Consider the following 230,686-nt stretch of genomic DNA (forward strand, 5'->3'; position numbering starts at 1 on the left):
GGAGATCCACGAGCCGCCGACGAACAGCAGACAGCCGGAGATCCACGAGCCGCCGACGAACAGCAGACAGCCGGAGATCCACGAGCCGCCGACGAACAGCAGACAGCCGGAGATCCACGAGCCGCCGACGAAGGGCAGGCCGGTGTGGATCAGGAGACGCTTGGCGGGCCGGGGGCCATCGACGGACGGTCGGGCGGCGCAGACCCCGGAGACCCCGCCGAACAGCGAGCCGTCGTGGAGCATCGGCTGCATCCGGTGACGCCGTTGCGGCGGGCCTGGGCACCGGTGGCGGTGGTCATCGGCTGGGCGGTGCACGATCCCGACGGGGCGCAGCGCCAGCTCACCCGGCTGGACCCGTCCACCCTCCTGGTCGGGCTGGCCGTGCTGGTGCCGGCCGCCGCCCTGTACGGCTTTCTGACCTGGTGGTTCACCCACTTCGCGGTGACCGAGAGCGAGCTGCGCATCCGGACCGGCCTGCTGTTCCGCCGTACCGCGCACATCCGCCTCGAACGCATCCAGGCCGTCGATGTCACCCGGCCCCTGCTGGCCCGTATCGCGGGCGTCGCGAAACTCAGACTCGACGTCGTGGGCACCGACAAGAAGGACGAGCTGGCCTACCTCGGCGAAAGCACCGCCCGCGCGCTGCGGGCCGAGCTCCTCGCCCGTGCCGCCGGTTTCGCCCCCGACACCGCGCAGGAGGTGGGCGAGGCTCCCGTACGGCAGCTGCTGAAGGTCCCGCCACGCGTCCTGGCCGTTTCCCTGGTGCTGACCGGCGCCACGTGGGGGACCTTGGTGGCGGCGGTCGTGGTGCCCCCGGTGCTGTGGTTCGCCACGGAGAGCCTGTGGACGGTCCTCGCGACCGCGCTGCCGCTGCTCGGCGCGGCCGGGGCGAGCAGCGTGGGCCGGTTCGTCGGCGAGTACGACTGGACGGTGGGCGAGTCCCCGGACGGCCTCCGCATCGACCACGGGCTCCTCGACCGCGCCCACGAGACGGTGCCGCCCGGCCGCGTGCAGACCGTACGTGTCGTCGAGCCGCTGCTCTGGCGGCGGCGTGACTGGGTGCGGGTCGAACTGGACGTCGCGGGCTCCTCGAACTCCGTGCTCATACCGGTCGCGCCGCGCGAGGTCGCCGAGTCGGTGATCGCCCGGGTGCTGCCGGGGGTGCACGTGCCGGACACGGAAACGCTCGTACGGCCGCCGGCGCGGGCGCGGTGGTGCGTGCCGCTGTGGTGGAAGGGGTACGGGCTCGCCGTCACCGACACGGTGTTCGCCGCACGGCAGGGTCTGCTCAAGCGGCAGTTGGCTCTGGTCCCGCACGCCAAGGTCCAGAGCGTACGGCTGACGCAGGGGCCCTGGGAGCGGTTCAAGCGCGTCGCCGACGTCCATGTCGACACCGGCGCGAACAAGACGGTGACCGCCCGCCTGCGCGACGCCACCGACGCGACGGCACTCCTGCACGCCCAGGCGGAACGGTCCCGGACGGGACGCAGGGAGGCACGGCCGGACAGGTGGATGGCGTGAGGGCCCCGCGCCGGGCACCGGTCCGGAGCGCCAGGCCGGCGCGGTTGCGCGGCCTCGCGCGTGCTGGGCGGGTGAGGTGGGGCGGGATCAGGACGCCGCCGTCCGCAGCCCCTGGAGGTCGATCTGTTCCGTCTCGTCGTGAGCCGTGAGGTCGATGACCTGGCCGACCCCGCGGGTCGCCTCGTCCATGCGCTTGAACCGCGCCTCGGACTCGGCCTTGTGCAGCGCGAGCGCCTCCTGGCCGACCACGTCGGCGAGGTCCTCGTTCTGCACGGCCTCGAACACGTCCGCCTCCTTCTGCGTGCCGAAGAAGTCGAACCCGCCCTCGACGGCCGCGCGCCGCTGCGGCGCCGCCGGGACGACGGCCACGGCGGTCGGCACGGTGAAGTGACCGGCCGGCCTGACCACCGGCAGCGCGGGCAGCGGGAGCTCCGGCGGGACTTCGGATTGCGTGGGTACGGGCGCGGCCGGAACAGGGGGCGCAGGTACGGGCTCGGCGGCCGCGTGCTCATGCCCGTCGACCGCCCCCGTTTCCCCCGCCGGGTCGTCCTCCTCGGAGGTCACGACCGGAACCCGCTCCGCCTCCGCGTCGGTCTCGGCGGAACGTCCCTGCCGGGTACCACCGCCGTTCGGCCCGTCCGGGTCGTCCTCCGGCGAACCGCCCTTGCCGGAACCATCCTTCACCGGAAGCCCTTTGGCGGGCTCGTCCACAGCCACGTCTACGGACTCCGACGCGTCGGCGGTCTGGGGCGCATCGCCCGACTCGCCCGGCTGACCGGCCTCGACGGCAGCCTCCGCCCGGCCCTGCTCCTCGCCCTCACGCCGACCCTCGGCCTCCGCCAGGCCCTCGCCGCCGGCCTCCGCCTCGGCGACGACCTCCACGCCGCTCTTCACATCGGCGCCGCTCGCCACCTCCGCCGTGACCTGGGTCTCGCCCGCGCCTTCGCCGCCGGCCTCCGCCTCGGCAACGGCCTCCGCCACAGCATCCGTCACGGTGTCCCCACCGGTCATGGACCCGGTCTCCGCCCCGGCCCCGCTCTCCCCCTCGGCCGGGACACGCCCCGTGTCCTTCGTCGACGTGCGCTGGGTGATGATCCGCTCCAGCGCCGAGTTCGCCCGCAGCCACAGCGAGGAACCGGCCGGGGAGAACACCCCAGACGCGGGCTTCCCGCCCTCGCCCGGCACATCCTCGGCGTCATCGGCGTCATCGAAGTCGTCGTCCCCGTCCGCACCGGCACCGGCCGCCCCCGCGGCACCGCGCGCGCCCCAAGGCGCCCCCGCCGCGGGAACCCCCTGCGGCGGCACGGGCGAGGCCTGGGCGGCGGTACGGCCGCGAGCCACATCCGCCGTACCGGCCTGACCGGTCGCACCGGAGGTGCCGGCCGTCTCCGCCGTACCCTCGCCACCGGCCGTCAGCTCCCGCGCCCCCTCCGGAACCGTCGTCTCGATCTCCAGCAGACGGCGGCCCTCCAGGGCGCTGGCCCGCTCCGTCTCGGCCGTGGCGTACCGGCGCAGCAGCGCGGCGTGTTCGTTGCGGAGGTTCGCCAACTCCGCCCGCTTGGCGCGGAGCTTGTGCTCCAGCTTGGTGCGCAGCTCGCGGGACTCCTCGAGGTCCGTCTCCAGTTCCGCGACCCGCTCCTCGTGGCGCCACTCGTCGCTCGCCCGCGCGCGCGTGAGGTCGGCGACGCGCTTGCCCGCCTCGACGTCCCAGCGGCGCATGACCGCCGCGCCCACGGCCGCGGTGGCCGCGGCGACGGCGGCGGTGACCCGGAGCACCGCCGGCTCGGAGAACACCCAGGGCCCGAGGGCGCAGACGAGCGAGACGCCTGCGATCGCCGTGGGGGGCAGCAGCCTGTGCAGAGGCGGTGAATGGCGGTGACGTCCACGTGGCATGGCCAGAAACTTACCGCGCGTAGGCGAATCATGGTGCCCCGGGCCGCAAAAACTCAGCCGCCCCTCTCACCTCTCACAAGCCTTCACAAGCTCCCTCACCACCAGGGCACCATTGCGCTCACCGGCGGCTCCTCTACTCGATCAACTCCCGTCATTCCAGATAAGCGTTGGCCACATCCCGCTCTTTCGCCCCCGCGCAATTTCCACGGAATTGCCGGCCGGCTCGGAACCCGCCCCTCACCGGTCGCTGAGCCGTCCGCTGATCCACTGCAGGGTCGCCGGAATCTCCCGGCGCCAGGTGTTGAAGTTGTGCCCGCCGCTGTCGAGGATGATCGACGAGATCCGCGTCGGTCGCTTCTCCTTCGCCAACGCGATGAAGTCCAGCGTGGCCTTGTAGTTGGCCTCTCCCTGCTTGCTGCTGGTGACGAGGAGAGAGGTGTCGGGCGCCGGCCGGTGCTTCAGGTACCAGAACAGATCGGCCTCGTTCTGAAGCGTCCTGTTCCCCTGGAAGAGATCACCGGTCGTCGTGTCGAGGGGCGCCTTGTAGTACGGCGAGAGACCGGCCCCCGCCGCATACGTACCGGGGTGGTGGACGGCGAGCTTCAGCGCGCAGTACCCGCCGGTGGAGTCTCCGACGACACCCCAGCTTCCGGGCTTCTCACCGACCCGGTAATGGTGCCCCACGGCGTCCGGCAGGTCCTCGGCGAAGAATGTCTCGGTCTGCGGCCCGCCCGGGACGTCCACGCACTCGGTGTCCCGCGGCGGCGCCACCGTCGGCCGCAGCATGACCAGGATCATCGGCTGCGCCTCGCCGTCGCGGGCCAGCGCGTGGGCCGTCTGCGGGAAGTGCAGTCCCTTGATGAGCGCCTCGGCGGTGCCCGGGTAGCCGGTGAGGACCACGGCGGCCGGGAAGCTGCGGGTGCGGTACCGGGGCTGGAAGTACTCCGGCGGCAGATAGACGTACGCCGGGCTGGCGATCCGTGAGGTACGGCCGACGATCTCGACCTTCTGGATCTGGCCGCCGACCTCGCGCTGCCCGCCGCCCGTCACGTTCACCTTCCGGGTGCCGAGGACACGCAACGGGCCCCCGGTCTCGGCGTCGTCGTGGTCGACGACCACACCCGGAGCGGTCTCCCGGCCGAAGAGGTCGGCCCAGCTGGCGTAGAACCCGAAGGCCTGGTTCGCGGCGAGCCCGATCGCCGCGAAGACGGCGACCTGCGTGGCCAGCAGCACCCCGATCCGTCCGCACACGGCCCGCCAGCCCCGCCGTGCCAGCCTCGGCCACAGCCACACCGTGCCGACGAACAGCAGCACGGCGGACAGCACCGCCAGCACCAGCACCTTGTTGCTCGTTAGACCCATCGGGTTGTCCCCCGCCGTTCTTTCTTTCCCCGTTTTTCCCTGCCCTTTGGTTCAGCTTTCCGATGGAGAGTGAACCTCCATGGCCAAGCCACCGTCCTAGAGGGCGCAATGTCGCCGGATGCCGGAAAAGGCACCGGATCCAGCTCTCTCGCGGAACTACGGGATGCGATGTCTGTCAGGACAGATGGGGAAATGTCGGGTGGGGTTCCGGTCCGTTCGGACCGACTCCCACTGAGCGCCGCTCGGCGCGTACGCGGTCTGCTGCGCGGGCCGCGCCCCGAGGCGGTGCCCGCTCTGGTCGCCCGGGCCTGCACGCTCGTCGGACTCGTGGACATCGCCGCCGGCGTGTTCCCCCGCTTCCGGCACAGCCGTATGCACGCGCTGGCCGAGGTACTGCCGGGCGCCCTCGGCCCGTTCGCCGCGGCGCTGTCGCTGAGCGCGGGGGTCCTCCTCCTGCTGCTCGCCCACGGGTTGAGGCGGCGCAAACGGCGGGCCTGGCGCGCGGCCGTCGTGCTCCTCCCGGCCGGCGCGATCGCGCAGTTCACCTACCGCCACTCGATCGTCGGCGCCCTCGTCTCCCTGGCGCTGCTCGTCCCGCTGCTGCGCCACCGCGACGAGTTCCGCGCCCTGCCCGACCCCACCAGCCGCTGGCGGGCCCTCGCCAACTTCATGCTGATGGGCACCGGTTCCATCCTCCTCGGCCTGATGGTCGTCAGCGCCCACCCGGGGCGCATGGTGGGCAATCCGAGCCTGGCCGACCGCCTCGAACACGTCATCTACGGCCTCTTCGGCTTCGAGGGTCCGGTCGCCTACGCCGGCAACACGTCCTGGACGGTCGCCTTCTCCCTCGGCGCCCTCGGCCTGCTGACCGCCATCACCACCATCTACCTCGCCTTCCGCCCCGAGCACCCGGCGGCCCGCCTCACCTCCGACGACGAGGCCCGACTGCGCGCCCTGCTGGCCAGGCACGGCGGCCGTGACTCCCTCGGCCACTTCGCCCTGCGCCGCGACAAGGCGGTCGTGTTCTCGCCGAGCGGCAAGGCGGCGGTCACCTACCGCGTGGTCTCCGGTGTGATGCTCGCCAGCGGCGACCCGATCGGCGACGTCGAGGCCTGGCCCGGCGCCATCGAACGCTTCATGGACGAGGCCAAGGCCCACTCCTGGACCCCCGCCGTCATGGGCTGCTCCGAGACCGGCGCCGAGGTCTGGACCCGGGAGACCGGACTCGACGCCCTCGAACTGGGCGACGAGGCGGTGGTGGACGTCGCGGATTTCTCGCTCGCCGGACGCGCGATGCGCAACGTGCGTCAAATGGTGAAGCGCATCGAGCGCCTCGGTTACGAAACCCGGGTACGGCGCGTCCGTGACCTCGGTGAGGCCGAGCTGGACCGGATCCGCCGCGCCGCCGAGGACTGGCGGGGCACCGACACCGAACGCGGCTTCTCCATGGCCCTCGGCCGCATCGGCGACCCGGACGACGGCGACTGCCTGATCGCCACCGCCCACAAGGCCGACGAGACCCCGGGCCCCTACGGCGACCTGAAGGCCGTCCTCCACTTCGTGCCCTGGGGCCCCGACGGCGCCTCACTGGACCTGATGCGCCGTGACCGCTCCGCCGACCCCGGCATGAACGAACTCCTCATCGTCGCGGCCCTCCAGGCCGCCCCGCGCCTGGGCGTCCAGCGCGTCTCCCTGAACTTCGCGATGTTCCGTTCGGCCCTCGCCCGCGGCGAGAAGATCGGCGCCGGCCCCGTCCTGCGTGCCTGGCGCGGCCTGCTCGTCTTCCTCTCCCGCTGGTTCCAGATCGAGTCGCTGTACAAGTTCAACGCCAAGTTCCGCCCCCGCTGGGAACCCCGCTTCGTCGTCTACGCCGCCTCCCGCGACCTCCCCCGCATCGGCCTCGCCGCCATGCAGGCCGAAGGCTTCGTCAACCTGGCCCTCCCCCGCGTCCTGCGCCGCCGGCCCAGGCCCCCGGCCCCTTGCGCCCACGCGGGACGGGACCACGACCTGAGCGAGCGAACCGCCCAGGCGGCCTGACCCACCCCGAACAGCCTGAGCGAGAGCCCCACCACCCGTGCCCAGGGGCTCTCGCTCAGGTCCACAATCGCCCCCGCCCGATGGCCCGGAGGCTCCCTCGACCGCCCCGCCGCCGCCCGCGGGCGGCGGAGCACCGGCCGCGCCCCAGGGGGCCTACGCTTGTCGCATGAGCGAGCTGAACCGGCGCGGCCGAGTGGCTGGTATGCCCCTGTGGGACCGCTGCGCGGTCATGGGCGTGGTGAACGTCACCCCGGACTCCTTCTCCGACGGCGGCCGCTGGTTCGACACCACGGCGGCCGTCAAGCACGGCCTCGAACTGGTCGCGGAGGGCGCCGACCTGGTCGACGTGGGCGGTGAGTCCACCCGACCCGGCGCCACCCGCGTCGACGAGGCGGAGGAACTGCGGCGGGTCGTCCCCGTCGTACGGGGCCTGGCCTCCGAAGGCGTCACCGTCTCCGTGGACACCGTGCGCGCCTCCGTCGCCGAGCAGGCGCTCGCGGCCGGTGCGGCCCTCGTCAACGACGTCAGCGGCGGTCTCGCCGACCCCGCGATGATCCCGGTCGTCGCCGACGCCGGCGCCCCCTTCGTGGTCATGCACTGGCGCGGCTTCCTGGAGGGCGGCAACGTCAGGGGCGTGTACGACGACGTCGTCGCCGAGGTGGTGAACGAACTGCACGCGCGCGTGGAGGCGGTGCTGGAGGGCGGTGTCGCCCCCGACCGCGTCATCGTCGACCCCGGGCTCGGCTTCTCCAAGGACGCCGAGCACGATCTCGCCCTCCTCGCCCACCTCGACCGGCTGCACGGGATCGGCCATCCCCTGCTCGTCGCCGCCTCCCGCAAGAGGTTCCTCGGGCGCGTGCTGGCCGGCCCCGAGGGCTCCCCGCCGCCCGCGCGCGAACGCGACGCCGCCACCGCCGCCGTCTCGGCCATCGCCGCCCAGCAGGGCGCCTGGGCCGTCCGCGTGCACGAGGTGCGCGCCACCGCCGACGCCGTCCGCGTCGCCCGCGCGATCGAAGGAGCCCGGGAGCGGTGAGTTCGGCCCACACGGACGTCGAGCAGGTGGAACTCGCCAACACGGCCTTCTACGAGGCGATGGAGCAGGGCGACTTCGAGACGCTCTCCTCGCTCTGGCTGGACCCCGCCGACCTGGGCGTGGACGAGGAGTACCACGACCCCGCCGAGACCGGCGTGATCTCCTGCGTGCACCCCGGCTGGCCGGTGCTCACCGGCCGCGGCGAGGTGCTGCGGTCGTACGCGCTGATCATGGCGAACACCGAGTACATCCAGTTCTTCCTCACCGACGTCCATGTCTCGGTCACCGGGGACACCGCGCTGGTCACCTGCACCGAGAACATCCTCAGCGGCGCCCCGGCGCCGGACGGCAGCGACGAGCTGGGGCCGCTCGTCGGACAGCTGGTCGTCGCCACGAACGTGTTCCGCCGTACGGCGGACGGCTGGCGGATCTGGTCGCACCACGCCTCTCCCGTCCTCACCGAATCCTCCGACGACGACAGCGAGGAGTCACCCTCCTGAGAGGGGGGCGCTGCCGGACCGGCCGTGACGTGACGGGGAACACTGCCGTGCGGGTATGGGCGGCGCCCTGACCGTGGGCCATGGTGTTCCCTGCGGGAAACGCCCGGTGAACCCTTCCCCACGTGGAGTGGGCGCCGCCTTCCCGGGGCAGGCGCTGTCCGTGCCCGCAGGTAGATTCGAGGTGGCCGGTGTGCCGATCACACCCGGAAGGCACCGGCCGATACCGACGATTGCAGGAGTGATTCGCGTGGATCGTGTCGCGCTGCGCGGCCTGAAGGCCCGCGGGTACCACGGGGTGTTCCCGCACGAACGCGAGGAGGGCCAGACCTTCGTCGTGGACCTCACGCTGGGCCTGGACACCCGGCCGGCCGCAGCCGCCGACGACCTGGCGAAGACCGTGCACTACGGGATCGTGGCGGAGGAGGTCGTGGGCATCGTCGAGGGCGAGCCCGTGAACCTCATCGAGACCCTCGCCGAGCGCATCGCCCGGGCGTGCCTCGGGCACGAGGGGGTCCAGGAGGTCGAGGTGAGCGTCCACAAACCGAACGCCCCGATCACCGTCCCCTTCGACGACGTGACCGTCACCATCACCCGGAGCCGAGTATGACCGCGTTCTTCACCCGGGGTCAGAGCGACCCGACCGTACAGCCGGTGCCCGCCGCCGTGGTGCAGAAGGTGGACGATGCCGACACGACCCTCCAGAACCCCCGCCGCGCCGTGATCTCCCTCGGCTCCAACCTGGGCAACCGCCTGGAGAACCTCCAGGGCGCCATCGACGCGCTGGAGGACACACCCGGCGTCCGTATCAAGGCCGTGTCCCCGGTGTACGAGACGGAGCCCTGGGGCGTCGCGCCCGGCAGCCAGCCCGCGTACTTCAACGCGGTCGTCGTCCTGAAGACCACCCTGCCCCCGTCGTCCCTCCTGGAGCGCGCCCAGGCCGTCGAGGAGGCCTTCCACCGGGTCCGCGACGAGCGGTGGGGACCGCGCACACTCGACGTGGACATCGTCGCCTACGCCGACGTGGTCTCCGACGACCCCGCACTGACCCTGCCCCACCCGCGCGCCCATGAGCGGGCCTTCGTCCTCGCGCCCTGGCACGACGTGGAGCCCCAAGCACTGCTCGCCGGCCACGGCACGGTGGCCCAGCTCCTCGACGGTCTCACCCGCGAAGGCGTGTCGCCCCGCGCCGACCTGGAACTCCACCTGCCCGCGTAGTCGTTAAGGTCTACCAGGTCGGGATCCTCACCCGACGCCGCCGGGACCGGGGCTCGGACCGGCCGTCCGACGCCCGCGGATCCCGGTGTCCGTGGACCACCAGACTCGTCGAAAGGGCATCGTGAAAGAGCTGCGCATCAGGACGCTGGCCACGGTGTTCGTCGTGGCGGGGGTGCTGTCCTGGGCCGGGGCCCGGCTGTGGAACTCGGTGGGCACCCTGCCCAGCGTCCCGCTGGCCGCGCCCATCGTCCTCGCCCTGATCGCCGCCGTCCTCACCGCCACGGCGCTCTCCATCCGCAGCCGCCTCAAGGCCCAGCGGGAGCGGCAGCCGGACGCCAAGGGGGTCGACCCCCTGATGGCCGCCCGCGCCGTCGTCTTCGGCCAGGCCAGCGCTCTCGTCGCCGCCCTCGTCTGCGGCATGTACGGCGGTGTGGGGGTCTTCCTCCTGGAGTCCCTGGAGATCCCGGCCCGCCGTGACCAGGCCATCTACGCCGGCTTCTCCGTCCTCGCGGGCATCGGCGTCATAGCGGCCGCCTTCTTCCTGGAGCGGGTGTGCAAGCTCCCGGAGGACGACGACACCAACGGGGGCGCGGCGCGGGCCGCGTAGCCGACCGACGGTCCGGCGGGTCAGCGCGCCAGTATCAGGCTCATCGCCTCCGCACGGGTCGTGGCGTCCCGGAGCTGCCCACGCACCGCCGACGTCGTGGTCTTGGCACCCGGCTTGCGGATGCCGCGCACCGACATGCACATGTGCTCCGCCTCGATGACCACGATGGCGCCGCGCGCCTCAAGAATGCGCACGAGTGAGTCGGCGATCTGCGTGGTGAGTCGTTCCTGCACCTGCGGTCGACGAGCGAACACCTCGACGAGCCGCGCCAGCTTCGACAGCCCGGTGATCTTCCCCGTCTCGGCCGGGATGTACCCGATGTGCGCCACGCCGTGGAACGGCAGCAGGTGATGTTCACACAGGCTCACGATTTCGATGTCCTTCACCAGGATCATCTCGTCGTGCCCCAGGTCGAACGTCGTCGTCAGAACATCCTCGGGCGTCTGCCTGAGTCCCGCCAGGAGCTCCTTGTACGCCCGCGCCACCCGCGCAGGCGTATCTCTGAGCCCCTCCCGGTCCGGGTCCTCCCCGACCGCGATCAGCAGCTCTCGTACGGCGTTCTCGGCGCGCTTCTCGTCGAACTCGCCGATGGTGCCCTCGCCGTCCAGCGTCACGGGGTCGGTCATGTGGTGCCTCGCTCCTGCAGCCTGTGACGCGTGCGGCTGACGCGTCTGTTTACGGCCATATGGCAATGCCGCGCCCCCCAGGCTAAAACCTGGGGGGCGCGGCATTCATTCCGGGCCTGGTGAGGCGGCCGCGGCCGGGAGCGGTGGCTTCCGGTGGCCGGATCCCATCGGCTGGGCGTCAGCTCTCCGGACGCTCCTCCGGGGTCGCCTCGACGGTGGACTTGGCGGTGATCGCCGGCGTCGCGCCGTTGGCGCCGTTCGTCAGTGCGAGCTCCTTCGGGGAGAGCACCGGCGGACGGGTGGAGGGGGTGCGGCGGGAGGAGCCGGTCCAGGCGGGCCGGGGCGGGCGCTTGACGATGGGGGCGAAGATCTCGGCGATCTCCTCCTTGCCCAGCGTCTCCTTCTCCAGCAGCTGGAGCACCAGGTTGTCGAGGACGTCGCGGTTCTCGACCAGGATCTCCCAGGCCTCGTTGTGCGCGTTCTCGATGAGCTTCTTGACCTCTTCGTCCACGAGCGCGGCGACCTCTTCCGAGTAGTCGCGCTGGTGAGCCATCTCACGGCCGAGGAACGGCTCGGTGTTGTCGCCGCCGAACTTGATGGCGCCGAGACGCTCGGTCATGCCGTACTGGGTGACCATCGCGCGGGCCAGGTTGGTGGCCTTCTCGATGTCGTTCGCGGCGCCGGTGGTCGGGTCGTGGAAGACCAGTTCCTCGGCGGCACGGCCGCCCAGCATGTACCCGAGCTGGTCGAGCATCTCGTTGCGGGTGGTCGAGTACTTGTCCTCGTCCGGCAGGACCATCGTGTAGCCGAGGGCACGGCCCCGGGACAGGATCGTGATCTTGTGGACCGGGTCGGAGTTCGGCGAGGCCGCCGCGACCAGGGCGTGGCCGCCCTCGTGGTACGCGGTGATCTTCTTCTCCTTGTCCGACATGATCCGGGTCCGCTTCTGCGGGCCCGCGACCACTCGGTCGATCGCCTCGTCCAGCATCTGGTTGTCGATCAGCTTCTTGTCGCTGCGGGCCGTCAGCAGGGCGGCCTCGTTCAGGACGTTGGAGAGATCGGCACCCGTCATGCCGGGGGTGCGGCGGGCGACGGCGGACAGGTCGACGTCGGGCGCGACCGGCTTGCCCTTCTGGTGGACCTTGAGGATCTCCAGGCGGCCCTGCATGTCCGGGCGGTCGACGGCGATCTGCCGGTCGAAGCGGCCGGGGCGCAGCAGCGCCGGGTCGAGGATGTCGGGGCGGTTCGTCGCGGCGATGAGGATCACGCCGCCCTTGACGTCGAAGCCGTCCATCTCGACGAGGAGCTGGTTCAGGGTCTGCTCGCGCTCGTCGTGTCCGCCACCGAGGCCGGCGCCGCGGTGGCGGCCGACCGCGTCGATCTCGTCGACGAAGACGATCGCGGGGGCGTTCGCCTTGGCCTGCTCGAAGAGGTCGCGGACCCGGGAGGCGCCGACACCGACGAACATCTCGACGAAGTCGGAACCGGAGATCGAGTAGAAGGGGACTCCGGCCTCACCGGCGACGGCGCGCGCGAGGAGCGTCTTACCGGTACCGGGCGGGCCGTAGAGCAGGACGCCCTTGGGGATCTTGGCGCCGACGGCCTGGAACTTGGCGGGCTCCTGGAGGAATTCCTTGATCTCGTGGAGTTCCTCGACGGCCTCGTCCGCGCCGGCGACGTCGGCGAAGGTGGTCTTCGGCGTGTCCTTGGTGATGAGCTTGGCCTTGGACTTCCCGAAGTTCATCACTCGGGAGCCGCCGCCCTGCATCTGGTTCATCAGGAACAGGAAGACGACGACGATGAGGACGAAGGGGAGCAGGGACAGCAGGATGCCGACGAAAGCGTTCTGCTTGGTCGGGGAGACCGTGTAGCCGTCGGGGATCTGCTTGTTCTGGAACTTGTCCTGCAGGGTGTTGGCGAGGGTCACACCCTGGTCGCCGATGTAGCTCGCCTGGATCTTCGAGCCGCCCTCGATCTTCTCGCCGTCCTTGAGCTGGATCTTGATGATCTGCTCTTCGCCGGTGGTCAGCTTGGCCTCTTGGACCTTGTTGTCATTGATCGCCTGGACGACCTGGCCGGTGTCCACCGTCTTGTAGCCGCCGGACGAGCCGACGACCTGCATCAACACGACCACGGCAAGGACGGCCAGCACGATCCACATGACTGGCCCACGGAAGTATCGCTTCACGTCCATCCATACGGAGCGGTGCCGCCCCGTCCCTCCTGCCATAGTGAGTTTGATAAAGACTGTTCTTCGGACGGTACCCCAGCATTGTCACCCGAAGCCGCGTAGGACCGATGGCACCCCGTCCTCGCATGCTCCAACGGCTTGAAACCCGCTGGGGTTCCCGAGCGTCTCAGTAAGACTGCCCCGCGTTCGTGACGGGGGTGTGTCAGCCGCCGTAGACGTGGGGCGCGAGCGTACCGACGAACGGGAGGTTGCGGTACTTCTCGGCGTAGTCGAGGCCGTAGCCGACGACGAACTCGTTGGGAATGTCGAAGCCGACCCATTCGACGTCGATGGCGACCTTGGCGGCCTCGGGCTTGCGCAGCAGGGTGCACACCTTGAGGGAGGCGGGCTCGCGGGAGCCGAGGTTGGAGATCAGCCAGGACAGGGTCAGGCCGGAGTCGATGATGTCCTCGACGATCAGGACGTGCTTGCCCTTGATGTCGGTGTCGAGGTCCTTGAGGATCCGCACCACGCCGGAGGACTGGGTGCCCGCGCCGTAGGAGGACACGGCCATCCAGTCCATGGTGACCGGGGTGGACAGCGCCCGCGCGAGGTCCGCCATGACCATCACCGCGCCCTTGAGCACGCCGACGATGAGCAGGTCCTTGCCCGCGTACTCCGCGTCGATCTTCGCGGCCAGCTCGGCCAGCTTCGCGTCGATCTCTTCCTTGGTGATGAGCACCTGCTTGAGGTCGGCACCCATGTCTTTCGCGTCCACCCGCATCACTTTCGGTCGTCCCAGGGCCGCCGCCGGACGCTTTCCCCCTGGGGGTCCCGGGGCCCGGTGAGGGGCCCCTTCGGCGTCCGGTTTCAGCCTTGCCGAATCACCAGTCTGCCACCCTGACGCTGAGCGACGACCCGGCCGGGGAGATTGATGGCTCCCTGGCCGCGCCATCCGGTGATGAGCCGGTCGATCTCCTCGATGTGGCGGGCGAAGAGGGAACCGGCCGGGGCACCGGCCTCGATGGCGGCGCGGCGCAGGATGCGGCGGCGTACGGCGGGGGGCAGTGCGTAGAGCTTGGCGCACTCCAGCAGGCCCGTGGCGTCGCGGACGGAGGCTTCGGCCTGGCGGGCCCAGGCGTCGAGGGCGTCGGCGTCGTCGCGGGAGAGCTGGGCCGTGCGGGCGAGTGCTTCGACGACGCCCTTGCCGAGGGCCTTCTCCAGGGCGGGCAGGCCCTCGTGGCGGAGCCGGGATCGGGTGTAGGCGGGATCGGCGTTGTGAGGATCGTCCCAGACGGGGAGGGACTGGACCATGCAGGCCTTGCGGGCGGTCTGGCGGTCCAGTTCGAGGAAGGGGCGGCGGTACCGGCCGTCGGCCCCCGAGACCGCGGCCATGCCGGACAGGGAGCGGGTGCCGGAACCCCGGGCGAGACCGAGGAGGACGGTTTCGGCTTGGTCGTCGCGGGTGTGGCCGAGGAGGACGGCGGCGGCGCCATGGCGGTCGAGGGCGGCGTCCAGGGCGGCGTAGCGGGCGTCGCGGGCGGCGGCTTCGGGACCGCCGTCGCGGCCGACGGTGACGGTGACGGACTCGGCGGGGTCGAGGCCGAGTTCACGCAGGCGCAGGACGACTTCCTCGGCGCGCAGATCGGAGCCGGGCTGCAGTCCGTGGTCGACGGTGACGCCGCCGGCGCGGATGCCGAGCCTGGGCGCCTCGAAGGCGAGGGCGGAGGCGAGGGCCATGGAGTCGGCGCCGCCGGAACAGGCGACGAGCACGAGCGGCGGGAAGGCGGGCACGGCCTCGGGGGGTACGGCCGTGGGGAGCGCGGACGCCGGTGGTGCGCCGGTGAGGGGTGGCGCGCCCGGGGTCGCGCAGGCGGGCGTGCGACGGGTGGTGTTCGTGTGGTGTTCGGTGAGGACGTCGTGGAGTACGCGGCGCACCGCCAGGCGTATCGCCGCGACCGCGGGGTGGGGACCCATGTCCGGTTCCCTTCACGAAATTGTCGGGGGGTGAGGCCGAGCTCGGTCACTCAGAGTGTGTAGATGGTGACAGAACCGGGCCGTTCCCCGAGCATTGCACGCCTACCCATGGCTCACGGTCCCTCGGACGGGTGATTGGAGAGGCGTTCGCCTGCCGTCGGCCGGATTCGTTCACCACGCTCACGCGTGGCTCACGACTCCGCCTTGCGGTGCACCCGCGCGACCCAGTCCGCCGGTTTGGCGATCTCCGCCTTGGTCGGCAGGGTGTTCGGCGAGGTCCACACGCGGTTGAAACCGTCCATGCCGACCTGTTCGACGACTGCCCGTACGAACCGTTCACCGTCCCGGTACTGCCTCAGTTTGGCATCCAGACCGAGCAGCTTGCGCAGGGCGAGGTCCAGTCGTGAGGCGCCCTTGGCCCGTCGCTGCTGGAACTTCTCGCGGATCTCGGAGACGGAGGGGACTACCGCGGGGCCCACGCCGTCCATGACGAAGTCGGCGTGGCCCTCCAGGAGGGACATGACAGCGGTGAGGCGGCCGAGGATCTCGCGCTGGGCGGGCGTCTGCACCAACTCCACGATCGAGTGACCGTCGTCGCCGACCTCCCCTTCGGGACGACCCCCGGCGAGTGACTGGGCGGCCTCCCGGATGCGCTCCAGGACCGTCATGGGGTCGACCTCGGTCTCCTGCAAGAAAGACTGGATTTCACCCTCGAGGTGGTCGCGCAGCCAGGGGACGGCCGTGAACTGGGTCCGGTGGGTCTCCTCATGGAGGCAGACCCAGAGGCGGAAGTCGTGGGGCTGCACGTCGAGTTCGCGCTCGACGTGGACGATGTTCGGGGCGACCAGCAGCAGCCGGCCGCCGCCGTTCTCGCCCGCGGGCAGTTCCCGGCTGGCCGGGGCGAACGTCTCGTACTGGCCGAGGACCCGGGAGGCCAGGAACGACAGCAGCATGCCGAGTTCCACGCCGGTGACCTTGCCGCCCACCGCGCCCAGCACGGCACCGCCGGGGGTGCCGCTGCGACGTTCCTGCATCTTCTCCAGCAACGGTTTGAGCAGTTCCCGGAACCCGGCGACGTTCGCCCGGACCCAGCCCGGGCGGTCGACGACGAGGACGGGTGTGTCGTCGGCCTCGTCGGGGAGCATCCGCGTGAACGCGCGGACGTGCTCCTCCGACGCCTTCGCGTGTCGGCGCAGCTCGGCGACGATGGCCCTGGCCTCGTCGCGGCTCACCTCGGGGCCCGGCCGTACGAGCCGGGTCGCGGTCGCCACCGCGAGATTCCAGTCGACCATCTCGGCACCACCGATGCGCGTCATGTTGTCAACCGTACGGGAGCGCTGCGGCTTGGGGCAGGCCGCGCGAGGGGCGGGGGTGGTTCTCCGAGTTCGGCGAGTACAGGTGCGTGGGGTTGCCCGCCAGGTTCCCCGCGCCCCTCTCGGGGTCCGCGGCCCTTCGCGGAGGGGTCAGCGGCAGCCGCAGGTCGCCAGGGCCGATGCCGCCGTGTCCAGGGCGGCCTGGGCCGCGTCGCGGTTGGTCGTCTCCGTGGCCATGAAGGCGAAGGTCAGGAGGCGGCCGTCGGCGTCGACGACGGTGCCGGCCAGGGTGTTGACGCCGGTCAGGGTGCCGGTCTTGGCGCGGACGACGCCGGTGCCGGTGGAGTCGGCGGGGTAGCGGGTGCGGAGGGTGCCGGTGAAGCCGGCCACGGGCAGACCGGTGAGTACCGGGCGGAGTTCGGGGTGGGAGGGAGACGCTGCGGCGGCGAGGAGCGAGGTGAGGAGGGCCGGGGTCAGCCGGTCGCCTCGGCTCAGACCGCTGCCGTCGGCGAAGGCGACGTCGCCGAGGGGGAGTTCGAGCTTCTTCAGCTCCTTCTTGATCGCCGCGCCGCCGCCCTCGAAGCTGGCCGGTTCCCCGGTGGCGAGGGCGACCTGGCGGGCCAGGGCCTCGGCGATGTCGTTGTCGCTGTGGGTGAGCATGCGTTCGACCAGGGTGGACAGGGGCGCCGAGGAGACGGAGGCGATCGACTCGGCCTTCCGGGACGCCGTGACGGGTCCCGCGGTGGGGCTCTTCGTCACCTCGACGCCGCGGTCCTCGAGGAGGTCCGCGAAGGCGCGGGTGGCGTCCGCCGCCGGGTCGGGGCTGCGGGCGGCCGTGCCGCTCGTGGAGTCGTTCAGGCGTGCCTCGTCGACCATGAGGGCGGTGACGGGGGCGAGGTTGTCGTCGCGGCCGATGGTGTGGATCTCCGGCCCGTCGTAGAGGGAGGTGTCGTAGGTGAGCGTGATCTCCTTCAGGTGACGCCTGGCCAGAGCGGCGGCCGTCCGGTCGGCGAGGGTGCGCAGGCTCGCGTAGCCGTCGGCGTCCTTGTGGGCCGTCAGGGTGGGGTCGCCGCCGCCGACGAGGACGATCTCGTCGGAGCCCGGCTCCAGGGCGACGCGGGTCTCGATGCGGTGGTCCGGGCCGGCCGCCGAGAGGGCGGCGGCACCTGTGGCGATCTTGGTGGTGGAGGCGGGCGTCAGGGCGCCGTCGGCGCCCTTGCCGTACAGCAGCTCGCCGGTCTTCACGTCGACGACGGCGGCCGCGCGGCGGGGGCCGAGCGCCGGAGCGTCGAGGAGCGGGTCCAGGACGGCGGCGAGGGCGTCGCCGCCGGGTGCGGAGTCCGCGTCGGAGGCGCCGCCGAGGCCGGTCAGGACGGAGGGGGCGCTCGGCGCGGGCTTGGGCGCCCCCTGGGCCGCCCCGGACGACGTACCGGAACTACGTCCGTGATCTGCGCCACCCTCGTGACCGTGCGATGCGGCCCAGTCGCGCTCGGCCGTACGCTGGCCGGTGGAGTCCCAGGGCCCGGCGGCGAAGACGGCGCCGGCCGAGAGCACCAGCCCGAGGGTGGCAGCACCTGCGGTGAGCTGGAGGTTCGTGAGGTTCTTCGCGCTCCCCGCGAGTCGCGAAGAGCGCGCGCCGACGGCGCTCGTGACGCGTACGACACCGGGTTTCACCACCTGTGCGACGCGCGCGGCACCGGGTTTCACGGCGTGCGTCATCCGCACGACCCCCGGTTTCACGGCGCGCGCGACCCGCACCACATGCGGTCTCGCGGCCCGCCAGACCTTCGGCTCGGGCACGACCACCAGCCCCTTTCGCGATCACACACCTGCGTGAGGGACACTTAACCACCAGAACTATGTGTTGATCATGGAGGAGCCACCGGTGGAGTTCGACGTCACGATCGAGATTCCGAAGGGTTCGCGGAACAAGTACGAGGTGGACCACGAGACCGGTCGGATCCGCCTGGACCGTCGGCTCTTCACCTCGACCAGCTACCCGGCCGACTACGGCTTCGTCGAGAACACGCTCGGCGAGGACGGCGACCCGCTGGACGCGCTGGTCATCCTGGAGGAGCCGACCTTCCCCGGCTGCCTCATCAAGTGCCGCGCCATCGGCATGTTCCGGATGACCGACGAGGCCGGCGGCGACGACAAGCTGCTGTGCGTCCCGGCCTCCGACCCGCGCGTGGAGCACCTGCGTGACATCCACCACGTCTCGGAGTTCGACCGCCTGGAGATCCAGCACTTCTTCGAGGTCTACAAGGACCTGGAGCCCGGCAAGTCCGTCGAGGGCGCCGACTGGGTCGGCCGCGCCGACGCCGAGGCCGAGGTCGAGAAGTCGTACAAGCGCTTCAAGGAGCAGGGCGGTCACTGACCTCCCGGCGTTGCAGGCCGTTGAACCGAACGGGCCGCGTGTCCCCTTGCGGGACGCGTGGCCCGTTCGCGTAGCGGTGTCCGGCGCCGCGCATACTGAGGCGTACGGGAGCTGTCGTACAGGGAGCGCCGCGGAGTGGGAGTGACGGGACGCGAGGACCGCAAGCCGGTGTCGGACGAGGTGGGCAGCACCTTTGCCGCCGTGAGAGCGGCGGGGCAGGCGGGTCCGGTTCCGGCGATCGACGGCGAGTCGTCGGTGACGTCCGAGTTCGCGATTCCCGCCGGGCTGGACGTGCCGCCGGCCGCCGTGGAGCCGGAGTCGCAGACGACCTCGGAGTTCGCCCTCCCGCGGGGGCTCACGCCGCCCGAGCCGGTGGCCGGGGAGCAGGAGGGGTCGGCGTTCAGCACGCCGCGGACGTACCGGGCGAAGCACGCGCCGCCCGCGTTCACACCGGCCACCGGAATACCGGCGGTCAGCCTGACCAAGGACGCGCCGTGGCAGGACCGGATGCGGACGATGCTGCGGATGCCGGTGGCGGAGCGGCCCGCGCCGGAGCCGGTGCGGGCGGAGGGCGAGTCGGGGCCCGCCGTGCCGCGGGTGCTCGACCTGACGCTGCGTATCGGGGAGCTGCTGCTCGCGGGCGGTGAGGGCGCGGAGGACGTGGAGGCGGCGATGTTCGCGGTCTGCCGGTCCTACGGGCTGGACCGCTGCGAGCCGACGGTGACCTTCACCCAGCTGTCGGTGACCCATCAGCCCTCACTCGTGGACGACCCGGTCACCGCCTCGCGGATCGTACGGCGTCGGGCCACCGACTACACGCGGCTCGCGGCCGTCTTCCGGCTGGTGGACGATCTCAGCGACCCGGAGAACGTGATCTCGCTGGAGGAGGCGTACCGGCGGCTCGCGGAGATACGACGCAACCGGCACCCTTACCCCGGCTGGGTGCTGACGGCCTCCAGCGGGCTGCTGGCGGGCGCCGCGTCCACGCTGGTCGGCGGTGGCGTCGTCGTGTTCGTGGCAGCCGCGCTGGGGGCCATGCTGGGCGACCGGCTGGCGTGGGTGTGCTCGGGGCGAGGGCTGCCGGAGTTCTACCAGTTCCTGGTGGCGGCGATGCCCCCGGCCGCGATCGGGGTGACGCTGACCGTGGCCCACGTGGACGTGGAGGCCGCCGCCGTCATCACCGGTGGGCTCTTCGCCCTGCTGCCCGGGCGGGCGCTCGTCGCGGGCGTCCAGGACGGGCTGACCGGTTTCTACATCACCGCCTCCGCCCGGCTGCTGGAGGTCATGTACCTCTTCGTGGGCATCGTGGTGGGCGTGCTGCTCGTCCTGTACTTCGGGGTGAGCCTGGGGGCCCAGCTGAACCCGGACGCGGAGCTGAGCACCGCCGAGCGGCCCGTGGTGCAGCTCGTCGCGTCGATGCTGCTGTCGCTGACCTTCGCGGTCCTGCTCCAGCAGGAACGATCCACCGTGCTGGCGGTGACCCTCAACGGGGGCGTGGCCTGGTCGGTGTACGGGGCGATGCACTACGCGGGCGGCATCTCGCCGGTCGCGTCCACGGCGGTGGCCGCGGGGGTCGTGGGGCTGTTCGGGCAGTTGCTGTCCCGGTACCGGTTCGCGTCGGCACTCCCCTACACGACGGCGGCGATCGGACCGTTGCTGCCCGGCTCGGCGACGTACTTCGGGCTGCTGGCGTTCGCGCAGAACGACGTGGACGCGGGGCTCGTGTCCCTGACCAAGGCGGCGGCGCTGGCCATGGCGATCGCCATCGGCGTGAACCTGGGGTCGGAGCTGTTCCGGCTGTTCCTGCCGGGGGCGGCACGGGCGGGCCGCAAGGCCGCGAAGAGGACCAGGGGATTCTGAGCGCCCGGCGGCTCGGGGCAGGGCGCGAGAACACCGGCGCCCCCGAGGTGCGGGGGCGCCGGTGCCGGAGTGGAGTGCGTCAGTACTGCGGGTAGTTCTGGCCCTGGTAGCCCTGGTTCTGGTCATGGGGGTACTGGTTGCCCTGGGGGTACTGCGGGGCGTACGGCTGCTGTGGAGGCTGCTGGTAGCCGTAGTCCTGGTGGCCGCCGTTGCCGTAATCCTGGTTCGGATAGCCCTGGTGGCCCTGCTGCCCTTGGTAACCCTGGCTGTCGTAGCCCTGGTTCCGGTCGTACTGCTGCTGGTGCGGGGCCTGCTGGGGGTGGGACTGGTTCTGGTCGGCGGAGGGGACACGGCGGAGCTGGGTCGTCGCGTCGTCCATGACCGGGGCGGCCGGGGGCTGTTCGGTCCGGTTCTTCTTCGCCTTACGGGCCTTCAGCAGCTCGATGATGATCGGAAGCACCGAGACGAGGACGATGAGGATCAGCATCGCCTCGATGTTCTTGCGGACGAAGTCGATCTGGCCGAGCCAGGAGCCGAGGAGGGTGACGCCCGCTCCCCACAGGATGCCGCCGACGACGTTGAAGATGAGGAACGTGCGGTACTTCATGCCGCTGACGCCGGCGATGATCGGCGTGAAGGTGCGCACGATCGGCACGAAGCGGGCCAGGATCAGGGACTTCGGGCCGTGCTTCTCGAAGAACTCGTGGGCCTTGGTGACGTTCTCCTGCTTGAACAGGCGGGAGTCCGGCCGTTTGAAGAGGGCGGGGCCCACCTTCTTGCCGAACATGTACCCTGCCTGGTCGCCCAGGACGGCCGCGGCGCAGATCAGCACGATGGCCAGCCACAGCGGGAAGTCCAGCGTCTTGGCGGTGATCAGCATGCCGGCGGTGAACAGCAGCGAGTCACCCGGCAGGAAGAAGCCGATGAGGAGGCCCGACTCGGCGAACACGATCACGAGCAGGCCCCAGATGCCGAACGAGTCGAGCAGGTAATCGGGGTCCAGCCAGCTCGGTCCGAGGGCGATCGTCGTCACGGTTCCGGGCTCCTGGGGGATGAGAGACAAGATGGACCTGTGGGTGGGGACCCATAGGGGGGTGACCAAAGCTATCAACGCATGGTCACCCCCCTGGGTTCCACTCGCTCGTCCAGGGTGCCCCCGCGCCCGCCCTGGGACCAATCTGTGTGGTCAGGGGCGCGGACGGGCGGCGTTGGCCACGATCGCGTCCCGCAGGTAGGCGGCGAGCCCCGGCCGGATCTTCTCGTACGTCGCGGTGAAGCGGGGGTCGGCGACGTACATCTCGCCCAGGCCGGTGTGCATCTCGTGCGAGCAGTCGTAGTAGGTGCCCGAGATGAAGCGGCGGTGCTCCTCGGCCGTGTCCATGGCCGCCTCGGAATCGGCCGGGACGCCCTCGGCCATCAGATCGGCCATACGGCGGTGGATCGCGTCGAACTCCTCGGTGGCGCGCTTCCAGTCCTCCTTGGTGTACGAGGCCGTCCGGCGCTGCGACTGGCGGTAGGCGTCGGTGCCGCCCCAGCGCTCCTCGACCTCGTCCTCGTACTGGTCCGGATCGAAGTCCCCGAAGACCTCGAACCTCTCCTCCGGCGTGAGGTTGATTCCCATCTTCCGTGCCTCCATGGCGTGCTCCACGGCCGCGGCCATCTTCTGGAGCCTCTCGATCCGGGCGGTCAGCAGCTCGTGCTGGCGGCGCAGGTGGGCCCGCGGGTCCGCGTCCGGGTCGTCGAGCAGGGCCGCGACCTCGTCGATGGGGAAGCCGAGCTCCCGGTAGAACAGGATCTGCTGGAGCCGGTCGAGGTCGGCGTCACTGTAACGGCGGTGCCCCGCATGGGTGCGTGCACTCGGTACGAGCAGGCCGATCTCGTCGTAGTGGTGCAGCGTGCGCACCGTGATCCCGGCGAATCCCGAGACCTGTCCCACGGTGTGGCTCATGCTCCCCTCCTCCCTTCCGGGTACGCCGTCCAGACTGGGTCCTCACGTCGCGTGAGGTGCAAGCCCCCCGTACCGGACCTACCGTCGAAGACATGCCACTGCACCGATGGGACCCCACGGCCCCGGACGCCCGGCGGGACGACGGCGACCGGCGGCGGATCGCCATGAACCCCTTCTACGGCGCGGCCGACCCGGTCGCAGGTATGGCCGAGGCCCCGCCCAGACACCGGCTGCCGGACGGCCCGCTGACACCCTCCACGGCGTATCAGCTGGTCCACGACGAGCTCATGCTGGACGGCAACGCGCGGCTGAACCTGGCCACCTTCGTCACCACCTGGATGGAGCCGCAGGCCGGCGTCCTGATGGGTGAGTGCCGGGACAAGAACATGATCGACAAGGACGAGTACCCGCGCACGGCCGAGTTGGAGCGGCGCTGTGTGGCGATGCTCGCCGATCTGTGGCACGCGCCGGACCCGGCCACGGCCGTCGGCTGCTCGACCACCGGATCCAGCGAGGCGTGCATGCTCGCCGGGATGGCGCTCAAACGGCGGTGGGCGCAGCGCAACGCCGACCGGTACCCCTCGGCGGACGCGCGGCCCAATCTGGTCATGGGCGTCAATGTGCAGGTCTGCTGGGAGAAGTTCTGCAACTTCTGGGAGGTGGAGGCCCGGCAGGTGCCCATGGAGGGCGAACGGTTCCATCTCGATCCGGCCGCGGCCGCCGCGCTGTGCGACGAGAACACCATCGGGGTGGTGGGCATCCTCGGGTCGACCTTCGACGGGTCCTACGAGCCGATCGCGGAGCTGTGCTCGGCGCTCGACGAGCTGCAGGAGCGCACGGGCCTTGACGTGCCCGTGCATGTCGACGGGGCGTCAGGCGCGATGGTCGCGCCGTTCCTCGACGAGGACCTGGTGTGGGACTTCCGGCTGCCGAGGGTGGCCTCGATCAACACGTCCGGGCACAAGTACGGGCTGGTGTATCCCGGGGTGGGCTGGGCGCTGTGGCGGTCGCCCGCCGAGCTGCCCGAGGAGCTGGTGTTCCGGGTGAACTACCTGGGCGGCGACATGCCGACCTTCGCGCTGAACTTCTCCCGGCCGGGCGCCCAGGTCGTCGCGCAGTACTACACCTTCCTGCGGCTGGGCCGTGAGGGGTTCCGGGCGGTGCAGCAGTCCACCCGGGACGTCGCCACCGGGCTCGCCGAACAGGTGGCCGCCCTCGGTGACTTCCGGCTGCTCACCCGGGGCGACGAGTTGCCGGTGTTCGCCTTCACCACCACCGACGACGTCACGGCGTACGACGTGTTCGACGTGGCGCGGCGGCTGAGCGAGCGGGGCTGGCTGGTGCCCGCGTACACCTTCCCGGAGAACCGGCAGGACCTGTCCGTGCTGCGGGTGGTGTGCCGCAACGGGTTCTCCTCCGATCTCGCCGAGATGTTCGTGGAGGATCTGGGGCGGCTGCTGCCCGAACTGCGCAAGCAGCCGCACCCGTTCACCCGCGACAAGGCCGCCGCGACCGGCTTCCACCACTAGGGCCGGTCGTTCGGATCACGCCTGGGCCGCGGGGGGTCGCCGGTTCCGGTTCCGGCCCCGGGCTATTCGCTCAGGCGTGCGAACCGCCGTACCGCCAGGGTGCAGAAGACGGCGGTCAGGGCCAGGGACCAGGCCACGGCGAGGAGGCCGGCGTGGCCGGCGGCCCAGGACGTGGCGGTGACGCCCGCGTCGTTGCCGAACAGGTCGCGGACCGCCGTGGCGGTCGCCGAGAGCGGGTTCCACTCGACGACGGTGCCCAGCCACGACGGCATGGTCTCCGGGGTGGCGAAGGCGTTGGAGAGGAAGCCGACGGGCCAGACCAGGATCTGCACGGCCTGCACCATCTCCGGCTTCCCGGCGACCATCGCGAGGTGGATGCCGATCCACAGCATGGCGAAGCGGAAAAGCAGCAGCAGTCCCACGGCCGCGAGGAAGGCCCCGGCGCCACCGTGCGCGCGCCAGCCGAGCGCGTATCCGACGCCGAGCATCACGGCGAGGTTCAGCGCGGACTGGAGCATGTCGGCGGTCGCGCGGCCCACGAGTACCGCGCCGCTCGCCATCGGCATGGACCGGAAGCGGTCGATGACGCCCTTGTTGAGGTCCTGAGTGACGGCGATCATGGTCCCTTCGAGCCCGAACGCCATGGTCAGCGCGAGCATGCCGGGGACCAGGTAGGGGATGTAGTCGCCCTCGACACCGCGGCCGCCGCCGAAGAGGTAGCCGAACATCAGCAGCATCATGACGGGGAACACCAGGGCGACCAGGGCCTGGACCGGCCGCCGCGCCCAGTGGGCGAGTTCACGGCGGGTCATGGTCCAGGAATCGGTGAGCGCGTACGTGGTCACACGGCCTCCTTCACTCGGTGGTGCGCGGTCCGGCCGTCCCCGGTGAGGTGCAGGAACACCTCGTCCAGCGTCGGCCGGCGCAGGGCGATGTCCTCGGCCTCGATCCCGGCGTCCTCCAGGGCCCGTAGGACGCCGGCCAGGGCCGTCATGCGGTCGGTGACCGGGGCGCTGAGGCGGCGGCGGTCGGCGTCCACCGAGATGCCGCCCTGCGGGACCGGCAACAGGGCCACGGCGGCGCCGAGTTGGCCGGCGTCGCGCAGGACGACGTCGATGCGGTCGCCGCCGGTCAGGCGTTTCAGCTCGTCGGCCGTGCCGTCGGCGACGACACGGCCGCCGTCCACGACCGAGATGCGGTCGGCGAGCTGGTCGGCCTCCTCCAGGTACTGGGTGGTGAGCAGGACCGTCGTCCCGCCGCCGACGAGGGAACGGACGGAGTCCCACACCTCGGCCCGGCCGCGCGGGTCGAGGCCGGTGGTCGGTTCGTCGAGGAAGAGCACCTCCGGTTCGGCGATCAGGGACGCGGCGAGGTCGAGGCGGCGCCGCATACCGCCGCTGTACTGCTTGACCGGCTTGCGGCCGGCGCCGGTGAGCGCGAAGCGTTCCAGGAGTTCGTCGGCGCGTACGCGCGCTGGGCGGGCGCCCAGGTGGTGGAGGCGGCCGAACATCTCCAGGTTCTGCCGGCCGCCGAGTTCCTCGTCGAGCGCCGCGTGCTGGCCGAGCAGGCCGATGCGGAAGCGCACCTCGCGCGCGCGTGCCACCACGTCGTGCCCGGCCACCCGGATGCGGCCCGCGTCGGGGCGCAGCAGCGTGGCCAGGATGCGGACCAGGGTCGTCTTGCCCGCGCCGTTGGGCCCGAGCACTGCCTGCACCGTGCCGGAGGCGACCGTGAGGTCGAGCCCGTCCAGTGCCTTCCTGCCGCCGTACGCCTTGTGTGCGCCTTCGACGGTGATCGCCGTGTCGGCCACTGATCCCCACTCCCTCACTAGTCAAGCTTGACTACACGGCCAGAGTAAGGCGGCGCCCGAGCATTGGTCAAACTTGATTAGTGGATGTCCTCCGGATGCCGCTCCCCCGTCGCGTACGGGTTCTCCTGGCCCTCGCCCAGCACGCCGACGAAGGGTTCGCCCTCGCCCGCGAAGATGTAGGCGCCACCGCGGATGCGCTCGATGAGACCTCGGGTCCACTCGGCGCCGGCGTCGGCGGAGTGGACCCAGAAGTTCATGATCTCGCCGATGTGGCCGAGCTGGGCGGGGCCGTCCTCGGGTGTGTAGTGGTCGGTGACGGCGACGCGCCACTGCTGGATCGTCCGCACCCGCTCCTCCAGGAGTCCGAGCACCTCCTCGCGGTCGAGGTCGACCATGAAGCCGAGCGCCGCGGAGAGTACGTCCGGCTTCTGGTCGTGGGCGAGGAGGGACTCGCGCACCAGGCTGAGGTACTCCGCGGTGCCCTTCTCCGTGATCTCGTACTCGGTTCGGGGCGGGCCGCCGGCGGTGGAGGGAGCGATCTCGTGCGCGTGCAGCAGTCCCTGTTTCGCCATCTGCTTCAGGGCGTGGTAGATCGAGCCGGGCTTGGCGTTGGACCACTCGTGCGCGCCCCAGTACTCCAGGTCGTTGCGCACCTGGTAGCCATGGGCCCGCCCGTGCTGGCGCACCGCGCCCAGCACGAGAAGACGGATCGCTGACATGGGCCCAGCGTAGGACCACGCGGGGTCACCCCCAGCTGCCGCCCTGCTCCTTGGCCACCAGCTCGAACGCGGTCGCGCCGTCCAGTGACTCCCGGATGATGTCGGCGTGTCCGGCGTGCCGGGCCGTCTCGCGGATCAGGTGCAGACACAGCCAGCGCATCGAGAGCGTCTCGTCCTGCGGGTGCCAGGGCGTCTTCGGCAGCTCGAAGGTGTCGTCCAGGCTGGGCACCGCGCGGATGAACGCCTCCGTCTCGGCGGCCACCTTCTCGTAGTAGGCGAGCTGCTGCTCGACCGTCTCGTCGCCGACGAGGGTGAAGCACTCGTGCCAGTTCGACTCGTCCCGGTGCACCGCCGCGGGCTCGCCCTTGGCCCGGGCGATCCAGCCCTGCTCCACCTCGGCGACGTGCTTGAGCAGTCCGGCGAGGGACAGCTCGCTGGCGCTCGGCCTGCTGCCGGCCTGTTCGTCGGTCAGTCCGAGCAGCGCGCGCCGCAGACCGCCGCGCTGTTCCGCCAGGAAGGCCAGCAGCGCCCCTCGCTCGTCGCCCTTGGCCTCAGCCTGTACGTGCGTGACCATGACCGGCCGCCTTTCGTCGGGTCCGGGCTCCGGTGAGCCCCTCTGACACCTACGAAGCTACGGGCCCTTGCGGACAGCTTCGGTCCGCAAGGGCAGGATCGGCAGGAAAAGCCGATGAACGATCAGCCGGACCGCGTCAGAACGGGAAGCGGCTGCGTCCGTGCTGGATCGAGATCCACTTCTGGGTGGTGAAGGCCTCCACCGTGGTCTCACCGCCCAGGCGGCCGAGTCCGGAGTGCTTCTCGCCGCCGAAGGGGACGATCGGCTCGTCGTGGACGGTGCCGTCGTTGACGTGGAACATCCCCGTGTCGATCCGCTGGGCGAAGCGCACGCCCCGCTCGACGTCCCCGGTGTGAACGGCGCCGCTGAGGCCGTACGGGGTGTCGTTGACGATGCGGACGGCCTCCTCCTCGCCGTCGAAGGGGATGAGGAAGGCGATGGGGCCGAAGATCTCCTGTTGGAGGAGGGGGGAGCCGGCGGGGAGGTCGGTGAGGACGGTCGGTTCGACCAGATTGTCGGTGGTGGCGCCGCGGACCAGCGCCGTGGCGCCCTGGGCGATCGCCTGGTCGACGACGGAGGCCAGGGAGTCGGCCTGCGAGGAGTTGATGACCGGGCCGATGACCGTGCCGGGGTCGCGCGGGTCGCCGGTCTTCAGCGACTTCACCTTCGCCACGAACTTCTCGGTGAACTCGGCCTGGACCGAACGGTCCACCAGGACGCGGTTCGCCGCCATGCAGACCTGGCCCTGGTGCACATAGCGCGAGAAGACCGCCGCGTCGACCGCGTAGTCGACGTCCGCGTCGTCCAGGACCACCAGGGCGCTGTTGCCGCCCAGTTCGAGGACCACGCGCTTGAAGTGCGAGGCGGCGACGGTGGCGACATGGCGGCCGACCTTGTCGGAGCCGGTGAAGGAGATGACCTTGGGGATCGGGTGCTCGATGAAGGCGTCGCCAATCTCGGCGATATCGGTGACGACCACGTTCAGCAGCCCGGCCGGCAGGCCCGCCTCCTCGAAGATCTTCGCCACCAGGGTGCCGCCGGTGACCGGGGTGTCCTGGTGCGGCTTCAGCACCACGCCGTTGCCGAGGGCGAGCGCCGGGGCGACCGACTTGAGGGAGAGCAGGAACGGGAAGTTGAAGGGGCTGATCACACCCACCACGCCGACCGGCACGCGGTAGAGGCGGTTCTCCTTGCCGTCGACCGGTGAGGGAATGATCCTGCCCTCCGGACGCAGCGCCAGCTGAATCGATTCGCGCAGGAACTCCTTGGCGAGATGCAGCTCGAAGCCCGCGGTGAGGCGCGTCCCGCCGAGCTCGGCGGTGATCACCTCGGCGATGTCCTGCTCGCGCTCCTCGACGACCCGCAGGGCCTTCTCGAACACGGCGCGACGGGCGTAGGCGCTGGCCTCGGCCCACTCCCGTTGGGCGGCCCGCGCGGCCCGGTAGGCCTCGTCCACCTCGTCGACCGTGGCAATCGTGACCGACGCGAGTTTTTCGCCGTCGTACGGGTTGAAGTCGATGATGTCCCAGAAACCTGTGCCCGGGCGCCACTCACCACCGATGTACTGCTGAGCCAGATCGGTGAAGTAGGACGACATGTGATCCCTCAATCCCTTGCGGCCGGGGCGGACACCCGTACGCACAACAGCGCACGACGATGTGATCACGCGTCATCGTACGTCTGTGCACAAGGAGTTGAGAGTGGATCCCGCAGACTCACGGGGGACCCACCGGCCTCAGGACAGCTGGAGCAGCCCCCGCAGCAGGTCGCGGCTCTCCGCCGGCGACGGGCTGTCGTTCTGGAGCTGTTTCATCGCCCGCTCGTACTGGGCGACGTCCTCCCGCTTGTCCAGGTACAGGGCGCTGGTGAGCTGTTCGAGGTAGACGACGTCCGAGAGGTCGGTCTCGGGGAAGCTGAGGACGGTGAAGGCGCCGCTCTCGCCGGAGTGGCCGCCGAAGCTGAACGGCATGACCTGGAGGCATACGTTCGGGCGCTCGGAGATCTCGATGAGGTGCTGGAGCTGACCGCGCATCACCTCACGGTCGCCGTAGGGGCGGCGCAGCGCGGCCTCGTCGAGGACGACGTGGAACTCGGGGGCCCGCTCGGAGACCAGGTACTTCTGGCGTTCCATGCGGACGGCCACCCGCTTGTCGATCTCGGCGTCGCTCGCGTCCTTCATCCCGCGGGCGACGACCGCGTGGGCGTAGGCCTCGGTCTGCAACAGGCCGTGGACGAACTGCACTTCGTAGGAGCGGATGAGGTGGGCGGCGGCTTCCAGCCCGACGTAGGTGGGGAACCAGCTGGGCAGGACGTCCGAGTAGCTGTGCCACCAGCCGGCGACGTTCGCCTCCTTGGCGAGGGAGAGCAGGGAGGTGCGCTCGGCCTCGTCGGTGACGCCGTAGAGGGTCAACAGGTCCTCCACGTCACGGGTCTTGAAGCTCACCCGGCCGAGCTCCATGCGGCTGATCTTCGACTCGGAGGCACGGATCGAGTACCCGGCCTTCTCCCGGGTGATCCCCTGCGACTCGCGCAGCCGCCTGAGATGCGAGCCCAGCAGCATCCGCCTCACCACCGACCCGCTCGATTCACCGGCGCCCACGTTCGTCCAGCCTCCCCAACTTCTTCAAGGGCCGCAGTCTGCCACTAAACCACTCCGATCCGCACTCGTCCGGTTACAGAAATGGAAAGTCTTCAACTCCTGGGACGGGTGGGGCTACGAGCGGCCGGAGCACCCACGACTCGACGGACGACCGAAGAGGACGTGGAGACTTGGTGGAGGTCACCGGAAACGGCCGGTAAGTCGCCAGTCGACGCCGGGTATCGGGGAAGAAGGTGACAGAAGAAATATCCAGGAACCGGCATCGCGGGGTCCATTTCGGACGCGTGCACGTGCATCTGCCCTTGCATCTGCCGTACGCATCGGAAACCATGGTCCCGCGCCACCGCTGCATCGCTACGACCGCGAACACCCGGGAGTGCCTCGCATGGGGACGAATGGATCGACCATGCTCGAACCCTTACGGCAGGGACTTCCGCCCCTCGATCCCGCGACCGTGTCCAGCGCCGCCTCCTGCGCGCTTCCGCCGCGCTACGAAGCGGTGCGCGAGGCCCGGCGGTTCACGCGGGGCACCCTCGACCAGTGGCACATGGGCGAGCGGTTCGACGACATCTGTCTCGTGGTCTCGGAACTCGTCACCAACGCCCTGCGACACGGCCTGCCCTCGGCCGAAGGACACCCCCTCGGCCAGGACCCTCCCGTACGTCTGCATCTGATGCGCTGGACGGAGCGGCTGGTGTGCGCCGTACGTGACCCCAGCCACGACAGCCCCGTCGCACGCGACTCGGACGACTTCTCGGCGGAGTCGGGGCGCGGACTGTTCCTGGTCGACTCCTTCGCGGACAGCTGGGGCTGGCACCCGCTGGCCGGCACGCTCCACGGCAAGGTGGTGTGGGCGCTGTTCCGCGTGCCTCAGACAGATGGCGCCGCCCCGGACCACTAAGAACCGCGGCGCGCTTCCACGTCGCGGTTCTACGCGTGTCACATCGCCGACAGACCGCCCGTGAGCAGGCGTTACCGGACCAGGTGGTCGAACTCGCCGTCCTTCACACCCAACAGCATCGCCTCGATCTCGGCGCGGGTGTAGACGAGCGCGGGCCCGTCCGGGAACCGGGAGTTGCGCACCGCCACGTCGCCGCCGGGCAGCCGCGCGAACTCCACGCAGTTCCCCTGCGAGTTGCTGTGCCGGCTCTTCTGCCAGGCCACCGCATGGAGCTCGGCCAGCTCCGTCGCGGCCATGCCGTTGTACACGTCATCCACGCCGTACACGTCGTGGTCCACAGGTCGCTCCCCGGGGTGGTGCAGTGGTGCGCTCGATGCGCATTGGCACTGGTGTGGACAGTGTTGCAGTAGGCAACTGCCCCGGATCATAGCTTCGTTCACGTGCCACTGCATGAGCGGATGCATTCGCGCATGCACGGTCAGATGCACGTGCACGTGAGGTCGTGCCACGGTTACAGCACACCGGGGGCACTTGAGAGACGTGTCCCGGGGCGTTCCTGTTCCCTGTCGCACGTCACGTCTTCACTTCTCCGTACGTGGCGCGGCTCCCGGAGGTTCACGGGGCAGGACGACGGCAGGATTACCGATCACGCGGATTGGCGCAAAAAGAGCGGCCCCCGGCGAGGTGGTGGGGTCCTCGCCGGGGGCCGGGTGGGGGGTGGTCAGCGGGATGCGCTCACCGTGAGGAGTACGGCAGCAGCGCCATCTCTCGGGCGTTCTTGATCGCGCGGGCCAGCTGTCGCTGCTGCTGGGCGGTGACACGGGTGACCCGGCGGCTGCGGATCTTGCCGCGGTCGGAGATGAACCGGCGCAGCAGGTCGGTGTCCTTGTAGTCGATGTAGGTGATCCCGGCCTGGTCCAGCGGATTGGGGCGGGACTTGGCGGGCTTCCGCTCGGGCTTGCGGGCCATGGGTCAGACCTCCAGGAAGGTGTCGAAGGGGCGCGGCAGCCGTTCCCAGGCTTCGCGCCCAGCGGCGTACTCGGCATCGGTGAGCAGGCAGGACTCCAGCAGCCGTTCGAGTCCGTCGCGGTCCAGGCCCGGCGAGGTGAAGACCAGGTGCTGGCAGCGGTCGCCGTGCTCCGGGTGCCAGTCGAGCGCGGCAGCGGCGCGGCGGACCGGGGGCACCATGTCCCAGGCCGCATCCGGCAGAGAGGCGAGCCAGGGGCCGGCCGACTCCACGCACAGGGCGCCGCCCGCGGCGTCCCAGTGCAGCAGGGTGTCCGGGCGCTCGGCCAGCCAGAACCTGCCACGGCTGCGGGCGGCCGCGCAGCAGAGGTCCTCCAGGGCGTTGTACAGCCGCTCCGGATGGAAGGGGCGGTGGCGGCGCCAGACGAGGGTGGTGACGCCGTGCTCGTCGGCGTCGGTGGGAAGCAGGGCGCAGGCGGGGTGCTGGGCCGCGGCGGCGGCCTCGACGTCGAAGCCTGCGAACGCTGCCGCGAGCAGGGCCGGGGAGCACCGTGGGGCGCGCCGGGAGCCGCCGGGTGCCGGTGCGTCCTGGCTGGTCGCGCAGTTCCCCGCACCCCTCTCAGGGCCTGCGGCTCCTTCGAAGACTCCGTCCCGTTCCCCGATGAGCACCCGCCGGGCCGTCGGGTGGAGTTGGGCCAGGAGTGCGCGGTCCTCGTCGTCCGCCTCCTCGGAGTCGAGTACGGCGAGGACGGGGGCGTACTCCAGCTGGCGGGCGAAGGTGTCGGCGACGGTGCGTTCGTCGGTCGGGGCGGCGGCCAGGCCGGCCTCGGCGAGGTCGTCGCCGTTGCCGAGACAGGGCAGCAGGAGGGCGGGATCGACCGCTGTGATCACCGAGGTCAGCCGCAGCCCGCTCGCCGCGACGACCTCGGCCATGGCCTTGGGCTCGACCGAGTCCCACAGTTCGACCACCGCGAGGCGGGTGAGGCCCGCCTCGGCGAGGCGCTCCAGTTCGGGGACGAGGTCCTCGCGCAGCGCGCAGCAGGCGCAGTCGTTGACGAGCGGAGTCTCGCCGGTGGAGACGAGCCCCGCAGCGTCCCGGACCGTCCGCAGGACGGTGCCGTCGACGGCGGTGGACAGGTCGTGGTGCAGCGCGACGCTGCCCGGGACCCCGGCGAGCAGCGCCTCGACGGCGGCCCGCCGGGCGTCGGCGTGGAGCCCGCCGACGATCGCGACAGACAGCTGGGTCACGTCGGTCAGCCCCGCTTCTTCCCGTATCGCTTCTCGAACTTCTCCACGCGACCCGCCGTGTCCAGCACGCGCGCGGTGCCCGTGTAGAAGGGGTGGCTGACGTTCGAGATCTCGACGTCGACCACCGGGTACGTGTGGCCGTCCTCCCACTCGATCGTCTTCTCGCTCGTCATCGTCGAGCGGGTGAGGAAGGCGTGGTTCGCGGCGCGGTCCCGGAAGACGACGGGCCCGTACGAGGGGTGGATGTCCTTCTTCATCGTGGTCAGCGCTCCTCTCGGAAGTCGACGTGACGGCCCGCCATCGGGTCGTACTTGCGCAGCGTCAGCCGGTCCGGGTCGTTCCGGCGGTTCTTGCGAGTGACGTACGTGTAGCCCGTGCCGGCCGTGGACCGGAGCTTGATGACCGGGCGCAGTTCGTTGCGTGCCATGCTGGTATCTTACTGAAAATGAATTCCATTTACACCAGCCAGCAGAGAGAGGTGCATCACCCTTGTCCGCCCACTGCATGCTGACCGGCGCCCAGCCCGGCTTCGGCAACCGCATCTCGCACTCCCACCGGCGCACGTCCCGCCGCTTCGACCCGAACATCCAGTCCAAGCGGTACTGGCTGCCGAGCGAGAACCGGTACGTACGGCTCCGGCTGAGCACGAAGGGGATCAAGACCGTGGACGTCATCGGCGTGGAGGCGGCCGTCGCGCGGATCCGTGCGCGGGGGGTGCGGGTCTGATGGCGAAGAAGAGCAAGATCGCGAAGAACGCCAAGCGGCAGGAGATCGTCGCCCGGTACGCCGCGCGGCGCGCCGAACTGAAGGAGGTCATCCGGCGGCCTTCCTCCACGGACGCCGAACGGATCGCGGCGCAGCGCGAGTTGGCCCGGCAGCCGCGCGACGCGAGCGCGACTCGCGTCCGCAACCGGGACAGTGTGGACGGCAGGCCGCGCGGATACTTCCGGGCGTTCGGACTGTCCCGGGTGAGCCTGCGGGAGCAGGCGCACGCCGGGTATCTGCCGGGGGTGCGCAAGTCGTCCTGGTGAGGGGCGGGTACGTGCGGCTGTGCGGCAGGGTGTTCCCGTCGGTCCGGGTGAGGCGGTGGGCCGCCGGGTTCCGGGGTGGACGGCCGCGTCGTCATCAGGGATTCGCGAGGGTCTGACGGTTCCCGGCGCACTGTCGCCGAGGGGCTCCTGGTAGCTTGCCGCTGTCGCCGCGGCGACCGGATCCGGCCATACCTTGGGGAGACCTCAGTGACTACGGCGACGACGGCAAGGACCGTGACCAGGGCCCGCCGGGGCCTGCGTGCCGGGGCCGCGGCCGCCGGGCTGGCGGCCGCGCTCCTGCTGTCCGGGTGCAGCAGCGACGACGGCCACTCCGCGGCGAAGGAGCCGAAGACCGGCGGGACGGCGACGGACACGGCCGACGGCGGCACCGACTCCGGCGGCTCCACCGGCGGCGACGCGAAGCTCCAGGGCAACTGGCTCGCCACGACGGGCAGCAAGCCGGTCGCCCTGTTCGTGAACGGCGACGAGGCCGCGCTGTTCGTCGTCGGCGGCACGGTGTGCAGCGGCAAGGTCTCCGACGAGGCGAACATGCAGATGATCGAGCTCAAGTGCACCAGCGGCAGCAAGGACCGCACCTCGGCCATGGTCGACTCCGTGAACTCCAGGTCCCTCACGGTCACGTGGGAGGGCGAGGTCGGCGAGGAGACCTTCCGGAAGACCGAGGGCGTGTTTCCCTCGGGGCTGCCGACGGATCTGCCCACGGCGGCCTCGGGATCCTGAACGCGGCGCGGGCGGGCCCGGATCGCCCGCCCGGCATCAACTCCCCTGCGCCGGCGGCGGGATCGTACGGGTCCGGCTCCGAGTCATCGGATCATGTGACGTACGGGCCGTGGAACCCCCGGGTTCCACGGCCCGTCGTACCTTCACACCAGCACCGGCTGCGACAGCCACGAACCTCACGGGAACTCCATGCGTACCGCTCCGACCGCCCTCGCCGCCGCGCTCCTCGCGGCTCTCACACTGACCGCCTGCGGCGGGGACGACGGGGGCGACACCGACGACGGGGGCGAGACCGCCGCCACCGCCACCGCCACCAGCGGCGGGAAGGGATCCGCGTGCGTCGCCGCCAAGGCCGCATTCGAGGTGGGGCCGAGCAGTGCCGCGCCGGCCGCCGGCGACGAGGGCGCCGTGCCGGTCACCGTCACCAACAAGAGCGGCGCCCCCTGCACCGTGAAGGGCCTCGCCCACGTCGAACTGGTCGCCGACGGGAAGTCCTGGCCGCTCGCACCGCAGGAGGGCGCAGCCAAGGACGCCGAACTCACCCTCGCCGAGGGCCAGTCGGTGACCTTCACCATCTCGTACGTGCGCGGGATCGCCGGTGACGCGCAGAAGAGCGCCGACGTGGAGAAGCTGAGCTTCAGCCTCCCGGGCGAGAAGAAGGCCAACACCTACGACTGGCCGGACGCCGAGATCGCGATCCAGCCTGGCGGCACGCTGGACGCGTCGGTGGGACCGTTCACGCCGGTGGGTGACTGAGCGGCAGCCGGCACCCAGCGGGTCGCCCTGTCACGTTCATGACGGCAGCCGGGGCCGGGCCCTGACCTGGGCGCGGTCGGCGGCCTCGGCGCCCTGCTGCCAGCCGACGGCGTCGCTGACGCCTCTCACCCGGGTGGCGACGGTGTCCGGGAACATCCGGGTGAAACGGTCGCGGACCGCGACGCCGCGGGCGGCGAGCACAGGCAACAGGTCCTGTTCCGGGGTGCCGTCGCCCTCGGTCCGTGCGACCTGGGCCTCGGCGGCAGCCGCCAGCCGGTCGCCTATCCGGTGGGCGTAGGCGGCCAGGAACGACTGCCGGAAGGTCTTGGTCCGTTTGCGGCCGCCCTTGCGCTGGACCGCCTCCGCCTTCGTCATCGCGGTGGTGGCCTGGACGAGGAGCGAGGTGTAGAGCAGCTCGACCGACTCCAGGTCCGCCTCGAATCCGACGACCGTGGAGAAGCCGAGGGCCTCGTTCCACACGGCCTCGCAGCGGTTCGCACGGGCGACCGCGTCGAGGAGTACGGCCTTGGCGGTCTCGTACGGGGGGTCCACCCCGATCCGGCAGGCGCCGGGCGCGTCCTTCGCGTGCGTACGGGCCGCCAGCAGCGCCTCGTCGATGCTGTGCCGCGCCATCAGCTCCTGCGCCTTCCCGCTGAGCGCCTCCGCCTCCTCGGGGAAGCCGGTGGCCTCCGCCTTGGCGAGGAGGGCCCGGATACGGGTGAGCATCCGGGACTCGGGCTGGTGGGACGGGTGCGCACCGGTGTCCCTGGGGCGGTCCAGGGGTTCGAGGGTGGGCAGCCGCAGGAGCAGGCGGTACAGCTCCAGGGCGGTGGTGGCCCGGGAGAAGCGGTCGCCGCCGGGCCCGCTCTCGGAGGCGGGTCCGGATTCGGCGAGGACTCTGGCCTCGTCGAGCTGGGCGGCCCAGCGGGGGCTCGGGGGCTGCCGTCGTCCGCCGCCGGGCGGCTGCCCGGCCCGTCCGCTCCGCGGCTCGTCCTCCCGCCCCTGCTCGTGCTCGTCGACGACGAGGCGCGCGGCCAGTCGTACGTGGGCGTCCTCCAGCTCGCGCCGGACCAGGCGTACGACGTCGGCGGGCTGCCAGCCGCGTCGCCAGGCGCCGGCGACGAACTCCCGGCCGCGCCGGGCCACCTCCGCGTCGGTCGCCGGGTCGGCGGCGAGCAGGGAGGCGCCGGTGTCGAGGGCGGCGTCGGTGTCGGCGTAGAGGGCCGCCTCGAAGGCGCGGTCCACCGTGCTGGTCGTACTCACGTGTTCGATCGTGTCATGGCGTGGGCGGGGCGACGGCGGAGCCGGCGGGTAGGGCCGGCCCTACCCCGGGACGCCCTCCAGTGGTCGTGTGCGGGCGGACCGCTGACGGTTCGCTTGAGGGCATGACCAGGACAACGAGAACGGGCACGTCGAAGGCGCCGGGTGCCGGGGAATCGGCGGCCGTGCGGGTGCGGGGGCTGCGGCGGGCGTACGGGGATGTCGTCGCCCTGGACGGGGTGGATCTGGACTTCGCCGCGGGGACCTTCACGGCGGTGATGGGGCCCTCCGGGTCGGGGAAGTCGACGTTGCTGCAGTGTGCGGCGGGACTGGACCGGCCGTCGGGCGGGACGGTGCGGGTCGACGGGATCGAGCTGGGCGGGCTGGGCGAGCGGCGGCTGACGCTGTTGCGGCGGGACCGGATCGGGTTCGTCTTCCAGTCCTTCAACCTGCTTCCCTCACTGACCGCCGCCCAGAACGTCGCCCTTCCGCTGCGGCTCGCCGGGCGGCGGCCGTCGCGGGGCGCGGTGCGTGCGGCGCTCGACCGGGTGGGGCTCGGTGAGCGGGCCGGGCACCGCCCGGCCGAGCTGTCCGGCGGGCAGCAGCAGCGGGTGGCGTTGGCGCGGGCGCTGATCACCCGCCCCGCGGTGCTGTTCGGCGACGAGCCGACGGGTGCGCTCGACACCACGACCAGCCGTGAGGTGCTCGGGCTGCTGCGCGAGCTGGTGGACCGGGAGGGTCAGACCACGGTCATGGTCACGCACGATCCGGTGGCGGCGTCGTGCGCGGACCGGGTGGTGTTCCTCGTCGACGGGCGGGTGAGCGGGGAGCTGGCCGGACCGTCCGCGGAGACGGTCGCGGCGCACATGGCGGGGCTGGAGCGGGGTGCCGGGGCCGGTGGGACGGCCGGGGCGCGCGGATCCGCCGGGTCGGCCGGTGGGGCTGAGGTGCCGCGCGGGATCGTGGGGAGGCCGTCGTGCTGAGTGCGGCGTCACTGCGGGCGCGGTGGACCGCGCTGCTGGGGTCGTTGGTGGCCGTGGCGCTGGGCGTGGGGGTGGTGACGGTGATGGGGCTGGGGGTCGCCGCGACCCTGGATCCGCCCGTGCGCGAGCCCGAGCGGTTCGCCTCCTCCCCCGTGGTGGTGGCGGGCGTCGACACGCTCACTGTCGAGGTGCGGCGGGGGTCCGGTACCGCGCGGGTGTCGAAGAAGCTGGCGTATCCACACCCTGTGTACGACGGACTGCTCGCCGACCTCCGGGAACTGGGGCCGGTGCGGACGGACGGCACGGCGGCGCGGGACGCCGTCGGGGTGGACGCGCCCGTCGCGGACGTACGGGCCGTCGTCGGTGATCGGGCCCGGGTGCTGACCGGGGACGACCGGCGGCGGGTCGACCCGTCGTACGAGCGGGACGCGGAGGCGCTGGTCGCCGTCAGCGCGCTGCTGGGCACGGCCGCCGGGGTCACCGCCTTCGTGTCGGTGTTCGTGACGGCGTCGACCTTCGCCTTCGTCGTGGCGCTGCGCAGACGGGAGTTCGGGCTGCTGCGGATGGCGGGCGCGACGCCGGGGCAGGTGCGTCGGCTGGTGCTCGGCGAGGCGCTGGCGGTGGGGGTCACGGCGTCGGCGGCCGGGTGCGCGCTGGGGACGTGGGGCGCGCCCCTGCTGATCCGGGAGCTGGTGACGGGCGGAGTGGCGCCGACCTGGCTCGCGCTGCCGGAGTCGGTCGTGTGGCCGTACCACGTCGCCTTCTGGACGGGGGTGTCGGTGGCGTTCTCGGGGGCGTGGGTCGCCGCGCGGCGGGCCGGACGGATCGGCCCCGTGGAGGCGTTGCGGGAGGCGTCCGTGGACACGGCCGTGCTGCCGCGGTCGCGCCGGGTGATCGGCTGGGCCCTGCTGGCGGCCGGACTGGGCCTGCTGGTCTGGAAGGCGGGCACGGACCCGGCGGAGCTGCTGAAGCGGAAGACCTACACCACCCAGCCGATGCTGCTGATCACCGCGGTCTCGGCGCTCGCGCCGCTGTTCGTCCGCCCGCTCGTGCGGCTGGTGGGCGCGGCGCTGCCCGGCGCCGTCGGTCTGCTGGTCCGCGAGAACGCGGCCACGTCCGTGCGGCGCACCGCCGCGGTCGCGGCACCGGTGCTGGTGACGGTGGCGCTGGCGGGCTCGCTGCTGGGGGCCTCCGCGACGGTGGCCGGGGCGAAGGCGGCCGAGGCGGCGTCCCGGACGCGGGCGGACTTCGTGGTGACGGGCACGGCGGGCGAGCTGGACGGCTGGGGCAGACGAAGCGGGCAGGACGGGCCGGGTGGAGCCGGTGCGGCGGCCCGGGCGCGGGGGATGGCCGTGCCGGGCGCGTCGGCCGTGTCGGCGTCGGCCTCCACCGCCGTGTACGTGACGGAGGAGGGCACCGCCCTCGTACGGTCCGACGCGCGGGCGGTGACGGATGTGGCGGCGTTCGCGGCGGTGTCGCGGCTGCCGGTGGTCGCCGGCGACGTACGGGACCTCGACGACCGTTCCATCGTCGTGAACGAGGAGTGGGAGCGCCCCGAGGTGGGCCGGTCGCTGCGTGTCCGGCTCGGCGACGGGCGTCCCGTACGACTGCGGATCGTGGCGGTGCTCGCGCGCGGGACCGGCGACAACGGGGCTTACGTCACCGCCGCGAACGCGGGTGGCGCCGGGGTGGACCGGGTCGAGATCCGGGTCCGGGCCGGCGCGGACCGGGCGGCGGTCGGGGCAGCCCTGCGGGAGTCTCGGACCGGAGGGCGGGTGTGGTCCGCCGGCGAGTGGCTGGAGGCCAACCGGCCGAAGAGCGGGACCCGGACCCGGCTCGGGCACTTCGTGGTGCTGGGGATCGCCCTCGTGTACGCGGGGATCTCGCTGGCCGGGACGCTGCTGATGGCCACGTCGGCGCGGGGGGCCGAGCTGCGGTCGTTGCGGCTGGCGGGGGCCACGCGGGGGCAGGTCCGGGTCGTGGTGGCGGGCGAGGCCCTGGTCGCGATGGCGGTGGGGGCTGTTCTCGGGGCGGCGGTCTCCTCGGTCAACCTGGCGGGTCTGGTGGGGGCGTTGGGGATGCTCGGGGCGCCGCTGGGAATCGGGCCGGGCGCCCGTTAGGACGGCGGACGAGGAAGGCCGGGCGACGAAGGGGGTGTCAACTTCGAGTTGACACCCCCCTCCTGTCAACTTAAGGTTGACACATGACGACGAACCCACGAGTCACGGCTTCCGTGCGTCTCGACGACCTCATCGAAGCCATCAAGAAGGTGCACCCGGAACCGCTCGACCAGCTCCAGGACGCGGTGATCGCCGCGGACCACCTCGGTGACGTGGCCGACCATCTGATCGGCCACTTCGTGGACCAGGCACGGCGTTCCGGCGCCTCCTGGACGGAGATCGGCAAGAGCATGGGGGTGACCCGGCAGGCGGCGCAGAAGCGGTTCGTGCCGAAGGCCGAGGCCGACCTCGACCCGAACGCGGGGTTCGCCCGCTACACGCCGCGGGCCCGCAACACGGTCATGGCCGCGCACAGCGAGGCCAAGGCCGCCGGTAACCCCGAGGGCCTGCCCGCCCACCTCGTCCTCGGGCTCCTCGCCGAGCCGGAGGGGCTCGCGGCCAAGGCGATCGTCGCGCAGGGGGTCTCGCCCGAGGCGGTGCGGGAGGCGGCAGAGGCCGTCCTGCCGCCGGCCGCGGACGAGGTGCCCGAGCTGATCCCGTACGGCTCCGACGCCAAGAAGGTCCTCGAACTCACCTTCCGAGAGGCGCTCCGGCTCGGCCACAACTACGTCGGCACCGAGCACATCCTGCTCGCCCTCCTGGAGTTCGAGAACGGCGAGGGAGTACTGAGCGGTCTGGGCGTCACCAAGGCGGCGACGGAGGAGGACGTGGCGCGAGCGCTGCGGGCGGTGACGGACGGGCAGGAGTAGGGGGCCGTTTCCGGGGGGGTGGTGGCTGGTCGCGCGGTTCCCCACCGCCCTGAAGGGATGGGCCTGCGGCCCGCCCTTCGGCCGAAAAGCACGGGGCGCAGCCCCGGCCGCTTCTCAGGGGCGCGGCGAACTGCGCGAGAAACCACGAACCACCCGCACCCGCCGACGAACCCGCACCCCCGGGTTCTCCCGCGCCTCGCTGTCAGACCCCCCTGCGACACTCACCCTCATGACCGACCGGTGGGCTCTCGCTCCGACCGAGGACGGCGGCGCCGAAGTCGCCCCCCTCGGACCGGACGGGCTGCCCGCCGGGCCGGTGACCCGGGAGCCGGACCTCGCGCAGGCCGTGCGGCGCCGGGAGCCGGAGGTCGGGCGGTGGGTCTGGCGGGCCACCGCCGAGATCTACCCCCGGCTGCTGGCCGACGGCGTCCGCGTGGAGCGGTGCTATGACATCGAGGACGCCGAGACCCTGCTCCTCGGCCACGAGGGCCGCCTCGGCGAACCCCGCTCGGCGGCCGCCGCCCTGGCCCGCCTCCGCCACACCCCGGTCCCCCCGGACCCGCCCCTGCGCGCCGCCGAACCGGGCGCCCAGCCGTCCCTCTTCGAGCCGCGCCCCCTCCACGTCCCCCTCGCCGACCTCATCGAGGTCTACGCGGACCAGCAGCGACGGCACGACGCCACCGCCCATCCGGACCGGATGCGGCTGCTGACCGCCGCCGAGTCGGCCGGGATGCTCGTCGCCGCCGAGATGAACCGCGCCGGACTGCCCTGGCGGGCGGACGTCCACCGCCAGGTCCTGCACGAGATGCTCGGCGAGCGGTACGCGGGCGGCGGAGAGCCGCGCCGGCTGGCCGAGCTCGCCGACGAGGTGTCCCAGGCGTTCGGCCGCCGGGTACGGCCCGATCTGCCCGCCGACGTCGTCAAGGCGTTCGGGCAGGCGGGGATCCGGGTCCGCTCCACCCGCCGCTGGGAGATCGAGTCCCTCGACCACCCCGCCGTGAAGCCGCTCCTGGAGTACAAGCGGCTGTACCGCATCTGGGTCGCCCACGGCTGGTCCTGGCTCCAGGACTGGGTCCGGGACGGCCGCTTCCGGCCCGAGTTCCTCGCCCACGGCACCGTCACCGGCCGGTGGGTCACCAACGGCGGGGGCGCGCTCCAGATCCCCAAGGTGATCCGCCGCGCCTGTGTCGCCGACCCCGGCTGGCGCCTCGTCGTCGCCGACGCCGACCAGATGGAACCCCGCGTCCTCGCCGCGATCTCCCGCGACCCGGGGCTCATGGAGGTCGCCGGACGGGAGAGCGACCTCTACCAGTCGGTCTCCGACCGTGCCTTCGCCGGCGACCGCGCCCAGGCCAAGCTCGCCGTCCTCGGCGCCGTGTACGGGCAGACGTCCGGGGACGGCCTCAAGAACCTCGCCGCGCTGCGCCGCCGCTTCCCCAGGGCCGTGCAGTACGTCGACGACGCGGCCCGCGCGGGCGAGGAGGGCCGGCTGGTGCGGACCTGGCTGGGCCGCACGTGCCCGCCGGCGGCCGGGGCCTCCGAAGCGGCCGGCGAGGAGGCGGGCATCCCCCAGGCCGACGCCGGGCCCGACGGCGGGGCCGACGGCGGCGACCGGGAGCAGACGACCGAGTGGGTGCCCGGGTACGCCTCCACCAACTCCCGCGCCCGCGGCCGTTTCGCCCGGAACTTCGTCGTCCAGGGCAGCGCCGCCGACTGGACCCTGCTCCTCCTCGCCGCGCTGCGCCGCACCCTCGCCGGCATGGCCGCCGAGCTGGTCTTCTTCCAGCACGACGAGGTGATAGTGCACTGCCCGGCGGAGGAGGCGGACGCGGTGGTGGCCGCCATCCGGGAGGCGTCGGAGCTGTCGGGACGGCTGACGTTCGGGCAGACACCGGTGCGGTTCCCGTTCACCACGGCGGTGGTGGAGTGCTATGCCGACGCGAAATGACCGTGTCCCGGCGGGAGAGGGCCCCTGCCGGGACCCTGTCCCGGCGGGAGAGGGCCCCTGCCGGGACCCTGCCGCTCAGTCCTCTTCCAGCAGGCGGCGCAGTTCGCCCGTCACCGTCGAGTCCGTGCCGTCGAGGACAGCCAGGGCGCGGCGCCATTCGCCGTGCGCCTCCTCGGTGCGTCCTCTGGCCCGCAGCAGCAGCCCCCGCTGGTGCCGGGCGAGGCCGACGGCGTACTGGTCGGCGCGGCGGGCGGCGAAGTCGAGGAGGAGGGCGCACTCACGGTCGGCCCGGTCGGCCTGCCCGAGCTCCCGCAGGGCCCGGACCAGCCCGAGCCGCGTCTTTGACTCGCCCTGCCAGTCCTCGTCGTCGCCGAGGACGCGCAGGCTCTGCTCGAAGCTGCGCACGGCGGCGGCCGGTTCACCGAGCCGGAGGTGGGCATAGCCGATGTTGCAGTGCGCGGTGTGCCGTACGACGACGCTGTCGGCGATCTCGCCGAGCGCCAGACTCCGCTCGTGGTGGGCGATGGCGGCCCGCGCGTCGGTGTGTTTGACCAGGTTGCCGAGGTGGCTGAAGGTCACGGCCTCGCCGTACGGGTCGCCGAGCTGCCGGGACAGCTCCAGGCTCTCCCGCAGGGCCTCCTCGCTCTCCTCGTACCGGCCGAGGCTCTCCAGCACGAGCCCCCGGTTGTTGAGGCACCGCCGTACGCACGACACCGCCCCGAGCCTCCGCCACAGCGTCAGGCCCTGGTCGTTGAGGTCGAGCGCCTCCGAGGCGCGACCGGACATGAAGTGCAGCCCGGCCCGGTCGGTCAGGGCGAACGCCTCCGCCTCGACGTCCCCCAGCGACCGTGCCACGCCGAGGGCGTACCCGCCGAGCACATCCAGCTCGGCGAGGCGGCCGCCCCGGTGCAGATACGGAAAGAGATGGCGGACGAGGGCGGGCACGTACGCCGCCGTCCCGCCGCCGTCGCCTGGCTCACGGGAGCAGCGTTCCACGAGGGCGACGACGTTGGGGAGTTCGCGGTCACCCCAGGCGAAGGCCTCCTCGGCGGAGGCGAAGGGTTCCGTGGCGGTGGCCGCCGGCTCCGTCGAGGTCGTACGGAGCCGTTCGTCGCGTTCGTGGCCCGGCGGGAGCAGCACCAGCAGGCTCTGCCGGGCGCGGGCGGCGTACCAGCGGAGGGCTGCGGTGGTCTCGCCCCCGGCGGTCGGCCCGGCCGGGTCGGCGGTGCCTCCTGCCGCCCTGGTCCGGGCCGGGTCGGCGAGTTCGCGGGCGAAGTGGCGTACGAGGTCATGGGGGACGTAGCGGCCGTACGTCGTCTCCTCCAGGAGGGCGACGTCGACGAGGCGGTCGAGGGCGGCCTCGGCACGGCGTTCGTCGGTGCCGGTGAGGCGGGCGAGGAGGGGGGCGCCGTAGGCGGGCAGGTCGAGGGCGCCGATGAGGCGCAGGGCGTGGGCGGCGTCGCGGTCGGCCTCGCGGTCGGAGGCGCTCAGGGCCTCGTGGGCGACGGCGAGGGAGCGGCGGACGCTCAGGTCGTCGTATTCGAGGTGGTGCAATCGGCTCTCGGTGGCGGCCAGTTGGCCGGCGAGCGCGTCCGGGGTGAGTGCGCGGCGGGCGGCCAGGCGGGCCGCGACGACGCGGAGGGCGAGCGGGAGCCGTCCGGTGAGGGCGACGAGGGGGTGCGCGGCGTCGAGCCCGGCGGCGCGTCCGGACGCGGCGCGCAGCAGCGCGGCGCTCTCGTCGTCCGACAGCGGGGCGAGCGGGAAGCGGTGGGCGCCGTCCAGCGCGGTGAGCGGCGAGCGACTCGTCACGATCACCGCGCATCCGGCACCCGCCGGCAGCAGCGGGCGTACCTGCGCGGCGTGCGCGGCGTCGTCCAGCACCATCAGCGTGCGGGTCGGAGCGAGCGTCGAGCGGAGCAACGCGGCGGCTGCGTCCGGGTGTTCGGGGACCCGGCGGGGGTCGGTGCCGAGGTCGCGGAGGAGGGAGGCGAGGGCCTGGGCCGGGGTGAGGGGGGTCATGCCCGGGGTCGCGCCGTGCAGGTTGACGTACAGCTGGCCGTCCGGGAAGCGGTCGGCCAGTTCGTGGGCGAGGTGGAGGGCGAGGGCGCTCTTGCCCACACCGGCCATTCCGCTGATCACGACGGGTTCCGCGGACGCCGGGCGCCTCGGGACGCCGGAGGGGGCGCGACGGCCCGGCGGGCGGAGGTCGTGGGCGGTGGCGGGCGGCGCGACTTCCGGTTCCCCTTGGCCGTCGACGGACGCGGCCACGCCGAGTGCTTCGCGCAGCTCGGCCAGGACCTGTCGGCGACCCGTGAAGTGCGCCGGCGGGGGCGGAAGTTGGGCAGGGCGCGGGGTCTCCCGGGCGGGTGGCGTGCCGGTCGGCGGCCCGGGGGGCTCGCCCTCGCCTTCCCGGAGGATCTCCAGGTGGGCCTCGCGTACGGCGGGGCCGGGGTCCACTCCGAGTTCATCACGGAGACGGTCCCTCAGGTCACGGTGCACGGCGAGGGCCTCGGCCTGGCGGCCGGTGCGGTGCAGGACGAGCATGAGGAGGCGGTGGAATGCCTCACGCAAGGGGTGTTCGGCGACCAGGGCGGCGAGTTCGGGGGCGAGGGCGGTGAGGGCGTGCGCTCCACCGTGGCCCGCGGCGCCGTCGCGAGCGAGGTGCAGTTCGGCGTCGTAGCGGCGTTCGAGAAGAAGAAGCCGGGCCTCCTCCAGGCGTTGGACGAAGGCGTGGGCGCCGAAGTCACCGGCGGGCAGGCCGCCGAGGGGTGTGCCGCGCCAGAGGGCGAGCGCGGCGGTGGCCTCGCTGACGGTGCGGGACCAGTCGCGGGCGGCGTGCGCGGCGCGCGCGGCGGCGGCGCGCGCCTCGAAGACGCGGACGTCCAACTCGCCCTCGTCGACCCGCAGGAGATAGCCGGGCGGCACGGCGCGCAGCCGCTCGGGGTCGTCGAGAAGCCTGCGCAGCCGGGTCACATGGTTCTGGAGGGACGCCTGCGCGGACGGCGGTGGCATCCCGTCCCACAGCACGTCCTTCAGCGCGTCGACCGAGACGACGCGGCCGGGTTCGAGGAGCAGGGCGACGAGGAGCGCACGCACCTTGCCGCTGCCGACGGGGCGCAGCGCGCGGGTGCGCCGCTGGTCGGGGCGGGCGTCATGGTCGCCCGGTGAACTCCCCTCGTCGGGGCCGGGGTTGCCGGAGGCGTCGGGGTGAGCGTCGCCGTCGGGTGTGCCGGGGGCGTCGTACAGCACCGGCGGACCCAGCAGTCCGAACCGCAGCCCGTCCCGCATAGCGTCCGTCCGCTGCCTTCCCGCGCCGTCGTACCGGACCGCGCCCCCCGGCGACTGGCGTCGGCCTGTGCCGACTGTTCCACGGCTTCCGTACGGTCCCGGTGGGACCGTTGGGCACATGTTAGCGATCCGTTGGCGAGATCTGATGTGATCACTTCATCGGATCCGGCGCCGACGGCGCACGCGGACGACGCGTAGCTCGGGGGAGCGCCGCCGCCGCTGCCGGGTCCGGAAACGCGCGGTTGCCCCGGTCGGTGGAGGTGAACGACCGGGGCATTCGTGTGTGCGCGTGCGCGTGCCGGGTGTGTTCGTGCGCCGACGGCCGTCGGGCTGGTGCTGTGACCGGAAAGGTTCGCCGGCTCGCGAACCTTTCCGGTCACAGCGCTAGAGGACGGGCGGGCGGCCCAGCCGGGTGAGACGCCATACCGTGCGCCAGCGCATGGGCCGGCGTTCACCGCCCGACTCCCGCCAGCCCTCCCAGAACCCGCCGAACCACGCGCGCAGTCCGCCCACGGAGCGGGTCCGCAGCAGGGTGATGAGCACCCACACCCCCAGATGGACGGGGACGAGGAGCAGCGGCAGCCGGCGACGGGCCAGCCAGACGCGGTTGCGGGCGTTGACGCGGTAGTAGATGGCGTGACGCGCGGGCGAGGTCTTCGGGTGCTGCAGGAGCAGTTCGGGGGCGTAGCGCACGGTCCAGCCGGCGTCGATCGCCCGCCATGCCAGGTCCGTCTCCTCGTGCGCGAAGAAGAACTCGGCGGCCCAGTCGCCCGTTTCGCGGAGCATGGCCATGGACAGGGCGTGTCCGCCGCCGAGGAAGCCGGTGACCGGGCCGCCCCGCAGCGGGTCCTTGGCCCCGACCCTCGGTACGTGCCGCCGCTGGGTCTCGCCGTTCTCGTCGGCGATACGGAAACCGACGATGCCGAGACGGGGTTCGCCGACGTACAGATCCCGTACACGGCGCAGGACGTCGGCGTCGACGAGCAGTCCGTCGTCGTCCAGTTCGACGACGATGTCGACGTCACCGAACGCGCGCAGCCGCTCGATGGCCACGTTCCGGCCGCCGGGGCAGCCGAGGTTCTCGTCCACCTCGATCGGTGTGACCTCACCGGGAAGGCCGAGGCGCTCGGCGAACTCCGGCAGCGGGCACCCGTTGCCCACGATGACGATGCGCGCCGGCGCCAGGTCCTGCTTGGCCACGGACGCGAGCAGCGCGTCCACCTCAGCGGGCCGATTCCCCATCGTCACCACGGCGACGGCGACCCGAGGCCCCTCCTCCGCGTCTGCCACGACACCAACTCCATCCCGTCGACCGACCGTCCGAGACAGTCGACGAGCCCCCGCAACCGACCGACTGATTACCGCCGGATGCTAGCCGTTCACGCCGACGACTTCTCAGGGACGCCCCAAGTACGCGGTTGCCGACGGCGAATGGGGGTGGGTGCGGGGGTGGGCTGGATGGGGGTTGGGGTGCACGGGGGATGAGGAGGGCGGCTCTCGACTCGTGCTACCGCTTCCCGCCGCCGCCCCGCCGCTCCTCCCTCCGGCGTACGAACTTGAGCCCCGACCAGTCCTCGCCGAGGGAGGCGACCTTCACATCGACGACCCCCAGCGGGAGGAAGAGGTCGCGCAGACCGTTCTCGGTGATGTCACTGGTGTGGCCGGCCGCCCTGCGGGGCCAGGCGATCCAGAGCATGGCCGGGTCGGCGAGGTCCGCGACCAGTCCCGGCCCCTCGGCGGCGAGATCGCCGTGCGCCCGGTAGAAGGCGACGACGACATCGGCGCCCCGCGGCCCGCCCTCGCCGACGTCGCACCCTTCCGGCAGCCCCGGGATCTCCCATCCGTCCGGAGCGTGCAGCAACCGCACCCGCTGCCCGGCCTTGACGCCGATCTTCTTGGCGAGCGGCGTACCGGAGTACCCGCCCCCACCCAAACCACCACCCATGTCCGACCTCCGAGGGAGAAGACACACACCTCCACCCTTCCGGGCATGACAGAACCGCGCCACCGACACAACCTGGGCGGGCCGGACGGGGGCGAGAGCACGGGTCGGGCGGAGGACGCGGTGCCGGTGCGGGGCGAGAAGGCCGATGAAGGGGCGCGGGCCGGTGCGGGGGCCAGGCCCGGCGGAGGCCGCCGGCCGGTGGCCGCTGACTGGTGACCGGAGGCAGGTGACCGGTGACACCGAGGCCGCTGACTGGTAGCCGGAGGCAGGGGGCCAGGGCCCGGGCTAGCTCTTGGCGTCCGGCTTCCAGTCCTGGACGAGGAGGCCGAGGAGCACCTCGTCGAGGAACTCGCCCATCACCCAGGCCGAGGAACGCAGGACGCCCTCGCGGACGAAGCCGTTGCGCTCGGCGGAGCGGAGCATCGCGGCGTTGTCGGACAGCGTCTCGATCTGGAGTCGGTGCAGGCCGCGCACGACGAACCCGTAGTGGCACAGCACGGCGACGACGTCGGTGCCGTAGCCCTTGCCGCGGGAGGACGGCAGCAGCCCGAGCCCTATGTGGGCGCACCGGTTGTGGTTGTCGATGCCCCAGAGCGTCGCGGTGCCGACCAGGGTGTCGCCTGCCAGTTCCACCACGGAGAACTGGACGACTCCGTCGTTCTTGCCGTCCACGAACAGCCGCGGGTCCTTCGAGTCGGGTGTGATCGGCCGCCACGGCCCGGCCTCGGCGCGCGCGGCGTTCGCCACGTCGTCATAGAGCTCGGTCCGCAGGACCGGGATGTCGTCCTCGTACCGGGCCCTGAGCCCGACCTTGGTCCCCTTCAGCATGCGAGCTTCCTATCCGACCGCCCCGACCGGCGGCAAACCAATAAGCGATCTCCGCGTCGGGGCGGGCCGGTCCGGCGTCGCACGTGACGTCAACGTCCACCGCTGGGCATCCGGGTCGCCGCGTGGCGGTGGGGCGACTGGATCAGCAGGTCCCTGAGAAGGCGGCGCGCCTTGTCGTCCAGACCGGCGTAGAACCTGTCGAAGTCACGGGGCATCAGGGACCCGGCGAACGCGACGAGGTTGAGATAGCGGTTCACCACGTGCGGTTCCGACTGGCTGAGTTCGACGTACCGGGACAAGGGACGCCGGGAGACCTGGTCGGCCTGTTCGAGGACGCCCGTGGGAGAGACTCCGGGCCCCAGTTCCTTTCCGACGGCGAGCCGGGAGATCACGCCGAGCGAGGCATAAAGGTCCTCCGAGCACAAATACCCGAACTGGTCGCAGGTGTAGGTCGAGCAGCGCCAGTAGGGAAGCATCAAGGGATTGATGTAACGCAGCCACTTCAGGTAGTCGAGGATGAGCACGGAAAGGGCCAGCCGGTCGTGCCGCGCCTTCAGCCAACCGATGAACGAGCCCAGCATGAAGCGCAGCGACGCGGGCCCGTCCTCCTGGAGGTCGGCCGCGAACCCTCCCTCGATGAGCAGCACGCGCATCCCGAGGATGCTGGTCACCACCATCTTCCCCTCGACCTCGTCGAGCACGTAGACATCGACCGGCCGGTGGTAGTCGAGTCTTCGCTGGAGTTCGACTATCTCGGCGTGGATCTCCGGGAAACTGTCGGGGGTCACCTTGATCGCGCGGCCGAGAAGGTGGGCCTTCCGCATTCTGTGGAAGAGCCACTCGGACGCGACGAGGACGAGGATCGCAAGGAAGAGGAAGAGAAGATACGCGGGGTTCGACACCGGGACTGCGATGATCAGGAAGAGGATGAACGCGGCCCACACGGAGCCGGCGGCGAGTCTGCGCCGGGAGCGTTCACGCGGGTGTCGTGCGGTCGCGTACTGGAGATACGACTGGTGATCCGGGGCGACGGTTCTCGTCATGGCGCCTCAGCTCCCTCCGTCCCATTCTCCTCCCACCACGCCCCTCACGCCTGCGGAGCGGGCCCCGTTCGGGGCGGGTGGCTCAGGCCCCGTTCGGGGCGGGTGGCTCAGGCCCCGTTCGGGGTGGGTGGAGGAGGCCCCACCGCGCGGCCCCTCCTGTGCGATGGCTTCGCGCGAAGGGGCCGCTTGTCCAAGGTCACCCGCTCCGGGGTCCGTTCACGCCCGTAGCGGGTTCGCCCGTACCGCTGCCATCAGGTACCAGGCCGTCGCCCCGGTGTGCCGGTACGGGTAGTAGCCGAAGCCGAAACCGGTGTCGAGGGGGCTGCTGGCGGAGACGATGCCGGAGCGTTCGGGGAGCGGCCGGCCGCCGACGGTCTGGGCGGTGCCGAGGTGGTCCTGGGCGCGTTCGAGGGAGTCGAGCAGGCGCCGGGCGCGGTACTCGTCTCCGCGCGCGCCCCGGTCACGGAAGGCGAGCGCCAGATGGGCGGTTCCCTCGAACCACACGCCGTTGCGGTCCGGCTTCGGCTGGAACTCGGCGATCGGCTTGTCCTCGTCGGCGACGAGGCTCGCGGAGCTGAACGTGACCCCCTCGTACGACTGCCCGACGGGCACCGTGCTGTTGCGCCGCCCGGAGTGGTCGAGGACGGCCAGTTCGACGGCGGCCCAGTCCAGGGACCGCGCGTGGCGGCGCGAGCCGAGCGCGAGGTGGGTCCAGGTCTGGGTGTCCTCGGGGACGGGGGACTTGTTGACGGTCACCCCGTCGTTGGTGCCCGTGTAGAAGAAGCCGCCCGCGGGCTCCCACATCCGCCGCACGAACGCCTCCGCCCGCGCCGCGCGCTCCCGCCACACCCGGTCGCCGGTGAGCCGGGCGAGCCTTCCGAACAGACAGACCAGGTCGGTGTTGTGCTCGGTCGACGTGAACGGCAGCTTCTCGTTCGCCCCGTTCACGCCGAACTTGTAGCCACCCAGGGGCTCGTCCGTACGACCGGTCCGCTCGATCCACTCACCGATCCGCACCGCCGCCGCGAGGAACCGCCGCGCCCGTGTCCGCCGGGCCAGCGCACTCAGCGCGATCCCGGCCCACGCCATGTCCCCGACGGCCGTTCCCGTGAAGCCGAACTGCGTGCCGACGTTCACGGTGCCGTCCGGCCGTACGAACCCGTCCGGCTGGGGCACTCCGTCGAAGAAGACGTACGGTCCCACGTTGTACGCCTGTCGCAGCCGGCCGTCGTCGTACACCGGGTCGTGCTCCTGGGCGTGGATCAGCGCGTCCCCGAGGGCGACGGCCCGTGCCTCGCCGTCCCGTGTGCGCACCGCCAAGTGGGCCAGTACCGCCAGCGCGTTGTCGTACGTGAACGCCGTGCTGAACAGGTTCGCCTGGTCCGTGTAGCTCTGCGTCAGCCGGATGTCGCCGTGGTCCGGGTAGGCATCCATGGCGGCGGCGAGGAACGCCTGCGCCCGCCGCCGGGCCGACGTCCCGGCGCCCCCCTTCCCGGCCGCGACCCCGGTGGCCGCGGGCCTCCCGGACGCCGCATGGGCCGTACCGGACGGGCCGGCCACGGTGAGCGCCGCCACGCCGAAGCCGAGCACCGTACGACGGCTGGGTGTCGGACCTGATCTGCCGGTCATGGTTCTCCCTCGGGATGCGGGACATCAGGCGACACCTGACGTTTGAGAGCGCTCTCAAAGAGTGCGCGCCCATTGTGCTGGTGCTCCTGATGCGGGTCAACGCTCTTGACGGGTAGATCGGTTGCGGCCGTGATCCATGGGGCGGGGAGTGCAACCGGCGGCGAAGGGGTGGGGCCGACGGCGGGGGTGGGCGTCCCGCGCGCCGGACGTGGTGCGTGGGACGTCCTCTGCGCCGGGAAGCCGGTACGCGGAACCCGCGACGCCCACACCCGAACCTCGGCCTTGGGCCCGGCCTTTGAGGTGCCCTCGGCCCTCGATCGCCCGCCATCCGCTGTCGCGGGCGTACCAACCGGACGCCATGTGCCGGGTCGGCGTTGAACACCACCGAGACCAGCCACGGCCAACGGACAGCCGGAACAGGTGAGGCCCTCGTCCAAGAACGGAACAGGTAAGGCCCTCGTACGAGAACGGTGGGCGGTCTGCACGCGCCGGACGGCCGTGCCGTGCGACGGACGGCCGTGCGGCGGACGGCCGTGCGGCGGACGGCCGTGCGACGGACGGCCGTGCGACGGACGGCCGTGCGACGGACGGCGGCGGGGGCTCGTGGGCGTCCGTGCCGGCACCTGAGGGCGGCACAGCGCCGGAGTGCCTCCGCAGTTCGACGCGTGAGGCCCGCCAGAGCGCCGCAGAATCGCGGGCACAGAGGCGCGCCAGTGCGCCGCACACGCGCGGGCAACCAGTGGCGAGGACGACGAGCGGGGAGGTGGTGACGACCAGCGGATGGGCCAGGAGCCCACTACCAGGCCAGGGTGACCGGCACGACCGCGAGGACACCGATACTCGTGCCGACCAGGCCGCCGAGGCCGCCGGCTCTCGTCAACTCGGCGAGGACCTGGGGAGTTCGGGGGCGCCTACCGCTCTTGAACAAGCCGCTGTTCCTTCACCGCCCTGGACCGAGGGGCCTGTTTCGAAAGTCACGTCCGCCCTGTGGGCCACGGCGATCCGATGTCGGACCGACTCGTGGCCCAGCCACGAGGATCAACCCTCGTCAAGGATCAATCTTCGTTGTCACGCGGGATGATGCGGAAATCAAAGGATGCAGCCCCGGGGTCCAGCGCGGTCGCACCCCCGTCCACGGTCAGGACGGCGCCGTTGACGAAGGACGCAGCCGGCGACAGCAGCCAGGCAATGGCCTCGGCCACCTCGCGAGGCTCACCGGGGCGGCGGGCCGGCAGCAGCCGCGTGGCCTCCTCGTATGCTCCCTCGACCCCGGCGGAGGCCAGGCCGGCCTCCTCGGCGAACCGGGCCATGCGGCGGTCGGCCATCTCCGTGCGCACCCAACTGGGGCACACCGTGTTGGCCCGCAGCCCCTGAGGCCCGTAGTCCACCGACAGCGACCGGCACAACTGCAGGAGGGCCGCCTTGGACGTGGCATAGGCGGCATTGCGCACCCCGTTGCGCAGGGCAGCGACCGACGCGACCGCGACGACCGATCCTCGGGTCTTGAGCAAGTGGGGCAATGCCGCCCGCAGCAGAAGGAAGGGGCCGGTGAGATTGGTACGAAGTACCGTCTCCCAGTCCTCGTCGGACAGTTCCCCGACGCCCCCGCTGCGTGCCACTCCCGCGTTGAGGACAACGCCATCGAGTCGGCCGAACCGTCCGACGGCAGTTTCGACGAGGTGGAGGACGGCGTCCGGATCGCCCGTATCAGCGGGGCAGGCCAAGGCTCCGGTTTCCTCGGCGACGCGATGCAAAGGCTCCGGTCGTCGGCCGGAGACGACAACATCGTGCCCGGCGGCTCGAAGCAGCCGCGCGGTCGCCGCACCGATCCCCGTTCCTCCCCCGGTGACGACGACAACTCGCTGATCGGACATGGTTGTTCGGCCTCCTGTCACCGTCGCATCGAGCGACGTGATCCTACTCATCGACAGCCGCGCGGCGTCGGAGGCGCAGCAGTATCCCGCCCACGGCCAGCGTCCCCACGGCACCCGACGCGACACCGAGCGCCAAGCCGCCGCCGAAGCCCGGCCCGTCACCCGATGCCGGGGCCTCGTCCGGCGCCGAGACCTCAACCGCTCCTCGCAGGACGATCGAGGGGTAGTCGCACACGTAGTCGCGGTCTTCTTCCGTCACGCAGTCGGCGTCGTTGTGGCGCAGAGTGAACGTCACGGGATACGTGCCGGGTTTCAGGTTCTCCCTGATCCGGCCCGCACCCACCCAGGCGCGCTTGGTGTCGCCGAGGGTGGTGTCGTCGGTCAGCGCCGGGCTGGAGACCTCCACCGCCGTCGGGTGCGGATTGCCGGGACGCTCCTTGACTGTGATGTGCACTGCCGCGCCGGGTTCCGCCGGACCGCTGACGGAGACGTATCCCCGTCCGGGGAAGGGGAGCTGCTCGGCGTGAGCCGTCCCGGCGTGCCCGAGCAGCATCAGAGGCACAGCAAACGCGGCAAGTGCGCCGCGCACGGACGAGCGTGTGAAGTGGATCATATGCGCTTTCCCCCGCATGAAGTGGTCATACGATCATCATCGACCTAGACGCGCTCCCGCCGGGCGGCGTGACGCGCGTCTTGAATAATCAGGGGGAATTGACCATGAAATTACGGAGAGCGCTGAGCGCTGCGGCGGGGGCCGCGGCACTCGTTCTACTGCCCGCTTTTCCGGCGTACTCGGACCCGGGTGATCCGCCTTCCACGGGGAATGCCACCCCGAGCGCCCCGACACCACAGCCTTCCGTTCCACCCACGCCCGTCCCGGCGGACGGGGACGACGACGCGCGCGGGTTCACGCCGGCCGACGCCGACAGCTACTGGACTCCGGAGCGCATGCGGTCCGCGAAGCCCGTTCAGGAGCAGGAGGACAAGCAGTTCCCCGCTCCGACCAGAAGGCCCCAATCGGCCAGCAAGCCGTTCGAAGGGCTGCCCATCGTCGGCACCTTCTTCTGGAACGACGGCACCAGTACCGGCCGCTTCTGCGGTGGCACGGTCGTCAAGAGCCCCGGCAAGAACATCGTGATGAGCGCCGGTCACTGCTTCGACGACCAGGACGCACGCAAGAACCTCACGTTCGTCCCGCAGTACGACGACGGCAAGAAGCCCCACGGCGCCTTCACCGTCAAGCCCGGGCGTATCTACGTCGACAAGCGGTACCTGTCCAAGGGCCCGGACGCCGCGGCCGACCTTGACTTCAACTTCCTGCAGATCGAACCGCGCGGCGGCAAGAACGTCGAGGAAGTCGTCGGTGGGGCCGAGCTGATGATCAATGCCGGGTACGCACACGACCCGGTCCGCCTGATCGGCTACCCGGCCAATCAGAAGCGCCCGCTGGACTGCACGGACAAGACGGTCCGCTACAACAGCACCGACCCGAAGATCCCGGGCAGTTTCCTGCGCATCGCGTGCGACAAGTACTCCGGTGGCGCGTCCGGCGGCCCCTTCCTCATCAAGCGGGGCAGTGGCTGGGGCCTCATCGGCGTCATCGGCGGCTGGAAGACCGGGGGCGACAAGGACGACATCTCCTACAGCTCCTACCTGGACGCTGACGCCAAGGCGCTGTACGACGACGCGGTGAACAACCGTCAGCCGGCCGGCCGTGGCGTTCTGGGCAAGGCCGAGACCTGGCAGCACGCCGAGGTCATCGTCGGGGGCTACTTCACCGAGGGCAATCCCGGAACGTGGGACTACTCCGACCTGATCGTGCGCTGGTCCGACGGCGAAGTAACCCTGTACCGCGGCGCCGGTGAGGATGCCGACAACTTCGACAAGGAGTTCCGTCTCATCGGGCCCAACGGCACCTGGAAGCACGCCGAGACCATCGCGGCGGGCGACTTCACGGGGGCCGACCGGGACGACCTCATCGTCCGCTGGACGGACGGGGAGCTGACGCTCTATCCCGATGTCGACGAGAAGGGCTTTCACGGCGAGATCCAGCTGCAGAAGCCCAACGACCTGTGGAAGCACGCCATCTCCATCACCGGTGGCCGCTATACGAGCAGCAACAAGTGGACCGACGACCTCCTGGTCCGCTGGAGCGACGGTGAAGTCACCCTGTACACCGACGTCGACCGCGACGGCTTCCATGGCGAGAAGAAACTCGCCGCGCCCAACGGCACCTGGAAGCACGCCTCGTCGATCACATCGGGCGACTTCACCGGCAATGACCAGCACGACCTCATGGTGCGCTGGACGGACGGCGAACTGACCCTCTACAAGGACCTGGACCAGAACGGCTTCCACGGCGAGATCCAGGTCAAGAAACCCAACCGGCTCTGGACCCACGCCACGCTCCTGGGCGCCGGCGACTACACGGAGAACCGTCATCCCGACGACTTCCTGGTGCGGTGGTCCGACGGTGAGGTCTCCATGTACCCGGACGCCGACGAGACCGGTCTGAACCGCGAGATCACGCTGGTGTACCCGCCTGCGTAGGTCTTCCTCCTGACCGCAGAAAGGGGTCTCTTCTCCCCCCAGGGGCGGGGGAAGAGACCCTTCTGCCACAGGATCGCTCTCGTCAGGTCCGGGACGGTTCTCCTTGTTGAAGAGCCACACATGGAAGAGCTTCGTCAGTCTCTTCCCGCACTTGCCCGCACACAGGGCGATGCGGCGACAGCACCGGCACGGCAACGCCGCCGAAAACGGAATGGAGCCGCCTTCGGGATTCGAACCCGGGACCTAGGCATTACGAGACCGTGAGCGATCGTGTCGCGTGGTGCCTGATCATGCTGCTGAGTGCCGTTGAGCCTGATCAGAGCATGTGCGACTGACCGGTCTGCGCTACCTCGTACGACGTCGTCCAAAGGCGTCCGGCCACCGGCTGGCCACCGGCTGGCCACCGGGAAGGGCACCACGGGTGGCAAGGAGCCGGGGCACCTGGGTTGTCGGCCTCCCACAGACCCTCCTGTCGGCGTCGCCGAGACAGCATCATCGTCGCGCGAGGGCAGCGATAGCCGCAAGGAAAACCTCCGCTTCAAGCAGAGCGCCGGTGTCATCCGGTCTCCTCACTCCATTCCAGGAACCTGTCTCCCTCCCCCACGCACGTCATGGGGTCGAGTTCGAACGGTTCGCGTGCGCGGCTGATCCCCGGTCCGGAGATGTTCACGGTGATACATCGGAACTCGGAAGGGAAGGAACCGGCTGCCGCGTGCGCTCGCAGTCCCTCCCGGGCGAAAGCTGCCAGCCACGGGGCGAGGTGGCCCTCCAGGCCCGCTTCCGGATCGGGGAGGGTAGGGGCGAGGGCGGCCGGCAACTCGGCCGGTCGAACCTACGCGCCATGTCCGACGGCCGCCGGGCGGGCTGGGCGGCGGCAGTTCCCCGGGCGCCGGGGGCTTCCCCGTCATGGCCCGGTGCACCGCTGCCGCCGTGTCCGTACCCACTGCTTGACGCCCGTGGCCCTTGATCTCGGCGGTGACCATGTCCGCAGTCGTCCTGCCGGTCTCGGCGTCCGTGGCCACGACCTCGTCGGCACCGGTCCGACCGGTGGACTCCAGGCGGTCGACGCCTCCGGTGAGCGGGTCTTCGGCGGTCAGGCACCCAAGTCGGCGCAGGCCGGTCCAGTGACCGAGGACACAGGCTCTGGCCGCATACGTTTTGCCGCCGCTAGGGTGCGCCGTACTCGGCGGGTCGCTCCCCCTGAGGGAGGTGGGAATGAGGCTCATGGATGCGGACCACGCTGGGCTGGTCGTCGCGGCGCAGGCCGGTGACGATCAGGCGCGCGAGGAGCTGATCGCCTCGTACCTGCCGTTGCTCTACAACATCGTCGGGCGAGCGTTGAGTGGACATGCCGACGTCGACGACGTCGTCCAGGAAACGCTGCTGCGCGTGGTGCGCGACCTGCCTGCCCTGCGTGCCCCGGAGAGCTTCCGGTCCTGGCTGGTGTCGATCACGCTCCGCCAGATCAATACCCACTGGCAACGGCAACGCACCTTCGCCGACCGCACCACGGTCCTCGACGAGGCACACCGGATACCGGACGCCGCCGCACACGAGGACATGACGATCCTGCGTCTGCACGTCTCGGACGAGCGCCGTCAGGTCGCCGAAGCCGGCCGGTGGCTCGACCCCGACCATCGGGTGCTGCTGTCGCTGTGGTGGCAGGAATGCGCCGGCTCGCTGAGCCGTGACGACATCGCCGCCGCAACGGGGCTCACGGTCGCCCACGTCGGAGTGCGCCTGCAACGCATGCGCGAGCAGTTGGAACTGAGCCGGACGATCGTCGCCGCACTGGAGGCCGACCCGCGCTGTCCGCAGTTGGACGAGACCGTCGTCGGCTGGGACGGCCTCCGTACATCGGTGTGGCGCAAGCGGATCGCGCGGCACACCCGCGACTGCCCGGACTGCACGGCGATGACGACAGAACGGGTTCCGGCCGAACGACTGCTCCTCAGCCTCGCGCCGCTGACCGTCCCGGCCGGGCTCATCGCCGCACTGGCCGCCAAGGGCCTGCTGTCGGGTACGGCCGCGAGCGCGAGCGCCGCCGGACTGGCCGCGGCACCCGTCGCCGTCGTCAAGGCGACGGGTGCCGGCAGTCTGCACAGCTCGCTGATCGGCAAACTCTCCGTGCTGACCGCTCACCCGCTGGTGGGGCTCGCCACGGGCGCGGTGGTCATCGCCGGGACCGCCACCTACACGGCCTGGCCCGAGCCGGCACATCGGACGCCCGGCGCCGTCGCCGCTCCCACGGTCGGCGAACCCACGCCGACCCCGCCGCGCACCACGTCGGCCGGACCGTCACCGGTGAGTCCGTCCGCCGTCGCGGGCGCTGTTCCGCTGGGCGCACAGTCACTGCAGTCCGTGGACGAGCCCGCCCTGTACGTCACGTATGCCGGCGACTTCGCGACGCTCGGCCGGGTCTCCGCGTCCCAGAACACGCACGCCCGCGAGCGGGCCACCTTCATGGTCGTCCGGGGGCTGGCCGAGAAACGGTGCGTCACCTTCCGTGCCGCCGACGGCCGCTATCTGCGCCATCGTGACCTGCGGCTGCAGCTGAGTCCCAACGACGGCAGCGAACTGTTCCGGGAAGACGCCACGTTCTGTCCGAGCCCGGGGGTGGTCGCCGGGTCCGTGACCCTGCATGCGCACAACTATCCCGGATCGGTCATCCGCCACCGCGACGGCGGCATCTGGCTGGATGGCTTCGACGGTACGAAAGCCTTCGCCGGCCAGGCGTCCTTCATCGTGCGCAGGGCCCGGGCTTGAGAACCGCTCCTTGAACGTCGCGGACCGGTCGCGCAGTGACAGCTGACGGTCCTGCGCCACGCCGTTCTCAACCCGGCAGTGAGCCGAGCGCGGCGCCGAATCCAGCTTCGATCCGCATTCATCTACGTCTGCCTCGCCGAGGACGGCCTGACGGCTGGCATGCCCTTTCTCCCGTGGACGACCAGACTGCGGGGCTCGGCGTAACGCTTTCTGCCTGCGAGATGCATCACTGAGCAATCGTCCGGACGGCGCGACTTTTTTTGTTACGAGGCCGCGCGTTCAGATGCCTCCACTTCATGGGACGCCCTTCCCGCCGCTCACCATGGCGTGCCGGCGCGGCAGGCCCCCACTTTCCCCGTTGACGTATCCCCGATCCCCCGAAGAAAGCCGCTCCAATGACGCGACACACCTACGAAACCCGGGCGACCGGTACGCAGGAACGCCCCCACGTCCTGCACGGCACCCAATCCGGGACGGATCAGGCCGTACCGGCCGATGCGCGCACGATCACGGCACCCAGGGTGACCTGCGACCATCGAGGAGAATCATGAAGGGCCTGCACCGGCTCGGCCGGCGTCGCCGGGCAATGGCGATAGGACTGTCGGCCGCGACGGCGGTGGCCGGTGCCGTGACGCTCCTGCCCAGTTCCGCCGGAGCCGCCACCCTGGGCACGCAGGCGGTCCCCTCGGGCCGGTACTTCGGCACCGCCGTGGCAGCCGGAAGGCTCGGTGACTCGGCGTACTCCACGATCTTGGACCGGGAATTCAACATGATCACCCCGGAGAACGAGATGAAGTGGGACACCACGGAACCCTCCCGGGGATCGTTCAACTTCGGTCCGGCCGACCAGATCGTCAGCCACGCGACCTCCCACGGGCAGCAGCTGCGCGGGCACACTCTGGTGTGGCACTCCCAGTTGCCCACCTGGGTCGGCGGCATCACCGACGCTGCCACGCTGCGCAGCGTGATGAACAACCACATCACCACCACGATGGCCCACTTCAAGGGCAAGATCCACTCCTGGGACGTGGTCAACGAGGCGTTCGCCGACGGATCCACCCAGCACCGCAGCTCGGTGTTCCAGAAGGTGCTGGGCGACGGGTTCATCGAGGAGGCGTTCCGCACCGCCCGGGCGGCCGACCCGGCGGCCAAGCTGTGCTACAACGACTACAACATCGAGAACTGGACCGACGCCAAGACTCAGGGCGTGTACGCGATGGTCCGCGACTTCAAGTCCCGTGGCGTACCCATCGACTGTGTCGGGCTCCAGAGCCACTTCGGCACGAGCGGGCCGCCGGCCGGCTTCGGCACCACGCTGGCGAACTTCGCGGCGCTGGGCGTGGACGTGCAGATCACCGAGCTGGACATCGCCACCGCCCCGCCGACCGCGTACGCCGACACCGTCAAGGCATGCCTGAACGTGTCGCGGTGCACCGGCATCACCGTGTGGGGCATCCGCGACAGCGACTCGTGGCGGAGCGCGGAGACCCCGCTGCTGTTCGACAACGGCGGCAACCCGAAGCCGGCCTACGACGCCGTGATCAGCGCCCTGGGCGCCGGCACAGGCTCGTCCGCCGGCCCGTCCGCAGGCCCGTCCACCAGCTCACCGTCGACTGATCAACCGCGCACGAAGACCCGCCGACTCCGCCCAACGGCCGACGGGACCACCACGTCCCCCTCCCCGTCCGCCACCGGCTCCCTGCCGTCGACGTTCCAATGGAGTTCCAGTGGGGCACTGATCGCACCGAAGTCGGATGCGAGCCACAACATCGCCGGGATCAAGGACCCGTCGGTGGTGTACTACGGCGGCAAGTACCACGTGTTCGCCAGCGTGGCCGACTCGTCCGGGTACAGCATGGTGTACCTGAGCTTCACCGACTGGTCGCAGGCGGGTTCAGCCACCCAGCACTACCTGGACCAATCGCCGATCGGCAAGGGGTACCGGGCCGCGCCGCAGGTGTTCTACTTCGCACCACAGAAGCTGTGGTACCTGGTGTACCAGACCGGCGACAACGCGTCCTACTCGACCAATGCGGATATCAGCGACCCGAACGGGTGGAGCGCCCCGAAGGGCTTCTACTCCTCCATGCCGACGATCATTTCGCAGAACATCGGCAACGGGTACTGGGTGGACATGTGGGTGATCTGCGATGCGGCGAACTGCTACCTGTTCTCCTCCGACGACAACGGACACCTGTACCGGTCGCAGACCACGCTGTCGCAGTTCCCGGGCGGGATGACCAACACCGTCATCGCCGCGCAGGACGCCAACCGCAACAACCTCTTCGAGGCCGGCAACATCTACAAGGTCCAGGGCAAGAACCAGTACCTGCTGCTCGTGGAGGCGATCGGATCGGACGGCCGACGCTACTTCCGATCCTGGACGTCGGGCAGCCTCGACGGCTCATGGACCGCGCTGGCGGCCAGTGAGAGCAACCCGTTCGCCGGGGCCGGCAACGTCACCTTCCCCGCGGGCGCGTGGACCAAGGACATCAGCCACGGGGAGATGATCCGCGCCGGGTACGACGAGACCCTGACCATCAGCCCCTGCGGGATGAAGTACCTCTACCAAGGCAGAGACCCCGACTCCAGCACCGACTACAACAGCCTGCCCTGGCGACTCGGGCTGTTGACTCAGTCGAACTCCGCCTGCTGATACTCCGGTCCGGCTTCGCGATCCTGCGCCGGGCGGGCAGGAACGGAGCGGCCACCGCTTGATCGACGGGGGTTGTGCGGACTCCCGAAGATCGTGCGGTGGCTGCGGGCCGTAGCGCGGACCCCGTCCGTTGGCGGTCGATGTTCATGACGACGGGCGTCCGCCCCGGCCGTCAGCCGCGCGGCGTCCCCCCGCACCACGCGTGCGGCAACCGGCCCGGGGCGGCGCCGAGCATGCCGTCAGCCATGGCCCGCCGGGACAGGCCCTGGCCGACGGAACGAGTCGCATGCCCCGCCCACGGAGCGAACGCCGGCTCAGAGGGGGACTTCCGTTGCTCGCCCTGCTCGATCAGCCATCTCGCAGCGGATCATGAGTAATCGACCGATGGACGACCCGACTGACCAGCACGAAAAAACCGCAGGTCATGGACTTGACCTGCGGTTTCCCTCGGAGCCGCCTTCGGGATTCGAACCCGAGACCTACGCATTACGAGTGCGTTGCTCTGGCCATCTGAGCTAAGGCGGCGCGCCGTCCGCACCATGGTGCGATCAGCAACGTCGGTAAGTCTACACAGTTTCCGGAGTGCTCCGAACCAGGGTCCGGAGCACCCTCGCAGCCCGGCGACGCGGGGCCGGGTCAGGACGGTGAGCAGCGCGTTCCGTCGGCGGGAGGCGTGCCGCGCAGCAGGTACGCGTTGATCGCGGAGTCGACGCAGCCGCTGCCCCGCCCGTACGCGGTGTGCCCGTCGCCGTCGTAGGTGAGGAGGCGGGCGGAGGAGAGCTGGGAGGCGAGGGCCTGGGCCCAGGGGTAGGGCGTGGCGGGGTCACGGGTGGTGCCGACCACCACGATCGGGGCGGCGCCCTTCGCCTCGATACGGTGCGGTCCGCCCGTCGGCTTCACCGGCCAGTACGCACAGTTCAGGGAGGCCCAGGCGAGGGCCCTGCCGAAGACGGGGGACGCCTTCTCGAAGGCGGGCAGCGCGCGCTCCACCTCCTCCGGCGTGGAGTAGGCCGCGGGCAGGTCGAGGCAGTTCACGGCCGCGTTGGCGTACATCAGGTTGGAGTAGCGGCCGTCGGCCTCCCGCTCGAAGTAGCCGTCCGAGAGGGCCAGCAGTCCGGCGCCGTTCTCGTCCCGGAGGGCCTGCGTGAGGGCTTCGCGGAGCCGCGGCCACGTGCCATCGTCGTACATCGCCGCGATCGCCCCCGTTGTGGCGAGGGATTCGCCCAGTTTCCGGCCGCCCTCCCCACCGGTGGGGAGGGGCCGCGCGTCCAAGCGCTTGAAGAGGGCGCTCAGGTTCTGGCCGACCTGTGCCGGCGTGCGTCCCAGCGGACAGTCCTGCTGGCGTGCGCAGTCCTCGGCGAAGGCCCGGAACGCCGTTTCGAAGCCCGCCGTCTGCTCCTGGTTCAGCCGGTCCGCGCTCAGCGACGGGTCCAGCGCCCCGTCCAGCACCAGCCGTCCGACCCGCCCGGGGAACAGCCCGGCGTACGTCGCGCCGAGGAACGTCCCGTACGAGGCGCCGACGTACGTCAGCTTCTGGTCCCCCAGTACGGCCCGCAGGACATCCATGTCGCGGGCCGCCTCGACCGTGGACACATGCCGCAGCAGCTGCGGCGCCCGCGCCCCGCATCCCTCCGCGAACCGTTTGTACGCGGCGACCAGCGCGCCCTTCTCCGCCCGGTCGTCCGGCGTGAGGTCCGTCTGCGTGTACGCGTCCATCTCCCGGCCGGTGAGGCACTCGACCGCCTCGCTGCCGGCCACGCCCCGCGGGTCGACGGCGACCAGGTCGTACCGGGCGCGGATCTGCGCCGGGTAGGCGACGCCCGCGTATCCCTGGAGGTAGCCGACGGCCGAGCCGCCCGGGCCGCCCGGGTTGACCAGCAGCGAACCGAGCCGCTCCCCCGGGCCGGTGGCCTTCTTGCGCGAGACCGCCAGCCTGATGTCACCCTCGCCCGGCTTCTCGTAGTCCAGGGGCGCCTTCATCGTGGCGCACTGGTAGCCGGGCAGGTCGCAACTGCGCCAGCGCAGCTTCTGCTCGTAGTACGGCGCGAGTGCCGAGGGCGTCGTGCGCGGCAGCGGGCCGACCGCCGGCGCCCCGTCGCCCACCGCGGCCGCTCGGCTCGCACCACCGGAGGAACAGGCCGACACGAGCAGCGCGGCGGCCGCGAGGAACGCGCCGCCGGCACGCAGGGACCGATTCGGCCGGGAAGTACGCCTGGTTCGCATCTCGCGAGCGTAACCACAGGCGACCGGATGGTCACGTACGGCGACGCATGCTCCTCATACGAGTGACCCGGTCAACCGAACGCCCGTCGGCACTCGCCCGAACGCCCGCAGGCGTCAGCCCCGACGCCCGCACTCGTCGGCACACCCATCGCCGTCAGCCCTTATGCCTGCACGCGCCCGAACGCCCGCAGGCGTGTGACCGCCGCTCCCCGTCACCCGGCCCGCAGAGCCATGGTCATGGCCTCCACCGCCAGCAGGGGGGCCACATTCCGGTCCAGTGCCTCCCGGCAGGCCGCGATCGCGTCGATACGCCGCAGGGTCGCCTCCGGCGGCCCGCTCCGGGCCATCCGCTCCAGAACGTCCTGGACCTCGACGTTGGCGAGCGCGACCCGCGACCCCAGCTGGAGGGCCAGGACGTCCCGGTAGAAGCCGGTGAGCTCGGTCAGCGCCAGATCCAGGCTGTCCCGCTGGGCCCTGGTACGGCGCCGCTTCTGCTTGTCCTCCAGTTCCTTCATCACCCCGGCCGTACCGCGCGGCATACGCCCGCCCTGCACCGCCCCGAGCGCCGCCTTCAGCTCCTCGGTCTCCTTGGTGTCGACCTCTTCCGCCAGTTGCCTGGACTCCTCGGAGGCAGCGTCCACCAGCTCCTGCGCGGCCTTGAAGCATCCGCCGATGTCCTCGATCCGCAACGGCAGCTTCAGTACGGCGGCCCGCCGCTCCCGCGCCCGCGGATCGGTGGCCAGCCGCCGCGCCCGCTCGATGTGCCCCTGGGTGGCCCGGGCCGCGACCGCGGCCGCCTCCGGCTCGATGCCCTCACGCCGTACGAGCATGTCCGCCACGGCGTCCACCGACGGCGTGAGCAGTCCGACGTGCCGGCATCGCGAGCGGATGGTCGGCAGCACGTCCTCGAGCGACGGGGCGCACAACAGCCAGACCGTCCGCGGTGCGGGCTCCTCCACGGCTTTCAGCACCGCGTTCGCCGACTTCTCGTTCAGCCGCTCGGCGTCCTCGACGAGGATGACCTGCCACCGGCCGTTCGCCGGCGACGTGAACGACTTGCGCACCGTGTCCCGCATGTCCTCGGCGAGGATCTGCGTACCCACGGCCGCCACGGTCGTCACGTCGGCGTGGGTCCCCACCAGCGCGGTATGACACCCGTCACAGAACCCGCACCCCGGGCTGCCGCCGAGCGCCCGGTCCGGGCTCACACACTGCAACGCCGCCGCGAAGGCCCGCGCCGCCGTGTTCCGCCCCGCTCCGGGCGGCCCCGTGAACAGCCACGCATGCGTCATCTTCGAGGCCTCGGGCAGCGGCCCTCCGGTCTCGGCGGCCGTGACGATGGCATCCGCGTCCCTGGCGGCCGCGTCCAGCTGCCCACTCAGCCGCTCCTGCCCCACCAGGTCGTCCCACACGGTCATGCCCCCACCACCCTCCGTCCCACGAACCCTCTCCGCCCCATTCTGCGCGACCCCACTGACAGCGCCGAAACGGCAGAGTTACGGCATGCCCGGGTGGGGTAAGCCGTGCCCCCATCCGCACGGAAGGAGCCATCCCCTCCGCAGGAACGGGCCGTGCCGGTGCGTCGAGCCACCGCCGTCCGCGGCGCGGAGAACGTCAGGAAAGACCCATCCATCCCGTCCTTCCCGGCGGACCGGCTCAGCCCCGCCGGCGCCCCCATCCACGGCCACGCCCCTCGTCCGGATCGTCCGAAGCGTGCGGTCCCAGCAGTTCGTCGGCCAGGGTCGGCAGATCGTCCAGCGGCGTCTCCTCGGCCCAGTCCGACCGCTGCCGACGCCGAGGAGTGCCCTCCTCGTCGACCTGTGGGAGCTCCCGTGTGCGGTCCTCGGTCCCGTCGGGCGAGGGCCGCTCGTCCCGGAAGAACCCCGGCGGCACCCGATCCTCCCGGACCGGCGGCAGCACAGCGGTCTCGTCCTCAGCGCGCGCCTCCGCCCCGGACTCAGGTCCCTCCGGCGCCGGAGGCCAGGGCAGCTTCGCCGTGGTCTCCGAGTCAGCCGCTCCCTCCGGCCGAACCGGCGGCAGCACAGCCGTCTCGTCCCAGGGCCCCCCGGAAGCGTTCGTAGGCGTCACCACGGGCGTAGGCACGGTGGCGTCAGCCGGACCGGCCGCAGCGGCTCCACGACCCGCACCAGCCCGGCCGCCCGAATCACCAGCCCCACTGTCCGACGCGGTCCCGCCGCCGGACGCACCCCCACGGTCCGAGCGATCCGCGACAGCAGCCCCCTCCGAGGCCTCCCGCTCCGCCTCGGCCGCCTGAGCGGCCGCCGCCGCCCGCGCCGCCGCCGCGGCCCGCTCCGTCTCAGCGGCCGCCGCAGCCGCCCGCGCGGCTTCGGCAACCCGTTCGGCCTCTGCGGCAGCGGCCCGCTCCGCGGCAACCCGCCGCGCCTCCTCGGCGCGCAGCAACGCCTCCTCGGCCTTGCGCTGCTTCTCCAGCCGGCGCGCCTCCGCCTCCGCCCGCAGCCGCTGCTCCTCCGCGGCCTGCTGACGCCGACGTTCCTCCTCGATCCGGCGCCGCTCTTCCTCCTCGGCCCGGGCCTTCTCCTCCGCGAGGAGCCGCGCCTGCTCCTCCTCGGCTCGGCGACGCGCTTCCTCGGCCCGTCGCCGGGCCTCCTCCGCCTGCCGTTCGGCCTCGCGCCGCTGCGCCTCCTCCAGCTCGCGCCGCTTGCGCTCCTCCTCCTCGGCGCGCAGCCGTGCGAGCTCCTCCTGACGCTCCCGCTCCAGCCGCTCTTCCTCGGCCTTGCGCGCGGCCTCTTCCTCGGCCCTCTTGCGGGCCTCCTCCTCGGCCTTGCGCCGCGCCTCCTCCTGCGCCTTCACCTCGGCCTCGGACAGCGGGAGCATCACATCGAGGCGGTGCCGGATGACGGTGGTGACGGCCTCCGCGTCCTGCGCGCCGTCGACGACCAGATAGCGCCCGGCGTCGGCGGCGGCCAGCGTCAGGAATCCGGCCCGTACGCGCTCGTGGAACTCGGCAGGCTCGGACTCCAGCCGGTCCGGCGCCTCGGTGAACCGCTCCCTCGCCGCCTCGGGCGAGACATCCAGCAGCACCGTCAGATGAGGCACGAGCCCGTTCGTGGCCCAGCGTGAGATGCGAGCGATCTCGGTCGGCGAGAGATCCCGCCCGGCTCCCTGATACGCCACGGAGGAATCGATGTACCGGTCCGAGATGACGACGGCACCCCGCTCCAGTGCCGGCCGCACCACCGTGTCCACGTGTTCCGCGCGGTCCGCCGCGTAGAGCAGCGCCTCGGCCCGGTGCGACAGCCCGGCGCTCGACACGTCCAGCAGGATCGACCGCAGCCGCTTCCCCACGGGGGTGGCGCCGGGCTCCCTGGTCACGACGACCTCGTGCCCCTTGGCCCGGATCCACTCGGCGAGCGCCTCGACCTGGGTGGACTTGCCGGCGCCGTCACCGCCCTCCAGGGCGATGAAGAAACCGGACTCGGCGGGCGCCTGGTCGGGGTCGTCCCCGCCGAGCAGGGCGTCCCGCAGGTCGTGCCGCAGCGGCACCCCGGACCGGTCGTCGACCTTGGCCAGCACGAGCGCGGCGACCGGCAGCAGCAGCGCTCCGACCAGCATCAGAGTGAACGCCGCGCCGCCGTGCGCGAACACGAACTTGCCGTTCTCCAGCCGGTGCGGTCCGATGGCGGCGGCGATCAGCGGCGCGACGATCGCGGCCAGCGCCACGAAGACCCGTACGACGGCGTGGAGGTGCTCGGTGGTCCGGGCCCGCCGGAACTCCTCGGCTTCCTGGTCGAGCAACGTGTGCCCGGTGTTCGCGGCGATGCCCGCGGCGACACCCGCCAGCACGAAGATCAGTACGACGCTCGTCACATCCGGCACGAGCCCGGCGGCGAGCAGCGCGACACCGGTGAAGGCGATGGCCAGGGCGAGCAGCCGACGGCGCGACAGCGACGGCAGCAGGGACGGAGCCCGGCGGATCCCGAGGCCGACCCCGCCGGTGAGCCCGACGACCAGCAGCCCGTACAGCACCGGCCCGCCGCCCAGGTCCTTGGCGTGCAGCACGGCGACGGCGACAGCGGCGGCGACCGCACCGGCGACGGCCGCGCACGCGGGCACCAGGATCGGGATCGCACCCGTACGGCCCTTGTCGACACCCGTGCCGGTCCTGGGCCGGCGCAGCCCCTCCAGCGGGGAGCGCGCGCGGGGGGTGCGTGTCTTGGGCAGTTCGAGGAAGGTCACCACCGACAGTGACGCGGCGAAGAGCCCGGCGGCGACGTACGAGGCGAGCGCCGCCTGGTGCTGGTCGAACCAGTCGAGGCCGGCGCCCAGCAGGTTGTTGAGCAGTGCCACGACGACGAGCGTGGCCGCCGCGAGGGGCACCGCCACGAATCCGGTACGCAGGGACAGGCGCCGCAGCGCGTCCATGTGGTCCGGCAGCGGGCGTACGGTCGCACCCTCCAGCGGTGGCGCGGGCAGCAGCGCGGGCGCCGCGCTCTCCCGGCAGACCGTCCAGAACCGCTCGGCGACGCCGACCACGAAGACGGTCACCAGCAGCACCGCGAGCGCGTTGTCCGGCGTCCAGTCGATCCACAGGGGCGCCACGATCAGCAGCAGGACGCGCAGTCCGTCCGCGCCGACCATGGTCCACCGTCGGTCGAGCGGGCCGTCCTGCGAGGTCAGTGAGGTGAGCGGCCCGAGGAGTACGGCGCCGAAGAGCAGTGTCGCGAGGACGCGCGTGCCGAAGACGACCGCGACGGTCAGCGCGACACCCCGGTACCCGCCCCCGAAGGCCCCCTCGGCGATCGCCGTCTGGAAGGCCAGGAGGACGAGCACGAACAGGGCGAGGACATCGCCCACGCCGCCCACGAGCTGTGCGCTCCACAACCGTTTGAGTTGAGGTCGGCGCAAGAGCGCCCGTACCGCGCGCTCCCTGGAGTCGGCTGCCAGGGCGTCGTCGGGGGCCGGAGTCAGGGCAGTCGGCTGCTCGCCTCGCATCATGCTTTCAGCCTATCGGCACCCACCGACACCCCGGGCCTACGCCCGAACGCACGCACACGTCGCCACCAAGTCGTGTAAAAAGCGCAGGTTCAGAAAAGCCAAGGTGAAGATTCCAGCCAAGCTGATCGCCAGCCGCCCCGGGGGCGCGGGGAACTGCGCGACCAGCCCCGCCGCTCCCGCACCCGCGCACCGTCCCCGAACTCCCGACCTGTTGGGCGCGCTCACGAACCGTCGGGCGCCCGACGGCCTTCAGCCGGACGCCCGACGCCTCTCGACGCCTCTCAGCCCTCCGACGACGCGGCGGACTTCTTCGCAGCCGCCGTCTTCGCGGTCGCGGCCTTCTTCGCCGCGGCCGTCTTGGTTGTGGCCGTCTTCTTCGCGGCCGTCTTCTTCACCGGCGCCGCCTTCTTCGCGGCGGCCGTCTTCGTGGCGGTCGTCTTCTTCGCGGGGGCCTTCTTCGCCGTCTTCTTGGCCGGCCCCTTCGCCCGCTTCTCCGCGAGCAGCTCGAACCCGCGCTCGGGCGTGATCGTCTCCACGCTGTCCCCGGACCGCAGCGTCGCGTTGGTCTCGCCGTCGGTGACGTACGGCCCGAAGCGGCCGTCCTTCACCACGACCGGCTTCCCGCTGACGGGGTCCGCGCCCAGCTCCTTCAGCGGCGGCTTGGCGGCGGCCCGGCCCCGCTGCTTGGGCTGGGAGTAGATCTCCAGCGCCTCTTCCAGCGTGATCGTGAAGAGCTGGTCCTCGGACTGGAGGGAGCGCGAGTCCGTGCCCTTCTTCAGGTACGGCCCGTACCGCCCGTTCTGCGCGGTGATCTCCTGGCCCTCGGCGTCCGTGCCGACGATGCGGGGGAGGGACATCAGCTTCAGGGCGTCGTCGAGCGTCACGGTGTCCAGGGACATCGTCTTGAAGAGCGAGGCCGTCCGCGGCTTGACCGCGTTCTTGCCCGTCTTCGGTGTGCCCTCGGGGAGGATCTCCGTGACGTACGGCCCGTAGCGGCCGTCCTTGGCGACGATCTGGTGGCCGGTCGCCGGGTCGGTGCCCAGCTCGAAGTCGCCGCTCGGCTTCGCCAGCAGCTCCTCCGCCAGCTCGACGTTCAGCTCGTCGGGCGCCAGGTCCTCGGGGATGTCGGCACGCTGGTGGCCCTCGCTGTCCTTCTCGCCGCGCTCGATGTAGGGGCCGTAGCGTCCGACGCGGAGCACGATGCCGTTGCCGACGGGGAACGAGGAGACCTCGCGCGCGTCGATGGCGCCCAGGTCGGTGACGAGTTCCTTCAGCCCGCCGAGGTGGTCGCCGTCGCCGTTGCCGGCTTCGGCGGCCGTGCCGTTGTCCCCGGTGCTCTCGCCGAAGTAGAACCGCTTCAGCCACGGCACGGACTGGGCCTCGCCGCGCGCGATGCGGTCGAGGTCGTCCTCCATCTTCGCCGTGAAGTCGTAGTCGACGAGCCGCCCGAAGTGCTTCTCCAGGAGGTTGACCACGGCGAAGGACAGGAAGGACGGCACGAGCGCCGTGCCCTTCTTGAACACATAGCCCCGGTCGAGGATCGTGCCGATGATCGACGCGTACGTCGACGGGCGGCCGATCTCGCGCTCTTCGAGCTCCTTGACCAGCGAGGCCTCGGTGTAGCGGGCGGGCGGCTTGGTGGCGTGCCCGTCGACCGTGATCTCCTCGGCGGCCAGTGCGTCGCCCTGGCTGACCTGCGGCAGCCGGCGCTCGCGGTCGTCCAGCTCGGCGTTCGGGTCGTCGGCGCCCTCGACGTAGGCCTTGAGGAAGCCGTGGAAGGTGATCGTCTTGCCGGAGGCGCTGAACTCGGCGTCCCGGCCGTCGGAGGCGGTGCCGCCGATCTTGACCGTGACGGAGTTGCCCGTCGCGTCCTTCATCTGGGAGGCGACGGTCCGCTTCCAGATCAGCTCGTACAGCTTGAACTGGTCACCGGTCAGACCCGTCTCGGCGGGCGTACGGAAACGATCGCCCGAGGGCCGGATCGCCTCGTGCGCCTCCTGCGCGTTCTTGACCTTCCCGGCGTACGTCCGCGGCGCGGACGGCAGGTAGTCGGCGCCGTACAGCTGCGTGACCTGGGCGCGCGCGGCGGCGATCGCGGTGTCGCTGAGCGTCGTGGAGTCCGTACGCATGTACGTGATGAAGCCGTTCTCGTACAGCTTCTGGGCGATCTGCATGGTCGCCTTCGCGCCGAAGCCCAGCTTGCGCGAGGCCTCCTGCTGGAGCGTCGTCGTACGGAACGGGGCGTACGGCGAGCGGCGGTACGGCTTGGACTCTACGGAGCGGACGGAGAAGCGGGTGTTCTCCAGGGCGGCGGCCAGCGCGCGGGCGTTCGCCTCGTCCAGGTGCAGGACGCCCGCGCCCTTGAGCTGCCCGAGCGAGTCGAAGTCACGGCCCTGGGCGACCCGGCGGCCGTCGACGGACTGCAGGCGGGCCACCAGGGACGACGGGTCGGACGGGTCGCCGGCGCGGCCGGTGGAGAAGGTGCCGGTCAGGTCCCAGTACTCGGCCGAGCGGAAGGCGATCCGCTCACGCTCCCGCTCCACGACGAGCCGTGTCGCCACGGACTGGACACGGCCCGCCGACAGCCGGGGCATGACCTTCTTCCACAGGACCGGCGAGACTTCGTAGCCGTAGAGACGGTCGAGGATGCGGCGGGTCTCCTGGGCGTCGACCAGCTTCTGGTTGAGCTGGCGGGGATTGGCGACGGCGGCCTGGATCGCGGCCTTGGTGATCTCGTGGAAGACCATCCGCTTGACCGGGACCTTGGGCTTGAGGACCTCCTGGAGGTGCCAGGCGATGGCCTCGCCCTCGCGGTCCTCATCGGTGGCGAGGTAGAGCTCGTCGGAGTCCTTCAGCAGGTCCTTGAGCTTCTTGACCTGGGCCTTCTTGTCCGCGTTGACCACATAGACGGGCGCGAAGTCGTGCTCGACGTCCACGCCGAGGCGCCGGACCTCGCCGGTGTACTTCTCGGGTACCTCCGCGGCCCCGTTGGGAAGGTCGCGGATGTGCCCGACGCTCGCCTCGACGATGTAGCCGGGGCCGAGATAGCCCTTGATCGTCTTCGCCTTGGCAGGCGACTCGACGATGACGAGTCGGCGGCCGCCCTTCGCGGTCTCGCTGGTCGGGGACAACTTCGCTCTTCTCTCCGGTCGACGCTGGGATCTCCCCGGGGTCGCCTTGTGTCCGGGGTCGGGCACCCCCGGAGGCCGGTGCCTCACAGGAGGCTCGGCCATGAGCCCGGGGATCGGGTCATGCTGACGCTGCGGAGTGTGACGGTACATCCCGCCCCCGTGTCAAACGGGAAAAGCCCGCAACGGCCACTCGAACGGTAACCCGACTACCGCCATTCCTGCCGCCCGGCGTGTGCACCGCCTTTCCGGACCGATGCGGAGGGTCACCTGCCCGTTACCCTGCCCGCTCGCCGTCCCGGCGCCCGGAGCCCGCTCAGATCTGCGTGAAGCACCACGCGCCGAGCACGAGCATGGCGACCGCGGCGACGCTCGCGAGGGTTGCCGACATCACAGGGCGCACCCCGTGCGCGACCGGCAGGCCCTGTCGCAGCCGGACGCTGGTCCACAGCAGCAGCCCGCTCCCGAACAGGGCGAACACCACTCCCGCGAAGATCGCCGATCCGGTCTCCATGTCCCGCTCTCCCACCCCTCGACACCCAGGGACGGGAGGCTGGCACGTACGGGAAGCGGACACGCGAACCCGAGGTGAACGCGAGGCGTCCGATGCCTCAGACGGAGCCGGGCGTGGGTATCTTCCCGGTCGTCCGGGATATGTCGGCGTTGCGCACCGTGCACACCACCTTGTTGAAGCCCTTCTCCCACTCGTCCTTGTCGGAGACCCAGCCCGACACGATCAGGTCGGCGCCGGGCGCCCAACTCGACTCGAACCTGTTGGTGCAGAGCTTGCCGCCTTCGTCGAGGGCGCCCTGGAAGGTCATGCTGTCCGGGGCCTGCACGGATCCGACGACCTGGTCGGTGTGCGCCTGGGCACAGTCGGTCAGCGGTGCGTCGTATCCCTTGTCGTCCCTGACCGTGTAGTCCCAGCAGTCACCGACGGCCATCTGCGTGGGCCACAGGTTCATGCCCGCGTCACGGAGCCGGCCCACCTCGCCGCCGATCGGGACGTGCCTGCCGAGCACGAGACATGCCGTGCCGCCCTTGGCCGCGGTGAAGCCCTCCTCCGTCGGCACGAGCGCGTAGACCCCGGCGTCGGGGAGGGCCTCGGCCATCGGGTCGGCCTGGTTGGCGCAGCGCTGCTCGCCGTTGGCCCGGGCGTCGTCGTGGTCGGACGCCGTCTCGATCGCCACGACCTGGCCGTCCGGCCAGTCCTCGTCGCAGTCCACCACGCCGAGGTCGGGCAGCGACTTGAAGGCCGTCCCCGTCCACACCGCCTTGACGCAGTCCCCCACCTGGAGCGGCTGTGTGAGGGCCGCCTTCTCGCCGTAGGGGTACTTCGCGACCACGGTGTCGGACGGGGAGTCCAGGTCTCCCCCCGAGTCGTCGTCCAGCACATTGACCACGGCCCAGGTGCCGCCGCCCGCCACCAGCAGCACGGCCACGACGATCGCGACGAGCGCGGCCGGGGGCACCTTGCGCCGGGGCGCGCCGGGCCGGGGAGCGACGGCTGTGACGGTCGGGAACCCGGCGTTGCCCGGCGGGGTGGGACCGCCGGCGTAGGGCGTGGACCGGTTGGCCGCGTACGACGGCGGCTGATGGCCCAAGGTGCCGCCGTACGAAGGGGCCTGACCGCCCGCCGCGCCCGCGTACGGTGTGGCCGGGTTGGCGGGGAGGCCGCCCTGGGAGGGGTGCTGACTGCCCGCCACCCTGCCGTAGGACGTGGGGCGGTCAGTCCCGTACGGGTTGTGGCCGTCGTACGGGCCGCGGGGCTGCGCCTGCTGCCAGGGGCCGTACGGCGACGGGCCGGCCGGGGTGTTCGGGCCGGCGCCCGGAGTGGGCGGACCGCCCGCCGGAGTGTGCGGTGTGCTCGGTGTCGGCGGGGCGCCGGGGGTGTGGCGTGCGTATGGGGCGGCGCCCGGGGTGTGAGGGGTGTACGGCGTGTGGGGCGCGCCGGGGGTGTTCGGCGTGCCGGGGCCCTGTGCGGCGGCCACATGACCGGGCGGCGCGGTGGCCGGGTAGCCGTGCGGCGCGCCGGGGGGCGCGAGTCCGCCGGCGGCGGGGGCGGGGCCGAAGCCCTCCGGTGCCGGCGAGGGGGCGGCTCCCCAGCCGGCCGGGGACGACGGGCTGCCCGCACCGGCGACCCGCTCCAGACCGCGTGCCACCGCCTCCGGCGACAGCCGCCGTACCGGGTCCTTGATGAGCAATCCGTGGAGCACGGGGGCCAGTTCACCGGCGCGGGCGGGCGGTGCGGGCTCCTCGCCGAGCAGGGCCGTGAGCGTCGCGTACTCGCCGTGCCGGTCGAAGGGGCCGCGGCCCTCGACCGCCGCGTACAGCGTGGCTCCGAGGGAGAACATGTCCGCGGCGGGCGTCGGCGGCTCACCGCGCGCCCGCTCGGGCGCCAGATACCCCGGGGTGCCGAGGATGCCGGCGGTGGCGGTGAGACGGGGCTCGCGGGACTCCGGCTGGAGCGCGATGCCGTAGTCGGTGAGCAGCACGCGCGCGTAGGGGTCGCCGGAGGCGTCGGCGGCCAGCAGGATGTTGGCCGGTTTCACATCGCGGTGGAGGATGCCGATCCGGTGTCCGGCGGTGAGCGCGTCGAGGACGGCGAGCCCGATCCGGGCGACCTGCTCGGGGGCGAGCGGCCCCCGTTGCCGGACGACGGCCTGCAGGTCGACCGCGTCCGGCACGTACTCCATGACGATCCAGGGCAGGCCCTCGTGCAGCACCACGTCGTGGACCGTCGCCACATGAGGGTGGCCCCGCAGGCGCGCGGCGTGGCGGGCCTCGCTGCGGGCCCGGGCGATGCGCTGCGCGGGCTCGCTCGCGTCCATCGGGACATCGGGCAGGGAGATCTCTTTCATCGAGACCTCGCAGGCCAGTTCCTCGTCGTACGCGAGCCAGACCCGGCCCATGCCGCCCGCGCCCAGCGTGCGCAGCAGGCGATAGCGGCCGTTGATGATCCTTTCCTGACCCTGCTCCGGCGACTCCCCCGCCATTCGCGATCCCCCGATCCCCCAGAGACAGCGCGTGCCTCCCCCGAGGACACGTCGAATCCGTCTCTTGAAAATAGCTTCGCACGCACCACTGACAGGAGACCTTTTACGGATCAATCCAGCCAGACCGGACACATGTGACCCAAGGGTGCGGAGGCGCCCCATCCGTTACTCGAACGGGGCACCCGAACTTGCCCTCGGTGAGCCGCCGGGCCGCCTCAGGGGGCCGGTTCGAGGAAGCCCTGCTGGACGAGGAGCCGGATCTGGCCCGGCGTCCGGTCGCGCAGCGCCACCGGGTCCTCGCCGACGAGTTGGGCGATGGCGTCCAGAATCCGCCCAGCGCTGAGCGAGCCGTCGCACACACCGGCGAAACCGGCGCCGACCGTGTCCACCTTCGTGGCCCGGCGCATGCCGCGGTTCTGCCGCAGCACCACATGCTCGGGGTCCTCGGCGCCGGGCAGTCCGACCTGCTCCTGGACGACCTCGGGGGTGAGCCGGAAGTGGGCGGTGAGGAGCGCGGCGTCGTCGTTGGCCCGCAGGTAGTCGACGCGCGCGAAGTGGGCCCGCACCGTCTCGCCGAGCGGTTGTTCGACCGGATGCGGCCATTCCTCGACGGTGATCGAGGGCTCGTCGTCCGCCGCGGCCGACTTTCGCAGGGTGATCCAGCCGAACCCGACGCCCTTGACCTTCCGTGCCTCGAACTCGTCCAGCCACGCGTCGTACCGCGCCTGGTACTCGGTCAGGTCACCGCGGTGGTCACCCGCGTCCCGCAGCCACAGCTCCGCGTACTGCGTGACGTCCTGGACCTCCCGCTGCACGATCCACGCGTCACAGCCGCGCGGCACCCACGACCTGAGCCGCTCCTGCCAGTCCTCCCCCTCCACGTGCTGCCAGTTGGCGAGGAACTGTGCGAACCCGCCCTCGTTGAGCCGCTCCCCGGCCCGTTGGACGAGCGTGCGGCACAGGTCGTCGCCGCCCATGCCGCCGTCGCGGTAGGTGAGCCGGGCGCCGGGCGAGATCACGAACGGCGGGTTGGACACGATGAGGTCGTAGGTCTCGCCGTCCGGGAGCGGCTCGAAGAGCGAGCCCTGGCGCAGTTCGGCCGCCGGTGCGCCGGAGAGCGCCAGCGTGAGCGCCGTGATGTGGAGCGCGCGCGGGTTCAGGTCGGTCGCCGTGACACGGGTGGCGTGCTGAGCGGTGTGCAGCGCCTGGATGCCGGAGCCGGTCCCGAGGTCGAGCGCGGACCCGGCCGGCGTCCGTACGGTGATGCCGGCGAGGGTCGTGGAGGCACCGCCCACGCCCAGGACCACGCCCTCGTCCTTGCTGCCGATGCCGCCGGCCCCGCCGACCGCGCAGCCCAGGTCGGACACGATGAACCAGTCCTCGCCGCCGGGTCCGCCGTACGGCCGTACGTCAACGGTGGCGGCGACATCGCCGGAGGAATCACCGACGGGAACCAGCCAACCACTCTCGACACACGCGTCGACGGGGAGCGCTCCCTCCACACGCGCGCGTGACACCGGCTGCTGCAACAGGAACAGCCGGACGAGTGCCTCCAGCGCCGACTCCCCGCGGGTGGCGCGCAACGCGGGCACCACTTCGCTCCGCGCGAGGGCCGCGTACGCGGAGGCACCGAGCAGCTCGAGCAGTCCGTCGGCGGTGAAATCGGCCCCGATCAACGCCTCGCGCAACCGGGCGACGACATCGGACCGGTCAACGGACGGCAGGGAGGACAGCTTGGAGTGGCTCACAGACGTCAGGGTATCCGCGCCGGGCCGCCCCGCTCCCAGCCGTGCGGAGCCGCGGCCGGCCGTGCCGCGGGGCGCCCATGACCTCAGCTCTGGGTGGCCCCCGCCGACGCCGAGACGGACGCGGTCGCGGACTTGCAGCTCTGCTGCTCGGCCATCGCCTGGCCCACGTCGCCCTTCTCCAGCTCCTTCAGCGCGTTGCTCCCGGTCTTGCTGAGCTTCTCCAGTTCCGTGGCGACGCCCTCGAGCCCGTCCGCGAACTTCGCCTGGTCCTTCGTGTTCAGCGCGTCCGACTTCTTCTTCAGCTCGGCATAAGCGCTCGACAGCTGGTTCAGCTCCGCGACCGCGGCCTTCTGCTTCTTCTCGCCGTCCTCGACATCCGGCGCACCGGCCCGCTGGATGGCCGTCGCCATGGCCTTGTACGCGTCGGAGATGTCCTGGAAGCCCTGGGAGTCGGCCTTCTGGACGTCCGCCGGCGCGCTGTCGTCCGAGGTCTCCTTCTGGATCGAGGCGTTGGCCGCCGCGATCTTCTTGATCTGCGGCTGTACGTCGTCGCAGACCTGCTTGGCCCAGGAGTTCAGCTTGTCGTTCGTCTCGTCGTCGCTGCTGCACCCGGACAGCGCCAGTACCAGTACCGCACCGCCGGACAGTGCGGCCGCGAGCTTCTTGTTCACCGGATTGGTCCCTTCCGTGGCTCTCGGCCCCGGAACATACACGCAGGAGGGGGTCCACCTCTGTGCCGAGCCCCCTCTATCTATCATTTTGTAACCATTTGCACCAAGAGAGAGAAGGCTCACGGAGCCGTCGGCACACACAGCGGAGCGGGCGGACGGCACGTCAACACGCGCCGTCCGCCCGCTCCTTGAGCTGGGGCCTCGCCTCACCCGTCGTATGACCGCCTACGAAACCACCGCGGGGTCCGTCGACTTGGCCAGACGCTCGGAGTTGCCTTCGTCACCCACGGCGATCCCGCGCCGCTTGGACACGTACACCGCACCCACGATCACGGCGATCGAGAGGACGGCGATGGTGACCCGCAGCCCGACGCTCTTGTCGTCGCCGTAGCTGAACTGGACGACGGCGGGAGCGATGAGCAGCGCCACCAGGTTCATCACCTTCAGCAGCGGGTTGATCGCCGGGCCCGCGGTGTCCTTGAAGGGGTCACCGACGGTGTCGCCGATCACGGTCGCGGCGTGGGCCTCGCTGCCCTTGCCTCCGTGGTGGCCGTCCTCGACCAGCTTCTTGGCGTTGTCCCAGGCGCCCCCGGAGTTGGCGAGGAACACCGCCATCAGCGTCCCGGTGCCGATCGCGCCGGCGAGATACGCGCCCAGCGCGCCCACCCCGAGCGTGAACCCGATCGCGATGGGTGCCATGACGGCGAGCAGACCGGGCGTGGCCAGTTCCCTGAGGGCGTCCTTGGTGCAGATGTCGACGACCCTGCCGTACTCCGGCTTCTCGCTGTAGTCCATGATCCCGGGCTTCTCGCGGAACTGCCGCCGGACCTCGTAGACCACCGCCCCCGCGGACCGCGAGACCGCGTTGATCGCCAGCCCCGAGAAGAGGAAGACGACCGCGGCGCCCGCGATCAGCCCGACGAGGTTGTTGGGCTGCGAGATGTCCATCATCAGGTTCATGGGCGCGTCGGCACCCGAGACCCTCTCGCCCACGTCGTTCGCCGCGGTGACGATCGCGTCGCGGTAGGAACCGAAGAGCGCCGCCGCCGCGAGCACCGCCGTGGCGATGGCGATGCCCTTGGTGATGGCCTTGGTGGTGTTGCCGACGGCGTCCAGGTCGGTGAGCACCTGCGCGCCCGCGCCCTGGACGTCGCCGGACATCTCGGCGATGCCCTGCGCGTTGTCGGAGACGGGCCCGAAGGTGTCCATGGCGACGATGACGCCGACCGTGGTGAGCAGACCGGTGCCGGCGAGCGCCACCGCGAACAGGGCGAGCATGATCGACGTACCGCCGAGCAGGAACGCCCCGTAGACGCCGAGGCCGATCAGCAGGGCGGTGTAGACGGCCGATTCCAGACCGACGGAGATACCGGCGAGAACGACGGTGGCCGGACCGGTGAGCGAGGTCTTGCCGATGTCCCGCACGGGGCGCCGGGTGGTTTCGGTGAAGTAGCCGGTCAGCTGCTGGATCAGCGCGGCCAGCACGATGCCGACGGCCACCGCGACGAGTGCGAGGATCCGGGGGTCGCCGCCCTTGTCGAGGATCGTCTGGTCCCCGACGCCCTCCAGGCCTGCGTAGGTGGACGGCAGGTAGGCGTAGACGGCGCCGGCGACCAGGGCCAGCGAGATCACCGCGGAGATGAAGAACCCGCGGTTGATCGCGGACATGCCGCTGCGGTCGCTCCTGCGTGGCGCCACCGCGAAGATGCCGATCATCGCGGTGAGGACGCCGATCGCGGGAACGATCAGCGGGAACGCGAGCCCGGAGTCACCGAAGGCCGCTTTGCCGAGGATCAGCGCGGCGACGAGCGTCACCGCGTACGACTCGAAGAGGTCGGCCGCCATGCCCGCGCAGTCGCCGACGTTGTCGCCCACGTTGTCGGCGATGGTCGCGGCATTGCGCGGATCGTCCTCCGGAATGCCCTGCTCGACCTTGCCGACCAGGTCGGCGCCGACGTCGGCGGCCTTGGTGAAGATGCCGCCGCCGACACGCATGAACATGGCGATGAGGGCGGCACCCAGGCCGAATCCCTCCAGCACCTTCGGCGCGTCGGCCGCGTACACCAGCACCACACAGGAGGCGCCCAGCAGACCGAGCCCCACCGTGAACATGCCGACGACGCCGCCCGTGCGAAATGCGATCTTCATCGCCTTGTGCGAAACCGCGGTGAGATCCTTTTCCGGCTCTCCTTCCGCCGGTGTCGCCTCCCGGGCCGCCGCGGCGACACGCACATTGCTGCGCACGGCGAGCCACATGCCGATATAGCCGGTGGCCGCCGAGAACGCCGCGCCGATCAAGAAGAACACCGATCGCCCGGCGCGCTGATTCCAGTCGTCCGCGGGCAGCAGCATGAGCAGGAAGAACACGACGACGGCGAAAACGCCGAGCGTGCGCAACTGCCGGGCCAGATAGGCGTTCGCGCCTTCCTGGACGGCCGCCGCGATCTTCTTCATGCTGTCGGTGCCCTCGCCCGCCGCGAGCACCTGGCGCACCAGGACTCCGGCGACGACGAGCGCGGCCAGCGCCACGAGCCCGATCATCATGACGATGATCCGGTTGTCATCGGTCAGCACTGCTGCTGCGAAGTTCGTGGGGTGGTCAAACCGTTGAGGGGTAGAAAGCCCCGCCATTCGTCCTCCTTGACGCTTGGGCTGAGCTCAAGATGTGGACGGATTCTAGGGAGCGGAACCCGATCAAAACAGTGCACGGCAAACGGAATTAGCCTTCACATCCCGTTCAGCAAATGATCCATGCGCCGCTACATTACTCGAAAGAAGTAATGCCTCAAAGGCATTGACCCTTGATCGAATTATCGCTCCATTGATCGTGAATTACTTCACGAAATTGCTGTCGTATGAGTCGCACGACCACTGTAGGGACGCGCCACCACCCCCGGACACGCCGAAGGGCCCTACCTAGTAGGGCCCTTCGGGGTAGGAGTGACGTGCGGTGGAACGGGTCTCAGACAGGCACCGCGGGGGGTGGCGTCGTCGGCCAGCTCATACGGATCAGTCCGCCGTTCTCCCCGGTGGTGACCTCCATGTCGTCGACGAGGCCGCTGATGACCGCGAGGCCCATGTCGTCCTCCTCGCTGTCCACCTCCGCCTCGCTCCCGGCGCCCGACACCCGGTCACCGGGGACGCTGTGGGGCGCCTCGTCGCCGACCTCGATGGAGAACTGCTTCTCCTCCTCGATCAGCGACACATGCACCGGCGCCGAGACCCCGCTGCTGCGGTGCAGCCCGACGGCACGGGTGCACGCCTCGCCGACGGCCAGCCTGACCTCGTCGAGGACGGCCTCGTCCACTCCGGCCCTGCGCGCCACCGCTGCCGCCACCAGTCGGGCGGTCCGGACGTGCTCGGGCAGCGCGCTGAAGCGGAGTTCAACGGTGGCCATGCATCCCCCTCGGAACTACGGGCGTGCGGTCGAAGGGCCGGGCCCGCGGGCCCGGTCCCCTCACTTGACTTGTCTGTGGCTCTTCCGGGCGCCGGGCCCGGACGGGCGCCATCAGTCGGTGGCCGCCACCGCTTCGTCGACCGAGGTGTGGATGGGGAACACCTTGGTCAGACCGGTGATGCGGAAGATCTTCAAAATACGCTCCTGGTTGCACACCAGGCGCAGCGAGCCCTCATGGGCCCGTACTCGCTTCAGGCCGCCCACCAGCACGCCGAGCCCGGTGGAGTCGAGGAAGTCGACGCCCTCCATGTCGACGACGAGGTGGAAACTCCCGTCGTTGACCAGCTCGACCAGCTGCTCACGCAGCTTGGGCGCGGTATAAACGTCGATTTCGCCACCGACCTCGACGACCGTACGATCGCCGACGGTACGGGTCGACAGGGACAGGTCCACGGATCCTCCAGCACCTTGCTATCGAGCGTTCGCCCCTCGGGACACCTCGGCTTGAAAGCCCCCGGGACGGTTCGCCAGCCGCGATGGCATTCAATCACTTACCGGCAGGCGTGCACGACGCCTTGGGTCCATTGTCCGTCACGCCGGTGACACACTCGGTGCCGATGGCCAAGAATCACCGATCCGATCGATCCTCGACGGACACCGCACCCAGCCCCTCGCCGGGCGAGGTCCTGGACCGGCTCGCCTCGGGCCCGAGCCGGGCTTCGCGCATCACTCATACGGAGCATGTGCCCCCACGTGCGGGTCGCCATGCCGTCTGGCCGGACCGGATCCGCGCCGAGGTCATCGCCGCCTCCCAGACCGCCGGAATCCAACATCCCTGGGCCCACCAGGCAAGGGTCGCCGAGCACGCCCTCGACGGCGAGTCGGTGGTCGTGGCCACCGGTACCGCCTCCGGCAAGTCCCTGGCCTACCTCGTACCGGTGCTGTCACGGCTGCTGGACGGCTCCGAGGCCCCCAACGGCCGGGGGGCCACCGCCCTCTACCTGGCGCCCACCAAGGCACTCGCGGCGGATCAGTGCCGATCGGTGAAGGAACTTTCACATCCTCTCGGCAATGCCGTACGCCCAGCCGTGTACGACGGCGACACCCCGGTCGAGGAACGCGAGTGGATCCGCCAGTACGCCAACTACGTCCTCACCAACCCGGACATGCTCCACCGGGGGATCCTCCCCTCCCACCCCCGCTGGTCCTCCTTCCTGCGCGCCCTCAAGTACGTCGTCATCGACGAGTGCCACACCTACCGCGGCGTCTTCGGCTCCCACGTCGCCCAGGTGTTGCGTCGCCTGCGCCGGCTGTGCGCCCGCTACGGCGCCGAGCCCGTCTTCCTGCTGGCCTCCGCCACCGCCGCCGAGCCCTCCGTCGCCGCCGGCCGCCTCACCGGCGTCCGGGTGACCGAGGTCGCCGACGACGCCTCACCCCGCGGTGAACTGGTGTTCGCTCTCTGGGAGCCTCCGCTCACCGAGCTCCAGGGCGAGAAGGGCGCCCCCGTACGGCGTACCGCGACCGCCGAGACGGCCGACCTGCTGACCGACCTGACCGTCCAGGGCGTCCGCTCGGTCGCCTTCGTACGCTCCCGGCGCGGCGCGGAGCTGATCTCGGTGATCGCCCAGGAACGCCTCGCCGAGGTCGACCGCTCCCTGGCCCGACGCGTGGCCGCCTACCGCGGCGGTTACCTCCCCGAGGAACGCCGCGCCCTGGAACGCGCCCTCCACTCCGGCGAACTCCTCGGACTCGCCGCCACCACGGCCCTGGAGCTCGGCGTCGACATCTCCGGCCTCGACGCCGTCCTCATCGCCGGCTACCCGGGCACCCGCGCCTCCCTGTGGCAGCAGGCGGGCCGCGCCGGACGCTCCGGCCAGGGTGCCCTCGCCGTCCTCGTGGCCCGCGACGACCCGCTGGACACGTTCCTGGTCCATCATCCCGAAGCCCTGTTCGACCAACCGGTGGAATCGACCGTCCTCGACCCCGACAACCCCTACGTCCTCGCCCCCCATCTGTGCGCGGCCGCCGCCGAGCTGCCGTTGACCGAGGAGGACTTCCAGCTGTTCGGCCCCGCCTGCGAGGAGCTGGTGCCCCAGCTGGAGGCCGCGCAACTGCTCCGCCGCCGCACCAAGGCCTGGCACTGGACCCGCCGGGAACGGGCCGCCGACCTCGCCGACATCCGAGGCCAGGGCGGCCGCCCCGTCCAGATCGTCGAGGCCGCCACGGGCCGCCTCCTCGGCACGGTCGACGCGGGAGCCGCCCACACCACCGTCCACGAGGGCGCGGTCCATCTGCACCAGGGCCGTACGTACCTGGTACGCGAACTGGACCTGGACGACTCCGTCGCCCTCGTCGAACAGGCCGACCCGCCCTACTCGACGGTCGCCCGCGACACGACCTCCATCTCCGTCCTCGAGACGGACACCGAGATCCCCTGGGGCGACGGCCGTCTGTGCTACGGCTCCGTCGAAGTCACCAACCAGGTCGTCTCCTTCCTGCGTCGTCGTCTCATCACCGGTGAGGTGCTCGGCGAGACCAAACTCGACCTCCCTCCTCGTACGCTGCGCACGCGTGCCGTCTGGTGGACCGTCACCGAGGACCAGCTCGACGCTGCCCGCATCGGCCCCGAGATCCTCGGCGGCGCCCTGCACGCCGCCGAGCACGCGTCGATCGGCATGCTGCCGCTCTTCGCCACCTGCGACCGCTGGGACATCGGCGGCGTCTCGGTGCCGCTCCACCCCGACACGCTGCTGCCGACGGTCTTCGTCTACGACGGCCACCCGGGCGGCGCGGGCTTCGCCGAGCGCGCCTTCCACACGGCCGCTTCCTGGCTCGACGCCACCCGCCAGGCCATCGCCGCATGCGAGTGCGACGCCGGGTGCCCGTCCTGCATCCAGTCCCCCAAGTGCGGCAACGGGAACGATCCCTTGCACAAGCGGGGGGCGGTGCGCCTGCTCACGGAACTGCTGCGGGGGGCTCCGCGAGAGGAGGGGGCACCTTAGGACGCGGGGTGCACGTGGCACCGGGCGCCTCGGTGCGGGTGCCTGGGGCCGGCTGCCCGGGGACCGGGTGCCTCCGAACCCAGTGCTTCGGAACCCGGTGCCTCGGAACCCGGTGCCTCGCAATGGGGCGGCGCCTCGGAGCCCGGGGATGAGTGTGATCTCGCGCCCGCGGGCCGTAAATGGCCGGTCGCCCGGTCCCCTGCGTCCCTCTCGGCGCTCCTGCGGGCCCCGAAGGTGCTGTGACCGGAGAGGTGAGCCGGTGAACCTTTCCGGTCACAGCACTATCCAGGTGCCGTCATCGGCGGGCCCGCTCTCGCCCTGGCCTCGGCGGTCAGCAGGCCGCTGCCCGACGCCGCCGTGACGTCCGAGATCTCTCCCTCCAGCTCGCAGCTCACGATCCGGCCGCCCTGGGCCCGCGCCACTCTGTCGGCCGTCGCGCAGGCGCCCTCGCTGCCCTTCATCCAGTGGTCGGCGGCGGCCAGGGCCGCGAGATCGGCGGCGCCGGCCGCGCGATGCCGGATCACCACGGCCTGGCCCATCGCGAGCACGGCGCCGAAGACCGCACACAGCACGACGAGCACACCGACGACCCAGACGGTCGCGGAGCCCCTGTCCGAGCGGAGGGCCGGCGGCACGGTCATCCGCTCCCCACCCCCACCGTCTCCTCCGCCAGGGCCACGGCCGTGTGGCTCAGTTCCAGACCCAGGCCGCCGGGCCCCGGTGAGCGGGCCGAGACGACGACGCGGACATAATCGCCGTCCCGGCCGACGTCGATCCGTGCCCCGTCGGGTGCCGTGCGCCGCGCCGTGGCCGCGACCGCGCCCGGCGGGTCCTGCCGGGCGGCGGCGCGGGCCCCGGCCCGCGCCGCGTCCACGCACTGGATCTGGGCGCACGCGGCGAGCAGGGCCCACACCAGGGACATCGCGAAGAGCACCAGCACGGGCAGGACCATGGCCGCCTCGGCCGTCACGAACCCCTGGTCACCGCCCAGGGCTCTGCCGCGCCGCCGGGAATCACGCCCCGCCACTGAGGGCCCGCCCGACGATCTCCTGCAGCTCCGCCTGGACCTGCCCGCTGGTCACCACCTTGTAGAGCACCGCGGCGAAGGCCACCGCCGCGATGATGCCGACGGCGTACTCGGACGTCACCATCCCGGCGTCCCTCCGTGCCGCTCGCACCCGGCTCATCAGAGCACGCATCAGCCTGACCCGCATCGCTTCCCGCACTGTCTTGTACATCTCAACCCCCGGAGGCTCTCTTCGTTGATCGTTCGGTTTGATCGTTCGGTTCATGGATCACTGGTCATCGCCCGCTCACGCCCTCCCAGCCATCACCCACCACCCCCTCCCAACAGCCCGTCCGCCAGGCCGATCACCACCGGAAGTACTCCCACCGCGATGAAGGCGGGCAGGAAGCACAGGCCCACCGGGGCGGTGACCATCACGGCGGCTCTGCGGGCCCGTTCCGTCGCGGCGCGACCCCAGTCGGCGCGCGCCTCGGCGGCGAGGCGGGCGACCGGGGCGGCGGCCGGCACGCCGGTCTGGTCGGCCCGTTCCAGGAGGCGGGCCAGTGGCCCCGCCCCGGGGAGGGCGGCCAACGCACGCCACGCATCGGCCGGTTCTCCCCCGAGGCGGGCCTCGGCCGCGCCTCTGGCCAGCCGCTCCCCCACCGGCCCGCCCAGGGCCTGACCCACGGCCTGGGCGGCCACGACAGGGCTCGCCCCGGCCGTGATGCAGGCCGCCAGCAGATCGGCGGCGAGAGGCAGTTGCCGGGCGGCCTCCGCCGCGTCGAACGCCTCCGTCGGCGCGCCGTCCGTGCTCCGGGTCCGCCGTAGCCACTGCCAGACCCCCGTGCCGGCGGCGAGGCCCAGCGTCAGCCCCGGGAGCCCGCCGATCAGCACCCATCCGGCGCACACCGTGCCGGCGACCGGCAGCCACCGCCGTATGGCGTCCCGCCGGGCGAGGCGCCGTCGGGGCGGAGCGGCGGCCAGGGCCAGGACCGCGTCCAGCCGGGCGCGCAGACGCCGTTCGCGTCGGACGGCGGCCAGCGAGCGGGCCGGCCACCACAGGCCCACCAGAGCGCAGAGGGCCACCCCCAGCCTGTGGACGACTTCCTCGTTCATGCCATCCCCGCGCTCATGCCGTCTCCGCTCGCCGTACGATCCGCAGCGCCCACCACAGGCCGGCGCCCTCCAGCACCGCGCCGACCACCAGACAGCCCAGCCCGGCCGCGCTGTGCAGCACGACGTGCAGCGGGTCCGCGCCGAGGGCGGTACCCAGCAGCAGGCCCAGCACCGGGAGCCCGGCGAGCATCACCGCCGTCGACCGGGAGCCCGCCAACTGGGCGCGCAGGTCGGCTCGCTGGTCCCGCTCGGCGCGCAGGGCGCCCTCCAGACGGTCGAGTCCGGCGGCGAGGCCCGCGCCCCGGTCGACGGCCACCCGCCAGCACGCGGCGAGCCCCAGCAGTCCGTCGGCGCCCGGCTGCCGCGCCGCCCCGGCGAGCGCGCCCGGCACGTCCCCGCCGAACCGGGCCGCCGCCAGCACCACCGCCTGCGCCTCACCCAAACCGCCCGAGTCCCGCGCGGCCCGCAGCAACGCCTCGCCCGGCTGCCTCCCGGCCCGCACCTCCCCGGCGAGCGCCGCGCACAGCGCGACCACCGCTTCCCCACGCCGCTCCCGGACCCGGCGCTCCTCCGCCGCCCGACGTACCCGCCGCAGCAGCGGCACCCCGGCCGCGCCCACGAGGACCGGCAGCACCGAAGCCCCCAGCACCGCCAGCAGCGCTCCCGCCACCGGCGCCCACCACTCGAAACCGAGCCGCCGTACCCGGCCGACCGCCCGCTGCCAGAACGGCGGTCCCATCGCCCCGCCCCCGCCGAGCAGGAACCCGGCCCATCGAGCGCCCGTGTCCCGGCCACCGGCCACCATCCAGGCCGCCGCCCCGGCACACACCAGGGCGACCCCGGCCGACGCCTCATCGACCCCCGTCAAAGGATTCACGTCCTTCCCGCAGTTCGCCCCGGAGCAGACCCCGCAGCCGCTCCCAGCCCCGCTCGTACACGAACGCCTCCGCGCCCCATCGCAGCGCGGGCACCGTCACCACCAGCCCCGAAGCGTCGCGCTCCAGCACATGAATCTCGGCGATCCGGCGCCGCCCGTCCCGGTCCCTGATCAGGTGCAGGACCACCGACAGCGCGGCCGCCAACTGGCTGTGCAGCGCGGCCCGGTCGAGCCCGGCGGCCGTACCGAGCGCCTCCAGCCGGGCCGGCACCTGACCGGCCGCGTTGGCGTGCAGGGTGCCGCTGCCGCCCTCGTGGCCCGTGTTCAGGGCGGCCAGCAGGGACACCACCTCAGGGCCACGGACCTCACCGACGACCAGCCGGTCGGGCCGCATCCGCAGCGCCTGCCGCACCAGGTCCTGGAGTTCGACCAGGCCGACCCCCTCCTGGTTGGCCGGCCTGCCCTCCAGGCGCACCACATGCGGATGGTCGGGCCGCAGCTCTGCGGAGTCCTCGGCGAGCACGATCCGCTCCCCTGGGTCGACCAGACCGAGCAGCGCGCTCAGCAGGGTTGTCTTGCCGGTGCCCGTGCCGCCGCTGATGACGTACGACAGCCGGGAGCGGATCAGGGCCCGCAGCACCCGGTCGCCGCCCGGCGGCACCGTGCCCGCCGCCGCCAGTTCGTCGAGTGTGAACGCCCGGGGCCGGACGACCCGAAGAGACAAGCAGGTCGAGCCCACGGCCACCGGCGGCAGCACCGCGTGGAGGCGGGTGCCGTCGGGCAGCCGCGCGTCGACCCACGGTCTGGCGTCGTCGAGGCGGCGTCCGGCGACGGCCGCCAGGCGCTGCGCGAGCCGTCGTACGGCGGCCGCGTCCGGAAAGGAGATCCCGGTCAGCTCCAGGCCGCCGCCACGGTCCACCCACACCCGGTCGGGCGCCGACACCAGCACGTCGGTGACCGAGGGGTCAGCGAGCAGCGGCTCCAGGGGCCCGCTCCCCACCAGCTCCGAGCGCAACCGCTCGGCCGCCCCGAGGACCTCTGCGTCCCCGAGCACCCGCCCCCGCTCCCTCAGCGCCTGCGCCACCCGGGCCGGCGTGGGCTCGGCCCCGCTCTCGACAAGCCACTGCCGCACACCGTCCAGAAGCCCGTCGTCGAGCATCCCGCTCATCCGCCCTCACCACCGGTCCAAGTCGTCCCGCGCACGGCCCGGAGGCCAGGGGTCTCACTGCGCCGTCCCGCCCTCCGGTTCACGCCGCCTCACCCCTCACGGCCACCCGCTCCCAGAAGCCCTCACAGAAGCGGGCCAGTGGGCCGCGGGAGGTGCCTCCCGGGGGTTTCGCGGCTTCGTTCAGGCCCGGCTCGGTGGGGACCTCACCGGCGAGCGGCAGTCCGAGGAGACGGGCGATGTCCTGGTCGCCGAGGCCGGGCGCGTAGGGGCCCCGGACCGCCACGCGCAGGTCGCGCAGGACCATGCCGAAGGCCGAGGCGACCCGGGAGGCGGCCGCGACGGCGCGCAGCTCGGCGGGGACCACCATGAGGCCGATGTCGATCTGGGCGAGGGCCTCGGCGACGCTTTCGTCGATGCGGCGCGGCAGGTCGACGACGACCGCCCCGCCGCGCCGCCGGGCGGCGGCGAGGACCGCGCGCACGGCCTGGGGCGGGATGGCGACGGCGTCACCCCGGTCCCAGCTGAGGACCCGCAGCGAGTGCAGTTGCGGAAGGGACTCCTCCAGGGCGCCCCCGCCGACCCGGCCGCGCGAGGCGGCGAACGCGGGCCAGCGCAGTCCCTCGGCGCGTTCGCCGCCGAGGAGCACATCGAGCCCGCCGCCCAGCGGATCGGCGTCCACGAGGAGCGTGCGCCTGTCCTGCCGGGCGGAGGTCACGGCGAGCGCGCAGGCCAGGGTGGACGCCCCCGCGCCGCCACGTCCTCCGATCACCCCGACGGTGAGCGCGGGTCTGCCCACTCCCTCGGTGACGTCGGCGATGCGGTCGACGAGCCACTGCTCGCCGTCCGGCAGCATCAGCACGTGGTCCGCGCCGATCTCCACCGCGCGCTGCCAGACCCCGGAGTCGTCCTGGTCCTTTCCGACGAGCACCACCCCACGTCGGCGGACGGCCCCGAGCAGTCGACGCGCCGCGTCGTCGCCGACGAGTACCAGCGGTGCCGCCTCCCAGCGGCTCCGGCCCTCCGGCACCTGGTGGTGGACCTCCGGCCTGGCACCGGCGGCCGCGCACAGGCGCAGCAGGTCGTCGAGGAGGTCCACGTCCTCGGTGACGATCAACGGACCGCCCTGCTGCCCCTCGGCGGCCGACTGCCGGTCGTCGGTGATGGCTCCCGCCACGATGTCCAGCCCCCTTCGCTGCGTCCCGAGCGGCGCTCGGGGCCGTCCTTCGGCACTCCCCGGCCCCGCCCGTGTCCCGGACGCCCGTGTTCAAGTCCTGTGTGAAGTGCCGGTCACCGGCCGCAAATGAGCGGTCAGTGGAAACCGGCCGAAGACGCCCGAGAAACCGGACCGGCCAGGAACTCGCCGCCGTCGGGACGCGCTGGAATCACGGTGCAGCGATCCCGGAAATCGTGTGGATCTTGGTCGAAAACTGTGGACAACTCGACCGCTGTGAATATCGCCGTCACCCGAACGGGCGATCCGCCGCACGGCACCCACAGCGCAGCACAGTGGCTACGCAGCGTGACTTTTCCTGTGGGAGGGCAGAGCAATGCCCACGAGGGCGTGGGGCGGCCTCGTGGGCTGGGGAGAGGAGCGGAAAACGCATCCGGACATGCGACGACCCCCGCCGGGGGGGAGAGCGGGGGTCGTCCCCACGGCCGACTCGGGGGGGGAGGAGTCGGGCCGGGTTAGCACGGTCGCGAACGATCCGTGACTTCCATGGTGTACCCGAGAGCCCTCTCAGGCAAACCCACGCGCCCCACACTAGCCCGAATGGCGGGCGCATATGCTCAGGCCCGTGGAAAACCACTCCTTGCCCCGCACAGCGGCCTTCTTTGACCTGGACAAGACGGTCATTGCGAAGTCGAGCACGCTCACGTTCAGCAAGTCGTTCTACCAAGGCGGCCTGATCAACCGCAGGGCCGCCCTGCGGACGGCATACACCCAGTTCGTGTTCCTCGCGGGCGGCGCCGACCACGACCAGATGGAGCGGATGCGGAAGTATCTCTCCGCGCTGTGCCGGGGCTGGAACGTCCAACAAGTGAAGGACATAGTCGCCGAGACCCTTCACGACCTGATCGACCCGATCATCTACGACGAGGCCGCCTCCCTCATCGAGGAACACCACATCGCCGGGCGGGACGTCGTGATCGTCTCCACGTCCGGCGCCGAGGTCGTCGAGCCGATCGGTGAGCTGCTCGGGGCGGACCGCGTGGTGGCGACCCGGATGGTCGTCGGCGACGACGGCTGTTTCACCGGCGAGGTGGAGTACTACGCGTACGGCCCGACCAAGGCCGAGGCGATCCGGGAGCTGGCCGAGTCGGAGGAGTACGACCTGGCGCACTGCTACGCGTACAGCGACTCGGCCACGGACCTGCCGATGCTGGAGGCGGTGGGGCATCCACACGCGGTCAACCCGGACCGGACGCTCCGCAGGGAGGCTCTCGCGCGCGGGTGGCCGATTCTCGACTTCCACCGCCCGGTGCGGCTCAAGCAGCGGCTCGCCGTCCGGCCCCGGCCCGCCCTGCTCGCGGTGGCCGCCATAGGAGCGGCGGCAGCCACCGCGGGGCTGGTCTGGTACGCGAGCCGGCGCCGGGTGGCGACCGCCTGACCGGCCACCGGGTGACCAGGGCCGATTCGCCGTCCTTGAATGCAAAAGTAAAGAAGCACATCGGGGGGTTCCGCTTGCTCCGGTCCTGGAGTAGAAAGGATTCAAGGCCCGCGAGACCAAAGGCCGTCCGAGAGGATCACCTTTAATAACTCATTTTGGCCCCACGGACCTAGCATGAACACCGGGCACCCACGCGACGTCGACCCGTCGATTACGGGCCAGCCGCACCAGGTTACGGGCTGAGTTCCCGACCTGATGGGCACATATCGAGGACGCTTGGTAACCCGGTGGACATGCCAGCGGCGGTACGAATTCTCGTACCGCCGCATCTCTTTTCCGGGGCTCTACGCCGCTCCGCGCTGCAGTGCCTCGCACACCGCCGTGGACTCGCGCGCACCCAGTTCCACCGCCCTGCCGCAGTGGGCGATCCAGGCGGCCATTCCCTCAGGAGTTCCGGAGACATAGCCGTCCAGGGCGGCGAGATAGGCGGCGCGGCCGAGTTCCGCATGGCCGACCTCCGCCGGACAGACCGACTTGGGGTCGAGGCCGCTGCCGACCAGGACGATCCGCTCGGCCGCGCGCGCGACGAGGCCGTTGCCGAAGCAGAAGGGCCGCAGGGCGAGCAGCTCGCCGTGCACCACGGCCGCCGTGACCAGAGCGGGCGCCGAACTGCCCCGGATGATCAGCTCCGCCAGGCCGTCGAGGCGGCCGGAGACCTCGGCGGCGCTCGGCAGCGGCAGTTCGACGAGGGGCTCGTCGACGGGTTCGCCGTCCTGCCGGGGACGCCCCACCCGCGCATGGTCCTCGCCGGCCGCCACCAGGTGCAGCCGGGCGAGCACCCGGAGCGGTGACTGCCGCCAGATGGACAGCAGTTGGCCGGCTTCGGCGGTCAGGCGCAGGGCGGCGCCCACGGTGCGCGCCTCGTCGTCGCCGCCCTGCCCGCTGAAGTCGGTACGCCGGCGCACCTCTTCGAGCGCCCAGTCGGCCCCGGACAGCGCCGCCGAGCCGCGCGCACCGCGCAGGGCCGCCTCGGAGGTGATCTCGTTGCTGCGCCGCCGCATGACGCGGTGGCCGTAGACCCGGTCCACGGCCTTGCGTACGGACTCCACGGACTCGGCCACACCAGGCAGCTCGGCGAGGGCCGCGAGCGGATCGGCGGTCGCACCTGTCGTACTCATGAGTACGACCCTACGCGCCCCGGCCGCCGAACCCTCGAAGGAGTGGTCTTCCGCCGGACCGATGCACCGTGGGCGATCGTCCAACTACCTTTGGTGAACATGAAAATTGCTTTCGCCGGGAAGGGCGGGAGTGGCAAGACCACGCTGTCCTCCCTGTTCATCCGCCATCTCGCCGCCTCCGGAGCCCCGGTCGTCGCCATCGACGCAGACATCAACCAGCATCTGGGGCCCGCTCTGGGGCTCGACGAGTCGGAGGCCGCGGAGCTTCCGGCCATGGGCGAGCGGCTGTCGCTGATCAAGAACCATCTCCGCGGCTCCAACCCGCGGATCGCCTCCGCCGAGACGATGATCAAGACGACACCGCCCGGCGAGGGTTCCCGGCTGGTGCGGATCTGCGACCCCAACCCGATCTACGACGCCTGCGCCCGGCCGGTGGAACTCGACGGCGGCGCCATCCGTCTGATGGTCACCGGCCCCTTCACCGACGCCGACCTGGGCGTCGCCTGCTACCACTCCAAGACGGGAGCGGTGGAGCTGTTCCTGAACCACCTGGTGGACGGCCGCGACGAGTATGTGGTGGTCGACATGACGGCAGGTTCGGACTCCTTCGCGTCCGGCCTGTTCACCCGCTTCGACATGACGTTCCTCGTCGCGGAACCGACGCGCAGGGGGGTCTCCGTCTACCGCCAGTACAAGGATTACGCCGGCGACTACGGCGTCGCCCTGAAGGTCATCGGCAACAAGGTGCACAGCCCGGAGGACCTCGACTTCCTCCGCGCCGAGGTCGGGAACGACCTGCTGGCCGCCGTCAGCCACTCGGACTGGGTACGCGCCCTGGAGAAGGGCCGCCCGCCGCGCTTCGAGCATCTGGAGGAGTCCAACCGCCGGGCACTGCACGCCCTGCACGAGGCGGCGGACGCCACGTACGAGCTGCGTGACTGGGCGCGCTACACCCGTCAGATGGTGCACTTCCATCTGAAGAACGCGAGCGGCTGGGGCAATGAGCGGACCGGGGCCGACCTGGCTTCTCAGATCGACCCCGACTTCGTCCTCGGCGAGCAGCTCGTGGCCGCGGTCTGACCCGCTCCCCCGTTTCTCCGCTCCCCGCGGTTACTCCTTCGGCCTCGCCTCACGGGCCGTCCGCCCCTGCGGCGGGGCCGCGGGAGCGCTCGGAGCCCCCTCGCGGCCCGGGGCGGGGCCAGCGGAGAGGAAGGCCTCCCAGCCTTCCTCCGGGGAGCGGCCGACACCGAGGGTGCGCAGCTTGTCCAGGACCTCCGGGTCCTGGGCGTCGAGCCAGTCGACGAGTTGCCGGAAGGAGACGCAGCGCACGTCCGGCTTGCCGCAGACTGTCTCGATGGTCTCCTCGACGGCCCGCATGTAGGCGCCGCCGTTCCAGGACTCGAAGTGGTTGCCGATGATCAGGGGCGCGCGGTTGCCCGCGTAGGCGCGCTCGAAGCCCGCGAGCAGGCCGTCCCGGAACTGGTCGCCCCAGTACTGGTGCATGGCCGGGGAGCCCGCACGGGCACCGGACTGGTTGACGTAGAAGTTGTAGTCCATGGTCAGCGTCTCGAAGGCGCGGCCGGGCATCGGGACCAGTTGCATCGACAGGTCCCACAGGCCGTCCTTCTTCTCGGGCCAGACCTGGTCCCGGACGCCGCTGGTGTCGTAGCGGAAGCCCAGTTCGCGGGCGGCCTGCATGAAGTTGGCCTGGCCTTCCAGACAGGGAGTGCGGGCGCCGATCAGCTCCTTGTCGTAGTCGAAGGGCAGGGGTTCGGCCTTGTCGGTGCCCGTGTTCGTCTTCCATGCCTTCACGAACGCCTTGGCCTGCGCGATCTCGTCCTTCCAGTCCTCGACCGACCATTCCCCGACCCCGCCGCCCGTGCCGCAGAAGTGGCCGTTGAAATGGGTGCCGATCTCGTTGCCCTCCAGCCAGGCACCGCGCAGTTGCTCCACGGTGTCCTTGATTCCGCGCACATCGTTGAAGCCGATGTCGGAGCGGCCGGGCGAGTGCTGCGGCGGCCGGTAGAGGTCCCGCTTCTCCTCCGGAAGCATGTACACGCCGCTCAGGAAGTACGTCATGGTCGCCTTGTTGGCGCGGGCCACCTCGCGGAAGTGGGAGAAGAGCCGCTGGCTGTCCTCGCCGGCGCCGTCCCAGGAGAAGACGACGAACTGCGGGGGTTTCTGACCGGGCTTCAACCGATCCGGCTCGGGCAGATGCGGCTGCGTACCGGTGAACGCGGTGGACCCGTCGCCGATGAGCCGGACCGCCGCCCTGGGCGGGGCGGGAGCGCCCTCCTTCACTCCGGGCGCCGCCTCCTGGCCGTCGCGCATCCCCTCCTTCCCGGTGTTGTTCGCGCCGGTCGAGCCGGCGGTGCCCGTGTCGCCGGCGCCACAGCCGGCGAGCGCCGCGACGCAGGTCGCGGCGAGTGTCACGCCGACGGCGATCCTCTGGGTGACGGCCATCTTCCGCCCACCTTCTTCCTTCGCTCAGGGGCAGCGGGGCCAAGATCACACAGAGTGGCGACCGGATTAGTAGGACAAGCCGATGAAATATCCAATTCATCCCCCTGGGTGATCTGGTAACCCATTCGCTACGAATGTCCGCGCATGACCTTTACTCTGCATTACGATTCGTTTACTGAGTGTTGAGAAATCCCGCCGCTGTACGCCGTGACCCACGGCCGCGACCCGACCCCCGCCGCAGAGCAGGGGACCACCTGTTCCGCGACCGCGCAGCCCCGGAGGAGACGGGAGAACATGTCCGCCTGCGTCCCCACCCACGCCCCCGACTCCAGCCCCAATCGGGCGGAGTCCGAACACCAGCCCCACAGCCCGCCCAAGGAGCCCCGCCGGTTCCGCATCGCGGGCGCCGATGTGTCCGCCTCCGTCGCGGTCTTCCTGATCGCGCTCCCCCTCTCCCTGGGCATCGCCCTGGCGACCGGGGCACCGCTCCAGGCCGGCCTCGTCGCCGCCGCCGTCGGCGGCCTCGTCGCCGGACGCCTCGGCGGCTCACCGCTCCAGGTCAGCGGCCCGGCCGCCGGTCTGACCGTCGTCACCGCGGACCTCATCCATCAGTACGGCTGGCGCACGACCTGCGCCGTCACCGTTCTCGCCGGGATCTCCCAACTGGGCCTGGCCCAGCTGCGCGTGGCCCGCTCGGCGCTCGCCGTGAGCCCCGCGATCGTGCACGGCATGCTCGCCGGCATCGGCGTCACCATCGCCGTCGCCCAGCTGCACATCGTGCTCGGCGGCACCCCGCAGAGCTCCGTCCTCGACAACGTGAGCGCGCTGCCCGCCCAGTTGGCGCACCTGCATCCCGCCGCCGTCTCCATGAGCGTGCTCACCCTCGCCCTGCTGTTCGTCTGGCCCCGGATCCCCGGCCCCCTCGGCCGGAGGCTGCGCAGCGTCCCGGCCGCCCTCGTCGCCGTCACCGGTGCCACGGGAGCGGCCGTTCTCGCCGGGCTCAGCCTGCCCAAGGTCGAGCTGCCGTCCTGGCGCAGCCACGCCCTGGCCGGACTGCCCGCAGGCCCGGTACTCGGCCTGCTCGCCGCCGTCCTCACCACGACACTGGTGTGCAGCGTGCAGTCGCTCCTCGGGGCCGTCGCCATGGACAAGCTGGCGGCGGGCCGGACCGACGTACGGCGCTCGGACCTGGACCGTGAGCTGCGCGGTCAGGGCGCGGCCAACGTCGTTTCCGGAGCCCTCGGCGGCCTGCCCATCGCCGGCGTCGCCGTCCGCAGCACGGCCAACGTCCGAGCCGGCGCCGTCAGCCGGAACTCCACGATGCTGCACGGCGTCTGGGTGGTGGCGGCCGCACTGCTGCTGGTCCCGGCGCTGGAGCTGATCCCCCTCGCCTCGCTCGCCGCCCTGGTGATGGCCATCGGGATCCAGATGGTGTCCCTGAACCACATCCGCACGGTCACCCGCCACCGTGAGGTGCTGGTCTACGCCGGCACCACCATCGGCGTCGTCCTCCTCGGGGTGTTGGAAGGCGTCGCGCTCGGCATCGCTGTGGCCGTCGGCGTCGCCCTGCACCGCCTCACCCGCACCCGCATCACCCACACGGAGAAGGACGGGATCCACCACGTCCATGTCCGGGGGCAGTTGACGTTCCTCGCCGTGCCCCGGCTCAGCCGTGCGCTGCACCAGGTCCCACAGGGGGCCGAGACGGTGGTGGAGCTGGACGGGTCGTTCATGGACCACGCGGCGTACGAGTCGCTGCAGGACTGGCAACACGCCCACCGCGCGCGCGGCGGCTCCGTGGAGATCACCGGCCGGGCCGGCATCCGGATCGCCGAACCGGCCGGTTCCTCCGCAGCCGGCTGCCGCTGCCGGCCCTGGACGGCATGGCGCAACCACCAGTGCGCGGCCCCCGCCCCCGCCCCCCTCGGCGACCCGGCCGAGAAGACGGCCGAAGGACCGAGCGGCCATCAACTGGCGCGCGGCATCAGCGCGTTCCAGACCAACACCGCTCCCCTGGTGCGCCACGAGCTGGCTCGGCTCGCGCGGGAGGGCCAGCAGCCCTCACAGCTCTTCCTCACCTGCGCCGACTCCCGGCTCGTCACATCGATGATCACGTCCAGCGGCCCGGGCGACCTCTTCGTCGTGCGCAACGTCGGCAATCTGGTGCCCATGCCGGGCGAGGAGAGCGGTGACGACTCGGTGGCGGCGGCCATCGAGTACGCGGTGGAGGTGCTGAAGGTACGGTCCATCACCGTCTGCGGACACTCCGGTTGCGGCGCGATGCAGGCCTTGCTCACCACCGAGCACCGGGGCTCCCGGACCCCCCTCGAACGGTGGCTGCGGTACGGCCTGCCCAGCCTGGAGCGTTCCACCGACAAGAACCGTCCCTGGGCCCGCATCGCCGGACGCGAGCCGGCCGACGCGGTCGAGCAACTGTGCCTGACCAATGTCATCCAGCAGTTGACGCATCTGCGGGCACACGAGTGCGTCGAGCGGGCCCTGCGCGAGGGCACGCTGGAACTGCACGGGATGTACTTCCATGTGGGCGAGGCCCAGGCCTACCTCCTCACGGAGGAGGCCCCGGACAGCGGGATCTTCGACCGAGTGGCCGCAACGGCGGGGGCCACCGGACCCATGGGGGCGGTTCTGCACGACACGCGCACATGAACCGAACCGCCCGCCGGTCCGTGACAACGGGTGGCCCCATGGCCGTGGGACCACCCGCCCACAGGTCTAAACCAATCCCAGGAAGACCCTTGTCACCGGGGGTCCGGGTCTGATGAGCTGTGGCCTGGGACACAACGGACACCCTGGGAAAGGGAGATGTCGTGAGCAACGAAAGCCTGGCCAACCTCTTGAAGGAGGAGCGACGCTTCGCGCCGCCCGCTGACCTGGCCGCGAACGCCAACGTCACGGCAGAGGCGTACGAACAGGCCAAGGCTGACAGGCTCGGTTTCTGGGCGGCGCAGGCCCGGCGGCTGACCTGGGCCAAGGAGCCGACCGAGACCCTGGACTGGTCGAACCCGCCGTTCGCCAAGTGGTTCAAGGACGGCGAGCTCAACGTCGCGTACAACTGCGTCGACCGACACGTCGAGGCCGGCAACGGCGACCGGGTCGCCATCCACTTCGAGGGCGAGCCCGGCGACAGCCGGGCCATCACCTACGCCGAGCTGAAGGACGAGGTCAGCAAGGCGGCGAACGCCCTGCTGGAGCTGGGCGTCCAGGCCGGTGACCGGGTCGCCGTCTACATGCCGATGATCCCGGAGACGGCCGTGGCGATGCTCGCGTGCGCCCGCATCGGCGCCGCGCACTCCGTGGTCTTCGGCGGCTTCTCCGCGGACGCGCTCGCGACCCGCATCCAGGACGCCGACGCCAAGGTGGTCATCACCGCCGACGGCGGCTACCGACGCGGCAAGCCCTCCGCGCTCAAGCCGGCCGTGGACGACGCGATCGCCAAGGCGGGCACCATCGAGCACGTCCTCGTCGTACGCCGCACCGGCCAGGACGTCGCCTGGACCGACGGCCGGGACGTGTGGTGGCACGACATCGTCGACCGGCAGTCCGCCGAGCACACCCCGGAGGCCTTCGGGGCCGAGCACCCGCTGTTCATCCTGTACACCTCGGGCACCACGGGTAAGCCGAAGGGCATCCTGCACACCTCCGGCGGTTACCTCACCCAGACGGCGTACACGCACCACGCGGTCTTCGACCTCAAGCCGGAGACGGACGTGTACTGGTGCACCGCCGACGTCGGCTGGGTCACCGGCCACTCGTACATCGTCTACGGACCGCTGGCGAACGGCGCGAGCCAGGTCATGTACGAGGGCACGCCCGACACCCCGCACCAGGGTCGGTTCTGGGAGATCGTGCAGAAGTACGGCGTGACCATCCTGTACACGGCGCCCACGGCCATCCGTACGTTCATGAAGTGGGGCGACGACATCCCCGCGAAGTTCGATCTCAGCAGCCTGCGGGTGCTGGGCTCGGTGGGCGAGCCGATCAACCCCGAGGCCTGGATCTGGTACCGCAAGCACATCGGAGCGGACCGGACGCCCATCGTGGACACCTGGTGGCAGACCGAGACCGGCGCGATGATGATCTCCCCGCTGCCGGGTGTCACCGAGACCAAGCCGGGCTCCGCGCAGCGGCCCCTGCCGGGCATCTCCGCGACCGTCGTCGACGACGAGGCGAACGAGGTGCCGAACGGAGGCGGCGGCTATCTGGTGCTCACCGAGCCGTGGCCGTCCATGCTGCGCACCATCTGGGGCGACGACCAGCGGTTCCTCGACACGTACTGGTCGCGGTTCGAGGGCAAGTACTTCGCCGGTGACGGGGCCAAGAAGGACGACGACGGAGACATCTGGCTCCTCGGCCGCGTCGACGACGTGATGCTGGTCTCCGGCCACAACATCTCCACCACGGAGGTGGAGTCGGCGCTCGTCTCGCATCCGTCCGTCGCGGAGGCGGCCGTGGTCGGCGCCGCCGACGAGACCACCGGCCAGGCCATCGTCGCCTTCGTCATCCTGCGGGGTACGGCGGCCGAGACCGAGACCCTGGTCGGCGAGCTGCGCGACCACGTCGGCGCGACCCTCGGCCCGATCGCCAAGCCCAAGCGGATCCTGCCGGTGGCGGAGCTGCCGAAGACCCGCTCCGGGAAGATCATGCGGCGCCTGCTGCGTGACGTGGCGGAGAACCGCCAGCTCGGTGACGTCACCACGCTCACGGACTCCACGGTCATGGATCTCATCCAGACCAAGCTGCCGGCGGCACCGAGCGAGGACTGAGATCGAGCCCACGAGGGCTGAACCCCGGCAGGGGCGGCGGTCGGTAGTGGCCGCCGCCCCGTCGTGGACCGGCGATGCGGTACGTCCATGGCGGGCACCCGGTGATCGGCCGCCATGGTGCCCTGCGGCGCGCCCTTAGGTAGGCTAAGCAACGAGGTGTGCCGGGAAGTCTGGTCGGCGATCGTTCTGTCCTGCCCTCGACCGGAGGTCCCCGCCGTGGCCGCGTCCCGTCCCACCCCCGCCCGGAAGGTCCTCGACCGGCTCTCCCTTCCCGAGCGGACCTTCGTGGCGGACGCGCTGCGCACGGAGACCGTGGGCGGCGTTTTGCTGCTCCTCGCCGCCGTCACCGCGCTGATCTGGGCGAACGTCCCCGCACTGCACGACAGTTACGAGACCGTCAGCCACTTCCACTTCGGCCCGGAGGCCCTCGGCCTGAACCTCTCTCTCGAGCACTGGGCCGCCGACGGACTCCTCGCGATCTTCTTCTTCGTCGCCGGCATCGAACTCAAGCGGGAGCTGGTCGCCGGCGATCTCCGGGATCCCAAGGCGGCCGTACTGCCCGTCGTCGCAGCCCTGTGCGGCATGGCCGTACCGGCCCTGGTCTACACACTCACCAACCTCACCGGCGGAGGTTCGCTCGCCGGCTGGGCCGTGCCCACGGCCACCGACATCGCGTTCGCGCTCGCCGTGCTGGCCGTCATCGGGACCTGGCTGCCCTCCGCGCTGCGCGCGTTCCTGCTCACGCTCGCTGTCGTCGACGACCTGTTCGCGATTCTGATCATCGCCGTCTTCTTCACCGACGGCCTCGACTTCGCCGCGCTCGGGGGTGCCTTCGCGGGCCTCGCCGTCTTCTGGCTGCTGCTCAGGAAGGGCGTCCGCGGGTGGTACGTGTACGTTCCGCTCGCCCTCGTCATCTGGGGGCTGATGTACAACAGCGGCGTCCACGCCACCATCGCCGGTGTCGCGATGGGCCTGATGCTGCGCTGCACCCGGCACGAGGGCGAGGAGCACTCCCCGGGCGAACACATCGAGCACCTCGTGCGCCCCCTCTCAGCGGGGCTGGCCGTGCCACTGTTCGCCCTGTTCAGCGCGGGTGTGGCCGTGTCGGGCGGCGCGCTGGGGAAGGTGTTCACCCAGCCGGAGACGCTCGGAGTGGTGCTCGGGCTCGTCGTCGGCAAGGCGGTCGGGATCTTCGGCGGCACCTGGCTGACCGCCCGCTTCACCCGGGCCTCCCTCTCCGAGGACCTGGTCTGGCCGGACGTCTTCGCCGTCGCCTCCCTCGCAGGGATCGGCTTCACCGTGTCGCTGCTCATCGGCGAACTCGCCTTCGAGGGCGACCCGGCACTCACCGACGGCATCAAGGCGGCCGTGCTCACGGGATCGCTCATCGCGGCGCTCCTGGCGACCGTCCTGTTGAAGCTGCGCAACGCGAAGTACCAGGCGCTGTGGGCCGCCGAGCACCGCGACGACGACCAGGACGGCATCCCCGACATCTACGAACAGGACGACCCGGCGTACCACCTGCGCATGGCCGAGATCTACGAACGCAAGGCCGCCGAGCACCGCAGGCTTGCCGAAGTGGCGGGCGGGGCAGGCGACGGGAACGACGGTCCGGCATGATCTGACAGGACCATACAAAACGCAGGGCGCCCCGGCACCGTACGACGGCCTTCGAGCCGAGGCCCGTACGCGGCGGGGGCGCTTCCGGACGCATATGAGGGAGACCCCGATGAGCGCACCCGACGGCAGCCCGGTCGGTGCCGAACGCAGTGTCGGCCAGCTGTTCGCCTCGGCGACGGCCGAGATGTCCGCACTGGTGCACGACGAGATCGCGCTGGCGAAGGCCCAGCTCAGGCAGGACGTCAAGCGCGGTGTGGTCGGCGGCGGGGCGTTCGCGGCGGCCGGTGCGGTGCTGATCTTCTCCCTGCCGATGCTGAGCTTCGCCCTGGCGTACGGCATCCGCACCTGGAGCGACTGGAATCTGGCGATCTGCTTCCTGCTGTCGTTCGCGGCGAACATCGTGGTCGCCGTCGTCCTGGCGCTCATCGGTGTCGCCTTCTCGAAGAAGGCCAAGAAGGGGCAGGGCCCGCAGAAGGTCGCCGCGTCCATGAAGCAGACCGCCGGAGTGCTCCAGAACGCCAAGCCGCACCCCCGCCGGCCCGCCCGGACCGACGGCGCCGCCGAGGCTGTGGCACGCTCGACCTCATGACGGACCCCGCCACCTCAGCCGCCTCCGGCCAGCCCGCCTCGGTCGTACGACTCGACGTGCCCGGCGCGAAAGAGGTGATCCACCGGGATGTGGCCGCCAACGGCGCCCGCTTCCACATCGCGGAAGTCGGCGACGGCCCGCTGGTGATGCTGCTGCACGGCTTCCCGCAGTTCTGGTGGACCTGGCGGCACCAGCTGGTCGCGCTCGCCGACGCCGGATTCCGCGCCGTCGCCATGGACCTGCGCGGGGTCGGCGGCAGCGACCGTACGCCCCGCGGCTACGACCCGGCCAACCTCGCCCTGGACATCACGGGCGTGGTCCGGTCCCTCGGCGAGCCCGACGCCGCGCTGGTCGGCCACGATCTCGGCGGCTATCTGGCGTGGACGGCGGCCGTGATGCGCCCCAAGCTCGTACGGCGGCTCGCGGTGTCCTCGATGCCGCACCCGAGGCGCTGGCGCTCGGCGATGCTGTCGGACGTCCGGCAGACCGCCGCCGGGTCGTACATCTGGGGATTCCAGCGGCCCTGGATCCCCGAGCGGCAGCTGACCGCCGACGACGGCGCCCTGGTGGGCCGGCTGATCCGGGACTGGTCGGGGCCGCGGCTGCCCGACGACGAGGCCGTGGAGGCGTACCGGCGGGCCATCTGCATCCCGTCGACGGCACACTGCTCGATCGAGCCGTACCGGTGGATGGTGCGCTCCCTCGCCCGCCCCGACGGCATCCAGTTCAACCGGCGCATGAAGCGACCGGTGCGCGTGCCGACGCTCCATCTGCACGGTTCACTCGACCCGGTGATGCGGACCCGCAGCGCGGCGGGTTCCGGGGAGTACGTCGAAGCCCCGTACCGCTGGCGGTTGTTCGACGGGCTCGGGCACTTCCCGCACGAGGAGGACCCGGTGGCGTTCTCGTCGGAACTCATCAACTGGCTGAAGGACCCCGAGCCCGACCGGTGAAGCCGGCCCGCGAGCGTTGTCCGTGAGCCATGTCCATGAGTCCTGTCAGTGGGGCTTGCCCATGAGCCCGGACAGGCAGCCCGCCACCCGAGATTGAACACCTGTTCCACCGGCAGCCACTTGCCCGGCGCATAGGCCAATTGGGGGGCGCGGGGGAGGTTACTGACCTTGGGGCGGGGGCACACGTCGGGGTATGGGCTGGACGCACGACTACAGTGACGCAGCACGCAACCGCCGCTCGGCCGCAGGCCTGAGCTCCCACCAGAGGGGCGCCCCGCAGGTGCCGGGTACGGACCAGGACGCGGACCCCCGGCTGGGCATTCCGCGCATCCTGCGCCGCCGGGCCCGCTGGGTCTCGGCCCGCCTGCGCCATTCCCGCCCCTGAGGCGCGGGGGCGTCCCCGAGTCGCGGAGGGCCCCGCAGCCCTCGTCCGTGCGCTGGGGGCGTGGTCGCCCGATCCGGCCCGGCCTCAGAGCGCGCAGCTGTCGCTGTCGACCTGCTGGTTGGCCCTGCGCCCCTGGACGATGTCCTGCTTGACCTCGTCCGCGCTGAGCGCGTAGCCGGTGTTGGGATCGTCGAGGGACTTCGCGAAGACCACGCCGTACACCCTGCCTTCGGGCGTGAGCAGCGGGCCGCCGGAGTTGCCCTGGCGGACGATCGCGTAGAGCGAGTAGACATCACGGCGGACGGTTCCCCGGTGGTAGATGTCGGGGCCGTTGGCCGTGATGCGACCACGCACGCGCGCCGGACGGACGTCGTACGCGCCGTTCTCCGGGAAGCCGGCGACGATCGCGTCGTCGCCGCTGGCGGCGTCGTCGGCGGTGAACCGCAGCACCGGGGCGTCGATGTCCGGCACGTCCAGTACGGCGATGTCGCGCTCCCAGTCGTAGAGGACGACCTTGGCGTCGTACTTGCGGCCCTCGCCCCCTATCTGGACGGTGGGTTCGTCGACTCCGCCGACCACGTGCGCGTTGGTCATGACGCGGCGCTCGTCGAAGACGAAGCCGGTGCCTTCGAGGACTTTGCCGCAACTCTCGGCCGTACCCATGACCTTGACGATGGACCGCTTGGCGCGCTGGGCGACCGGGCTGTTCGCGAGCGCGGGGTCGGGGGGCTGGACGTCGGTGATCTGCTCGTTGGCGAACGGGCTGAAGACCTGCGGGAAGCCGTTCTGCGCGAGGACCGAGGAGAAGTCCGCGAACCAGGTGTCCGCCTGGTTGGGCAGGGCCCGGGCCACGCCCTGCAGCACCTTGGAGTTGCGGACCTCCTTGCCGAGCGTCGGCAGTGTCGTCCCCGCGAGCGCGGAACCGATCAGCCAGGCGACCAGGAGCATCGCCACCACATTGACCAGGGCGCCGCCGGTCGCGTCCAGGGCGCGGGCCGGTGACCAGGTGATGTACCGGCGCAGCTTGTTGCCGAGGTGGGTGGTGAGGGCCTGGCCGACGGAGGCGCAGACGATCACGATGACCACGGCGACAACGGCAGCCGCCGTGCTCACCTCGGAGTTGTCGGTCATCCAGTCCCAGATGAGCGGGAGGGTGTAGACGGCGACGAGGCCGCCGCCCAGGAAACCGATCACCGACAGGATGCCGACGACGAAGCCCTGGCGGAAGCCGACGATCGCGAACCAGACGGCGGCGACCAGCAACAGGATGTCCAGCACGTTCACCGCTTCAAGCCTCGCCTCGTCACTTCGCGATCACTACAGGTCGGCCCGGGGTACGGCCCGCCGCACAGCGACCGGGGGACACGACGCTCCCCACGAGACGCGGCACGGCAGACACCCTGTCATGAGCGCCAGTCGAGCGGGACCTGCTTCCCCCGGTCCCAGGGGCGCTCCCAGCCCGAGTAGTGCAGCAGGCGGTCGATCACACCTGCCGTGAAACCCCACACCAGTGCCGATTCGACCAGAAATGCCGGACCCCGGTGGCCGCTGGGGTGGACGGTCGTGGCGCGATGGGCCGGATCCGTGAGATCCGCCACGGGGACGGTGAAGACACGTGCCGTCTCATTGGGGTCGACGACCCGGACCGGGCTGGGCTCGCGCCACCAGCCCAGCACGGGTGTCACGACGAAGCCGCTCACCGGGATGTAGAGCTTGGGCAGCACGCCGAAGAGCTGGACGCCGCGCGGGTCGAGGCCGGTCTCCTCCTCGGCCTCGCGGAGGGCGGCCCGCAGCGGGCCGTCGGTCTGTGGATCACCGTCCTCGGGGTCGAGGGCGCCGCCCGGGAAGGACGGCTGTCCGGCGTGCGACCGGAGGGAACCGGCGCGCTCCATGAGCAGCAGCTCGGGGCCCTGGTCGCCCTCGCCGAACAGGATGAGGACCGCCGACTGCCGGCCCGATCCGTTCTCCGGGGGCAGGAAACGGCTCAGCTGGAGCGGCCGGACGGTCTCGACGGCGCGGACGACCGGGTCCAGCCAGGAGGGCAGGCCCGTCTTGTCGAGGAGGGGGTGTCCTTCGGCCTGCCCGGCCCCCTTGCCGCGTCCCGTGCCCGTATCCGTATGCGTACCGCCGTTGGTCCGGCTCGCGCGTGTCATAGCCACCCCCGTCGTTCTTCCCGTGCCAACGCCCGGAGGCCGACTGATCGTTCCGCTGTGGCCGAGAGTCCCTCGTGTGGGTGGCTCGGGGCTCGCCGGACCCGGCGACCGGCCGCTCGGGGTGAGCAGCTCGGGCCGGGGCGGGAACGGGGCGGCACGGTTCGCTTGGACAGGCACGTCATCCGGCGGCCCCCAGAGGCGGGGCCGGGATGCCGCCCGCGTCCAGGTACGACTGCGGGGGCTTGAGGCGCTGGCCGGGGAAGCCGCCCTTCTCGTACTTGAGCAGCTTCCTGGCCTTCTCCGGGTCCGTCTCGCCCTCGCCGTACGCCGGGCAGAGCGGAGCGATGGGGCAGGCGCCGCAGGCCGGCTTGCGGGCGTGACAGATACGGCGGCCGTGGAAGATCACATGGTGCGACAGCATCGTCCACTCGCTCTTCGGGAAGAGCGCCCCGACGGCCGCCTCGATCCTGTCCGGCTCGGTCTCCTCGGTCCAGCGCCAGCGCCGGACCAGCCGCTGGAAGTGCGTGTCCACGGTGATGCCCGGCCGGCCGAAGGCGTTGCCCAGCACGACGAAGGCGGTCTTGCGGCCGACACCGGGCAGCTTGACCAGGTCTTCGAGGCGGCCGGGAACCTCGCCCTTGTGGTTCTCCACGAGAGCCTTCGACAGCCCTATCACCGACTTCGTCTTCGCCCGGAAGAACCCGCACGGCCGAAGGATCTCCTCGACCTCCTCCGGATCGGCCGTGGCGAGGTCCTCGGGGGTGGGGTACTTCGCGAAGAGCGCCGGGGTCGTCTGGTTGACCCTCAGGTCGGTCGTCTGCGCGGACAGGACGGTGGCGACGATCAGCTGGAAGGGGTTCTCGAAGTCCAGTTCCGGGTGGGCGTACGGGTACACCTCGGCCAGCTCACGGTTGATGCGCCGGGCGCGGCGGACCAGGGCGGTGGCCGACTCGGCCTTGGGGGGTTTGGAGGCCTTCGCAGACTTTTGGGCGGCGGCTGCCTTCTTGGCGGGTGCTTTTGCGGCGGCCTTGGCGGGTGTTTTGGCCGGCGCCTCGGCGGGAGCCGACTTCCTGGACGCGGGCTTCGCCGCCGGAGGCGCCTGCTCCGCCACCGCCGGGGGCGCCGGCGCGTTCGTCTTCTTTGCCGTTTTCTTCGCTTCCGAGGAGCCCTGTTCGCCCACAGCGGAATCGCGACGTACAACCACCCGTCCAGCCCCCTTGGCCTGTGCTCTCACCGGCGATTTGGACACCCGGCCAGCCTAAAGCCCGGCACCGACATCCGCCCCGGGCCCTGAAGACCGGCCCCCAATTGGACCCCTGACGCTTACCTCGGGACATGTGTGCGGCATCCTTGTGACAGATCACACTGTTTGGACCGTCCGGCTAAACGGGGAACACGGTCCCCTGGTACTACGGGGAGCAAGATCCCCTGAGCAGGTCGACAAGGAGAGAACTCGTGGACGACGTTCTGCGGCGCGCCCCGCTCTTCGCGGCGCTCGATGACGAGCAGGCCGCGGAGCTCCGCGCCTCCATGAGTGAGGTGACCCTCGCGCGCGGTGACGCTCTCTTCCACGAGGGCGACCCCGGGGACCGCCTCTATGTGGTCACCGAGGGCAAGGTCAAGCTGCACCGGGCGTCGCCCGACGGCCGCGAGAACATGCTCGCCGTGCTCGGGCCCGGTGAGCTGATCGGCGAACTGTCGCTGTTCGACCCGGGACCGCGGACGGCCACCGCCACCGCGCTGACCGAGGTCAAACTCCTCGGCCTCGGCCATGGCGACCTCCAGCCGTGGCTGAACGCCCGGCCCGAGGTGGCGGCCGCGCTGCTGCGCGCCGTCGCGCGGAGGCTGCGCAAGACCAATGACCAGATGTCCGACCTGGTGTTCTCGGACGTCCCCGGCCGTGTCGCCCGTGCGCTGCTGGACCTCTCCCGGCGGTTCGGTGTGCAGTCCGAGGAAGGCATCCACGTGGTGCACGACCTCACGCAGGAGGAGCTGGCGCAGCTCGTCGGCGCGTCCCGGGAGACCGTCAACAAGGCGCTCGCCGATTTCGCGCAGCGAGGGTGGCTGCGGCTCGAGGCACGCGCGGTGATCCTGCTCGACGTGGAACGACTGGCGAAGCGGTCGCGCTGAGCCGGCGGGGTTCGGGCGATCCCTCGTCCGCCGGCGCCGTGAGCCGGTCGCCCCGAGCAGTGTGAGTACGTTGGTGGGGTCCGTCCCGTTCCTGGGGGCGGACCCCAGCGGTTTTCCCCTTCCTGCGGCGCGCCTCCCTTGCCTCTGCCCTGCCTCCTGCGCCGCGCTGTCCGCCTTGAACGACCTGCCTGTCCCCGCGCCCGGGGGCACAGTGGTCGTATGGCTGCGACAGGGGCCCGAAGAGGGCTGGACGCACGGGGGTACATCGAGCGGGAGGGGGCGCTCGGGCTGGTGGCGGAGGGGTTTCGGGGGGTGGTGGCTGCGGCTCGTGACCGGGTGCTGGAGGTGTTCGGGGCACGGCTGCACAGCGCGTACCTCTACGGGTCGATCCCCCGCGGCACGGCCCGCCCGGGCCGGAGTGACTTCGATCTGCTGGTGGTGCTGCGCGACGAGCCCACCGATGCGGACCGTGCGCGGACCAGAGCGCTGGACGAGGCGCTGGACCGGGAGTTCCCGCAGATCGACGGGGCCGGAACGCTGCTCGTCAGCCGGGCGCAGGTGCTCAGTGACCTGGAGCGCTACGACCTCGGGTGGTTCGTCGCCTGCCTGTGCACCCCGTTGCTGGGCCAGGACCTCGCCGAGGACCTGCCCCGCTACCGGCCCGACTCCCTCCTCGCCCGCGAGACCAACGGTGACCTGGCGCGGCTACTGCCCCGCTGGCGGGAACGCGTCGCCGACGCGTCCTCCCCCGAGGCCCGGCGTTCCCTCGTGCGCTCCTGCTCCCGCCGCCTCGTCCGCACCGGTTTCACCCTCGTCATGCCCCGCTGGAACGGCTGGACCAGCGACCTCCACGAGATGGCCGAGGTGTTCGGCGAGTACTACCCCGAGCGGGCCGGCCAGATGCGGGCGGCGGCCGTCGCCGCGTCCGAACCGGATGCCGACCCCGAGGGGCATGAAGCGCTCCTGCGGTCCTACCTCGACGACCTCGGGCCCTGGCTCTCCGAGGAGTACGCGCGCGTGCACGGCGTCAAGGCACCGCGTCCGGAGGAGTGACGACCGCCGCGGCCCACCGCACGCCCCAGTGGGCTTCCACGGGCCTCAGCGCGCCTCTCCGGCCCCTTGCGCCGCCCCTCACGTCACCGGAGGGCTCAGAACGTCACCAGAGGGCTCAGAGAGGCTCAGAGGGCCTCAGCCGGGCGTTCGCGGCGCCCTGGAGCCCCTCGCGCCCTCGCCGCGCGGTCATCGGCGTGTCCACGGCCTCAGATCAGGCCATGATCGGTCAGGTACTCCAGCTGTGCGCGAACCGACAGTTCCGCGGCCGGCCAGAGGGAACGGTCGACATCGGCGTAGACATGGGCGACGACCTCGCCGGGGGTGCCGTAGCCGTTCTCGACCGCCGTCTCGACCTGGGCCAGCCGGTGGGCGCGGTGGGCGAGGTAGTACTCGACGACGCCCTGTGCGTCCTCGAGGACGGGGCCGTGGCCGGGCAGGACGGTGTTCACACCGTCGTCCACCGTGAGGGACCTCAGGCGCCTGAGGGAGTCGAGGTAGTCGCCGAGGCGGCCGTCGGGGTGGGCCACGACCGTCGTACCGCGGCCGAGGACGGTGTCGCCCGTCAGGACGGCCCGGTCGGCCGGGAGGTGGAAGCAGAGGGAGTCCGCGGTGTGTCCGGGTGTGGGGACGACACGGAGTTCCAGGCCGTCGACGCTCACCACGTCACCGCCGCGGAGTCCCTCGTCGCCGAGCCGCAGGGCGGGGTCGAGGGCCCGTACGTTCGTCCGGGTCAGCTCGGCGAAGCGCGCGGCCCCCTCCGCGTGGTCGGGGTGGCCGTGCGTGAGCAGGGTCAGCGCGATCCTTTTGCCGGCCCTCTCCGCCGTCTCGACCACGTTGCGCAGGTGGCCGTCGTCGAGGGGGCCGGGGTCGATCACGACCGCCAGCGCCGAGTCGGGCTCGGAGACGATCCAGGTGTTGGTGCCGTCTAGGGTCATCGCGGACGCGTTCGGCGCGAGGACGTTCACCGCGCGCGGGGTGGCGGGGCCCGAGAGGACTCCGCCCCGCGGCTGTCCGGGGAGGGCTGCTGCGTCGGTCATGTGGAGCCTCCCCCGGACGGGATGCGCTTGGTGAACTCGTCGTGGCCGGGCCAGGAGAGGATCACTTCGTCGTTCTCCAGGCGGGCGTGGGCGAGCACGGGGGTCAGATCGCGGCCGGGTGCCGCGGCGAGCGCCCCGGCGGCCGTGTCGTACGCCATGAGCTGGCGCAGGGTCGCGATGGTGGGCGGCATCATCAGCAGCTCGCCCTTGTCGTAGCCCTCGGCGGCGTCGCGGGGGCGGATCCACACCGTGCGGTCGGCCTCCGTGGAAGCGTTGCGGGTGCGCTGGCCCTGCGGAAGGGCCGCCACGAAAAACCACGTGTCGTACCGGCGGGACTCGAACTCGGGGGTGATCCAGCGGGTCCAGGCGCCGAGCAGGTCCGATCGCAGGACCAGGCCCCTGCGGTCCAGGAACTCCGCGAAGGACATGTCCCTGGCGGCCACGGCGGCGCGGTCCGCCTCCCAGTCGTCGCCGGTGGTGTCCCCGACCACCGTGTCGGGGGTGGGACCGGCGAGCAGGACACCCGCCTCCTCGTACGTCTCGCGGACGGCCGCGCAGACGATCGCCTGGGCGCCGGACTCGTCCACACCGAGCCTGGAGGCCCACCACGCGCGCGTGGGGCCCGCCCAGCGGATCCGGTGGTCGTCGTCGCGCGGGTCGACTCCGCCGCCCGGGTACGCGTACGCGCCTCCGGCGAAGGCCATGGAGGCGCGTCTGCGCAGCATGTGCACGACCGGGGTGTCGGCCGTGTCCTTGAGCAGCATGACGGTGGCGGCCCGCCTCGGGGTCACCGGTGTCAGCGTGCCGGCCGCGAGCCGGCGGATGCGATCCGGCCACTCGGGTGGATACCACTGCCCGTTTGCCATGGGCGGAGGCTAACCCGTGACGGCCAGATGTTCGAGTGAGCCTCCGCGATCTTGGACAGCCGAAGGCGGCCGGGGGCGGTCACGCCGACGTCAGTTCCACCTGGATCTCCACCTCGACCGGCGCGTCCAGCGGCAGCACCGCCACACCGACCGCACTGCGCGCGTGCACGCCCTTGTCGCCGAGGACGGCTCCGAGGAGCTCGCTCGCACCGTTCAGCACGGCGGGCTGACCGGTGAAGTCCGCGGCCGAGGCGACGAAGCCGACGACCTTCACGACACGGGCCACACGATCCAGGTCGCCCGCGACCGACTTCACCGCGGCGAGGGCGTTCAGGGCGCAGGTGCGGGCGAGGTCCCTGGCCTCCTCGGGGGTGACCTCGGCGCCGACCTTGCCGGTGACGGGCAGCTTGCCGTCCACCATGGGGAGCTGGCCGGCGGTGTACACGTACACCCCGGACTGCACGGCCGGCTGGTACGCGGCGAGCGGCGGGACCACCTCGGGCAGGCTCAGCCCGAGTTCCGCGAGCTTGGCCTCGACGGCGCTCATGCCGACTTCTCGCGCTTCAGGTAGGCGACGAGCTGCTCGGGGTTGTTCGGCCCGGGCACGACCTGGACGAGCTCCCAGCCGTCCTCGCCCCAGGTGTCCAGGATCTGCTTCGTGGCGTGGACGAGCAGCGGCACGGTCGCGTATTCCCACTTCTTGGTCATGCGGCCGACTTTAGCCGCTGGCCGGGACCGGTTTCGCCGCTGCCCCGGGCGGTCCGGGCGGCCATGTGTGGCCGAGTTGTCCACAGCCTCCCGCGTATGCCGCGCGCGGACTGGTTAGTCTCGAATACGTGAGCAGGCTCCAGGTCGTCAGCGGCAAGGGCGGGACCGGAAAGACCACGGTCGCCGCCGCACTCGCGCTCGCCCTCGCGACCGAGGGGAAGCGCACCCTCCTGGTCGAGGTCGAGGGCAGGCAGGGCATCGCACAGCTCTTCGAGACGGAGGCCCTTCCGTACGAGGAGCGGAAGATCGCGGTGGCCCCCGGGGGCGGGGAGGTGTACGCCCTGGCCATCGACCCCGAACTGGCCCTGCTGGACTACCTCCAGATGTTCTACAAGCTGGGCGGTGCCGGCCGGGCCCTGAAGAAGCTGGGCGCCATCGACTTCGCCACCACCATCGCGCCGGGCCTCAGGGACGTGCTCCTGACCGGCAAGGCGTGCGAGGCGGTCCGCCGCAGGGAGAAGAGCGGGCGGTACACGTACGACTACGTGGTGATGGACGCCCCGCCCACCGGCCGCATCACCCGCTTCCTGAACGTGAACGACGAGGTCGCCGGGCTCGCGAAGATCGGCCCGATACACAATCAGGCCCAGGCGGTCATGCGGGTCCTGAAGTCCCCGGAGACGGCCGTGCACCTGGTGACGCTGCTGGAGGAGATGCCCGTCCAGGAGACGGCCGACGGCATCGCCGAACTGCGCGCGGCGAAACTGCCGGTGGGGCGGATCATCGTCAACATGGTGCGGCCCGAGCTGCTGGGCTTCGAGGAGCTGGAGCTCGCGCGCTCGGCGCCCCGTACGGCCGTCGCCAAGTCCCTGTCCACGGCCGGCCTCGGAGGCGCGCGGCGCGGCGGCAACGCCGAGCGTCTGGTGGAGCCGCTGCTCGCGCAGGCCGAGGAGTACGCCGAGCGGTACAGCCTGGAGCACGAGCAGCGGGGTGTCCTGGGCGAGCTGGGTCTGCCGCTGCATGAACTGCCGTTGCTCGCCGAGGGCATGGACCTGGCGGGACTGTACGAACTGGCCACGGAACTGCGTCAGCAAGGGATCTCATGACTTCGGACCCGGCCGCCGCCCCGCACGACTCGGCCCAGGCCCCTGACGGGCACCGCGCGATCAACTCGATCCGCCCCCTCGCGGTCGACCCGCTGCTCGACGACCCGGAGACCCGCATCGTGGTGTGCTGCGGCGCGGGCGGCGTCGGCAAGACGACCACGGCGGCGGCCCTGGGGCTGCGGGCCGCGGAGCGCGGCCGGAAGGTGGTCGTGCTGACCATCGACCCGGCCCGGCGGCTCGCCCAGTCGATGGGCATCGACTCGCTGGACAACACCCCGCGCCGGGTGAAGGGCATCGAGGGCGAGGGCGAACTGCACGCCATGATGCTCGACATGAAGCGCACGTTCGACGAGATCGTCGAGGCGCACGCGGACCCCGAGCGGGCGTCGGCGATCCTGGGCAACCCCTTCTACCAGTCGCTCTCAGCGGGCTTCGCGGGCACGCAGGAGTACATGGCGATGGAGAAGCTGGGCCAGTTGCGTTCCCGCGACGAGTGGGACCTGATCATCGTCGACACCCCGCCGTCACGTTCGGCGCTGGACTTCCTGGACGCCCCGAAGCGACTCGGCTCGTTCCTGGACGGCAAGCTGATCCGGGTGCTGCTGGCTCCCGCGAAGGTCGGCGGCCGGGCCGGGATGAAGTTCCTGAACGTCGGCATGTCGATGATGACGGGGGCCCTGGGCAAACTGCTCGGCGGTCAACTGCTGAAGGACGTACAGACGTTCGTGGCCGCGATGGACTCCATGTTCGGCGGATTCCGTACCCGCGCGGACGCCACGTACAAGCTGCTCCAGGCGCCCGGCACGGCGTTCCTGGTGGTGGCCGCGCCGGAGCGGGACGCGCTGCGGGAGGCCGCGTACTTCGTGGAGCGACTGGCGGCCGAGGACATGCCGCTGGCCGGTCTGGTGCTCAACCGCGTCCACGGCAGCGGCGCGGCCCAGCTGTCCGCCGAGCGCGCGCTCGCCGCCGCGGAAAATCTTGACGAGCCCCGCATTGTGGATCAGATGGACGGGAAAGCAGTTCGTAACTCTCCCGACGCGTCCGGCAGTTCAGAATCTCCCGCGACCACCGGCGTCCAGGACGACTCCCCCGCCCCGGACCACGCCGTCGAACGGCTCACCGCAGGTCTGCTCAGGCTGCACGCCGAGCGGATGCGGCTGCTCTCCCGCGAGCAGCGCACACGTGACCGCTTCACCGCGCTGCATCCCGAGGTGGCCGTGGCCGAAGTGGCCGCGCTGCCCGGTGATGTCCACGACCTGGCTGGTCTGCGGGACATCGGGGACCGGCTCGCGACCGTACGTCCGGAGCTGCCCACCACGGACGTCTGACCCACGCATGCGACGCCTGACCGACGAAAAGATGCCCGACGCACAAGACACCCGAACCGCCGAGACGTCTGAACCACCAGACCGCTGACACACGAGACCGCTGACACACGGGACGACAGACCGGCGAACGATCAGTGTCCCGGCGGTTTGAGCGGTGTCTCGGGGCACCCGGGAGTCGGCACACCTGCCCGACGCGCCGACACCTCAAAGGCGCCCTGGACCCTGAACGGACGTGACCCCCCACTCGCGGGGTCGCGTCCTCAGCTCACCGCTGCGTAGTTCTCGTACATCTCGTCGTCGTCGAGCGGCAGAATGCCCGCGCCACGCTCGTACTCCGTGCGCGCGGTCTCAAGAAGCCGGCGCCACGAGGTGACAGTCGGTCGCCTGCGCAGCAGTGCGCGGCGCTCACGCTCCGTCATTCCTCCCCATACGCCGAATTCGACGCGATTGTCCAGCGCGTCCGCCAGGCACTCCGTACGCACCGGGCATCCGGTGCACACCGCCTTGGCCCTGTTCTGCGCTGCTCCTTGAACGAACAGTTCATCCGGATCGGTAGTGCGACAGGCAGCCTGCGCACTCCAGTCGGTTACCCAGCCCATACCGGCGCCGTCCTCTCCCGAATCGAGGCTCCCCCACGGCGGCAGCGGCATATTCACCGCCGCCAGTTGAGGACGTTACGGAAGGAGGGCACAGCGCAACACCCCCTTCGGGCCCAATCTTGAATGGCCCGAACGGACTATGCGTAAGCGGCAGATCACCCGCGGGAGTGACCCGAGGGCATACGTGACTATCCCGACAGACCGGGACAGTTGACATGCGTCACAACGGACACCGAATGACACACGAGGCGGATTCGGACACGGCCCGCGAAAAAAATCGGAAGAACGTCGGAACGATTCGGGCTCGCCGGACGTACTTGATACAAGGGCCAACGGTTGTGACAGTTGAGAGCAGCTTAGGCCAAGGCCTATACGTGTGTCCGGCGAATGAGAACGTAGGCTGCCTCCATGCCAAACAAGCGCTCGGGCGGTGGTCTGTCTTCCACGCAGCAGGCCGCCAAGTTCCTCGGTGTCAGCGTGCTCGCGGGCGCCGTCATGGCGGGCATCGCGCTGCCCGCGGTCGGTGCCCTGGGACTGGCCGCCAAGGGGTCGGTCGAGGGATTCGACGAGCTCCCGGCCAACCTCAAGCAGCCGCCGCTGAGCCAGCGCACCACGATCCTGGACAGCAAGGGCGACCAGATCGCCAGCGTCTACTCCCGGGACCGTACGGTCGTCGATCTCAAGGAGATCTCGCCGTACATGCAGAAGGCGATCGTCGCCATCGAGGACGCGCGTTTCTACCAGCACGGCGCGATCGACCTGAAGGGCGTACTGCGCGCGCTCAACCGGAACGCGCAGGACGGCGGCGTCACCCAGGGCGCCTCCACGCTCACGCAGCAGCTCGTGAAGAACGTGGCGGTGGAGGAGGCCGGTGACGACCCGACGAAGGTCGCCCAGGCCACCCAGCAGACCCTCGGCCGCAAGATCCGCGAGCTGAAGTACGCGATCCAGATCGAGGAAGAGCTCGGCAAGAAGAAGATCCTCGAGAACTACCTGAACATCACCTTCTTCGGTCAGCAGGCCTACGGCGTCGAGGCGGCCTCGCGCCGCTACTTCTCCAAGTCGGCCAAGGACCTGGACGTCGAGGAGGCGGCACTCCTCGCCGGCATCGTGCAGTCACCCAGTCGCTACGACCCGGTGAACGACCCGCAGGAGGCCACCAAGCGGCGCAATGTCGTGCTGCAGCGCATGGCCGACGTGGGTGACATCTCGCAGTCGGAGGCCGACAAGGCCAAGAAGAAGCCGCTCGGCCTGGACGTCAGCAAGCCGAAGAACGGCTGCATCACGGCCGTCAAGGGCGCGGGCTTCTTCTGCGACTACGTCCGCGAGGTCTTCCTGAACAACCCGGTCTTCGGCAAGACGAAGGAGGACCGGGCCAAGACCTGGAACCAGGGCGGCCTCACGATCCGGACGACGATGGACCCGAAGGCCCAGAAGTCCGTCCAGGCCTCCATCAAGGACCACGTCTACCAGAAGGACGACGTGGCGACCGCCGCCACCATCGTGGAACCCGGCACCGGCAAGATCCTCGCGATGGGCCAGTCCCGGCCGTACGGCATGGACGTCAAGCAGAACGAGACGACGATCAACCTCTCGGTCGACAAGGACATGGGCGGCGGAGCGGGGTACCAGCCCGGTTCGACGTTCAAGCCGATCGTGGCCGCGGCAGCGCTGGAGGGCGGTATGTCCCCCGGCAAGTCGTACTCCGCCCCGTACAAGATGGAGTACCCGAGCCCCATCTCGGTGTGCGGCGGCAAGAACTGGGTGAACACCGACGGCACGACGCTCACCAACGAGAACGAGTCCGAGGTCGGCCCGTACTCGCTGCGGAAGGCGACCGCGCTCTCGGTCAACACCTACTTCGTCCAGATGATCGCGGACGTGGGCATCTGCCCGGTGACGAAGATGGCCGGGAAGATGGGCGTCGACCGGGCCGACGGGGCGAAGATGGGCCAGAACCCGTCGATCGCACTGGGCACCCAGGAGATGTCCCCGCTGACCATGGCCAACGCGTACGCGACGTTCGCCGCGCGCGGCATGTACTGCACGCCGATCGCCATCGAGTCCATCACCCGGCGGATCGGCGAGAAGTCGAAGTCGCTGGAGGTCCCGAAGTCCACCTGCTCGCGCGCGATGTCGGAGAACACCGCCGACACCATCAACACCCTGCTGCAGGGCGTGGTCGAAGACGGTACGGGTACGGAGGCGGGCCTCGGCCCGAGCCGCCCCAGCGCCGGTAAGACCGGTACGACGGACTTCCGTTACGCGGCCTGGTTCGTGGGCTACACCCCGAACATGGCCGGCGCGGTCTGGGTCGGCGACCCGGCCCACAAGCGCCGCATGGTGAACATCAGCATCGGCGGCACCACCTGGGGCAAGGTCTTCGGTGGCAAGGTCCCGGGCCCGATCTGGCGCGACATGATGTCCGGCGCGCTGGCCGGCGAACCCGCCCCCGGCTTCACCACCGTGCCCCTGCCCGAGGACCGGCCCCGCGATCGCGACGACGACGACAACGGGAACGGCGACGGAAACGGCAACGGAAACGGAAACGGCGGCAACGGAAACGGCAACGGGGGTGACGACGGCTTCGTCGGCGGCACCGACGGCGGTACGTTCCCGACGCCCGAGTTCACCCTCCCCGAGGGCTGGCTCGAGGGCCAGACGAACGGCGGCAACCGTGGGAACGGGAACGGCGGGGGCTTCGGCGGCTGACCGCCGGGTCTGACCGGCCCGCCCCCATGGGATACGGCGGTGGGGTGCCCTCTTGTGAGAAGGGGCGCCCCACCGCCGTATGTGCTTCCTGGAAGCGGGAGGCCGCCGGGCGGCTCAGCTGGTCGGCGGCTCAGTGGCTTGGCCGATCAGCGGCTCACCCGGCTGGTCGACCGGAGCTCAGCAGCTCAGCTCCGGTCGGTGGCTCAACCCGCCGCGAGCTGCTGCTTGACGATCGCGGCGACCCGGCCGCCCTCGGCGAGACCGGCCACCTTCGGGTTGACGATCTTCATGACCTGGCCCATGGCCCGCGGGCCCTCGGCGCCGGCCGCCTTCGCCTCCTCGACGGCCTGGCCGACGATCTGCTTCAGCTCCTCGTCGGAGAGCTGCTTGGGCAGGTACTCGGCGAGGATCTCGCCCTCGGCCTTCTCCCGCTCGGCCGACTCGGCCCGACCACCCTGGGCGAAGGCGTCCGCGGCCTCGCGGCGCTTCTTGGCCTCCTTGGTGATCACCTTGAGGACCTCGTCGTCGGAGAGCTCGCGCTTCTCCTTGCCCGCGACCTCCTCCTTGGTGATCGCGGCGAGCGTCAGCCGGAGCGTCGAGGAGCGGAGCTCGTCGCGCTCCTTGATCGCGGCGTTGAGGTCTTCCTGCAGCTTCGACTTGAGCGTGGTCATGGGGTCGATTGTCGCAGGTGTGGTGCGGGAGGCGCGCCTTGATTTCGCTGGTGCGCGCTGAGCGGGGCGGCTCGGGAGGGCGGTTCCGGAGTCGGTTGTCCACAGGGCGAGTTGGTGACCGGTAGTGGTGGAGCACGGTTGTCCACAGGCTGCACGGCGTCTCGTCGGGGTCTGACACGATGGACGCATGCGAGCGCGTTACGGAGTACCTCTGGGGATCGCGGCGGCCGGTGCCGCCGGTGTGTTGTACGCGGCGGGTTTCGAGGCCCGCTCGTTCCGGCTGCGGCGGGTGACGGTGCCGGTGCTGCCGCCGGGCATGCGGCCGCTGCGCATACTCCAGGTCTCCGACATCCACATGGTGAGCGGACAGCGCAAGAAGCAGCGCTGGCTGCGTTCCCTGGCCGCGCTGCGCCCCGACTTCGTGATCAACACCGGGGACAACCTGTCGGACACCGAGGGCGTCCCGGAGGTGCTGGACGCGCTGGGCCCGCTGATGGAGTTCCCCGGGGCGTATGTCTTCGGGTCGAACGACTACTACGGCCCGAAGCTGCGCAACCCCGCGCGGTACCTGATGGAGAAGGCCCAGGGCCGCCACGGTCTGAACGGCAACAAGCCGGTGGTCGGCGCCGTCCACAACCCGTGGGAGGACCTGCGGGACGGCTTCGACGGCGCCGGCTGGCTGAACCTCACGAACACCCGCGGCACCCTGAAGATCGAGGGCATGTCGGTGGAGCTCACCGGCCTGGACGACCCGCACATCAAGCGCGACCGCTACGACCGGGTCGCCGGCGGGCCGTCCGAGTCTGCCGACCTCTCCCTCGGTGTGGTCCACGCGCCGTACCTGCGCTCCCTCGACGCGTTCACCGCCGACGGCTACCCCCTGATCCTGGCGGGCCACACACACGGCGGCCAGCTCTGCATCCCCTTCTACGGCGCGCTCGTCACCAACTGCGATCTCGACACGGACCGCGTGAAGGGCCTCTCCACGCACACGGCCGACGGCCGGACCGCCTATATGCACGTCTCTGCGGGCTGCGGCACCAACCGCTACACGCCGGTCCGCTTCGCCTGCCCGCCGGAGGCGTCGTTGTTGACGTTGGTGGAGAGGGATCCGGATCTGTAGGGCGGAGGACCGACCAGGCGGCCGAACCGGACAGGCTGAACGGGACAGGTGGACCGGACAGGCTGAACGGGACAGGTGGACCGGACAGGCTGAACGGGACAGGTGGACCGGACAGGCTGAACGGGACAGGTGGACCGGACAGCTGAACCGGCTGCACCGGACAGGGTGAACGGACAGACCGATCGGGTAGGCCGACCGGGCGGGCTGAACCGGACAGACCGATCGGGTGGGCCGACCGGGTGGGCCGACCGGGTGGGCCGACCGGGTGGGCCGAACCGGCGTGATCGCGCCGCCGAGCGGGGCGCTCCGCTCGGCCAACGCCAACCACCCGGACGGCTCGCCCGAATCGCCCGGTATGTCGGCTCGGCCTAGCTTGGGCGCATGACCGCACCGATACCCAGGGACATCCCAGGCCTGCCCGCGATCTCGAGCATCCCCGCGCCGGTGACGTCCGTCGTGCCCGCGACTGCGGTGGTGGAGCCGACTCGACGCCCACTGACGGCGGCGTTCCGCGCCCTGGTGGCACTGGCAGCGTCCGCGGCCGTGACGATCGAACTGGTCGGGGGCAGCCCCTTGCGCGCCCTCAGCCATTTCTCGGTCCAGAGCACCGTCCTGGTGGCGCTGGTCTTCGCCGCGGCGTCCCGCCGCGCGTGGGCGGCCCGCCGCCCGCTGCCACCACTGGTGACGGGTGGCACGGTCCTGTACGTCACGGTCGCGGGCCTGGTGTACCACCTGGTCCTGATGAGGGACGCGACCCCCTTCTCGATGACGATGACGCCGACAGGGGCGCCGGTGACACCGACGGGCTGGCACGCCGTGACGAACCTGGCGTTCCACACGGTGATCCCCGCGGCGGTGGTGGCGGACTGGCTCTTCCTGACCCGCCCGGCGGCCCTGCGGCTGAACCACACCGTGGTCTGGATGCTCTACCCGATGGCGTTCCTGGTGTTCTCACTGGTCCGCGCGGCCCTGGTGACCCCCGACTGGCCGGCGCCGTATCTCTACCCGTTCCTGGACGTCGCCCGCCACGGCTACAAGAGCGTCCTCGGCAGCGCCCTGCTCCTGGGCCTCGCCCTCTACGCCCTCGCACTCCTCCTGGTCGCCGTCGACCACCTCCGCCCGGACGCCGTCCGCCCCCGCCGAGGCCGCCCCAGCCGCCATGACCGCCGCCTCGAAAACCGGATTTCGTCTCCAGCCCCCGGTGGGCTAAAGTAAACGACGTCGCCGCGACAAGCAGTGACAATCGGGGTGTAGCGCAGCTTGGCAGCGCGCTTCGTTCGGGACGAAGAGGTCGTGGGTTCAAATCCCGCCACCCCGACAGTGAAGTACCAGGTCAGGGGCCTGATCCGCTTAGCGGGTCGGGCCCCTGAGTGGTTCCTGGAGATCGCTTGGGAGAAATCTGGGAGAAGATCTTGGTCGGCTTCTCCCAGGAGCAGTCTCCAGTGCCGCAGGAAGAGCGGTGCCTACGCGCCCCTCGGACCTGCGCGTTCGCGAATCCAGGGCTCGTAGCTGACCAGGAACACCGCGGCGGGCCGCCCCAACGGTCGTTAGGAACACCGCACATGGCAGGTCATCGCTCAGCGCCTCCCCACGACCACGCCCGTGCGCTCGCCCAGAGGGTACGGGCGTTGCGGGAGGACCGGGGGTGGACGCGGGAACGGCTGGCCAAGGAAGCAGGCATCGCCGTCGGAACGCTGGGCCCTCTGGAGAGCGAGGGAGCTATCCAGCCAGGTTTCTTCACCGTCGGCGCAGTGGCCGAGGCTCTTGCGGTCTCGCTCGATGATCTGTTCCGGGCGGCCCAGGTCCCGCCCGTCACGCACGGTCTCTGGTCGGCCGGATACGAAGGGCGGGACATCGACTCGTTCGTCGCCTCGCTTGTCGAGAACCGCATCGGTGTCGTGGCGGATGTTCGGCTCACCCCGATCAGCCGCAAGAAGGGCTTCAGCAAGACCCGCCTCGGGGAGGCTCTGGCCGAAGCCGGCATCGAGTACACGCACCTGCGCGGCCTGGGCAATCCGAAGGACAATCGGGAGCCTTTCTGGGACGGCCGCGTCGAAGTGGGACGGGCGCGTTTCCGTGGCCTGCTTCGGTCCGAGGAGGCCCAGGCCGACCTTGACCGCCTCGTAGAGCACGCCCGAGCGTCGCGGGTCGCGGTGCTGTGCTTCGAGAAGGACGAGAGCCGCTGTCACCGGCAGGTCGTCCTGGAGACGGTCCGCAGCCGGGTCTCAGTGCCGGTGAATCCCTTGGCCTGACTTCGTCCCCGGCTTTCGCACGTGCCCTTGCCAGCGGTGCATGCCTCTCTTCCAATCAGATCGGGGAGATCGATGGAGGGGGCACACCATGGCGTCGTCGGCATTCGCGAAACGGCAGCGCGCACGGATCATGATCACGGTCAAGACGTATCCGGAGCTGTCCAACAAGTACCGCGAGACCAGCTGTGTGGCCGGCATACGCCTGGACCAGGGCGAGCCGCAGCACGTCCGGCTCTTCCCGGTACCCTTCCGGCTTCTGAGCGAGGACGCCCAGTTCTCCAAGTACTCAATCATCGAAGTCGACGTCGGACCGCATCGTCCGGAGCGGGACTCCCGCCCGGAGAGTCTCCGGCCCGACCTCGACACATTGGAGATCGTGGGTGAGGTACCGTCCGACGGCGGCTGGAAGAAGCGGTATCGGTATGTGGAGCCGCTGGTTGCCCCGTCGCTCTGCGCCATCAAGCGGGATCAGGAGGAGCGAGGAACCTCCCTCGGCGTCTTCCGCCCAGCCGAGATCACCCGTTTCCGGCTGGAGCCCGCCGAGCCTTGGTCCGTCTCCAAGGCCGCGCTGGCCAACCAACTCGACTTGTTCGAGCAGGAACTGAATCCGCTGGAGTGGGTGCCGCTCGACTTCCGCTACAGCTTCCGCTGCGCCGACGACGACTGTCCGACCCACGACATGGGGCTGAAGGACTGGGAGGCCGGCCAGTCGTACCGCAAGTTCCGGCGCAAGTACGGCGAGCGCGGGGTCCGTGAGGCACTGCGCGAGGTTTGGTACGACCGGATGTGCGCCCCGAACCGGGCCGTCCACTTCTTCGTCGGCAACATCGCGGCCCATCCCAAGACCTTCATGCTGCTGGCCGTCTTCTACCCGGAGTGGAAGGTCGTCGAGTACGTGCAGGACAGTCTGTTCGGTGAGTGACGCGCTCCTGCTGGAGATTCAGGCGGACTTGCTGTGCTGCGGCGCGTCGCTCACTTCTGACGCCTCCGCCTCTGGGGCGAGCCGACCTGGACAAAGCAGCCTTACACCCCAACGGAACCTGCGGGCTCTGGCCTGCGGCGAAGTCCCGCTCACCCATGACGGGCTGAACCAGCTCACTCACGGAGGAACCTGGCGCCACTATGGCCCTGGCGACCTCTTACGGTGACCAAGAGCCCTCAATAGCCGAGGTCGTCAGTTCTGCTCTCCTGGCCGCTACCCGGCAACTTTGCTCCGCCGGAACCGTCGAGCGCGGCCACCACTCCCCGCACAGAAACGCGATGGGGGTAGATCTTTTCACGCCGGACCCCGCGTTGGTATATCTGGGTGGCAGTAGGGGGTGGCTGGCCACTTCCGCCGTGCCGGAAGGTCGGGCATCTTGAATACCGCACCCATATGCGGTTACTGCCGCCAGATCGTCGAACTCCGGAGCGGGATCATCATCCCGCATTGGAGAGAGGATTTCTCTTCTTCCCTGTGTCCTGCGTCCTACCGCGAGTCCACCCATGTCCGCTGGCTGAGGGGCGAAGAGTTAGAGCACTACCAGGTCAACCGGGCGAGGAAGGCCAACCGCCGCCGCCAGCAGCTTCGGGCCACCCACGACGCTGCCCGCCGCGCCATGAACCCCTACGACGACGACCCGGTTCCAGCGCCGGAATTGCTCCCCATGCACGAAGGTCGCCGCTATGTGGCCGTCATGCTTCCCGGCTCAGGCCCGGCGGATGTGTGGCTTCCGGGCAAGACCCGAGGGGAACAGCGGCGCTTCATCGGCCGCTTCCTGCCGAGCACACACGGCCTCAGGTGGAACGAGAAGCGGGGCTGCTGGAGTGTGCCTACCCGTCACTTCCTCGAGCTGGCTCGCCACCTGCTGCGCTATGACCAGGTGATCATGCTTGGGCGTGAGTTCAACCCGATCGAGAAGTGCAACGGGGCCTGCCGTCACGCAGCAGGCCCCGACTGCCAGTGCTCATGCCGGGCGAAGTATCACGGTCAAGGGCAATGGAAGGCAGGATGGATCGAAGTGAACGAGTTCGACACCGACTACCACGGGGACTCCTGGCACTGGACCATCTTCAGCCGCGATACCGACAGGCGATAACACCTCGATCAGAAGCCCGAAGCACCTGGCGAAAAGCCCACACCACAGGTGCACCGCAGCAATCCGCCATTTCGTCCTCTAGGCCCCAGCTGCGGTGGTCGCCAGAGGCTCGGCCACAAACGACGACACCACCGCCCGGCTCGCAGAAGAGGCCGGAGGAGCCTGGCGGTGCTATGGCCCAGGCAACCGCCGACTACTACAAGCACATCCTCGACCACCCCACGGACGACACTATCGAAGACCACCTCACCAGGCATGAAACAACCGCCCCATCACCGAACGCTACGGCCTCGACCTCGCCTACACCCGCGAACCTGAACCCCTCGAACAAGACGACCTCTGCAATCCGTAGGTACCTGTGCGACAGCCGCCTCGAAAGACCCGCCTCGATGTCTGCGAACGCTGGCATGATGCGCGCTCATGGGAACGAGAGACGACAGTGACGAGGCGTACGTAGTCGGCTTGTGCAACCAGGTGCTCGGCGAGACCGCACTGACCCAGCACAAGTTCGACTGGCTGCAGGGCGACCCCGGGACGGGCGGCCGACGTGCCAAACTGCCGGTCGACGCCTACTGGCCCGGCCACCAACTCGTGGTCGAGTACAGGGAACTCCAGCACGACCAGCCCATGCCCCACTTCGACAAGCCCGACAGGCTCACTGTCAGCGGCGTCCACCGGGGCGAGCAGCGGGCGCTGTACGACGCCCGGCGCGACACGGAGATTCCCGCGCACGGACTGCGGCTGATCGTGATCCGGCCGGCCGACCTCGATGCGGACGGTCGCGGACGACTGCGCCGTAACCAGGAGACGGACCTGGCCGCGCTGAAGAGGATCCTGGCACGCCACAGCGACGAGGACCGGGTCACCGACGCCTTCCGTACGTGGCTTCTTGCCCAGGGCTGGACACCGGTTAATCCCACCGACCGTTGGACCGATCTCGAAGCCGTGCGCGGCGATGAGCGGCTGATCTGCGAAGCCAAAGGCCGCACCAGTGAGAAGGGAATCGACGCCGACATAGCCTACGGACAGTTGCTGCGGCGGATGACGAGCCAGGAACCCCACACGCGATACGCGCTGGTGGTGCCGTCCTCATCCGTGAAGGCCGTCGAGCGCGTTCCGGCGCATGTTCGCAAGCTGTTGCGCATCGACGTGTACGAGGTGACGGACGACGACGTGGTACGCCGACCGTCGGCATAGAGGGGTCCCCGTCCCAGACCGCTGCGCCCCAGTGCAAGACGGTCAGCCGCAAGACAGCCAGTTCGGTGACGGATTCGCGACGCTGACGCCGTCGGGCGCCCCGAGCTCAGGACGTGGGCCAGTGCTTCGGCGGGGATGCCTTCGGGTCAGTGATCTGCAGACGGTTGTGGCGCGAAGGGTCGACGGCCGTGAGGGACACCAGCCGCTGCCCATCGGCCCCTTCGAGTTCGGCAAGGGCGTGCGGCAGTGCGGCACACACGGTGGCTATCGCGGTGCCGAGGCCGACCAGGCCGCCGTGCTTGTTGTTCTGGCGGTACTGGATGCGGTGGAGTCCCGACCGCGCAATCGCCTCGACTTCCATGGGCCGGTTCAGTTGCTTGGCGTCATTGGTGATGATCGCCTGGAAGCCCTCCGTCTTGGCCTTCGCGTACAGTTCGATGTCCTTCGTGCCGGCCCAACCGTCCAGCTCATGGACGTGCATCACGTCGTGCGCGGTGAGGAGAATGCGCACGATCTCTGCCATGGGCCTGGGGACGTTCTCGTCGAGCAGCAGCTTCAAGCGACAACCTGCCGAGAGCCATCGACGTAGCTGTCCACGTAGTCGCTGAAATCGACCGCGTCGCGTGCAGCGGCAGCACTGACTCCTGGGTAGAAGTCGCTAACCCGGTCCGGGGGGACACCATCCCTCACCAGGGCAGCCACCTCAGCCGCCGGGATCCGTGTCCCTTCGATGACCGGCTCACCGCCACGCACCGCGGAGTCGACGGCGACGTGGTCGCGCGGCTTCAGCAGGTCCGGAATGTGGCGGCCGTCCTTGTAGAAGGGCGCGAGCACGTCCACCAACTGGTGGATGACCACGTTCCCGCCTCTGATCAGATCGACTGCTTGCTCGGGCTCCGCCAGATAGATCGTGTCCGGCCCCGCGACGAGAGCGTAGGCGGACAGGTGCTCTCGCTCCCCCAGGTCCTCCCGGAGCGTGTCCACGGCCCTGCGGATCTTCTGCAGCGACGTCTCCTTGCGAAGCTTCACGCAGGCCCGCAGCGCCACCACGTCGCGGAAGGAATACAGGATCGGGCGTGAGTCGGAGATCTCCGGAATGAGGAGCGCGCCCTTCGTGCCGGAAGCGCGGCGCCAGTGAGAGAGCTGCCGCAGCGTTGCGCCGGAAAGGGCCGCGGCGAGCTTGGGCTCATACGACACCGCGTTCCTCCTCTCCGCCCCCATCGGATCTTTGGTGACCGTACTCCATTCTCGTGCCTTCCGCCGAGATCGGAAAAGACGGGCTCCGTTCGAGGTAATCGGAGCCCGCCTCCCGACCATCAGGCCATCGTCGTGGCACGAGAGCGCAGCAGCCGATCGAGTACGGCGACCGGCGAGCGCGGGTACAGGCTCCGACGGACATCGAGCGCTGCTTCCCACTGCACGGTCAGGCCGACCTTGAGACGCTCACGCATGCCGGGGGTCACGTGGGCGTAGCGCGCTGAGACCGAGCCGTCGATGTGGCCCATGCGCTCGTCCATCAGCACCTTCTCGGTGCCGAGGTCCTCCAGGTGCGTGCGGTGGGAGTGGCGCAGGCCATGCGGGGTGAGCCCCCTGGCGACGGGCAGCCAGCAGGCGTCGGCCCGGCCTTGGGCGTTGCGGCCACGGACCGGGATGCCGGGCCAGGGCTCGCCGAGTAGCGGGACCGGGCGGGCCTCCTGAGGTGCCTTCTTCGGGTACCAGCCGGAGGTGGCAGGCGCGAACAGCCACGTGGCGAAGCCGTTGCGGCGCCAATGAGCGGCGTTCTCCGTCGGGATGCCGCCGCGGACAAAGTTCAGCCCGGCGACGGCGAGTTCGACGCGGGCGCGGGTGTCCTCCCGTACGCGTTCGGGGTGGTTGAGGACGTTGGACACGGTGCCGGTGGAGACGCCTGCACGGCGGGCGACGTCCACGAGCTTGGCACCGGTGTGTCCGCCGGTGCGGGCGGTGCCCTGGCCCCGGAAGACATAACGCTTTCCGTGGCAGGGGCACGGCGTCGGTTTCGTACGGGCGATGTGGTCGGCGACCAGGGCCGACAGCCAGTCCATCGCGTCGATGGTGCGGTAGCTGTCGTCCTTGGGCGGGCAGCGGGTCAGCTCGCCCGAGTCCAGTTCATACAGCTGGTGTTCCACGCGTATAGCGCCGGGCCGGGCGAACTCGGTCTCCAGGCCGACGATTTCGCCCCACCGCATCCCCGTGTAGCCCTTGAGGATGACGGCGACGAACTCGTCGTCGCGGCCGGACAGCAGGGCTGCGCGTTCGGCGATGAGGAGCAGACCGAGCGGGTCGGTGATCACCTTCTCGGGCCCGCGGTCGCGGGAGCGGCCGGCGCGTTTGCCGCGCCCGCGCCGCTTCGCTGCGGGGTTGGAGGCGATGAGGCCCTCGTCCACGGCGTCTTCCAGGATGAGGTGGAGCGTCGAGCGCCACGTCTTGACGCTGGATGCCGCGTAGGCGGCCTTCTCGCTCTTCTCCCAGGTGTCCACGTCCGTGCGGAGGATGCCGGCGAGGGCCTTGTCCTCGAACTCGGGGAGCAGGTGCTCCTCTATGTGGCGGCGGTAGTTCTGCATGGTGGACGCGGCCAGGTCCTGGGCGTCGTACCAGCGGCTGGCGTACTCGCCGAAGGTCTCCTGTCCGGCCGCCGGGTCGCGCCAGGTGCCGCGCCGGACCTTGGCCTCTTCCTCGTCCGCGGCCTGCTTGGCCTCCCGCTTGGTGGCGAACTTGAGCACCGCGCCCGTCGGGTCGACGACGGTGCCGTACTTGCCCTCGCTGACCTTGTATCTACCGCGCCAGTAGCTGCCGCGCTTCTCGGCGAAGCCCACGCCTCGCATCCCCTCCTTTCTCGGATGTGCCGGGTAGAGCTACGCGGCAGTGCCGTACTGGGACCTGCGGGGCGGTCGGGCCCTGAGACGTGGGGCGGAGGTCGTGGAGGGCCGCGTCTGCCGAGTCGGACGCGACGGCGCCATAGCCGACTCCGGCGGACTGGCCGGTGACGGCGTCCTCTGGGCTCTCTGTCGCGCCGGCTCCTCGTGGATGCGGATGATCTCGGCGAGGTGATCCGCGGTGAATCGGTAGGCGCGGCCGACTCGCGTGTGCGGTATCAGGCGCCGGCGCGCGCGGTCCTTGACCCACCAGGCCGAGCAGCCGAGAGTCTCGGCGATCTCCTCGGGGCGGTAGAGACGGGGCAGGGCAGCTTCGCCATCCGTTCGGTGCGGAAGGCGTGCGAGGGCAGGGGGCATCGGGGGGTGGGGCAAGAGGGATGGGTCCTTACTCGGTGGAGGATGCTCGATCAGCGGCGGTGGGTGGCCCGTCTCAGGTGGTGCTCGGTCCCTCCAGCAGCACGAGGGGTGAGACGAGGAGTGCTTCGGCGATCGCGACGAGGTCGTCGACGTCGCAACGCCGCTGGGCACGTTCGATTCGGGACAGCATCGTGTTGGACATCGGACGGCCGAGGGCCGTGATGCGGTCGGCCAACTGACGCTGGGCGAGACCGCGTTCGGTGCGGAGGATTTCGATGGTGTGAGCGGTCCGTATTCCTGCCGGACCCATTTCCAGAGAACGTGCTGCCATAGCTCCAGTTGTAGCGCGCATTCCCCGGTTTGGTTAACCGGCGATCGTCGGCTATGTTGCGCCCGCTTGATAAGCGGGCAGGGGAAATTCCAGTCCCCCACTCTGATGTCGCGCGACCTCACACAGACACCTCGAAGTGCTCCTGACGTGGGGTGTTGTGTTGTAGCTTCGCCGTCGCCAGCGCGTCAACGGCTTCCCGATGTGATGCTTCTGGCTCGGTCGGCAGGGCAACTATTTGGTCAACCGGCGATCGTGCCCTACGGTTTTGGTCCCGCCCGCTACCAGCCTGATTTCCTGCGGCCTTTCTGCCGTGAGAGATTGCGCCGGATCGGGCTGGACTTGCGCAACCTGGGTGTGGCTATGTTGACGACACCCCCGGAAAGCGCAGTCGGTTCGCGGCGCACGCCGCGCCAACGTCCCGACCCCTCCGTTCGAATCCCGCCCCGACCGACGGTGAGCCGTGGTGTCCGCCCACAGGCCGCCGAGTGAGGACCGTCCCGCTCTTGGCACGAATCCGCACCATCAAGCCAGAAGCCTTCGTCTCCGAGTCCCTGGCCACTGTCTCCCTGACCGCGGAGCGCACCTTCCTCGGCCTGCTCACCCAAGCCGACGACCAGGGCCGCCATCGCGACCACGCCGCGATCATCGCGGGCCAGCTGTGGGTCCTGCGCCCGGAGCACACCCCACCCGACGTCGAGACGGACCTCGCCCAGCTCGCCGACGCCGGGCTGATCTGCCGCTACAAGGGGCCGGACGACAAGCGGTACCTGCACATCGTCACCTGGCACCAGCACCAGAAGATCAACCGGCCCAGCAAGAGCCGCCTCCCCGCCTGCCCCCACCACGACACACCGGTCGGCACCGCGCCAGGCGTCGCCACGCCGACTGCGCAGGCCAGCATCACGGAGCCCGCACCGCAGCCTCACGGAACCCTCCGTGAAAGCTCCGGGCAAGTGCGCGAGCCTGCGGTGAATCCCAGCGCCGATGACGAAACCGCAGGTCAGATCGACTTCACGGAACCCTCCGTGAGGGAGCGGGGAGGACTTCGTGAGGCAGCAGTGACGCCTCACGGTCCGGATCTAGGACCTAGGATCATGGATCTAGGAGATACCCCTTCGGGGGGCGCGAGCGCCCCCGCACCCGGCACCGTCTCGGCCCAGCAGCTCATCGCCGAGTACGCCGCCGCCTGCGCCCACCGTCCGCCCAAGGACGTCCTGGGCCACCTCGGCCGGGAGGTGCGCAAGCTCGTCGACGAGGGCATCGCCTCCGTCCACATCCGGGCCGGACTCGAACGGCACCGCGCCAAGGGTCTGCACCCCAGCACCCTGCCGAGCCTCGTCCACGAGGTCATGAACGCGACCCCTGCCACGCCAACCGCGCTGGCTGTCCACAGGGCGTGGACAAACCCCACCGACATTGAAGCCGCCTTCGGAGGCGACCTCTGACCGCCACCCTCACCCGCGAGCCTCACCGGGTCGGCCCGCTCTCCGACCGGCTCAACGGCATCTTGGCCAGCCGCGGCATCGACCCTGGTGTCACAGCCGAGGAACCGCCAACGGAACCTGTCACGGCCCTGGAGGTGGCGGACGCCCGTATCCCCGCCCGCTACCGCCGGGCCCTGGCCGACCAGCCGCAGGTCACCGCCTGGGCTGACGAGATCGCCCGCGCCGGACGCCCTGGTCCCGGTGGACCCGGCATCGCCGAAGGCCCGTCGCTGCTGATCGCCGGCCCCACCGGCACCGGCAAGACATATCAGGCGTACGGCGCCGTCCGCGGCCTCCTCAGCCGTGGCGTCCGCCTGCGCTGGGAAGCGACCACCACCGCCGACCTGCACGCGCGCATCCGTCCGCGTGCCGGCCACGACGCCGAACGCGACCTGCAGACCCTGGCCCGCTGTCCGCTGCTGCTCCTGGACGACCTCGGTGCAGCCAAGACCAGCGAGTGGACTGAAGAGCTGACCTACCGGCTGATCAACCACCGGTACGAGCACATGCTCCCCACCCTCATCACCACCAACCTCCCCACCGCCGAGCTACGCACGACCCTCGGCGACCGCGTCGCTTCCCGCCTCGCCGAGATGACCGAACGCGTTGTCCTCACCGGCCCCGACCGGCGACGCCACACCGCGGCCACCGCCTGACCGGCCATCCCAGCCGCCTCCCCCCCTGCCCTACCTCGCTGCACCGCTCGCGCTCACACCTGCCCTGGCCCGCGCAGACTCCTCGCGCAGGCGCGCTCAGCACTCCGCCGCGTTCGCCCTCCTGTTCCCTCTGCACCTTGGAGATCCACCCTGCTTCCTCTCCCCTTCGCGCACCTGGCTGCCCAGAGCAGCGGCACGCTCCTGCCGGACTGGGCCACCTCCCCCGCGATGACCGTGGCGCTCCTCGTCCTGCTCGTGTTGTCCGCCCTGTTCGCCGGATGGACGATCCGCCAGCAGCACCGCCGGCCGTCCGCCACCAACCGCCGGCGCGGGACCATCGCCGTGCCCGTCGCGGCCATGGCCGCGATCGGCTGCACTGCCTACAGCGCGGACACCAGCTGGCGGTTCGCCGCCGACTACCTCGATATGGGCGGCACCACCGAGCGTGTCGCGATGTTCGCCGCCGCCGAGCTCGCCCTGTTCGCCACCGCGCTGATGGCACGCCAGAACCTCAACGGCCCGAAGCAGGCACCCGGCACGCCCGGAACCCTCACCTGGGTCATCACCGCCGTCCAGATCCTGCCCGCCTACGCCGAGTCCGGGCTGCTCGGCGGCACAGTACGAGCCTTTGTCGGCCCCGTCCTGGCCGCGATTCTCTGGCACCTGGCCATGGGCATCGAACTGCGCCACCGCACCCCCGACGCCACGTCACGCAGCCTGGCCGCCATCCTCATCCGCCAGGCACGCGAACGCCTGCTCGCCCGACTCGGCATCGCCGACCAGGACGCCGATGCCGCCCGACTCATCCGCGAGCGCGCGCTGACCGAAGCCGTCGCCCTGATCCTGCGCGCCGAGTCGATGACCGACAAGAAGCGCGGCAAACGGCGGCGACGACGCCTGACAGAGCGCCTGCACCAGGCTCTGGAGCGGGCCGATGTCGACGGCGATCCGTTCCAGGACGAGCTGCTGCTGCGCAAGCTCGCCACGCGCAGGCAGGCCCTCGGCCTCGCCTCACTCACACTGCCGCCGCGCTGGCAGGCCCCGGCCTCGTATACCGCCCGCGAATCCGGGCAGAGCCGCCAGGGCTCCGCCCGCCCGGCGTCAGTGCCACGGGCAGAGCAGAACGCTTCCCGCCCCCACCCATCAGACCCGGGCGACGACGAGGTGCCTCCGGCTGCCCACCCGCGGCCTGCCCGTTCGGCGCCAGGGCTGCCCGCCCGGGCAGACACCGAAGACAGCCCGCCGCTCACGGGCAACACCTCGGGCAGCGCTCCGGGCAGGCGCGAGCGGAAACCGGCTGCCCGGAAGAAGCGCGACGACGGCAAACCTCGCGCCTCCGACGAGGCCATCCTCAGATACACCCGCCACATGTACGAGGAGACCGGCAGCGTCGGACGCGACCGGGTGGAGGACGCCCTGCGCGCCGCCAGCTACACCGTCTCCAGTGACGACGTCGGACGAGTCGTCCGTGACTTCAAGGCCCAGGTCAAGGCCGAAGCCGACGCTCCACCCCGGTGATCCCCGCAGCACCAACGCTCCCCACCACGCCCCGACACGGAAGGCCCCATGTACTCTCCGCACGACCCAGACCCCACCACCCACGAGGACTCCCTGCCGATCACCCCTGCCCCAGGCGGAGCAAGCAATGGCGATGGACCGTCCATAGGCCGGTCCATCGCGAACACCTCCGCCCCGGGGGTGGCGGAGGAGCAGCTCCGGCACGAGGGCGTGCCAGAGCAGGAGTGGGTGAGCGCCGGCGAACAACCGACCGGTCTCGTCACGGGGGCCAAGCAGCGTACGCCACACCGCCGCGCGAACCTCGACGCGCAGCGTTCCGAGCACGTCACCGCCCGCTTTGCGCCACATGAGAAGCACGACATCCAGTCGGCGGCGAAAGCCGAGCACGTGACCATGGCGCGATACATCGCCGACGCCACCATGGCCCGCGTCCGCGGTGAGATCACCGTCGCCGCCCCTCGCACTGTCTACGACGATGCGGTCGACGAGCTCGCCACCCAGCGGGCGCAGATCGCCCGGATCGGCAACAACGTCAACCAGATCGCCCGCCGCCTCAACTCGGGCGGCGATCCACACCCTGTGGACGCCGCGATCCTTCAACGAGCGGAGCGCCTGCTCGCCACCGCCCATGACACGGTCCGGGCGATCGACGACGCGGCTTTCCGGGCAGCCGGGCAGAAGGCGGGCGGCCTGAGTTGATCGCGAACATCGTCAAGCCGGGCAACAACACCTACGGCGTCCTGGCGTACCTCTTCGACAAGGGCCGCGCCAACGAACACACCGACCAGCACATCGTCGCTTCCTGGGATGACTTCGTTCCTGATCCCGGCCCGTATGACAGCCCCGGGCACAAGCAGCGGCTCGGCCAGCTCACCAAGGCCCTGGATCTGCGGGTCGAGCAGGCCGGCGACAAGGCACCCGAGGGGCACGTGTGGCACTGCTCGGTGCGCGCCGCGCCCGAGGACCGCATTCTGACCGATGACGAGTGGGCGACGATCGCCAAGCGCATGGTCCATGCGACCGGCATCGCTCCGGAGGACGATCCGGACGGTTGCCGGTGGGTGGCCGTGCGTCACGCGGACGACCACATCCACATCGTCGCCACCAAAGTCCGCGGCGATCTGCGCCCGCCGCGGAACTGGAACGACTACCACCGCGCCATGGCCGAACTCGCCGGGATCGAGAAGGACTTCGGCCCCACCCGGGTTCCGCGCGGCCCCGAAGCCGCCACCGGCACTCCGGCGGCGAAGCGCCCCACCCGCGCCGAGCAGGAGAAGGCCAAACGGCTGGGCCACAACAAGACGGCGCGCGAGCGGCTGCGGCACACCGTGCGCACCGCGCTCTCCCACGCGAAGGACCTGGACGAGTTCTTCAACCTGCTCGCCGACGCCGGCCTTCAAGTCGAAACGCGCACTCTGCCCTCTGGCGACCTCGGCGGCTACAAGGTCGCTTTGCCTGACGACGGCACACCCATCTGGTACTCCGGCTCCAGCCTCGCCACCGACCTGTCCCTCCCGCAGATCCAGCAGCGTCTGGCCGCCACCGAAGCGCACACCGCCACGGCAGCCTCACCAGCCGGCCACTACCGCCGCAGCCCTTGGCACCAGGCCACCGCGGCTGCAGAACGTATCCCCCACCACCTTGATCACGCCGACGACAGCGCTGCACAAGCCCACCTGACCGTCTTCAGCGAAGTCCTCTACGCCTTGCCCGCCCACGCCCCCGTCCATCTCAAGGCCGAACTCCACCGCGCCGCCGTCGCCTTCGAGCACGCCGCCCACACCCGTGCCCGCGCCGATCACCAGCACGCCCGCGCCCTGCGCGGCGCTCTGAAGGCCATGCGCTACCAGCCCGCGGACCACACCGGCCTTGCCATGCTCCTGGACGCCGCCATCCTCGTCGTCCTCGCAGCCCAGCGCCGCAGCGCGCTGCACCACCACGACCGGCAGGTGGCCGCCGCCCGGCAAACGCTCATCCATCTCCAGGCCGCCTACGACCAGATCGCCCCCACCAGCCTCGCCGTACTCGCCGGGCGCCGGCCTTCCGACGGCACCGTCCACCGGTACGCCCGCACCCTGCACGAGGTCCTGCCCTCCCACTCCGGGCAGATCCTCACCGAGGCTGCCTGGCCCGCACTCACAGCCGCCCTCGCCGCCGCCGAAGCCGCAGGCCACAACCCCGCAACCGTCCTCCGACAAGCAGCCCAGCAACGCTCCTTGAGCGACGCCAAATCGGCATCCGAAGTTCTCGTCTGGCGCATCCAACGCCTCGGCGACCGGCACGCCCCCGGCCCAGGTGCACGAGCCGCACAAGCCCGTAGCTCTCACATCCCCCACGTCCTGTCCACAGCGCGGGCCACCGCCGCGACACCCCCAACATCCACGCCACCGACACCGGGCACTCACCGGCCGCGGTGAGCACCAGCCCGCTCACACGGCGGCCCCGCACGCCTCGCACCCGCTACCGAGAACCACCGGCGGCGAGCAGGCGCCGCTTGAGGACGTCGTTCTTCGGGACTGTGCCGTACTTGCGGCGACGGGGTCCTTGGCTGCCGCGCGGGCCTGGCGGCCGACGGGGACAACCACCGCCACACCGTCCGCTCGCTTGCCCCGGGGCTGCAGGCGACGGTCCGTACGTGCGCGGCCGTCAGCACGCCGACCGCGCGCAGCCCGGCATCTACCCGCAGGGCGCGGGCAAGGTCCTCTGCGTGGTGTTCGCCGCGATGGCGGAGGTCGAGCGGGAGTTCATCCACGAGCGGACCCTGATCGGCCTGGACACCGCCGCGGCCAACGGCAACCAGGACGGCGGCCCGCCCCCGGCCGTCGACGCCGACATGCTCGCCGTCGCCCTGCGCCGCCGCGACGCCAAGGAGTCCGTCACCGCCATCGCCGAGCACCTTGGAATCTGCCACTCCACCCTTTACCGGACCCTGACCACGTACGACGAAGCGATCGCCACCAGCCGCGAGCCCGACAGCCCATGAACGGCTTTTGCTTGGGGCGATGGGAGTGTGCTGAGGCGTAGGGTGTGCAGGGCAGATTGCGCCTGCCCACTCCGAGCCATGATGGCCCACATCCATCGTGCCGGCGAAGACAAGGTTCCCCGAATGACCTACCGACAGATCACTCCGCCGACCTTGGCGGAGGTGATGCAGCAGCATCCGCAGCTCGGCTCCTTCGGCATCGGGGTCTTCGACTCCTCGCGAAAGACGGCCAAGCAGCGCCAGGCCGAGCTTGCCGCCGACCGCGAAGAGTTGGCCGGTCGCGAGGCCATCGTGATGGAGACGGCCGCATGGCTGTGGGAGAACATCACGGCGATCGAAGCACCTACCGTCAGCAGCTACACCGTGCTGCACGCGATGCAACAGGCAACCAGCAGGTACGTCAAAAATGGCGAGCTCATCGCCGCCGCTCTCATCGCTGGCTACAGCTTCGAGTACGACCAGCCCAACGTGCTATTCGGCATGAGCGACCGGGATCTGAAGGAGATGAATTGAGCGCCTCAGCAAGGATCCTTCCGGCTGTCTGAACAGGCTCAAAGGGACTTGTGAGGGAGTCTTTCGTCGTAGCCGCCATGGTTGATGGCCCTGCCCGCCGTGCTCCCGCCACTGACAGAAGCCGTGTCGTCAGGCACTGACAATCCGATGTCGCCCAACACCCTCTTCGAGAGTGGGGTGGAACCGGTCGACGGGACCGGAGTGGCGGTTGAACCAGGCCACATCCAGGCCGGGCTCCTTCGTCTCGTGGCCCGCCCGGCAGCGCAGCCACACCGAGTCGTCGCGCATGCAGAAGACGATCCAGTCCCGGTACGCACCGCACCCAGGAAACGTACGGACCTCGCCGTCGACGACGAGCGGCTGCAGCCAGCGCATCATCACCCCGGCCACTTCATGGCGCGACGGCACCCGCAACTCCGGCGGCAGGAAATGAGGCACCACCGTTTCCTCTGCGGCAGGGGCCTATGTGATCGGCTCGGGGCAGTCGGGCCGCAGTCGTGCGGACTGCAGCCGCAGGAGCAACTCGTGGCCCGCACGCTGGGCTTCACGGAACGCGCGGTCCTCGCGAGTGCGTCGAAAGAACAAGACTCTCTCCTTCTCTGTCATAGGGCAGGCGCGGGGGACGCTCCTCATACGTCTGGGCGGCTGCAACTCGGGGAGATTCGGTGACGGGCCGCACAACAGCAGCTCCTCTGCGGCAGGTGTTGTCAGCTGCGGCGGACGATAGTGAGCCGCCCCTCCGCGATCTCGGGCACAGTGTGGCGAGGCACCGGGACCGGGGAGGCGAGTGAGGAGGAGAACGCGGCGACCAGGTCATGGGGGACGCTGGCGCTGAAGCTGGCGCACCACAGATACGGCGCACCGGGCACGGGTTCCGCCCACGCCTGCCAACCCACCAAATCCGGTCGCGGGTCGGCGTCCTCGATGAGCGGTGGCAGCATCTCCAGAGAGACGCAGGAGGAGAACCCTGGGTCCGTGGCAGTGGTGCGGGGGCGATCCACGTCGCGGATCCAGCCCCGGACACTCAGCGCGTCGAGGACCGTCTCGGGCTCCTCGAAGCCGACGTCGGGCGCCTCACGGGCGTCGAGCGCCATGAGGAGATCGGCGAGCGCCTCGTAGGAGACGCCGGTGGTGAAATACGCGTTCCACTCCGGCATCGCGGAGCCGGCATGCGCGCGGGCGCTCAGCTGCCAGGCGACGGGCAGACCGCCCAGCTCGAACGGGTAGGCCGCGAGGATCCACTCGGCGCCACGCAGCCCGTCCGGGCTTACGTACAGAAGGGTGTGACGGGAGGTGGGCCACATGCGCCAGCCGAGGTCGGACAGGATGTCGCCGATCCGTTCGGCGAGCACACCGTCGTCGCCGGCCAGATGACGCGGGGTGACCCAGTACACCGGGTCCGGCAAGTCCGGCCGGGAGCGGTCGCTGGAGTGGTGCGGGAGCAGGGGCGCCTCCATGAGCTCGTGGGGTAGAACACTGGCCGTCCAGGACCATCGGCATCACTTCGCTGACCAGGTCTTCCGGCAAGGTGTTGGAGGGTGACATGGTTGTGCGGCTGTTCGCCAGTCGTTTCGGGGTCTTTCCTGTCTGCCTGCGGCGAACTACTGGAAAGATGGACAGGATTGCCCAAAGAGGCGGGCCGCGCCCATCGCAGCTCCGGCGTGTGATCGCCAGCGGCATACGTCGCGGTGGCCCACGACGGACGGCCGTCGATGGCACGCAGCGCGGTCCACGTCCCGCACTTGATCGACTAGCCTGGGAGCCCTGGCCCTGCCGTTGTCGTAGCCGACAGCGCGCCTTGCGGAAGCTGGTGCACCCCATGGCTCAGACGCGCCCTTGACCAAGGTCTACGAGGATTGTTCCGTTAGGGAAGTTGGGGCGTTCTACTCGGGGGTTGCCTTCGTGACCAGGTCGGTTGGCAGTGCGTGGTGTCTCATCAGCGGCACCAGGGGTGAATCGGCCGCTCCCCTGACTGCTGCTGGGGCCTCCGTATGAGACTCCGGCGCGGGATCGCGATCGCCGTCGTCGCCGGAGGCGGCGCTGTGACCACCATGCTGGTCGGGCTCGTCACGAACGCCGTGTCCGATGAGTCGCGGTGGCCGGGCTGGCTGGGGTGGTTACAGGAGCACGCCTGGTTCTCGTTCGTTGTGCTGGGTGTGACGTTGGCGGGGCTGACCGCCCTGCTCGCCGGGCTCTCCGAGACGCGGCCTCCCACCCCTCCGGGCCGACCGGAGGATGGAGCAGGGCCAGGGGCCGCCCAGGTGCTGCGTTCGTTGCCGCGCGACACCGCCGCGTTCACCGACCGTGCCGCGGAGCTGGAGCGGCTGGTGGGCTCGGTGCGGGCCTCACAGGAGCGTGGCGAGGGGCTGCCCGTTCACGTGATCGACGGCATGCCCGGCGTCGGGAAGACCACCTTCGCCGTGCACGCCGGCCACCTGCTCTCGGAGCGGTTCCCCGACGGACAGCTCTTCGTGAATCTCAACGGGCACACGCCGGGGCGTACTCCGGTGCAGGCCGGCGAGGCGCTCGCCTCGCTTCTCGCGGCCGCCGGCGTGCCGACGCAGCAGATTCCCGTCGGTGACGACGTCGGAGCGGTCACGGAGGCCCGGGCCGCCATGTGGCGGAGCAGGCTCGCGGACAAGAAGGCGCTGCTGATTCTCGACAACGCGGCCAGCTACCGACAGTTGGAGCCACTGCTCCCCGGTGGGAGCGGGTGTCTGGTGTTGGTGACCAGTCGCAAGCGGCTGGTGGCGAACGAGGAGGTGGTCATGTCGGTGGACGCACTGCCGCCGGATCACGCGGTCGAACTCCTCGTACGGCTCAGTGGGCGGCCGGCCGATGCTTTCGGCCGGGATGTGGTGGACGAGTTGGTGCGGCTGTGCGGGTGCCTGCCGCTGGGGGTGTCGCTTCTCGCGGCACGGCTGCGGCACCATCCGTCCTGGACCGCCGAGGACCTGCGCGGGCGGCTGGTGGCGGCGCGGGACCGCCTGGGAGAGCTGCGCGCCGGGGAACGCGCCGTCACCGCGACGTTCGATCTGTCCTATCGAGATCTCGCGCCGGAGCGGCAGCGCTTCTTCCGGCGGCTCGGGTTCTTCCCCGGCACCGATCTCGACCCGCACGTCGGTGCGGCTCTGGGCGAGGACTCGGTCGTGGTGGCCCGTCGGCACCTTGAGGCGCTCTACGACGACCACCTGATCGACGAGCAACCGGGGAGTCGCTACCGGCTGCACGATCTCTTGCGCGACTACGCTCGCGGTCTCGCCGCCGAGGGAGACAGCATGGACCATGTACAGGCCGTCCAGCGCGTGTGCACCTACTACCTGGCCGCTCTCGCCGTCGCGAACGGGCACACCGTGCGCAGCGGAGCCGCGGTGCCACCGGCGCCGGACGACGCCTCGCGGGTGGAGACGCCGATCCTGGAGTCGCGGGCGGATGCCCTGAGCTGGCTGGAGACCGAGCGGGCCAACATCCTGGCCTGCGTCCGTCGGGCGAACGGCCTCGCCCTGTACGACCTCGTGGTCCGACTCGCCGCGGCCATGGCGCCGTTCCTGCGCCAGGCCGGCCCCTGGGACCAGGCCATCGCGCTCCATCGGACCGCCGCCGAGGCCGCCCGCCACACCGGCGACCAGCGGGCGCAGGGCGATGCCCTCGCCGAACTCGGTGTCGTACGCCGCTTCATGGCCGCCTACCCACAGGCGATCGATGCCCTCAACGACGCCGTGACGGCGTACGAAGCGGTCGACGACCGGCGCGGCAAGGCGGACGCACTCAACCAGCTCGGCATCGTCTGGTACCTGACCGCGGAGAACGAGGACGCGGCTCGCGCCCAGACCGAGGCACTCGCCCTCTATCGAGAGCTGGGGTACCGGCTCGGGCAGGCGAACGCGCTTGCCGATCTCGGCATGACACACCGGCAGATGAGCCGGTTCGGCGCGGCGGTGGAGGCGCAGAGCGAGGCCCTGGCGATCTACCGAGAACCCGGTGACCGATACGGGGAGGCGAACTCCCTGCGGGACCTGGGTGTCGTGCACTGCCTCATGGGCGCGTACGGCCTGGCCGCGCAGCATCACCAGGAAGCGTTCGACATCTACCTGGAGCTGGACGACCGTGTGCACCAGGCTTACGCGCTGAACGAGTTGGGCGTCGTCCGACGGCTGACCGGAGACATCGAGGGAGCGCGGACGGCACACAGCCAGGCCCTGACGCACTTCACCGAGCTCGGCGAGCGGTTCGGCCGCGCGAACAGCGTCCGCCACCTTGGCGTCGTGGAGCGTGTGACCGGGGATGCGGCAGAGGCGATCCGGCTTCTGGAGGATGCCCTGGGCGCCTATCGCGAGCTCGGCAGCCGTGGGGGTGAGGCCGCCTCGCTGAGCGAGCTGGGCGTGGCGCGCGGCATCGTTGGTGAGCGCGACGGCGCGATCGAGGCGTTCCAGCGCGGTGTGGAGATCCTGAGGGGCCTGGGCGACCGGTGCGGCGAGGCGGAGGCACTGAACCACTGGGGGATGCTGCTGCTCACGTCGGATGAACCGACAGGCGCCCGTCGGCACTTTGGTCAGGCGCTCACGCTCGCGCGGGACATCCGCTGCCCGCTGGAGGAGGCGCGGGCACTGGAGGGCATCGGCCGCTGCGACTGGACGGTTGACGGGCCTGGTCACGGCGTGGACTCGCTGCGAGCCGCCGTGACCGTGTACCGACGGTTGGGAGTGAGCGCGGCCGTGGGCGACATCGAACGGTTGCTGGTGTCGCGGTCCGGCTGACGCCGACCATGTGGCCGAATTTCATGTGCTGGCTGGGTGGTTGAGGATGCTACGTTTCCGGCTGATCTGTCGCTTCAGCCCCGTCGCACCGTGCCGTCTCCGGCACGTACCTCACGAGGAGCGTTGAATGCCGTCACCCGCGTCCGTCACCGAGCCACGCATCATCACGCCCGCTGGCCCGGAGTCTGCGGAGCCGACGGTGGTCGGCACCGCCGTCCTGGACCGCGTGGCCGCCCGTGTCCGGCAGCGGCTGGAGGCCGAGGAGGGCGCGACGGCCCGGGTCGGCGACGGTGCCCACGCGGCCTCGCTCATCTGGCCCTGGCCGCTGTGAGCACGTCCGCTCGATGACAGAACCCGAAGGCCCCGTTCCTTTCCGGACGTTCATCCTCAAGGTCGCCAACCGCTGCAACATCGACTGCGACTACTGCTTCGTCTTCAACTCCAAGGACCAGGCGGCGCGGCGCCTGCCAGCCCGAATGGACCTCGCTGTGGCCCAGGCTGCGGCCCGGCAGATCGGTGAACACGCCTCCGCACACCGCCTTCGGACCATCCACGTCGTCCTGCACGGTGGAGAGCCGCTTCTCGTCGGCGTCGGGCACATGGCCGGTCTGCTGGAGGCCGTCCGGGACGCTGCGCCGGCCGGGACCCGGGTCCTCTTCGAACTCCAGACCAACGGGACTCTCCTTTCCGGTGCCTGGCTGGACCTCTTCGAACAGTACGAGGTCGCGGTCGGCATCAGCCTCGACGGGCCGCCACCTGCGAATGACCGGCACCGGCTGACGCACGCCGGGCGGTCGAGCGCCGCCTCCGCCGTGCGCGGCATCGAACTCCTGCGGTCGCGGCCACACCTGTTCGCGGGACTTCTCGCCGTCGTGGACCTGGCCAACGACCCCATGGAGGTCCACGACTACCTGGCGGCGTTCGAACCGCCCGTGATCGACTTCGGCCTCCCGCACGCGACCCACGACGACCCGCCGCACCGCTCCGACCCGAGCGTGCCCGAGTACGGGCTGTGGATGAGCAAGGTGTACGACGCCTGGCTCGCCCGGCCCGAGTATCGGCACAGCGTCCGGATGCTGGAGGACATCGTGGCCCTCAGCTCTGGCGTGCGCGGCTCGGTGGAGACACTCGGCCTGGCCCCGCCGACGAGCGTCGTGATCGAGTCCGACGGCTCCATCGAGGCCGTGGACACCCTGCGGTCGGTCGAGGAGGGCGCCTCCTGGCTCGGGCTCGACGTCCTCCGCCACTCCTTCGACGAAGCGCTGTCCCACCCGAAGCTGCTGCACCGACAGCACGGCAAAGAGGCGCTCGCCGAGCAGTGCCGCGCCTGCCCACTCGTGGACGTGTGCGGCGGTGGCTACCTCCCGCACCGCTTCAGCGAAGCCCAGGGCTATCGGAACCCATCTGTCTACTGCGCGGACCTGGAGCACATCATCCGACACGTCCAGAACTCCCTCCGGCAGCACGGCTGGAACCCCTACGCGCAGGCCGCCTCGTTGCCGTAGACGCGTGTGCCGTACCGCCAGGAGGGGATCACGCGTTGGAACGAACGAGTGCAGCAGCGACCGAAGCAATCGAGGAAGGACAGGAGGCGCCGATGACCGTGACGATCCGTCCCGCGGAGAAGCGGGACGTCCCGGCCGTGGCCGAGCTGATCGAGGAGATCGAGCGGTTCTACGGGGCGACTGACACAGATATCCAGCCGATCGAGGAGCGCCGCCTCCAGGTGGAAGAAGCCCTCTTCGGCGTGCCACCGCTGGCTTCCGCCCTGCTCGTCGAGGACGAGACCGGGGGCATTGTGGGCCTCGCCGCGTATTCCTTCCTCTGGCCGGCCGCCGGTTCCTCGCACTCCCTGTTCCTGAAAGAGCTCTACGTCCGCGACACCCTGCGTCGGCAGGGCATCGGTGCTCGCCTCATGGACGAACTCCGCGCCTTGGCCGCCGCGCGCCCCGGCTGCAGCCGGGTGGAATGGATGGCCGACCGCGACAACCCAGGCGCACGGGCCTTCTACGAGTCGCGCGGGTTCACCGAGTCCGACGGGAAGATCGTCTACCGGGTCGACTCCAGCAAGGCGTGAGGGTGGTACGAGGCCAGTGGAAGTAGATCGCTGCGACGAGTGCGGCGGCAAGATCGTCATCGGGCTCGGATGTGAGTGTCCGCCGGGCTCGTCGGCGTCGGCGCCCACGCGTTCCGTAGGCACGTTCGTGAAGAGGGAGTGGCGTACTCACCCGGATGACACGATCCTGATCTCCCCGAAGCAGATCGCGCACAGGCCCGGATGGTGCGACCACATGACCGAGGACGACGTACGGCCCCCGCGGTGGGGGTGGATCCCGCATCCTCCACCTGGGCTCTGGGAGCGGTTGAGCAGTGCTTCTCCGGCGACCGCCACCGCGGGCAATCCGAGGCGACGGGCCGTGCGACGGTGCACCGACTGTGAGGCGAACCTCGCCCAGGGCTGACCACCGTGCTCCGACGCCGCGCTGTTCTCGTTTCGGTGGGCACGGCCGCACCTGCCAACGGCCACGCCCACCGGCGTCAGGATCAGTAGGTGATGACGAGCCGCACGGAGGGCCGGTCGATCACGGCTCCGTCGGCGAGGTCGCTGTCCGGTGTGTCCGCGGGGTAGGCCGTGACGACGGGTTCGGCGGTCCGGGCCGGGCTCCAGGCGCGGATCTGCGCGCAGATCCGCTCGGCGAGATCGGCGCCGGCGGGACCGTAGCCGACGGCTCCCAGCCGGAATCGGGGTTCTGCCTCGGGGTCTTCGGCGGTCCGCTCCAGAGTGAGGTACGCGATGGAGTCCCCCTCGACGAGGGCGGGGCTCAGGGCGGGTGAGGCGGGGCGGGGGAGGCCGGCCTCCACCGCTGCGGGCTTCGCAGTGATGCGGCAGGTCGCTCGCTCGGTGGCGCTCAGCCGCAGCCAGACGCCGTCGAACGACTCGACGGGCCCGACCGTCACACCGGTCCAGACGACCGACTTCTGTCGGGTGAGCGCGTCGCGAAGAAGTTCCGGGACGATGGACTGGTCCTCGTCCCAGTAGAGCCTGACGAGCCGGTCGTCGTCGATGTAGTCGTTCCGCTCCCCGTCCTGGCCGATCACCGGGAGGAAGCCGCACATCTTGACGGAGTCGGACCGCATCCGCCCCTCCTCGCGTTGGAAGGCCACGGCCCTGGAGAGCCCGCGCCATCGCAGCGGGACCACGAGGCGTCCGCCGACGGCCAGCTGGTCCCACCAGGCACCGGGGAGGTCCCACATGCCAACCGTGGCGATCATTCGGTTGTACGGGCTGAATTCCGGGGCGCCGAGGGCGCCGTCCCTCGTGACGACGCGAACGTCTTCGTATCCGTTTGCGTCCAGCATCTGGCGGGCGTAGGCGGTCACGTCGGGGGCGATGTCGCATGTGGTGACCTGTCCGGACTTCCCGGTGAGGTGCTTGAGCAGGGCGGCGTTGTAGCCGGTGCCGGCCCCGATCTCGAAGACGTTGTCGCCTTCGCGGACGGCGAGCTGGACCAGCATGAAGTGCACGACGTCGGGCTGGGAGACGCAGCTCAGCGGGAGTGCGTCCTCGTCGGGGTTCTCCTTGATCGTCACGCTCTTGTTGGCGTACGCCTCCTCGATGGGTGTGTCGGGGAGGAAGGCGTGGCGGGGTACGGTCCGCATGGCGGTCTCGACGCGTGCGTCGCGGAGGCCGGAGAGGTCCTCTTTCAGGATGGCGTCGACCAGGCGGTTGCGCAGGTTCTCGGGGGAGGCGCCAGTGGTGGTGTTCATCGCGTCCTTTCGGAAGGTACCCGGCTGTGCGTACGGCAGGGACAGATCGTTCTCATTTGTTCTGGTGTGCGGGATGCGGTTCGCGGCGTCACCCTGTCAGGAGCAGGCAGCGGTCCCAGGGGGCGGTGATCGCCGTGTTGACGGGGTCGGTGAGACGGGCCAGGTGGATACCTGCCGTGCCGTCCATCAGGCCGTTGCCGTCCGGTAGTCCGTGGTGGTCCAGGTGCTTGTTGAGCCGGACGTTCAGGCGGCGTAGATGCGATGCGAGTTCGTCGTCGAGGGCGTCGGCGGCGGCACGGAAGACGGTCTGTATGAGCCCCGCCCAGCCGTGGCAGAGGGAGGCGTCGGTGAGCTGGGCGCGCTGCCGGTCGTCGGCCAGGCATCCGGCCAGGGCCTGCTCGGCTTGCCGTTGCCGGTCACGGTCGCCGAGGGCGAGGCCGGCGAGTTGTTGGGCGCGGGCGATGCCGGGGGTGCCGTAGCACCAGGACGGGCGTCTCGGTCCTGGGCGCTGGAGTTCGCCGCGTCGGTGTTCGGCTCGGGTGATCAGGTCCGGCCACCAGGCGTGCGAGTCGGTGCCGTTGCGCCACCGGTCGAGCCAGTCGCAGATTCGAGTGATGGCTTGCGTCTGTCCGGGCACCGTGTGGCCGTGTCGCAGGGCCGTGGCCAGCAGCGCCAGCGGTCCGGTGATGCCGTGGGCGAGGCCGAAGTTGCCGTGTCCGCCGGGCCATCGCGGCGTCGGTCGCAGATCGGGGCTGTCTCCCGTCCACCAGCCGGGCAGACGTTGCGCTTCGATGGTGATCGGTTCCGTCAGCCGCACCAGGTAGGCGAGGACGTCCCGAAGCTCCGTCTTGTTGCCGCGGTGCAGGTGGTATACGCCCAGCCCGGTCAGTCCGCTGATGAGGTCGTACTCGCCCAGGGTGGGCAACGCGCCGCGATCGATGCGGGCATGTGCACGCTTGAGTCGTTGGCCTGTGACGTCGGCGAGGTGTGTGTCCAGGGTCGCCAGGGCGCGCGTGGCGGCGTTCGTGTGCGTGAAGCTGAGGACGTACGCGACGGCCGGAGCGCCCTCGTACAGACCGCATGCCTCGGGGGCGGCCTGGATCGGGCCCTTGAGCATGGCGGCGGCCCACGGCCGGAGCGCGTCCCGGTCCTCTACGCCGGTGTGGGCCCTGACGGCGTGCAGCAGCGCGACCCCCGCCGCGCCGGAGTACAGCGACTGCCCCCAGCCGGGCCCGGTGGGTGTGGGCGGCGCGTCGTAGTTCATCAGCGGCTCTCCCCCGGCCAGGCGGCCCATGCGACGGCGGACTGACGGGCAAGGCGGCGGCAGATCCTCTCGTCCTCCCGGTCCAGGCCACGCAGGCGGTTATGGTGCATGTGCAGCAAGGATTCCAGGACGGAGTCGAGGTCCATGCTCTCGGCGAGGCCCTCGCGATACAGCGCCAGGGCCACGGCGCGACGGTGCCACGCTTGGGCGAGCACTTCGCCCCAGCCCCGGGCATGAGGCGTAGTGCGGCGAGCGAGTTCGATGGCCTGGTCGCTGACGCCTCGTTCGACGCGAGCCGGAGGCGCGGGCCGGTTCGCCAGCCACCGCATGCCCTCGTCGGGGCCGAGCAAGCCGCAGGCGGTGTCCACCATGCCGACGGCGGCCAGCGCGCGTCCGTCGACGCCGTCGGCTCGGGGGCCCTGCAGGGCGGCGAGTGCGTAGGCCGAGTCGGCCGTGAACACCGTCTCGGCACAGCGCAGGGCGGCGCCTGGGCCGTAGCGGCCGATCTCGGGGGTGTACGTGTCGAACACGAGCCTGCTGCTGATCCCCTCGCGGCGCAGCCCGGCGGCCCATCCGGCGACGAGCTCAGTGCAGGCGGCGTACTGTCCGGGGTTGCGGGTGCGGATGCGCAAGCGGAGGTGGTCGAGGTCGTGCGGGGTGCGGTAGCGGACGAACCACCACTCGGGCGTACCTGGGAGTTGGGTCACGAGCCTCGCGAGGTGGGTGCCGATCAGCTCATCGAGCTGTTCGGGGTGGCTGTAGATCTTGGCGTTCAGCCAGGGTGCCTGTACCGCCCCCGGTACGGGCCCGAGGGTGCTGTTGGTGAGCACGGGGAGGAAGCCGGAGAGCGGGTCGGGTATCGGCCGGCGGGTGCTGGTCATCGGCAGGGCGATCTCGTGGACGTGGCCGCCGGTCCAGCCGTAGGTCTCCTCGGCCGGCGCCTCCGTCAGCACGGCATGGGCTTCCCGGTCCAGGTGGGCGCGTAGGACGGTGGCGTGTGCGGGCACGTCGAGTTGGAGCCGACGTGTCCGGTCGTCCTCCCGCAGCTCGACGGCACCGTGGCAGTGCCACCGCTTCCGCCACCGGCCGAGCGCGTCGGTCCACTCCCGCGTGTCCGCGCCGCGGCTTGGAAGGTCGTCGGCGGTCACGTTCCAGCGACGGGGAGACAGGATCACGCGCCCGTAGCGGACGCGCGGCAGGAACGGCAGCCGTGCGCCGTGCGGCCCCCAGTCGAAGCTGGTCCAGGCAGGGCCGAAGGAGCGGGTCAGGTGCGCCAGGAACCTGGCCAGGGGCGGGGGTTGCTTGTCCAGAGCCATGGCGTGGAAGACCTGCGGGTCCACCAAACGACGGCGGGAGATGCTGACCAGGTACAGCCGGGTGTGCGTGGCCGTGACCGCGAGGTCGTCGACGTCGATGACCGTCGGCGCGGTGTCATCCGGGCTTCGGTGCTCGCCCAACGGGATCACGTGTGGAAGATAAGCGGGGATGCGGGCGACGTTCTCTGTGTGCGGGTACAGAGGCGGGAAGGACAGCTGCGCGGTCAGCGCGTTCTCGACGCCCGTGGGAATTTGGCGGTAGACCTCGTCGAGTCCGGTGCCGACGGCGACCGGAGTGAACCGGGAGGTGAGCGTGCCTGCGGCACGGGCCGGTGTCACCGTGAGCGTGAAGTCCCCGTCCTCCAGGGCGGACAGGCTGTCGGCGTGCAGGCGCGCGCACATCTCCACGTGGGGCGGTGCCTCCTGCCCGGTCGGTGCATCGCCGGCGAGGCAGTCGATCAGGTCGTCGGTGAGGACGATCTCCCTGCTGCCGTCAGCCAGCGCCTGCCAGGCCAGGCCCAGCAGCCGCTCGTCACGCTCGGAGACTGTCGGGGGCGGTGCGGTCATGCGGCTGCCGGGATACTCGGCTGGATAGCCAAGCCCGGACGCCGGGTCGACGACCTCCTTCACCGGCACGAGCGTGCCGGTGCCATACCGCTCCCAGAACGCGACCTGGTACTCCTTCCACACGCCCTGGCCCGCCGGTCGGCGTGTGAGCCGCAGTAGGGCATCGGCAGCCCTCTCCATCTCCTGCGCGACGCTCTCGGGGATCCGTACCTCGGCGTCCAGCCTCAGGTCGACGGCCAGGGGGCTTCGGCCCGCGCCTGAGAGCCCACGTAGTCGACCCGTGAGTTCCTCCCGAGCCAGCCCTTGCGCGCCGGCCGGGCGCCGGTTGTGCTCGTGTACGGCGCGTTGCACTGCTTCCAGCTCGTGCAGAACCTGCGCGACCTGCGGCACCGTGTCCGCGTCCGCGCCGTGCAGCCGGTCAATCAGGTGGGACAGCGGATCGGTGTTGGTCATCGGCGCGCGCAAACTGGTGATCAGGAATTTCTCGCGCACCAGCGCGCCGAGCAGTGTGCGGATGTTCTGCGGCTCGGTTCGGGGGAAGGCGGCGGCCAACTGCTCGGCGAGGGCGGCGAAGTGGACCGGCCGGCGTGCCAGGTCCTCGATCACGCGTACCGCACTGGTGCGCCGGACGGTGGCGCCCATCGGTCCGCCGTGCGGGACGTGAAGGCGTCCGCCGCGGCGCGCCGCCAGGTTGTTGAGGACGACATCCAGGCGCTCCAGCAGGATCGGGCACGCCTCCAGGCGGACGATGACGTCGTCCAGCCACTCGGTATCCACCCGCGCCACGGCCTGATGTGCATCTCCCCACCTCACGTGTGGCGTCGAACCCACGCTGGCCGCGGTGACTCCCGCGAAGAGGCCGAACGGGGTCGGTCGCCCAGTGGCGCGCAACAAGTAGCGGACGGTGGCCATGGCGGCGCGCCGGACCTGCTTGGAGCGTGTCGGCTGCCCGTCGCAGATCGCGTCGACCCGCGTGGCGAGATCGCCGCTCGCCTGCCGGACGGCGTCGGCGAACCGCGCATCGGCCCACACCTGCCTCAGCCACCTGCCGCACGCCTCCGTGTCGGACGGGTCAGGCCACCATGTCGGCAGACCCGTCAGCGGCATCGCGGCGGCCCGGAGCAGCGCCGCGCCCGTGTGCTGGTAGAGCTTTCCGTCGCTTCCCATCCCCATGCCTCCGCCATTAGTGCTGTGAACGAGCGGGGTCGGGGGCGGCAGTGCCCCCGACCCCGTGCACGGGCCGTCGTCAGACGGCGCTGGCGCAGGACGAGGCGCAGGAGGCCGCGCACCCGTCACCGGTGCCGCATGCCTTGGGGAGCAGGTCGGCGCCGATCTCCGTGACGATGGTCAGGTCGACGTCGAACGGGTCGGCGGGCGCCTCGGGGGCGGCCGTCGCAGCGGACGCCCCGGTGGTGGCCGTCATGATCGGGCTGAGCATGGTTGCGGTCATCGCACTTCCTCTTCTGTCGGAAGGATCCGAACGGTTCGTCGTGCTGCCCGGCCTGCGTATGGATTGCCGCAGGGCCGAGTTTCTGCGTTCGCACCTTGGGTGCGGCCCCTCTCCGGTTGACCGGATTCCGTGGGGGACATGGATTCGGAGCATCCGGAGAGGGGGGGTCGAGGACACGGGCCGGGTCTACCGGGCCTGGCCCGCGTAGAGCGTGGTCAACGTTGTGCCGGTCACCAGGACGGGCAGGAACAGAACCTGGAAGGTGCCGAAGCCGAACCGACCGATGTACGTCGCCGGATGCCGCAGCACCCATCCGACCTGGTCGAGCAGCCGCAGGAGCGGCCGTTGCCGCATCCGGGCCATCACGCTGCCGACCTCCGTGCGCCCGTGGAGCCAGCGGCATCGACGACCGCCCACGGCGTCGTGATCAGCGCTCCGGTCCGAGCCTGCCAGGCAGCGAGGTTCGCCCTGTCCTCCTCCAGATGCCCCAGCATCACGAGCAGAGGGGTGACGATCCCGGCCGCCTTCCCCTGCTCGACCGCGGCCAGAGCGTTGTGCCAGCCCTCGCACAGGGCGCGGCTCTCGAACGGTGCCGCTCGGTCGACGTACGTCTCGACCGCCTCCCAGCCGGCATCGGCCACGTACCGCCGTGCGCTGGCCACGCTGTGGTCGGCGGCCTCACCGAGTGACGCGGGCAGACAGGCGTACAACACCAGGAGCGTGCCCGGGGGCACCTCGTGTGGTGCGGTCTGCCTCGCACTGCCGCTCATTCCGCGTTACCTCCAGCCAGGTGAGCCGAGACGCCGAGGTTCCGGCGCCTCGACGAAGAGCCTCGTCGGGGGCAGTCGGCGGCGGTACGCCGTCAGCACGCCGTTTGTCCGCCGTCCGGCGGCGCGCGAGGAGGCGGAGCCGCGGCGTACCGCTGCGGCTCAGGCGTGGCGAGGCTGATCGGTCCAGTGCCAAGCGGAAACGGAAGCGGCGATGGACGCGGTGGACGAAGAGCGCCTTTGCAGGCGGACGCCAGTACGGCGTTGTTGGGTGAAGCTGGCGGATTGCACCGAGCCTTCGGGCCTCGCGCGCAGACACGTACGAGAGTTCCTCAAGGGACGTACCGCGCCGGAGCGGGTCGACGACGCCGTTCTGATCGCCTCGGAGCTCGTGGGCAACGCGCTCAGGCACACAGCCGGCGGACCGGACTGCATGTGTGTGGAGGTCTACCAGGACGTGGCGGTACTGCGCGTCCATGATGCGGGACGGGATGTCTCCAGGGTACGGGCACGCTCTGCGGAGGAGTCGGTGGATGAGTTGAAGGGCAGTGGTCTCGGACTGCTGCTCGTCGGGGAGTTGGCCTCCGCGTGGTCCGTCCGGCCGACCGCGATCGGCAAGGAAGTGGTCGTAATTCTCGCTCTGGATACGAGCGGGCTACCCGAGCGCGACGTTCCTCCGCACATCCCAGCGGTACGTCCGCCCCTCACGGCGGAGCTCCACCAACTGGACGACGGACACGGAGAGTTCGACAGCCGGTAGAGCGCGAAGCCCTGAGACCGTCTCCACAACGGGCGCGGCGGGGCGCCGGCGGTTGTTGTACGCGAGGCTCAGGTGCGGCCGGAATGCGGACGTCGGCTTCTTCGGGGCCAGACCGACGCTGCTCCCTGCCTTGGCCAGCGCGTGGTGCAGCCGGAGCAGGGGTTCCCAGGGGCCGAGGGACAGGCGGACGGCGCCTCGGGATCCGGCCAGCGGCATGGCGCGTACGGAGAACGCGGAGGGCAGCAGCGCCTCGGCGTCCCGCGCCAGGCTGTCCAGCTGGCCCGGGGTGACGACGCCCGGCGTTCCCACTCGGGCGAGGGTGATGTGCAGTCCGTCCGCCGGCACCAGGTCGAGACCGAGGGGTGCCAGCTCCTCCTGGCAGTGCCCGGCGAGAGTCGCGAGCCGCTGATCATCCGGAAAGGTCAGCATCCAGTAGTACGCCCGGCTGCCGTCCGACCAGCCGGGGCGTGCCCAGTGGTCGGTCATCTCGTCGAGTGCGCTGAACGCCGCCCAGTCGTGGGCCGCGGTGACCGCCGGGTCGTGCGTGTCGGCGGGGGGCTCGGCGGGGAACGCGGCGGGATCGGCGCTGAGCAGGGGCACTCGACGTACTCCTTCGGCTTCACACTGCCCCGGAGTACGACGACACCGACGGCGCCTACGACGCGGATGACGCCATGGCCAGGGCCGCTGGCTGCGAGCTCCAGGTCCGGAACTCGTCGCCATAATCGCGTACCGCCGGGTGATCACGCCACGGCCCGGCCTGCTCATGCAGGTCACGGGAGCGTTGGTAGACGGAGCTGATCGGTGTGTCTCCGCACAGCCGCAGGGCCTCACGGCCCAGCGCCATCGCGTGGTCGATGTCGGGCGTGCGCTGCTGCAGCAGCGCGGTGGCGACGTCGAGGCGTACGAGCGAACGGCTCCAGGAGGAGGTCGAGTGCTCCACCAGATCGTCGATGTGTTCGGCGTCGCGCAGTACCTGGGCCGTGTTGCGCAGCGCGACGTGTGATGTGACGGCGTTGGCCAGCGTCCTCGCCCGTCCGTACGGCTCGAAGGAGATGCAGGAGGTCAGCCCGACGGGTACCTCGTGGAGGTCGGAGAGGCGGAGTGCCTGTCCGATGGTCTGCTCGACGGCACGCCGGTCGCCGGTCTTGCCGAGGGCCCGGGCCCGGCCGTTGGCGAGCAGGCGGATGCACTGGGCGTGGCGTGGGGCTCGCTCGACGGCCGCGGCCGCGCAGGCGTCCGCCTCGTCGTACCGGCCGGCGTAGTAGAGGCTGAAGGAGAGGGTGCCGCACGCCCAGAGGTCGGTGTCCAGGTCGCCGATCTCACGGCTGAGTTCCCGGGCTTCGGTGCAGTACGCCTCCGAGAGCGCGAAGTCGCCCGTGTTCACCGCCATGTAGCCGAGCAGGCCGGAGGCGCGGGCGGCGAGGCGGAAGAGCTCCCGGCGCGTGCGTGGGGGCTGGCGGCCGTCGAGGAGGGTGTGGGCGAGCTGCCGTACCTGGCGGGCCTGGGGGCGGAGGACGTACGGCCCGTCCTGTTCATACCGACTGGCGATGCCCTCCAGCGAGGAGTCGAGGAACGCGAGCGTCGCGTCGTCGGCGTTGCTGGCCGTGAGCTGCCGGGTCCGGGTGACGATGTCCAGCGGGTGCTCGTCGTCCTCGCGTGGCGGAGGCGCACTCGTCGCCTGCTGGCCCGTGTTCGACTCCTCGTCGCGGTCGTGCGCGGAGTCGCCGTAGTACGCCGTGGAGAACAGCTCGGACACGGGTCTGCCCAGCATGTGCTCCAGAACCCGGCAGGCGTCAGGACGGGGCAGAGTCAGCAACTCCCCGCCGTACCAGCGGTCGAACTGACGTGGAGAGACCTGGAGGGACGCCAGGCGGGGGTCTCGGTCGAGCTCCGCCAACCGGGCGGCGGCCCGCTCGTACTGGGCGGCGAAAGCCTCGTGCGTCGTCAGGTGCCGTTGCTGGAGCAGCTGCCGAAGCAGCGTTGTCCGTGGCATGGCCCACCCTCCTGGTACGGCGTGCAGGACCGACGCGGAGGCACTTGCCGGTAGCGAGGTCGTGGCCATGCTCGCCCATCGGTCGACTGCGGCGCACGCCCGTACCAACGCGCGCCGCGACTCCTGACAGCATGCCGACGCAACCACCAACTAGGCAATATGTCTGGTGAAGTTGACCCGTATGGGTTGTAGAGGCGTCGCCGGTACGGAGAGACTTCCGGCATGGCCTTGAAGAGAAGCCTGGTCCCGCAGTCGGTGTACCGGCGACAGCTCGCGGCACGGCTGAAGGAACTGCGTGACGCGACCGGGCTCACCCTCACCGAGGTCGCCGATCAACTGGAGGTCAATCAGGGGTCGCTGAGCCGGATCGAGAACGGCGAACGCGGTACGACGCCGGTCCTCGTCCGGGCACTGCTGGACCTGTACGGCGTCAAGGACGAGGACCGGCGCGCCGACGTGCTCGACCTCGTACGGGCGGACAAGGAGCAGCAGAAGCCCTGGTGGCGGAAGTACTCCACAGTGCTCACCCCGACCCGCTACGACGGGTACCTCGCGCTGGAGGCCGGCGCGACGCACCTCGCCAGCTACCAGCCGATGCTCGTGCCAGGGCTGCTCCAGACCGAGGACTACGCGCGTGCCGTGATCTCCCAGATGAGGAAGGACCTGTCCCCGCCGCAGGTCGAGTCCCTGGTCAGGGTCCGCATGGAGCGGCAGAACAGCCGCCTGGGCGGTGAGGCCCCTGCCAGGCTCTGGGCGATCCTCGACGAAGCCGTGCTGCGCAGGACGGTCGGCTCCGCTGACGTGATGCGCGACCAAATGCGGAAGCTGGTGGAGGCGAGCGAGCGGCCGAACGTCACCGTGCAGCTGTTGCCGTTCTCGCTCGGCGCGCATCCCGGGCTGTACGGCCCGTTCGTCATCCTGACCTTCCCGCCCCCCACGCCAGACTTGGTGTGGCTGGAGAACCCCAAGAACTCCGTGTATCTCGAGTCCCCAGAGGACGTGGAGAACTACACGGACATCTTCGACCAGTTGAGGAGCACCGCCCTCGACCCGTCGGAGACGCGCACCCGCATCGCACGCATCAGCAAGGAGCTCGAAGAGTGAGCACGCCCCGCATGGCCGCCCCGCACGATGTCACGACAACTCCGTACGACGTCGATCTCGCGCACGCGCGGTGGCGGAAGAGCTCGTACAGCGGGGGTGCGAACGACTGCGTGGAAGTTGCTGCACTGGTCGACCGCGCCGCAGTCCGCGATTCCAAGGACATCAGCCGTGGGCCGTTGTTCTTCTCGAAGGCGGCGATGCGCGCGCTGGTCAGTGGGATCGCCCGCGGGTCAGTCAGTGAGCGTTGGAGCTGAAAAGAGGGCTGAGGCGCGAGGACATCCCAGGCAGAGCTGGCTCCACACGGCCTTCGCCCGGCGGGCGCTGTCGGCCTCGACGCAGCTGCGGAGCCAAAGCAGCCGGCGTTCGCTTCGAGCCCTCACAATTCGCCCGCGGTGCCCTATGGGCAGTGAGGCTGCCGGCGACCGCACCCTCGAGCGCGGCCCGCAGCGAAGGCCGCGCCCGGTACCGGCTCGCCGCAGTGGCGGTGAGCACGGTGGGCGAAGCGGATACGACCGTGGCGGGGCCGGCCATAGTGGGGCCGCCTACGTCCGCGAGAAGCGGGTCGGCGGTGTCGATCAGCTGGCGGATCGTCGGGTCATGGTGTGACCTCCTCCGGCTTACGCACCGTCTGCGCTACGGCCTCAATGTCGTTCACGAACCGGTGGGGTCCGGCACCGACGTGCCCGACGGATGGACGCCCTCCTGACACCGGCGGATGAGGTCCACCGCCCCAGGGCCGCAGCGCCTGCGGATCTCGCGGTAGACGTCACCTATCCCTCCGCTCGTAGCGTGGAGTCCGTGATCGCAGGGGAAACTCCAGATCACATCAATTGCGATAATTGGGCAGACTCCGACACCGCATGTCAGTGGCGTGCGCGATGATGTAGGCCGACCAGGGGATGAGAGAGGTTTGGCCGCTGTGGATGTCTTTGAACTGCACCGGAAGCTTGTCGCTGACTACCGGCAGTTCACTGAGTCATTCGTGGGCATCCGGGACCCCAGAATTCGTGAGGCCGTCGAGCGTGACCTCGCAGAAGGCGGCCAATGGCCGGACGCATGGCTGTCGATCAACCCTCTCTTCGAACCGGGGGGCACGGTTGACGAGCTCGTCAAGGACCAGCTGCTGCACCCCGAGTGCTCCAAGATCTTCCGCACCGGCAAAGACGCCGGAGGGGCTCCCGGCGTTCCCATCTCTTTCCACCGGCACCAGCGAGAAGCGATCGAGGTAGCCACCACCGGCAGGAGCTTCGTGCTCACCACCGGCACCGGTTCGGGCAAGAGCCTCGGCTACATCGTGCCAATCGTGGACCACGTCCTGCGTGCACGCGCCGCGGGCGATACGGAACGCCGTACGCGCGCGGTGATCGTGTACCCGATGAACGCTCTGGCGAACAGCCAGCGCAAAGAGCTCGAGAAGTTCCTTCAGGCAGGGTACGGGCCAGAGGCGTCGCCGGTGACCTTTGCGCGCTACACCGGCCAGGAGTCCGAGGAGGAGCGCCACCGGATCCTGCGCGATCGCCCCGACATCATCCTCACGAACTACGTGATGCTCGACCTCCTGCTCACCCGCGACAAGGAGCGCGGAAACTTTCTGCATGCCACACGCGATCTGCGTTTCCTCGTCCTGGACGAGCTCCACACCTACCGCGGCCGGCAGGGAGCGGATGTCGCTCTGCTGGTGCGGCGTGTGCGGGACGCCTGCGAGGCGCGGAGCCTTCAGTGCATCGGCACCTCAGCGACCATGTCGAACGAAGGAGATCATCTGGAGCGCCGTAAAGACGTGGCGCGCGTGGCCAGCCGGATCTTCGGAGGGCCGGAAGACGTCGCACCGGAACATGTCATCGGCGAGACACTCCGCCGCGCCACCCGAGGGCCGGATCCGTCACCGGCGCAGTTGACCGAAGCCGTACTCAGGGCACCGGATCGGCTCACCCGCGGCTACAACGACCTTGCTGAGGATCCGCTCGCGGTCTGGATCGAGAACACGTTCGGTCTGCGAGACCAGGCTGGGCATCTCGAGCGGCAGCGTCCGATCACGCTGGCCGATGCTGCGGTCGGCCTGGCCGCCTTGGTGAATCTGGACGAGGACACGTGCAGGGCTGCCATCGAGGACATGCTGCGCGCCGGAGCGAAGGCCAAGGACCCTGACACGCATCGCCCCTTGTTCGCCTTCCGCCTGCACCAGTTCGTCTCGAAGGGGGACACCGTCTATGTAAGCCTTGAGCCCGAGGCGACGCGCTACGCCACCAGGCGATACCAGCGTGTGGTCCAGGGCGACCGGGGCAAGCTCCTGCTGCCCTTGTCCTTCTGCCGCGAGTGCGGCCAGGAGTACCTCGCTGTGTCCCGGACGATGAGAGCCGGCCAGGTGGCTTACGAGCCGAGACACGATCACGAGTCGGACGACGATCAGACCGCGGACGGCTATCTGTATGTGAGCACCACCGCACCGTGGCCAGCGGATCCTGTCGCGGACGGGCGGCTGCCGGACTCATGGCTCGTGCGCGACGAATCCGGTATCCATGTGACCGACAATCGTCGGCGCTATCTTCCGGTGCCTGTGACCGTCACTCTCGACGGTACAGAAACGGGGTACGGCGGCGCAGAGAGCGAGTCCTCAGCCGCAGGCGACCACGGCACTGACCCTGCCGACGGTGCCGAGGGTCTTAGGGCTGCATTCGTCCCCGCCCCGTTCCTGTTCTGCCTGAACCCCGAGTGCAAGGTCTCGTACGAGCAGGTCCGTGGCCGGGACTTCGCCAAGCTCGCCAGCCTCGACTCGGAGGGGCGCAGCTCCGCGATGACGGTGATCAGTGCGAGCATCGTCCGGAGTCTGCGCAGCCAGCCACCCGGCGATGAGATGCCGAGAGAGGCTCAGAAGCTGCTCACCTTCGTGGACAACCGTCAGGACGCCAGTCTGCAGGCTGGGCATTTCAACGACTTCATCCAGGTGACGCATCTGCGGGGCGCCCTAGTCAAGGCGTTGAGTGACGCCGGTCCAGCCGGGTTGCGTTACGACACTCTGGCGCAGCGTGTCACCGATGCTCTGGCCCTGCCGGTGGAGTCCTACGCGGGCAGGGCGGAGGTTCGCTTCAGCCATCAGCGGGAGAATGTCACCTCTGCTCTGCGCGCGGTGGTGGAACTCCTCCTGTACCAGGATCTGCAGGGGTCCTGGCGTGTGACGATGCCGGGCCTGGAGCAAACCGGGCTGCTGGTTTTCGAATATCCGGCTCTCGGTGAGATCGCCGCTGCCGAGGACCTTTGGGAGAGCGGGCACGCGGCTCTCGCCGACGCCGCCCCGGAGCAGCGCGAGCAGCTGCTGCGGCTGGTGCTCGATGAGATGCGCCGCAATCTCGCCGTCGACGTCGAGGTTCTGTCCCGCACCGGTTTCGAGCGGGTGCGTTCGCGCTCCGACCAGTGGCTGACTGGCCCTTGGGCGCTCTCGGAGAGTCATCCGGAGCCCCGCCCTGCGGCTGTGTTCCCAACGCCGGCGCGGCCTGGCGGGTACCGCAGTGACGTCCACTTCACCGGCCGGTCCATGCTCGGCCGCTATCTGCGCGCGCCGAGCTGTTTCCCGCACCTGTCGGACCGCCTGACCGTCGACGACGCCCAGCTCGTGATCCGCAGGCTGCTCGAAGTGCTCTGCGAAGCAGACCTGATCACGGAGTCCGTGCCACGGTCGGAGACGGGTACCCCCGGTTACCGAGTGAAGGCGTCCTCGCTGCTGTGGCTGCCTTCAGACGGTTCCGAAGGCATGCGCGATCTGCTGCGTCGCCGACACGGTGCCACCGCACCGCGCGTTAATGCCTTCTTCCGTGGTCTCTACGCGGATCTCGCACACAGCCTCGCTGGGCTGCAGGCAGGGGAGCACACCGCTCAGGTCCCCACGCCCGTACGGGAGGAACGGGAGGCTCGGTTCAGTTCTGGCAGGCTGCCGTTGCTGTACTGCTCCCCGACGATGGAGCTCGGCGTCGACATCAAGAGCCTCAACACCGTCGCGATGCGTAACGTGCCGCCTACCCCGGCGAATTACGCGCAGCGTTCCGGGCGCGCGGGACGTTCCGGTGAGCCCGCCCTGGTCACCACGTACTGCGCCACTGGGAACGCACACGATCAGTACTACTTCCGTCGGTCGCACCTCATGGTGCAGGGGCGGGTGGCACCGCCGCGCCTCGATCTCGCGAACGAGGATCTGGTCCGCAGCCACGTCCAGGCGATCTGGCTCGCCGAGACCGGAGCCGACCTGCACTCGAGCCTGCCCGAGGTACTGGATCTCGCTGATTCGATGCGCGGTTATCCGGTGCGCGAGGAGATCTGGGCGCAGATGCTCGATCCGGCACCGGCCCGCCGCGCGGAGGAGCGTGCTCGGAACGTGCTCGCGTCCGTGCCGGATCTCGACAGCTCAAGCTGGTGGAGCCCGCGCTGGCTGGAGGATGTCGTCCGCAACGCCGCCCGAGGCTTCGACCGAGCCTGCGACCGCTGGCGCAACCTCTACCGGGGCGCTCTCGCGGAGCAGGAGGAACAGAACCGCCGCGTCCTCGACCAGTCGCTGAGCCCCCAGTCCCGTGAGCAGGCGGCCCGGCGCAGGCGCGAGGCCGAGAACCAGCTCAAGCTGCTGCGAAACGAGGACAGCCAGCGCCTCGGCCACAACTTCAGCGACTTCTACACGTACCGCTATTTCGCGTCTGAGGGGTTCCTGCCCGGATACTCCTTCCCGCGGCTCCCGCTGGCCGCGTACATCCCGGGCTCCCGCAAAGCTCGGGGTGCGGGTGCTGAGGGCGACTACCTGCAACGCCCCCGCTTCCTGGCTATCAACGAGTTCGGCCCCGGTGCCCTCATCTACCACGAAGGAGCCCGATACGAGGTCAAGCGGGTGCAGTTGCCCATCGCCGAGCCGGGCGAGATCGACACCGAAGCAGCTCGGCTCTGCCGCCACTGCGGCTACTTCCACGAGCAGCAGGCCGGTACGGATCTCTGCGACAACTGCGGTGAAGCGCTCACCGGGCTCATCCCCAACCTGATGCGGCTAACCACGGTCGTCACCGAGCGTCGCGAACGCATCTCCTCCGACGAGGAAGAACGACGCCGGGCAGGCTTCGAGCTGGAAACCGCTTACCGGTTCAACGCGCACGGCGACCGGCCAGCCAGGCTGGACGCGCAGATTCTCCGCGATGGCCAGAAGCTTGCCGACCTGGCCTACGGAGACACCGCCAGCCTGCGCATCATCAACAAGGGACGACGACGGCGCAAGGACAAGGCACGGGTCGGTTACCGCATCGACACCGCGACCGGCCGATGGCTGCCCGACAAGCAGGCTGAAGCCCTCGAATCGGACGAAGGGGAGTCGTTTGCGGATGCCGACATCTCCCGCCCCGTGGTCCCTTTCGTGGAGGACCGACGGAACATCCTCCTCCTGCGTCTCGCCAAGCCGGTTGACGAGGTCACCGCCACAACGTTGCGTTTCGCCCTTGAGCGCGGTGTCGAGGCGGCCTTCCAGTTGGAGGACTCCGAACTGACCTCCATCGCCCTGCCGGACCCGGATAACCGGGCCCGGATGCTGTTCACGGAGAGCGCCGAGGGCGGCGCCGGGGTGCTTCGCCGCCTGCAGTCCGAACCAGACGCACTGGCGACCGCGGCCGCCGAAGCCCTGCGCATCGTGCACACCGATCCGGACACCGGTGAGGACGTGCCGGCGTCGGCAGGTCTGCCCGAGCCCTGCGAACTCGGTTGCTACGACTGCCTCCTGTCGTACGGAAACCAGAGCGAGCACCGGCTGATCGACCGCACAAAGGCGATCGGGCTGTTGAGGGGTATCGCAGGGGCAACGGTGCGGGGAACGGGCGGGGCAGCCAGTCCTGCTGACCGGCTCATCATGCTCAAGGAGGACAGCGAGAGCGAACTGGAGCGCGCCTTCCTCGATTTCCTCGCCGACCGGGAGCTGCGCGTGCCGGACGAGGCGCAGGTCCCGCTGATACATCTCGCGGCCCGCCCGGACTTCGTCTACCGCCTCGCCGGTGCCGACGTCGCCGTCTTCGTCGATGGTCCACACCACGACCGGCCCACCCAGCAGCAACGCGACGAGGAGGCCGAGGACCGGCTGATGGACGCAGGCTGGCTGGTTGTCCGCTTCGGGCACACTGACAACTGGCAGAAGATCGTCGACCGTTACCCGAACGTGTTCGGATCCGGAGGAGCCCGGTGACCAAGTACGAGACCGGCAACCTGGTGGCCGCCCGCGGGCGTGACTGGGTCGTGGAGAAGGTCACCGAGGATTTTCTGGTAGCACGCCCACTGGGCGGTGACCCGGCATTCACCACTGGGCTCTTCGTCGACGAAGTAACGGATTCGTCCTTTCCCAGGCCGAGCACCGACCCCGACGAGGTGGGTGACTTCAGCAGCGCGGGGCTTCTTCGAACGGCGCTGCAGATCGGGTTCCGGGACAGCGCGGGCCCCTTCCGATCCCTCGCCCAGTTGAACTTCGAGCCTCGGCGCTACCAGCTGGTACCGCTGATGATGTCGATGAGCATGGATGTGACGCGTTTGCTCATCGCCGACGATGTCGGCATCGGCAAGACTGTGGAATCGGGGCTCATCGCAAAGGAGCTGGTGGCTCAGGGGCAGGTTGACCGGTTCAGTGTGCTGTGCCCCCCAGCGCTGGCCCGGCAGTGGCAGGACGAGCTGCGGGACAAGTTCGGCATCGAAGCCGCGCTGGTCCTGCCCAGCACCGTCAAGAAGCTGGAGCGCGACCTCATGGGCGCCGAAAGCCTCTTCTCCCGGCACCGATTCACCATCGTGTCGACGGACTTCATCAAGCGGGAGGACCGCCGCAGCCAGTTCCTGCGCAGCGCACCGGAACTCGTCATCGTCGACGAAGCCCACACCTGCGTACCGGACGCCGCCGACCGGGCGGGCAAACACCGCCAGCTGCGCTACGAGCTCCTCACCGAGCTTTCCACGTCACCACAGCGCCACGTCATTCTGGTCACCGCCACTCCTCACAGTGGTAAGGAGGAGACCTTCCGCTGTCTTATCGGGTTGCTTGACCCTCAGTTCGCCCCGGATACCGGCTCGTTCGACCCGTCCCAGTCCGAAGACAGGATGCGCCTGGCCAAGTTCTTCGTGCAGCGACGCCGACGCGACATCAAGCACTACCTGCAGGAGGAGACCCACTTTCCGGACACGCGGTTCCTGCGGGATGTGCCCTTCCGGATGCACGACGAGTACGCCGATCTCCTTGAGGATGTACTGGCGTACGCGCGGGAGACCGTGCGTACGAGCAGCGGTGCGACCCGCGACCGCATCCGCTGGTGGTCCGCCCTCGCCCTGTTGCGCTCGCTCGCTTCCTCGCCGCTGGCCGCCGCCGCCACATTGGAGACCAGGGCCGCCGTCGAGGGTCTGACCGACGTGGAAGCAGAACGGCTCGGCCGGGCCTCCGTCCTCGACGGTACCGAGGACGACAGCGACGAAGGCACCGACGCCGCACCCGCCGGTGATGCCACTGAGGCACTGATCCCTCTCAAGGCGGTGGAAGGAGCCGAAGGGAGCGAACTGAGCGAGCGGGACAAGGCCCGGATCCTGGAGGAGCGGAAAAGGCTCCGGCGATTCGCCGAACGCGCCCGGCAGCTGGCCGGCCCCGAGCATGACCGGAAGCTCCTCCAAGTGGGCAAGGAAGTCAAGTCGCTGATCACGGCCGGCTACAACCCCATCGTCTTCTGCCGGTACATCCCCACCGCCCAGTACGTTGCGGATTATCTGAAGTCCATCCTCGGCAAGATCACCGTCGAGCACGTGACCGGACTGTTGCCCCCGAAGGAGCGCGAGGACCGTATCGCGACGCTCACTCAGGACCCTGCCGCTCGCAGGGTCCTGGTCGCCACCGACTGCCTGTCGGAGGGCGTCAACCTGCAGCACGGCTTCCAGGCTGTCGTCCACTACGACCTTCCGTGGAACCCGACGCGTCTTGAGCAGCGCGAAGGACGTGTCGACCGTTTCGGCCAGCGTTCGACGTACGTGCGGGCCGTGACCCTGTACGGCGAGGACAACGGCATCGACGGTGTGGTCCTCGAAGTCCTGCTACGCAAACACCGCGCCATCCAGAAGGCGACCGGCGTCGCAGTGCCGGTCCCCGAGGCAGCCGACAGCCTGGTACAGGCACTCGTACAGGGCGTGCTGCTGCGCGGCCGCGAAGAGCGGCAGCTGACCCTCGACGTGGAGGCCGAAGAGGCGGCCGAGGCACTTGAACGACAGTGGCGCGACGCGGCCGAACGGGAATCCAAGGCACAGACCCGCTACGCGCAACGCACCATCCACCCAGAAGAGATGCAGCAGGAGATCGACGCCCTCCGGCAAGCCATCGGTAGCCGGGACGATGTCATCCGGTTCGTCCGCACCAGCCTCACCAAGCTAGGCGCCACCCTGCGTCCCGCTCCCTCCCGCGAAGAGGTCTCGGTCTCCGCCCGCCGGAAGCCCGCCGCTTCCGCCGCGACCGCCCAGCCGGTACTCACGGAACCGAAAGAAGAAGCAACGGACTTCACCGCTGACCTCACCGGGCTGCCCCCCGGACTGCTGCGTGACCTACAGCTGGACGGCGCAGCCCGGACCTTGGAGCTCACCTTCCGCGCAGAAGGTGCTGAACGGCTCGGCGAAGTTTCCCTCACCAGGTCGGATCCCCGTGTCGTCGCCCTGGCCCAGTGGGTGCTCGACACCTCCCTCGACGGATCGATCGCCATCGGGCGGCGCCTGGCCCGGCGCTGCGGCGTCATCAGGACGACGGCAGTGGACTCCCGCACCACGCTTCTGCTGGTCCGCCTCCGCCATCACCTGACCCTGCCGGGGCGCGGCACCACACCCACAGTGGCCGAGGAGGCCCGCGTCCTCGCCTACCAGGGCAGTGCGAGCGCGCCCGAGTGGCTCACCCCGCAGGAAGTGACCCAGCTCCTGGACGCCGAACCCACGGCCAACGCCCTGGAAGAACACGTACGCCAGTACGCGGACCGGGCCGTACGTGATCTTGACCGAATCCAGCCGGAGTTGGACCGCCACGGAGAGGCAGCAGCATCCGAGCTCCTCGCAGCGCACCGCCGCGTCCGCCGCTCGGCCTCCGCCGCCCGGCGCGGACTGCAGGTGACGTTCCAGCCCTCGGCCGATGTCCTCGGCGTGTACGTGTACGTTCCTGACACAGCATCAACCAACCGGACCACCACAGCCGGAGGCACCGCGTGAGCCCGACTGCCGTCCCTCTCGCGAGCGACGGATTCACCGCTGTCCGTATCGAAGGCAGCGTGCTCTCCCCCGAGATCCTGGCGCGTATCTCCGCAGGAGACCGCGCCCTGCCCGGGATGACACCGGGCGAGTACAGCCTGCCAGTCGGGCGGCTAGGCGACGCCGTGAGCCGGTCGTGGGCGTATCTGCAAGGCGTGTACCAGTCCTACCGTGACCAACTGCAGCAGCTGCCAGCGGCCGACCTCGGCACCACCCTGACCCGGCGGAAGTGGCTGCTCCCCCTCTTCGCCGAACTCGGCTACGGCCAACTGCCCACGACACGGCGGGGAGTCACAGTTGGCGGACGGTCCTTCCCCGTCAGTCATCTCCACCGTGAGCACTTCCCCGTCCACTTTCTGTCCTGGCACGCCGAACTGGATCGCCGCCCCGCGAAGGGAGGACGCGTCCCCCAAGCCATGCTGCAGGACTGCCTCAACACCGGCGGCTCGCTGTTGTGGGGGGTGCTCTCCAACGGCCGCCTGCTGCGACTGGTGCGGGACTCCACCTCCCTCGTCGGCTCCGCGTACATCGAGTTCGACCTCGAATCGATCTTCGACGGGGACCTGTACGCGGACTTCTACCTGCTGTATGCCCTACTGCACGCCTCCCGCATCGACCTGCTGCCCCGCGAGGACGACGCACCCGGCGAGCCAACCGCTGCCGACTGCTGGCTCGAACGCTGGCGGGAGGAAGCCCTGGAGAGCGGCTCGCGCTTCCTGCAGGGCCTGAGCACCGGGCTCCAGCTCGCGCTGGAGGAGCTGGGTTCCGGCTTCCTCACCCACCCCGCCAACGAACAGATAAGCAAGGGGCTCAGGAGCGGCGACATCCCCAAGGATCGCCTCAACGCCGCCCTGCTACGCCTCGTCTACCGACTAATCTTCCTGTTCGTCGCCGAGGACCGGCAGGCGCTGTTCGGCAAGGACTGCGATCCGCAGGCCCGGGACCGCTACGAGGCGTACTTCTCCAGCAGCCGGCTGCGCCGCCTCGCGCTGACGATGAAGGGCGACCGCCGGGACGATCTGTGGCAGGCCCTGATCATGGTGCTGAACGCCCTCGGTAAAGAGGGCGGGGACCCTCGGCTCGCCCTGCCGGGACTCGGCGGCGTCTACGATCCCAGTCCCCAGGACCACCTCTTCGACGACGTCACCCTGGCCTCTTTCCGGCTGCCCAACGACCGTCTCCTCGCCGCGGTGCGTCACCTCTCCCGGGTCCGTAGCGACGACGGCAGCCGCTGGCTGCCCGTCGACTACCGCCACCTCGGCGCGGAGGAGCTGGGTGGGGTGTACGAGGGCCTGCTCGAACTGGTCCCGGATCCCGATCCGGACCGCAAGACCTACCGCCTGCGCAACTCTGCCGGGCATTCCCGCAAGGCTTCGGGCTCGTACTACACACCTACGGCACTTGTGGACACCCTGCTCGAATCCGCCCTGGATCCCGTCCTGGAGGAAGCGGCGAAGTCATCCAACCCCGTGGACGCCCTGCTGCGGGTGACCGTGTGCGACCCGGCGTGCGGATCAGGACACTTCCTGGTCGCCGCCGCCCGCCGCATCGCCAAACGCATCGCCGTCGTACACACCCAGGAAACCGAACCACCCGTCGATGCCGTACAACGCTGGCTGCCCGACGTCGTGGCCCGCTGCATCCACGGCGTGGACCTCGACCACATGGCCGTCGACCTCGCCAAGTTCGCACTGTGGATGCAGGCCCTTCAACCGGGCAAGCCCCGCCCGATGTCCTTCCTCGACGCCCACATCCGCCAGGGCAACGCCCTGCTCGGCGCCACACCGCGCCTGTTGGAGCAGGGCATCCCCGATGTGGCGTACCAGGCCCTCGAAGGCGACGACGCCAAGCAGGTCGCCCGGCTCCGCAAGCGCAACCGGGAGGAGCGCGACGCAGGTCAGGACGCGCTGTTCTCCACCGGCGGCGTCACCGTGGCCACGGGCAACGCCCACCACGCCCACGTCATCGCGGACATCCACAGCAAGTCCGGCCGCGAGCTCGCCGACATCCACCGGCAGATCGACAAGTACCGCTCATGGCAGTCGTCCCCGGAGAAAGTCAGGGACCGCCGTATCGCGGACGCCTGGTGCGCCGCTTTCGTGTGGCCCACCTATGTCGGCGGACCGGAGGGAATCGCCGCGGACTCCTGGCGCCGCATGATCGAGAACGGCAGCGCGGGTGCGGTGACCGACCAGACGGTGGACCAACTCGCCCATGAATACGGGTTCTTCCACTGGCATCTGGAGTTCCCGCACATCTTCAACAGCTCGGACGACGAGGCACCCGGCTACGACCCGGACCTGGGATGGAGCGGTGGCTTCTCGTGCGTCCTGGGTAACCCTCCCTGGGACCGGGTGAAACTCCAGGACAAGGAGTTCTTCGCCACACGCGTTCCGGAGATCGCGGACGCCTCCAACAAGGCTGCCCGCGACCACGCGATCGCCGAGCTCGCCGCCTCGCCGGAGCAGCGCTTCCACTACGACGCCTACCTCGCCGCACGCCGGCGCTCCGAGGGCACTCTCCACTTCCTGCGTGACTCGGGACGCTTCCCGTTCACAGGACAGGGCGACGTCAACACGTACTCTGTGTTCGCCGAAACGGCCCGGCAGTTCATCGCGGGGCGCGGTCGTATGGGCATCATCGTGCCGACCGGCATCGCCGTGGACTCCACCACGGCGCCCTTCTTCCGGGACATCCTCCAACAGCGGCGCCTCGACTCCTTGCTGGACTTCGTCACCAATCCGCGGATCTGGACGGATGTGGGAAACCGCCGCTACCGGTTCTCGCTCCTAACGGTCACGGGCCGGGACACCGAAATCACGCAGGCCGAATCCTGGACCCTGGGGAAACACCCGGACGAACTACCACCGCGCGGTGAGCGCATTCAGGTCAATCCAGCGGACCTGCTGCTGGTGAACCCGAATACCGGCACCATGCCGATGTTCCGCACGCAGCGTGACGCTGACATCACGCTTGGGATCTACCGGCGTGTACCAGTGCTGTGGGACGAGAACGACGACGCCCCTGAGGCCAACCCCTGGGGCATTTCCTTCATGCGCATGTTCGACATGGCCAACGACTCCGACCTGTTCTGGGAACAGCCCCAGTTGGAGGCCGGGGGACTACACCTGGAGGGCAATGTCTTCACTGACGGCACACACCGGCTGCTGCCGCTGTACGAGGCGAAGTTCGTCCACCACTACGACCACCGGCTGTCGTGCTACAGCAAGCGGCCCGAGGGCAGCCAGGACACGGAGCTGCCGCGGCTGACGCTGGAGGAAAAGAACGACCCGGGGCGGGGTCCGATTCCCCGGTACTGGATGTCTGAGTGTGATGTGGACTATCGCTTGAATGGGCGGTGGGACAAGGGGTGGCTGCTGGGATGGCGGGATGTGACTCGATCCACGGACGAGCGAACGATGATCACGTCTGTCATCCCCAGAACAGCCATCGCCCACACGACACCGCTGCTACTCCCTGGCGTCGAGCAACCTGCTCAGCTCATCGCCAATCTGAACAGCTTCGCCTTTGACTACGGCGTGAGGCAGAAGGTTGCTGGGATCCATCTGACCTACTCGTACCTGCGGCAAGTCCCTGTGCTCGCTCCTGAGCGCTACAAGCTAGCTGCAGCATGGGACGCGAAGGTCAGCCTCGCTGATTGGATCACCCCGCGAGTCCTGGAACTCACCTACACAGCCCACGACCTCACGCCCTTCGCCCGCGACCTCGGCGACGAAGGCCCCCCCTTCCGCTGGGACGAAGCCCGCCGAGCCCAGATCCGCGCCGAACTCGACGCCGCCATGTTCCACCTCTACGACCTGACCGAGGCCCAGGTCGATCATGTGATGGAGACGTTCCCCATCGTGCGGGGAAAGGACATGGCGGCCCACGGCAAGTACCGCACGAAGCTACTGATCCTCGAGGCTTACGCGGCCATGACCAAGGCCGCCCAAGCGGGCGACGCCTACGTCTCACCGCTCAGCCCACCCCCGGGACAAGGGCCAAGGCATGTGCAGGAGTGACCAATTCTCCGTGCGACGAGGGCGCGGCAAGCTCGACACTTTAGGATCTGAAACGGCGTGACTACGCATCAGCGAGGGGACAAGGTGAGCGGCGTGGGTGACGGGGTAACGGCGCAGCAAGCGGCGGCCGTACTCAAGAAGGTGCTCGACGACCGCACCGACCTCGACCGTGATGAATACGGGGACAACAAGCGCCTGCTCTTTGCCCTCCAGCTGCACCAGGGAATCGACGACATCCATGCAGTGGCCGTCGATTCCCTGACCGACGGGGGCCAGGACCACGGCTGCGACCTGGTTTACATCGACCCCGACTCCGAGAAGCTCATCATCGCCCAGGGGTTCGAGTCTCCCAAGTCATCTCTGGCAGAGCCCAAAGTATGGAAAGCCACCGCCCTCAACGAGAGCGTCGCTTGGCTGCTGAGCGGGAAACCGGAGGACCTGCCCGCACGGCTGAAGCCCGCCGGCGAGGCCGTCCGCCAGGCCCTCCAGGACGGACGCATCAAGGAGGCGCAGTTCTGGTTCGTCCACAATCAACTCGAGACCGCCAACGCACGGGCCGAGCTCGACGCGACCGTTCGCATGGCGACGCGGGTGCTTCAACAAGCGTATCCGGACTCCGCTCCGGAGCGCGTCATCGGTCTCGAGGTAGGTGTGCCCACCCTGTACCGCTGGTACAAGGGGTCGCGGAGTCCCATTCTGGTCACCGACGAGATCACTCTCACCGTGGATGACTGCTTCGAACTGTCAAGCGGTAAGTGGAGCGCCGTGTGCACCGCCGTGGACACCGCCTGGCTCCAGAACCTGTACTGGGAACACAACGGCACCGAGGAGAACCGTCTGTTCTCCGCCAACGTCCGTGGCTTCGTCGGAGTCAAGGGCAAGAAGGGCGCTATCAACAGCGCGATCCGCAAAACCGTGCAGGATCGGCCGGAAGATCTCTTCGTCTTGAACAACGGCGTTACGGCCCTCACCCACGGAGTCGAGGTCGGTGAGCCCGGCCCCGACGGTCGGCGTGTCATCACGTTGCAGGGCCTGTCGATCGTCAATGGTGCCCAGACGACCGGGGCCGTGAGCGACGAAACCCTCCGTAGACAGACCGAGGCCGGCCAGTTGCTGATCCGGTTCGTGGTGTGCGACGATCCTTCGCTCGTCAGCGAGGTGATCCGCACCACGAACCGTCAGCTCGCCACCCTGCCAGCGGACTTCCGGAGCAACGACCGTACTCAGCTGCGCCTCATCAAGGAGTTCCAGCAGCTCGGCGACATTGCCTACGACGGCGGTCGCCGTACCGACCCCAGCGACATCGCGGTGGCGCCACCCGCGAACCGCGTCGTGGCGACAACGGCAGCCAAGGCTCTCGCGGCCTTCCACGGTAAGCCCTACATCGCTTATAACGAGCCGGGCAAGATCTGGTCGGACGACGCGCTCTACGCCAGCCTCTTCGGCGACCACACCACGGCGCGGCATGTGCTGTTCTGCTACGGGTTGCAGCGCGCGGTGGAGCAGACGAAGACCGAGTACGCGGCAAGATGCAGGAACGATCCGGACCTCAAAGGCATCCCGCGCAAGGTGCATGACTTCCTCCAGCGCCGCGGCGCTGTCCCCGTGGTGATCGATGCCGTCGCCGCTTGCATGGACACCCTGCTCGGCCGCGGCACGCGCGACCCGTTCACGCTCGGGTTCTCCCGGCAGCCCACGCTCCCCAAAGTGATCAAGCACTGGCATCAAGTAATCAAGCCCATAGTTCCGTTCCTCCCACACCTCGCACCCGCTCTCCAGCGTGGGGGCTCGAAAGGTGCCGGCGAGCACGACCGGGCGAAGGCGGTTGAGGACGCCCGCACGAACTTCGCCGGGATGGTCGAATCCCTGAGCGATCAGGACCACACGAAGACGGTATTTGACGTCTTCCGGCAGAACCTCGGCGAAAGGGCTGACTAGCCGCCGCACCGCCTCGTCCCCCTAACCAAGGCTCCGCCACTTTAGAGGATCCAGAGACCTTCGCGTGCTCTCCCCCGACAACGCCATGTTCGGCACCCACGAACTCATCACCCGGGTCACAGAAGACACAGGTGACGCCGGTAATTTGGGCGTCGTACTCGCGCTGCTCACCTCTGGGACCTGGGCCACCCGAGACGACGTCGCCGACGTACTGCGAGTCGATCCCGCCACCGTCATGCGCTATGCACGGCAGATCCAGTCCAGCGCCTCCGATCGCATCGTCAGCAACGCGGCTCAGCCCGATTCGCAGGCCCAGGCGCACGCCATGCGCAGGGAAGGCACGCTCCTGCCACAGTCCGGGAGACCGGATCCGGCCCGGAGAGTTACCGTCGAAGCTATGCGCGAAGCTCTGGGCACCGCTGCACCATCCCAACCGCGCCGCGCCTGGCTGGTCCGGGCCTCCGACACGGGCCCCTCTGACCTGCTACAGGACTGGCTGAACGAGGGGTACTGCGGCGTCGAGGCGTCACGCTTGCGGGTGTTGGAGCCGGGCAGTGGCGAGGATGCCGTACGTCTCGCCGTGGAAGCCGATTACGCCCATCTCGCCCAAGTCGCCCTGAGAGACAAAAGCGCGGAGATCCACCTCTTCCTGAACCGGATGCGTGAGGGTGACCTCGTGCTGACCCCGGCCAGGGAGGGTGACCAGTTGTATCTGGGGGAGGTCACGTCGGGCCCTCACTTCACCTCGGACCGCACGGTGGCCCTGACCCGCAGTGTGCGCTGGCTCAACACCGCGGCTCCTATCGATCCCTTCGAGGACGACATACCGGACGGCCTCAACGGCAAGCTCGGCGTCCAACTCAGCGTCGTCGACCTCACAGACCTCGCCGACGACCTCGCCGCCATGCTGCCGACCGAGGCCGGTGCTACCCCACCTCCGCCCCGTCGCAGTCTGCACCTCCCCGGGCCGGACGCCCGGTTGGCCGAAGATCTGCATATCCGTCCGCAGGATCTCGACGACTGGATCGAACTCCTCAAGGAACGGCCTCAGCTCGTCTTCTACGGCCCGCCGGGCACTGGCAAGACGTTTCTCGCACGCAAGCTCGCTCTGCACCTCACAGCAGGACGACGTGAACGCGTCACCCTCGTACAGTTTCATCCCTCGTACGCCTACGAGGACTTCTTCGAAGGGTTCCGCCCACGCCAGGGCAAGGACGGGCAGCCCGGATTCGAACTCGTGCCCGGCCCATTCCGGCGCACCGTCGAGAACGCCCGCAAGGACCCATCCAGCCCTCATGTCCTGATCATCGACGAAATCAACCGGGCCAATCTGGCTCGGGTCTTCGGAGAGCTGTACTTCCTGCTGGAGTACCGCGACGATATAGTGCATCTCCAGTACGGAACCGACGACGGCAACGGCTTCACGCTCCCGCGGAATGTCGTCATCATCGGGACGATGAACACGGTCGACCGGTCGGTGGCACGCGTCGACGCGGCCATGCGGCGACGCTTCTCCTTCGTTGAGCTGCATCCCACCGCCGAACCCACCTCATCCATGCTGCGCAGCTGGCTCCGCAGCGAGGGACTTCCGGACACCGCAGCCCTACTCATGGAAGAGCTCAACAGCCGCATCGCCGAGCGGGACTTCCAACTCGGGCCGTCATACTTCATGCGTCGTTCGCTGTATGAGGAGCCGGGCGCGCTCGCCCGCGCCTGGCGGACCTCGATTCTGCCGCTGCTCGCCGACCAGGAACCCGGCGACACCATCGATCGGTTCTCGCTAGACGAGATCCTCGACGAGCTCGGCATCGAGGAGGCAACTCTGCTGCGTCAGGCCCCCTCAGCTGACGAAGCTCCTGGCGAGGATGTCAGCGGTCCGGCATGACGCGCCTCGACCTGTCCGAGAGCGGCAAAGCCATTCAAGCGGAACTCAGCCCGCGACAAGCAGCTGCCCTAACCTCGTCTCGCATCGTGCGAGTGGAGCCAGGCCGCCGCCCGGGTCTGTGGCGAATCAGCGGCAACCGGCTCGTCGGCGCCGCGCGAATCGGGGGCATCGACGTCCGCATCGCACCTAAGACACCGGTCGCACGCCTGCTGTTCCTCCTGGCGTACACCGCGGCTCCGGACCGCTGGTACTCCGAGCCCATCGAAGCATCGGAGCGTGACGGACTGCTCCCGGCGGTGGCGTACGCTTTCGTCAGAGCCGCTGAGCGCGGCCTCCGCCACGGCGCCCTACAGGGGTACGTCAGTGTCGACGCGACGCTCCCCGTCGTGCGCGGCCGTATCCGCCATGCCGACCAGCTGCGCCGGCACTTCGGCAGATCCTTCCCCGTGGAAGCCAGCTACGAGGAATTCACCGAGGACATCCCAGAAAATCGCATCCTACGCTCGGCGGCCCGGCGTCTCTTGGCTCTCCCGGGAGTACCGGCAACGTGCCGTCCCGAGCTCAGGCGGGTGATCGCCGCACTCCCCGATGTGGGAGACGTGCCATCGACGCGGGCCTTGCCCGACTGGACTGCCGGCCCCGACAACGCGCGCCTGCGTACTGCAATCCGTCTCGGCGAGCTCGTCCTGCGAGGAGCTTCGTACGAACTCGACGACGGCGGAACCGTCCCCGTGGATGGCCTGCTGATCAATATGGAAAAGGTTTTCGAGGACTTTGTTGCTGCATCGCTCCGGGAAGCACTCCGTCCGTACTCCGGATATGTGATCACCAATGGCGGCCGCCACTTCCTCGACGAGGCGCACCGGATCCGCCTGCTCCCCGATGTCATTTGGTGTCGCGGCGACGGCACAGCTGCCGGGGTGGCCGACGCCAAGTACAAGGCAGACTCTGTGCGTGGCTTCCCGAACGCCGATCTCTACCAGATGGCCTCGTACTGCCTCGGTCTGGGACTCGACCGCGGCCACCTCATCTACGCTGCGGGCGAGAGACCAGCCCTGCGTCACACCGTTCGGCACTCGGGCATTGAGCTCATCCAGCACACCGTGCCGCTGGCTGCTGAGCCACCCGCAGTACTCACCGCCATGTCACGAATCGCCGCCGCACTCACTAACAAATCATGATGGTCTGACCAGAACGCCTCAAGAAGGCTCAGCAGCATCCCACCACCCGACAGTATTCCCCGCCCTCTTCCTCCCTAAGTTCACGGATCAGGCCGATCAGCTATAGCGAAGATCGCTACGGTAAGAGCCTGGACGCGAGGGAGGGGACCCCAAACCATGAGAGCGGACACGGTCGACCTGCGGCGGATCTTCGGCAGGGACGTGCGCTACACGGTGCCGCTGTTCCAGAGGCCGTACGTGTGGAACCGGGACGACAACTGGTCGGCCCTGTGGGAGGACATCCGCCGCACCGTCGAGCGGGCCGAACAAGCGGCATCGACCGGGGAGACGGTGGCACCGCACTTTCTCGGAGCGCTTGTTTTCGACGAGACCCCGTACCTTTCATCAAGTCTGGAGACGCGGCAGGTCATCGACGGCCAACAGCGTCTGACAACACTACAGTTGTTCCTGTTCGCGGCCCGCCTGTCGGCGGCGGCTCTCAACCACGAGCGCTCCGTACGCCTGCTGAGTAAGTTCCTGGAGAACGACGAAGACCTGTTCGACCGCGCCCAGCATCCCGACCATCTCTACAAGGTCTGGCCGACCAATGCGGACCGTGACGAGTTCCGCGCCGTCATGCTCGGCCAGGGAGGGGGAGGACGGCTCGCCGAAGCCGTCGCCTACTTTCAGCGGGAGATTGACACATGGCTGGCGGAAGCAGCTGAGTCGCAGGAGCGGCTGGCGATGCTGGTGCATGCGCTGCGGGAACAGCTGCGTTTGGTCATCATCGACTTGGAAGAGCACGACGACGCGCAGGTCGTCTTCGAGACGCTGAACAGCCGCGGTACACCGCTGGAGCACGCGGATCTGATCAAGAACCTGCTGTTCCGCGACGCCGAACGTGCCGGTGCGGACGTCGACCGGCTCTACAAAACGTACTGGGCGCCCTTCGACCAGGACGAATGGCGCGTGGAACAGACGACTGGCCGCATTACGCGAAGCCGCCTCGACGTGTTCCTGACGTACTGGCTCACGATGCGTACGCAGCGCGAGTTCACTGCCTCCGCCTTGTTCAAGGAGTTCGAGCGCTGGCTGCTCTCGTCTGCCGTCCCTACGGAAGACGTCTTTGCCGAGCTGACGCGATACGCCGAGATCTATGACCTCATCGACGACCATCCGCTGCACGGCGTCGAGGGACGGTTTCTGTATCGGATGAAGGTCCTTCAGACCTCCACTCCGATGCCCCTGCTCCTCTTCCTCTACGGCCTGGACGAGTCCGTGCTGCCACTGCAGCGCCGACGGCGGGCGATCCGGGCCATCGACAGCTACCTCGTACGCAGGGCGGTGCTCAATCTCAGTACTCGCGACTACAACAACGTCTTCCGTGACCTGGTCGCGGCCGTAGCCCGACAACCCGACCGCGCGGACGAAGCCGTCATCAAGGCCCTCTCGGCAATGCAGGGCCACCACCGTCATTGGCCAAGCGACTCCGAGTTCCGTGCCTCGTTGGAACAGGACCCCATCTATTCCCGCTTGGTCCGGCGCAGCGTACGCATCCTCCTGGAAGCACTGGAGGACGAGTTGCGCACCGACCACACCGAACAGCTCACCGTCCCCGTCGGCGAACAGGCCGGCGCAAAGTTGACCATCGAGCACGTCATGCCGCAGAGCTGGCGCGACAACTGGCCGCCCCTTGAGAACGATCCGTCTGAAGGAGCCGACCGCGACGAACTGGTCCACACACTCGGCAACCTGACACTGGTCACCGCCCGCCTGAACCCCACTCTGGGCAACATGGCCTGGGAGGACAAGCGGCAGTGGCTCGGCAAGCACAGCCTGCTACGCCTCACCCACGGCACGTTGCTCAGTGCTCCATCGAACACTGACATCAGCGACTGGGCGACCACCTGGGACGAGCATCGAATCCGCACGCGGGGCATGTACCTGGCCTCGCTGTCCTTGGATATCTGGCCGCATGCCGACGATCTACGCACCGACCCGTTGTCTTCCGAACACCACAACACGTGACGCTCACAATCAGCACCTTCATGCGAATTTGCTGCTGCAATACAAGTGCGGGTAGAGCCACCGCGCTGGCAGTCCACCACCTGGGAGAAATCTGGGAGAAGATCTTCTCCCAGAGCCCTCGCGACACCTCCCGAGACCGACCACCACCAACTCCCTGACCTGTGCCTATACCATCGATAGCAGACGGGCAACGTGATCGAACCTCGTTCGGGACGAAGAGGTCGTGGGTTCAAATCCCGCCACCCCGACAGCTAAGTAGCAGGCCAGAGGGCCCTTACCGAATCGGTGAGGGCCCTCTGGCGTTGCCGCGTGTCTAACTGCGTGACTATGGATTCCTGAGTGCTTGCCGCGTGCCTACGGCGACGGCTACGGCTGCTGCCGGACGGCACCGAAGATGCCATCCATGACGACGGCCCCGGTTGAATCACGGGCCGGATCTGCTTCCGGTAGACCTCCTCGGTGACGGCGGTGCCCGGAGTGACCGACGAGGCACGAGATCTCCCCAGTGGCGCGCCGCGGTCGCAGAGCAGGGACACTCGACCGGGCTCGGGCCGACTTTTGGGCTGCCCCGCCCCCGCTTGGCCTGCACGTGCGAGGCATCGATCGTGGCGCGGGAGAAGTCGAGGCGGTCCGCTGCCCGAAGCCGGTCCAGCAGCACCCGCGGGAGTTCCTCCCACACTCCGGCCCGCTGCCACTCGGCCAGACACCGCCGGCAGGTGGGACCCGAACCGAACCTCAACTCCTGCGGCAGGAACTCCCACTGGATGCCGGTGCAGACGACGAACAGCACACCCTGGAGCGTCTTGCCGTCATCGATCCGTTTGCGCCCCGGGTGCCGGAACCGCCGCTCCTGCTTCGGCAGCAGCGGCTCGATCACCGCCCACAACTCGTCACTGACCTCCCACGGCTTCCGCCGCGCCATGGTCACACCCGCAAAACAGGGAGTCACATACACCTCCACCGTGCCACAAGAGGATCATTCTGCAAGGACCCCTAATTGCGTGACAACGCCGACGAACAGCGGCCGACAAGCGCGGACGCCTGCGGATCATCGCAACAGGTGAGAGGCGTAACGGCGCAAGGTCAGACACCCGCCCAAGTTGCTTCGGGCCACTTTGACCGCCAGATCACCTCCCGTTGAAGGAGCCTGGAGCGGCTACGCTAGGCGCGCGATTGCCAGGGCAGCGAGCCGCAAGGTGGCGACAGAGCTTGGGGGCGGAGTGCAGCCGGACAGTGGCCTGGGCGTTGGTCTCAGCCCGAGGGAGGCAGCCGCTCTCCTCTTGGACAAGATTCGTCAGGGCAACGGCTACGCCCGCGGCAAGAAGAAGCGGTTCAGTCGAAGTGCCGCCGTCACCAAGGTGGCGATGCTTGTACTGTCCGCTGCGTCCACCGTCATCCTGGGCCTGCAGAACCTCAACGCGTGGGCTGGTCTGGCCCTGGCGTGTGTGGCGCTGGTGACGTTGCTCGGAGCCGTCGAACCGTTCTTCAACTGGCGCTCCCGGTGGGTTTTGATGGAGGAAGCGCAGTACCGCTTCCAGCGACTTGCCGATGACCTCGAATACCTCGTGGCATCGACGGCCGCCGACGAGCTCACGTTCGATCAGCTGAACGAGATCTTTGGTCAGTATCAGGCGATCTGGGGCGACCTGAGCCGCACATGGCTGGAGCATCGACGGGAACCCGCGCCGTCGGCCAATGCCTGAAGGTGCGCGTATCCACAGGCTGAGGCGCGGTCAAACACACCTGGTGCACGATCAAGATCGCCTACTGCGGCCGTGACGTCCAGAGCTCCTGACGCATCAAGCGCACCAGATATGGCGGGGAGCAGCGGGGACTACGGTGACAGCGACGGCGCTGACCACGGCCGCGAAGCAGCCGTTCGGCCAGCTCAGGGACTGAATCGACCAGGCATCCTCAGCTTCCCAAGCTGAGGCACCAGTACGCTACCGCCGGCAGTTGTCAGCACAGACGAGGAGCGTCGTGGAGCTATCGCCACCGATGTCGAACCGTCTTGCGAACAGCGGCCTCGGAGCTGTCCCGGCGGCCGCTGCTGTGGCCTACGCAGCACAAGCCAGTACCGGCTTCTCGCGGCTCACTGCCTGTTTCGCTGTGATTGGGTTCGCGATCCTCGCCGTGAGGGGGTACCGGCTCGGCGTGACGTGTGAGCGCGAAAGACTCTCAATCCGCGGCTACCTGCGCACACGCGTGATTGCGCGAGAGCGCATCACGGAGATCACGGACTTCCCCGCCGTCAGATGGACGGCTCGCAAGGGTGGTAAGCGGTGGACCCCTATCACGGCGTTCATGACGAGCCCGAGCGAAGCCTCGGCAACCCGCCTTCACAAGGCCCATGTCACCAGGAACTTGCGACGGTGGGCGGGACACTAGCGACGGCCAACGCGGGACCGTCTCCCGATGAGCGCGCGGCCGGCAGAGCTGACTTTCGTATCTGTGCCGGGCCGTCTCTGGGCCGTCCGAGGTCGCTCACCAGTGGCCAATGACGACCAACGACGACCACCAGGCGCACGAGCCCACCGCCCTTGACCAGCAAAAAACCCGGCTCACCGAGTCCCCGACAAGACCCAGGGCAAGACGCCTTCTGTGAGCGAAGGGCCCTGACCACGTGTGGCCGCGCAGGTCACGAGCGGCTGTCCAACGGCACAGCGTGTGCATCATGAGGCATGGGCATCGATCTGGAGCTGCACTCATCACGGCCGGCGCGCAAGAACTGGCGTGCGACGCTCTTGCAGAGTTCCTACGGACACGGCGACGCTCTGGCCGATGCGCTCGGCTCGTTTCAGCTCCTTGGCGTACCCGGGAGGCTCACTGCCGTCGATCTGTACGGGGACACGTTGATGAACGAGCAGGAGGCCGCAGCCGCCGCTCGGGAGATTCGCGATCTGAAGCAACGATGCGGTGACGAGCGTCAGCTCGCCGCGTTGGACGACCTCGCGAGGATGCTCAGTGCGTGCGCAGCCACTCCAGGCAGCTACCTGTGTTTCGCGGGTGACTGAAGCCGATGTCGCGCCTGCTAGGTGAGTGTCTACTGATCTTTTCGGCGTGATGTCGGTGAGGGCTGACGATGTGTGATCGTCGCGGTATGCCGGTTGTGTGAGATATCCGCAGGATGGTGGGCTGACGCCTGAACGGCAGGTGTTTCGCGAGCGGATCCGGCTGGAGGCCGCGGAGCGATTCGCTGCGGGTGCCTCCGGCGCCGAGATCGCGAAGGACTTACGGGTGAGTGTGCGCTCGGTGCAGCGCTGGCGCCGATCCTGGCATCACGCCGGCACCGGGGGGCTGCGCTCTGCCGGGCCCGTGTCACGGCCCAAGCTGAGTGAGGCCCTGTTCTCCGTGCTCGAGCAGGAGCGCGCCAGGGGGCCGGGGTCGCGCACGGCTGGCCGGACCAGACGTGGACGCTGGCGCGGATCAAGACGCTGATCGGGCGCCGGTTCCACACGAAGGGGTCGTCCTGACCGGATCCAGGAACTCCAAGGAGCGGCGTCCGGTGCGAGCGAGGTGCGGCGAGAGGGCGTGCCGGACGCCTCGACGCCGCGCAGATCGAGAGAAGGGCACTGGCCCGAATGCCGCCTGCCCGCGCGGAGCCGAGCAGCTTCCGTAGCATGAGGGCTGTGACAGCCCAGGCACAGCTCCGCGCTGCGCGATCGCCCGGCGGGCGGTGGCGGGTGCTGCTGGTGCTCGGGCTGCTGACCGGTCTTCTCGGCATGCACGCCCTCAGTCCGGGCGGGGCCGTGGCCGCCGGCACCCATCACGCCTCCTTCGCCACTGCGCATGCCGGGATGGCGATGGGGAGCGACGAGTACGTCTGCCACGGTGACAGCGGTGACGGCCACGCCGAGCACGCCGATGCGACGTGTGCGTCCGGTGCGGTCGGCACGGGACCGGTCCTTCCAGCGCCGTCGCCCAACCTCGTCAGCACGCTCGCGCCCACCGACGGCGGCCACGGGTTCCTCGCCGCCACGCCCGGCGGCGGCCGGTCGCCGCCCACACTGGCCGAACTGCAACTCCTGCGGATCTAGGACAAGGCCAAGCCGTATCCCACCTCGCCGGCTCTGCCCCGGCGAGCGGCCGTACGGCACTCAGCCATGTCCCGCGCCGCTCGGCGCAGCATCCTTCGCAGACCGCAGGAGTACCACCATGACCAGCCCCCGTTCCCTCATCCGTCGTGCCGCTCTCGGCACCACGGCCGTGGCCGCCGCCCTCGTCCTCGCCGCCTGCGGCGGCGACAGCGGCTCCGACACCGGATCCGGTACGCAGTCGCCGGCCTCAGCCGGCGCCGATGACACCGCCGGTGCCCATGACGACCAGGACGTCTCCTTCGCGCAGGACATGATCCCCCACCACCAGCAGGCCATCCAGATGTCGGAGATGGCCGCCAGTCAGGCGTCCTCCCCCACGGTCAAGGACCTGGCCGCACGCATCGGGAAGGCCCAGGGTCCGGAGATCGAGACGATGTCCGGCTGGCTGGAGTCCTGGGGCGAGGACGTGCCCTCCTCCATGCCGGGCATGGACCACGGCGGTCACTCCGGAAGCTCCGACATGCCCGGGATGATGGACACCGAGGACATGGACGAGCTGATGAAGGCATCCGGCAAGGGCTTCGACACGATGTTCCTGACCATGATGGTCGAGCATCACGAGGGTGCCGTGGAGATGGCCACCACCGAGAAGAACACGGGCCGGTACGGGCCGGCCAAGAAGCTGGCCGACGACATCATCACCGCACAGAACGCCGAGATCGAGGAGATGAACAAGCTCCTCGGCAAGAGCTGACGCCCCCGCCACACACAAACACGCACCGCCACACAGACACATCGTGGGCCGGGCGTGCTTGCACGCAGCCCGGCCTCCGTGCGGGCACGTCCTGCGTCTGTCCCTGAGCCCTGCTCGCCACTCCTCCTCGCGCCTCGGAGAGATACTCAGCATGAAGATTCGTTCCCGCGCGGCCACCGCCATCACCGCAGTCGTCCTCGCGGCCGTGGTGGCCGCATGTTCCTCCAGCGCCGGCACCTCGTCCGACACGACGTCGGCCGAAGGCTCCGGCGACCTCGCCGTCAGCCACGTCCACGGTCTGGGCATCGACCGGGCCGACGGGCGCCTGTACGTCGCCACCCATGAAGGCGTGATCGCCGTGGCCGACGACGGCACCGCCCAGCGGGTCGGTGACAAGGCCGACTACATGGGCTTCACCGTCATCGGCCCGAAGACCTTCCTCGGCAGCGGCCACCCGGCCGAGGACAGCGGCGATCACGGCAACCGCGGCCTGATCCAGTCCACAGACTCCGGCAGGACCTGGAAAACACTCTCGCTGGGCGGCACCACCGACTTCCACTCCCTGGAGTACGCGCACAACACCGTCTACGGCTACGACAGCACCCGCGGCCTGCTCCGCGTCAGCGCCGACCGGACGTCCTGGGACGACCGCGCCGAGCTCGCCGCCCTGGACATCGCCGTCAGCCCGAAGGACCCGGACGTCGTGCTGGCGACAACGGAGGACGGCGTCGCCATGAGCACCGACGGCGGCCGGAAGTTCCGCGCGGGGCCCGGGCAGGTCCTCGCCTTCCTGTCCTGGCCCACGACCGACGCCCTGTACGGCGTCGACCTCGCCGGTGGCCTGCACCGCAGCACCGATGGCGGCACCAGCTGGAAGAAATCCGGGACCGTTCCGGGCGGGCAGCCGCAAGCCCTGACGGCCGTCGACGCCAAGCGCGTCCTCGTGGCCACACAGGACGGCGTGTACGACTCACGCGACGGCGGCGGGACCTTCACGCAGCGGCTGCCCGTGTCGGCTGCCGAGGGCCACTGAGCGCACGAGCCGTCAGTGGCTGTGGCCCGAGTCGCCGTGGTCATCGGCAGCCGGGGAGGAGGCGGTCGTCGGCTCCTCCCTCGGGCTCGTCCCACGGGCCGGGCTCTCGGAGGAGCCGGGTTCGTGCTGATGGCCATCTGTTCCGGTCGTCTCCGGATCGGTTTCTGTGGCGGGCTCTTCCCCATGGCTGTGGCCGTGGCCGTCGCCGCCCGGTTGCGCGGCCATCTCCTGGGCGATGCCCTTCAATCCGACGAAGGCGACGGCCGCCGTGACCGCCACCAGGATCCCGGCCGGGCCGAGGATGCTGCGCCACCGGTCCGGACGGTGGCGCAGCACGTACGAGACGAAGGAGAGCGCGAGACCGAAGGGGATGAGCATTGCCGCGCGTTCGGGGAAGTCCTCGAAGTGCTGCAGACCGCCGCTGAGCATGCCTATGCCGAAGGACAGCCCGAGGGAGGCCGCGACCACTGCGCAGACCTTCGCGGCGCTGGGGCGGCTGCGGGTGAGGACGAACTCGTTGAGGATCGTGGCGCAGAGGAAGACAGCGGCGCCCATGACGGCGATGAGGGTGTAGCGGGTGGGATCGAGCGGGTGGTGCACGATGGCGCCGCTGATCAGCCCGGCGCCGACGAAGGTCGCGGCGTAGCCCAGGTAGTCACCGAGCAGAGGGGTGCGTTTGGGAGCCCGGCGACGTCCGCGCCGGGCGCCGGTCCGGCTCTCGTACGGCGCCGGTTCCGCGCGGCGCGGCGCGGGCACGCTGCCGCCTCGATCGACAAGGTGCGGGCTGTCCGGCGCTGTCGGGCGGGGAGGGTGCGTGGGGTGGGATGCGTACGGCGGTGCCGGCCTGGAGCGGGCTGCGGTGACGTGGTGCTGGGACACGGGAACGGTGACACCTTTCGGCATGGGTCGGCCGTGTGGCCCGATGCGCTGTAGGGACGTACGGCGTATCAGGGCGCTGGACGGCGGCCCGGAGAACACGGACGGGGAGAGCGGTCGAGCAGCTCCTCGGCGGAGCGGCGGACCTGAACCGTGCGCCGCACAACGGCATGGCGGTGCCGTCGGCGCTGGTCTCCTCGCTAGATCCGCAGGACTCCCAGCGCGTGGGGTGAGATGGGTGCGCGGCAGCTGAGAAGCCCGTCGGCGGGCGGCGCCCCGTGCGGGTCGGCCGTGGTCCCGGATGCGAGCTGGGCCGGGGGGACTGGCCACGCCCCGGTGGGTGCGGAGGCCCAGCAGTCGGCCTCGGGCAGGGAGTCCGGTTCCGCGGTGGCGACGGCGGTCGTAGGGTGCGGGGCTTCGCCGGGTGTATCCCTCTCGCGTCCGTGATGTCCGTCGGACGGCTCCTGGTCCGCGGCAGCCAGGTCGAAGTGGTGGGCGCTCGTGGGTCCGGTGACGCCGTCATGGGCGTCGGCATGGGCGAGCGTGTGGACGACGCCGAAGCCGATGAGGAGCAGGCCGAGCAGCAGCAGGCGTGCCAGGAGACCCCTGGTCGCTCCGGCTGTCCTCGTCACGTCGCCGCTCCTCGTCCGCGCCCCCGGGCGGGGCGCTCGTCCTCGTGCTGGCGGCATCAGCGTACCCATGGCCCGCCGGGGTCGGTCCCCCGATCCGGCCGAGTGCACCCCAGCCCTCGTGCCGGGCGGCCGCGCGCACAGGTCACCGGTGGGGCCCCCTTGGGGTCAGGTCACGGTGAGGGTGCCTTTCATGTTCGGGTGGAGGGTGCAGAGATAGGAGTAACGGCCCGGCGCGGACGGCGCGGTGAACGTAACGGTCGCTCCGCCCGTGATGTTGCCGGTGTCGAAGACCTTGTCCGCGGTGGCGGTCACGGTGTGCGCATCCGGGTCCCGGTTCACGACGGTGACCTTCGTTCCGGGGCGCACGTGCAGGTTCGCCGGACTGAAGGTGAAGTTGTCGATCACCATCCGTGTCCCGCCCGGGCCCGCACTGGTCGCGGCGGATGAGTCGCTGGTGGTGGCGGGGCTGGTGCTGTCGCCGTTCGAGCAGCCGGCCAGGGCGAGCAGGGCGCAGGCGCTTCCCATGGCGAGTGCGGCGCGGCCCCGGTGCGGAAAGGTGAGTGCCATACGGGGGCGCCTTTCGAGCGAGGCTGATGGGGGCGGGGCACGGCCGGAAGCCGACCGGCGTGCTCAGGTTCGCCGGACGAGGGGGCGCCCGCCATGGCGATGCCGCCAAACGCCTCGTGGTTCGCCCGAAGGGCGACACGAGGCCGCCGTGGGTGCGACGTGTCATCGGTGGGTTGGGCCGCCGTCGGTGCGACGTGTCATCGGTGAACTGCGACGGCGGTGCGGCGGAACATAGCGGCCGCTGCGGTGGTGAGGGCGGCCAGCCAGGCGAGGGCGATCAGCAAGGGGCCGGTTTCGTCGAAGGCGGGGGTGAGAGCGGCGTCGATCAGGACTCGGGTGGCGCCGTAGCCGGGCAGGGTGTGGGCCCAGCCGGGCGGGGCGGCGCGGAGCATCGGGCTTTGTTCGATGCCGAGGTCGATGAAGGGCAGCAGGAAGGCGATGAGTACGCCGCCGACCCGGCCGAAGAGCGGGCCGAGCAGGACGCCGATGAGGGCGTAGGTGAGCGCGATCAGGACGCTGGCGGCGATGTAGAGATCCCATCGGCGGGCGTCGAAGACGGTGGCGGTGACGGCGAGGGACGCGGCGGTTGCCAGCAGCGCGCCGACCGCGATGACGGCCAGGCGGGAGGCGAGCAGTGTCAGGGGGCGAAAGCCCGCGAGGGCCAGGCGCCGGTCGCCGGAGCGGGCGTCCAGGACGGTGAACAGCCCGGCCAGTGTCGCCAGCGATGCGATGGCGATCGGGGCCATGGTGCCGCCGTGGATGTCGGGCAGCCACGCCTCCTGGGAGAGGGTGCGGCCGTTTTCGCGCACGGTCAGGGTGGTGGACTCGTCGGGGGTGGTGGCCACCGCGAGGAGGACGAAGACGACGGGTACGGCGATGAGCAGCGCCCACAGCACCCGGTTGCGGGCCGCTTCCCGCAGTCCCATGCGCAGGCCGGCGAACAGCTGGCCGGCCGTTGATCCGGGTCGGGTGCGGTGGCGGGGCCGGGCGGTGCGGCTGGCGGTGGTGATCACCGACCAGCTGATCACCATGGCCGCTGCCGCCCAGGTCAGGGCCCAGCCGAGATCGCCGACGCGTCCGCTGTGCCGGGAGGGCAGGTCCACCATCCACAGGGTCACGAAATGCGTCGGCAGCACCCGGGTCACCGGCTTGTCGGCCGCTCCGAGCACGGGTCCGAAGAACACGTCCAGGATCCACACGAACAGCACCAGCACGGTGCCGTTGACCGGGCTTGTGACCAGGGTGCCGATCAGTGCCCCGATCGCCAGGTAGATCACCGCGTACATCAGCGTTCCGGCCAGTGCCCGCCCCGGATCGTCACCGATACCGGTCCGCGCCGTCAGGGCCAGCAGGGCCGCCGCTGTGGCGATCAGCGCCAGGCCCAGGCCGGTGGCCATGCGGGCCGCCACCAGCCGTGAGGGGGCGAGCCCGGCCAGGACCAGGCGGCGGTCGGCGGCGCGGGCGGCGCGCATCTGGAAGTACATGGCGATCGCGGCGATGAACCCCGCGGCCCATCCGGCCGTGGCGGTCTGCACGGCCGGCCCGCCGGGGCCGCCGAGCAGGTCGGCGGCGTCCGCCAGTGGGCGGGCGGCCACCACGACGAACACCACTGGCACCAGGATGAGCACCAGGAGGTTCACCGGGGTGCGTGCGGCCTCGGCCAGGAAGCGCCGTTCGAACAGCGCGGTCGTCATCGGGGCACCGCCCGTCCGTCCCGCAGTTCGATGATGCGGTCGAAGCGTTGTTCGTCGGTCACGAAGTGACTGATGATCAGCACCGAGCGTCCTGCCTGGCGGCGTTCGCCGACCAGCTCCCAGAACTTCAGGTAGGTGTCGAAGTCGAAGCCGGCGTAGGGCTCGTCCAGCAGCAGCACCTCGGGGTCGGCCAGCAGCGCCAGTCCCAGGTTCAGCTTGGAGAGGGTGCCACCGGAGAGGCGGTCGGTGCGCGTGGCGGCATACCGCTCGAACCCCAGCGCCTCGTAGAGCTCCCGGCGAGCGCGGCGCTCGGCCTGGTCGGTCAAGCCGTAGGCGCGGCCGAAGAGTTCGAAGTGTTCGTCGCAGGTGAGGCGTTCGTAGACGACTGGCTCCTGGGGGCAGTACCCCAGCCGTCCGTTGCGGGTCACCGTGCCGGCGTCAGCGGACAGAGCCCCGACCAGGACCTTCATCAGGGTGCTTTTGCCCGACCCGTTCTCCCCGACCAGGCCGATCACCTCGCCAGGGGCGAGTGCCAGGTCGACGCCTCGCAGCACCCGCACCCGCCGCTGGGCGGGCCACACACCGCGCCGGTAGGTCTTCTCTATCCCGGCCGCCGCCAGCACCGCCCGGTCGCCGGGTTGCCCGTCGTCACGACGGGCGCCGAATCCTGTCACGTGCCACCTCCCCGGACCTGGGTGCCGTCGCCGACCCTTCACAGGCCGGGGGCGCCCCACAGAGGGAACCAGCGGCTCAGGTCCTGCTCGATGCGCAGGTCGTCCTTGACCACTGCCTTGACCTGGAGTTCCAGCGGGTTGTCGCGTTTCTGGCGGGGCAGCGGAGCGAAGGGGTAGAAGGTGCCGCGCTTGTAGAGGTAGACCAGTGCCAGGGGACGCAGCTCGGCGTCGTGGAAGGAGACCAGGGAGCACAGGAGTTGTGGTCCGAAGCCGCTGTCCTGCAGGGCGGTGTTCACCGCGTGCAGATCGCTCACCAGCGCGGGCAGGCTGTCGGGATCGCGGCGCGAGAGCAGCCACGAGTATCCGTAGTCGTCACGGCTGAACTCCACGGGCACACCTGCCCGTTCGGAGTCCGCGTCCAGCAGCGCCCCTACTTCCTGCTGGACTTGGGCGAATGCCCCGCCCTCGATGGAGGCGAAGCACACCGAGGCCGCACCGGTCGGGGTGAAGCCGATGGCCGCCTGGAGCGTGATCGCCGCCGAGGGGAGGCCGAAGAGCTGGTCCAGGTCGGGCTTGACCGGCTTGGACCGGCCGAGCAGGGCATCCAGGAATCCCACGCAGCTCAGCTCCTTCTCATCGCGGCCGGCTGCCCGGTTCGCCAAGCTCGGCGGAGATCTCCGCGAGGGCTTCGAGGCGGCGTTCCAGGCTGGGGTGGGTGGAGAACAGGTTGGCCACCGCGGTTCCGGGGCCCAGGGCGGGGGTGAAGAAGAACGCGTTGAACGCCTGGGCGGTACGCAGGTCCTGGGTGGGGATACGGGCGATGTCGCCGCTGACCTTGGTGAGGGCCGAGGCCAGCGCGGAGGGCTTCGCGGTGAGCATGGCTCCGGCGCGGTCGGCGGACAGTTCGCGGTAGCGCGAGAGCGCGCGGATGAGCAGGAAACTGAGCGCGTACACGAGCGCCGAGACCGCCATGACCGCGACGAGTGCGACGGCGGTGTTCTGGTCGCGGTTGCGTCCGCCGAACAGCTGGGAGTAGAAGGCGAAGCGGACGACGAGGCCGGCGATCACGCCCAGGAACGAGGCGACGGTGATCACCGCCACGTCACGGTGCGCGACATGGGAGAGCTCGTGGGCGAGGACGCCTTCGAGTTCCTCGGTCGTCAGGCGGCGCTGCAGTCCGGTCGTGACGCAGACGACGGCGTGGTCGGCGTTGCGGCCGGTGGCGAACGCGTTGGGCAGGTCCATGTCGGAGATGGCCACCTGGGGTTTCGGCATGTCGGCGGTGGCGCACAGCCGGTCGATGACGCCGTGCAGTTGGGGTTGTTCCTCGGCTGTGACGAGTCGGCCGCGCATCGCGTAGAGGGCGATCCGGTCCGAGTACCAGTACTGCGCGGCCAGCAGCCCGGCGGCGATGACGACCACCAGGACGACGGACTTGAGCAGCACGATCAGTGCGGCAATGAATGCCACGTACACCAGCCCGAGCAGGAACATGGTGACCGCCATGCGGGCGGTCAGCTGCCGGTCGGGCTCGAAGCGGCTGCGCATTGCGTCCTCACCCCGGGATCAGGCCCTCGTCGGACAGCAGGTCCCGCACCTGGGCGAGGCTGGTGTCGGCTTCGGGCAGCACCAGGTCGGACGGCGTGATCCGCTCGTCCGGCAGTGGCGTGCCCGGGCTGCGTACCCCGTCCAGCAGGGCCGACAGAGCGGTGGTGAACGCCGCCTCATCGCCCGCGTCGGCGGCCGGCTGCAGGGCGGTATCCAGCTCGTCGAGCAGGTTCAGGTGCTCGTCGGTGACTTCGTACTGGACCTCGCCGAGAATCCGCATGATCATGATGTCGCCTCCTGGTCCGGCAGGGTCTTCGGGGGTTCAGGGCCTTCCACCGCCGCTGGGGCGGAGGCGGCCGGGAGCTGTGCCTTCATGCGGGCCAGTTCGAGCTCCACGTCCTGGCCCGCGCTCACGCGCTCGAGCTCGGCCTGGATGTCGTCCCGCCCGGCAGGCAGCGTGGCGTCCTCCAGCGCCCCGGAGGCGATCAGCTCGTCGAGCGCTCCGGCGCGGGCCTGCATCTGCTCGGCCTTGTCCTGGGCGCGCTGCATGGCCAGGCCCACATCGCCCATTTCCTCGCCGATACCGGTGACGGCCTCGGTGATCCGGGTCTGGGCCTCGGCCGCCGTGTAGGTGGCCTTGATCGTCTCCTTGCGGGTACGGAACGAGTCGACCTTCGCTTGCAGGCGCTGTGCGGCCAGGGTCAGTTTCTCTTCCTGTGCCGGCAACGACGCCTGCTGATCCTTCAGATCCGTGACCTGCGAGGCCACGGCCGTCCGACGGGTGAGCGCCTCACGCGCCAGGTCGTCACGACCGGCCGCGAGCGCCTTCTGCGCCTGGGACTGCAGCTTGCCCGTGGACTGCCGCAACTGGTTCACCTGCAGCTCCACGCGCTTGCGGCTGGTCGCCACATCGGCCCCGCCGCGCCGTACCTTCTGCAGCATCTGAAGCTGCTGCTCGTAGGAGTAGTCCAGAACCTCACGCGGGTCCTCGGACCGGTCCAGTGCCTTGTTGGCCTTGATCCGGAACAGGGCGGCGATACGCCAAGTGATGCTCGTCATGACAACCGCCTTCCTCTCGCCTCTCGGACTCCGGGTGATGCGGGAGGCACCGGCCGGGCTGTTCGCGGGCATGTACGCGACGGTCCGCCGCCGCAGGGCCACAGCCCCGACCATGGTTCTTCCATTGTCCGGGCGAATTCCCGACCCGGCAGGTCAACCCGCTCCGGGCCAGTGCGTGCCTCGGGCCGGTCACGGCATCCCCCCTGCCGCAGCCGCGCCCTCAGAGGCGCGGCCGGCACGCAGAGTGTCGGCGAAGGCGTGGACGAGGGCTGCGGCGATGCAGTCGGCACCCCACAGGCCCCAGGCACCGGCGGGTGCGTCGGTGGCGAGCAGGGCGGGAAGGGGCAGTACCCCAGCGATCAGGAGAGCGGGGGAAGTGCGGCGGATGCCGCGGTCCAGCCCTCGGGCGTCGTGCCTGCCGCGCCGGGCGAGGAGCACCCCACCGGCGGCGGTGGTCAGGACCTGGAGCCCGAGAAGCAGCCAGACCAGGAGGCCGACCGTGTCCATCTCGGTCACCTCCGGACGGGGCGGCCTGGTCGGCGGTGGCGCTCTGCCTGGGCGACCACGGCAGGCACCACCGTTGTTCCGGCGAGGGCACCGTCTACGATCACGGCCCGCATGGCCGCAGGGATCCCGGTCATCGGCTCCTCCCTGTGTGGGAGTGGGGGGTGCCGGCCGTGCGCGGTGGCTGCCGCTGCTGCCCGGATGCGGCGTGGGGACCCGGCCGGAGCGTGGTGCTGCGACCAGGACGGTGGCGTGGCACGAACGCCGGGGTGCGGGCGGCGTAGGCATCCCACTGCTCGCCGAATTCCCTGGCGACCTCGCGTTCCTCGCTGCGGGCCAGGCGTACGTACACGTACACCAGGACCGGGAACATGATCAGGGTCGGGATGGTGGGCCACTGCAGCAGGAACCCGATCATGATGAGCAGGAACCCGTCGTACTGCGGGTGGCGCACCCACGCGTACGGCCCGGCGGTGGCGAGCTCGTCGTGCTGGGCGGCCTCGTGCAGGCGCTTCCAGGCGGCGGCGATCAGCCAGAACCCTGTACCGATGGCGACATAGCTGGCCAGGTGGAAGGGACTCAGATGCGGGTCGCCCTGCCAGTTGATCAGGTCGTTCCACAGGTGGCCGCCGGCGTGGGTGTCCTTCAGCAGCGGGAACTGGGAGCCGAGCCAGCTGCCCAGCAGGTAGATGGTCAGCGGGGTGCCGTACATCTCGGTGAACAGGGCGACCAGGAAGGCACTGTAGGCGCCCATCGCCCGCCAGTCCCGTTTGCTCTTGGGGTGGAAGAAGCCGGCGGCGAACACCACGAAGAGGATGGTGTTGAGGACCACGAGCGGCCACAGGCCGTATGCGGCGTCAGCCATGACGTCCTCCCACGGCGTTGGTCGTTCCGGTGGTGGTGCGGCGCTGTCCGTGGGCGAGGGCGCTCATGCGGCGCTGGTGGGTGGCCGCGTCGACACGGTGGTGAAGGCGCAGGCCCACAAGCCACCGTTCCGCCTCCTCCAGTGCGGCGCGCCGTCCGCGCAGGCGGGTCAGCGGTGGACGACGAGGCTCGTCTGGGGTGATCAGGCGGGCGATGTCGTAGATGATGCCCGCCAGGATCAAGGCCCCAGCCAACGCTGCGATCACAGCGGCCATGGCACTTCCCCCTGGCCCGCCCGGGCCGGTCAGGGCCGCCCCGGCCCGGTGTGGTGGTCGTGCTTGCGCAGCAGGTCCTCGTCCCGGTCGTTGCGGTGCTCATCGTGACCGCCGTGCATGCCCTGGCCGTGCATGCTCTTCATCATGAAGAACATCATCAGCGGGCAGGCGGCGACGAGAGCGAGCCACACCAGGCTCTCCAATGACGCGCCGACGATCAGGGCGCCGACGACGACGATCGCTGCGGCGAGCGCGTACATGCCGTAGTTGCGCTTGTCGTTCATCACGAGCCTCCTTCAGGGGAGGGCCGAGGCCGCGACGGGCTGCGGCCGGTGTTCAGGATTTGGTGAGAGGGCCGGCATGCAGCGCGTCCAGGCGACGCCGGTACTCCTCCTCGTCGATCTCCCCGCGGGCGAACCGCTCACCGAGGATCTGCTGCGGTGTGGGTGCGGCGGGGGTGTGAGGGGTGTGGGTGTGTTCGTGGGGCCGGTTGACGGCGCGGAAACCCAGCACGAGGGCTGTGACGACCAGTGCCCAGAACGCGACCATGCCGATCGACATCCCGAACCAGCCCCACCCGCTCATGTCGTGGGCGTACCAGAACATCATCGCCACTCACCTGCTTCGGGTTATCGGCGACCGGGCGCTGGATGGGCTCCCGGGGACTTCTTGCCTTCACGTCCATCATCCTTCTGCCTGGTGAGGCTGTCTGGGGCCGGACGGCCCAGGACCGGCGGGCCGTTCAGCCCCTACCCGGCAGGGGTACGCGAGCGCAGGCTGGACAGTGACCCGCCAAGGGAGGCGAGAGGCCCATGGGTGCCGTCGATGTCGTTGTGGTCATGTCCTCGGCCGTGCTGGTCGCTGCGCTCGGCTGGTACTTCTTCGGGCCGCGCCGGGCTGGCGCCGCCCTGTTGGAAGGCGGCGTCCAGCGGGTGGAGGTGACGGTACGGGGCGGCTACAGCCCCGACGTGATCAAGGTGCGCCAGGGTACGCCGGTGGAGTTGGTCTTCGACCGGCAGGAGGCCGGCGAGTGCACCTCCCGTGTGGTCTTCCCCGACCTGAAGGTCGGCGCGGGCCTGCCCGCCCACACCCGCACGACCGTGCGGCTGAGCCCGGACCGGCCGGGTTCCTTCGGCTTCGCCTGCGGCATGAACATGATCCACGGCACGCTGCTCGTCGAACCCGCGGAAGGCCCCGCGCCGCCCGCCACGGACGGTCACGGTGCCACAGCCGCCGCTGCTCCTGCGGTCGGCGGGCCGCCCTCGACGGGCGAGGAACGGACGGCGGCCGAGGCGGAGGCCGCGGACGCCGCCGAGCGGCAGGCGGAGATCAATGACCTCACCCTCAGGGTGCTGACGGGAGCGGTGCTCACCGCTCCGGTGCTCTTCGCCGTGATGGCGCACGAACTCTTCGGCGCGGACTGGGTGCCCGGCTGGATGCTGAACCACTGGCTGCAGCTGGCCCTGATCACGCCGGTGATGTTCTACACGGGGTGGCCGATCCACATGACGGGCTGGCTGACCCTGCGCCACCGCGCCGCCGACATGAACTCCCTGATCACGCTGGGTACGAGTGCTGCCTACGGCTACAGCCTGTTGGTCACCCTCGCCCCCGGCCTGCTGCCCGAGGACGTACGGGAGGTCTACTTCGAGGCCGTGGGCGTCATCCTGACCCTGATCCTGCTCGGCCGGCTGCTGGAGGCCCGTGCGAAGGCCGGCACCGGCGAGGCCATCCGTGCCCTGCTGGGACTGCAGGCCCGCACCGCACGCGTGGTGCGGGACGGCGCCGAGTCCGAGATACCCGTCGAGGACGTCGTGGTCGGGGACGAGATCGTCATCCGGCCGGGAGAGAAGATCCCCGTCGACTCCGACGTTCTCTCGGGTGGTTCGGCGGTGGACGAGTCGATGGTCACCGGCGAGCCGATGCCGGTCACCAAGCATGCCGGGGACACCGTCATCGGCGCCACCGTCAACGGCACAGGGTCCCTACGGGTACGGGCGGCCAAGGTCGGCTCCGACACGATGCTTGCCCAGATCATCCGCCTGGTGCAGCAGGCCCAGGCGTCCAAGGCCCCCATCCAGCGGCTCGCCGACGCCGTATCGGCGTACTTCGTGCCCGTGGTCATCGCCATCGCGGTCGGCACCTTCGCGGTCTGGTTCACCCTCGGGCCGTCGCCGGCGCTGACCCTGGCGCTGGTGTCGGCGGTGGCGGTGCTGATCATCGCCTGCCCGTGCGCGCTCGGACTCGCCACGCCGCTGTCGGTCATGGTCGGTACCGGCAAGGGCGCCCAGGCCGGCATCCTGATCCGCTCCGCCGAGGCCCTGGAAACCGCCCACAAGCTGGACACCGTGGTCCTGGACAAGACCGGCACCGTCACCGAGGGCAAGCCCGTCCTGACCGACGTCCGTGCTGCCGACGGCTTCGACGAGACGGAACTGCTGCAACTGGTGGCCGCGGCCGAGAGCGACAGTGAACACCCACTCGCGCGGGCCATCGTCGCCGGCGTCCGCGACCGTCGTCTGCACCTGCCCGTGGCGACCGGATTCGACTCGGTCACCGGCAAGGGCGTCCAGGCCACCGTCGACGGGCGTGCCGTCCTGGTCGGCACCGCCCGTCTCCTCGGCGACGTGGGTATCGACACCACGGCTTTGTCCCCGGTCGCGGCCGACCTGTCGGCCGAGGGCAAGACGCCCGTGCTCGCGGCCGTCGGCGGACGCCCCGCAGGGGTCCTCGCCGTCGCCGACACACTCAAGGACGACTCGGTCTCCGCCATCGCCGCCCTCAGGCGCCTCGGCATCGAGGTCGTCATCATCACCGGCGACAACGCTCGCACCGCCGCGGCGATCGCCGCGCAGGTGGGCGTGGAGCGGGTGCTGGCCGAGGTGCTGCCCGAGCACAAGGCCGACGAGGTCCGCCGTCTGCAGGGCGAAGGCCGCACCGTCGGCATGGTCGGCGACGGCATCAACGACGCGCCCGCCCTGGCCGCCGCCGACGTGGGCCTTGCCATCGGAACCGGCACCGACGTGGCCATCGAAGCCGCCGACATCACCTTGATCTCCGGCTCGCTGGGCGGCGTTGTCACCGCGATCCGCCTGTCGCGAGCCACCATGCGCAACATCCGGCAGAACCTGTTCTTCGCCCTGGTCTACAACGCCGTCGGTGTCCCCCTCGCCGCGGGCGCCCTCTACCCCCTGTGGGGCCTGCGTCTGAGTCCGATCATCGCTGCCTCGGCCATGGCGCTCAGCTCCCTGTCGGTCGTCACCAACGCCTCCCGGCTGCGCCGCCGGCACACCGAGCCGCTCCCCGAGGCCCAGCCCGCCCGTGTGCAGCCCCGTGTCGAGTCCGGCGACCCGGCCCAGGCCGGCGGCAGCATGGCCGTGGCCGGGCATGGGCACCACCACCCCGCCTCCCAAGGTGGGGGCACCGTGGTCGCGGACCCGGTGTGCGGCATGCAGGTGGACAGGACCAGCGCTGCCGAACACCGGAAGACCGAGCACGGCACGTACTACTTCTGCTCCGCTCACTGCGCGACCACGTTCGACGCCGACCCGGACCGCTGCACCGGCCCCTCGACCGGCAGCCCGCACGAGGGAGGTGAACCCCGATGACCACCGCTCCGATCGCCTCTCGCCAGGCCCATGAACAGCGGACGCAGGCACCCGGTTACGCCGACCACAAGGCCGACCACCTGGCCCGATTGAGCAAGATCGAAGGCCAGATACGCGGCATCTCCCGCATGGTCACCGGCGACCGCTACTGCATCGACGTCCTCACCCAGATCACAGCTGCCGGCCGAGCCCTCCAGGAAGTCGCCCTGGCTCTCCTCGACGACCACGTGCGCGGTTGCGTCACCGACGCCGCCCGCACCGGCCCGGCCCAGGCCGAGGAGAAGTTCGCGGAACTGAGCGACACCATGCGCCGCGCAGTGCGTCTGTAGCCGCTCTCGCGGTGGTGTCGGCGCCCTCCCCTCTCCAGTCGCCGAATTACCCCCGAGGGGTATATTGACGACGACGAGCCGTTTTCAGCACCAGCACGGACGGAAGCGATGACGACAGCCGACCACCGGCGAGGGCGCGCCGGAAGCGCCGCACTCCGGTGGACGCGTGCTGCCGTCATCGCGCTGTTGGCGGCGGTCGCCGTTCTCGTTCACCACGAGACGGCTGTGGCCGTCACGTCTGTGCCGCCCACAGTGGCCGGGGACACGAGCAGCCCCACGGGTATGCGCCACGCGGCCGCCATGTCCCCTGCCGTCCACCTGAACGGGCACGCCACGTCGCTGGATGCCACGGCCACGGCCGACGACCATGGGGCGTGCTCCGGCACGGTGGTGCAGCACTGCTCCGCCGCCGGTGTCGACAGCGTGCAGCTCGTGCCTCCTCACCACTCCTCCCTCAGCTGTGCTCCGGCCCTCCCTTCCGCCGCAGCCGTTGGCCGCGACGTCCCGGGAACGACGGGCCGGGCACCACCCGACCTTTCGGTTCTCTCTCGATTGCTGCTGTAGGCCGCGCCCTCGGCGGCGCACGTTCACGTATGCGCTCAGCCGATCCCGCACGCGACCGGACAGAAGCGACATCAAGAAGAGGACATCCCTGTGAACAGCATGAACCGCCGCTCCGTCCTGCTGGCCGGCCTCGGCGTCGCGGGCGCGGGCGCGCTCGCCGCCTGCAGCGGCTCCGGCAGCACACCTGCCCTGATCAACCCTTCCGGACCGGCCGTCGGCGCCGCCGACAAGAAGCGCACGAAGAGCGGCAGGACACACGAACTGACCCTGACGGCCACACAGGCCAAGGTCGACCTGGGCGCCGGACTCACGGCCGGCACCTGGGCCTTCAGCGGCCGGACCCCGGGCAAGGAACTGCGCGTCTCGGCCGGTGACACCCTCGCCGCCACGCTGTCCAACCAGCTGCCGAGCCAGACCGCCACCTCCATCCACTGGCATGGCATCGCCCTGCGCAACGACATGGACGGGGCACCGCCGGCCACCCAGACCGCCGTCCGAGCCGGCCGCAACTTCACCTACCGGTTCACCGCGGACGCTCCCGGCACCTACTTCTTCCACCCGCACGTCGGAGTCCAGCTCGACCGGGGCCTGTACGCGCCGTTGATCGTGGAGGACCCCAAGGAGCCACTGTCGTACGACGAGGAGTGGGTGGTCGTCCTCGACGACTGGCTCGACGGCGTCACCGGCACGCCGGACGACGTCTTCGCCGAGTTGAAGCAGGGCATGGGCGGGATGCACGCGGGCGAGGCTTCCGGCAGCTCGTCCAGCTCCTCCGGCCACGACCACATGGGCGGGATGGACATGGACAGCGGCACGGGCGCGACGAGCAGCTCACCGTCTCCGTCCCCCGGCGCAGGCATGTCGACGAAGTTCATGTTGATGGGCGCCCGGAGCCCACTGCTCGGGGGCGACGCCGGCGACGTGAAGTACCCCCACCATCTGATCAACGGACGCGTCCCGGCCGACCCCGAGGTCTTCCGCACCAAGCCCGGCAAGCGGGTCCGGCTGCGACTCATCAACGCCGGCGGCGACACCGCGTACCGCGTCGCCCTCGGCGGCCACAGGCTCACCCTCACCCACACCGACGGCTTCCCGATCCGGCACCAGCAGGTCGACGCCGTGCTGATCGGCATGGGCGAACGCTACGACGCCCTCGTCACCCTGGGCGATGGCGTGTTCCCCCTCGTCGCGCTGGCGGAGGGCAAGAACACCACGGGTATGGCGCTGGTCCGCACAAGCTCGGGCAGCGCGCCGAAGCCGACGACGCGCCCGAAGGAACTGGACGGCACCGTCATCACCGCGTCACGGCTGCGCGCGGCCGACGACGTACGGCTGCCCGCAAAGCCGGCGGATCAGGTCCACCGCATCGAGCTGACCGGCGGCATGATGACGTACAACTGGGCCATCAACGGCCAGCGGTTCGACATGGACAACCCGACCGCGAGCCCCATCACGGTCGAGCAAGGCCGGCGAGTACGGCTGGACTTCGTCAACACCACCACCATGTGGCACCCGATGCACCTCCACGGCCATACCTACCAACTCGGCACCGGCGGCCCGCGCAAGGACACCGCGATCGTCCTTCCGCGGAAGACATTGTCGGTGTTCTTCGATGCGGACAACCCGGGCCAGTGGATGCTGCACTGCCACAACGCCTACCACGGCGAAGCCGGAATGATGGCCCTGGTGGCCTACCAGAGCTGATCTTGCAGCAGTGCGGGTGGGGCAGCCCGCTCCCCGGTTCTCCTCGGCCGACGACGAGTCGGCCGAGGAGAGTACGCGCATCACACCGGATCGGCGAGATCCTCGGCATGGTCGTCGGCACCGCGCTGCGGCAGGGCAACCACCACGTCGGCCAGGGGCGGCGAGGTGCAGGATCCACCGTGCATCCCGGCATGGCTCAAGCTGTACGCGACGCCGGCACCCGGCAGCACCAGGTCCGGCCGTACGAGTCGCAGGGCTCGGTCGCCCGGCCCCGCCCCCGTTGCCTACGCGTCACGCCGGGCCTGGCCGGCCCGCATCCTGAGGACGCAGGCCGGCCAGGATCACCGTCGCGAGCCGCCGCACAGCAGCCTTCGACGGCAGGGTGCCGGCCCCGGCAAGTGCGTGCAGGCAGTAGCCGGCCAGTTCGTCCGGAGAGACGTCGTCCCGGACCTCGCCCGTCTGAACCGCTTCGGCCAGCAGTCCCCGGACGAAGTGCCGCAGATGCTGTTCGGCGTGCGCCACATGGTCACCCTGGTGCAGGACGGCGGCCAGCTCTCCCCCATGTCCGTGCCGCTGCTGCTGGATCAACGCGTAGCGCTCCAGCACCGCTTCGAGCCGCTCACCAGGGGTGCCGGGACGGTCCTTGAGTTCGGCGAGTTCGGCAAGGTGACCGGCGATCTGCCCCTCGTGCCACGCCGCCATGATCGACTCGACGTCCGGGAAGTACTTGTACAGCGTGGCCCGTCCGATGCCGCTCTCCTCGGCGATCCGCGACATCGTCACACCCCGCAGCCCCTGCTCTGCCACGAGCGTCGCCGTGGTCTCCAGAACCACGTTGCGCACGGCGCGCCGATGTTCCTCGATGGTCTCGTTCCACAGCCTCGGCACGCGCTCAGTGTACGCGGCGACGGTGACGATACATCACGCCTTGACGTAGACAGAGTGTCTCGATAAAGGTGGGCGCATGGAGGACACGTCCGAGGCCCGGCCTCATCCGACCGAGGGAGTCCGCATGACCCGCTCATCGACCGACGACGAGACAGCTCCCGGCGCCCCGCGCTGGGTGAAGATCTCCGGCCTCGTGGCGCTCGCCGTGGTCGCTCTGTTCCTCGTCCTGCACCTGACCGGCAGCGGCATGGGTCCCGGCATGCACGGCGGTCACTGATGGCCATGCCGCCCGCCCTGCGCAGGCTCGCACTCACCGCCCACGTGACGTCGTCGGTCGGCTGGCTCGGCTCGGTCGCTGTTTTCCTGGTCCTCGCCGTCGTCGGTCTGACCGACCAGGACACCCAGCGGGTCCGTGGGGCGTATCTCGCCATGGAGACGACCGGCTGGGATGTGATCGTCCCGCTGGCGTTCGCATCGTTGCTGACCGGCCTCGTCCAGTCGCTGGGCACGACGTGGGGACTTCTGCGCCACTACTGGGTCCTGGCGAAGCTCGCACTGACCGTGGCGGCAACGTTCCTTCTTCTGCTGCACATGCGGGTGGCCGAGCGCGTGGCGGACGCGGCAGCACGGACGAGCCTGTCGGGCGACGACCTCAACGGACTGAGGGTTCAGCTCGTGGCCGACGCCGCGGCTGCTGTGGCCGTCCTGCTCGCGACCACAGCGCTGTCGATATACAAGCCGCGCGGCGTCACCCGGCACGGATGGCGGGTGCAGCACGGGCAACGAGCGGAAAGCCGAGGGTGATGTGGGCGGAGCGCGCTGAGACCGAGCCCTCGATGTGGCGCCCATGCGTTCGTCCATGAGCACCTTCTCGGTACCCAGGTCCTCCCTCACGGTCCGGTGGGTGTGGCGGAGGCCGTGAGGAGGGGCACCGGCCGTGCCCCCGCGGCGTCTTCTTGGGGCACCAGCCGGAGACCGCCGGGGTGAAGAGCCAGGTCGCAAATCCGTTCCTGCGTCCATGGGCGGCATGCTGTTCGATGACGCGGTCGGGATGGTGGAGGACGGCCAACCGGGCGTTGCGCGGGACCACATGCGTGCGGGCGACGCGCAGGAGTGGGTCGGCCTCGCGGCCACCCTGAACGCTCGGTCCGTGAGGCGGCGGACCGTGTCGCCGATGGGGGCGCGTTCCGGCGTACCCGGCCGGCGGAGCGGTCGATGACGTGGAACCTCGTTCGTGGGCGCGCAGGTGCGCGCGGAGTTGGGCGGACAGGGCCAGGCCGGTCGGGCCGCCTCCCAGGGTGAGGGCTACCGGGGTGGTGTCGTCGGGTCGGTTCTCCAGGCCCTTGCCTGGGGGCCGAAGCCGTGTCGCGTCGCGTAACTCGCCATGCGGGTGTTGCGTGCCTGCGCCTCGGGGCCGTCGGGGAGGTGGTAGTCCTCGCCGGCCTGGGCCGAGTGGGCCTGGACGGTGGTTGCTGTGGCGAGGCGGCGGCTTACGTAGTGGTCGAGGGCGCTGGGGACGTCGGCCGGGGTCGCGTCCTTGAGGGTGTCGGCCAGGACGGCCGCGTCCATGATCGCTTGGGCCGCGCCCTGCGCCTGGAACGGGACCATCGCGTGGGCGCTGTCGCCCAGGAGGGTCACCCGGCCGATGTTCCAGCGGTCGAGCGGGGTGCGGGTGTGGATGCCGTAGCGGCCCATCCGGCCGGCGCGTTCGAGGAGGTGGAGGACTCGGCGGTCCCAGCCTTCGAACGCGTCCAGTTGTTCTCCGGGCTCCGCCCGGGCCGTCCAGGACTCCGGTGCCGCCTCCGCCTTGACGACGGCCACCACGTTGAGGAGTTCCCGGCGGCGCACCCAGTAGTGCACGAAGTGGCGGTCCGGGCCGAGCCAGATGGCGAAGTCGGGGAGGCCCTCCAGGTCGGCCACGTCGGCGGCGGGGAGCAGGGCGCGGTACGCCGCCGTGCCCGAGAAGACCGCCTCGTCGGCGCCGAACAGCCACCGGCGGGCCGGCGATCGTACGCCGTCCGCGGCCACCACCAGATCCGCGCTCAGGCGTTCGCCGGTCGCCGTCATGACGTACGCCGACCCGTCGTCCTGGTCGATCGCCACGGCGGTGCTGCCCAGGCGTACGGACCGGGCGGGGACCGCGGTCGCGAGGGCCTGGTGCAGGTCGGCCCGGTGGACCTGGAGGTAGGGTGCGCCGAACTCGGCCTCCGCCTCGCGGCCCAGCAGGTAGCGGGCGATCTCCGAGCCGTCGGACCAGGTGCGGAAGCTCCAGTGGGAGGGGCGGGCCGCTTGGGCGGCGACCGCGTCGAGCAGGTCCAGGTGGCGGAGGACCCGGGTGGCGTTGGGCGCGAGTTGGATGCCGGCGCCGATCTCGGCGAAGCGGGGCGCGCGCTCGATGACTGTGACCTCGCATCCGGCGCGGCGCAGGCTCACCGCCGCGGTCAGTCCTCCGATGCCGGCACCGACGACGATCGTGTGTATGCGGTGCCCGGCCCGGTCGGGTCGGCGGGCTCGCCGCCATGCGGTGTGGCCCTCCTCCCTCCGTACGCCCCCGCCCGGCCCGCGGGCGTCCGTGTTGCCGTCCGCTCCTGCGTCAGCCATCCCCCGGCCTCCCCCTCGGCATACCGCATGGAAACGGCATAGCGCCGAAACGGGACGATGTCATCCCCGGCGGCACGCTGGTGGTCGCCGGCCAAGGCTGCGGTCGGAAGGCGGTGACGGGGTGCGCGGGCGGACGATGACGAGGGGATGCGGCCGCGGCGACCGACGACACGCGTCGCGCCAACGACAGGGGCGGGACCGGCGACGGCAACGGCGACGGGCACTCAGAAGTGAAGGACGCCCGCGGGCGTCGGCCGCGCTTCGTCCGGCACCGGTCCCTCCCCACGTGGGGACCGGTGCCGAACGGTGCGGGGGTGCTCGATCCGCGTCAGGGGACTGGATCGAGGTATTGGCGGACGGATCGTCGGTGATCGCGTCCGTGAGCGTTGGTGATCACATCCGTCGGTGTCGGTGATCGCGTCGGTGAAGCTGACCTAAAACGAACGGCGGGCATGAGTCGTCTCTGCGTGCGCTGCGCTGGTGGCCTGCGAGGGCGCCGCCCGAACCGGCGGCTGCTTGGTCGTGATCCTGCCAGTCGGGGCCAGCGACGAGGAGGGTCCGGAGGCATCCGGCCAGCTTCGCCGCAGGTCAGGCATATAAAGTGAGTTTTCCGGTCCGGATGTCCGCAGCGGGGGAAGTAAGGGGTGGAGGCCTTGAGTTACGACTCAGGGGCACGCACGGCCTTCGCGGAACGTCTCGCGCTGCTGTACAAGGAAGCGGGCAATCCTCCCCTCAAGAGTGTTTCCGAGTCGGTCGTTCGACTGCAAAGGGTCGATGAACGCGGGCGTCCCGTGCGGGTCTCCGCCCAGCGGATCAGCGACTGGCGGCGCGCCAGGAACGTGCCCGCCCAGTTCGCCGCCCTGGCCGCGGTTCTTCATGTCCTGATCCCCGAGGCCCGGCGTGCGCGGCCCACGCCGGTGTCCAAGGGCCTTTACGACCTGGCCCAGTGGCAGCGGCTCTGGGAGCGGGCGGTGGCCGACCCGGCCGGCGAGCGGCCCGCCTCGACCGGCGCGTCAGCGGAAGAGGAACAGCAGCCTCCGGGTGATGCGTCGGCCGTGCCCGGCGGCGTCTGCCCGTACCGGGGGCTGGCCTCGTACCGGCAGCAGGACGCTCGCTGGTTCTTCGGGCGGGAACGCAGCACGGACGCCCTCGTCGGCCAGCTCCGGGCGGTGGAGAAGACGGGCGGCCTCGTCATGCTCGTCGGCGCCTCGGGGGCCGGGAAGTCCTCCCTCCTCAACGCCGGGCTGGTGCCCGCCCTGCGCGACGGCGCGCTCGGGGGCGCGAACGGCTCCGTCGGCGAGGTCCTCCAGCTCGTCCCCGGGGCCGACCCCCTCGGGGAGCTGACCCGGCGCATACCCGAGCTCGCGCAGGTCGTGTCCGCCGCGTACGAGCCCGGCACCCCGATGTTCGCCGATGCGGTACGGGAGGCAGTCGGGGCCTGGGCCAGGCGACGCGCACCCTCCACCGACGCCGGACAGGACACCTCCGTCACCGCCGGACCCGCGAGGCCTGCCACCGCCGGACCCACAGGCTCCGCCACCGGAGGCGGAGGCCCCGCCTCCGCCTCCACCCCCTCTCACTCCCCCGCCCCCTCCCCCACCCGCCCCGTCCTGATCGTCGACCAGTTCGAGGAGACGTTCACTCTCTCCTCCGACGAGGCCGACCGGCGTACGTTCATCCAGTTGCTCAACGCGGCGGGCACGCCCGGTGCGGCGGGGGACGTCGCCCCCGTGCTCGTGGTGCTGGGGATCAGGGCCGACTTCTACGAGGAGTGCCTCGGGTATCCGGAGCTGGCCGACGCGTTGCAGCACCGGCACATGGTGCTGGGGCCGCTGACGACGGCGGAGCTGCGGGAGGCGGTGACGGGGCCGGCCAAGGCCGTGGGGCTGGAGCTGGAGCCGGGGCTGGCGGAGCTGATCGTGCGGGAGGTGAGCGCGGACGGGCCGCGGGGCGCGCATGACGCGGGCGTGCTGCCGTTGCTGTCGCACGCGCTGCTCGTCACCTGGCAGCGGCGCAAGGCGGGGCGGCTGACGCTGGCCGGGTACCGGGCGGCCGGCGGGATCCAGGGAGCCGTGGCGGCGACCGCCGAGCGGGCCTGGTCGGGGCTGGACCCGGCGGCCCGTACGGCGGCCCGGTTGCTGCTGCTGCGGCTGGTGCGGCTCGGCGAGGACACGCAGGCCACCCGGCGGCGCGGGACCCGGCGGCAGCTCGCGGACGAGTCGACGGACCCCGGCAAGACGGAGGAGTCGCTGGAGGCGTTGGTGCGCGCCCGGCTGGTGACGCTCGACGCGGAGACCGTGGAGATCACCCACGAGGCGCTGCTCCACGCCTGGCCCCGGCTGCGGGGCTGGATCGACGAGGGGCGCAACGACCATCTGCTGCGCCAGCGGCTGGAGGAGGACGGCCGGGCCTGGGAGGAGTCGGACCGCGACACGTCGTTGCTGTACCGGGGTTCCCGGCTGGAGCAGGCCCGCAGCTGGGCGAGGTCCGCCGACGACACCCTGCTGACCCGCAGCGCGGTGGAGTTCCTGGCCGCCGCGGTCAGGCTGCGCAAGCGCACGGTGTGGATCAGCCGGAGCGCGGTGGCCGCCCTGGTGGCACTCGCCCTGGTGGCCGTCGGCTCGGCGGTGGTCGCCTGGCAGCAGCGCAACGACGCGGTGTTCGAGCAGGTGGTCGCCGAGGCGGACCGCGTCCAGTACACCGATCCGTCGCTGTCGGCCCAGCTCGACCTGGTGGCACACGGGCTGCGACCCGGCGACGAGGGCACCAACAACCGGCTGGTCTCGATCGTCAACGCCCCGCTGGCCACCGCGCTGCTCGGCCACACCGGCGCCGTCTACCTCACCTCCTACAGCCCGGACGGGACGTACCTGGCCACCGCCAGCTACGACCGGACCGTACGGCTGTGGGACGTGTCCGACCCGTCCCGTCCGAAGGCCATGGGCAAGCCCCTCACCGGGCACAGGAGCTGGGTGAGCAGCGCCGTCTTCAGTCCGGACGGCCGTACCCTCGCGGGCGCCGGCGACGACGGCGAGATCCGGCTGTGGGACGTACGTGATCCCCGCTCGCCCCGGTCGCTGGGCGCGCCCCTGACCGGCCATGACGGCACGATCTACCTGGTCGCCTTCAGCCCGGACGGGAAGACGCTGGCGTCCGTGGGCGAGGACCGGACCGTACGGCTGTGGGACGTGTCCGACCCGTCCCGGGCCGAGCCCCTGGGCAGGCCGCTGACCGGGCACACCGCCCCGGTGCGCTCGGTGGCGTTCAGCCCGGACGGGAGGACGCTGGCGGCGGGCGGCGACGACCGGACCGTACGGCTGTGGAACACGGCGGATCCCCGGGCCCCGGTTCCGCTCGGCACGGCGCTGAAAGGCCACACCGGCACGGTGCACTCCGTGGCGTTCAGCCCGGACGGCCGCACCCTCGCCAGCGGCAGCTCCGACAACACGGTCCGGCTCTGGGACGTCGCCGACCCGCGCCGCCCGGCCGCGGTCGGCGCCCCGCTCAGCGGGCACACCGGCCCCGTGTGGTCGGTGGCGTTCAGTCCCGACGGGGAGATGCTCGCGGCCGCCAGCGCGGACAGCACGGCGAGTCTGTGGAACGTCCGTGATCCGGCGTACCCGTCGCAGGTCGGCGAGCCGCTCGCCGGGGCCAGCGGCGAGATGTACGCCCTGGGCTTCAGCCCCGACGGCAGAACCCTCGCCACCGGGAGCGGTGACAGCAAGGTCCGGCTGTGGTCGATCCCGACGGCCGACATGGTCGGCCAGCAGGGGGTGTTCCGCCCGGACGGCCGGGTGCTCGCCACGACCGGGCGCGACGGCCGGATCCGGCTGTGGAACGTGGAGGAGCCCGGCCGGCCCGTACGGCTGAGTGAGAAGTTCCTGGCGAAGGGGAGCGGCAACCGCTCGATGGCGTTCTCCCCCGACGGGCGCACGCTCGCGATGGTGACCGGGAACCGGACGCTGCACCTGTGGGACGTCAGTGACCCCACCCGCCCGGTCCCCCACGGTTCGCCCGTCACCCTGCCGATCCGGTACACGGACGCGCTGGCCTACAGCCCGGACGGACGCACGCTCGCCACGTCCTACCGGGACCACGACGTGCAACTGTGGGACGTCGGCGACCCCTCCCGAGTCGCCCCGCTCGGCAAACCCCTCACTGGCCACAAGGGTTATGTGCTCGCCCTCGCCTTCAGCCCGGACGCCCGGACGCTGATCAGCGGCAGCGCGGATGGCACCATCCGGCTGTGGAGCGTGGCCGACCGGGCCCGCGCCACCCGGATCGGCACCCCGCTCACCGACCACCGCGGCCCCGTCAACACCCTCGCCTACAGCCCGGACGGCACCACGCTGGCCAGCGGCAGCGACGACGACACCGTCCGGCTGTGGGACGTCTCCGACCCCGCCGACGCGACCCGGCTCGGTGAGCCGCTCACCGGCCACACCGAGGCCGTCGTGTCGCTGACCTTCAGCGAGGACGGCCGGACCCTGGCCAGCGGCGGCAACGACAACACCGTCCGGCTGTGGGACGTCTCCGAACCGGCGGACGCCTCCCCCATCGGCCAGTCGATGAGCCCCAACGCGAAGACGGGCAACTTCCTGTCATTCAGCCCGAAAAGCGGCATGCTCGGCGTCTCCAGCGGCGCCGACACCGTACGGCTGTGGAATCTCGACGTGGACGTGGCGGTACGGCACATCTGCTCCGCCACGCGGGGCGTGCTGACCCGGAGCAAGTGGAACGAATACCTGCCGCGGTTGGACTACGAGCCGCCGTGCAAGGACACCGACAGGCGTTGACCTGCGCGGACGGATGTGCGGGCCGGGCCGATGAGGAGTGTCCGGACGCCGTCCACGCCATCCCATCCCATCTAACAAACGTTTGGTTACTGCCTCTTCATGGCGTGATCCCGATCACAACTTGTCCATGCAGTCCGACAGTCGACTCCCGTCGCAGGGGCGACCTTGTTAGCCTTGGCCATAGCCCGGTCGCTGGTGCATCCCCCGTCGCCAGCGGCCGGGCGTTGTCATGCGGCCGATCGACGCGACACCTCGAAGGGTGGTGGCTGCTGCCGTGACCCGGCGCATCGTCGTCGTCACCGCCGTCCACGCCCCCTCCGCCCCCTTCCTCGCCGACGCCTACGCGTCGCTGCGCGACCAGCGGTTACCCGGCGGCTGGGAGTGGCACTGGGTCATCCAGGAGGACGGCACCTCGGACGCCGTCGCCCCATTCGTCCCCGACGACACCCGGGTGACGTTCCGCCAGGGCCGCCCCGGCGGCCCCGGTGTCGCCCGCACCATCGCCCTCTCGGAGGCGGACGGCGCGTACGTGAAGGTCCTGGACGCCGACGACCGGCTGACGCCGGGCGCGCTCGCCCGCGATCTGGCCGCCCTCGAAGCCGACCGCACCCTCGGCTGGGCCACCTCACGCGTCCTGGACGTCCTGCCCGACGGCTCCACCCTCGGCTTTCCCGGCGACCCCGACCACGGCCCGATAGAGCGAGGATCCGTACTCGACCACTGGGCGGCCCACGACTTCCTGTCGCCCGTGCATCCCGCGACACTCTTCGTCCGCCGCGAACTGGCGCTCGCGCTCGGCGGCTGGATGGCCCTGCCCGCCTCCGAGGACACCGGGCTGCTCCTCGCGCTCAACTCCGTGAGCCGCGGCTGGTTCTCCGCCGAGGTCGGCCTCCTCTACCGCAAGTGGGAGGGCCAGGCGACCAGCCAGGCGGCCCACGTCGACAAGGCCGAACGAGCCGCCCGCATGGCGGTGATAGAAGCCCGCGCCCGCGCCCTGGCCACGTTCCGCTGGAGCTACCCGGACCGCCTGGACCCACTCGTCCACAGCCACGGCCCGCGGCCGGGCGGGGAGCACCGGGAGGACGGCGGCCTCTAGGGGGTGCTGTGCGGGACTTTCACAACACCCCCTAGGTCTGTCGTTGGATCACGCCGACTTCGGGTTGTGGCACCTTGATGGCTGCCGGTGAGCGGGGCTCGGTGCGTGCGGCTGCAAGGCGGAGGAGGGAGCCAACGTGATGGGGCCCCCGCGCGAGGTCGTTCGCGCGTGGGGGAGTCGGGGACCGACGACAACGTGGCAGATGTGCGTGCCAAGCCCGGAGGCCCAGGCGTGATCCAAACGACAGGCCCCAGTGCCCCGCCCCGGGACAGCGCTCAGGGACGGCCGGCGCCCGCCGCGGTGAGCCAGTGGGCCACCCTGCGGACGGTGGTCTCGTCGAGACCGTCGACGACGGCCCGGACCGCCGCCAGGTCGTCCGGCGCCAGGTCGTAGAGACCCGCCTTGCCCAGACCGGCCAAGAGCACCTGCTGACGCCGGCCGGTCATCCGCTCGGCGAGCGTGCTGGGCTTCGCGGCGGGCGCATCGGCGGTCCGGGCGGGCGCGCGGGTGCCCGCGGCGTCCGCGACGAGGGCCGCCGGGTCGTGCCGCTCCCAGGCGCCGCCGCCCGGCCCGCCCGCGGGGCCCCACACCGTGACCGCCGGCTCCTCGCCGCGCGCCCGCAGGGTCTGGGTCATCTCCCCCACCGCGTACAGCACGGGCGACCGGTACGGCGACTCCGCGCCCACCCGCCAGGAGGACGACGAGGCCTCGTAGAACATCGCGACCCAGCGGGGGGCACCGGGCGGCTGCGGGCTCGGGGGACGTGTCGGCACGGCACTCACCTCTCCGGGTACGGCGTTGCCGGCGACCATAACTGACGTCCCGTCAGCTATCCAGAGCCGCGCGCCTTCCGGGAGGTCGGGCGGTCGCGGTGGCGGGACGCCGGTGCGCCGGTGCGCCGGTGCGCCGGTGCGCCGGTGCGCCGGTGTCAGCCGTTCCATGCCTCGTCGTACGGGTCCTGCGGGGCCTTGACCGGGCGGGTGGAGGCGACGGAGAGGTACGGCACTGCCGTGCCGTTGACCGGGTCCTTCGTGCGCTTCGGGGTGTAGGTGCCGGTCACCTCGATCCAGGTGTCCGGCTGGAGGACCGGGGGGAGTTCACCGGTGAGGGCGATCTTGACGGGCTGGGCGTCGGCGGCGCAGCAGTTGAGGGCCATGCGGACGAGATACGGGGCGCCGTCGCCGTCGAGGGCGAGGAAGCCGGCGACCTTGATCCGCCGGCCGGCGAGGGCACGGCCCCCGTCGTACACGGCACGGCCCGCGTAGTCGGCGACGCTCAGCTTCAGCGGGCCGTCGGCGGGGAGCTTCGGGTAGCCCCAGGGCTGCTCCTGCAGTGCCGATCCGGTGCGCATCGCGGTGTACGAGCCGGCGGCGGGCGGGGCGACCAGGACGAGGGCGAGGAGGGGGAGGACGAGGAGCCAGGAGACACGGGGTTCGCGGTGGGCGTGCCGTTCGGGCTCGTGCGCCTGGTTCTGCTCGTGTCCTTGCTCCCGCCGGCTCCGTACCGCCCGGCGTTCGTACCAGAGGGTCGCCAGCGCCGCCGCCATCAGCACCACGCCCGCGCCGATGAGCAGTGGCTGCAGGCCCGCCTTGACGTAGCGGAGGTAGAGGTCGGTGGACCCGGCGTGCAGGAGGGCACCGCCGGTGAGGAAGAGGACGACGGTCTGGGCGTGGCGGTTCACAGGAGCACCGTCCCGACGAGGGCCGACACCAGGATCGCGAGGGCGAAGGTGGCGGGGGCGAAGCGGAGGGCGAAGGCGCGGCCGAACGTGGCGGTCTGCATGGCGAAGAGTTTCAGGTCGATCATCGGCCCGACGACCAGGAAGGCGAGCCGGGAGGTCAGGGAGAACTGGGTCAGCGACGCGGCGACGAACGCGTCCGCCTCGGAGCAGATCGACAGCAGCACGGCCAGCACGGCGAGGGCCAGAATGGCGATGAGCGGGTTGTCCGCGGCCGCGTTCAGCCAGCTCGCCGGGACGACCGCCTTGAGGGTGGCCGCCGCCACGGCGCCGACGACCAGGAAGCCCCCCGCGTGCATCACGTCGTGCCGCACCGAGCCCCAGAACGCCGCCCCCTTGCCGAGCTCTTCGTAGGACGGCCGCTCCGGCGGGCGCATCCACTCGCCGCGCCCCAGCCGCTGCCACAGCCAGCCCATCGCGCACGCCACCAGCAGGCTCGCCACGAGCCTGGCCAGCACCATCTCGGGGTTGCCCGGGAACGCCACGGCGGTCGCCGTCAGCACGATCGGATTGATGGCGGGGGCGGAGAGCAGGAAGGCGAGCGCCGCGGCGGGGGTGACCCCGCGCCGCACCAGCGCGCCCGCGACCGGCACCGACGCGCACTCACATCCCGGCAGCACCACACCGGCCACACCCGCCGCGGGAACCGCCAGCGCCGGCCGCTTGGGCAGCGCTCGGGCGAAGAACGACGGGGGCACGAACACCGTGATCACCGCCGACAGGAGCACCCCCAGCACCAGGAAGGGCAGCGCCTGGACGACCACCGCCACGAACACCGTCATCCAGCTCTGCGTCACGGGCGCGGCCAGTACGCGGCGGAGGGGGCCCTGCGCGGCGACGGCCAGGACCAGCAGCATCGTGAGGAGGAGGGGGGAGTTGAGGTGCCGGCCGCGGGAATCCTGCGGTGCGCTCGGAGGGTGCGGCGCGTCCGGGTCGTGCGGTGCGGTCGAGCCGCCCTGGGCGCCGGGACCGGGCCGGTCGGGGGCTTCCTTGGTGATGGCCACGGGGGACGGTACCTCCGTACGGGTACGGCTGTGCTGCGCGGGTCGGTGCGACCTCCCCTCCCATACGGCGGCGAGGGCGTTCTCGCTCAGGTGCCGCACTGCGACGCGCGCCACAGGTCTGTCCGGGCGCGGAGGCGAGGCGGACCCCCTTTTCGTAATGGGATCCATTTTCATGTAGCGTCTCGTGCGGCATTCCGCCGTTCGTCGAGGAGGACCCCATGGCCGTGCCCAAGCGGAAGATGTCCCGCAGCAACACCCGTCACCGCCGCGCCCAGTGGAAGGCGAGCACACCGCAGCTGGTGCCCTTCACCGTCGACGGCGTCACCCACCTCGTACCGCAGCGGCTGCTGAAGGCGTACGAGCGCGGGCTGATCCACCCCGAGGGCTGAGCGCGGTGGCCACGGCGTACGACGGACCCGACCGGCTGCCCGTCACCGTGCTCTCCGGCTTCCTGGGCGCGGGCAAGACCACCCTTCTCAACCATGTCCTCGCCAACCGCGAGGGGCTGCGGGTCGCGGTCATCGTCAACGACATGAGCGAGATCAACATCGACGCGGCCCTGGTGCGCGGCGGTGAGGCGGCGCTGTCGCGGACGGAGGAGCGGCTGGTCGAGATGACCAACGGCTGTATCTGCTGCACCCTGCGCGACGATCTGCTGGAGGAGGTCGACCGGCTGGCCCGTGAGGGGCGCTTCGACTATCTGCTCATCGAGAGTTCGGGGATCTCCGAGCCGATGCCGGTCGCCGCGACCTTCGCCTTCGCGCGTGACGACGGTGCCACGCTCGGGGATCTCGCCCGGCTGGACACCATGGTCACCGTCGTCGACGCCGTCAACTTCCTGCCGGAACTGGCGGGTGGCGACGAGTTGGTGGCGCGGGGGCTCGACCAGTACGAGGAGGACGAGCGGACCGTCAGCGATCTGCTGATCGATCAGGTCGAGTTCGCCGATGTGATCGTGCTGAACAAGCTGGACCTCGTGGACGCCGCGGCCGCGGAGCGGCTCGCGGCGACCCTGGCGCGGCTGAACCCGGCCGCTCGGGTCGTACCGGCCCGGCACGGGCGGGTGCGGGTGTCGGAGGTACTCGGGACCGGGCTGTTCGACCTGGACCGGGCGCAGGAGGCGCCGGGGTGGGTGCGGGAGCTGAACGGGGACCACGTGCCGGAGACCGAGGAGTACGGCATCTCGTCGACCGTGTTCCGGGCCGGGCGCCCGTTCCATCCCGGACGGTTGTGGACCTTCGTGACCGAGGAACTGGACAGCGGGCGCTTCGGGGAGGTCTTGCGGTCGAAGGGGTTCTTCACGCTGGCGAGCCGGCCCCTGGTGGTGGGCCTGTGGTCGCAGGCGGGGTCGGTGGCCCGCTTCGAGCCGTCGGCGGTGCGGGGTGGCTCCGCCGGTGAGGCGCAGGAGTTGGTGTTCATCGGGGCCGGGTTGCGCGGGGAGGCGTTGCGCGACGCGTTGGGTGAGTGCCTGGTGCGGGACGGGGAGGTGGGGGGTTCGGCCGGCTTCGAGGATCCGTTTCCCCTGTGGGAGACGTTCGGGGTGGAGGAGCGGTGTGAGCACGAGGTGGAGTTGGGCGCCTAGGGGCTCGGAGCCGCGGGTGCGGGTGCGTCGTGGTTTCTCGCGCAGTTCCCCGCGCCCCCTGAAAGCGACCGCTGCGCCCCGTGCTTTTCAACGGCGCCTTCCGGGGGAGGGCGGGCCGTAGGCCCGTCCCTCCAGGGGCGCGGGGAACTGCGCGAGAAACCACGAACCCACCCGCACCCGCCCGACGACAGTGACCCCCGAGCTACCGGGCGCCCCGGCCCCCCTAGGACGTGGACCGGGTCCGGCGGCCCAGGAGTTCCGCCAGGCCGCGGCGGGTCGCGGCCAGAACCACGCGGTCCTCGGCGCGGAGCACATACGTGGGGGGCAGGTCCCAGATCGGGCCCGACCCGGCGGTCGGGCCGCCGGCCCGCTCCGCGGGATCCGTGGCCGTGTCGAGGGCCAGGACCCGCCACGCCCCCGCGCTGAACGCATCGGCCACGGTGCGCCCCTCCAGCCGGGGGTGCCCCCGGACCTCGACGGCGGCGAAAAGAAGGACGCGGCGCTCGACGGGGATCGCGCCCAGGATCTGGCGGCCCATCATCGCGCCGGCGAAGGCGGGCGCCGCGAGGTGGGTGACGCTGCGGCTGCGGGTGAGGGCGTGGGGGTGGGCGGCACGGAGCGTGCGGTACACGGCGGTCGCGAAGTCGTCGTCGTAGAGGCGCAGGACGACCCGCAGGTCGGGCCGTACGGAACGGGCGTACAGGCCGGCCTCCAGGTTCGTCGTGTCCGAACTCGTCACCGCCAGCAGCGCGTTGGCGCGGTTGATCTTCGCGGCCTCCAGCACGCCCTCCTGTGTCACATCACCCAGCACCACCGGCACCCGCAGCCGCCGGGCCTCCGCGAGACCGCGGGCCTCGGGATCGGCCTCGACGCACACCACGGGGATGTGCAGGTCGCGCAGGCGGGCCAGGACGCGGGTGCCGATCTTGCCGAGGCCGAGGAGGACGACATGGCCGGAGAGGCCGCGCGGCGGCTTCCGGAAGGCGGAGCCGCTGCGGAAGGTGCCCAGGGCCTCCAGCACGGCGGCCAGGAGCACGGGCAGGAGGAGTAAGCCCATCAGGCCCGAGAGCAGTTGAAGGATCTTCCGGGAGTCGCTTCCCTCGGTCGCCGGGTCGTTGATCGCGAAGAGATCGAGCAGTGTCACGTACGTCGCCCGCAGCGGATGCTCCCCGGTCGTCACCATCTGCGCGACGGCGAGGGCGAACACACAGCCCACCAGCCCCGCGAGGGACCACCGCAGCCGTCGGGAGAACAGCGACCTGAAGGCGCCGATCGCCCCGAGCGGGCCGCCGCCCGACCGGCCCGGCGGCAGCGCGGGGCCCGCGTAGCGGACGGTGTCCAGGACGATGGACCCGCGTCCGGTGGCCCCGGCCACGGCCCTTTCGTCGGGCAGGAGTTGAGGGCCGCGCTCCCCGCTGCCCTCCGAACCGTCGGCGCCCGCCGGGTCGTTGGTGGTGGCCGACAGCAGCGCGAGCGTGCACAGGCCGCGGCCGGGACCCTGGGCGGTGTATCCCGGCGGACGCTCCACGGCCCGCAGCATCAGCCCGTCTGTCTGGACGACCTTGGTGGTGCCGGCCACGGCGGTCGCGGCCAGCGCGGGCGCGGCGGTGTCCGCGTCGGAAAGGACGGTCGTGGAGGCGCCGAACCCGTCGATACCGTCGCCGGCGTCGCCGCCCGTGGCCAAGGCGGCGGCCCGGTCCAGGAGTTCCTCGATGTGCTGGCCCAGCCGGCGGTTGTAGAGCCGCAGGACGAGCCGCAGCCTCGGGTTGAGCCGCCGGGCGGTGAGGGCGGCCCGGATGTTCGTCTCGTCGTCGTCATAGACGAGCGCCAGTGCGGCGGCCCGCTCCACCCCGGCCTCGGCGAGGACCGCCTCGGTGGCCTCGGCTGCCTCCAGGAGCCGCTCGCCGTGCGGGGCGATGCCCGGCGCCGCGTTCCGGCCGTTCCCGGATCCGGTGCGGTCGGCGGTCGCCGGATCGCCGTTGCCCGCCGCGCGGTTGACCGCCGCGGAGACCCGGTCGAGGATCGCGGCGGCCCGGGTGCGGCCCACCACCGGCCGGGGTGCCACCCGCGCGGTCGGCGGCACCACGAGCGTCACCTGCTCCCGGTACACCGTGCACAGTTCCGCGGCGAGCCGGTGCGCGAGCCCGTCGTCGCCGCAGACCACCATGTGCGCCCCGGAGTCGGCCGGACCGCGCTGCCCGCCGAGTCCGGCGAGAATGCCGGGTCTGGGCGGGACGGCCGGTGTGCCCGGCGCCGCTTGGGAGTTCGGGTCGGCCGGACCTGCCTGTCGGCCCGGACCGGGCTGGCTGCTCTGCTGCGAAGGGCTCCCCACGAAGCAGAAGCCTGCCTTATGAAGTCGGCCGGTCTCCGCGTGATCCGGATCACAGTTGAGGGTGTGAGTGCGACCGCGGGTGGACATCCGTACTCAAGGGGGACGGGGGTGACGACCGGTGTCCGCATGCGAGGACGGGGCGCCATGATCGCAGGGTGGTGTTCGCGCACAGTCCGGGCCGCGATGTTCGCGGCCGTCTGTGTGCTGCTCGCCGCCCTGGGCCACGTCACCATGTCCGGCAGCCCGGTCCCCTGGTGGGCCATGGGAACGGCGGCCGCCGCCACCGGCGGGGTCGGCTGGTGTCTGGCCGGCCGTGAGCGAGGGCTCCCGCTGATCGTGTCCGTCGTGCTCGCCGCCCAGACCGTCCTCCACTCGGGGTTCTCGTTCGCACAGCCGTCGCACCGCGCCGGTGCCGGTTCCATGGACATGGGCTCCGGCCACATGGATCACACCGCCCACATGGGCTCGGGCGGTCCCATGAGCCATGTGGACCACACCGGGTACCTCGTGGACGGGCCGTTCTCGGCCTCGGCCGGCATGCTCGCCGCGCATCTGCTGGCCGCGCTGCTGTGCGGACTGTGGCTGGCGTACGGCGAGCGCGCCGCCTTCGGGCTGCTGCGGGCCGTGGCCGGCTGGCTGGCCGCGCCGCTGCTGATGTCGCTCGCGCTCACCCCGCCGCCGGAGCGGCCGCGTCCGCGGGTGCGCCGCGGCCGTTCGGATCGTTCGCCGCGCCGTCTCCTCCTCGTCCACACCCTCACCTCTCGGGGACCGCCCGCCAGGACTGCTGTCAGCTGACGGCAGCCGTTGCCCCGGGGCAGCCGTGCGAGCCATGCGGGCCATGCGTCCGCGCATGCCCGCGTCTCGTTCGCACAGCCGTGCGCGCCTCGGGCCTCGGTCGTACCCGCGGCGCCCAGGTCGGCGCCCCGGTACGGCCGCCTTTCCCCACCGGATCGCCGACGCACGTGCCGTGATGTCCACCGGCCGCCGCGTCCGCGCGTCCCCGATGACCCGAGAAGGACTTCAGGTGCCCACCCCTACCACCCCCACGCCCTCTGCCGTCCCCGTCACCCTGCCCGCTCCCCCGTCGGCCCGGTCGGCCCGGTCGGCTCGGCCGGGCCGGTCGGGACCGGCGTCGAGCGACGAGTCGATAACCGCCTGGGCGCTCGCCGCGCGCGGCGGCGACCCGGAGGCCGTCGAGCGGTTCGTCGGCGCCCTGCACCGCGACGTCCGGCGCTTCGTCGCCCATCTCTGCGCCGATCCCCAGGCGGTGGACGACCTGGCCCAGGACACCTTCCTGCGGGCGCTCGGCAGCCTGCACCGGTTCGAGGGCCGCTGCTCGGCCCGTACCTGGCTGCTGTCCATCGCCAGGCGGGCGGTGACCGACAGCTTCCGGTACGCGGCCGCCCGGCCCCGGCCGGCCGACGTACCGGACTGGCGGCTGGCCGTGGAACGGGCCCAGCCGAGCGGGCTGCCCGGCTTCGACGACGGGATCGCGCTGGCCGACCTGCTGGCCGCGCTGCCCGACGAGCGGCGCGAGGCGTTCGTGCTCACACAGGTGCTGGGGCTGCCCTACGAGGACGCGGCACGGCTGACCGCGTGCCCCGTGGGGACGGTGCGCTCACGGGTCGCCCGGGCCCGGGCGACCCTGGTGGAGCTGCTCATGGCGGCCGAGGCGCCCCGGGACACCGCGGCGCCTCGGAAGCCGGCGGCGCCGGCGGCCGCCTGAGCGGTGCGCGGGAAGCGGGATCGCCGGTGCTGTGACCGGACAGGATTGCCGGACGCCGCGAGCCGGTGAGCCCTTCCGGTCACAGCGCTAGGCACCCACCCCCAGATGGCGTGCGGCGAAGTCCAGTTCCAGCCGGAGCTGCTTGATGCGTTCGTCGACGACGAGGGAGCCGTGGCCCGCGTCGTAGCGGTAGACCTCGTGGACGGCGGAGCGGGCCTCCAGTCGGTCGACGTAGTTGTCGATCTGACGGATGGGGCAGCGCGGGTCGTTCACCCCGGCGGAGATGTAGACCGGGGCCTTCACCGCGTCGACGTACGTCAGGGGGGAGGAGGCCGCGAAGCGTTCGGGGACCTCCTCCGGGGTGCCGCCGAGGAGGGTGCGGTCCATCGCCTTCAGCGCCTCCATCTCGTCGTGGTAGGCGGTGACGTAGTCGGCGACGGGGACGGCGGCGATGCCGAGGCTCCACAGGTCCGGCTGGGTGCCGAGGCCGAGGAGGGTGAGGTAGCCGCCCCAGGAACCGCCGGTCAGGACGAGGCGGTCGGGGTCGGCGAAGCCGGTGCTCACCGCCCACTCGCGGACGGCCGCGATGTCCTCGAGCTCGATCAGGCCGACCCGGTGCTTGAGGGCGTCGGTCCAGGCCCGGCCGTAGCCGGTGGAGCCGCGGTAGTTGATGCGGATCACCGCGTACCCGTGGTCGAGCCAGGCGGCCGGGCCGGCGGCGAAGGAGTCGCTGTCGTGCCAGGTGGGGCCGCCGTGGATGTCGAAGAGCGTGGGGTACGGGCCGGAGACGCCGACGGGGCGCTGGACGAGTGCGTGGACCCGGCCGCCGGGGCTCTCCACCCACACGTCCTCCACCGGAACCGAGCCCGGGCACTTCAGGCCCGGCGGGTCCAGGACGACCTCGCCCGTCGTGGACCGCACGACCGGCGGTTCGGCGGCCGACGACCACAGGTACTCCACACCGCCGTCGGGGCGGGCCGTGGCCCCGGAGACCATGCCTCTCGGGGTCTCGACGCGCTCCAGACGGCGGGTCGACAGCTCATAGCGCCACAACTCGCTGCGGGCCTCGAAGCTGTGGACGACGAGCAGGGCGGAGCCGTCCGGATACCACTCGGCGCTCAGGTCACCCTCCAGCTGGTCGGCGAGGCCGAGGTCGGTCTCCTCACCGGACGCCACATCCCAGACCAGGGGCTCCCAGCGGCCCCTGCGCTGGTGCCCGATGAGCAGTCGGGTGTCGCCGTCGACGGGGGCGAAGCCCAGCACCTCGAGGCCCAGTTCGACTGTGCCGCCCTTGGTGTCGTCCAGCTCGGCGACCGTCGTACCGTCGGGGCGGACCACGCGCAGCGCCGAGTGCATCGCGTCACCGTGCTCGGTGTGCTCGACGGCGATCAGCGAACCGTCGTGCGAGAGGTCGCCCACGCCGGCCGACTCGCGATGCCGGTAGATCTCGACGGGGGCGGAGCCCTGCCGGACCAGATGGATCGTCGAGCCGTCCTCGTCGGTGGAGCGGCCGACGACCGCCGTGCGGCCGTCGCGGCCGATGGCCAGGCCCGCCGGGTACGACGCCTCCAGGCCCGGCGTCGCCTCCTCGTCCGGGCCGCCGTGGAAGGGCTGACGGCGCCAGACGCCGAACTCGTCGCCGTCCTTGTCGTCGAACCACCAGATCCACTCGCCGTCCGGCGAGAGCACCCCGTCCGTCGTCCCGTTGGCCCGGTCCGTGACCTGGCGCTGCTCGCCGGTCACACGGTCCCACGCGTACAACTCGTACGTCCCCGTGGCGTTGGAGACGAACAGCGAGCGGTGCGGCGCGTCCTCCGCCCAGTCCGGCAGCGACACCCTCGGCGCCCGGAACCTCTTCTCCCAGTCGGGCATGGACCCGGTCTGCTGCTGCGGGGTGGCCCCGTTGCTCTCAGTCATGGCCCCATACTGCCCCGCCCGTCGGACATTGCGTCACCGAGACCCCCAGCCTGTGGAAAACTTCCGTCCGGCCGCACCCCCACCCCTGTGGACAACCGGTGAACGCCCAGGTCGGGGCCGACTGCGGCCGGGCGGCCCGGGGCCGACCGCCTGGGTGGCCCGGGGCCGATTGTCAGTGGTCGGCTGCAGACTCGCCGCATGACCTCAACGAGCGATACTCCGATGACGGACACCCCGGCGGACGGGCTGCGCGGGACCGTCGAGACGTACTGGGCCGCCGCGGAGGCCCGCGACTGGGCCGCGTTCGCCGGGACCCTGGCAGAGGACGTGGTGTACGAGCTGCCGCAGACGAGGGAGCGGATCCGCGGCCGCGAGCGGTATGTGCGGTTCAACCGCGACTATCCGGCCGACTGGCACGCCCGCGTCGAGCGGATCGTCGCCGAGCCGGGCCATGTCGTCAGTTGGATACACGTCACGGTGGGGCTGGAGGAGATGCACGCGATCTCCTTCTTCACGGGCGACGCGCACGGCCGGATCACCTCCGTCACCGACTTCTGGCCCGAGCCGTACGAGCCGCCGGCGGGCCGGGAGCACCTCGTCGAGCGGTACTGAGCCCGCCCCACCGGCCGCCCGGCCCGGCCGACCCCGCGGCCGGGCGGGCGGTGCGGGCACCGTACGGTGGAAGGCGTGTACCGGTTTCTGCTGACGCCCCGATGGTGGGGGATCAACGTCTTCGTGCTGCTCGCCATCCCCTTCTGCGTGTACATGGGGTCGTGGCAGCTGAGCCGGTTCGAGGACCGGATGCAGGACCACCGCACGGCGACCGAGCGCGTCGACCCCGCGGACCGGGCCCCGGCCCGGCCGCTGGACGAGCTGCTGCCGGTGGACAAGGAGACCTCCGGCGAGCTGGTCACCGCGAGCGGACGGTACGGCAAGCAGCTCCTGGTCCCCCACCGTGAGCTGGACGGCAAGGACGGGTTCTACGTCCTGACACTGCTGCGCACCGACGGGGGCAAGTCCCTGCCGGTCGTACGGGGCTGGCTGCCCGGCGCCGCCGACCCGGACCGGGCCCCGGCCGCGCCCACCGGCGAGGTCACCGTGACCGGTGCGCTCCAGGCGTCCGAGACACCCGGTTCGAACGGTGTGCCCATGCAGGGCGGTCTCCCGGTCGGCCAGACCGGCGCGATCAGCGCCGCCACACTGGTGAACCTGGTGCCGGACGACCTGTACGACGCGTGGGTCACGCTCGACAAGGCCGACTCGGGGATGGAGGCCGTGCCCGCGACGGCACCGCAGGACACCGGGCTCGACCTCAAGGCCTTCCAGAACCTCGGCTACACCGGCGAGTGGTTCGTCTTCGCCGGCTTCGTCGTCTTCATGTGGTTCCGGCTGCTGCGCCGCGAGGTCGAGTTCATCCGGGACGCGCAGCTGGGCCTGGGCACGGACGAGAGCCGCACGACGGACCCGAAGGAGGGGACGGACCCGAAGGAGGGGACGTCCGGGGACGACGGTTCCGGAGACGGCCGTTCCGAGAAGGACCGTTCCGGAGACGACCGTTCCGACGAGGACCGGTCAAGGGAAGCGGAGCCCGCCCAGTAGGGCCGAGCCGCCCCGCGGCGCCGGGCCCGAACGGATGGACCGGGCGGGCCGGTACGGACCGCTTCCCAGGAAGGGTTCCGGTGCCCGGGCCCCGTGCGGGCACCGCCCGGAGCGGTTCCCGCACGGTCGACGGTCGGCGCGCGGTCAGGACGCCGCGAGCAGGCCCGTCCGGTAGACCGTGCCCGCGCAGGCGTTGGCGACGCCGGTGGAGTACGTGGCGACGCCGCCCTCCGCCGTGTGGGAGACGACGATGCTGCCGTCTGCCACGCCGTCCTCCCTGCCGAGCTGGGTGGACATCGAACTGCCGCCGTCGGCGGTGGTGCCCGGGTCCTCCTGCGTGGGCGTCGGGTCCGGGGTCGGATCCGTGCCGCCGTTGCCGCCGCCGTCGGTGGTGCCGCCGCTGGTGGAGGGGCAGGGCTCGGAGGGCACCCAGGCGAACCGCACCTCGTACGCGGCCCCAGGCTCCAGCACCATCTGGGACAGGGACAACGCCGGGTCAGGCAGTCCGGTGGCCACGTCGCCCGCGGCATGGCTCACCACGGTGATCCTGGCGGCGTCCGCGGCGCCCTGGGGCGTCGCGCTCACCCCGCCCGCGCCGGCGACCGTACAGCTGGAGCCCGAGACGTTGGACACCCGGAAGCTGCCGTAGACCGCGCCGCCGGAGTCCGGGGCGCCGACGCTGGCGCTGCCGCTGAGCTGGCCGGACGTGCACAGGGTCGCGCTCGCGGCGGTGGGCGTCGCTTCGGTGCCGCCGGGCACGCCGGCGGACGATCCCTTGCCCTTGTCGCCCTTGCCCTTGCCGCTGTCCTTGCCGGAGTTCTTGGATCCGCCGGAGGAGCCGTCCGACGAACCGCTGCCGCCGGTCTGCCCCTTCGACTGGCCCTCGCTCCCGTGGGTCGCCGAGCCGTGGCCGACGACCGAGGGGTCGGCGTCGGAGCCGTTGGAGTGGGAGACGTGCACCAGGGCCGGGATCGCCGTGCCGATGAAGAGCGCGGCGGCGGCCATCCCGACGACGGCCTGACGCTTGCGCGCCCGCCGGGCCGGTACCGCGCGCCGCAGATGGTCCAGGGTGCCGTCACGGGGCTCGATCTCCGACACGGCCTGGTGCAGCAGGTTCCGCAGGGTCAGCTCGTCCGAGTCGAACCCGCCGAGCCCCTGGGGACCGGCTCCGTCCAGCCCCTTCGGAGCGGAACCGTCCGACTCGGCCCGCGGCGCCGACTCCGACAGGCCGAAGCCCAGGAGGTCCGCCGCCGACCCGGCCGGCTTCGTACCGTTCAAGCCATGCGGGCCGTCCGAGCCCTTTGAGCCCGTCTCGCCCGGATCGGGGTCGTCGAAGCGCGCCTCGCCCGGACCGACGTCGCCGGAGCGGGTCCCAGGCGCACCCGGAGCGTTGGTCTGCGCCTCGGCGGGGGCCGGGTCGTCCGCGCGCAGGTCGTCCGGAGCCGGCTCGTCCGGACCGCGGCCTTCGAGACCCTGACCCTTGGTGGGGCCTTGTTCTTCGGGGCCGTGATTCACAGTTCCGTTCCCAGCGTGCGATTGCGTGTCTTCGTGCTCGTCGAGCCCGCGCCCCCCGACGCGCCGGTCCCGCTCTTGCCCTTCGGTGCGCTCGTCGTCCCGGCGGCCCCAGGAGGCCCGCCTGCGGGCGCCGAGCTCGTCGTGCCCGTCGTCCCTGGCGTTGCCGCTCATGCCGACGCCTCCATGGCGACCCGCAGGGCCGCGATGCCACGGGAGCCGTACGCCTTGACCGAGCCCAGCGATATGCCGAGGGTCTCGGCGACCTGCGCCTCGGTCATGTCGGCGAAGTAGCGCAGCACGAGGACCTCTCGCTGGCGGCGCTGCAGGCCCTTCATCGCCTTGATGAGGGAGTCGCGCTCCAACTGGTCGTAGGCGCCCTCCTCCGCGCTCGCCATGTCGGGCATCGGCTTCGACAGCAGCTTCAGACCGAGGATGCGGCGGCGCAGGGCGGAACGGGAGAGGTTCACGACCGTCTGGCGCAGATAGGCGAGCGTCTTCTCCGGGTCGCGGACGCGCTTGCGCGCGGAGTGCACACGGATGAAGGCCTCCTGCACGACGTCCTCGCAGGAGGCGGTGTCGTCGAGGAGGAGGGCCGCGAGTCCGAGGAGCGAGCGGTAGTGGGCGCGGTAGGTCTCGGTGAGATGGTCGACGGTCGTGCCGGAGGCCGGCAGCGTCGTCGTGTCCTCCGCGCCGTCGCGCTGGCTGGGGATGCGGGTGGGCCGCGCCGCGGGCATGGGCGCGATCACCGGCATGCCGCCGGGCGGACCGGGCATGCGGGGACGGCGGGGTGGACGCAGGGCGGTGCCCCTCGTCTGAACCGCGGTGAAGTCGAGTACCTCTGCCACGCCTGTTGGACCCGTATCCCCCCGTGGGGGTTGTACGCGACAGGCATCACTTTTGCGTCAGACCGAGCGCCTGTTCGCACGGCATCCATGCCCGGCCGTGCGCCGCGCGCACCGCCTCGCACGGCCGACCGAACGGCGGACAGCGCGTCGAACGCCCTCATGCGTACCAGCTCTTCCCCTATGCCCCGAGTCCGTGCGCGCCCAGCCCCGCCGAAGGGCGCTCGTTAAAGACGCTCCCCGTCCGCCGCGCGGTTGCGGCGGACGGGGAGCAAAATCCTCGATCCCCGGGAGGCCTGAATCAACCCGGAAATCACACGGCTGTCCGGCCGGAAATCCTTCGCCCGCCGAACCGCCGACTCGAAGAACTTACACGCCGCCACCGACAGCGCCCGCGGCAGCCGACGGCGCTCACGCCCCGCGACAGCCGGTCTATCCCAACGCCCGCCTCCGCGCGACGGATTCGCGGGACGGTGCACGCAGGGCCAACGAACAGTGCACCCCAGGACAACGCCCGATGGACGCCGGGCCCCTGGAAGGGGCGCCCACACGTGCGCCCCAGGGCTACCGGCCGCCCCTCACACGCGTCCGCCCACCACCAGCTCCGCGATCTGCACGGTGTTCAGCGCGGAGCCCTTGCGGAGGTTGTCGCCACAGGCGAAGAAGTCGAGGGCGGTGGGGTCGTCGAGGGCCCTGCGGACCCGGCCGACCCAGGTGGGATCGGTGCCCACGACATCCGCGGGAGTGGGGAACTCCCCCGCCCCGGGGTCGTCGAAGAGGACCACACCGGGCGCGGTCGCGAGGATCTCCCGCGCCTTGGCGACGGTGACCTCACTCTCGAAGCGGGCGTGGAGCGTCAGCGAGTGCGCGGTGACGACGGGGACCCGTACGCAGGTCACGGCGACCGGCAGCGTCGGCAGCCCGAGGACCTTGCGGGTCTCGTCCCTCACCTTCATCTCCTCCGAGGACCAGCCGTCCGCGCGCGCCTGACCGGCCCACGGCACCACGTTCAGTGCCACCGGCTCCGGAAACGGCCCGGTGTCGTCGCCGACGGCCCGCCGTACGTCACCGGGGCTGGTGCCCAGTTCCGTACCGGCGACGAGGGAGATCTGCCGGCGCAGGGTGTCGACGCCGGCCCGGCCCGCGCCGCTGACCGCCTGGTACGAGGAGGCCACCAGCTCACGCAGCCCGTACTCGGCGTGCAGCGCGCCCACGGCCACGATCATGGAGAGAGTGGTGCAGCTGGGGTTGGCGACGATGCCGCGCGGCCGGACGCGCAGGGCGTGCGGGTTGACCTCGGGGACGACGAGGGGCACCTCCGGGTCCATCCGGAAGGCGCCCGAGTTGTCCACCACCACCGCGCCCTTGGCCGCCGCGATCGGCGCCCAGCGCTCCGCGATCTCGTCGGGCACGTCGAACAGGGCGACGTCGACCCCGTCGAAGACCTCCTCGGCGAGGGCAAGGACCTCGACCTCCTCCCCGCGCACGGCCAGCTTGCGGCCGGCCGAGCGAGGGGAGGCGATCAGACGGATCTCGCCCCAGATGTCCGCGCGGTGGGACAAGAGCTGGAGCATGACGGTGCCGACGGCCCCGGTCGCCCCCACGACCGCGAGCGTCGGCCTGCCGGCCCGCCCGGCGGCGACGGCCATCAACGGCCGGTGCCGCCGCCGTACGGACCGTACGAACGGACCGTCATCGGCCGGTGCCTCCGTAGACGACGGCCTCGTCGCTGTCGGAGTCGAGTCCGAAGGCGGTGTGCACGGCGCGCACGGCCTCCGGGACGTCGTCGGCTCGGGTCACGACGGAGATGCGGATCTCGGAGGTGGAGATCAGCTCGATGTTGACGCCCGCGTCGGACAGCGCCTCGAAGAAGGAGGCCGTGACACCCGGGTTGGTCTTCATGCCTGCGCCGACCAGGGAGATCTTGCCGATCTGGTCGTCGTAGCGCAGGGAGTCGAAGCCGATGCCGGCCTTGTTCTTCTCCAGCGCGTCGATCGCCTTGCGGCCCTCGGTCTTGGGGAGGGTGAAGGAGATGTCGGTGAGACCGGTGGTCACGGCGGAGACGTTCTGCACCACCATGTCGATGTTGATCTCGGCGTCGGCGATGGCGCGGAAGATCGCGGCGGCCTCGCCCGGCTTGTCCGGGACGCCGACGACCGTGACCTTGGCCTCGGAGGTGTCGTGCGCGACACCGGAGATGATGGCCTGCTCCACCTTCTGGTCCCCTTGCTCAATCGGCTCATTGCTGACCCACGTGCCCTGCAGTCCGCTGAAGGACGAACGGACGTGGATCGGGATGTTGTAGCGGCGGGCGTACTCCACGCAGCGGTGGAGCAGCACCTTGGAGCCGGACGAGGCCAGCTCCAGCATGTCCTCGAAGGAGATCCAGTCGATCTTCCGGGCCTTCTTCACGACCCGCGGGTCGGCGGTGAAGACACCGTCGACGTCGGTGTAGATCTCACAGACCTCGGCGTCGAGCGCGGCGGCCAGCGCGACGGCGGTCGTGTCCGACCCGCCGCGGCCCAGCGTCGTGATGTCCTTCTTGTCCTGGCTGACGCCCTGGAAGCCGGCGACGATGGCGATGTTGCCCTGGTCGATGGACTCCCGGATACGGCCGGGCGTGACGTCGATGATCCGGGCTTTGTTGTGGACCGAGTCGGTGATGACGCCTGCCTGGCTACCGGTGAACGACTGGGCCTCGTGGCCCAGGTTTTTGATCGCCATGGCCAGCAGGGCCATGGAGATACGCTCTCCGGCGGTCAGCAGCATGTCGAACTCACGTCCGGCAGGCATCGGAGACACCTGCTCGGCGAGATCGATCAGCTCGTCCGTCGTGTCGCCCATCGCGGAGACCACGACAACCACCTGGTTGCCGTTCTTCTTGGCTTCCACGATCCGCTTGGCGACGCGCTTGATGCCCTCGGCATCGGCTACGGAGGAGCCTCCGTACTTCTGCACGACAAGGCCCACGTGCGCTCCTCGCTCGGTTTCGTCCCTTATCCGCACATACACACGTACTGCGGTCGGCTCAGTCTATCGAGCGGCCGAATTCCGCCCCCGGGCTCCCGCATGGTGAGATGTCCCGCTCACCTTTCGATCGCCTCGGATTTCTGCGGGCCTCCGCCGGGTTTCGCCCCGCCTTCTTCGCCGGGAGACCGTCGGTGGCCAGGCCGCTCCGGGGTTGTCCCTGCCCGCCCCGGGCACACCGCAGTCCTCAAAGTGGGCGAGGTCACTCGGGGGGCGCAGTTCCGTCGCGGGCCGCCCGGCGCGCGTCCTGAAGGTTGTCGCGCACCTTCCTGACGTGGGAATGGTCCGCGCCGAGTGAGCGTGCGTACGCCGCCAGGGCCCGCTCGTACACGGCCGCGGCCTCGTCCGCCCGGCCCGCCCGCAGGAGGGCGCCGACGAGGTTGTTCAGCGACAGCGAGGTCTGCGGGTGGTCCCGGCCGAGGAGCCGCTCACGGTGGGCGACGTTGCGGCGCAGCAGGTCGATGGCCTTGTCGAGGCTCCCGGCGTGCTGGTACGCCCCGGCCAGGTTGTTGCGGGCGTGCAGCGTGGCCGGATGGTCCTCGCCGTGGCGCCGCACGCAGTCCGCCAGGTACTCCTCCATGACCTGCACCGCCTGCGCGCCGCGGCCGGCCGTGATCAGGTCGTTGAGCAGGTTGCCCCGGGCGGGCGCGGAAGGTCCGGGGGTCGTCGCGGCCCACGGTGTTCCGCAGGATCTCCACCGACCGGGCGTGCAGGTCGGTCGCCGTGTCCAGGTCGTCGGCCGCGTGGTGCACCGATCCCAGGTTGCCGAGGAGCACCCCGTACTCGGGGGTGTACTCGCCCAGGACCCGCTCGCCGACCTCGCGGACCCACCGCATCAGGGAGACGGCGCGGTCGGTGTCACCGGCCTCCACGTACGCCAGAGCAAGGTTGCTCGCCACCACGAGCGCGCTGTGGTGCTCGGCCCCCAGGAACCGTACGGCGACGCCATGGGCGCGTTCCGGCAGGCGTACCGCCTCCCGCACGTCCTGCCCGACGCCTCCACCTTGAGCGCACCCCTCCCTGTCGACGTCGGTCCCCAGCCGGAGCCCGGAGCCAGGCGACCTTCCAGGCGACTGACCGTCTCAAAGTTCAACGATTATGGTTCGCCTGTGCGCGTACTTCTGGTGGAAGACGACGAGCCGGTCGCCGAATCGCTCCGGCGTGGGCTGCAGCGATACGGCTTCGAGGTGGAGTGGGTGACCACGGGCGGGGCGGCGCTGTCGTACGACGGCCCGTACGACGTGGTGCTCCTCGATCTCGGACTGCCCGACACCGACGGGCTCGACGTCTGCAAGGCGATGCGCCACCGCAGTGCCGTACCGATCATCGTGATCAGTGCCCGCAGCGACGAGACGGACCGGGTGGTCGGCCTCGAACTCGGCGCCGACGACTATGTGTCCAAGCCGTTCGGGGTGCGCGAGGTCATAGCCCGGATAAGGGCGGTGATGCGCCGGGTGCAGCCCCGTCCCGCCGACGCGCCCCCGGCCGGCCCCGACCGGTACGGCCCGCGCCTCACCCTCGACCGCAAGGCAGCGCGGGTGCACCTGGACGGCGCGGAGGTGGCGCTGGCCCCCAAGGAGTACGACCTGCTGGCGTTCCTCACCGAGGAGCCGGGCGCGCTGATGTCGCGCGAGCAGATCATGGAGGCCGTCTGGGACGCGAACTGGTTCGGCCCGACGAAGACGCTCGACGTGCATGTGGCGGCGCTGCGACGGAAGCTGGCCGGGGCGATCACGATCGAGGCGGTGCGCGGTGTGGGCTTCCGGCTCATCGTGAACGGCGCCGACGAGAACGCCGGTGCCCTGGGCGGCGCGAGCGGGCGCAACGGCGGCACGCCCGGCGGCGCGAACGGGAACGGCGGCACCACCACCGGCGGCGCCCACGGAAGCAGCGGCACGCCATGATCCGCCAGCTCATCCGCAGCTATGTGCTCCTCGTGGCTGTGGCGATCGCCCTGTTCACCGTGCCGGTGGCGTTCACGCTCACCAAGCAGCTGCGGGACGACACCGAGGAGTCCATCACCCGCGAGGCCAGGACGATGGCCCGGCTCCTCGGCACCGGTGACGTCGCCTCCTGCGAGGCGCTGGCGAAGATGGCCGGGGCGTATCCGAAGAACCAGGAGAAGGTCGAGGTCTCCACCACCGACCGGTGCGTACAAGAGACACTGCGGCGGCCGACGCCGGATCCGGCGCTGGCGAGGGCCCTGGAGCGGGGCGAGAAGACCGTCGACTGGGGCTCCGACTTCATCTGGGGCAAGAACCTGGTGGTCACCGTCCCGGCCTTCGAACGCTCCCCGGACGCCAAGGAGGCGGACGGAACGAAGACGCGCGGGACGAAGACGGACAGGGCGAAGACGGACGGGAAGGAGCAGACGGACGAGGTCGTCGGCGCCGTCCGGATCAAGTTCTCCACCGACCACCTCACGGACCGGCTCTGGCAGATCTGGGGTTTCCGGGCGGGGTTGGCCGTCCTCGTCCTGCTGGCGGCCGCGGGCATCGGCGTGTTCGCCGCGCGGCGGCTGACCGCTCCGCTGCGCCAGCTCAACGAGATGGCGAGCAGGATGAGCGACGGCGACCTGAAGGCGCGTTCCGCGATCACGGGCCCGCAGGAGACACAGACCCTGGCGCGCACCCTCAATCAGGCGAGCGAGCGCCTGGACACGCTCATCGCCTCACAGCGCATCTTCGTGGCGGACGCCTCGCACCAGCTGCGCACCCCGCTGACCGCGCTCCGGCTGTCGCTGGACAACATCGCGGACGGGGTCGACGACGAGTTCGTACGGGAGGACGTGGAGCAGGCCACCGCCGAGGTGGTCCGGATGAGCCGTCTCGTCAACGGGCTGCTGGTGCTGGCCCGGGCCGAGGCGAAGGTGACGGCGGCGGAACCGCTGTCCCTGCGGGAGGTCATCCAGGAGCGCCTGGATGTGTGGAGACCGGCCGCCGACGAGCGCGGAGTCACCATCACGCTCAGGGGGAGTGCCGACGGCCGGCCGCTCGTGCTGGCCAGTCCCGGTCATCTGGACCAGGTCCTGGACAACGTGCTGTCGAACGCCCTGGAGGTCTCACCGGACGGTGCGACCATCACCGTGCGCGTGGAAGCCCGGGGCGACGAGGTGGTGCTGTCGGTGCTGGACGAGGGGCCCGGTATGTCGGACGCGGAGAAGTCACGTGCCTTCGACCGCTTCTGGCGCGGCCAGGGCCTCACCGGGAGGTCCGGCTCGGGCCTCGGTCTCGCCGTCGTCAAGCAACTCGTCACCGACGACGGCGGAACCGTGATCCTCAAGGACGCGCCAAGGGGCGGCCTGTGCGTCGCCCTCACCCTGCGGGCGGCGCGGCACGGGGGTGGCTGAGCCGGGGGGTGAAGCTCAGCCACCGGTACTGGTGCCGGTGATCAGCCCTCGGGCATCGCCGACGAGTGGTGGTTCACGATCTTCCAGACGCCGTTGCGCTTCTCGTACTCGTACGTGTAGCGGGCCGTGACCACGCGCTTGTCGCCGGTCTTCGGGTCAGTGAGCGTGAACTGATAGACGCCGGCGTCGATCGCGGAGTTGCCGTCCAGGACGTTGATGATCGTCTGGACCTTCTCGCCCCGGGGCTTGTTCTCCAGGAAGTGGTGGAAGTAGTCGACGATTCCGGCGCGGTTCGTGCGGACCTTGTTGGAGACGGTCGGCAGCAGTACCGCGTCCTTCGCGTAGCGGTCGGCCACCTTCTTCGGGTCACCGGTCTGCAGCGACTTGTTCCAGCCGTCGAAGAGCGCCGCGATCTCCTTCTTGGAGGGCTTCTTCGGCGCGGACTCGGCGCCGGCCATGCTGACGCCGGCGGTCACCGTACCGGCGGTGACGAGGGCGGTGGCGGTCACGATGGCGGCGCGTATCCGGTTCTTGCGGGTCATCACGATCTCCCGTGCGAAGTGGGGGTGTACTGCCTCCGCTTCTGGTGCGGTGGAAGTGACTCCAGGTTCGCGTGGAGCTGGTTAGGGGCCGTGCAGCGGAGATACAGGGCCCATGCAAGAGGCGGACAACTTACGGTGAGTTGCTCAGCCAACGTGCTCAGCGGTCGGCGAACTGCCGTAAACCGCACGCAACTTGTAGCCGGAAGACATGCGCTCACCACCACGCGCAGGATTCTCATGCCCGCAACGTCCACCCCTGTCCCACTGCCGCGGTTTCGCCACCGCTGGGCCGCCATGGCCGGCCTGCGGGTGCAGGGAGGCGTCCCACGAGGTCACGCGGCGCTACGGCGACATGGTGCGCGACCATGGGAGGCGAACGGTCCTGTGGACGCCGGTCTGCGCCGGAAAGACCTTACGCGCAGCCGGAGTTGCTGCTCGCCGCCGTGACGACGGCGTTCACCGGGGTAGCAGACAGCCATGAGCGAAGTGCCGCTGACTGAGACTTTCCGTAGTGCGTCGGGGGACGTGCGGTGGGGCATGGCCGGGGACGGGCAGGACCCGGTCGTGCTGTGTCACGGAACCCCCTTCTCCTCCTACGTCTGGCGCGGCATCGCGCAAGCGCTGGCAGACACCGGCCGGTACCAGGTGTTCGTGTGGGACATGCCCGGGTACGGGGAGTCGGACATGCACACCGGTCAGGACGTCTCCCTGGCCGCCCAGGGACGGGTCTTCGCCGAGCTGCTGACGCAGTGGGGGCTGAGGGAACCCTCCGTGGTCGCGCACGACTTCGGTGGGGCCGTCTCCCTGCGGGCCCATCTGCTGCACGGGGTCCCCTACCGCGCGCTGGCCCTCGTCGATCCCGTGGCGCTGGCGCCGTGGGGTTCCCCGTCCTTCCGGCTGCTCGGCCGGCACGCCGACGTCTTCGAACAGCTGCCTCCCACGCTGCACCAGGCCCTCGTGAGGGAGTACGTGAGTTCCGCCAGCGGACCCGGGCTGCACCCGGCGGTCATCGACCGGCTCGTCCAGCCGTGGCTCGGCGAACACGGGCAGCCCGCCTTCTACCGGCAGATCGCCCAGGCGGACCAGGCCCACACCGACGAGATCCAGGACCGGTACGGGGAGATCGGCATCCCGGTGCTGGTGTGCTGGGGCGAGGACGACGGCTGGATTCCCCTGGCGAAGGGGCGGGAGCTGGCCGCCCGCATCCCGGGTGCGCGATTCGAGCCGATCTCGGGCGCGGGGCATCTCGTCCAGGAGGACGCCCCCGCCGAACTCACCGCCGTCCTGATGGACTTCCTGCGGGAACAGTCGGACCGCTAGCGCTGTGACCGGACAGGTTTGCCGGACAGCTCGTGGCGTCCGGCGCTGGGGGCACCTCCCACGCCCGTTCAGGCAGTGGGGGAACATCGCAAGGTGGAGGGGTGTCCGCGTACTGGAGGTACGCGGGTGATGCGACAACGCCGGCTCAGGGCTGTCCCGTGATCCGCGGTGGATCAGCGCACGGCCTCGGATGCTGAGGGCACCTCCCACGCCGATCAGGCAGTGGGGGAGCATCGCAAGGTGGAGGGGCGTCCGCACACGGGATGTATGCGGGCGTTCCGACAACGCGACGGTGGGGGAGCATCGCAAGCGGAGTGTCACCCGCGTACTGGAGGTACGCGGGTGATGCGACAACGCCGGCTCAGGGCTGTCCCGTGATCCGCGGTGGATCAGCGCACGCCGTCGGATGCTGAGGGCACCTCCCACGCCGTTCAGGCAGTGGGGGAGCATCGCAAGGCGGAGGGGCGTCCGCACACGGGATGTATGCGGGCGCTCCGACAACGCGACGAGGTGCCGCAGCCGGCGTCGTGCGCCCGCCGGGGATTACGGGAAAGCCCTTCGGTGCCGTGCCGGACGCCGCGAGCCGGTGAACCTGTCCGGTCACAGCCCTAGAGCGTCCCCAGCGCCGGAGCGAAGGCGATGAGGAGCGGGAGGAGGGCGAGGAGCGCGGCGACGGTCGTGGTCGCCGCGCGGCGGGTCCGGTCCAGGCGGGGCGGCGGCGACAGGAGCCGCTCCACCCGGTCGCCGAGCAGCCGGCGGGTGTTGGCGCAGCTCAACACGCCCCGGTGCTGGTTCAGTTCGATCAGGGCGAGCGCGGTGGTGAGGTGGCCGCAGCGGCGGGACGCCGTGTCGTCGGCGGCGAGTTCGACGAGTCGGTGGGTCTGGTCGGCGAAGTGCGCGAAGAGCGGGACGCGCGGGAAGCCGGTCGCGAGAGCGGTGGAGAGGTGGAGCAGCCAGTCGTGGCGGGCGCGGGCGTGGCCGAGTTCGTGGGCGAGCACGGCGTCCAGCTGACGGTCGGTCAGCTTGTGCAACGCGCCGGTGGTGACGACCAGTTGGGGAGGGGCGCCGGGCATCAGCCAGGCGTCCGGGTACTCGTCCTCCAGCACCAGCAGCGGGCCCTGCGCGTCGGGCAGGCCCGCTGGCAGATCGGGGGCCCGCTCGCGCAGATGGGCACGCCGCAGGTGCCGGCGGCGCCGGGCCTCGACGACTTCCCGGGCGAGCATGGCGCCGCTCCACGCGGCCCCGCAGGCCAGCAGCAGGGTCAGGACGGCCGTCCAGGGCGGCGCGGCGGTGAGGTCGTACGCGGCGGTCACGGCCGGCGGCGCGGGCGCGAAGGCATGCGTCCGGACCGTCTCGAACACGGCCGCCGCACCCAGCACCAGCGCCGCGAGACAGCTGAGCAACGCCGCCGCGAGAAGACACTGCCACGCCCACAGCGCGACCACGGGTTCCCGCTCCGGCCAGCCGGCCCGGAGCAGCGCACGGGGGCCCAGCAAGGCGGCGGTCAGGGCCACGGCGGTGAGAAGGAGCAGGAGAACGGTCACGTCGTTGGTCCGGTTCCTTGTCGGGGGGAGCCACGCAGTACGTACGACGGTGCATACGCTACCGCCGGTACCGGGCCCCATCAGGCGCCGTGGACAGGAAATCCGCGGGCCGCCGTCACCGCGTCAGGTGCCCGTGGACGCCGTTCCGATGTCGCCGCCCGCGGCGATGGAACCGGGACCCGACGCGGTCACCCCACCCGTCGGCGGCGCGGGCGCGGGGGTCGGCGCCGGGGACGCGGGCGCCGGGAGGGGCGCGCCCCCGGTGGAGGCCGCACCGATGCCGCCGCCGGCGGCGATCGCGCCGGCGCCGGACGCGGTGACCTGCGGGGGACTCGCGGGCGCGGTGGGCGGTGCCGACGGTGCGGAGGAGCCGCCGAACTGGGCGACGACGGCGAGCACAAGGCCGATGAGGCCCACCGACCCCCCGGCCACACTGGCGATCTGGTCCGCCGTCCCCAGGTCGACGAAGGCGAAGCCGACCAGTGTGGCGACGCCCGCCCCGCAGACGCCGATCCCCGCCCATGCCCATGGCTTGAGTGTCATGGGGGCATCATGCCCGGCCCGAGGCCTCGGCCGACCGGTCTCAGCACCCCTGGGGGTCCGGAGGCGTCCGCGGTGGGGGCGATGGTCGTGCGAGGCACTCATACGTCCCATGACGACCGCCGGTGGGTGCCGCTCGTCATGCATGCGGCGGGAGTCGGCGGCTCACGCGCCGCGCTCCCGCCGTGTGCTCACCCGTCGGTCTACTTGACCTTCCGCAACCCCAGCGGCCCGGCGATCTCCTCCGCCATGACCTTGCCCGCCTCGAACTCCAGGGTTTCGTCGCCCATGAGTTCCTGGTCGGTGTCGAGGCCGTCGAGTTCGGCCAGTGGCTGGTTGAGGCGGACATGCGCGACCAGGGACTGGAGGGCGCGGAGGGTGGCCGAGGCGGTCGAGCCCCAGTTGGAGAAGTAGGAGAACTGCCACCACCACAGCGCCTCGGTGGTGCGGCCCGCGCGGTAATGGGCCATGCCGTGGCGGAGGTCGGCCATGACGTCGACGAGGTCGTCGGAGATACGGGCCGGCACGGGCGCCTTGCGGGGCTCGTACGGGTCGAAGACCTCGGAGTAGACGTCGACCGGGTCGAGCATGGCGGCCAGGCGTTCGCGCAGCTCGTCGACGTCCTGCTCGGGGCCCGGGTCGGGCTCGTAGCGCTCGTCCGGCACGATGTCCTCGTGCGCGCCGAGGCGGCCCCCCGCCAGGAGGAGCTGGGAGACCTCCAGCAGCAGGAAGGGGACGGCCGAGTCCGGCTCGTCGCCCTTGGCCACCTCGGTGACCGCGACCAGGAAGCTCTCGATCTGGTCCGCGATCTGGACGGCGAAATCGTCCGGGTTCTGGCCGGTCGCGTGCAGCGTGGCGTCAGACATCCAGCAATCGTCTCCCCTCGAAGGCGCGGCCGAGGGTCACCTCGTCCGCGTATTCCAGGTCGCCGCCCACCGGGAGGCCGCTGGCCAGGCGGGTGACCTTGAGGCCCATGGGTTTGATCATGCGGGCGAGGTACGTGGCCGTGGCCTCGCCCTCCAGGTTCGGGTCGGTGGCCAGGATCAGCTCCGTGACCGTACCGTCGGCCAACCTGGCGAGGAGTTCCCGTATCCGCAGGTCGTCGGGGCCGACGCCCTCGATGGGGCTGATCGCGCCGCCGAGGACGTGGTACCGGCCCCGGAACTCACGGGTCCGCTCGATGGCGACGACGTCCTTCGGTTCCTCCACGACACAGATGACCGACGGGTCGCGGCGGGTGTCGCGGCAGATGTTGCACAGCTCCTCCTGCGCGACGTTGCCGCAGGTCGCGCAGAAGCGGACCTTCGCCTTGACCTCCATCAGGGCCTGCGCGAGACGCCGTACGTCCGTCGGCTCCGCCTGAAGGATGTGGAAGGCGATCCGCTGCGCGCTCTTGGGACCGACGCCGGGCAGCCGCCCCAGCTCGTCGATGAGGTCCTGGACCACGCCTTCGTACACGGACTGCCGTCCTTCCTGGTGTCTTTCAGTACGTACCGTAGTCGGCCGCCGCCGGTCCGAGGAAGGCGGTACGGGGCACGGATGGGGTCAGTGGCGGGGAGGGACGGTTCAGAAGGGCAGGCCGGGGATGCCGGAACCGCCGCCGAGGCCCTGGGCGAGGGGGCCCAGCTTCTGCTGCTGGAGGTTCTGGGCGTTCTCGTTGGCCGCCTGGACGGCCACGACGATCAGGTCGGCGAGGGTCTCGGTGTCCTCCGGGTCCACCGCCTTGGGGTCGATCTTCAGGGCGCGCAGCTCGCCGGAGCCGTTGACCGTGGCCTTGACCAGGCCGCCGCCCGCCTGGCCGTCGACCTCGGTGTTCGCGAGCTCCTCCTGTGCCCTCGCCAGGTCCTGCTGCATCTTCTGGGCCTGCTGGAGCAGCTGCTGCATGTTGGGCTGGCCACCACCGGGGATCACGTTCAGCTCCCTCGTTTCGCTCTCTTGCGGTCGCCCACGAGCCTACGTGGTCGGCCCGGCCCACGCGGCGCCACTCTTTCGAGTGACGAGGCGGGAATTCGTATACCTGATCAAGAATCTCTTCCAGGCGGAAAAGCCATGAAACCGGGGTTTTCGCCACCCGTTGGGAGGTAGGAAGAGCGCGTGCGCACGGCCCGTGGCACGGCGGTGCGGACGCGTCTCGCACTGTCGTCATCAGCGTCGTCTGTAGGGAGTACCGGGTGAGCCAGCCGGAGATGCGGCCCGAGGGGTCCCCCCAGGACGGGCGGGGTGAGGGGTCCGGGCTGTGGGCGGAGCCGTGGACGGAGGCGGCCGGGCCGTGGGCGGGTGATCTGACCGGGCGGCCCTTTCCGCACGGGGACTGGGCGGTGCCGGCGGAGCGGCTGGACGAGCTGTACCGGTGGGTGGAGCGGGCGGCGCTGGAGACCGCCGCGTGGTATCTCGCGGACCGCATGGGGAAACGGCTGGCGGCGCGGATGCTGCGGGTGGGGGCGGCGGTGGGTGCCCTCGCGGGGGCCGGGCTGCCGCTGCTGGACGTCACCGGGGTGGTGAGCGGTATGGCGCCCTGGGGGTATTTGGCGTTGCTGGGGTGTGTGGCCTGTGTGGTGGTGGATCGGTTCTTCGGGGTCACCTCCGGGTGGATGAGGGATGTCGCCACGGCACAGGCGGTGCAGCGGCGACTCCAGGCACTCCAGTTCGACTGGGCGTCGGAGAGCGCGCGCGAGGTGCTCGGGCCGACGGAGGGGACGGCCGGGGAGGCCGCGGAGCGGTGCCTCGGGGTGCTGCGGCGGTTCTCGGAGGACGTGACGGAGCTGGTGCGGGCCGAGACCGCGGACTGGATGGTGCATTTCGGGGCGGGGGCCGCGCCGCTGGGCATCCAGACCGGGGGGTCGGTCTCCCGCCCCGCGGAGATCCCACCCGGCCGGCCGCCGATGCCGCCGGGGGCACGGCCGAACATGCCGCGGCAGCGGCCGCCGGAGGCGCGGTGACCCTCGGCGGGCGGCGCGGGAGTACGTCGGCCAAGGCCTCTGGCGGGGGCGGCGTCGCCGTACGCCGGCCGCGGGTGGACGGGGGCTGGTCGCGCGGTTCCCCGCGCCCCTGAAGGGTTGGACGTGCGGCCTGCCCTTCATGAAGAGCGCGGGGCGCAGACCCTGCTTTCAGGGGCGCGGGGAACCGCACGGACGACCACGACGGGCCCGCGGTCGCCGCGGATCCCGCGGCCCCTGAGTCGCCATGCGAACCGGGGTGCGCCGGCCGGCTCAGTCGCCCTTCGTGTACGTCACCGACTTGCCCGCCGTGTCCACGCGGCGCAGGCGGCCGTCGGGAAGGAGGGTGACGGTGGTGGCGGCGCCCGGCGAGCAGGAGGTGGCCGGTTCGCCCTCGGTGACGGTGGAGGGGCCGATCTCGAGGGGGCCGTCGTCGTCCGGCGCCTCGCTCAGCTCCGCCTCGAACACACAGTGGTACGTACCGCCCCCTTCGAGCGGGCCGTCCGCCGTGAGGGAGAGCACGGGGTCGCCGACCTCGCCCTGCTGGATGACGAGTGCCCGGGTGTCGGAGCCGTCGGAGCCGTCGAGGGTCGCGTTCCAGGTGCCGAGGAACTCCTGCGGGATGGTGCCCGCGTCCGGGGACTCGGTGGTGGGCTCCGGGGAGGTCTCCGGGTCTGTCGGCTCGGGCGTCGTCGGCCCGGGGGTCTCGGGCCCGCTCGTCGTCGGCCCGCCCTTGCCCTCGTTCTCCTTGCCCCCCTCCTCCCCCTTCTTCATCAGCGCGTAGACCGAGCCGCCCGCGCCGAGCGCCACGACCAGGGCGACCACGACGAGCAGCACGGAGGAACGCCTGCCGCCTCTCCGCTCCGGTCTCGGCCGACCGCCGGGGCCCTGGAGGGGGGTCGGCCCGTACGGAGGGGTCGCGCCGAGCCCGCCCGGTGCGGCCTGGTGACCGCCGTACGGCGGCTGTCCCGCGTACGGCTGCTGGTCGGCGTACGGCTGCTGCCCGTAGGCGCCGTACGCGGCCTGGCCCTGCGGGGCGCCCTGCGGATAGCCGTAGCCGGGGGCCGCGCCCGGCGGCTGTCCGTACCCGGCGGTGGGCTGCGGGTGCTGCGGAGGCGCCGGTGGCTGCTGCGGGAAGCCGTACGCGGCGGAGCTGGGCGGCGCGCCCGGCAAAGGCGGCTGGGAGCCCGCCCCCACGATCTGCGTGGGCAGCCGGTCGAGCGGGGCGGAGCCCGGCGTACCTGGCGGAGGCGGCACGGCACCGCCCTGCGCCCCGGCGTGACCGGGGGCGCCATTGAGCCCGTCGGCAGCGGAGGGCAGCTGCTTGGTGAGATCGGGCGCCCCCGCCGGAGCGCCCTGCCCGGCCCCGCCCGCTGAAGCCC

At 70.7% G+C, this 230,686-nt stretch carries 195 protein-coding genes, 2 tRNA genes and 5 pseudogenes (1 of these 202 running past the window's edge); 88 read left to right on the forward strand and 114 right to left on the reverse strand.

Annotation, left to right across the window (positions count from 1 at the left end; all coding sequences use genetic code 11):
* Positions 1-243, reverse strand: a 243-nt coding sequence (locus ACZ43N_RS15055) for a hypothetical protein (RefSeq protein ID WP_468098182.1), incomplete at its 3' end; no start/stop codon positions are given.
* Between ACZ43N_RS15055 and ACZ43N_RS15060 the strand changes: the two genes are divergently transcribed.
* A complete protein-coding gene (locus ACZ43N_RS15060; protein WP_468098152.1) occupies positions 178-1,521 on the forward strand; it encodes a PH domain-containing protein in 1,344 nt (447 codons plus the stop codon). The two genes, ACZ43N_RS15055 and ACZ43N_RS15060, sit on opposite strands and share 66 nt — an antisense overlap.
* Before the next feature lie 87 nt (positions 1,522-1,608).
* Here the strand turns inward: ACZ43N_RS15060 and ACZ43N_RS15065 are convergent, their stop codons facing one another.
* Together ACZ43N_RS15065 and ACZ43N_RS15070 are read right to left on the reverse strand one after the other, a co-directional pair.
* The gene (locus ACZ43N_RS15065) at positions 1,609-3,414 is read right to left on the reverse strand and encodes a hypothetical protein (protein WP_468097769.1); all 1,806 of its coding nucleotides are present in this window, start codon (positions 3,412-3,414) and stop codon (positions 1,609-1,611) included.
* 237 nt (positions 3,415-3,651) lie between these two features.
* The gene (locus tag ACZ43N_RS15070) at positions 3,652-4,776 is read right to left on the reverse strand and encodes an alpha/beta hydrolase (RefSeq protein WP_468097770.1); all 1,125 of its coding nucleotides are present in this window, start codon (positions 4,774-4,776) and stop codon (positions 3,652-3,654) included.
* A gap of 192 nt (positions 4,777-4,968) precedes the next feature.
* Here ACZ43N_RS15070 and ACZ43N_RS15075 point away from each other — a divergent pair, with 192 nt between their 5' ends.
* The 6 genes from ACZ43N_RS15075 (at position 4,969) to ACZ43N_RS15100 (ending at position 10,168) form a co-directional block, all read left to right on the forward strand.
* A complete protein-coding gene (locus tag ACZ43N_RS15075) occupies positions 4,969-6,813 on the forward strand; it encodes a phosphatidylglycerol lysyltransferase domain-containing protein (protein WP_468097771.1) in 1,845 nt (614 codons plus the stop codon).
* 166 nt (positions 6,814-6,979) lie between these two features.
* The gene (gene folP / locus ACZ43N_RS15080; protein WP_468097772.1) at positions 6,980-7,846 is read left to right on the forward strand and encodes a dihydropteroate synthase; all 867 of its coding nucleotides are present in this window, start codon (positions 6,980-6,982) and stop codon (positions 7,844-7,846) included.
* The gene (locus tag ACZ43N_RS15085; RefSeq protein ID WP_468097774.1) at positions 7,843-8,346 is read left to right on the forward strand and encodes a nuclear transport factor 2 family protein; all 504 of its coding nucleotides are present in this window, start codon (positions 7,843-7,845) and stop codon (positions 8,344-8,346) included. Before folP ends, ACZ43N_RS15085 begins: the two co-directional genes overlap by 4 nt.
* A gap of 247 nt (positions 8,347-8,593) precedes the next feature.
* A complete protein-coding gene (gene folB / locus ACZ43N_RS15090) occupies positions 8,594-8,953 on the forward strand; it encodes a dihydroneopterin aldolase (protein ID WP_468097775.1) in 360 nt (119 codons plus the stop codon).
* Positions 8,950-9,561 carry a 2-amino-4-hydroxy-6-hydroxymethyldihydropteridine diphosphokinase gene (folK, locus tag ACZ43N_RS15095; protein ID WP_468097777.1) on the forward strand — a complete coding sequence of 204 codons (612 nt, stop codon included), beginning with the start codon at positions 8,950-8,952 and terminating at the stop codon, positions 9,559-9,561. Before folB ends, folK begins: the two co-directional genes overlap by 4 nt.
* Before the next feature lie 121 nt (positions 9,562-9,682).
* Positions 9,683-10,168, forward strand: coding sequence for a DUF3180 domain-containing protein (locus ACZ43N_RS15100; RefSeq protein WP_468098154.1), 486 nt, complete (start codon positions 9,683-9,685; stop codon positions 10,166-10,168).
* Between the two features lie 20 nt (positions 10,169-10,188).
* On the opposite strand, the gene folE is transcribed toward ACZ43N_RS15100, so the two are convergent.
* From folE to dacB, 6 genes are all read right to left on the reverse strand, one after another.
* Positions 10,189-10,794: a GTP cyclohydrolase I FolE gene (gene folE, locus ACZ43N_RS15105; RefSeq protein ID WP_468097778.1), complete on the reverse strand. Its 606-nt coding sequence runs from the start codon at positions 10,792-10,794 to the stop codon at positions 10,189-10,191.
* Between the two features lie 178 nt (positions 10,795-10,972).
* Positions 10,973-12,988, reverse strand: a complete 2,016-nt coding sequence (gene ftsH / locus ACZ43N_RS15110) for an ATP-dependent zinc metalloprotease FtsH (RefSeq protein WP_468097780.1) — start codon at positions 12,986-12,988, stop codon at positions 10,973-10,975.
* Positions 12,989-13,187: 199 nt separating this feature from the next.
* On the reverse strand, positions 13,188-13,748 hold the full coding sequence (hpt, locus tag ACZ43N_RS15115) for a hypoxanthine phosphoribosyltransferase (RefSeq protein ID WP_055523757.1): 561 nt from the start codon (positions 13,746-13,748) through the stop codon (positions 13,188-13,190).
* A gap of 86 nt (positions 13,749-13,834) precedes the next feature.
* Positions 13,835-14,941, reverse strand: coding sequence for a tRNA lysidine(34) synthetase TilS (gene tilS, locus ACZ43N_RS15120; RefSeq protein WP_468097781.1), 1,107 nt, complete (start codon positions 14,939-14,941; stop codon positions 13,835-13,837).
* 191 nt (positions 14,942-15,132) lie between these two features.
* Positions 15,133-16,257, reverse strand: coding sequence for a zinc-dependent metalloprotease (locus ACZ43N_RS15125; RefSeq protein WP_468097782.1), 1,125 nt, complete (start codon positions 16,255-16,257; stop codon positions 15,133-15,135).
* A 147-nt stretch (positions 16,258-16,404) separates the two neighbouring features.
* On the reverse strand, positions 16,405-18,060 hold the full coding sequence (dacB, locus tag ACZ43N_RS15130; RefSeq protein ID WP_468097784.1) for a D-alanyl-D-alanine carboxypeptidase/D-alanyl-D-alanine endopeptidase: 1,656 nt from the start codon (positions 18,058-18,060) through the stop codon (positions 16,405-16,407).
* 79 nt (positions 18,061-18,139) lie between these two features.
* Here dacB and ACZ43N_RS15135 point away from each other — a divergent pair, with 79 nt between their 5' ends.
* Positions 18,140-18,631, forward strand: coding sequence for an inorganic diphosphatase (locus ACZ43N_RS15135; protein ID WP_468098156.1), 492 nt, complete (start codon positions 18,140-18,142; stop codon positions 18,629-18,631).
* Positions 18,632-18,772: 141 nt separating this feature from the next.
* Positions 18,773-20,491: a threonine/serine exporter family protein gene (locus ACZ43N_RS15140; protein ID WP_468097786.1), complete on the forward strand. Its 1,719-nt coding sequence runs from the start codon at positions 18,773-18,775 to the stop codon at positions 20,489-20,491.
* A gap of 79 nt (positions 20,492-20,570) precedes the next feature.
* Here the strand turns inward: ACZ43N_RS15140 and ACZ43N_RS15145 are convergent, their stop codons facing one another.
* Positions 20,571-21,524 (reverse strand): DedA family protein, encoded by a 954-nt coding sequence (locus ACZ43N_RS15145; protein ID WP_468097788.1) that lies wholly within the window; start codon positions 21,522-21,524, stop codon positions 20,571-20,573.
* A gap of 153 nt (positions 21,525-21,677) precedes the next feature.
* The gene (locus tag ACZ43N_RS15150; protein ID WP_468097789.1) at positions 21,678-22,439 is read right to left on the reverse strand and encodes a MerR family transcriptional regulator; all 762 of its coding nucleotides are present in this window, start codon (positions 22,437-22,439) and stop codon (positions 21,678-21,680) included.
* Between the two features lie 92 nt (positions 22,440-22,531).
* Here ACZ43N_RS15150 and ACZ43N_RS15155 point away from each other — a divergent pair, with 92 nt between their 5' ends.
* Positions 22,532-23,968 carry a glutamate decarboxylase gene (locus tag ACZ43N_RS15155; protein WP_468097791.1) on the forward strand — a complete coding sequence of 479 codons (1,437 nt, stop codon included), beginning with the start codon at positions 22,532-22,534 and terminating at the stop codon, positions 23,966-23,968.
* 62 nt (positions 23,969-24,030) lie between these two features.
* On the opposite strand, the gene ACZ43N_RS15160 is transcribed toward ACZ43N_RS15155, so the two are convergent.
* From ACZ43N_RS15160 to ACZ43N_RS15185, 6 genes are all read right to left on the reverse strand, one after another.
* The gene (locus ACZ43N_RS15160; RefSeq protein WP_468097793.1) at positions 24,031-24,813 is read right to left on the reverse strand and encodes an ABC transporter permease; all 783 of its coding nucleotides are present in this window, start codon (positions 24,811-24,813) and stop codon (positions 24,031-24,033) included.
* Positions 24,810-25,778, reverse strand: a complete 969-nt coding sequence (locus ACZ43N_RS15165) for an ATP-binding cassette domain-containing protein (protein ID WP_468097795.1) — start codon at positions 25,776-25,778, stop codon at positions 24,810-24,812. The genes ACZ43N_RS15160 and ACZ43N_RS15165 overlap by 4 nt, the downstream gene beginning before the upstream one ends.
* A gap of 77 nt (positions 25,779-25,855) precedes the next feature.
* Positions 25,856-26,497, reverse strand: coding sequence for a PadR family transcriptional regulator (locus tag ACZ43N_RS15170; RefSeq protein ID WP_468097797.1), 642 nt, complete (start codon positions 26,495-26,497; stop codon positions 25,856-25,858).
* Positions 26,498-26,522: 25 nt separating this feature from the next.
* Complete coding sequence (locus ACZ43N_RS15175; RefSeq protein ID WP_468097799.1) at positions 26,523-27,071, reverse strand: DinB family protein; 549 nt, start codon at positions 27,069-27,071, stop codon at positions 26,523-26,525.
* Between the two features lie 136 nt (positions 27,072-27,207).
* Entirely contained in the window at positions 27,208-28,668 is a 1,461-nt protein-coding gene (locus ACZ43N_RS15180) for an aldehyde dehydrogenase family protein (protein WP_468097800.1), read from the reverse strand.
* A gap of 138 nt (positions 28,669-28,806) precedes the next feature.
* A complete protein-coding gene (locus ACZ43N_RS15185; RefSeq protein ID WP_468097802.1) occupies positions 28,807-29,631 on the reverse strand; it encodes a helix-turn-helix domain-containing protein in 825 nt (274 codons plus the stop codon).
* Positions 29,632-30,076: 445 nt separating this feature from the next.
* On the opposite strand from ACZ43N_RS15185, the gene ACZ43N_RS15190 reads away from it, so the two are divergent.
* Entirely contained in the window at positions 30,077-30,571 is a 495-nt protein-coding gene (locus ACZ43N_RS15190; RefSeq protein ID WP_468097803.1) for an ATP-binding protein, read from the forward strand.
* A 71-nt stretch (positions 30,572-30,642) separates the two neighbouring features.
* Here the strand turns inward: ACZ43N_RS15190 and ACZ43N_RS15195 are convergent, their stop codons facing one another.
* The 5 genes from ACZ43N_RS15195 to rpmG form a co-directional block, all read right to left on the reverse strand.
* On the reverse strand, positions 30,643-30,909 hold the full coding sequence (locus tag ACZ43N_RS15195) for a DUF397 domain-containing protein (RefSeq protein ID WP_468097804.1): 267 nt from the start codon (positions 30,907-30,909) through the stop codon (positions 30,643-30,645).
* Positions 30,910-31,306: 397 nt separating this feature from the next.
* Positions 31,307-31,540: a 30S ribosomal protein S18 gene (gene rpsR, locus ACZ43N_RS15200; protein WP_468080284.1), complete on the reverse strand. Its 234-nt coding sequence runs from the start codon at positions 31,538-31,540 to the stop codon at positions 31,307-31,309.
* A gap of 3 nt (positions 31,541-31,543) precedes the next feature.
* Positions 31,544-32,785: a CobW family GTP-binding protein gene (locus tag ACZ43N_RS15205; protein ID WP_468097806.1), complete on the reverse strand. Its 1,242-nt coding sequence runs from the start codon at positions 32,783-32,785 to the stop codon at positions 31,544-31,546.
* Positions 32,786-32,790: 5 nt separating this feature from the next.
* Positions 32,791-33,042, reverse strand: a complete 252-nt coding sequence (locus ACZ43N_RS15210; RefSeq protein WP_055520974.1) for a type B 50S ribosomal protein L31 — start codon at positions 33,040-33,042, stop codon at positions 32,791-32,793.
* A gap of 5 nt (positions 33,043-33,047) precedes the next feature.
* Positions 33,048-33,212 (reverse strand): 50S ribosomal protein L33, encoded by a 165-nt coding sequence (gene rpmG / locus ACZ43N_RS15215; RefSeq protein WP_052836384.1) that lies wholly within the window; start codon positions 33,210-33,212, stop codon positions 33,048-33,050.
* 62 nt (positions 33,213-33,274) lie between these two features.
* Between rpmG and rpmB the strand changes: the two genes are divergently transcribed.
* The 4 genes from rpmB to ACZ43N_RS15235 all read left to right on the forward strand — a co-directional run bounded on the left by rpmB (position 33,275) and on the right by ACZ43N_RS15235 (position 35,313).
* The gene (gene rpmB / locus ACZ43N_RS15220) at positions 33,275-33,511 is read left to right on the forward strand and encodes a 50S ribosomal protein L28 (RefSeq protein WP_468097808.1); all 237 of its coding nucleotides are present in this window, start codon (positions 33,275-33,277) and stop codon (positions 33,509-33,511) included.
* On the forward strand, positions 33,511-33,816 hold the full coding sequence (gene rpsN / locus ACZ43N_RS15225) for a 30S ribosomal protein S14 (protein WP_468097810.1): 306 nt from the start codon (positions 33,511-33,513) through the stop codon (positions 33,814-33,816). The genes rpmB and rpsN overlap by 1 nt, the downstream gene beginning before the upstream one ends.
* A gap of 207 nt (positions 33,817-34,023) precedes the next feature.
* Positions 34,024-34,557 (forward strand): hypothetical protein, encoded by a 534-nt coding sequence (locus ACZ43N_RS15230; protein ID WP_468097812.1) that lies wholly within the window; start codon positions 34,024-34,026, stop codon positions 34,555-34,557.
* A gap of 189 nt (positions 34,558-34,746) precedes the next feature.
* Positions 34,747-35,313 (forward strand): DUF4232 domain-containing protein, encoded by a 567-nt coding sequence (locus tag ACZ43N_RS15235; RefSeq protein ID WP_468097814.1) that lies wholly within the window; start codon positions 34,747-34,749, stop codon positions 35,311-35,313.
* A 36-nt stretch (positions 35,314-35,349) separates the two neighbouring features.
* Here ACZ43N_RS15235 and ACZ43N_RS15240 read toward each other — a convergent pair whose 3' ends face one another.
* Positions 35,350-36,576, reverse strand: coding sequence for a DUF2786 domain-containing protein (locus ACZ43N_RS15240; RefSeq protein WP_468097816.1), 1,227 nt, complete (start codon positions 36,574-36,576; stop codon positions 35,350-35,352).
* A gap of 122 nt (positions 36,577-36,698) precedes the next feature.
* Between ACZ43N_RS15240 and ACZ43N_RS15245 the strand changes: the two genes are divergently transcribed.
* The 4 genes from ACZ43N_RS15245 to ACZ43N_RS15260 all read left to right on the forward strand — a co-directional run bounded on the left by ACZ43N_RS15245 (position 36,699) and on the right by ACZ43N_RS15260 (position 42,433).
* Positions 36,699-37,556, forward strand: a complete 858-nt coding sequence (locus ACZ43N_RS15245; protein WP_468097817.1) for an ABC transporter ATP-binding protein — start codon at positions 36,699-36,701, stop codon at positions 37,554-37,556.
* On the forward strand, positions 37,550-39,676 hold the full coding sequence (locus ACZ43N_RS15250; RefSeq protein ID WP_468097819.1) for an ABC transporter permease: 2,127 nt from the start codon (positions 37,550-37,552) through the stop codon (positions 39,674-39,676). The genes ACZ43N_RS15245 and ACZ43N_RS15250 overlap by 7 nt, the downstream gene beginning before the upstream one ends.
* An 83-nt stretch (positions 39,677-39,759) precedes the next feature.
* On the forward strand, positions 39,760-40,485 hold the full coding sequence (locus ACZ43N_RS15255) for a Clp protease N-terminal domain-containing protein (protein WP_468097820.1): 726 nt from the start codon (positions 39,760-39,762) through the stop codon (positions 40,483-40,485).
* A gap of 229 nt (positions 40,486-40,714) precedes the next feature.
* Positions 40,715-42,433 (forward strand): bifunctional 3'-5' exonuclease/DNA polymerase, encoded by a 1,719-nt coding sequence (locus tag ACZ43N_RS15260; protein WP_468097821.1) that lies wholly within the window; start codon positions 40,715-40,717, stop codon positions 42,431-42,433.
* Positions 42,434-42,508: 75 nt separating this feature from the next.
* Here the strand turns inward: ACZ43N_RS15260 and ACZ43N_RS15265 are convergent, their stop codons facing one another.
* From ACZ43N_RS15265 to ACZ43N_RS15275, 3 genes are all read right to left on the reverse strand, one after another.
* A complete protein-coding gene (locus ACZ43N_RS15265; protein ID WP_468097822.1) occupies positions 42,509-45,721 on the reverse strand; it encodes an AfsR/SARP family transcriptional regulator in 3,213 nt (1,070 codons plus the stop codon).
* Positions 45,722-46,105: 384 nt separating this feature from the next.
* Positions 46,106-46,963 carry a glycosyltransferase family 2 protein gene (locus ACZ43N_RS15270; protein WP_468098158.1) on the reverse strand — a complete coding sequence of 286 codons (858 nt, stop codon included), beginning with the start codon at positions 46,961-46,963 and terminating at the stop codon, positions 46,106-46,108.
* Positions 46,964-47,228: 265 nt separating this feature from the next.
* On the reverse strand, positions 47,229-47,666 hold the full coding sequence (locus tag ACZ43N_RS15275) for a DUF3052 domain-containing protein (protein ID WP_468097824.1): 438 nt from the start codon (positions 47,664-47,666) through the stop codon (positions 47,229-47,231).
* 45 nt (positions 47,667-47,711) lie between these two features.
* On the opposite strand from ACZ43N_RS15275, the gene ACZ43N_RS15280 reads away from it, so the two are divergent.
* The gene (locus ACZ43N_RS15280; RefSeq protein WP_468097825.1) at positions 47,712-47,882 is read left to right on the forward strand and encodes a hypothetical protein; all 171 of its coding nucleotides are present in this window, start codon (positions 47,712-47,714) and stop codon (positions 47,880-47,882) included.
* 69 nt (positions 47,883-47,951) lie between these two features.
* Here ACZ43N_RS15280 and ACZ43N_RS15285 read toward each other — a convergent pair whose 3' ends face one another.
* The 6 genes from ACZ43N_RS15285 to ACZ43N_RS15310 all read right to left on the reverse strand — a co-directional run bounded on the left by ACZ43N_RS15285 (position 47,952) and on the right by ACZ43N_RS15310 (position 53,653).
* Positions 47,952-48,494, reverse strand: a complete 543-nt coding sequence (locus tag ACZ43N_RS15285) for a GNAT family N-acetyltransferase (RefSeq protein WP_468097827.1) — start codon at positions 48,492-48,494, stop codon at positions 47,952-47,954.
* Positions 48,495-48,583: 89 nt separating this feature from the next.
* Positions 48,584-49,537, reverse strand: coding sequence for a M48 family metalloprotease (locus ACZ43N_RS15290; protein WP_468097828.1), 954 nt, complete (start codon positions 49,535-49,537; stop codon positions 48,584-48,586).
* Positions 49,538-49,753: 216 nt separating this feature from the next.
* Positions 49,754-51,166, reverse strand: coding sequence for a Tat pathway signal sequence domain protein (locus ACZ43N_RS15295; protein WP_468097830.1), 1,413 nt, complete (start codon positions 51,164-51,166; stop codon positions 49,754-49,756).
* A 796-nt stretch (positions 51,167-51,962) separates the two neighbouring features.
* Positions 51,963-52,094, reverse strand: a complete 132-nt coding sequence (locus tag ACZ43N_RS15300; protein ID WP_468097831.1) for a hypothetical protein — start codon at positions 52,092-52,094, stop codon at positions 51,963-51,965.
* Between the two features lie 127 nt (positions 52,095-52,221).
* Positions 52,222-53,040: an SDR family NAD(P)-dependent oxidoreductase gene (locus ACZ43N_RS15305; RefSeq protein ID WP_468098160.1), complete on the reverse strand. Its 819-nt coding sequence runs from the start codon at positions 53,038-53,040 to the stop codon at positions 52,222-52,224.
* A 43-nt stretch (positions 53,041-53,083) separates the two neighbouring features.
* Complete coding sequence (locus ACZ43N_RS15310) at positions 53,084-53,653, reverse strand: hypothetical protein (protein ID WP_468097833.1); 570 nt, start codon at positions 53,651-53,653, stop codon at positions 53,084-53,086.
* A gap of 335 nt (positions 53,654-53,988) precedes the next feature.
* Here ACZ43N_RS15310 and ACZ43N_RS15315 point away from each other — a divergent pair, with 335 nt between their 5' ends.
* The 3 genes from ACZ43N_RS15315 to ACZ43N_RS15325 all read left to right on the forward strand — a co-directional run bounded on the left by ACZ43N_RS15315 (position 53,989) and on the right by ACZ43N_RS15325 (position 61,012).
* A complete protein-coding gene (locus tag ACZ43N_RS15315) occupies positions 53,989-55,590 on the forward strand; it encodes a trypsin-like serine peptidase (RefSeq protein ID WP_468097835.1) in 1,602 nt (533 codons plus the stop codon).
* Between the two features lie 1,215 nt (positions 55,591-56,805).
* Entirely contained in the window at positions 56,806-58,356 is a 1,551-nt protein-coding gene (locus tag ACZ43N_RS15320) for a sigma-70 family RNA polymerase sigma factor (protein ID WP_468097836.1), read from the forward strand.
* A 547-nt stretch (positions 58,357-58,903) separates the two neighbouring features.
* Positions 58,904-61,012 carry a glycoside hydrolase gene (locus ACZ43N_RS15325; protein ID WP_468097838.1) on the forward strand — a complete coding sequence of 703 codons (2,109 nt, stop codon included), beginning with the start codon at positions 58,904-58,906 and terminating at the stop codon, positions 61,010-61,012.
* A 451-nt stretch (positions 61,013-61,463) separates the two neighbouring features.
* Here the strand turns inward: ACZ43N_RS15325 and ACZ43N_RS15330 are convergent.
* The 12 genes from ACZ43N_RS15330 to bldG all read right to left on the reverse strand — a co-directional run bounded on the left by ACZ43N_RS15330 (position 61,464) and on the right by bldG (position 80,605).
* Positions 61,464-61,537: transfer RNA gene (locus ACZ43N_RS15330), tRNA-Thr, on the reverse strand.
* Between the two features lie 111 nt (positions 61,538-61,648).
* Positions 61,649-63,235, reverse strand: coding sequence for an alpha/beta hydrolase (locus ACZ43N_RS15335; protein ID WP_468097839.1), 1,587 nt, complete (start codon positions 63,233-63,235; stop codon positions 61,649-61,651).
* A 212-nt stretch (positions 63,236-63,447) separates the two neighbouring features.
* Positions 63,448-64,653, reverse strand: a complete 1,206-nt coding sequence (locus ACZ43N_RS15340) for a DNA polymerase III subunit delta' (RefSeq protein WP_468097840.1) — start codon at positions 64,651-64,653, stop codon at positions 63,448-63,450.
* A 238-nt stretch (positions 64,654-64,891) separates the two neighbouring features.
* Positions 64,892-68,212, reverse strand: coding sequence for a dTMP kinase (gene tmk / locus ACZ43N_RS15345; RefSeq protein ID WP_468097841.1), 3,321 nt, complete (start codon positions 68,210-68,212; stop codon positions 64,892-64,894).
* 281 nt (positions 68,213-68,493) lie between these two features.
* Entirely contained in the window at positions 68,494-71,343 is a 2,850-nt protein-coding gene (gene topA, locus ACZ43N_RS15350) for a type I DNA topoisomerase (RefSeq protein WP_468097843.1), read from the reverse strand.
* A gap of 313 nt (positions 71,344-71,656) precedes the next feature.
* On the reverse strand, positions 71,657-71,854 hold the full coding sequence (locus ACZ43N_RS15355) for a hypothetical protein (protein WP_468097844.1): 198 nt from the start codon (positions 71,852-71,854) through the stop codon (positions 71,657-71,659).
* Between the two features lie 97 nt (positions 71,855-71,951).
* Positions 71,952-74,336 (reverse strand): serine/threonine-protein kinase, encoded by a 2,385-nt coding sequence (locus ACZ43N_RS15360; protein ID WP_468097845.1) that lies wholly within the window; start codon positions 74,334-74,336, stop codon positions 71,952-71,954.
* Between the two features lie 215 nt (positions 74,337-74,551).
* Complete coding sequence (locus ACZ43N_RS15365) at positions 74,552-76,084, reverse strand: DUF7059 domain-containing protein (RefSeq protein ID WP_468097846.1); 1,533 nt, start codon at positions 76,082-76,084, stop codon at positions 74,552-74,554.
* Positions 76,085-76,167: 83 nt separating this feature from the next.
* The gene (locus tag ACZ43N_RS15370) at positions 76,168-76,755 is read right to left on the reverse strand and encodes a small secreted protein (protein WP_468097847.1); all 588 of its coding nucleotides are present in this window, start codon (positions 76,753-76,755) and stop codon (positions 76,168-76,170) included.
* 225 nt (positions 76,756-76,980) lie between these two features.
* Positions 76,981-79,386 (reverse strand): sodium-translocating pyrophosphatase, encoded by a 2,406-nt coding sequence (locus ACZ43N_RS15375; RefSeq protein WP_468097848.1) that lies wholly within the window; start codon positions 79,384-79,386, stop codon positions 76,981-76,983.
* A 331-nt stretch (positions 79,387-79,717) separates the two neighbouring features.
* Positions 79,718-80,152 carry an ATP-binding protein gene (locus tag ACZ43N_RS15380; protein ID WP_468097850.1) on the reverse strand — a complete coding sequence of 145 codons (435 nt, stop codon included), beginning with the start codon at positions 80,150-80,152 and terminating at the stop codon, positions 79,718-79,720.
* Between the two features lie 111 nt (positions 80,153-80,263).
* Positions 80,264-80,605 carry an anti-sigma factor antagonist BldG gene (gene bldG / locus ACZ43N_RS15385; protein ID WP_005475923.1) on the reverse strand — a complete coding sequence of 114 codons (342 nt, stop codon included), beginning with the start codon at positions 80,603-80,605 and terminating at the stop codon, positions 80,264-80,266.
* Between the two features lie 83 nt (positions 80,606-80,688).
* Between bldG and ACZ43N_RS15390 the strand changes: the two genes are divergently transcribed.
* On the forward strand, positions 80,689-83,154 hold the full coding sequence (locus tag ACZ43N_RS15390) for a DEAD/DEAH box helicase (RefSeq protein ID WP_468097851.1): 2,466 nt from the start codon (positions 80,689-80,691) through the stop codon (positions 83,152-83,154).
* A gap of 281 nt (positions 83,155-83,435) precedes the next feature.
* Here ACZ43N_RS15390 and ACZ43N_RS15395 read toward each other — a convergent pair whose 3' ends face one another.
* The 7 genes from ACZ43N_RS15395 to ssd all read right to left on the reverse strand — a co-directional run bounded on the left by ACZ43N_RS15395 (position 83,436) and on the right by ssd (position 88,495).
* Positions 83,436-83,795, reverse strand: a complete 360-nt coding sequence (locus ACZ43N_RS15395; protein WP_468097852.1) for an Rv3654c family TadE-like protein — start codon at positions 83,793-83,795, stop codon at positions 83,436-83,438.
* Entirely contained in the window at positions 83,792-84,181 is a 390-nt protein-coding gene (locus ACZ43N_RS15400; protein ID WP_468097853.1) for a TadE family type IV pilus minor pilin, read from the reverse strand. Before ACZ43N_RS15400 ends, ACZ43N_RS15395 begins: the two co-directional genes overlap by 4 nt.
* The gene (locus tag ACZ43N_RS15405; RefSeq protein WP_468097855.1) at positions 84,168-84,392 is read right to left on the reverse strand and encodes a DUF4244 domain-containing protein; all 225 of its coding nucleotides are present in this window, start codon (positions 84,390-84,392) and stop codon (positions 84,168-84,170) included. Before ACZ43N_RS15405 ends, ACZ43N_RS15400 begins: the two co-directional genes overlap by 14 nt.
* A 92-nt stretch (positions 84,393-84,484) precedes the next feature.
* Positions 84,485-85,276 (reverse strand): type II secretion system F family protein, encoded by a 792-nt coding sequence (locus ACZ43N_RS15410; protein WP_468097856.1) that lies wholly within the window; start codon positions 85,274-85,276, stop codon positions 84,485-84,487.
* Positions 85,277-85,289: 13 nt separating this feature from the next.
* Positions 85,290-86,081: a type II secretion system F family protein gene (locus tag ACZ43N_RS15415; protein WP_468098162.1), complete on the reverse strand. Its 792-nt coding sequence runs from the start codon at positions 86,079-86,081 to the stop codon at positions 85,290-85,292.
* A gap of 46 nt (positions 86,082-86,127) precedes the next feature.
* Positions 86,128-87,321: a TadA family conjugal transfer-associated ATPase gene (locus ACZ43N_RS15420; RefSeq protein WP_468097857.1), complete on the reverse strand. Its 1,194-nt coding sequence runs from the start codon at positions 87,319-87,321 to the stop codon at positions 86,128-86,130.
* Between the two features lie 79 nt (positions 87,322-87,400).
* On the reverse strand, positions 87,401-88,495 hold the full coding sequence (ssd, locus tag ACZ43N_RS15425) for a septum site-determining protein Ssd (protein ID WP_468097859.1): 1,095 nt from the start codon (positions 88,493-88,495) through the stop codon (positions 87,401-87,403).
* 610 nt (positions 88,496-89,105) lie between these two features.
* Here ssd and ACZ43N_RS15430 point away from each other — a divergent pair.
* The gene (locus ACZ43N_RS15430; protein ID WP_468097860.1) at positions 89,106-89,930 is read left to right on the forward strand and encodes an HAD family hydrolase; all 825 of its coding nucleotides are present in this window, start codon (positions 89,106-89,108) and stop codon (positions 89,928-89,930) included.
* A gap of 344 nt (positions 89,931-90,274) precedes the next feature.
* Here the strand turns inward: ACZ43N_RS15430 and ACZ43N_RS15435 are convergent, their stop codons facing one another.
* On the reverse strand, positions 90,275-91,108 hold the full coding sequence (locus ACZ43N_RS15435; RefSeq protein WP_468097861.1) for a Fic family protein: 834 nt from the start codon (positions 91,106-91,108) through the stop codon (positions 90,275-90,277).
* Positions 91,109-91,207: 99 nt separating this feature from the next.
* Between ACZ43N_RS15435 and ACZ43N_RS15440 the strand changes: the two genes are divergently transcribed.
* Positions 91,208-92,188 (forward strand): ATP-binding protein, encoded by a 981-nt coding sequence (locus ACZ43N_RS15440; RefSeq protein ID WP_468097862.1) that lies wholly within the window; start codon positions 91,208-91,210, stop codon positions 92,186-92,188.
* A 30-nt stretch (positions 92,189-92,218) separates the two neighbouring features.
* Here ACZ43N_RS15440 and ACZ43N_RS15445 read toward each other — a convergent pair whose 3' ends face one another.
* A complete protein-coding gene (locus ACZ43N_RS15445) occupies positions 92,219-93,571 on the reverse strand; it encodes a polysaccharide deacetylase family protein (protein ID WP_468097863.1) in 1,353 nt (450 codons plus the stop codon).
* Positions 93,572-93,865: 294 nt separating this feature from the next.
* Here ACZ43N_RS15445 and ACZ43N_RS15450 point away from each other — a divergent pair, with 294 nt between their 5' ends.
* The 6 genes from ACZ43N_RS15450 (at position 93,866) to ACZ43N_RS15475 (ending at position 101,902) form a co-directional block, all read left to right on the forward strand.
* Entirely contained in the window at positions 93,866-96,238 is a 2,373-nt protein-coding gene (locus ACZ43N_RS15450) for a SulP family inorganic anion transporter (protein ID WP_468097864.1), read from the forward strand.
* A gap of 161 nt (positions 96,239-96,399) precedes the next feature.
* A complete protein-coding gene (acs, locus tag ACZ43N_RS15455) occupies positions 96,400-98,355 on the forward strand; it encodes an acetate--CoA ligase (RefSeq protein ID WP_468097865.1) in 1,956 nt (651 codons plus the stop codon).
* A 216-nt stretch (positions 98,356-98,571) separates the two neighbouring features.
* Entirely contained in the window at positions 98,572-99,975 is a 1,404-nt protein-coding gene (gene nhaA / locus ACZ43N_RS15460; protein WP_468097866.1) for a Na+/H+ antiporter NhaA, read from the forward strand.
* 109 nt (positions 99,976-100,084) lie between these two features.
* A complete protein-coding gene (locus ACZ43N_RS15465; RefSeq protein ID WP_468097868.1) occupies positions 100,085-100,564 on the forward strand; it encodes a phage holin family protein in 480 nt (159 codons plus the stop codon).
* Entirely contained in the window at positions 100,561-101,517 is a 957-nt protein-coding gene (locus tag ACZ43N_RS15470; protein WP_468097869.1) for an alpha/beta fold hydrolase, read from the forward strand. The genes ACZ43N_RS15465 and ACZ43N_RS15470 overlap by 4 nt, the downstream gene beginning before the upstream one ends.
* Positions 101,518-101,710: 193 nt before the next feature.
* Complete coding sequence (locus ACZ43N_RS15475; RefSeq protein ID WP_468097871.1) at positions 101,711-101,902, forward strand: hypothetical protein; 192 nt, start codon at positions 101,711-101,713, stop codon at positions 101,900-101,902.
* Positions 101,903-101,986: 84 nt separating this feature from the next.
* On the opposite strand, the gene ACZ43N_RS15480 is transcribed toward ACZ43N_RS15475, so the two are convergent.
* The 3 genes from ACZ43N_RS15480 to nth all read right to left on the reverse strand — a co-directional run bounded on the left by ACZ43N_RS15480 (position 101,987) and on the right by nth (position 105,259).
* Positions 101,987-103,186 carry a MarP family serine protease gene (locus ACZ43N_RS15480; protein ID WP_468097872.1) on the reverse strand — a complete coding sequence of 400 codons (1,200 nt, stop codon included), beginning with the start codon at positions 103,184-103,186 and terminating at the stop codon, positions 101,987-101,989.
* Positions 103,187-103,305: 119 nt separating this feature from the next.
* Positions 103,306-104,055 (reverse strand): NUDIX hydrolase, encoded by a 750-nt coding sequence (locus ACZ43N_RS15485; protein WP_468097873.1) that lies wholly within the window; start codon positions 104,053-104,055, stop codon positions 103,306-103,308.
* Between the two features lie 178 nt (positions 104,056-104,233).
* Positions 104,234-105,259 carry an endonuclease III gene (gene nth, locus ACZ43N_RS15490; protein WP_468097874.1) on the reverse strand — a complete coding sequence of 342 codons (1,026 nt, stop codon included), beginning with the start codon at positions 105,257-105,259 and terminating at the stop codon, positions 104,234-104,236.
* A 251-nt stretch (positions 105,260-105,510) separates the two neighbouring features.
* Here nth and ACZ43N_RS15495 point away from each other — a divergent pair, with 251 nt between their 5' ends.
* Together ACZ43N_RS15495 and ACZ43N_RS15500 are read left to right on the forward strand one after the other, a co-directional pair.
* Entirely contained in the window at positions 105,511-106,185 is a 675-nt protein-coding gene (locus ACZ43N_RS15495; RefSeq protein WP_005476003.1) for a Crp/Fnr family transcriptional regulator, read from the forward strand.
* A gap of 219 nt (positions 106,186-106,404) precedes the next feature.
* The gene (locus ACZ43N_RS15500; protein WP_468097875.1) at positions 106,405-107,238 is read left to right on the forward strand and encodes a nucleotidyltransferase domain-containing protein; all 834 of its coding nucleotides are present in this window, start codon (positions 106,405-106,407) and stop codon (positions 107,236-107,238) included.
* 206 nt (positions 107,239-107,444) lie between these two features.
* Here ACZ43N_RS15500 and ACZ43N_RS15505 read toward each other — a convergent pair whose 3' ends face one another.
* The 4 genes from ACZ43N_RS15505 to ACZ43N_RS15520 form a co-directional block, all read right to left on the reverse strand.
* The gene (locus tag ACZ43N_RS15505; protein WP_468097877.1) at positions 107,445-108,275 is read right to left on the reverse strand and encodes an MBL fold metallo-hydrolase; all 831 of its coding nucleotides are present in this window, start codon (positions 108,273-108,275) and stop codon (positions 107,445-107,447) included.
* Entirely contained in the window at positions 108,272-109,141 is an 870-nt protein-coding gene (locus ACZ43N_RS15510; protein WP_468097878.1) for an NUDIX hydrolase, read from the reverse strand. Before ACZ43N_RS15510 ends, ACZ43N_RS15505 begins: the two co-directional genes overlap by 4 nt.
* Positions 109,142-109,220: 79 nt before the next feature.
* Complete coding sequence (locus ACZ43N_RS15515) at positions 109,221-109,688, reverse strand: RidA family protein (protein WP_468097879.1); 468 nt, start codon at positions 109,686-109,688, stop codon at positions 109,221-109,223.
* The gene (locus ACZ43N_RS15520) at positions 109,685-109,849 is read right to left on the reverse strand and encodes a DUF4177 domain-containing protein (RefSeq protein ID WP_099966959.1); all 165 of its coding nucleotides are present in this window, start codon (positions 109,847-109,849) and stop codon (positions 109,685-109,687) included. The genes ACZ43N_RS15515 and ACZ43N_RS15520 overlap by 4 nt, the downstream gene beginning before the upstream one ends.
* Positions 109,850-109,977: 128 nt before the next feature.
* Between ACZ43N_RS15520 and bagA the strand changes: the two genes are divergently transcribed.
* A complete protein-coding gene (gene bagA / locus ACZ43N_RS15525) occupies positions 109,978-110,955 on the forward strand; it encodes an ATPase BagA (RefSeq protein WP_468097880.1) in 978 nt (325 codons plus the stop codon).
* On the forward strand, positions 110,952-112,283 hold the full coding sequence (gene bagB / locus ACZ43N_RS15530; RefSeq protein WP_468097881.1) for an ATPase BagB: 1,332 nt from the start codon (positions 110,952-110,954) through the stop codon (positions 112,281-112,283). The genes bagA and bagB overlap by 4 nt, the downstream gene beginning before the upstream one ends.
* 260 nt (positions 112,284-112,543) lie before the next feature.
* Here the strand turns inward: bagB and wblA are convergent, their stop codons facing one another.
* The gene (gene wblA / locus ACZ43N_RS15535; RefSeq protein ID WP_033524587.1) at positions 112,544-112,882 is read right to left on the reverse strand and encodes a transcriptional regulator WblA; all 339 of its coding nucleotides are present in this window, start codon (positions 112,880-112,882) and stop codon (positions 112,544-112,546) included.
* Between the two features lie 408 nt (positions 112,883-113,290).
* Between wblA and ACZ43N_RS15540 the strand changes: the two genes are divergently transcribed.
* A complete protein-coding gene (locus ACZ43N_RS15540) occupies positions 113,291-115,594 on the forward strand; it encodes a transglycosylase domain-containing protein (RefSeq protein ID WP_468097883.1) in 2,304 nt (767 codons plus the stop codon).
* Between the two features lie 203 nt (positions 115,595-115,797).
* Here ACZ43N_RS15540 and ACZ43N_RS15545 read toward each other — a convergent pair whose 3' ends face one another.
* Positions 115,798-116,265: a GatB/YqeY domain-containing protein gene (locus ACZ43N_RS15545; RefSeq protein ID WP_468097884.1), complete on the reverse strand. Its 468-nt coding sequence runs from the start codon at positions 116,263-116,265 to the stop codon at positions 115,798-115,800.
* A 187-nt stretch (positions 116,266-116,452) separates the two neighbouring features.
* On the opposite strand from ACZ43N_RS15545, the gene ACZ43N_RS15550 reads away from it, so the two are divergent.
* The 7 genes from ACZ43N_RS15550 to ACZ43N_RS15580 all read left to right on the forward strand — a co-directional run bounded on the left by ACZ43N_RS15550 (position 116,453) and on the right by ACZ43N_RS15580 (position 122,915).
* A complete protein-coding gene (locus tag ACZ43N_RS15550; protein WP_468097885.1) occupies positions 116,453-117,388 on the forward strand; it encodes a metallophosphoesterase in 936 nt (311 codons plus the stop codon).
* A gap of 381 nt (positions 117,389-117,769) precedes the next feature.
* Positions 117,770-118,603 carry a Pr6Pr family membrane protein gene (locus ACZ43N_RS15555; protein ID WP_468097886.1) on the forward strand — a complete coding sequence of 278 codons (834 nt, stop codon included), beginning with the start codon at positions 117,770-117,772 and terminating at the stop codon, positions 118,601-118,603.
* Positions 118,604-118,632: 29 nt separating this feature from the next.
* A tRNA-Pro gene (locus ACZ43N_RS15560) sits at positions 118,633-118,706 on the forward strand.
* A 244-nt stretch (positions 118,707-118,950) separates the two neighbouring features.
* The gene (locus ACZ43N_RS15565) at positions 118,951-119,640 is read left to right on the forward strand and encodes a DUF488 family protein, N3 subclade (protein ID WP_468097887.1); all 690 of its coding nucleotides are present in this window, start codon (positions 118,951-118,953) and stop codon (positions 119,638-119,640) included.
* A gap of 88 nt (positions 119,641-119,728) precedes the next feature.
* A complete protein-coding gene (locus ACZ43N_RS15570; RefSeq protein ID WP_468097889.1) occupies positions 119,729-120,562 on the forward strand; it encodes a hypothetical protein in 834 nt (277 codons plus the stop codon).
* Between the two features lie 436 nt (positions 120,563-120,998).
* Positions 120,999-121,718 carry a hypothetical protein gene (locus tag ACZ43N_RS15575; protein ID WP_468097890.1) on the forward strand — a complete coding sequence of 240 codons (720 nt, stop codon included), beginning with the start codon at positions 120,999-121,001 and terminating at the stop codon, positions 121,716-121,718.
* Positions 121,719-122,138: 420 nt separating this feature from the next.
* Positions 122,139-122,915, forward strand: a complete 777-nt coding sequence (locus ACZ43N_RS15580) for a hypothetical protein (protein WP_468097891.1) — start codon at positions 122,139-122,141, stop codon at positions 122,913-122,915.
* Between the two features lie 106 nt (positions 122,916-123,021).
* On the opposite strand, the gene ACZ43N_RS15585 is transcribed toward ACZ43N_RS15580, so the two are convergent.
* From ACZ43N_RS15585 to ACZ43N_RS15605, 5 genes are all read right to left on the reverse strand, one after another.
* Positions 123,022-123,474, reverse strand: a complete 453-nt coding sequence (locus tag ACZ43N_RS15585) for a DUF5615 family PIN-like protein (protein ID WP_358333120.1) — start codon at positions 123,472-123,474, stop codon at positions 123,022-123,024.
* Entirely contained in the window at positions 123,471-124,112 is a 642-nt protein-coding gene (locus ACZ43N_RS15590; RefSeq protein ID WP_468097892.1) for a DUF433 domain-containing protein, read from the reverse strand. Before ACZ43N_RS15590 ends, ACZ43N_RS15585 begins: the two co-directional genes overlap by 4 nt.
* 119 nt (positions 124,113-124,231) lie before the next feature.
* Positions 124,232-125,749 carry a LacI family DNA-binding transcriptional regulator gene (locus tag ACZ43N_RS15595; RefSeq protein ID WP_468098164.1) on the reverse strand — a complete coding sequence of 506 codons (1,518 nt, stop codon included), beginning with the start codon at positions 125,747-125,749 and terminating at the stop codon, positions 124,232-124,234.
* Positions 125,750-125,788: 39 nt separating this feature from the next.
* Positions 125,789-126,166 carry a helix-turn-helix domain-containing protein gene (locus ACZ43N_RS15600; RefSeq protein ID WP_236578603.1) on the reverse strand — a complete coding sequence of 126 codons (378 nt, stop codon included), beginning with the start codon at positions 126,164-126,166 and terminating at the stop codon, positions 125,789-125,791.
* A gap of 73 nt (positions 126,167-126,239) precedes the next feature.
* Entirely contained in the window at positions 126,240-126,497 is a 258-nt protein-coding gene (locus ACZ43N_RS15605) for a helix-turn-helix domain-containing protein (protein ID WP_468097893.1), read from the reverse strand.
* Positions 126,498-127,000: 503 nt separating this feature from the next.
* Here ACZ43N_RS15605 and ACZ43N_RS15610 point away from each other — a divergent pair.
* From ACZ43N_RS15610 to ACZ43N_RS15640, 7 genes are all read left to right on the forward strand, one after another.
* A complete protein-coding gene (locus tag ACZ43N_RS15610) occupies positions 127,001-127,942 on the forward strand; it encodes a hypothetical protein (RefSeq protein WP_468097894.1) in 942 nt (313 codons plus the stop codon).
* On the forward strand, positions 127,939-128,637 hold the full coding sequence (locus ACZ43N_RS15615; protein ID WP_468098166.1) for an ATP-binding protein: 699 nt from the start codon (positions 127,939-127,941) through the stop codon (positions 128,635-128,637). Before ACZ43N_RS15610 ends, ACZ43N_RS15615 begins: the two co-directional genes overlap by 4 nt.
* 228 nt (positions 128,638-128,865) lie before the next feature.
* Positions 128,866-130,155 (forward strand): hypothetical protein, encoded by a 1,290-nt coding sequence (locus ACZ43N_RS15620; RefSeq protein ID WP_468097896.1) that lies wholly within the window; start codon positions 128,866-128,868, stop codon positions 130,153-130,155.
* Positions 130,156-130,383: 228 nt separating this feature from the next.
* Positions 130,384-130,854, forward strand: a complete 471-nt coding sequence (locus tag ACZ43N_RS15625; RefSeq protein ID WP_467208691.1) for a MobC family plasmid mobilization relaxosome protein — start codon at positions 130,384-130,386, stop codon at positions 130,852-130,854.
* Positions 130,851-132,572 carry a relaxase/mobilization nuclease domain-containing protein gene (locus ACZ43N_RS15630; RefSeq protein WP_468097897.1) on the forward strand — a complete coding sequence of 574 codons (1,722 nt, stop codon included), beginning with the start codon at positions 130,851-130,853 and terminating at the stop codon, positions 132,570-132,572. Before ACZ43N_RS15625 ends, ACZ43N_RS15630 begins: the two co-directional genes overlap by 4 nt.
* Positions 132,573-132,790: 218 nt before the next feature.
* A complete protein-coding gene (locus tag ACZ43N_RS15635) occupies positions 132,791-133,138 on the forward strand; it encodes a recombinase family protein (RefSeq protein WP_201301871.1) in 348 nt (115 codons plus the stop codon).
* Positions 133,139-133,216: 78 nt separating this feature from the next.
* Positions 133,217-133,651 (forward strand): hypothetical protein, encoded by a 435-nt coding sequence (locus ACZ43N_RS15640; protein ID WP_468097899.1) that lies wholly within the window; start codon positions 133,217-133,219, stop codon positions 133,649-133,651.
* Between the two features lie 129 nt (positions 133,652-133,780).
* On the opposite strand, the gene ACZ43N_RS15645 is transcribed toward ACZ43N_RS15640, so the two are convergent.
* Positions 133,781-134,089: a hypothetical protein gene (locus ACZ43N_RS15645; protein ID WP_468097900.1), complete on the reverse strand. Its 309-nt coding sequence runs from the start codon at positions 134,087-134,089 to the stop codon at positions 133,781-133,783.
* Positions 134,090-134,358: 269 nt separating this feature from the next.
* Complete coding sequence (locus tag ACZ43N_RS15650) at positions 134,359-135,108, reverse strand: SPDY domain-containing protein (RefSeq protein WP_468097902.1); 750 nt, start codon at positions 135,106-135,108, stop codon at positions 134,359-134,361.
* 534 nt (positions 135,109-135,642) lie between these two features.
* On the opposite strand from ACZ43N_RS15650, the gene haaT reads away from it, so the two are divergent.
* The 4 genes from haaT (at position 135,643) to haaN (ending at position 140,485) form a co-directional block, all read left to right on the forward strand.
* The gene (gene haaT / locus ACZ43N_RS15655; RefSeq protein ID WP_468097903.1) at positions 135,643-138,408 is read left to right on the forward strand and encodes a cyclophane-containing RiPP biosynthesis TPR protein HaaT; all 2,766 of its coding nucleotides are present in this window, start codon (positions 135,643-135,645) and stop codon (positions 138,406-138,408) included.
* Between the two features lie 127 nt (positions 138,409-138,535).
* A complete protein-coding gene (gene haaA / locus ACZ43N_RS15660) occupies positions 138,536-138,739 on the forward strand; it encodes a HaaA family cyclophane-containing RiPP peptide (RefSeq protein WP_468097905.1) in 204 nt (67 codons plus the stop codon).
* A gap of 13 nt (positions 138,740-138,752) precedes the next feature.
* Entirely contained in the window at positions 138,753-139,913 is a 1,161-nt protein-coding gene (locus ACZ43N_RS15665) for an FxsB family cyclophane-forming radical SAM/SPASM peptide maturase (protein ID WP_468097907.1), read from the forward strand.
* A 92-nt stretch (positions 139,914-140,005) separates the two neighbouring features.
* Positions 140,006-140,485, forward strand: coding sequence for a cyclophane-containing RiPP N-acetyltransferase HaaN (gene haaN, locus ACZ43N_RS15670; RefSeq protein WP_192229360.1), 480 nt, complete (start codon positions 140,006-140,008; stop codon positions 140,483-140,485).
* A 467-nt stretch (positions 140,486-140,952) separates the two neighbouring features.
* On the opposite strand, the gene fxlM is transcribed toward haaN, so the two are convergent.
* From fxlM to ACZ43N_RS15700, 6 genes are all read right to left on the reverse strand, one after another.
* Positions 140,953-142,176 (reverse strand): methyltransferase, FxLD system, encoded by a 1,224-nt coding sequence (fxlM, locus tag ACZ43N_RS15675; protein WP_468097909.1) that lies wholly within the window; start codon positions 142,174-142,176, stop codon positions 140,953-140,955.
* An 88-nt stretch (positions 142,177-142,264) separates the two neighbouring features.
* The gene (locus ACZ43N_RS15680; RefSeq protein ID WP_468097910.1) at positions 142,265-143,440 is read right to left on the reverse strand and encodes a lanthionine synthetase C family protein; all 1,176 of its coding nucleotides are present in this window, start codon (positions 143,438-143,440) and stop codon (positions 142,265-142,267) included.
* Positions 143,440-146,490, reverse strand: coding sequence for a lantibiotic dehydratase (locus tag ACZ43N_RS15685; RefSeq protein WP_468097912.1), 3,051 nt, complete (start codon positions 146,488-146,490; stop codon positions 143,440-143,442). The genes ACZ43N_RS15680 and ACZ43N_RS15685 overlap by 1 nt, the downstream gene beginning before the upstream one ends.
* 79 nt (positions 146,491-146,569) lie before the next feature.
* Positions 146,570-146,773 carry an FxLD family lanthipeptide gene (gene fxlA, locus ACZ43N_RS15690; protein WP_062194165.1) on the reverse strand — a complete coding sequence of 68 codons (204 nt, stop codon included), beginning with the start codon at positions 146,771-146,773 and terminating at the stop codon, positions 146,570-146,572.
* A gap of 186 nt (positions 146,774-146,959) precedes the next feature.
* Positions 146,960-147,139: a hypothetical protein gene (locus ACZ43N_RS15695; RefSeq protein WP_468098184.1), complete on the reverse strand. Its 180-nt coding sequence runs from the start codon at positions 147,137-147,139 to the stop codon at positions 146,960-146,962.
* Entirely contained in the window at positions 147,136-147,543 is a 408-nt protein-coding gene (locus ACZ43N_RS15700) for a hypothetical protein (protein ID WP_468097914.1), read from the reverse strand. The genes ACZ43N_RS15695 and ACZ43N_RS15700 overlap by 4 nt, the downstream gene beginning before the upstream one ends.
* Before the next feature lie 211 nt (positions 147,544-147,754).
* On the opposite strand from ACZ43N_RS15700, the gene ACZ43N_RS15705 reads away from it, so the two are divergent.
* On the forward strand, positions 147,755-148,300 hold the full coding sequence (locus ACZ43N_RS15705) for an ATP-binding protein (protein WP_468097916.1): 546 nt from the start codon (positions 147,755-147,757) through the stop codon (positions 148,298-148,300).
* On the opposite strand, the gene ACZ43N_RS15710 is transcribed toward ACZ43N_RS15705, so the two are convergent.
* A complete protein-coding gene (locus tag ACZ43N_RS15710) occupies positions 148,196-148,900 on the reverse strand; it encodes a 2'-5' RNA ligase family protein (RefSeq protein WP_468097917.1) in 705 nt (234 codons plus the stop codon). The genes ACZ43N_RS15705 and ACZ43N_RS15710 overlap by 105 nt on opposite strands.
* Positions 148,901-148,955: 55 nt before the next feature.
* Complete coding sequence (locus ACZ43N_RS15715; protein ID WP_468097919.1) at positions 148,956-150,296, reverse strand: hypothetical protein; 1,341 nt, start codon at positions 150,294-150,296, stop codon at positions 148,956-148,958.
* A 222-nt stretch (positions 150,297-150,518) separates the two neighbouring features.
* Between ACZ43N_RS15715 and ACZ43N_RS15720 the strand changes: the two genes are divergently transcribed.
* The 9 genes from ACZ43N_RS15720 to ACZ43N_RS15760 all read left to right on the forward strand — a co-directional run bounded on the left by ACZ43N_RS15720 (position 150,519) and on the right by ACZ43N_RS15760 (position 171,688).
* A complete protein-coding gene (locus tag ACZ43N_RS15720; RefSeq protein ID WP_468097920.1) occupies positions 150,519-151,400 on the forward strand; it encodes a helix-turn-helix domain-containing protein in 882 nt (293 codons plus the stop codon).
* Positions 151,397-151,654 carry a DUF397 domain-containing protein gene (locus ACZ43N_RS15725; protein ID WP_338677609.1) on the forward strand — a complete coding sequence of 86 codons (258 nt, stop codon included), beginning with the start codon at positions 151,397-151,399 and terminating at the stop codon, positions 151,652-151,654. The genes ACZ43N_RS15720 and ACZ43N_RS15725 overlap by 4 nt, the downstream gene beginning before the upstream one ends.
* A 665-nt stretch (positions 151,655-152,319) precedes the next feature.
* Positions 152,320-157,596, forward strand: a complete 5,277-nt coding sequence (locus tag ACZ43N_RS15730; protein WP_468098167.1) for a DEAD/DEAH box helicase — start codon at positions 152,320-152,322, stop codon at positions 157,594-157,596.
* On the forward strand, positions 157,593-160,616 hold the full coding sequence (locus ACZ43N_RS15735; RefSeq protein ID WP_468097921.1) for a helicase-related protein: 3,024 nt from the start codon (positions 157,593-157,595) through the stop codon (positions 160,614-160,616). Before ACZ43N_RS15730 ends, ACZ43N_RS15735 begins: the two co-directional genes overlap by 4 nt.
* The gene (locus ACZ43N_RS15740) at positions 160,613-164,677 is read left to right on the forward strand and encodes an Eco57I restriction-modification methylase domain-containing protein (protein WP_468097922.1); all 4,065 of its coding nucleotides are present in this window, start codon (positions 160,613-160,615) and stop codon (positions 164,675-164,677) included. The genes ACZ43N_RS15735 and ACZ43N_RS15740 overlap by 4 nt, the downstream gene beginning before the upstream one ends.
* Positions 164,678-164,770: 93 nt before the next feature.
* Entirely contained in the window at positions 164,771-166,615 is a 1,845-nt protein-coding gene (locus ACZ43N_RS15745; RefSeq protein ID WP_468097924.1) for an AIPR family protein, read from the forward strand.
* A gap of 64 nt (positions 166,616-166,679) precedes the next feature.
* Positions 166,680-168,500 carry an McrB family protein gene (locus ACZ43N_RS15750; protein WP_468097925.1) on the forward strand — a complete coding sequence of 607 codons (1,821 nt, stop codon included), beginning with the start codon at positions 166,680-166,682 and terminating at the stop codon, positions 168,498-168,500.
* Positions 168,497-169,681 carry an McrC family protein gene (locus tag ACZ43N_RS15755; RefSeq protein WP_468097926.1) on the forward strand — a complete coding sequence of 395 codons (1,185 nt, stop codon included), beginning with the start codon at positions 168,497-168,499 and terminating at the stop codon, positions 169,679-169,681. The genes ACZ43N_RS15750 and ACZ43N_RS15755 overlap by 4 nt, the downstream gene beginning before the upstream one ends.
* A 156-nt stretch (positions 169,682-169,837) precedes the next feature.
* On the forward strand, positions 169,838-171,688 hold the full coding sequence (locus ACZ43N_RS15760; RefSeq protein WP_468097928.1) for a DUF262 domain-containing protein: 1,851 nt from the start codon (positions 169,838-169,840) through the stop codon (positions 171,686-171,688).
* A 366-nt stretch (positions 171,689-172,054) separates the two neighbouring features.
* Here ACZ43N_RS15760 and ACZ43N_RS15765 read toward each other — a convergent pair.
* Together ACZ43N_RS15765 and ACZ43N_RS15770 are read right to left on the reverse strand one after the other, a co-directional pair.
* Positions 172,055-172,224, reverse strand: a pseudogene (locus tag ACZ43N_RS15765) (site-specific integrase); the annotation flags it as partial.
* Positions 172,224-172,610 (reverse strand): annotated as a pseudogene (locus ACZ43N_RS15770) (transposase); the annotation flags it as partial. The pseudogenes ACZ43N_RS15770 and ACZ43N_RS15765, both read right to left, overlap by 1 nt.
* A gap of 358 nt (positions 172,611-172,968) precedes the next feature.
* Between ACZ43N_RS15770 and ACZ43N_RS15775 the strand changes: the two are divergent.
* From ACZ43N_RS15775 to ACZ43N_RS15800, 6 genes and pseudogenes are all read left to right on the forward strand, one after another.
* Positions 172,969-173,391 (forward strand): SLATT domain-containing protein, encoded by a 423-nt coding sequence (locus tag ACZ43N_RS15775; protein ID WP_468097930.1) that lies wholly within the window; start codon positions 172,969-172,971, stop codon positions 173,389-173,391.
* Positions 173,392-174,369: 978 nt separating this feature from the next.
* Positions 174,370-174,702 (forward strand): hypothetical protein, encoded by a 333-nt coding sequence (locus ACZ43N_RS15780; protein ID WP_468097932.1) that lies wholly within the window; start codon positions 174,370-174,372, stop codon positions 174,700-174,702.
* 97 nt (positions 174,703-174,799) lie between these two features.
* Positions 174,800-175,143: pseudogene (locus ACZ43N_RS15785) on the forward strand (helix-turn-helix domain-containing protein); the annotation flags it as partial.
* A gap of 165 nt (positions 175,144-175,308) precedes the next feature.
* Positions 175,309-175,725, forward strand: coding sequence for a DUF6153 family protein (locus ACZ43N_RS15790; protein ID WP_468097933.1), 417 nt, complete (start codon positions 175,309-175,311; stop codon positions 175,723-175,725).
* Between the two features lie 118 nt (positions 175,726-175,843).
* Positions 175,844-176,479: a DUF305 domain-containing protein gene (locus ACZ43N_RS15795; protein ID WP_468097934.1), complete on the forward strand. Its 636-nt coding sequence runs from the start codon at positions 175,844-175,846 to the stop codon at positions 176,477-176,479.
* A 151-nt stretch (positions 176,480-176,630) separates the two neighbouring features.
* Positions 176,631-177,512, forward strand: coding sequence for a F510_1955 family glycosylhydrolase (locus ACZ43N_RS15800; RefSeq protein ID WP_468097936.1), 882 nt, complete (start codon positions 176,631-176,633; stop codon positions 177,510-177,512).
* A gap of 12 nt (positions 177,513-177,524) precedes the next feature.
* Here the strand turns inward: ACZ43N_RS15800 and ACZ43N_RS15805 are convergent, their stop codons facing one another.
* From ACZ43N_RS15805 to ACZ43N_RS15870, 14 genes are all read right to left on the reverse strand, one after another.
* Positions 177,525-178,268, reverse strand: coding sequence for a hypothetical protein (locus ACZ43N_RS15805; RefSeq protein ID WP_468097937.1), 744 nt, complete (start codon positions 178,266-178,268; stop codon positions 177,525-177,527).
* 320 nt (positions 178,269-178,588) lie between these two features.
* Positions 178,589-179,020: a hypothetical protein gene (locus tag ACZ43N_RS15810; RefSeq protein WP_468097939.1), complete on the reverse strand. Its 432-nt coding sequence runs from the start codon at positions 179,018-179,020 to the stop codon at positions 178,589-178,591.
* 165 nt (positions 179,021-179,185) lie between these two features.
* Positions 179,186-179,587, reverse strand: a complete 402-nt coding sequence (locus tag ACZ43N_RS15815; RefSeq protein ID WP_468097940.1) for a cupredoxin domain-containing protein — start codon at positions 179,585-179,587, stop codon at positions 179,186-179,188.
* A 197-nt stretch (positions 179,588-179,784) separates the two neighbouring features.
* Positions 179,785-181,281: an ABC transporter permease gene (locus tag ACZ43N_RS15820; RefSeq protein WP_468097941.1), complete on the reverse strand. Its 1,497-nt coding sequence runs from the start codon at positions 181,279-181,281 to the stop codon at positions 179,785-179,787.
* Entirely contained in the window at positions 181,278-181,955 is a 678-nt protein-coding gene (locus tag ACZ43N_RS15825) for an ABC transporter ATP-binding protein (RefSeq protein WP_468097942.1), read from the reverse strand. The genes ACZ43N_RS15820 and ACZ43N_RS15825 overlap by 4 nt, the downstream gene beginning before the upstream one ends.
* Positions 181,956-181,993: 38 nt before the next feature.
* Positions 181,994-182,572 (reverse strand): PspA-associated protein PspAB, encoded by a 579-nt coding sequence (gene pspAB, locus ACZ43N_RS15830; protein WP_468097943.1) that lies wholly within the window; start codon positions 182,570-182,572, stop codon positions 181,994-181,996.
* 16 nt (positions 182,573-182,588) lie between these two features.
* Complete coding sequence (gene htpX / locus ACZ43N_RS15835; protein ID WP_468097945.1) at positions 182,589-183,503, reverse strand: zinc metalloprotease HtpX; 915 nt, start codon at positions 183,501-183,503, stop codon at positions 182,589-182,591.
* Between the two features lie 7 nt (positions 183,504-183,510).
* The gene (gene pspAA / locus ACZ43N_RS15840; RefSeq protein ID WP_468097946.1) at positions 183,511-183,789 is read right to left on the reverse strand and encodes a PspA-associated protein PspAA; all 279 of its coding nucleotides are present in this window, start codon (positions 183,787-183,789) and stop codon (positions 183,511-183,513) included.
* Positions 183,786-184,562: a PspA/IM30 family protein gene (locus ACZ43N_RS15845; protein WP_468097947.1), complete on the reverse strand. Its 777-nt coding sequence runs from the start codon at positions 184,560-184,562 to the stop codon at positions 183,786-183,788. The genes pspAA and ACZ43N_RS15845 overlap by 4 nt, the downstream gene beginning before the upstream one ends.
* A 189-nt stretch (positions 184,563-184,751) precedes the next feature.
* Entirely contained in the window at positions 184,752-185,069 is a 318-nt protein-coding gene (locus ACZ43N_RS15850) for a hypothetical protein (RefSeq protein ID WP_468097948.1), read from the reverse strand.
* Positions 185,070-185,199: 130 nt separating this feature from the next.
* On the reverse strand, positions 185,200-185,931 hold the full coding sequence (locus ACZ43N_RS15855) for a methyltransferase family protein (protein ID WP_468097949.1): 732 nt from the start codon (positions 185,929-185,931) through the stop codon (positions 185,200-185,202).
* A complete protein-coding gene (locus ACZ43N_RS15860) occupies positions 185,924-186,205 on the reverse strand; it encodes a hypothetical protein (RefSeq protein WP_468097950.1) in 282 nt (93 codons plus the stop codon). The genes ACZ43N_RS15855 and ACZ43N_RS15860 overlap by 8 nt, the downstream gene beginning before the upstream one ends.
* Before the next feature lie 29 nt (positions 186,206-186,234).
* Positions 186,235-186,489, reverse strand: coding sequence for a DUF2933 domain-containing protein (locus ACZ43N_RS15865; protein WP_468097951.1), 255 nt, complete (start codon positions 186,487-186,489; stop codon positions 186,235-186,237).
* A gap of 52 nt (positions 186,490-186,541) precedes the next feature.
* Positions 186,542-186,814 carry an SHOCT domain-containing protein gene (locus ACZ43N_RS15870; protein WP_468097953.1) on the reverse strand — a complete coding sequence of 91 codons (273 nt, stop codon included), beginning with the start codon at positions 186,812-186,814 and terminating at the stop codon, positions 186,542-186,544.
* 203 nt (positions 186,815-187,017) lie between these two features.
* On the opposite strand from ACZ43N_RS15870, the gene ACZ43N_RS15875 reads away from it, so the two are divergent.
* The 3 genes from ACZ43N_RS15875 to ACZ43N_RS15885 all read left to right on the forward strand — a co-directional run bounded on the left by ACZ43N_RS15875 (position 187,018) and on the right by ACZ43N_RS15885 (position 192,410).
* The gene (locus tag ACZ43N_RS15875) at positions 187,018-189,813 is read left to right on the forward strand and encodes a heavy metal translocating P-type ATPase (protein ID WP_468097954.1); all 2,796 of its coding nucleotides are present in this window, start codon (positions 187,018-187,020) and stop codon (positions 189,811-189,813) included.
* Positions 189,810-190,142 (forward strand): metal-sensitive transcriptional regulator, encoded by a 333-nt coding sequence (locus tag ACZ43N_RS15880; protein ID WP_468097955.1) that lies wholly within the window; start codon positions 189,810-189,812, stop codon positions 190,140-190,142. The genes ACZ43N_RS15875 and ACZ43N_RS15880 overlap by 4 nt, the downstream gene beginning before the upstream one ends.
* 654 nt (positions 190,143-190,796) lie before the next feature.
* Positions 190,797-192,410 carry a multicopper oxidase family protein gene (locus tag ACZ43N_RS15885; RefSeq protein ID WP_468097956.1) on the forward strand — a complete coding sequence of 538 codons (1,614 nt, stop codon included), beginning with the start codon at positions 190,797-190,799 and terminating at the stop codon, positions 192,408-192,410.
* Positions 192,411-192,701: 291 nt separating this feature from the next.
* Here ACZ43N_RS15885 and ACZ43N_RS15890 read toward each other — a convergent pair whose 3' ends face one another.
* Positions 192,702-193,298, reverse strand: a complete 597-nt coding sequence (locus ACZ43N_RS15890) for a TetR/AcrR family transcriptional regulator (protein ID WP_468097957.1) — start codon at positions 193,296-193,298, stop codon at positions 192,702-192,704.
* A 124-nt stretch (positions 193,299-193,422) separates the two neighbouring features.
* Between ACZ43N_RS15890 and ACZ43N_RS15895 the strand changes: the two genes are divergently transcribed.
* Together ACZ43N_RS15895 and ACZ43N_RS15900 are read left to right on the forward strand one after the other, a co-directional pair.
* Positions 193,423-193,575: a hypothetical protein gene (locus ACZ43N_RS15895; RefSeq protein WP_468097959.1), complete on the forward strand. Its 153-nt coding sequence runs from the start codon at positions 193,423-193,425 to the stop codon at positions 193,573-193,575.
* A complete protein-coding gene (locus ACZ43N_RS15900) occupies positions 193,575-194,102 on the forward strand; it encodes a hypothetical protein (RefSeq protein WP_468097960.1) in 528 nt (175 codons plus the stop codon). The genes ACZ43N_RS15895 and ACZ43N_RS15900 overlap by 1 nt, the downstream gene beginning before the upstream one ends.
* Here the strand turns inward: ACZ43N_RS15900 and ACZ43N_RS15905 are convergent.
* Both ACZ43N_RS15905 and ACZ43N_RS15910 read right to left on the reverse strand, forming a co-directional pair.
* Positions 194,092-194,448, reverse strand: a pseudogene (locus ACZ43N_RS15905) (LacI family transcriptional regulator); the annotation flags it as partial. The gene ACZ43N_RS15900 and the pseudogene ACZ43N_RS15905 overlap by 11 nt on opposite strands.
* Before the next feature lie 155 nt (positions 194,449-194,603).
* A complete protein-coding gene (locus ACZ43N_RS15910; RefSeq protein WP_468097962.1) occupies positions 194,604-195,899 on the reverse strand; it encodes an FAD-dependent monooxygenase in 1,296 nt (431 codons plus the stop codon).
* Positions 195,900-196,543: 644 nt separating this feature from the next.
* Here ACZ43N_RS15910 and ACZ43N_RS15915 point away from each other — a divergent pair.
* Together ACZ43N_RS15915 and ACZ43N_RS15920 are read left to right on the forward strand one after the other, a co-directional pair.
* Entirely contained in the window at positions 196,544-200,695 is a 4,152-nt protein-coding gene (locus ACZ43N_RS15915) for an nSTAND1 domain-containing NTPase (RefSeq protein WP_468097963.1), read from the forward strand.
* Between the two features lie 274 nt (positions 200,696-200,969).
* Positions 200,970-201,791: a glycosyltransferase family 2 protein gene (locus ACZ43N_RS15920; protein ID WP_468097964.1), complete on the forward strand. Its 822-nt coding sequence runs from the start codon at positions 200,970-200,972 to the stop codon at positions 201,789-201,791.
* 275 nt (positions 201,792-202,066) lie between these two features.
* Here the strand turns inward: ACZ43N_RS15920 and ACZ43N_RS15925 are convergent, their stop codons facing one another.
* From ACZ43N_RS15925 to ACZ43N_RS15935, 3 genes are all read right to left on the reverse strand, one after another.
* The gene (locus ACZ43N_RS15925) at positions 202,067-202,564 is read right to left on the reverse strand and encodes a hypothetical protein (RefSeq protein WP_468097965.1); all 498 of its coding nucleotides are present in this window, start codon (positions 202,562-202,564) and stop codon (positions 202,067-202,069) included.
* 155 nt (positions 202,565-202,719) lie between these two features.
* Complete coding sequence (locus tag ACZ43N_RS15930) at positions 202,720-203,472, reverse strand: TIGR03943 family putative permease subunit (RefSeq protein WP_468097966.1); 753 nt, start codon at positions 203,470-203,472, stop codon at positions 202,720-202,722.
* Positions 203,469-204,533, reverse strand: coding sequence for a permease (locus ACZ43N_RS15935; RefSeq protein ID WP_468097967.1), 1,065 nt, complete (start codon positions 204,531-204,533; stop codon positions 203,469-203,471). Before ACZ43N_RS15935 ends, ACZ43N_RS15930 begins: the two co-directional genes overlap by 4 nt.
* Positions 204,534-204,751: 218 nt before the next feature.
* Here ACZ43N_RS15935 and rpmF point away from each other — a divergent pair, with 218 nt between their 5' ends.
* The gene (rpmF, locus tag ACZ43N_RS15940) at positions 204,752-204,922 is read left to right on the forward strand and encodes a 50S ribosomal protein L32 (RefSeq protein ID WP_055717714.1); all 171 of its coding nucleotides are present in this window, start codon (positions 204,752-204,754) and stop codon (positions 204,920-204,922) included.
* A 5-nt stretch (positions 204,923-204,927) separates the two neighbouring features.
* A complete protein-coding gene (locus tag ACZ43N_RS15945) occupies positions 204,928-206,115 on the forward strand; it encodes a GTP-binding protein (protein WP_468097968.1) in 1,188 nt (395 codons plus the stop codon).
* Positions 206,116-206,338: 223 nt separating this feature from the next.
* Here the strand turns inward: ACZ43N_RS15945 and ACZ43N_RS15950 are convergent, their stop codons facing one another.
* Entirely contained in the window at positions 206,339-208,282 is a 1,944-nt protein-coding gene (locus ACZ43N_RS15950) for an NAD-binding protein (RefSeq protein WP_468098169.1), read from the reverse strand.
* A 309-nt stretch (positions 208,283-208,591) separates the two neighbouring features.
* On the opposite strand from ACZ43N_RS15950, the gene ACZ43N_RS15955 reads away from it, so the two are divergent.
* On the forward strand, positions 208,592-209,242 hold the full coding sequence (locus tag ACZ43N_RS15955) for a hypothetical protein (RefSeq protein WP_468097969.1): 651 nt from the start codon (positions 208,592-208,594) through the stop codon (positions 209,240-209,242).
* A gap of 274 nt (positions 209,243-209,516) precedes the next feature.
* On the forward strand, positions 209,517-210,173 hold the full coding sequence (locus tag ACZ43N_RS15960) for a sigma-70 family RNA polymerase sigma factor (protein WP_468098170.1): 657 nt from the start codon (positions 209,517-209,519) through the stop codon (positions 210,171-210,173).
* An 87-nt stretch (positions 210,174-210,260) separates the two neighbouring features.
* Here ACZ43N_RS15960 and ACZ43N_RS15965 read toward each other — a convergent pair whose 3' ends face one another.
* Positions 210,261-212,090 carry a S9 family peptidase gene (locus tag ACZ43N_RS15965; RefSeq protein ID WP_468097971.1) on the reverse strand — a complete coding sequence of 610 codons (1,830 nt, stop codon included), beginning with the start codon at positions 212,088-212,090 and terminating at the stop codon, positions 210,261-210,263.
* Positions 212,091-212,312: 222 nt separating this feature from the next.
* Here ACZ43N_RS15965 and ACZ43N_RS15970 point away from each other — a divergent pair, with 222 nt between their 5' ends.
* Both ACZ43N_RS15970 and ACZ43N_RS15975 read left to right on the forward strand, forming a co-directional pair.
* Positions 212,313-212,702 (forward strand): nuclear transport factor 2 family protein, encoded by a 390-nt coding sequence (locus ACZ43N_RS15970; protein WP_468098171.1) that lies wholly within the window; start codon positions 212,313-212,315, stop codon positions 212,700-212,702.
* Between the two features lie 75 nt (positions 212,703-212,777).
* The gene (locus ACZ43N_RS15975; protein ID WP_468097972.1) at positions 212,778-213,689 is read left to right on the forward strand and encodes an SURF1 family protein; all 912 of its coding nucleotides are present in this window, start codon (positions 212,778-212,780) and stop codon (positions 213,687-213,689) included.
* A 144-nt stretch (positions 213,690-213,833) separates the two neighbouring features.
* On the opposite strand, the gene ACZ43N_RS15980 is transcribed toward ACZ43N_RS15975, so the two are convergent.
* The 6 genes and pseudogenes from ACZ43N_RS15980 to ACZ43N_RS16005 all read right to left on the reverse strand — a co-directional run.
* A complete protein-coding gene (locus tag ACZ43N_RS15980; RefSeq protein WP_468097974.1) occupies positions 213,834-215,375 on the reverse strand; it encodes an ICP22 family protein in 1,542 nt (513 codons plus the stop codon).
* Positions 215,372-215,977, reverse strand: a complete 606-nt coding sequence (locus tag ACZ43N_RS15985; protein ID WP_099966939.1) for a SigE family RNA polymerase sigma factor — start codon at positions 215,975-215,977, stop codon at positions 215,372-215,374. The genes ACZ43N_RS15980 and ACZ43N_RS15985 overlap by 4 nt, the downstream gene beginning before the upstream one ends.
* 647 nt (positions 215,978-216,624) lie before the next feature.
* Positions 216,625-217,695 (reverse strand): aspartate-semialdehyde dehydrogenase, encoded by a 1,071-nt coding sequence (locus ACZ43N_RS15990; protein WP_468097975.1) that lies wholly within the window; start codon positions 217,693-217,695, stop codon positions 216,625-216,627.
* 43 nt (positions 217,696-217,738) lie between these two features.
* Positions 217,739-219,016, reverse strand: a complete 1,278-nt coding sequence (locus ACZ43N_RS15995; RefSeq protein ID WP_468097976.1) for an aspartate kinase — start codon at positions 219,014-219,016, stop codon at positions 217,739-217,741.
* A gap of 259 nt (positions 219,017-219,275) precedes the next feature.
* Positions 219,276-219,704, reverse strand: a complete 429-nt coding sequence (locus ACZ43N_RS16000; RefSeq protein ID WP_468098172.1) for a tetratricopeptide repeat protein — start codon at positions 219,702-219,704, stop codon at positions 219,276-219,278.
* A gap of 40 nt (positions 219,705-219,744) precedes the next feature.
* Positions 219,745-220,056, reverse strand: a pseudogene (locus tag ACZ43N_RS16005) (tetratricopeptide repeat protein); the annotation flags it as partial.
* Positions 220,057-220,182: 126 nt separating this feature from the next.
* On the opposite strand from ACZ43N_RS16005, the gene ACZ43N_RS16010 reads away from it, so the two are divergent.
* Both ACZ43N_RS16010 and ACZ43N_RS16015 read left to right on the forward strand, forming a co-directional pair.
* Positions 220,183-220,977, forward strand: a complete 795-nt coding sequence (locus ACZ43N_RS16010; RefSeq protein ID WP_468097977.1) for a response regulator transcription factor — start codon at positions 220,183-220,185, stop codon at positions 220,975-220,977.
* Positions 220,974-222,422, forward strand: a complete 1,449-nt coding sequence (locus ACZ43N_RS16015) for a HAMP domain-containing sensor histidine kinase (protein ID WP_468097978.1) — start codon at positions 220,974-220,976, stop codon at positions 222,420-222,422. Before ACZ43N_RS16010 ends, ACZ43N_RS16015 begins: the two co-directional genes overlap by 4 nt.
* Before the next feature lie 41 nt (positions 222,423-222,463).
* Here ACZ43N_RS16015 and ACZ43N_RS16020 read toward each other — a convergent pair whose 3' ends face one another.
* Positions 222,464-222,964 (reverse strand): SgcJ/EcaC family oxidoreductase, encoded by a 501-nt coding sequence (locus ACZ43N_RS16020; protein ID WP_468097979.1) that lies wholly within the window; start codon positions 222,962-222,964, stop codon positions 222,464-222,466.
* Positions 222,965-223,441: 477 nt separating this feature from the next.
* Here ACZ43N_RS16020 and ACZ43N_RS16025 point away from each other — a divergent pair, with 477 nt between their 5' ends.
* Complete coding sequence (locus ACZ43N_RS16025) at positions 223,442-224,284, forward strand: alpha/beta fold hydrolase (protein WP_468097980.1); 843 nt, start codon at positions 223,442-223,444, stop codon at positions 224,282-224,284.
* A 608-nt stretch (positions 224,285-224,892) separates the two neighbouring features.
* Here the strand turns inward: ACZ43N_RS16025 and ACZ43N_RS16030 are convergent.
* From ACZ43N_RS16030 to ACZ43N_RS16050, 5 genes are all read right to left on the reverse strand, one after another.
* The gene (locus tag ACZ43N_RS16030; RefSeq protein WP_468097981.1) at positions 224,893-225,828 is read right to left on the reverse strand and encodes a M56 family metallopeptidase; all 936 of its coding nucleotides are present in this window, start codon (positions 225,826-225,828) and stop codon (positions 224,893-224,895) included.
* 123 nt (positions 225,829-225,951) lie between these two features.
* Complete coding sequence (locus tag ACZ43N_RS16035) at positions 225,952-226,371, reverse strand: hypothetical protein (RefSeq protein WP_468097983.1); 420 nt, start codon at positions 226,369-226,371, stop codon at positions 225,952-225,954.
* A 200-nt stretch (positions 226,372-226,571) separates the two neighbouring features.
* Complete coding sequence (locus tag ACZ43N_RS16040; protein WP_468097984.1) at positions 226,572-227,234, reverse strand: DUF5063 domain-containing protein; 663 nt, start codon at positions 227,232-227,234, stop codon at positions 226,572-226,574.
* Positions 227,227-227,826, reverse strand: a complete 600-nt coding sequence (gene recR, locus ACZ43N_RS16045) for a recombination mediator RecR (RefSeq protein WP_055536881.1) — start codon at positions 227,824-227,826, stop codon at positions 227,227-227,229. Before recR ends, ACZ43N_RS16040 begins: the two co-directional genes overlap by 8 nt.
* 108 nt (positions 227,827-227,934) lie before the next feature.
* Positions 227,935-228,279: a YbaB/EbfC family nucleoid-associated protein gene (locus tag ACZ43N_RS16050; RefSeq protein WP_468097985.1), complete on the reverse strand. Its 345-nt coding sequence runs from the start codon at positions 228,277-228,279 to the stop codon at positions 227,935-227,937.
* Between the two features lie 260 nt (positions 228,280-228,539).
* Here ACZ43N_RS16050 and ACZ43N_RS16055 point away from each other — a divergent pair, with 260 nt between their 5' ends.
* A complete protein-coding gene (locus ACZ43N_RS16055) occupies positions 228,540-229,307 on the forward strand; it encodes an SLATT domain-containing protein (RefSeq protein ID WP_468097986.1) in 768 nt (255 codons plus the stop codon).
* Positions 229,308-229,577: 270 nt separating this feature from the next.
* On the opposite strand, the gene ACZ43N_RS16060 is transcribed toward ACZ43N_RS16055, so the two are convergent.
* Positions 229,578-230,686: the 3' portion of a serine/threonine-protein kinase gene (locus ACZ43N_RS16060; RefSeq protein ID WP_468098173.1), read on the reverse strand. Its footprint extends 994 nt past the window's final position; the window shows 1,109 of its 2,103 coding nt (coding positions 995-2,103); the start codon falls outside the window, past its right edge — the gene reads right to left on this strand; it ends in the stop codon at positions 229,578-229,580.

Source organism: Streptomyces sp. NPDC030814 (assembly GCF_055572155.1).

Bases quoted from the DNA above. Each gene is read 5' to 3' on its own strand.
- ACZ43N_RS15820 (WP_468097941.1), bottom strand. From the start codon at position 181,281: ATGACGACCGCGCTGTTCGAACGGCGCTTCCTGGCCGAGGCCGCACGC.
- ACZ43N_RS15320 (WP_468097836.1), top strand. From the start codon at position 56,806: ATGAGGCTCATGGATGCGGACCACGCTGGGCTGGTCGTCGCGGCGCAG.
- ACZ43N_RS15075 (WP_468097771.1), top strand. From the start codon at position 4,969: ATGTCGGGTGGGGTTCCGGTCCGTTCGGACCGACTCCCACTGAGCGCC.
- ACZ43N_RS15275 (WP_468097824.1), bottom strand. From the start codon at position 47,666: ATGGGTGGTGGTTTGGGTGGGGGCGGGTACTCCGGTACGCCGCTCGCC.
- rpsR (WP_468080284.1), bottom strand. From the start codon at position 31,540: ATGGCCCGCAAGCCCGAGCGGAAGCCCGCCAAGTCCCGCCCCAATCCG.
- haaA (WP_468097905.1), top strand. From the start codon at position 138,536: ATGCCGTCACCCGCGTCCGTCACCGAGCCACGCATCATCACGCCCGCT.
- haaT (WP_468097903.1), top strand. From the start codon at position 135,643: ATGAGACTCCGGCGCGGGATCGCGATCGCCGTCGTCGCCGGAGGCGGC.
- ACZ43N_RS15245 (WP_468097817.1), top strand. From the start codon at position 36,699: ATGACCAGGACAACGAGAACGGGCACGTCGAAGGCGCCGGGTGCCGGG.
- ACZ43N_RS15870 (WP_468097953.1), bottom strand. From the start codon at position 186,814: ATGATGTTCTGGTACGCCCACGACATGAGCGGGTGGGGCTGGTTCGGG.
- ACZ43N_RS15990 (WP_468097975.1), bottom strand. From the start codon at position 217,695: ATGGCCGTCGCCGCCGGGCGGGCCGGCAGGCCGACGCTCGCGGTCGTG.
- ACZ43N_RS15510 (WP_468097878.1), bottom strand. From the start codon at position 109,141: ATGGCAAACGGGCAGTGGTATCCACCCGAGTGGCCGGATCGCATCCGC.
- ACZ43N_RS15190 (WP_468097803.1), top strand. From the start codon at position 30,077: ATGCTCGAACCCTTACGGCAGGGACTTCCGCCCCTCGATCCCGCGACC.
- bagB (WP_468097881.1), top strand. From the start codon at position 110,952: ATGACTTCGGACCCGGCCGCCGCCCCGCACGACTCGGCCCAGGCCCCT.
- ACZ43N_RS15235 (WP_468097814.1), top strand. From the start codon at position 34,747: ATGCGTACCGCTCCGACCGCCCTCGCCGCCGCGCTCCTCGCGGCTCTC.
- ACZ43N_RS16020 (WP_468097979.1), bottom strand. From the start codon at position 222,964: ATGACCCGCAAGAACCGGATACGCGCCGCCATCGTGACCGCCACCGCC.
- ACZ43N_RS15270 (WP_468098158.1), bottom strand. From the start codon at position 46,963: ATGGGGAATCGGCCCGCTGAGGTGGACGCGCTGCTCGCGTCCGTGGCC.
- ACZ43N_RS15380 (WP_468097850.1), bottom strand. From the start codon at position 80,152: ATGGCCACCGTTGAACTCCGCTTCAGCGCGCTGCCCGAGCACGTCCGG.
- ACZ43N_RS16025 (WP_468097980.1), top strand. From the start codon at position 223,442: ATGAGCGAAGTGCCGCTGACTGAGACTTTCCGTAGTGCGTCGGGGGAC.
- ACZ43N_RS15860 (WP_468097950.1), bottom strand. From the start codon at position 186,205: ATGGCCGCTGTGATCGCAGCGTTGGCTGGGGCCTTGATCCTGGCGGGC.
- folK (WP_468097777.1), top strand. From the start codon at position 8,950: ATGACCGCGTTCTTCACCCGGGGTCAGAGCGACCCGACCGTACAGCCG.
- ACZ43N_RS15260 (WP_468097821.1), top strand. From the start codon at position 40,715: ATGACCGACCGGTGGGCTCTCGCTCCGACCGAGGACGGCGGCGCCGAA.
- tilS (WP_468097781.1), bottom strand. From the start codon at position 14,941: ATGGGTCCCCACCCCGCGGTCGCGGCGATACGCCTGGCGGTGCGCCGC.
- ACZ43N_RS15705 (WP_468097916.1), top strand. From the start codon at position 147,755: ATGGACGCGGTGGACGAAGAGCGCCTTTGCAGGCGGACGCCAGTACGG.
- ACZ43N_RS15640 (WP_468097899.1), top strand. From the start codon at position 133,217: ATGATGGCCCACATCCATCGTGCCGGCGAAGACAAGGTTCCCCGAATG.
- ACZ43N_RS16040 (WP_468097984.1), bottom strand. From the start codon at position 227,234: ATGTCTGACGCCACGCTGCACGCGACCGGCCAGAACCCGGACGATTTC.
- ACZ43N_RS15760 (WP_468097928.1), top strand. From the start codon at position 169,838: ATGAGAGCGGACACGGTCGACCTGCGGCGGATCTTCGGCAGGGACGTG.
- ACZ43N_RS15280 (WP_468097825.1), top strand. From the start codon at position 47,712: ATGACAGAACCGCGCCACCGACACAACCTGGGCGGGCCGGACGGGGGC.
- ACZ43N_RS15875 (WP_468097954.1), top strand. From the start codon at position 187,018: ATGGGTGCCGTCGATGTCGTTGTGGTCATGTCCTCGGCCGTGCTGGTC.
- ACZ43N_RS15965 (WP_468097971.1), bottom strand. From the start codon at position 212,090: ATGACTGAGAGCAACGGGGCCACCCCGCAGCAGCAGACCGGGTCCATG.
- ACZ43N_RS15440 (WP_468097862.1), top strand. From the start codon at position 91,208: ATGAAAATTGCTTTCGCCGGGAAGGGCGGGAGTGGCAAGACCACGCTG.
- ACZ43N_RS15680 (WP_468097910.1), bottom strand. From the start codon at position 143,440: ATGAACTACGACGCGCCGCCCACACCCACCGGGCCCGGCTGGGGGCAG.
- ACZ43N_RS15170 (WP_468097797.1), bottom strand. From the start codon at position 26,497: ATGTCAGCGATCCGTCTTCTCGTGCTGGGCGCGGTGCGCCAGCACGGG.
- ACZ43N_RS15475 (WP_468097871.1), top strand. From the start codon at position 101,711: ATGGGCTGGACGCACGACTACAGTGACGCAGCACGCAACCGCCGCTCG.
- ACZ43N_RS15700 (WP_468097914.1), bottom strand. From the start codon at position 147,543: ATGAGCGGCAGTGCGAGGCAGACCGCACCACACGAGGTGCCCCCGGGC.
- ACZ43N_RS15070 (WP_468097770.1), bottom strand. From the start codon at position 4,776: ATGGGTCTAACGAGCAACAAGGTGCTGGTGCTGGCGGTGCTGTCCGCC.
- ACZ43N_RS16015 (WP_468097978.1), top strand. From the start codon at position 220,974: ATGATCCGCCAGCTCATCCGCAGCTATGTGCTCCTCGTGGCTGTGGCG.
- folP (WP_468097772.1), top strand. From the start codon at position 6,980: ATGAGCGAGCTGAACCGGCGCGGCCGAGTGGCTGGTATGCCCCTGTGG.
- ACZ43N_RS15470 (WP_468097869.1), top strand. From the start codon at position 100,561: ATGACGGACCCCGCCACCTCAGCCGCCTCCGGCCAGCCCGCCTCGGTC.
- ACZ43N_RS15950 (WP_468098169.1), bottom strand. From the start codon at position 208,282: ATGGTGGTCTGCGGCGACGACGGGCTCGCGCACCGGCTCGCCGCGGAA.
- ACZ43N_RS15650 (WP_468097902.1), bottom strand. From the start codon at position 135,108: ATGGAGGCGCCCCTGCTCCCGCACCACTCCAGCGACCGCTCCCGGCCG.
- ACZ43N_RS15290 (WP_468097828.1), bottom strand. From the start codon at position 49,537: ATGACGAGAACCGTCGCCCCGGATCACCAGTCGTATCTCCAGTACGCG.
- ACZ43N_RS15420 (WP_468097857.1), bottom strand. From the start codon at position 87,321: ATGAGCGGGATGCTCGACGACGGGCTTCTGGACGGTGTGCGGCAGTGG.
- ACZ43N_RS15795 (WP_468097934.1), top strand. From the start codon at position 175,844: ATGACCAGCCCCCGTTCCCTCATCCGTCGTGCCGCTCTCGGCACCACG.
- ACZ43N_RS15340 (WP_468097840.1), bottom strand. From the start codon at position 64,653: ATGACCGTGTGGGACGACCTGGTGGGGCAGGAGCGGCTGAGTGGGCAG.
- ACZ43N_RS15780 (WP_468097932.1), top strand. From the start codon at position 174,370: ATGGGCATCGATCTGGAGCTGCACTCATCACGGCCGGCGCGCAAGAAC.
- hpt (WP_055523757.1), bottom strand. From the start codon at position 13,748: ATGCGGGTGGACGCGAAAGACATGGGTGCCGACCTCAAGCAGGTGCTC.
- haaN (WP_192229360.1), top strand. From the start codon at position 140,006: ATGACCGTGACGATCCGTCCCGCGGAGAAGCGGGACGTCCCGGCCGTG.
- ACZ43N_RS15850 (WP_468097948.1), bottom strand. From the start codon at position 185,069: ATGGACACGGTCGGCCTCCTGGTCTGGCTGCTTCTCGGGCTCCAGGTC.
- rpsN (WP_468097810.1), top strand. From the start codon at position 33,511: ATGGCGAAGAAGAGCAAGATCGCGAAGAACGCCAAGCGGCAGGAGATC.
- ACZ43N_RS15955 (WP_468097969.1), top strand. From the start codon at position 208,592: ATGATCGCAGGGTGGTGTTCGCGCACAGTCCGGGCCGCGATGTTCGCG.
- ACZ43N_RS15485 (WP_468097873.1), bottom strand. From the start codon at position 104,055: ATGACACGCGCGAGCCGGACCAACGGCGGTACGCATACGGATACGGGC.
- tmk (WP_468097841.1), bottom strand. From the start codon at position 68,212: ATGATGCGAGGCGAGCAGCCGACTGCCCTGACTCCGGCCCCCGACGAC.
- ACZ43N_RS15815 (WP_468097940.1), bottom strand. From the start codon at position 179,587: ATGGCACTCACCTTTCCGCACCGGGGCCGCGCCGCACTCGCCATGGGA.
- ACZ43N_RS15180 (WP_468097800.1), bottom strand. From the start codon at position 28,668: ATGTCGTCCTACTTCACCGATCTGGCTCAGCAGTACATCGGTGGTGAG.
- ACZ43N_RS15265 (WP_468097822.1), bottom strand. From the start codon at position 45,721: ATGCGGGACGGGCTGCGGTTCGGACTGCTGGGTCCGCCGGTGCTGTAC.
- ACZ43N_RS15855 (WP_468097949.1), bottom strand. From the start codon at position 185,931: ATGGCTGACGCCGCATACGGCCTGTGGCCGCTCGTGGTCCTCAACACC.
- ACZ43N_RS15390 (WP_468097851.1), top strand. From the start codon at position 80,689: ATGGCATTCAATCACTTACCGGCAGGCGTGCACGACGCCTTGGGTCCA.
- ACZ43N_RS15620 (WP_468097896.1), top strand. From the start codon at position 128,866: ATGACCGTGGCGCTCCTCGTCCTGCTCGTGTTGTCCGCCCTGTTCGCC.
- ftsH (WP_468097780.1), bottom strand. From the start codon at position 12,988: ATGGACGTGAAGCGATACTTCCGTGGGCCAGTCATGTGGATCGTGCTG.
- ACZ43N_RS15175 (WP_468097799.1), bottom strand. From the start codon at position 27,071: ATGGTCACGCACGTACAGGCTGAGGCCAAGGGCGACGAGCGAGGGGCG.
- ACZ43N_RS15405 (WP_468097855.1), bottom strand. From the start codon at position 84,392: ATGTACAAGACAGTGCGGGAAGCGATGCGGGTCAGGCTGATGCGTGCT.
- ACZ43N_RS15720 (WP_468097920.1), top strand. From the start codon at position 150,519: ATGGCCTTGAAGAGAAGCCTGGTCCCGCAGTCGGTGTACCGGCGACAG.
- ACZ43N_RS15865 (WP_468097951.1), bottom strand. From the start codon at position 186,489: ATGAACGACAAGCGCAACTACGGCATGTACGCGCTCGCCGCAGCGATC.
- ACZ43N_RS15375 (WP_468097848.1), bottom strand. From the start codon at position 79,386: ATGGCGGGGCTTTCTACCCCTCAACGGTTTGACCACCCCACGAACTTC.
- rpmG (WP_052836384.1), bottom strand. From the start codon at position 33,212: ATGGCACGCAACGAACTGCGCCCGGTCATCAAGCTCCGGTCCACGGCC.
- ACZ43N_RS15555 (WP_468097886.1), top strand. From the start codon at position 117,770: ATGACCGCACCGATACCCAGGGACATCCCAGGCCTGCCCGCGATCTCG.
- ACZ43N_RS15755 (WP_468097926.1), top strand. From the start codon at position 168,497: ATGACGCGCCTCGACCTGTCCGAGAGCGGCAAAGCCATTCAAGCGGAA.
- ACZ43N_RS15545 (WP_468097884.1), bottom strand. From the start codon at position 116,265: ATGACCACGCTCAAGTCGAAGCTGCAGGAAGACCTCAACGCCGCGATC.
- ACZ43N_RS15310 (WP_468097833.1), bottom strand. From the start codon at position 53,653: ATGATCCACTTCACACGCTCGTCCGTGCGCGGCGCACTTGCCGCGTTT.
- ACZ43N_RS15665 (WP_468097907.1), top strand. From the start codon at position 138,753: ATGACAGAACCCGAAGGCCCCGTTCCTTTCCGGACGTTCATCCTCAAG.
- ACZ43N_RS15910 (WP_468097962.1), bottom strand. From the start codon at position 195,899: ATGGCTGACGCAGGAGCGGACGGCAACACGGACGCCCGCGGGCCGGGC.
- ACZ43N_RS15185 (WP_468097802.1), bottom strand. From the start codon at position 29,631: ATGCTGCTGGGCTCGCATCTCAGGCGGCTGCGCGAGTCGCAGGGGATC.
- ACZ43N_RS15800 (WP_468097936.1), top strand. From the start codon at position 176,631: ATGAAGATTCGTTCCCGCGCGGCCACCGCCATCACCGCAGTCGTCCTC.
- ACZ43N_RS15880 (WP_468097955.1), top strand. From the start codon at position 189,810: ATGACCACCGCTCCGATCGCCTCTCGCCAGGCCCATGAACAGCGGACG.
- htpX (WP_468097945.1), bottom strand. From the start codon at position 183,503: ATGCGCAGCCGCTTCGAGCCCGACCGGCAGCTGACCGCCCGCATGGCG.
- ACZ43N_RS15600 (WP_236578603.1), bottom strand. From the start codon at position 126,166: ATGCCCCCTGCCCTCGCACGCCTTCCGCACCGAACGGATGGCGAAGCT.
- ACZ43N_RS15500 (WP_468097875.1), top strand. From the start codon at position 106,405: ATGGCTGCGACAGGGGCCCGAAGAGGGCTGGACGCACGGGGGTACATC.
- ACZ43N_RS15580 (WP_468097891.1), top strand. From the start codon at position 122,139: ATGGGAACGAGAGACGACAGTGACGAGGCGTACGTAGTCGGCTTGTGC.
- ACZ43N_RS15335 (WP_468097839.1), bottom strand. From the start codon at position 63,235: ATGCGAACCAGGCGTACTTCCCGGCCGAATCGGTCCCTGCGTGCCGGC.
- ACZ43N_RS15295 (WP_468097830.1), bottom strand. From the start codon at position 51,166: ATGACCGGCAGATCAGGTCCGACACCCAGCCGTCGTACGGTGCTCGGC.
- ACZ43N_RS15845 (WP_468097947.1), bottom strand. From the start codon at position 184,562: ATGACGAGCATCACTTGGCGTATCGCCGCCCTGTTCCGGATCAAGGCC.
- wblA (WP_033524587.1), bottom strand. From the start codon at position 112,882: ATGGGCTGGGTAACCGACTGGAGTGCGCAGGCTGCCTGTCGCACTACC.
- ACZ43N_RS15155 (WP_468097791.1), top strand. From the start codon at position 22,532: ATGCCACTGCACCGATGGGACCCCACGGCCCCGGACGCCCGGCGGGAC.
- folE (WP_468097778.1), bottom strand. From the start codon at position 10,794: ATGACCGACCCCGTGACGCTGGACGGCGAGGGCACCATCGGCGAGTTC.
- ACZ43N_RS15395 (WP_468097852.1), bottom strand. From the start codon at position 83,795: ATGACCGTGCCGCCGGCCCTCCGCTCGGACAGGGGCTCCGCGACCGTC.
- ACZ43N_RS15445 (WP_468097863.1), bottom strand. From the start codon at position 93,571: ATGGCCGTCACCCAGAGGATCGCCGTCGGCGTGACACTCGCCGCGACC.
- ACZ43N_RS15410 (WP_468097856.1), bottom strand. From the start codon at position 85,276: ATGAACGAGGAAGTCGTCCACAGGCTGGGGGTGGCCCTCTGCGCTCTG.
- ACZ43N_RS15150 (WP_468097789.1), bottom strand. From the start codon at position 22,439: ATGAGCCACACCGTGGGACAGGTCTCGGGATTCGCCGGGATCACGGTG.
- ACZ43N_RS15450 (WP_468097864.1), top strand. From the start codon at position 93,866: ATGTCCGCCTGCGTCCCCACCCACGCCCCCGACTCCAGCCCCAATCGG.
- ACZ43N_RS15505 (WP_468097877.1), bottom strand. From the start codon at position 108,275: ATGACCGACGCAGCAGCCCTCCCCGGACAGCCGCGGGGCGGAGTCCTC.
- ACZ43N_RS15980 (WP_468097974.1), bottom strand. From the start codon at position 215,375: ATGAGCGGCAACGCCAGGGACGACGGGCACGACGAGCTCGGCGCCCGC.
- ACZ43N_RS15540 (WP_468097883.1), top strand. From the start codon at position 113,291: ATGCCAAACAAGCGCTCGGGCGGTGGTCTGTCTTCCACGCAGCAGGCC.
- ACZ43N_RS15325 (WP_468097838.1), top strand. From the start codon at position 58,904: ATGAAGGGCCTGCACCGGCTCGGCCGGCGTCGCCGGGCAATGGCGATA.
- ACZ43N_RS15605 (WP_468097893.1), bottom strand. From the start codon at position 126,497: ATGGCAGCACGTTCTCTGGAAATGGGTCCGGCAGGAATACGGACCGCT.
- ACZ43N_RS15305 (WP_468098160.1), bottom strand. From the start codon at position 53,040: ATGTCCGATCAGCGAGTTGTCGTCGTCACCGGGGGAGGAACGGGGATC.
- ACZ43N_RS15685 (WP_468097912.1), bottom strand. From the start codon at position 146,490: ATGGGAAGCGACGGAAAGCTCTACCAGCACACGGGCGCGGCGCTGCTC.
- ACZ43N_RS15895 (WP_468097959.1), top strand. From the start codon at position 193,423: ATGACCCGCTCATCGACCGACGACGAGACAGCTCCCGGCGCCCCGCGC.
- ACZ43N_RS15430 (WP_468097860.1), top strand. From the start codon at position 89,106: ATGCTCAGGCCCGTGGAAAACCACTCCTTGCCCCGCACAGCGGCCTTC.
- ACZ43N_RS15065 (WP_468097769.1), bottom strand. From the start codon at position 3,414: ATGCCACGTGGACGTCACCGCCATTCACCGCCTCTGCACAGGCTGCTG.
- ACZ43N_RS15435 (WP_468097861.1), bottom strand. From the start codon at position 91,108: ATGAGTACGACAGGTGCGACCGCCGATCCGCTCGCGGCCCTCGCCGAG.
- ACZ43N_RS15900 (WP_468097960.1), top strand. From the start codon at position 193,575: ATGGCCATGCCGCCCGCCCTGCGCAGGCTCGCACTCACCGCCCACGTG.
- ACZ43N_RS15360 (WP_468097845.1), bottom strand. From the start codon at position 74,336: ATGGCGGGGGAGTCGCCGGAGCAGGGTCAGGAAAGGATCATCAACGGC.
- ACZ43N_RS16035 (WP_468097983.1), bottom strand. From the start codon at position 226,371: ATGACACTCAAGCCATGGGCATGGGCGGGGATCGGCGTCTGCGGGGCG.
- ACZ43N_RS15565 (WP_468097887.1), top strand. From the start codon at position 118,951: ATGGCAGGTCATCGCTCAGCGCCTCCCCACGACCACGCCCGTGCGCTC.
- ACZ43N_RS15125 (WP_468097782.1), bottom strand. From the start codon at position 16,257: ATGACGCGCATCGGTGGTGCCGAGATGGTCGACTGGAATCTCGCGGTG.
- rpmF (WP_055717714.1), top strand. From the start codon at position 204,752: ATGGCCGTGCCCAAGCGGAAGATGTCCCGCAGCAACACCCGTCACCGC.
- ACZ43N_RS15790 (WP_468097933.1), top strand. From the start codon at position 175,309: ATGAGGGCTGTGACAGCCCAGGCACAGCTCCGCGCTGCGCGATCGCCC.
- ACZ43N_RS15285 (WP_468097827.1), bottom strand. From the start codon at position 48,494: ATGCTGAAGGGGACCAAGGTCGGGCTCAGGGCCCGGTACGAGGACGAC.
- ACZ43N_RS15415 (WP_468098162.1), bottom strand. From the start codon at position 86,081: ATGGTGGCCGGTGGCCGGGACACGGGCGCTCGATGGGCCGGGTTCCTG.
- fxlM (WP_468097909.1), bottom strand. From the start codon at position 142,176: ATGAACACCACCACTGGCGCCTCCCCCGAGAACCTGCGCAACCGCCTG.
- ACZ43N_RS15715 (WP_468097919.1), bottom strand. From the start codon at position 150,296: ATGCCACGGACAACGCTGCTTCGGCAGCTGCTCCAGCAACGGCACCTG.
- pspAA (WP_468097946.1), bottom strand. From the start codon at position 183,789: ATGATCATGCGGATTCTCGGCGAGGTCCAGTACGAAGTCACCGACGAG.
- ACZ43N_RS15255 (WP_468097820.1), top strand. From the start codon at position 39,760: ATGACGACGAACCCACGAGTCACGGCTTCCGTGCGTCTCGACGACCTC.
- ACZ43N_RS15550 (WP_468097885.1), top strand. From the start codon at position 116,453: ATGCGAGCGCGTTACGGAGTACCTCTGGGGATCGCGGCGGCCGGTGCC.
- ACZ43N_RS15515 (WP_468097879.1), bottom strand. From the start codon at position 109,688: ATGAGCGCCGTCGAGGCCAAGCTCGCGGAACTCGGGCTGAGCCTGCCC.
- ACZ43N_RS15570 (WP_468097889.1), top strand. From the start codon at position 119,729: ATGGCGTCGTCGGCATTCGCGAAACGGCAGCGCGCACGGATCATGATC.
- ACZ43N_RS15355 (WP_468097844.1), bottom strand. From the start codon at position 71,854: ATGGAGACCGGATCGGCGATCTTCGCGGGAGTGGTGTTCGCCCTGTTC.
- ACZ43N_RS15985 (WP_099966939.1), bottom strand. From the start codon at position 215,977: ATGCCCGGTCCGCCCGGCGGCATGCCGGTGATCGCGCCCATGCCCGCG.
- ACZ43N_RS15465 (WP_468097868.1), top strand. From the start codon at position 100,085: ATGAGCGCACCCGACGGCAGCCCGGTCGGTGCCGAACGCAGTGTCGGC.
- ACZ43N_RS15520 (WP_099966959.1), bottom strand. From the start codon at position 109,849: ATGACCAAGAAGTGGGAATACGCGACCGTGCCGCTGCTCGTCCACGCC.
- ACZ43N_RS15315 (WP_468097835.1), top strand. From the start codon at position 53,989: ATGCGGTCCGCGAAGCCCGTTCAGGAGCAGGAGGACAAGCAGTTCCCC.
- ACZ43N_RS15210 (WP_055520974.1), bottom strand. From the start codon at position 33,042: ATGAAGAAGGACATCCACCCCTCGTACGGGCCCGTCGTCTTCCGGGAC.
- fxlA (WP_062194165.1), bottom strand. From the start codon at position 146,773: ATGACCGCAACCATGCTCAGCCCGATCATGACGGCCACCACCGGGGCG.
- ACZ43N_RS15970 (WP_468098171.1), top strand. From the start codon at position 212,313: ATGACGGACACCCCGGCGGACGGGCTGCGCGGGACCGTCGAGACGTAC.